The following is a 230,686-nucleotide window of genomic DNA, read 5'->3' on the forward strand; positions in this document are numbered from 1 at the left end:
AACGGCCGCGCCTACCCCACCGACGAGCCCGACGTGCTCGCCCGGATGCGGACCGAGGCGCGCGAGCCGGAGCTCGCGCTCGTGGTGGACGTCGCCGAGGCGTACTTCCACTGCGGGCGCGCGCTCCTCCGCTCCCGGCTGTGGGACCCCGCCAGCCAGGCCCTCGCCGACGAGATCCCGTCGCCCGGCGAGGTGACCGCGGCCCAGTTCGGCCTCGACACCGCCCCGGCCGACATCGACGCCGCACTCGAAGAGGTCTACCGCAAGCTCTACTGACCGCAACGACCGGGCCTGCCCCAGGACTTCCCCTAGGACTATCCATGCAGCAAACCGTCGTCGACCGCATCGAACCCATCGCCGAAGACACCGTCACCCTCCGCCTGCGCGGCACCACAGGGCCGCTCGCACCCTGGGAGCCCGGAGCGCACATCGACCTGGCGCTGCCGAACTGGCTCACCCGGCAGTACTCGCTGTGCGGAGACCCGGCCGACCGGGAGTCCTACCGCATCGCCGTACGCCACGAACGCCTCAGCCGGGGCGGATCGGAATATGTCCACCGGTTCCTGCGCCGGAGCCGCACCCTCGATGTGTCCCTCCCCCGCAACCACTTCCCGCTCGTCCCCGCGCCCGCCTACCTCTTCCTCGCGGGCGGCATCGGGATCACCGCCGTCCTGCCGATGCTGCGCGCGGCGGCCGGGTCGGGCGTCCCGGTCTCCCTCGTGTACGTGGGGCGCTCGGCCGCGACCATGCCGTTCGCCGGCGAGCTGCGGGCCGCGTACGGCGAGCGGGTCCGGATCGTCGCCACCGCGGAGCAGGGCAGGCCGGACCTCGCGGCCCTGGCAGCGGGGCTGGCACCCGGCACGCTGGTCTACTGCTGCGGCCCCGCCTCGATGCTGGCTGCGGCGGAGGCCGCGTTCCCGGCCGAACGGCTGCGCGTGGAACGGTTCCGCCCGGCGCCCAAGACGTTCGGCCCCGACACGGAGTTCGAGGCGGTGTGCGCGCGGTCGGCGCGTACGGTCCGGGTGCCGGCCGACAAGACGCTGCTCGACGCCCTGGCACACGCCGGGCACCCTCTCCCGTCGGGATGCCGCGAAGGCGTCTGCGGAAGCTGTGAACTCACCGTCCTCGACGGCCGGCCCGAGCACCGCGACGACATCGGCGCCCCGGAGGGCCGGATGTACGCCTGCGTCTCCCGCGCCCTGACCCCGCGCCTCGTCCTGGACCTCTGACGAGACGGGCACCGGGAACGCTCCTTTCTCATAGCCGGCATAGCCGATATAGCCGACGGACATACAGTCCCGCCGACGCCGGCGACCCCTTGGCGGGCTCGCAGAAGCTCGCACCGGGGAACGGGTGACGTCGCCGCGGTGCCGGCCCGCCCGTCGGGCACGGGCGGGCGGGCCGGCACCACTGCTGTCCCTGCGGTTACTCCTGCAGCTTCTCCCGGACCGCCGTCAGGGCGGCCGACACGTGCTCCTCCGTGGTCGTCTTGTCGAGGCCGAGTCCGCTGAGCACGCCCTCGCCGTTCTCCTGCTCCAGCAGTGCCAGCAACAGGTGCTCCGTGCCGACGTAGTTGTGGCCCAGTCGCAGCGCCTCGCGGAAGGTGAGTTCGAGTGCCTTCTTCGCACGGGCGTCGAAGGGCACGAGGGCGGGCAGCGGCTCACCGGAGGGCTCCGGCAGCGCCTCGGTCGCGGCCGCTGCGACCGTCTCCAGCGGTACGCCCTGGGCGACGAGCACCCGTGCGGCCAGCCCTTCCGGGTCGTCGAGCAGGCCGAGCACGAGGTGTTCCGCGCCGATCTGCGGGTGAGCGCCTTCGCGGGCCTTGTTCTGGGACGCGACGACGACGCTCCTGGCCCGGGGGGTGAACCTGCCGAAGTCCTGGCTCATGTCGGGCGCCGGCTCGTCCTTCGTCACGAACCGCTTCTGGGCGGCCTGCCGGGTGACGCCCATGGACTTGCCGATCTCGGTCCATGAGGCGCCGGAGCGGCGGGCCTGGTCGACGAAGTGGCCGATGAGATGGTCGGCCACTTCGCCGAGATGGTCAGCGGCGACGACCGCGCTCTGAAGCTGTTCGAGGGCGTCGCCGTGCACCTTCTTGATGGCCTCGATGAGGTCGTCGAGGCGGACGGGGTTGTTGATCTGAGTCGGTTCCACCATGAGGCAACCCTAGGTTGACAGTCGAAACCCTGTCAACCCATGGTTGACACTCCACTCCGGACGGATCAGCCCCTCCGGCCGAGCGCCTTCGCCCGGGTGTGGGACCAGCCCGCCAGCAGCACACCCACGGCCACCAGCACTCCGTGCACGGACAGCGTGAGCGCGAATCCACCACCCAGCCACCCCAGGAGTCCGGTGTCGTCGCGATCGACGAGCAGCCGGATCGCCCCCTGGGTGAAGACCACCGTCACGGCGGCGCCGACGATCTGCAGGATGTCGTACTTCATCGATTCCCAAGCCCCCTCGGAGAGTTCTCCCATGGCGTTCCGCGTCCCCTCGGAACGTTACGAACGTATCATTGGCAAAAGAGAAACTGCCGCTGCATTACTGATTAATTCGATTTACGTCACACAATTCGAGGGTTCCTAATGGGAAATGAGCGTGACGAAATGAAGGCCGCCAGGGGGCCCGTGTGCCGGATGTGCGCCGCGGCCGCCCCGGCCCCGGGGCGGGGCCGGCCGGCGCTCTACTGCTCGCGGAGCTGTCAGGCGAAGGCGTACCGGCGGCGCAAGCAGCCGCCCGCCCCGGCGGCCGGGCGGCCCGCGGCGCCCGGTGCCCCCTCGCCGCGGCGCCGGCAGATCGCCGAGGCGCTCTGGCGGATCGCCGCCGAACGGGGGCTGCACGCGGCGAGCCTGCGGGAGGTCGCGGCCGAGGCCGGGGTGTCGCTGCGCGCGGTCCAGTACCACTTCGCGAGCAAGCACCGGCTGCTGGTCGACGCACTGCAGCTGCTGCACGAGGAGAACGAACGCATCGCCCGCTCCCGTATCCGGTTCGACGCCACCGATCCCCGTGCCCTGCTGCAGGCGGTGCTGGACGAGTTTCTGCCCGTGGACGCCCAACGCACCACCGCGCTGCGGGTGTTCGCCGCGTACTACGCCCGCAGCCTGACCGACCCGGAGCTCGCCGAGGTCTTTCTGCCCGCCGACCAGCCCTTGGAGCGGCTGGTGGCGGAGCTGATCGCCGCGGCGCAGCGCGACGGGCGGACCGCCCCGGACCTCGACCCGTGGCGCGAGGCGGACCTGCTGGTGTCCGGGGCGGTGGGGCTGGGCCAGGATGTGCTCCACCGGCGCCGCACGCTGGAGGACGTACGCCGTACGCTCGATTACCACCTCGACAAGATCTTCGCCGGAGACCGGCGCACGCTGCGCTGATCTCCGGCGAAGGGGGTGGCGGTGCTGAAGATCAGTAGGCCGAGCCGGCCCCGCTCACCGAGGGCGGCCGTCGGCACGACCGGCCCCATCCCGGCCGCGGAGCCGCCGAAGCGGGCCTGCGGGTGCGCTCACTTCACGGGTCCGTCCCTGCGGGAGCGGACGAGGGCGCGCGGGCGCACGACTGCCGGGGCAGGCCCCAAGCCTCGGAACGCACAAGCGCGTTCCAGCACTGATCGCATATGAAGGGTCCCCTCCTGATCGGATCGTGGAGGGGAGGACCGAATGTCGGGTGTTGCAGGCACTTCAGGTGATTCAGGTGATTCAGGTACTTCAGGCGTTTCCCGTACTTCAGGTCCGTCAAGCGCTTCGTACGCTCCAGGCGTGACGGCTCTTCAGGTGTGACAGGCGTTCGCGGGCCGGGCCCGTGGAGCGGAGGCGGCCGCTGACGCCGGCCTTGACGCGCACGGTGACACCACACCCTCATCCACGTAACGCTCTTATTACGCTGCGTCGTCCGTGTGGCATCAAGAACCGCTACCGCCCGGTAAGCACCGAGGCATCGGCTATACCCAGTAAGCGGGTTGATGCGGGAAATCGGACAGATGGTGCACATCTCCTGCCCGTCCGTCCTCGCGGCCCTTGCCCGCCTTCGCCTCGTTGGGGAACTGGGAGATTCGTACCTATCGACTATCTGTTAATCTGCCCGCTCCTGGATGTTCCTCCATCTCCTCTCCCCACAAGCACCCCCGTTCGCCGGGTGCAGCGAGGTGTCCCGTAGGTGTACAGCACTCCCTTTTCCTCCGCAGAGGCCAGATCCGCGCGGGCCCGGGTGGGCCTGAGTACGGCTCAGGTCGCCCAGGCCATGACGGCGTGCGGCGCGCCGGTCCGTCCCGAGCTGATCGAGGCCTGGGAGTACGGCACCCAGGCGCCGTCCGAGCCGCAGCTCTTCGCCCTGGCCGATGTCCTGTGGTGCCCGCCGACCGTGCTGATGGGCGTCGAGCCCCGGACCCTGGCCGAACACCGGATGGCCCGGCAGCTGAGCGTGGAGCGGCTGGCGCAGCTGATCGGGATGGATCCGGCCATGTACTGGGCGGCCGAGTCGGCGCATCAGTGGAGCGGCGACTACCGGCAGACCAAGGCACTGGTGGAGGCGTTGGGGCTGTCGCTGCGGAAGCTGATCGGGGTGATGGGGCACAACGACGAGCTGGCCGGGCATCTGCGGTCGGCCATCGACGGGCGCTGGAAGGGGCACGTCGGAGCGGTCGCGAAGATCACCACGCTGAACAAGACCCGGGTGAGCGATGCCCTGCGCACGATGCATGCGGAGTTCGCGGAGTTCTCCGAGCGCTATATGGGGCATGTGGTGGCGCGGAACGACGACTCGCGGCTCAAGGAGGTCGCGGCCGAGCGCTCGGCGTATCTGCGCCGGCTGGTCGACCACTTCTGGGACCTGATCGGGGAGGCGGGCGAGGCGCCGCCGTTCAACTCCGTGGCCACCCACTGACGGGAGCGGCGAGGGGCGGACGCCCGCGGGCGGGGAGGGACCGGGATGCGGTTCCCTCCCCGCCCGCGGCCGTTGGCGTCAGTTGCCGGGGGCGCCCCAGTGCGGGCCCTGCGGTCCGCCCGGGCCCTGCTGGGTGTGGGGGCCCTGCGGGGCGTGCGGGGCCTGCGGGTTGCGCGGGCCCTGCGGGTCATAGGGACCCTGGTGCGCGTGCGGGCTCTGCGGCGCGTGCGCGCCCTGCGGGGGGAACGGGTCCGCCGGCCGGTACGCGCCGACCGGCTCGTGTGCTCCCACCGGTCCGTGTGCCTCCTCCGGCTCGTCGCCCTCGATGTCGTCCCAGTCGATCTCCATCGTGCTGCGGCGGGTGAAGACGTTGAAGAAGAGGTTGAGCAGGACGGCGGTCAGGCTGCCCAGCGTGATACCGCTGTTGAGGACGGCCCGGACGTCCTCCGGCATCCGCTCGAAGAACGGCGCGACCGCGTTGGGCAGCAGCGCAGCGGCGAGGCTGACCGCCAGGATCAGGGCGTTGCGCTCCTCGCGCAGATCCACCTTGCCCAGGATCTGGATGCCGACCGCGGCGACCATGCCGAACATCGCGATCGCGGCACCACCGAGCACCGGATGCGGAATCGCGGCCACCACGCTGCCCGCCTTCGGCAGCAGCCCCAGGACGATCATGAAACCGCCGGCCGCGACCACCACGAACCGGCTCATGACCTTCGACATCCGCACCAGGCCGATGTTCTGCGCAAACGCCGCATAGGGAAAGGAGTTGAACACTCCACCGAGAATGGTGGCGGCTCCATCGGCGCGCAGGGCGTTGGCCACCGTGGTGTTGTCGACCTTCTTACGGGTGACCTCCCCGATGGCGTAGACGTCTCCGGTGGTCTCCACCATGGTGATCAGCATGACGACGACCATGGCGATGATCGGGAACAGCTCGAACTTCGGCATGCCGTAGTGGAAGGGCGTGCTGACACCGAACCAGTCGGCATCCTTCACCGCACCGAAATCCGCATCGCCCAGGAGCCAGGCCACCGCGGTACCGGCGACCAGCCCGAGCAGTACGGCGAGGCTGCTCAGATACGGCTTCCCGAGCCGGACCACGACCAGGATGAAGAGCAGGGTGCCCAGCGCGTAGGCGAGGTTCTTGGGATCGCCGTATCCGGGGTGCCCGATCAACTTCGCACCGCCGGCCGCGTCTTGCAGGCCCTGCGGGATCAGGGTGAGGCCGATGATGGTGAGGACCGTGCCGATGACGACCGGCGGGAAGTACTTCACCAGCTTGCCGAAGAACGGCGCGAACAGGAACGTCGCTATGCCCGCGGTGATCACCGCGCCGTAGACGACGAGCAGTCCCGCGGTGCCGCCGCCCGCGCCCAGGCCGATGGCGATCATCGGCGAGACCGCGGTGAAGGTGACGCCCTGGACCAGCGGCAGCCTGGCGCCGATCTTCCAGATACCGAGGGCCTGAATGATCGAGGCGACACCGCAGGTCAGCAGGTCCGCGTTGATCAGATAGACGAGCTCCTCATGGGAGAGGCCCAGGGCGTTCCCGACGATGATCGGGACGATCACCGCTCCGGCGTAGAAAGCGAGGACGTGCTGGAACCCGTAGAGGGTGAGCTTGGCGACGGGGAGCACCTCGTCGACGGGGTGGGCCTGCCGGCCGGAGAACTGCTGGGGGGTTTGTCGGGAGACTCGTGCCATCTCTGCCTTGCCTTCGCGAGGTAGGTGAATAAGAAGGAACCGGCGCCGTCGCGTTCCGGGGGACGGACGGGCCGGCTGGGTCTTACAAAGCCGACGTTGAGCGGTGTCGCCGACACCACGTAGCCCTGCGCTGCACGGTGTGTCCTGATTCGGCAGGACTTCCTTCGATCAGCGCAGTAAATTCCGGCATTTCCATGGAATGTACAAGGGGACTAATCGGAGCGTTCACCTTAGTTGACCTGCGCCGTTCCTCGCGAGTAGCCGGTCGCATTCGCTCGGATAAAGCGGGATCATGGCCTGAAATCCCCGTTATGGGGAGAGGGCTTCGTGCGCGTCGGCTGATGGTGTGGGGACGGCGCCCCCGGAACGTCGGCTTCCGCGGCGCCGGCTTCCGCTACGGCTTCTCCACCTCGCCCGGATGGCGTACCCGCCGCGCGGGCACGGCGCCGAGGAAGCCGGTGACCAGCCCCCAGGCGAGGCCGACGCCCGCCAGCCGGAGGAGTTGCGGCTCCAGGGTGACCTCGCCGCCCAAGCCGCCGCCGAGGTCACCGAGGCCCATCAGGGAGAGCCCGTAGTGGGCGGAGATGCGGGTGAGCAGGCCGACGGCCGGCAGGGTGATGGCCAGTGCCACGGCCATCTCGACGGCATGCCGCCAGGCCGGCCGCCGGGCCGGGGAGCGGACCGCTGCGGCGAAGGCCGCAACGAGCAGCACCACGCCCGCCACCGCCACCAGGAGCCAGGCCCGGCCGTCGTACCGGGCCAGCGCGCCGAGGTCGAGGGTGCGCTTCCCGTGGGCGCGGAGCACCTGGTCGAGGACGTGCGGCAGGGGCAGTCCGATGGCCTTGTCGACATGCCCCACCCAGGCTCCGCCGGTGCCGATGCCCAGCGCCATCCAGGCGACGTTCGGCAGTCCGAGGAACATGACGGCGAAGGTCTCGGCCGGGTGGTCCTTGGTGATGAGCTCGACGATGCCGATGACCAGTCCGATCACGACGTAGCAGAGCAGAGTCAGCAGCACGGCGAAGGCGGGCGGCCGTACGGAGTCCTGGAAACGCAGCAGCCCGGGAGAGAGCGGGGCACGGCGCGAGACCAGGAAGGCCAGCACGAGCAGCGCCAGGATCCACAGCAGTCCGGCCCCGAGCGTCGCGGGCACATCGGCGCGGAAGCCGACGGTGGGGGTGGCGCCCAGCTCGGCGCCGAGCCGGTCGGCCAGGTCGTTGCCCACGGTGATCCGGAAGCTGTGCCGGGCGGCGAGCGTGAGCAGCAGCAGAAGCAGCAGCCAGCACACCGCCGTTCGGGCGACCCGGGCGAGCAGTTCCCCGCTGCCTGCCACCGCCCGGTGGCGCAGCGGCAGCAGGAAGACGGCGGCGGTCACCAGCGCACCGGCGAGCGTGACCGACAGCGGTACGACGTCCAGGGCGGCATCGGCCTGCGCGAGGCCGCCGACATCGCCGGAGAGACCGACCGAACCGCCCGCCGCGACCAGCACCGTGGCGGCGACCACGGAGGGAAACGCCGCACCGGGAAGGTCCGCCGCACCCGCCGCCCACAGGCCGAGTGCGGCAACCACGATCATGGTGACGATGCCCGCCACGGCCGCGCCGAGCGCTTCCGCCCAGGCCCGGACCGCGGCCGGTGCGCCGCGGCGGCGCACGGGGCCCGGCGAACCGGCCGGCGCCGGGCCTCGCGTCTGGCTCACGCTCTCTCCTGCCGGTCACGGGACCGCGTACTGACGATCCGTCTGGGAGGACACCACACCTTGGCCGATGCCTGGATGAGACGCCCGGATGAGAGGGACAGGCACCCCGGAACGACGGCACCGGCACCGGATACCTCTCCGGCACATCACCGGCATACACGGGATCCACGGCATCCACGGGATGCGCAGGGCGCACGGCACCCGCGGGACACACGGGATGCACGGGATGCACACACCACCGTAAGCACCGGCGCGGAACCCCGCTTGCGGACGGCGCCAAGCGGCGGGCGACCGAAGAACACCCGCCGCCTGCCCGCCCCGCAGCCTGCCCGCTCTCCCGCGGGCCCGATATCGAACTGTGTCCTAATGATCCGGTGCACCGGACAACCACCGAAGCGCACAGACCCTCTGCCTATGCGGTGGGGCATGGCAGCCCTTGGCGGTTACCCCCGCACAGGGCCGCGCTCCGCCACCGTCAGTTGTTCTGCTTGGGAAGGACCCCCGTGTACGCCGGATCACGCCGCCACTCCGTACGGTTGATACCCGCCCTGATAGCGACGGGGACGCTGTTGACCGCGTGCGGGCCGGGTGCCGACGCGCCGAAGGCGGACCAGCCTGCGGCGAAGGTGACCGTCACCCCGGCCGCCGGAAGCAAGTCGGTCAAGCTCGGCTCGGGCATATCCGTGCGGGCCGACGACGGAAAGCTCGTCTCGGTCGAGGTCAAGGACGACAAGGGCGGCACGGTCACCGGGCAGCTCGCCGGTGACGGCGCGTCATGGAAGTCGGACGGCAAGGTCAAGCCGCAGACCACCTACACCGTGCGGACGAGGACGAAGTCGGCGCAGGGCAAGGAGTCCGCCGCCACTTCGGAGTTCACCACGGAGCAGGCCGGCAAGGTCAACAAGCTCACCAACACCCCCGGCGGCGGGCAGACCGTGGGCACCGGAATGCCGATATCGATCCTCTTCGACCACCCGGTGGTGAAGGACCGGCGCGCCGAGATCGAGAAGGCGCTGAAGGTCACCACCCAGCCGAAGGTCGAGGGTGCCTGGGGCTGGGTCAAGGACTACTCCGGCAAGGACCGGATCGACTGGCGGCCGAAGGACTACTGGCCGTCCGGCACCAAGGTCGACGTCAAGGGCGCGCTGTCCGGGATCAACTCCGGCGACGACGGCGGCTGGTTCGCCCGGGACTACAACTTCGGCTTCCGCATCGGCGCCGACCACAAGGCCGTCATCGATGTGCCCTCGCACAAGATGACCATGTACGAGAACGGCAAGAGCGTCGGCACCATCACCGGCTCCGCGGGCTCCCCGCAGGACCCGACCCGCGGCGGTGTGCACACCGTACGCAGCAAGAACGCGGCCGAGACGATGGACTCCGCCACCATCGGCCATGGCGACGAGTGGAGCCTGGACTCCAAGTGGGTCACCCACCTCACCGCGTCCGGGACCTTCCTGCACTCCGCCCCGTGGAACAAGTCGCTCGGCGTGGTCAACAACAGCCACGGCTGCTTCGGTATGTCCACCTCGGATGCCAAGAGGGCCTACGACTTCCTGTCGATCGGCTCCACGGTCGAGGTGAAGGGCACCAGCAACACCAACAAGACCGACGTCGGCAACGGCCTGGAGGTCTGGCAGGAGAGCTGGACCGAGTGGCAGCAGCGCAGCGCCCTGCAGCACTGACCCGGGCGGCCGGCGTTCCGTCGGTCATCTGCGGTGCCTGGCGGGGCCGCGGGTGCGGGTGAGCAGCAGGAAGACGGTGGCCAGGACGGCAACGGCCTGGGCCAGGGCGGCCAGTTTCTTGTCGGCGCTCCAGCCCGGTTCGTACATGTCCGGCAGCGGTCCCGGCGCGCCGATGTCCACGTAGGTGTAGAGGAGCAGCAGCGCGAGTCCGCCGGTCGCGACGAGCCAGGCGAAGGTGTCGGCGGCCGGCCGGCGCCAGACCAGCACGAGCACGGCGGCGAGTGCGGCCAGCGCGGCCTCGATACGGAAGAGCAGGCCCTGGCTGATGGTCGCCGTGACCCCGTCGTAGCGGCCGGCGAGCCGGGCGTGGACGTAGGCGTCCAGTGCCAGGCCGGCCGCCGCCAGCAGCCGTGCGACACCGCGGGCGGCCCGGCCGGACCGCCCGCGGCCGGACGGCCGCCCGTGGTGCGGAACGGAGCTGTCTGGTGCCACGGCTTCTCCAAGCCTCTCGGTGGGCGGCCGTAGCCGAAGCAGCCGGCGGTGAGCCGGGGGGCTCCCGATGGGCCGCCGCCCGGCCGGCCCGGTCCCGTCGGGCCGCACACACCTCAATAGACCGCAGACGCCGCCGCCCGGCCATCCGGGCGGCGGCGTTCGGCGTACCGGGCGGCCGGGGAGGCGGGCAGCCAGGCCGGCGAGCGGGCGGGCGGGCGGCCGGACGTCAGGGTGTCCGGCCGCCCGGGCGCCGACGCCGCTTTGTGCGCGGCGAGGCAGCGGCAGTGACCGTGGCAGCGGCAGCGGCAGCGGCAGCGGCAGTCAGCGGATCTCACTCGTCGTGCGGCGGTAGGTGGAGCGCCGGTCGTCGATCTCGGCCCAGCGGTCGCCGTAGACGTTCTCGGTGATGCCCGGCTCCCGCAGGAAGTCGTGCGGGAAGCCCAGCGGTACGGCGCTGCACCGGTCGAGCCGCGCCTGCGCGTCGGCGTCCAGCGTGACCTCCACCGCGGCGAGGTTGTCGAGAAGCTGGCTCTCCTTGGTGGCGGCGATGACCGGGATGATGTTGCCGGGCCGGCCGCGCAGCCACGCCAACGCCACCTGTGCCGGGCTCCAGCCCCCCTGCTCGGCGATCTCCAGCACCGCGGTGACGGTCTCCTCGGTGTGGTGGTCCGACCGGTCCGTCTCACCGACGACATCCAGCCGGCCGGTCTCCCCGCGGCGGTACTTACCGGTGAGCCGCCCGGCCGCGAGCGGCGCCCAGGCCAGTACGGCCAGGTCGAAGGCGCGGGCCTGCGGCAGCAGTTCGCGCTCCGGCGTCCGCTCCAGCAGGTTGTAGCGCAGCTGCGAGCCGGCGAACGCGGTCCAGCCGCGCAGCTCGGCGAGGGTGTTCGCCTGCGCGATCTCCCAGGCGGGCCAGTCGGAAACGCCGAGGTAGAGCACCTTTCCCGAGCGCACCAGGTCGTCGAGCGCCCGCATCACCTCCTCCACGGGCGTGAAGTTGTCCCGTGCGTGCACCCACAGCACATCGAGGTAATCGGTGCGCAGCCGCTCCAGGCTCTCCTCCACCGACCGGACCAGGCTCTTGCGGTGGTTGCCCGCCGCGTTCACATCGCCCTTGCGGGTCGCGCAGGTGTATTTGCTCGCCAGCACGAAGCGGTCCCGGCGGCCTTCGAGCAGTTCCCCCAGGATCCGCTCCGAGGCGCCGTCGGTGTAGTTGTTGGCGGTGTCGATGAAGTTGCCGCCGGCCTCCGCGTAGGCGTCCAGGATCCGGCCGCTGGTGTCCTTGGCCGCGCCCCAGCCCCAGTCCTCGCCGATGGTCATGGCACCGAGGCTCAGCTCGCTCACCCGCAGGCCGGTCCTGCCGAACAGTGTGTAGCGCACGTGGTTCCCTTCGATCAGCGCAGCTCTCCGGTCGTGCGCTCACGCTAGGAGCTGGAGCGTCCTCCAAGGCAAGGCGTGGCCGGGCGCCGGGGGCCGGTTCCGGCCTCTTCGGCGGCGCGAGCGCCTGGCGGGCCGGGGCCGGCACCCGTGGGGGTGCCGGCCCCGGCCCGTGGGCGCGGCGAACGTGCCTCCCGGGAGCCGCGAACGGGCAACGGGCAGCAGGCGGGGGGGACGGAGTCCGCTGCCGTCCGCCCGCCGCCGCCCGTCCGCTCAGCCGGTGATGATCGCCGGGTCGCTCACACCCGTCTCGCCGTTCTCCACATGGCCGGCGAGGCGGCGCAGGAAGGTCTTGTCCGTGTCGGAGGTGACCGACAGGTCGTACCAGCGCTTGCTGGCGCGCAGGTCGACCGGCTTCTTGACGGTGGCGCCCGCACGGACGGTGTAGGTCTCGCTCGCCCCGCCGTAGGCGTGGGTGACGGTGAGGTGGCAGTCGGTGCGGCCGTGGTTGGTCAGGGTGAGTTCGACGCGGCCGGCCGTCGCGTCGTGACGGGCGGTCACCTCGGGTCCGGCCTTCTTGCCGTCGCCCTTGAAGGTACGCAGGAAACCGTTCGGGCCGTACACCGACAGGTCGTACACGTCCTTGGAGTACGAGGTGTTCCAGGTGTCGGAGATCCGCTTGCCGGCCTCCGTGGTGTACGTCCACGGGCCGTCGGTGCGGTTGCCCGCGGTGACGGTGAAGCAGGCACCGGCCTTGTCGCCACCGCTGAAGGTGAGGGTGTAGCGCCCGGTGGAGGGGGCGGCGGTCCCGTCGACGAGCGGTGCGTACGGCAGCGGACGCGACGGCCGGGAGCCCGGCTCCTGCTTGGGCAGGACGGGGTTGGCGGGCGGCTTCGGCACATAGCTGTCGTGCCGGTCGTTGTCCGGCGGCCGGTAGCCGTCGGTGGCGGGGAGCGCGGCCGGCTTGGTGTTCTCCAGGCCGAAGTCGAAGGCCGAGGTCAGGTCGCCGCAGATGGCCCGCCGCCACGGCGAGATGTTGGGCTCGTGCACCCCGAAGCGGCGCTCCAGGAACCGGATGATGGAGGTGTGGTCGAAGACCTCGGAGCAGACGTAGCCGCCGGTGCTCCAGGGGGAGACCACGATCATGGGGACGCGCTGGCCGAGGCCGTAGGGGCCGGCGGCGTACTTGGCGTTGCCGCCGAAGTAGTCGAGTGAGGTGTCCACGGTCGACTTGCCCTGGTCGGCGGAGGCCGGCGGGAAGGGCGGGAGGACGTGGTCGAAGTAGCCGTCGTTCTCGTCGTACGTGATGAGCAGGGCGGTCTTGCTCCACACCTCGGGGTTGGAGGTGAGCGCGTCCAGCACCTGCGAGACGTACCAGGCGCCGTAGTTGGCGGGCCAGTTGGGGTGCTCGGAGAAGGCCTCGGGGGCGGCCACCCAGGAGACCTGCGGGAGCTTGCCGGCCTTCACATCGGCCTTGAGCCGGTCGAAGTAGCCGTCGCCCTGCTTGGCGTTGGTGCCGGTACGGGCCTTGTCGTAGAGCGGGTCGCCGGGCTTGGCGTCGCGGTACTGGTTGAAGAAGAGCAGCGAGTTGTCGCCGTAGTTGCCGCGGTAGGCGTCCTCGATCCAGCCCCACTTCCCGTCCGCGTCCAGGCCGTCACCGATGTCCTGGTAGAACTTCCAGGAGATCCCGGCCTTCTCCAGCCGCTCCGGGTACGTCGTCCAGCTGTACCCCGCCTCCTCGTTGCCGAGGACGGGGCCGCCGCCCGAACCGTCGTTGCCGACGTGGCCCGTGTACATGTAGTAGCGGTTGGGGTCGGTCGCCCCGATGAACGAGCAGTGGTACGAGTCGCAGATGGTGAACGCATCGGCGAGCGCGTAGTGGAACGGGATGTCCTTGCGCGTCAGGTGCGCCATCGTCCCAGTGGTCTTGGCGGCTATCCAGTTGTCGTACTTGCCGTCGTTCCGGGCCTTGTGGCCGCCCGCCCACTCGTGGTCGAGGCCCTCGATGAACTGCATACCGAGGTTCTCGGCGTCCGGGTGGTAGGGCAGGACGTCCTGGGAGCCGTCCGGCTGGTGCCAGACGGACTTCCCGTTGTCCAGGATGAGCGGGCGCGGGTCGCCGAAGCCGCGTACGCCCTTCATCGAGCCGAAGTAGTGGTCGAAGGAACGGTTCTCCTGCATCAGGACGACGACATGCTCGATGTCCTTGAGGGAGCCGGAGCGCCGCGTGGCGGGGATGGCCGCCGCACGGGCGATGCTGCTCGACAGGGCCGAGACGCCCGCGGTGGCGCCGGCTATCTGGAGGAAACGGCGCCGATTCAGTTCAGCCATGACTTTGGGGACCTCATGTCGTGTGTGTGGGGGGGCGTTCGCGAAATGGGGGTCGATGCTGTGCGGTGGTACCGGGAGCTGTGAGGAAACCGGGTCTGCAGAGTGTTCCAAGAGGAACGGCGTCCGGGGAAGGGGGGGTGTCCCAGGTGTGACACATCGCCGTACGCGCGACGAACTCCCTGGTCGTGCGGGGCGTGCCGGTATTCCGGGGGAATGGGGGCACGGGGCGGCGCGGTGGGCGGGTCGGCGCCGGGGGCCCGGACGCGAAAGGAGGGCGGGCGCGCCCGCACGTCCGCCGGGCGGCATCGCGGCAGGGCAACGCGGGGCGGGGCAGGGCCTGGAGCGGGGCGATTCCTCAACTGCCGTGTCGGCAGGAGTGCGGGGCGGTGTGTCCGAGCAGCGCGGTACCCGCGCAGCAGCCGTGCCCGCGCGCGGAGCCGTATCCGCGCAACGCCGTGCCCCGGGCGGCGGTGGCGCCCGGACGGCGATGTCTCCCGGGCGGCGGCGTGGCGCGCGCCCGTGGGAGGCCCGGCGGACGGTTACCGGCCCGCCCGCGAGGCGTGACAGAGGCCGGCGTCAGCGTCTCGTGGGCGGGCCGGTGGGGTGCCGGGCGAGGCGGGAGGGCCAGAGGTGCGTCAGACGACCAGTACCCCGGACGACGACGGGGCGGCCTCCGCGGCGGCGACCTCGGATGCGGCCTCGGGTACGGGCTCGACGAGCGGTTCGACCGGTACCGCCGGAGGCACCGCCGGCTGGCCCTTCGCGTCGGGCACGCTACGCAGCGGAGTGCGGCTGGTCAGCCGGGACTTGCGGGTCGCCTCGACCCGGCGGGTGAACCAGATGACCTTGCCGTCCGGGGTGCCACAGGTGCCCCAACTGTCGCTGAGCGCCGCCACTGTGGAGAGCCCGCCGCCGGCCGCGGAGCGCAGCTTCGGCAGCCGTGGGCCCTCGTCGGCGACGGACGCGGTGAGGTGGCGGCCGCTCCAGCGGAGTTCGACGACGCACCGGGCGTCCGGGCCGATATGGCGATGGACGTTGGTCAGGAGTTCCGCCACTCCCCGGCATACGGGCGGGATATGCAGTTCGAGATCCCAGTACCGCAGGTGCGCGGCAAGGATCCGCCGGATCTGCGGCACACGCTCCGCCGAAGCATGCAGTTCGACCGTGTAGTGCCGGTCGCCGGGAAGTGTCATGTCGTGGCTCCTCACCGCGAGGCTCACGCGCTTCACCTCGTTGGACCAACGAACCCCGAAACACGAAGAGTGAGCATTTATCACGTATGGGTCATTTGTCATGGTGACCCCGCGGGGCGGGTTCCGCAACAGATCACGGGCCTGCCGGTGCCCCCGTCTCACGGGTGCGGGGGGGGCGCCCCGCACCCGTCTAGCGGGTCTCCAGCCGGAGCTCGACTTCCTTCTCCTGGTCGCCGGCGGCCGTGCCGAGGACGTGGACCGTGAACGCGGACTCCAGGCCCTTGCACAGCTCGTCGACGGCCCAGTAGCCGCCCTGGAGACTGACCAGGACGGGGGCGGTCAGCCGGCGGGGCTCGGCCGCGGACTTGCGGTCGCTCACGTCGAAGGTCGAGGTCCACACGGTCGAGCCCGCCCCGGCGACCTCCTCGGGTACGTCGTCCGCGGCCCGGTCGGAGGTGAACGAGGTGCGCAGCGCGCTGAAGACGGCATGCGCGTCCTGCGTCGCACAGCTCTCCAGTTCCACCACCACCTCGGCCGAGACGTGCTGCGTGCCTGCCGGTTTCGCGCTGTTCACTGTGGGACCTTCCTCTGCGGCCGTCCTCCGGGAGCCGAACGCTTCCAGGCTCGCCCCACGGAACGGTGTGTGCGACCGGAGAACCGCAGGACGGGGGCAGGACGGACGCCACCGCGCGCCCCGGCAGCGGCCGCCGTCCGGGACACCCCCAGGACCGGCCGGGTGAACTCCCCGGCACCCGGCGGTCCGCCGCAGAAGGCTCGCGGACGAGCCAGGCGGGGGGCGAGGATCACCGGCTGGACGGCGGCGCGGCAGGGGGCGGAATCCGGACACGCGCCGCTGAGCCGTCCGGACCCACATGGTTGCCACGGGCATCGGCCCGGACGGATCATCCGGTAGACGCCACACGCACGTACGGACGTACGGGATCACCGCACTCGGACGACGCGAGGAGAGCCACCGTGGGAACAGCCACCGTCGACGGCCACTGCGCACCGGGCTTCACCGGCGTACGGGAAGCGTTCGAGCGGAACTTCCGCGAGCACGGCGATATCGGCGCGGCGGTCACGGTGACCCTGGAGGGCGAGGCGGTGGTCGATCTGTGGGGCGGCCACGCGGACGCCGCCGGGACCCGCGCCTGGGAGCACGACACCCTTGTGAATGTCTACTCGACGTCCAAGGGGATGACCGCGCTGTGCGCCCATCTCCTCGTGGACCGGGGCGAGTTGGACCTCGACGCGCCGGTGGCCCGGTACTGGCCCGAGTTCGGTCAGGCCGGCAAGCAGGACCTCCCCGTCCGCTGGCTGCTCAGCCACCGCGCCGGTCTGATCGCGCCCCGGGTGCCGCTCCCCGAGGGGTACGCCTACGACTGGGACCGGGTGTGCGCCGCCCTGGCGGCGACCGAGCCGTGGTGGGAGCCGGGCACCGCGCAGGGCTACCACGCGGTGACCTTCGGATACCTGGTGGGCGAGGTCGTACGGCGGATCACCGGGCAGTCCCTCGGTGCGTTCCTGCGCAGCGAGATCACCGGGCCGCTGGGCGCGGGGGTGTTCATCGGCACCCCCGCCGAGGAGCACGCCCGCTGTGCGGACATGGTCGGGCGGCTGGACGAGGCGCGGATCGCCGCGCAGTTCCCCGGCGTACCGAAGCCGCCGTTCCGCACTCTCGCCGACCATCCGCTCGCCGTGGTGATGCTGGCGCTGATGTCCATCCCCACCGGCGATGTCAACAGTGCCGCCTACCGGTCGGCCGAGATCCCGGCGGGCAATGCCCATGCCAGTGCCCATGGGCTGGCGGCCGTGTACGGGGCGCTGGCGGGCGGCGAGCTCGTCGGGCGCGGCACCCTGGAAGCGATGCGCCGGCCGCAGAGCCTGCCGGGCGAACGTGATCTGACGATCGACGCGATGGCCCCCGCGGGCCACGAACACCGCTGGGGCCTCGGCTACATGCTCAACCACCGGGGCCAGGCGGGTCCCAACCCCGGGGCGTTCGGGCACGGCGGCGCGGGCGGCTCGTACGCCTTCGCGGATCCGGAGAACCGGCTGTCCTTCGCGTACACCATGAACAAGTACGGCGGTGGCACGACCGGCGACGACCCGCGCAACCGCGGCCTGGTCCGGGCGGTGTACCAGGCCTTGGCGCAGCTCCGGCGGCCCGGCGCCGGCCGCCTCACGGCGCGGCCGATCCGGGCGGCGGCGCCGCGGCGCTGACCTCCTCGACGTCCTGACCGAGATCGTCGCCGGGCTCGACCGCCCCGGCCTGCCGCGGTGCGCGCTGCGCGTCGTGCGTCGTGCGTCGTGCGTCGTGCGTCGTGCCCCATGGTGCCTTTACCCCCGCCCGGGGCATCGTGCCTGGTGGCGGGCCCTGTCAAAGGTCATCGGGGGCCCGGAAATCCGCCTCCGCGAACCCCGTTGCAGAGCGCAATAATGGGAAGTGCGGCATGCATCCGGCCCGGCGCGAGTGCGGCGGGCCCGAGAGGGCGTGATGACCATGGAACGGGACGCCGAGACGGTTCACGAGGCCTATGCATTCGTCTGTCTGCACTGTGGACACGGCTGGGAGGAGGAGTACGAGATCCGGCACACCACGGATCTGTCCGGCCACCGGCGGGCCGACTACTTCGCCCGGGGCGCCCGGGTCCGCTCCCCGCTGACCCTGACCGACTGCCCGTCGTGCAATCTCGGCCCGATCCGCATCCTGCGCCCCGGCCGGGTCAACTCGACCCGCCCCTACCTCGCCTGACCTCCCTGCCCCTCCTGATGGCCCGTCACCACCCGGTGTACAGAAGGTGGTTGATCAGCAGAGCGAGTACTGCCTGCGCGGTCAGCCAGCGGCGGTGCCGGGCCGTGGGCAGCAGTGCGCAGGCCGCCGGCAGCCAGACGGCGAACGGCAGCCAGATGCGTTCGGTCTCCGCCTTGCTCATCCCGGAGAGGTCGGCGGTCAGCACGGCGAGCAGCACGGCCGTCACGAGGACGGCCAGCCGGGCGGTGGGCGCGCGCAGGGGTCCGGCGGACGGGCCGAGACCCCGCAGGGCGGTGGGGGCCGCCGTGAGGGTGCGGCGCAGAGCCGCCACCGTCGCGGGGCCGATGATCAAGACGGTGCAGGCGAGATTGGCCCATACCCAGTAGGCGTACGGGCGGACCGCGGCGGCACCCTGGTAATAGCGCTCGACCAGCAGCTGGTACCCCTCCCACCAGCGGAATCCGGCGAGGGTGAACACGGCCGCGACGGCCAGCGCCCCGGCCGCCAGGAAGGGCAGCGGCCGTGCGGTGCGGGTGAGCAGCAAGATCGCCGCGGCGATCAGGGCGATCAGGGTGAGGCCGTAGGAGAGGTAGCAGGTCAGGCCGAGGAGGAGCCCGGAGGCGAGGGCAGCGGCGGCCGGGACGGGGGCGGCTCTCAGCGGTGGCCGGGGGCGGGTGGGGTGGGTGGCGGCGAGGGCGAGGAGCGCCAGGGACCAGGCGGCGACGGCCGCGAAGTAGCCGTCCGCCGAGGTGCCCACCCAGACCGCGGCCGGGGTCAGCACGAGGAACGGCGCGGCCCGGCGGGCGGTCGGCTCGTCGGTGAGGGCGCGCAGCGCGATGAGGACCGCGGCCACGGCGGAGGTGCCGGCCGTGAGGCACCAGATGCCGGCCCAGCCGCCACCGCCCAGGCCGATGCGGTCCAGACCGACGAAGGTGAGGACGGCGGCCGGTGGATGCCCCGCGACATGGGCGGGCCAGTGGTCCGGTGCGTTGTTGAGGATGTGGTGGGTGAAGTCACGCAGCGCCGGCCCGAGGTCGTCGAAGCGGCGGATGACGGTCAGGTATTCGTAGGCGGTGGTGAGCCGGCCGGCGATACCGGTGCGCCAGCCGTCTATCAGCGCCAGCGCCCCCGTCCAGGCCAGGGCGGCGGCCCAGCCCGACAGGACGAGGCGGCGCCAGGGCAACCGGGCCGCGAGGGAAGGTCCGTGGACGATCACCACGACGGCGACCACGAGCGCGGCGGGGGTTCCGGGGCCCAGGTGCGGGGACCACGAGGCGTACAGCGGGGGCCAGTTGACGTGCAGGCTGCCGTTGGCGTGCTCGATGACGGTGCCGACCAGTGCGGCCACCGCGACAAGGAGGGCGGCGCCCGCTGCGGCCACCAGATCGCGGCGGCGCGCGGCGCGTTCCGCGGCAGGGCTTTCGGGGGCCGGGCCTTCGGGGGCCGGACGGGGAGACGGACAGGAGACCGGCTGCGAGGCCGGACGGGGGGTCGCACGGGAGGTCACAGCGGCACGCTAGGCGCCGTTCGGGGGCAACGCCCGTGCGGCGGCAACGGCGTCATCGTTCCGTCAGATTTCCCCGAGGCCCCGGCCGGCGAAGGGCGCTCCTGCCTCCCGACGTCAGAGTTTCGTCATGCGTCACAGCCCGTTGGGCGCACCCATGGCGGCATACCGTCGAAGCCATGCCCCTCCGGCCCCGAGCGCCGGACAGGCCAGGCGGCGGACCCTCGTCGCGCCAATCGCCAAGGACACACACCATGAGTGCCCCTCCCCCGCGCCCTTCCCCTTCTCCCCCTCCCTCTTCTTCTCCTCGCCCTCCCTCTTCCTCTTCCCCTCCGCCTCCCCCGGCATCGCCGTCCCGCTGGCGCAGTCCGCTGCGCGGTCCGCGGCTGACCGCGCTGCTCGGCGTCGTGCTGCTGGCCGGGATCACGCTGCTGTTCGTGACCGGTCTGCTGTCGTACGCCGCGTACAACCCGGATCTGGCCGGCGGTGTCAACGACAAGACGCCCGGCAAGGGCCTGCTGGGCTTCTACCTCTTCAGCTGGCCGACCGGCCCCTCCTGGCTCTACCGGCTCACCCAGGGGCTGCACGTCACCGTCGGGATCGCGCTGGTGCCCGTGCTGCTGGCGAAGTTGTGGTCGGTGATCCCCAAGCTCTTCACCCTGCCGCCGGCCCGGTCCCTCGGCCATGCGCTGGAACGGCTCTCCCTGCTGTTGCTGGTCGGCGGGGCGCTCTTCGAGTTCGTCACCGGCATCCTCAACATCCAGCTGGAGTACGTCTTCCCCGGGTCGTTCTATCCGCTGCACTTCTACGGCGCCTGGGTGTTCATGGGCGCGTTCGCCGTCCATGTGGTGCTGCGACTGCCGCGGACCGTACGGGCGTTGCGCGAGCGCACCGACCCGGATCCGGCGGCCGATGACACCGGGCTGGTGGCGGCCCGGCCGGACCGGCCGACGGTGACCCGGCGGGGAGCGCTGGGCCTGGTCGGCGCCGGTTCACTGCTGCTGTTCGCGACGACCGCCGGGCAGAGCGCCGGCGGATGGTGGCGGCGGACGGCCCTCCTGGCACCGCACGGGGGCCGGGACGTGGGCAACGGCCCGAACGGCTTCCAGATCAACAAGACCGCCGCGGCCGTCGGCATCAGGGACCGGGAGACGGGAGACGACTGGCGGTTGACGATCGAGGGCGGCGGACGGCGGGTGCGGCTCGGCCGCGCCGAGCTGCTGGCGCTGCCCCAGCACACGGCGGCGCTGCCGATCGCCTGTGTCGAGGGCTGGTCGACGGGCGATCAGCAGTGGAGCGGGGTGCGGCTGCGGGACCTCGCCGCGCTGGTGGGGCTCGGCGAACGGCCCCCCGGTGTGCTGGTGGAGTCGCTTCAGCTGCACGGCGCGTTCCGCCGGGCCGCACTGCGCGACAACCAGGTGCGCGATCCGTCCTCGCTGCTCGCGCTGCGGGTGGGCGGCGCCGAGCTGTCCGCCGACCACGGCTATCCGGCGCGGATCATCGTCCCGGCGGCTCCCGGGGTGCTCCAGACCAAGTGGGTTGCACGGCTGACGTTCGGGGAGTGGTGAGGGTGCGGGTAAGGGTGCGCAGGAGGCAACCGGCCGTGCGGGAGCGGGCGGGGCGGAACCGTCAACGGGCCCTGCGGGAGAGGGCGGCGGAGGCCCGGCAGCCGGCCATGCGAGAACAGGCGGTACGGGAAAGGGCGGTGCGGGCGCTCGGGGCGCTGCGCCTCCCCCGCCGCTACGGCGAGGGGCCGCTGCATCTGCTGCTGCTACTCGCCTCGTTCGCCCTCACCGGCTACGCGGGGGTGCGGCTGCTGGCCGGCGGGCAGTGGCCGCTGGTGCTCGCCTGGTTCGCCGGGGCGGCGCTGCTGCACGATCTGGTGCTGCTGCCGCTGTATGCGCTCGCCGACCGCGTGCTGGTCCGCTGGACGGCGGGAAGCGGGCCGCACCGGGCCCGGACCGCCTATGTCCGGGTGCCCGCCGCGTTGTCCGGACTGCTGCTGCTGGTGTGGTTCCCGCTGATCGCGGGCTCGGCGGGCGGCGGCTCGGCCGCACACTACGAGGCCACGACGCGGCTGCCCGGCGGGGTGTTCCTGGCCCGCTGGCTGCTGGTCACCGCCGGGCTGTGCGCGCTGTCCGCCCTGTGGCTGCTGGTCCGTACGGTTCAGCGGTGGCTGCGCGGGGCGTCACGGCGGCGCAGCGAGACGAAGCAGCGTCCGGCGTCCGGCCGCTGACCGGCCCGGTCCGCGACGGTCCACTGCTCGACGGGGGTCCAGCCGGCGGCGTCCGCATAGCGCAGCAGCGCGGGGGCGCCGACCCGGGCCCAGGGGAACGGCTCGCCCGGCACGGACCGCTCCCCCGGGCCCGGGTGGTCTCCCCGCTCCACCCGGACCTGGACCTGTTCGTCGAGGTCCGCCGCGGTGGTCTCCACGATCAGCAGGCCGTGCCGGCCGACCAGTTCCGCGGTGCGGGTGAGCAGGGCGTACGGGTCGCCGCCGATGCCGATGTTGCCGTCGAGGAGCAGGGCGGTGCCCCAACTCCCCTCCTCCGGAAGGGAATCGAAGACGGAGCGGTGCAGTGCGGAGCCGCCGCCGGCCGCGGTGCGGGCCACCGCGGCCGCGCTGACGTCGATACCGAGCGCCCGCCGGCCCTGGGCGGCGAGCGCGGCGACCAGCCGGCCGGGGCCGCAGCCGATGTCGAGGACGGCGCCCTCGCAGCGGCGCAGCGCCGACAGATCGGCGGCGTCCGCCCCGGCGCACCAGCGCTCGACCTCCAGCGGCAGCAGCCAGCCGTCGCTGCGCCGCAGAAAGAGCGGGCCGCGGCCGCGGCGCAGCGCATCGGCGTACGGGTCAGCGCCCCAGGTGACGGTGTCGCACCGGCCGGTCTGTGCCGTGGGCGGCATGGCGGTGCTCATCGGCCGGTGACCGGGGTCAAGCGGGCGAGGGTGGCGGCGAACCGCCCGGCGGGGGCCGCGGCCGCGACCCGCTCCGCATCACCGGCGGTGTCGACGTCCCGCAAGGGCGGCAGGTCCCGCACCCGGAGTCCGGCGGCGGTCAGCCGCGCGCGCTGGGCGGCGCCGGTGCGGCTGGTGGACATGGGGACGCCGCGCAGCAGCCGGGGGTCGGGGACGGCCAGGCCGAGCGCCCAGAATCCGCCGTCCTCGGCCGCGCCGAACCAGGCGTCGCAGCCGTCCCAGGCGTCGAAGTCCAGTGCAGGGGCGAGGAGTTGCGGGGTGACCTGCGGGGTGTCCATACCGATGAGCAGGGTCGGGCCCGTGCTGCCGGCGAAGGCCGCGGCAAGCCGTTCGTCGAGGCCGCCGGACTCCTGCTGCCGGACCTCGAAGCCGTCCGGCAGCCAGTCCCCCGGGCGGCCGTCCAGGACGATCGCCCGCCGCCGGGCCGGTATGGCGCGTACGGCCTGGAGGGTGTCGTACAGCGCGGCCTCGGCCAGCTCGGCGGCCTCGTCGGGGGTGAAGGGCGGGGTGAGGCGGGTCTTGACCCGGCCGGGCACCGGTTCCTTGGCGATGACCAGGAGCGTCGTCGGCCCGGGATGCTCCGGATGCCCCGAACACTCCGGGCGCTCCGGGCGCTCCGGGCGCTCCGGGCGCTCCGGGCGCTCCGGGCGCTCCGGGCGCTCCGGGCGCTCCGGGCGCTCCGGGCGCTCCGGGCGCTCCGGGCGCTCCGGGCGGTGGGCGGATGCGGTCATCGGGCGGTCTCCTCGGTACGGTGCGGGAGCGGGGGCTGGTGCAGGACGGTGCGCATATCGCGCACCGCGTGCCAGGTGCCGCGCCAGGTGCCGGTGACCTTGGAACGGCCGGTGCGCGGCCGGTAGGGCACCTCGCGTTCGTCGACCCGCCAGCCCGCGTCGGCGGCCCGGACGACCATCTGCAGGGGGTAGCCGCTGCGGCGGTCGGTGAGGCCGAGGCCGAGCAGGTCGGTACGCCGGGCGGCGCGCAGCGGGCCGAGGTCGTGCAGCCGCAGTCCGGTACGGCGGCGCAGCATATGGGCGAGGGCGAGATTGCCGAGCCGGGCGTGCGGCGGCCAGGCGCCGCGTCCCTGGGGGCGGCGGCGGCCCAGCACCAGGTCGCTCTCGCCGTCGCGGACGGCGCGGACGAACGGGGTGAGCAGCGCGGGGTCGAGGGAGGCGTCGCAGTCGCAGAAGCAGACGATGTCGGCGTCGGCGGCCAGCAGTCCGGCATGGCAGGCGGCGCCGAACCCGCGGCGCGGTTCGTGCACCACGGTGGCGCCCAGACCGCGGGCGATATCGGCCGAGCCGTCGGTGGAGCCGTTGTCCACGACGATCGCCCGCCAGCCGGCCGGGATCCGGGCCAGCACCCAGGGCAGCGCGGCGGCCTCGTCGAGGCAGGGCAGGACGACGTCCACCGAGGCGGTTCGGGAGGTGGGAGGAGGGGAGTGGGTCACGCCTTCACCTATGCATCAGAAGCGGACGGGGTGGGTGTGGAGGTTCTTGTGGCACGCGGGTACCGGAGGGGCGGCGGGCGACGGACGGCGGGCGACGGGAAGGAGGAGCGTCCCGACGGAGGAGCGGCGGGTGCGGCCCGCGGGGCCGGCGCCGCGGGTCACCCCGTCGGCGCCGCCCTCATCCCCTCCCGGGCGAACTCCCGCATCCCCTCCGTGAATCCGGTCGCCGCCCGCCATCCGAGGTCGTCGGCGATCCGCTGCGAGGAGGCGGTGATGTGCCGTACGTCGCCGAGCCGGTACTCCCCCGTCACCACGGGCGCCGGTCCGCCGCACGCCTCGGCCAGGGCGCGCGCCATCTCGCCGACGGTGTGTGGCACTCCGCTGCCCGTGTTGTACGCGGTCAGGGTGCCCGCCGCCCGGTCCGGCAGGGCCTCCAGGGCGACCGCGTTGGCCGTGGCGACATCCCGCACATGGACGAAGTCCCGCCGCTGGCCGCCGTCTTCGTAGACCGTCGGCGCCTCGCCGCGGGCCAGCGCCGAACGGAAGAAGGAGGCCACCCCGGCGTACGGGGTGTCCCGCGGCATCCCGGGCCCGTAGACGTTGTGGTAGCGCAGCGCGACGGCCCGGCCGCCGGTGGCGCGGGCCCAGGAAGCGGCCAGATGTTCCTGGGCGAGCTTGGTGGCCGCGTAGACGTTGCGCGGATCGGTGGGCGCGTCCTCGCCGACCAGCCCCGGCCGCAGTGCGGCGCCGCACTGCGGGCAGCGTGGCTCGAACTGTCCGGCGTCCAGCTCGGCCACCGCCCGGGGGCCGGGCCGCACCACCCCGTGGACGGGACAGGTGTAGCGGCCCTCCCCGTAGACCACCATCGACCCGGCGAGCACCAGCTCGCGCACCCCGGCCCCGGCCATCGCGGCCAGCAGGACCGCGGTGCCCAGGTCGTTGCAGCCGACGTAGTCCGGCGCGTCCGCGAAGTCCTTGCCCAGGCCCACCATCGCCGCCTGGTGACAGACCGCCCGCACACCCCGCAGGGCCTCGTCGACCGCCGCCCGGTCCCGTACGTCGGCGACGATCCACCGCGCGCCCGGGCGCGGCGGCGGGGGCCCGGGGTGTGCCGAGGGCAGCAGCGCATCGAGCACGACAGGCTCGTGCCCCCGCGCCACGAGCGCCTCGACGACCTGCGATCCGATGAATCCGGCGCCGCCGGTGACCAGTACACGCATGCCGGTCACGCTAAGCGGGCCGGGCCGTTCCGGCCCGTCCATGAGCCCTCGTGTCATGGGTCCGTAAGATCCGCGGCCCGCTCTGCGTCCCCGGTCCACGGCCCTGCCCCGCGCCCCCGGCCGGCCGCCGCACCGCCATCCGGGCCACTGCAATTCGGTAACAGGGCGCATTCGAGGTATTTCGGTACGGCATATGTTGCCTATGCTCAGGTCGGGGGCTGAGGGGCTGCTTTCGGACACTCCGACGGCCGACGGCCCTCTTGCCCGCCCTCGCCTGACCCTGCCCGCTCCTGCCCGCTCACCTCACCTCGCCTGACCTCGCCTCACCTCACACCGTCGGAGAACACCTTGTCCGTGGACAACGGGGAGCAGCGCACCGGCTCCCGGGTGCTGCCCGCGCTTCCGTATGCGGTCATGGCCGTGGTCACCACGGTCGACCTCACCGCGGGCCCGGAGGTCGGGTTTCTGCCGCTGGTGTCGCTGGGACCGGCGTTCGCCGGGCTGGTCGGCGGCTGGCGGCGGACCGCCGTGGTCGGGCTGACGGCGTTCGTGCTCTGCCTCGGTCTGGGCGTTTACAACGGTCTGTTCGAGAGCCGGCGCGGGCTGACCGCGCTGCTGTCGGTGGCCGGGGTGACCGCGGCCGGGGTGGTCGCCGCGGTGATGCGGCAGCGGCGCGAGGCGGAGCTGGCCAGCGTCCGGTCCATCGCCGAGGTCGCCCAGCGGGTACTGCTGCGCCCGGTGCCGCGCAGCGCGGGCCCGCTGCGGATCGCGGTCTCGTACACCTCGGCGGTGGCCGAGGCCCGGATAGGCGGCGATCTGTACGAGGTGGTCACCTCGCCCGCCGGAGTGCGGATCATCGTCGGCGATGTGCAGGGCAAGGGGCTGGAGGCCGTGGAGAGCGCGGCGGTGGTGCTGGGCGCCTTCCGGGAGGCGGCCCACGACGAACCGGATCTGCCGGCCGTCGGCGAGCGGGTCGAGCGGGCGCTCAACCGCCATCTGTCCGGCGAACGGTTCGTCACGGCGGTGCTCGCCGAGATCGGTGACGGTCCGCGGGCCACCCTGCTGAACTTCGGCCACCCGGCGCCGCTGGTCGTCCGCCCCACCGGTTCGGTGGCCTTCGCCGCGCCGCCCGAGCGCGCCCTCCCGCTCGGCCTCAGCCTGCACGGCTCGGTGGCGCCCCTCCCCTACGAGGTGCCGTTCACTCCCGGCGACCAACTGCTCTTCTACACCGACGGCGTCACCGAGGCCCGCGACGCGGTGGGCCGCTTCTACCCCCTCGACGAGCGCGGCGCACTGCTCAAGGACCCCGACCCGGAGACCGCGCTGCGCGCCGTGCGCGAGGACCTGGTCGAGCATGCCGAGGGGCCGCTGCACGACGACGCGGCGATGCTGCTGGTCCGCTACCGCGGGGCCCGCTGAACCGGCGTCAGGTCAATCGCGCCGGGGGGCACCGGCCTCGCCGCCGTCACCGCCGTCACCACCCTCACCGTTGGCACCGTCCTCGCCGCCGTCGCCGTGCTCACCGGCCTCGTGCTCACCGCCGTGCTCACCCCCGTCCGGCGACGTCCCCTGCCCGTCGCCGGCGCCCGCCTCCTCGGCTTTCGTCCCCGTCCCCGCCGCCTCCGCCTTGGCGGCCGCCCGCCGGGCGACCTCCTCGCGGGCCGCGGCCGTGGCGACCGACGGCCACACCCGGTCGAGTGAGGCATTCATCGCGGCCCCGACCAGCACCGCGAAGGCGGACACCCCGATCCACAGCAGTACGGCGACCGGAGCGGCCAGTGAGCCGTAGATGGTGGGCCCCTCGACCGTCGAGGTGAGGTAGAGCCGCAGCAGGAAGCTGCCGAGCACCCACATGCCCAGCGCGACCACCGCACCGGGAATGTCCTCCGGCCAGGGCGAACGAACCGGTACGGACGCGTGGTAGAGCGTGGTCAGGAAGGCGACCGACAGGAGCAGGACGACCGGCCAGTACAGCGCCCGGATGATGTGCTCGCCGGCCGGCAGCCAGCTCACGACGGTGTCGGGTCCGGCGACCATCAGCGGCAGCGCGACCGCGCCGACGACCAGCGCGGCGAGGTACAGCGCGAACGCCAGCAGCCGGGTCTTGATGATGCCGCGCCGGCCATCGAGCCCGTACATGATGGTGATGGTGTCGACGAAGACGTTCATCGCCCGGGACCCGGACCACAGGGCGATGGCGAACCCGAGGGAGATGACGTCCGGGCGGCGGCCGGTGAAGACATCGTTGAGCAGCGGCCGGGCGATCTCGTTCACGCCCTTGGCGGACAGGACGGTGCCGGCGGCGCCGAGGATGTGCCGGCGGACGCTGTCGAGGGTGTCGTGCCCGATCCAGGCGTTCGTGTAGCCGAGCGCACCGAGGAGGCCCAGGATCAGCGGCGGCAGCGACAGCAGGCTCCAGAAGGCGGCCTCGGCGGCCAGGCCGGTGACGCGGTACTTCATGCAGGAGTTGACGGTGTCCTTGAGCAGGAGCCAGGCCAGCCGGCGCTTGGAGACGTTGCGGTAGAGGGCACGGGCCTTGGTCAGACGGCCCGCGGGCCGCTCGGTTGGTTCGTTTGCCGACTGCACCTCCTTACCGTATCCGGCATGGCAGCCACCACTCACACAGTCACGAACCAGCCTCCGCCGCTGGTCGGATATGACGTCTTCGCCGGCGACGCGGCCCTGACCGAGGGCATCACCCGGTATGTCGCCGACGTCCGGCTCGACGAGGTACGCGAAGAACTGAGCACGCTGGGGCAGGCGGCCGGCTCCGCGCACGCCCGCCGCTGGGGCGAACAGGCCAACGCGCACCCGCCCGTCCTGCGCACCCATGACCGCTACGGCCACCGGATCGACGAGGTGGAGTTCCACCCGGCGTGGCACCGGCTGCTCGGCCATGCGGTCACCGCCGGCCTGACCGGCGCCTGGTCCCGCCCTGACGGGCATGTCCGCCGCACCGCCGGCTTCCTGGTCTGGACGCAGGCCGAGGCGGGGCACGGCTGCCCGGTGTCGATGACCCATGCGGCGGTGCCCACGCTGCGCGCCGAACCCGCGCTGGCGGCCGAGTGGGAACCGCTGCTGACCTCGCGGGTGTACGAGCACGAGCTGCGGCCGGTCGCCGAGAAGGGCGGCGCACTGGCCGGGATGGCCATGACCGAGAAGCAGGGCGGCAGCGACCTGCGGGCCCTCACGACCCGCGCCGAGCCGCTGGCCGCATCCGGCGAATACGTCCTGACCGGCCACAAGTGGTTCTGCTCGGCGCCGATGTCGGACGCCTTCCTGGTGCTGGCCCGCGCGCCGGGAGGGCTCACCTGCTTTCTGCTGCCGCGGGTGCTGCCGGACGGCAGCCGTAACTCCTTCCGCATCCAGCGGCTCAAGGACAAGCTCGGCAACCGCTCGAACGCCTCGGCGGAGGTCGAGTTCGACGGGGAGAGCTGGGCGCGCCGGGTCGGTGAGGAGGGACGCGGGGTGGCGACCCTCATCGAGATGGTCGCGGCGACCCGGCTGGACTGTGTCAGTGCGTCGGCGGCGGTGATGCGGCAGGCGGTGGCGCAGGCGGTGCACCATGCCACGTACCGGGAGGCCTTCGGGGACCGGCTGGCCGACAAGCCGCTGATGCGCAATGTGCTGGCCGATCTGGCACTGGAGTCGGAGGCGGCGACCACCCTGGCGCTGCGGCTGGCGGCCTCGTACGACGACGGCACCGAGCAGGAACGGCACTTTCTGCGGCTGGCGGTGCCGGTGGCGAAGTACTGGGTGACCAAGCGCTGCACACCGCTGGTGACCGAGGCACTGGAGTGCCTGGGCGGCAATGGTTACGTGGAGGAGTCCGGGCTGCCGAGGCTGCTGCGTGAGGCGCCGCTCAACTCGATCTGGGAGGGCGCCGGCAATGTCCAGGCGCTGGACGTTCTGCGGGCCCTGCGGCGCGAACCCGAGGCGCTGAACGCGTTCCTGACCGAGGTCGGGGCGGCACGGGGCGCGGACCACCGGCTGGACCGTGCCATCACGGGGATGCTCACCGAACTCGCCGATCTGGAGGGCATCGAGGCCCGGGCCCGGAGGCTGGCGGAGCGGATGGCGCTGGTCCTCCAGGGGGCGCTGCTGGTGCGCCATGCGCCGCCCGAGGTCGCGGACGCGTTCTGCGCGGGCCGGCTCGGCAGCGACGCGGGGTCGGCCTTCGGGACGCTGCCGCACACGCTGGATCTCGCGGCCGTGGTGGCGCGGGCCCGGCCGGTGGCCGAGGACTGAGTGCGGCACCGGTCTTGTGCGGGAGGGGCCCGACGCGGCACCGCCCGACGTGGCACGGCCCGGCGCGGCGGCGGCTCCCCGTTACCTCCGGGCATCGCCTCATGAGGCAACGGGGGCAGGGGGTTACCACCGCCGCGCCGGCCGGGGAACGGTGCCGCGCCGACCCGGCACCGCTCCCGGTCCAGGGGCGTCAGGGCACTGCCCCCTCCCGCACCGTGCCGACGTCGCGCAGGGCGGCCGATGGAATCTCCGGCGACACCGGCGGGCACCCCGACGGGTGACCGGTGCACCCGCGGTGGCGAGACACCATCGGCCGCTTCGGTCACCCTCCCCGGAACGCCTCCCGCGCGACAACGGTTGCACTGCGTTGCAGCGTCCTCGGGCGGACCGGGACAATGGGCGGCTCCAGGACGGACCGGTGAGCGTATGAGAGGCACCACCCGAGGGACCGGGCAGTACGGAGAACAGCGTGAGCGACAGAGCGATCGACGGCGCCATCTGGTCGGACCGGGACAACCGCACCACCGCACACCGTCTCGCCACGGTCCACGAGGCGGTGCTCGCGGGCGAGATGACGCCGGGCCGGACGTCCGGGGCGCCGCGCCCGGTGATCGGTGAATCCTGGCGCCGGGTCCGGGTCTCGGGCGTCGACCCGGACCGCGACCGTGCCCAAATCCCCTTGTCCGTAGCGGAGTTGGAGCAGCGTCGGCAGATGTCCCCGCTGGCGGGGGTGCTGCCGATGCTCAGCGAAGGGCTGTTACCGGCCGCCGACGCCGCACAGCAGATCATGGTCGTCACCGACGCCGAGGGCCGGGTGCTGTGGCGCGAGGGCAGCGCGCCGGTCCGGCGGATGGCCGACCGGCTGGGCTTCGACAAGGGCGCCGACTGGACGGAGGACGTCGTCGGCACCAACGCCATCGGCACGGCGCTGGTGGCCCGCCGGCCGGTGCTGGTGCACTCCGCGGAGCATTTCGTCCGCAGCCACCACCCGTGGACGTGTGCCGCGGCACCGCTCCACGACCCGCGCGACGGGCGCCTGCTGGGCACGGTGGACCTCAGCGGTCCGGCGCCCTCCTTCCACCCCACGACGCTCTCGCTGGTGTCCGCCGTGGCCCGGCTCGCCGAGGGCGAGCTGCGCACCCGCCACCATCTGTCCCTGGAACGGCTGCGGTCGAGCGCGGCACCGGTACTGGCGCGGATCGGCGGACGGGCGCTGGCCGTCGACCCGAGCGGCTGGGTCGTGGGGGTGACGGGCCTGACGCCGCCGGACCGGGTGGCGCTGCCCAAGGCGCCCGAGGCCGGGCCGCTGTGGCTGCCGCGGTACGGCAGGTGTGCCCTGGAGCCGTTACCCGGCGGCTGGCTGATCCGGGTCGGGGGCCGGGAACGGGACACCGGGCCGAGCCGGGTGGTATTGGACGTCAGCGGCCGGGACGGCTCGACGGTCACCGTCAGCGGACCGGCCGGCAGCTGGTCGCACGAGCTCACCCCGCGCCATGCCGAGCTGCTGTTCGTCCTCGCCGCGCATCCGCAGGGGCGCAGCGCCGCCGAACTCGCCCGGGACCTCTTCGGTGACGACAGCCGTACGGTCACGGTGCGGGCCGAGCTGTCCCGGCTGCGCCGCCATCTCGCAAGCGTGCTGGCGCACCGCCCGTACCGCTTCGCGGACGGGGTGGAGGTGGAGCTCCTGCTGCCGCCGCGGCCCGACCGTCTGCTGCCGCAGTCCTCGGCGCCCGCGGTGGCGGCGGCGCGGCTGGGGTGACGGGGCGGCAGGGACCCGGGGGCGGCAGGGCCGGGCGGACGGCAGGGACCCGGGGGCGGCAGGGCCGGGCGGACGGCAGGGACCCGGCGGCCGCAGGGCGAGGCGGGCGGCAGGGCGGACCGGGCGGGTACCGGGGCGGAAAAGCCGGTGCGGACGTGCGTTCCCCTCTCGTAGAGTGGCCGCACTCTGACCTCAGCTCTCCAGAGGGACGTCGCAGAACGGGAGCAGCCCGCGCGCAGCGAACGCGCGGAGCCGAATGAGTGGGCGACACGAGACACGACAGTCCGCGCTCACTCCTGCCCGAATGCCCTTCTGGAGGACCCTCCGTGTCCGTAGGCCTTGGCCTCCCCATCGGCGACCCCGCACAGCTGCTGAGCTGGGCCCGGCGCGCCGAAGCCACCCCCTTCACCACCGTCGCCCTGCTCGACCGGCTGGTGTTCGGCAACCCCGAGCCGCTGATCACGCTGGCCACCCTCGCCGGCGCCACCTCCCGGATCCGGCTGCAGACCGAGGTGCTGCTCGCCCCGCTGCACCGTACGACGCTGCTCGCCAAGCAGGCCGCCACGCTCGACCTGCTGTCGGGCTCCCGCTTCACCCTCGGCATCGGTACCGGCGGACGCGACGACGACTATCTGGCCGCCGGTGTCGACCTGCGCACCCGCGGCCGGCGGCTCGACCGGCAGCTGGCCGCCCTGCGCCGTATCTGGTCCGGTGCACCGCTCTCCGAGGAGGTCGGTCCGATCGGTCCGGCTCCGGCGCGGCCCGGTGGACCCGAGGTACTGTTCGGCGGCTTTGTGCCCGCCGTGATGGAGCGGGTGGCCCGCTGGGGCGACGGGTTCCTCGGCGCCGCGCTCCCGGCCCCGCAGATGGACGGCCTGTTCCGTGCGGCCGAGACGGCCTGGTCCCGGGCCGGCCGTACGGGCCGGCCCCGGCTGCTGGCCCAGGTCAATGTCGCCCTCGGCCCGGAGCCGACCCTCGACCGGGCCCGCGAGGAATTGACCGCGTACTACCGGCCGAGCAGCTACACCGGCCATGTCGTGAAGGGGCTGCTCACCACCGGGGCGCAGATCCGCGAGGCGGTGGCCGCGTTCCGGGCGATCGGGGCGGACGAAGTGATGCTCTACTGCTGGTCCCCGGACCCGGACCAGGTCGAGCGGCTGGCGGGTGCGGTGTTCCCGGTGCCGTAGCGGCCGGTACCGCCCGTTCGGCCGTCTGCGCTCGCCGCCGTCCGGGCGCCCGCCTAGCGTGCCGACAGCGGACCGTGCACCCCGGGAGGGGCGCCCCGGGAAGCACGGTCACGGGAGGTGAACGATGAGCCCGACGGACCCGGCGGAAGCGGCCCCCGGGCAGCCGGCGGCCGCACGCCGGCCCAGGTGGGGCGTGCTGGCGCTGGCCGGGCTCATCGGCATCGGCATGGTGCGCCAGGGGCTGTCAGGTGAGGCCGACGGGCCGCCGCAGCCGGCGGCCGGCACCGCCCTCTTCCCCGGCGACCTCCCGCCCGGCGGCCCCGCACCGCCGCCGCTGCCGCGCTCCGCCCCCGCCCGGGTGGCGATTCCGTCGATCGAGGTGTCGGCCCCGCTGATGCCGCTGGGCCTGGACAAGGACGGCTGGATCGAGGCCCCGCCGGCCGACGCCCCCCGGCTGGCGGGCTGGTACGCGCACGCACCGACCCCGGGCGAGAACGGCACCGCCGTCATCGTCGGGCATGTCGACACTCGCGGCGGACCCGCCGTCTTCTACGGGCTGGGCGCCCTGGAGAAGGGCCGGACGATCCGGGTGACCCGCGAGGACGGGCGGACCGCGGTCTTCGAGGTCTACGGCATCCAGGTCTTCGACAAGCGGAAGTTCCCCGCCCGGAAGGTCTACGGCCCTACCGGACGCCCCGAGCTGCGCGTCCTGACCTGCGGCGGCACCTACGAGGCGGGGTCCGGCTACGCGGGCAATGTGGTGGTCTTCGCCCGGATGACGGAGTCCGGCTAGCCTCCGCCCGCGCCCCTCAGGTGGTGCGGGCGAAGGGATCGGTCACGGGGCGGCTCCGCCACGCGGCGAGCGCGCAGCCGAGGGCGAAGAGGAAGGCGGCTTCACCGGCGCCCGGGTACGAGAGGGGTTCCTGGAGGGGCCAGGCCCAGGGCTGGGCCGATCCGCCCGGCCGGCGTCCGGCCGCGGCGCACGCGAGGGGCAGCGCGGCGACGCAGATCGCGGCGACACCTGGTCCCAGTACGGCGCGGACGACGAGGGCGCTGCCGAGGAAGCCGGCACAGTTGCGGGCCAGGGACAGGGCTTCGGGCCGGTCCCACAGGAGCTGGATTCCCGCTGCCGTCGCGAGGGCCAGCAGGGCGAATGTCACGCACAGCACCACGGTGCGCCGGCCGTTGTGGCGCACCGCCACTTCCTCGGTGAGGGTGTCCCCGCGGTCGAGCCCGTGCAGGAGCAGCACCACCGGCAGGACTCCCAGGAACTGGGTGACCAGAAGCCGGCCGGAGGGGCCGGCCACGGTGGGTACGGGAATGGCTTCCTGACGCACCAGGACCGCCACGAGGTGGACCGCGAAGAGAGCCGACAGGACTGCGGGGACATTCCTGGCCTTGAGCCACCAGATCATCGCGCCGTCTCCCCGGACCGGTGTGCGGGGGCGGGCGCGGGCGCGGGGTGGGTGGTGCAGTCCCGCAGGGCCGTGCTGTTGCGCCGGAACCACGCCAGCTGCTCGTCGCCGCCCGCGTGACGGACGCCCGTGGCGACGGCGGTTTCCTTCGCGCCGTAGTGGCCGGCGACGTCCTCGGAAGCGGCACCCGCGGTCAGGGAGAGCCAGGCCGCAGTGGGGCCGTAGGCATCGGCGCCGGGATACGGGCTGCCTGACTGTGCACAGGCAGGCGCGTCGGGGGGCAGCAGGCTCGTGCCCACTCCTGCGCGCACCACGGACGGTGTGGGATCGGGCCAGGAGCCGATGAACGCGGCCCTCGTGTCCGGATGCTCTTCCATGGTGAGGGTGTCCGGTACGGCAAGACCGGCCTGCTGCAGACGCCGCCGTGCCTCGGCGGCGTTGTGGCGGACCATCCCTGCGCGGCCGGAGAGCTCGGGCCACAGGCACACCCTCGGATGGTCACCTGCGCACTGCAGCTGCTCGGCCGCCCGGGCGACCACCGGATCGGCCGGCAGTCCATGGGCCAGGAATCCGCTGCCGGCCAGGCCGGCCACCAGCGCCGCACCGGTCAGGGCCCTGCGCAGGCGCACCGCCGCCGCGGTCAGGGCCACGGCAGCGGCCGCGATGACGCCGCAGGCCAGCACCACGGCACTGGCCGCGGCCTGCCAGTCAGGGGCCTGGCCGAGGGAGCAGCAGGAGGTCATGCCGCCGGTGACCATGTGGCGCAGCCAGACGGGTTCCATGGCGGCCGGGTAGGCGGTCAGGACGAAGCTGAGTACCAGGGCCAGGGAGACAGCTACGACCAGCGGGAGGCGCTTGCCGAGCAGAAAGCCGGCCAGGGCATGGGCGATGAGCACGACCAGCCACGCGAGGGCCATGCCGACCGGTGGCATACCGGCCTGCGGGCGTGCCGTGGAGATCGTCAGCACTACGGCCACCGCCATGCCGAGGGCGCCCAGGGCGATGACGGGCACCAACAGGGGCAGGGCGATGGCGAGCCCCGACCGGGCCGGCGCCCAGCCGGCCACGTTGCCGCGGGTGAAGCGTGCGCCCTCCCAGGCACCGGCGGCCGCACAGGCCGGGGCCACGAAGGGCAGCGCGAAGGTGGCGGCGCCCACGGCGCTGGGCCAGTAGCCGGGGGTCACCGACGCGGCGAGATCATCCGACAGCAGCACGGCGGGTGGAGACCACGACGTGAATGTCGGCCAGCAGGCTGGCATCGGTTTGACGTGCTGCGGAAGCCAGCCGACGGCTTTGCGGTAGGCAGCTCGCGCCTCTCGCCGGCCGGGGTTCACCCCCTTCCACGTCACGGTTCCTCCGGTAGGGGAGATCCAGGAGGCGGCGATACCTAAAAGCGTGGATTTGCCCGCGCCGTTCGGCCCCAGGAGGACGGTTGCCCTGTGATCGATGGAGAGATCGAGGCTGTTGAGAACGGGCACCTTCCGGCCGTAGTGGAAGGAGCACCCGGTGAATTGCAGAGACATGCCATCCTTGCTGTCGCGTGCCGCACGTAAACCGGCCGGGAGCACCTTGCACGCTCCCGGCCGACGTTTCGTCAATTATCGCGTCGGGGCTCCCTGCGGGTCCGGGTATCCGCGTATTCCCCTCTCCGCGTATCCGCTTCACCAGGCGGGCGTCGGACCGGCCGCTTCCTCTCCCCTGTCGGCCCCGGCAGCACAGTCGGCACCCCACACTGTGAGCAGGTGTCTCACCATTCGGGACGGGGCTCCGCCCCGCTCACGCGCCCCCGGTCCACCCCTGGCCTGCACCCGGACCCCGCCCCGCACCCCTCCTCCCTCTCGCCCCCGAACCGACCCTGACCCCCGCTCCCGGTGTGATGTGCTGACCTCATGAGCATCTCGGTCACCACGTGGTACCTCGAGCAGACCTCGCGCGCCGACCTGTCCCCCGCCGCGGGGCCGGCGGCCGAGCAGCACGTCCGGATCGTCCGCTCGCAGGTGCCGTCGCCCGAATTCAGCCGCTTCCTCTATACGGCGGTCGGCGGAGACGTCACCTGGACCGACCGGCTGGATTGGTCGTACGCACAGTGGATGGCACACCTCGGGCGCCCCGGGGTGGAGACCTGGGTGGCCTACGAGCACGGCACGCCCGCCGGATTCATCGAGCTGACGGCGGGGGCGGACGGCTCCGTGGAGATCGTCTTCTTCGGGCTCCTCCCCGGCTTCCGGGGACGCCGGATCGGCGGACATCTGCTCGCCCACGGCACCGAGCGGGCCTGGGACCTGGCCGAACGGTGGCCGGAGCTGGCACCGACCAAGCGGGTGTGGGTGCACACGTGCAGCCTGGACGGCGCGCACGCGAGGGCCAACTACGAGCGGCGCGGCTTCCGGGTGTACGACACCACGGTGACCGAGGAGCCCGACGTACCGGCACCCGGCCCCTGGCCCGGGGCGGGCCCCACGGGACCGACGGAGCCGACAGAGCCGACAGAGCCGACAGAGCCCACAAGGCCGACGGGACCCGCAGAGCCGACGGGCCCCTCCGGCACCGGCACGCCCGCCGGGGAGTGACCGACACCACACCGTCTCGCGATGCGAGACCTAGGTGTCCGGATTCTGGATGACGGTGGACTGGCCGGAGAGCGGCGTGCCACGCTTCCGTCATGTCTCGAGCTGGAATTGCCTTGGTGAGTCGGCGGCACGTCGACCTCGGCCGCATGTCCAGCGCCATTTGTCGGGCGGGCTGAGGCTGCACCCACCGGGAGCCTTCGGCCCCTGGCAGCACCCAGCACCACCGCATCTCACGCCGTCCCCCTCGTCGCGGACGCGCTGACACCCCTTGACCCGCAGACCTTCCGACGCGTGTGCCACGCGCCGCATTCCGGTATGCCTGCGCAGGTCAGCGCGGGTGCTCGGCGCCCGTCGGCATTCCTTGAGCCCGCCCAGAAGGACGTACACCCATGGCCGCCTCCCCCGAACGCCCCGCAGCTGCCACGACCCGCCGCAAGGCCGGACGCCACCGCGGCGAGGGCCAGTGGGCCGTGGGCCACCACACGCCGCTCAACGGCAACGAGCAGTTCAAGAAGGATGACGACGGTCTCAATGTGCGGACACGCATTGAGACGATCTACTCCAAGTCGGGTTTCGACTCCATCGACCCCAACGACCTGCGCGGGCGGATGCGTTGGTGGGGCCTGTACACCCAGCGCAAGCCCGGGATCGACGGCGGCAAGACGGCGATCCTGGAGCCTGAGGAGCTGGACGACAAGTACTTCATGCTGCGGGTGCGCATCGACGGCGGGCGGCTGAGCGTGGCCCAGCTGCGCGCCATCGGCGAGGTCTCCGAGCAGTACGCCCGCGGCACCGCGGACATCACCGACCGGCAGAACATCCAGCTGCACTGGATCCGCATCGAGGACGTCCCCGCCATCTGGGAGAAGCTGGAGGCGGTGGGCCTGTCCACGACGGAGGCCTGCGGCGACTGCCCGCGCGTGATCATCGGCTCCCCGGTGGCCGGTATCGCGGCGGACGAGATCATCGACGGCACCCCGGCCGTCGACGAGATCCACGAGCGCTACATCGGCAGCAAGGAGTTCTCCAACCTGCCGCGGAAGTTCAAGACCGCGATCTCCGGCTCGCCCGTCCAGGACGTGGTCCACGAGATCAATGACGTGGCCTTCGTCGGTGTCGTCCACCCCGAGCACGGGCCCGGGTTCGACCTCTGGGTCGGCGGCGGCCTGTCCACCAACCCCAAGCTCGCCCAGCGCCTGGGCACCTGGGTGCCGCTGGACGAGGTCGCGGACGTCTGGGCCGGCGTGGTCGGCATCTTCCGGGACTACGGCTACCGCCGGCTGCGCACCCGCGCCCGGCTGAAGTTCCTGATGGCCGACTGGGGCCCGGAGAAGTTCCGCCAGGTGCTGGAGGACGAGTACCTGCAGCGCAAGCTGGCCGACGGGCCCGCGCCCGAGGAGCCGGTCTCCAAGTGGCGCGACCACATCGGGGTGCACCGGCAGCAGGACGGCCGCTTCTACGTGGGCTTCGCCCCGCGGGTGGGCCGGGTCGACGGCACCACCCTCACCAAGATCGCCGAACTGGCCGCCGCCCATGGCTCCGACCGGCTGCGCACCACCGTCGAGCAGAAGATGATCATTCTCGACGTCGAGCAGGACCAGGTCGACGGTCTGGTCGCCGGGCTGGAGGCGCTGGACTTCCAGGTCAACCCCTCGCCGTTCCGGCGCGGCACGATGGCCTGCACCGGCATCGAGTTCTGCAAGCTGGCCATCGTCGAGACCAAGGGCCGTGGCGCCTCGCTGATCGACGAACTGGAGCACCGGATGCCGGACTTCCGGGAGCCGATCACCATCAACCTCAACGGCTGCCCGAACGCCTGCGCCCGTATCCAGGTAGCGGACATCGGTCTCAAGGGCCAGCTGGTCCTGGACGACCACGGCAACCAGGTCGAGGGCTACCAGGTGCACCTGGGCGGCGCCCTGGGCCTGGAGGCCGGCTTCGGCCGCAAGGTCCGCGGCCTGAAGGTCACCGCCGATGAACTCCCCGACTACGTCGAGCGGGTGCTGCGCAATTTCGAGGCGCAGCGCGAGGAGGACGAGCGGTTCGCCACCTGGGCGGCTCGTGCGGAAGAGGGTGCGCTGAAGTGAGCGAGCCTCGGCGCGCGGCGCCGGCTGGACTGAGGAGCCGCGCAGTGACGAAGGAACGAGCAGTGACGAGGGAAGCCGGCGCCTCCGAGCGCGCCGAGGCTGAGCGGGGGGCACAGTGAGTGAGCGTGCCGCGCCGTTCTACTGCCCCTACTGCGGGGACGAGGACCTGCGGCCCTCCGAGGAGGGTCATGGAGCGTGGGAATGCCGGTCCTGCAGTCGCGCGTTCCGGCTGAAGTTCCTGGGCCTGCTGACGCCGGGAAGCACCGGCCGGCCCCCTTCCGCTTCCGACGGAGGTACCCCGTGAGCACCGCAACCGGCCTTCAGCAGCTCGCCGAGCAGGCGGGCCGGGACCTGGAGGACGCGCCCGCCCTGAAGATCCTCGAATGGGCCGCCGAGACCTTCGGTCCGCGCTTCTGCGTCACCTCCTCCATGGAGGACGCGGTCGTCGCGCACCTGGCCTCGCGGGCCTACCCGGGCGTGGACGTGGTCTTCCTGGACACCGGCTACCACTTCCCCGAGACCCTGGGGACCCGGGACGCGGTGGCCGCGGTGATGGACGTCAACGTCCTCACTCTGACGCCGCGTCAGACGGTCGCCGAGCAGGACGCCGAGCACGGACCGAAGCTGCACGACCGCAACCCCGACCTGTGCTGCGCACTGCGCAAGGTCAAGCCGCTCGAGGAGGGCCTGGCCGGCTACGACGCCTGGGCGACCGGCCTGCGCCGGGACGAGTCGCCCACCCGGGCGAACACCCCGGTCGTCGGCTGGGACCCCAAGCGGCGCAAGGTGAAGGTCTCCCCGATCGCCCGCTGGACGCAGGCCGATGTGGACGCGTACGTGGACGGGCACGGGGTGCTCACCAACCCGCTGCTGACGGACGGCTATGCCTCCGTGGGCTGCGCGCCCTGCACCCGCCGGGTGCTGGAGGGCGAGGACGCCAGGGCCGGCCGCTGGGCCGGCAGCAACAAGACCGAGTGCGGGCTGCACGGATGACCGAGCATCAGGAGATATCCATGACGGGCGCCACGATCTGGCTGACCGGTCTGCCGAGCGCGGGCAAGACGACCCTCGCGCACGAACTGGCCGGAAAGCTGCGCGGCGAGGGCCACCGCGTCGAGGTGCTGGACGGCGACGAGATCCGCGAGTTCCTGTCCGCGGGTCTCGGCTTCACCCGCGAGGACCGGCACACCAACGTCCAGCGGATCGGCTTCGTGGCCGAGCTGCTGGCGAGCAACGGCGTCAAGGCGCTGGTGCCGGTGATCGCGCCGTATGCGGACAGCCGGGAGGCGGTCCGGGGGCGTCACCAGAGCGAGGGCACCCCCTACCTGGAGGTGCATGTGGCCACGCCCGTGGAGGTGTGCTCCGAGCGGGATGTGAAGGGGCTCTACGCCAAGCAGGCGGCCGGTGAGATCTCCGGCCTGACCGGCGTGGACGACCCGTACGAGGCGCCCGCCTCACCCGACCTGCGCATCGAGTCGCACACCCAGACCGTGCAGGAGTCCGCGGCGGCACTGCATGCGCTGCTCACCGAAAGGGGACTGGCATGACGACCGTCACTGCTGTGACCGGGAACGCCGAGGACGCCGACAACCCGTACGCCCTCTCCCACCTCGACGCGCTGGAGTCGGAGGCGGTGCATATCTTCCGTGAGGTGGCGGGGGAGTTCGAGCGGCCGGTGATCCTGTTCTCCGGCGGCAAGGACTCCATCGTCATGCTGCACCTGGCGCTGAAGGCGTTCGCGCCGGCCGCGGTGCCGTTCTCGCTGCTGCACGTCGACACCGGGCACAACTTCCCCGAGGTCCTGGACTACCGCGACCGCACCGTGGAGCGGCACGGTCTGCGGCTGCACGTCGCCTCCGTGCAGGACTTCATCGACCGCGGCGAGCTGCGCGAGCGCCCCGACGGCACCCGCAACCCGCTGCAGACCGTCCCGCTGCTGGACGCCATCGACAAGAACCGCTTCGACGCGGTCTTCGGCGGCGGCCGCCGGGACGAGGAGAAGGCACGCGCCAAGGAGCGGGTCTTCTCGCTGCGCGACGAGTTCGGCGGCTGGGACCCGCGCCGCCAGCGCCCCGAGCTGTGGCAGCTCTACAACGGCCGACACTCGCCCGGTGAGCACGTCCGGGTCTTCCCGCTGTCCAACTGGACCGAGCTGGACGTGTGGCAGTACATCGCCCGCGAGAAGATCGAACTGCCCGCCATCTACTACGCCCACGAGCGCGAGGTCTTCGCCCGCAGCGGCATGTGGCTCTCCCCCGGCGAGTGGGGCGGCCCCAAGGACGACGAGAGCCTGGAGCGGCGGCAGGTGCGCTACCGCACCGTCGGCGACATGTCCTGCACCGGTGCCGTCGACTCCGACGCCGACACCATCGAGGCGGTGATCGCGGAGATCGCCGCGTCCCGGCTCACCGAGCGGGGCGCCACCAGGGCCGACGACAAGATGTCCGAGGCCGCCATGGAGGACCGCAAGCGCGAGGGGTACTTCTAACATGAGCACGAACACAGGCACGGGCACGAGCGCGGGCGCGGCCGGCATCGTCGAGGCGGGTGCCACCTCGCTGCTGCGCTTCGCCACCGCGGGCTCCGTCGACGACGGCAAGTCCACCCTGGTCGGGCGGCTGCTGCACGACTCCAAGTCGGTGCTCACCGACCAGCTGGAGGCCGTCGAGCGCGCCTCCCTGGGCCGCGGCCAGGAGACGCCCGACCTGGCGCTGCTGACCGACGGGCTGCGCGCCGAACGCGAGCAGGGCATCACCATCGACGTCGCCTACCGCTACTTCGCCACCCCGCGGCGCCGCTTCATCCTCGCCGACACCCCCGGGCATGTGCAGTACACCCGCAACATGGTCACCGGCGCCTCCACCGCCGAGCTGGCCGTGGTCCTGGTCGACGCCCGCAACGGCGTGGTCGAGCAGACCCGCCGGCACGCCGCGGTCGCCGCCCTGCTGCGCGTCCCGCATGTGGTGCTGGCCGTCAACAAGATGGACCTGGTCGACTACGCCGAGCCCGTCTTCGCCGCCATCGCCGAGGAGTTCACGACCTACGCGGCCTCGCTGGGCGTCCCGGAGATCACCGCCATCCCGATCTCGGCGCTGGCCGGCGACAACGTCGTGTCGCCGTCCGCAAACATGGACTGGTACGGCGGCCCGACGGTGCTGGAGCACCTGGAGACCGTGCCCGTCGTCGACGACCCGTCCAACGACCCGGCGCGTTTCCCGGTCCAGTACGTCATCCGTCCGCAGACCGCCGAACACCCCGACTACCGCGGCTACGCGGGCCAGATCGCCTCCGGTGTGCTGCGCGTCGGCGACGCCGTCACCGCCCTGCCCTCGGGCCGCACCAGCACCATCGAGGCGATCGACGCCCTCGGCCAGGCCGTGGACGCCGCCTGGGCACCGCAGTCGGTCACCCTCCGCCTCACCGACGACATCGACATCTCACGCGGTGACCTGATCGCCCCCACGGCCACCGCACCGGACCTCTCGCAGGACGTCGGGGCAACCGTCTGCCACGTGGCGGACCGTCCCCTGACCATCGGCCAGCGCGTGCTGCTCAAGCACACCACCCGCACCGTCAAGGCCCTGGTCAAGGACATCCCCTCCCGCCTCACCCTCGACGACCTCTCCCAGCACCCGGCCCCCGGCGAACTGGCCGCCAACGACATCGGCCGCGTCACCCTCCGCACCGCCGAACCCCTGGCCCTGGACGCCTACGCCGACTCCCGCCGCACCGGCTCCTTCCTCCTGATCGACCCGGCCGACGGAACGACCCTGACCGCGGGGATGGCGGGCAACGCCTTCGCCGAGGCGGCCGCCGAGGCCGCTGTGGCCGACGGCGCGGACGACGACGAGGGATGGGACTTCTGAGCATGCTCCAGGACGTGTTCTCGACCTTCGCGAAGGAGGGCGGCCGCATCGGCAGCGGCGCCCTGGGCAGCGGGCAGGGCGGAGTCGGCCGATGTGTGCGCTGACGATGACCGGCTCCGTAACCACCGCACCTCCCTTCCGAAGATCCATCGATCTGCCGGGCGCGCCCTAGAAGGCGCGTACTGACCCGGCCCTCCGAGAGGACCCCCTCCCGTGTCTGCCGTTCGACACCGCCTGCTGGCGGCCGCCGCCACCGTCCCGCTCCTGATCGGGGCGCTGGGCGCCTGCGGCTACGGCTCCGAGGCCAAGAAGGACACCGCGGCCGGCGTCGCGCCCAAGGGCGCCAAGACCGACGGGCTCGATCACCTCACGATCGGGTTCTTCGGCAACACCACCCATGCGACTCCCCTGATCGGCCTCCAGAACGGTGCGTTCCAGAAGGAACTGGGCGGCACCGAAGTGAAGGCCGCCCCCTTCAACGCGGGCCCCGCCGAGATCGAGGCGCTGAACTCGGGCGCCGTCGACATCGGCTGGATCGGCCCCTCCCCCGCGATCAACGGCTACGTCAAGTCGCACGGCAAGAGCCTGAAGATCATCGGCGGTTCGGCCTCCGGTGGTGTCTCGCTGGTGGTCAACCCCAAGAAGATCAAGAGCCTGGACGATCTCAAGGGCAAGACGATCGCGACCCCGCAGCTGGGCAACACCCAGGACGTCGCGCTGCTGAACTACCTGTCGGGCAAGGGCCTCAAGGTCGACCCCACCACCGGCAAGGGCGATGTCACCGTCCAGCGCACCGACAACAAGGTGACGCCGACCGTCTTCCAGCAGGGCGGGATCGACGGCGCGTGGGTGCCCGAGCCCACCGCCTCCAAGCTCGTCGCCGAGGGCGGCAAGACGCTGCTGGACGAGAAGCAGCTGTGGAAGGACGGGAAGTTCGTCATCACGAACATGATCGTCTCGCAGAAGTTCCTCAAGGCGCACCCCAAGGCCGTCGAGGCGGTGCTGCGGGCCTCGGTGAAGACCAACGCCTGGATCCGGTCGCACCCGGCCGAGGCGAAGAAGGCCCTCAACGACAAGCTCGCCTCCCCGGCCGTCGCCGGCAAGGCACTGCCGCAGAACGTCCTCGACCCGGCGTTCAAGAACGTCGATGTCACCGATGACCCGCTGGCCGCCACCCTCCACGAGGAGGCGGATCACGCCGTCAAGGCGGGTCTGCTCAAGAAGCCCGACCTCAAGGGCATCTACGACCTCACCCTGCTCAACAAGGTGCTGAGGTCCGAGGGCAAGCAGCCGGTCTCCGACGCCGGACTCGGCAGCAAGTAGCCCCGCCCCCGCAGTACCGCACTCCCCCAGGAGGTGACACCGATGACGACCACCACGCTCACCCAGCAGCAACCCGCCACGGCGGACACGGGCACCACCGTGCCGTACGCGGCCCGCATCGACCATGTCTCGAAGTCGTTCGGCCGCACCGGCGCACAGCAGCATGTCCTGGACGACATCAGCATCGATGTGGCACCCGGTGAATTCGTCTGCCTCCTGGGGGCCTCGGGCTGCGGCAAGTCCACCCTCCTCAACCTCGTGGCCGGTCTGGACGCGCCGTCGGCCGGCGCCATCGAGACGCCCGGCGGCCGGCCGGCCCTGATGTTCCAGGAGCATGCGCTGTTCCCGTGGCTGACCGCCGGCCGCAACATCGAACTGGCGCTGCGGCTGCGCGGGGTGCCGCGCGCGGAGCGCCGGGACGAGGCCGAGCGGCTGCTGGAGCTGGTCCGGCTCAAGGGCGCCCACGGCAAGCGGGTGCACGAGCTGTCGGGCGGGATGCGCCAGCGCGTGGCGATGGCCCGCGCCCTGGCCCAGGACAGCCAACTGCTGCTGATGGACGAGCCGTTCGCCGCACTTGACGCGATCACCCGCGATGTGCTGCACGACGAACTGACCCGCATCTGGCGCGAGACCAACCTCTCCGTCCTGTTCGTCACCCACAACGTCCGCGAGGCGGTGCGGCTCGCCGAGCGGGTGGTGCTGCTGTCCTCCCGCCCCGGCAAGATCGCCCGCGAGTGGCGGGTGGACATCCCGCAGCCGCGCCGCATCGAGGACGCCGCGGTCGCCGACCTTTCCATCGAGATCACCGAACAGCTCCGTGGGGAGATCCGCCGCCATGGCCAGCACTGAGACCAAGGACCTCTCCGCCGCCGCCCGCAAGGACGGGGGCACCGCGACCGGCAGCGACGCCGCCACGGCCGGTGATATCGCCGGTCTGGAGGCCGGGCTCGACGCCCTGGAATCCCGGGTCGTCGACCGGCAGCCGTGGCTGCGCACCGCCGCCTCGAAGGCGTTCCCTCCCCTCGTCGCGATCGTCATCGTGCTCGTGGTGTGGCAGCTCGCCTACCACTTCGAGCTGAAGCCGCACTACCTGCTGCCGAGCCCCGTCGACGTCGCGCACTCGCTGCAGCAGAAGTGGCTCGAGGGCACCCTGCTGAGCTTTGTGTGGACCAGCGTCTCCCGCGGCGCGCTCGGCTTCATCGCCTCGGTGGCCCTCGGTACGGTGCTCGGGCTGGTCGTCGCCCGGGTCAAGCCCGTACGGGCCGCGATCGGGCCGATCCTGAGCGGTCTGCAGTCACTGCCGTCGGTGGCCTGGGTCCCGGCCGCGATCATCTGGTTCGGGCTGAGCGACGCCACGATCTACGCGGTGGTGCTGCTCGGTGCCGTCCCGTCCATCGCCAACGGCCTGGTGGCGGGCGTCGACCAGATCTCCCCGCTCTACCTGCGGGCGGGCCGCACCATCGGCGCCACCGGTCTGGCGGGCATCCGCCATGTGCTGCTCCCGGCCGCGCTGCCGGGCTATATCGCCGGACTCAAGCAGGGCTGGGCGTTCTCCTGGCGCTCCCTGATGGCCGCCGAGCTCATCGTCAACGCGCCCGATCTGGGCACCGGTCTGGGCCAGCTGCTGGAGCAGGGCCGCGAGTTCCAGGACATGTCCTGGGTGCTCGCCGCGATCCTCCTCATCCTCATCGTCGGCATCGGCATCGAACTGCTGATCTTCGCCCCGATCGAACGCCGGGTGCTGCGCAGCCGCGGCCTCCTCGTGAAGAGCTGAACCATGGACCTGTGCCCCCCTCGCCCCGCGCTTCTCGTCGTCGCCCACGGCAGCCGCGATCCGCGGCACGCCGCGGCCGTCTCCGCGCTCTGTGCGCGGGTGCGGGCACTGCGGCCGGGGCTGCGCGTCGAGGTCGGCTACCTCGACTTCAACGCGCCCCGGGTGCCACAGGTGCTGGAGCGGCTGTCGGCGGAGGCAGAGGCTAAGGGGCGGCGCGCGGCGGCGTCGTCCGGGCGTGGTCGCGGGCGAGGAGACGGCGTGCGGGAGGTGGTGGCGCTGCCGCTGCTGCTGACCCGCGCCTTCCACGCGAAGTCCGACATCCCGGCGGTCCTGCGGGCGGCGACGGCACGGCTGCCCCTGCTGTCCGTCCGCCAGGCCGACGTACTGGGCCCTTCGCCGCTGCTGACCGCCGCGCTGGAGCGCCGGCTGGCACAGGCCGGGGTGCGGCCCGGCGACCGTGGCTCGACCGGGGTCGTCCTGGCCTCGGCGGGCTCCTCCGACCCGGAGGCGAGCGCAGTGATCGCTGAAATCGCGCGGGAGTGGCGGCACACCGCTGGCTGGTGTGCCGTGCGACCTGCGTTCGCCTCCGCATCTCTTCCCCGTACGGCCGACGTGGTGCGGGAACTGCGTGCCGAGGGCGTCGGCCGGGTGGCCGTGGCCCCGTACGTCATCGCCCCCGGTTTCCTCCCGGACCGCATTGCCGCCGGGGCCCGCGAGGCCGGGGCCGATGTCCTCGCCCCCGTCCTCGGCCCGGCGCCCGAGCTGGCCCGGCTGCTGCTGCGGCGCTACGACGCGGCGGCCTTGGACAGCGCCCGCGGGGACCTGGCGGCGCTGACCGCCTGACGGGTCCCCACGGCGCGGCGGGTCAGGCCTGCCGGGTCAGGCCTGCGCGGTGCGCAGCCAGAGCGTCGTCCACGGCGGCAGCGCACTCGACCGCAACGGCGCCATGACCACCAGCGACCTCGCCGCCGATCAGCGCGTACGCCCCCAGTCGATGGCCCGGGCGGTGGGGCTGCTCATGGAACAGAACCTGATCACGCGCCGGGCGCACCCCACGGACGGCCGCAAGTCGCTGGTCGAGCTGTCGGACGCGGGCCGGGCCGCGCTCGAAGCGGAGCGCGGCCGCAGGGCCGGCTGGCTCGCCCAGGCCATCGAGGCCGAACTCACGGATGAGGAGCGGGCGTTGCTCGCCCGGAGCGCCGCCCTGCTGGAACGGCTCTCCGCACGCTAGCGCCCCGACAGGGGCACCAGGCCGCCGGCACAGGTGCGGGTTTGGGTACGAAGGTGTAGGCCAGGGCCGCGCCGATCAGGCCGCCGGCCGCGGCGGCGACGTACACCCGGCTCAGGCCCTCGGCCGGCGCGGTGCCGGAACCCGCCCGGAAGAGGACGCCGAAGACCGCGATGCACAGGGTCGGGCCGAGCTGGCGGAAGGTCGTCATCGCCCCGGCCGCCATGCCGCCGCGGTCGGCGGGAACGGCGGCGAAGACGGCCCCCGCCATGGCCGGGCCCATCACGCCGATACCGATGCCGGTGACGGCGAGGCCAAGCGCCACGGAGCTCGCGGTGGACGTGGCGTCGAGACCGCTCTGCAGGGCGCAGCCGATACCGCTGAGCAGCAGCCCGGTGCCGACGACGAGGCGGGGCGACGCGCCGTGCAGGGTCCGCCCCGCGATCAGCGAGGTGGCGAAGGAGGCGAGGGCCAGCGGCATCAGGGCCAGCCCCGCGCGTACCGGGCCGAGGCCGAGGTCCGACTGCAGCCACACCGAAGTGAACAGGAACGCCGCGAAGGCGGCCGAGGAGGCCAGGACGCACAGCATCACCGCCGCGAAGGAGACCCGGCCGAAGAGCCGTACGTCCAACATCGGGTGCGCGCAGCGGCGTTCGAGGACGACGAAGACGGCCAGCGCGGCGGCAGCCAGGCCGATCGAGCCGTACACGGCAGGTGTCCAGCCCTCCTCGCCGGCCCGGGTGAGGCCGTGGACGAGGGCACCGGCGCATACGGCGAACGCGACGGTGCCGGGCAGATCGACGCGGTGGACCCGCGGCCGGCGGTCGTTGCCGAGGACGCGCAGGGTGAGGGCGACGGTGCCGGCGACCAGGGGGAGGTTGAGGAGGAAGGCGGCCCGCCAGCTGAGGTATTCCGTCAGGACGCCGCCCAGCATCGGGCCGACCGCGGCGCCCAGGCCGGTGACCGCGCCGAAGACGCCCATCGCCGTGCCCTGTCGGGGCCGCGGTAGACCGCGCCGATGAGCGCGAAGGTCGATACGGACATGGCCGCACCGCCGATGCCCTGCACCGCACGGGAGGCGATCAGCAGCCCGGTGCCGGGCGCGAGTGCGCAGCACAGGGAGGCGAGGGCGAAGACGGTGAGACCCACGACGTAGACGTTGCGGGCGCCGAACCGGTCGGCGAGCGAACCGAAGGGGAGCATCAGCACGGCCAGGGCGAGGGTGTAGATGTTCACCACCCACTGCAGCCCGGACAGGGGCGCGTGCAGGTCGCTGCCGATGGCGGGCAGGGCGACGTTCAGGACGGTGGTGTCGAGCAGGAACAGGAAGGTGCCGAGGCAGATCGCCACGAGCGGCCACCAGGGGCGCATGAGCTTTCCTCTCACGGGAGGCGGGGAATCGCTCACACGCTCCGATGGCGGGCGTGGATTCCACCAGCCATGCCCCACCCCGTGCCGGATACTGGCATGGTGGGTCCGGTGAAGGAAGATACCGTCACCCTCGACGAGGTCGACCGAGGGCTGGTGCACGCCCTGCAGATCGACGGCCGGGCCGCTTTCCGCGCCATCGGCGCGGCCCTTGGCGTCTCCGAGAACACCGTGGCCCGCCGCTACCGACGGCTGCGGACCGCCGGCATCCTGCGTGTGGTCGGCACCCTGAACGGTGCCCGGCTCGGTTACAGCGCCTGGACGATCCGGCTGCGCTGCACCCCCGACGCGGCCGGAGCCATGGCCACGGCACTGGCCAAGCGCAGCGACATCTCCTTCGTCCATCTGCTGTCCGGCGGTACGGAGATCTCCTTCAGTACGCAGACCCGCTCCAGCGACGAGAGCGACGCGCTGCTCCTGCACCAGCTGCCCCGCACCACCCGCGTCACCTCGGTCTCGGCGCATCTCCTGCTCAGCCACTACGCCCTGCCCGACAACTGGGCGGGACCCGCGTGGCTCACCCCGGAACAGGCCGCCCTCCTCACTCCGCCTGCCATCGTCGACAGGGGCGTGGAGGCGGACGCGGAGGCCTCGGTGGATCTGCGGGAAGGGGACCGCACCCTCCTCGAGGCCCTGGGCCGGGACGGCCGGGCCGGCTACGCCGAACTCGCCACCGCCACCGGCTGGTCGGACGCCACTGTCCGGCGCCGCATCGCCACCCTGCGCCGAGCCGGAGTCCTGATCTTCCTGATCGACATCCCCTCGGCCGCGCTGGGCTTTCGTGCCGAGGCCCGGCTCTGGATGTCCGTTCAGCCCTCGAAGCTCACCGCGGTGGCCGCCGCGATGGCCGGTCATCCGGAGGCCTCTCTGGTCGCACTGACCACCGGTCCGACCAACCTGCTCGCCGCCGTCAACTGCCGTGACGCGCAAGACCTTTCCCGCTACCTCACCGAACGGATCGCCTCCCTGGACGCGATCCGCACCATCGAGACCGCACCGGTCATCCGCACCCTCAAACGGGCCGGCACCCTGCTGCTGCCCGCGTAGTGCCCCGAGGCCGGGGGCGTGGCGGATCGGCCACGCTGCCGGGCATGGGGGATCACCTCCAGACAGGGGGTGCGAGCGCTTCGCGACAAACGATCTCTGGCGCCTTTGGCGGAGGTTCACTGCCGGGAGGTCTAGCGGCTCCGTGGGCGGTTGGGTGTGATGGAGGCATGCGAGGTCAGCGAGCGAACATCCACTTACCCCCAAGCCATGTCAGACGCGCCGGTACAGTTAGGAGGGCCGATGGAAGGGGGTGTGATGGAAGAGGAAGACCGGCAGACCTACCGCCCTGTAGTGGCGCGCCCACTGGCCGACGCTGACATGGAACTCGTTTTTGAAGAGCGGGTACGTGAGCTGATGGCGGATCCAGCGAGACGCGAACCGTTCCTCGCAGTGTTTTCGCGGCTAGCGGAGTTGTTGAAAACACCCGTCTCTGACGGACAGGCACCCGACTCCGTGTGGGTCAATGGTGAACGCCAGTTCATCATGGAGGCCAAGCGCTCACACGAGAGAGCCTGTAAGCGCCTTTGGCGCGCTGCCTGGGGTCTGCGCCACGCCAAGACCACGATCGAACGACGTGACTCAGCCCGCGAATTCCTCGCTGCGCTCGCCGAGTTGAGTGCCCAACTCCTTCAGATGCTGGCGCGGGTCCTGCTCGTGCTTCTCTCACGGCTCCTGGGCCGTACTGCCGCCGAGGACGTACCCGTGTGGAGGCCCGTTCCGATCGATTCCACACCACAGATCGCGCCCCGAGGACCGAACCCCGCCTTCCCCGTGAACATCAACCGGGGCGGGCATCACCGCAGCACGCCGGGGAGCGTCGTACTCGCTGCGTAGACAGCCCGCCGACTCTGCAAGGTCGGAAGGCTCAACCACCATGTTCAAACTTCCGGAGAACGCCCCTTGGTGGGCGGTACTGGCCGTAGCCGCCATCTTCGGTGGGCTCATGTTCTGGCGTAGCACATGGCCCCAGAACAGCCGGGACCGTCGCGCGCTCCTCGAAGGACGCCAACGTGACCGCGCCGAACGCCGGAAAGAGCGCAACCAACGGCACCGACAAGACCGTTGAACCCTCGCGGTGTCAGGGTCGCTCAACGCCATACGTCATGCGGTACGAGCGGCCCCGAAATCCGTTGCGGTCTTGAGCCCATGGCAGCCTTGGCAGAGCACCTGAACATGGCTGTACGCCCCGTGGTGCGTCGTAGGGCGTCCAGGGTGTGTGGCGGGCTCGGTGCAGTCGATGCAGCGCATGTGCATCCATCCCCCTGGTGGTCGTGAGCAGCCTGATGCCCCACATGCCGGGGCCCATGGGAACCGTGCCGTAGGTCTTCAGGTCGCGCTGTTCGTTGCGTGCCCCCCGGACTCGAACCGGGAACACCGCGGGTCTACGCCGCGTGCCTCTTGCCATTGGGCTAGGCGGGCTGGTCATCCTCGCCGGCGAGCCGGTCCGGGCAGTGTGGGGACTGCACGCGCTTACCACCCCTTTCGGCGCCCTGATGAGCGGTTACTCATGGGCGGTTACTCATGGGCGGTGCAGTCCCCGGGCGTTGCCGCACGACCCCAGCAGCGACCCCGAGTAACGCGGGGTGCGTGGTGCACGGGCAACGCGCAGTGAGAGTCAGGCACTCGGTCCGCCGATCACGCTCCGGTGGGGTGCGCGGTAATCCCGCTCTCACTGTGTTGTGGGGACCACGGGATTCCCGGCGGACGACCGTGACGCGGTGACGGTTGGGAGAGCTTCTCTGTATTCCTCGTAGTTTTCTGAGGAATACCTGGATCAGCCTTTGAACCGTCAGAAATCTTCCACTGCCGCGGAGTGGTCCACCCCGCCCGTCTGCACTGCGCGCATGAGCCGTTCGCCGGCGCGCATTACCCCGCGGACGGCTGCTGGCGCATCTCGCCGTCGCCGGTGTCCTGGTGCAGGCCGTCCAGTTCTCCAGCATCTACGGCGGCATGGACCTCGGCGTCCCGTCCGGACTCGCCGCACTGATCATCGTGCTCTACCCGCTGACGGCCTCGCTGATCGCCGTGCCCGTCCTGCACGAACGCGTCGCCCGTGGCCAGTGTCTGGGCCTCGTGCTGGGGCTCGGCGGGGTCGCGCTCGCGGTCGGCGAAGGGTTCCACTTCGACGCCGACCACCTCGCCGGCCTCGGCTTCGTCGTCCTGGCACTCCTCGGCATCTCGGCCGGCACCGTCTACCAGAAGCGGTTCTGCCGCGGCATGGAACCGGTCTCCGGCAACGCCGTACAGCTGCCGGCCGCTGCCGTCGCCGCGTTGCTGCCCGCCCTGTTCGCCGAAGGATTCGACGTCACCTTCACCGCCGGCTACTGGCCGGTGCTGCTGTGGGCGGCACTCGTCAACTCGATCGTCGGCGTCGGCCTGCTCTACGGGCTCCTGCAACGCCACGGCACCAGCCAGGTGAGCAGCCTCTTCTACTGGTACCCATGGTCACGGCCGGCTTCGCCGCCCTGCTGCTCGTCCAGCATCCCGGCCCGCTGACCCTCGGCGGACTGGTCCTGGCCGCCGCGGGCACCCTGCTGGCCGGCCGCGTACGGAGCTGACTCCGTGGGGGCGAGCGGGAGCAGCCCTCAGTCCTGCTCGTCCAGCATGAAGGATCCGTATGCGGGCTTCCCCGCCTTTTCATAGGCGCAGTACTGCACCCCCACGCTGGTGGTGCGGGATTCCGTGAGCGTCCAGGCGGCGGGGGCGGCCCCCTCGGCGAAGAGCCGCTTGCCGGTGCCGATGATCACGGGGTTGACGAGCAGCCGGTACTCGTCGACGAGGTCGTGCCGCTGCAGGGTGTGGATGAGGTCGCTGCTGCCCTGCGTCATGATCACGCCGTCCAGCTACGCCTTGAGCTGTGCGACGGAGCCGGCGACGTCGCCGTCGCCGTCACGCTTCAGCAGATGGGAGTTGTTCCACTCCAGGCTGTTCCGGGTGCGCGAGGCGACGTACTTGGGCATGGCATTGAGCTTCACGGCGATCGGGTTGTTCTCGTCGGTGACGCGGGGCCAGTGTGCGGCGAAGATGTCGTAGGTCTTCCGGCCGAGCAGGAGATGATCGGCGGTCCGCTCGAAGACCTCCGTCATCAGTCCCATGAAGTCGTCGTCGACATACGGAACCTGCCAGCCGCCGTGCTCGAACCCTTCGTCGACGTCCTCGCCCTTACCGCCGGGGGCCTGCATGACGCCGTCCATGGTGACGAATGCGGTGACGATCAGCTTGCTCATGACGCTGCCTTTCGGGTGTGGAATCGGCCTGCCCCCGTATTGACTCCCGAACCGGCGCGAACGCATCGCCCGCCACGCGGCCGGCACCGGCGGGTATGGCGACGCCGTCCGGCCGGTGGATACGGTCCCCTCCATGACTGACTCCGCCGTGGCCACCAGCAAGCGCAATGCCGATGTCGTCCGCCGCTACCTCCGCGTTTTCAAAACGCAGCGGGTTGCCGATCTCGCGGAACTCGTGGCGGAGGACGTACTCGTCCACGGCGCCGGCCGGCACGTCCAGGGGCGTCACTACCCCGAACAGTCCGTGCTGACCCCGGGCCTGTCCCACTGCCGCGTCCAGGTGGATGACCTCTTCGCGGCCGACGACCGCGTCACCGTCGCCTTCACACTGACCTACACCCACGACCGCACCGGCCGGGACCTCACCATGACCGGCGTCAAGTCCTACCGGCTCCGCGACGGACGCATCGTCGAATTCTGGGGCGAGACCGACCTGCACGGCCTCCTCCGCCAGGCGGGACTCGTACCGGAGCAGATCCCGCCGTTCTGAGGGGAAGCCCACCAGATCCAGCCGACCTGCTCTTTCGGCCGAGGCAGCCAGGTCACAGGGCGCACGTGCAGTGCGTGGCGGGCCGGCAGCCGTGTGCGCGCCCGGTCAGGCCACTTTGAGCGGGCGCCACGCCCAACTCGACACCGAGCGGAGTCGGCGCGGCACTGCGATCGGCCTCGGAATGCCCGCTGTTGGCTGTTGTCTGTGCCTTGTGCTGACGACGGTGGAGAGCGGCCGTCGTTGAGCGAGAGGACGAGAAGACGTGGATGTGTATGAAGCCGTGGACAGTCGCCGGGCTGTGCGGGCGTTCAGCGATGAGCCGGTACCCCAAGAACTACTCGAACGGGTGCTGGCTACGGCGACGCGCGCTCCGTCGAGTGGCAACCTCCAGCCGTGGCAGGTGTACGTGGTGACCGGTGAGCCCTTGGCCGAACTGAAGAGGCGGGCGACCGCCAGGGCACTGGCGGGAGACCCGGGCGACGGGCGGGAGTATCCGATGTACCCGGCCGAACTGACCTCTCCTTATCGGGACCGCTTTTCCGCCGCGGCTGCCCAGCGGTACACAGCGCTGGGAATCGAGCGCGACGACCCCGACAGGCCCATGAAGATCGCCGCCTTGAACTCGGAGGCGTTCGGGGCGCCGGTCGTACTGTTCTGCTACCTCGACCGGACGATGGGGCCCGGACAATGGGCGGACGCGGGGATGTACTTGCAGACGGTCATGCTGTTGCTGAGGGCGGAAGGGTTGCACAGCTGCCCGCAGGTGATGTGGACGATGTATCGCCACACTGTCAGTCAGATCACCGAAGCCGGTGACCGGCTCGTACTGTTCTGCGGTGTCGCGGTGGGGGTCGAGAAGGAAGGCGTGCCACGACTGCGTACCGGGCGGGCGGACCTGGCAGAAACAGTGCGTTTCATCGGAGTGTGAGTGCAGGGCCTGCCCGGCCGGCGGTTCAGTGACGAACCGGGAGACGGCGGGACGGAGGTGAGCCGTCGGCGGGGATGGCACCGCTCGTCGCTCGTCGCCAGGACCTCGCCCGTGTCGGTGAACTCCCAGCGGATCACGTGCGTCCCGCCCTCCAACGGCCATTCGGCGCGGATGACAGGGCGGCTCAACAGGTTCTCGAACCAGTCGGCGCACCGCTCCGCAAGCTCCTCGACCGTACCGGAGGCTGGGAAGAAGCCGCGTACGGGCGACTCATGGAGGGTGAAGAGCTGGTCGCGGACCTTCCCGGCCTGTACGTGGGTGCCGTGGAACTGCACTGCCCATTCGCCGAGCACCAGAGGGCGCGGCTCATCGACGAGGCAGCCATGGACGAGGAGCGACGATTCGCCCTCCGGCCGTCCGGCCTGGCCGGGAGCCGGTGTCACCCACCAGGCGGCTGCCCGGGAGCGCAGAGCGTCAAGGAAGGCGCGTTCGGCCTCGCTGAAGTCCCAGGACTCCTCGTCGTATTCCTCGGGTTCCTCGACCTCGAACCAACTGGTGACGTCCACGGGGAAACTCTAGAAGCAGGGGTGCCCTGCGAATCACGGCCGGAGTCATCCGTGGATCGCCGCGGCGGGGGCGGGGTTCCGTGGAGGACAACGAGCCCTCTTGTCGTAGCGGGTGGAGACGGCCCGGGAGTTCTTGAGCCGGCGCGAACCGGGACGTGTCCGCCCGCTGAACAGCCTCGGACCCGCCCGTCGGCACTTGGCCCGCGCAGTCCTGTCAGCGGAAGCCCGGCACTCCGGGTGAATCGAGGTCGACGGCGACCACGCCGGGTGGGTAGACGTTCTCGTTGCCGGTCAGCAGGATCGACATGCCGGTGAACTCGGGACGTGGCAGTGCGCAGTAGCGGGGAGACCGGGCTCCTCGCGCTCGAACGGGCCCGACCCGAACTGGTCCTGCTCGATCTGATGCTGCCGGGCATGAGCGGCCTCGACCGTGCTGGCCACGGCCATCAACGACTGGCGGTGACCGGTTCGGGATACGCCCTAGACCAGCCACTTCCCGTCGCGCATCAGGGTCCGTCCGGCCATCTCGGGAACCGTTCCCCACGCCTGCAGGACCTTCGGGGTGACCTGGAAGAAGACGTACGACGGGTGGTCCTCGCGAGGGTCCCAGCCGTCCTTGGCGGCGAAGGCGTCGCCCACCTCGGCCGGAAGCTCCTCGCGGGTCAGCATGCGCGCGGCGCCGTGCACGAGGACCACGTCCCGGGGGTGGCCGAAGCTGAGCCGAACCCGGCCCGAGGCACACAGGTTTCGCCCGGTCGGGTTGGTGTCGCGGGTGGACAGCCACACCGCCTCGCCATCCCACCAGAAAGCAAGCGGAACCAGGCACGGCTCACCAGTGCTGTCGGCCGTGGCGACCCATACGTCGTTGTCCCGCGCGAGCCGTTCCAGCGCCTCACGCTTGCGCTGCTCCGGGCTGCGGGGTCCGCTGGGGCGAGAGTCAACTGAGGTCATGTGGCGAGGTTATGGCGTGAAGCGCTCGGTCACATCCGGCTGCGGAACTAGGGCGCAAGGCGGAGAGGCGTCCTCGTATCGGCGTATGCAGACCGGCCCGGCAACGCAGCAGCGGGCGAACACACCAGGCGTGGTGAGGCAGGCGGGCTTTCGATACACGTCCTGGCTCAACAGCTGTCTCTCCCCTGTCTCCTCTGTCTCCTCTGTCTCCTCTGTCTCTCTTAGACCGCTGTAAAGCCGCCGTCGGCGGCGACCACGGCACCTGTGATGAAGCTGGAGCGTGGTGAGGCCAGGAAGCACAGGACCTCGGCGATCTCTTCGGGCTGTGCCACTCGGCCCAGGGGTTGCGCGTCGGCGAAGGACGCCAGGTACGCACGGCTGTCGGAGCGGAACGTGTCGACGAAATCGGTCTCGATGACGCCCGCGGCAACGATGTTGGCGCGGATGCCCAGCGGCCCGCCCTCGACGGCGAGCACCTTGGTCAGCTGGGCCAGGGCGCCCTTTGACGCGCTGTAGGCGGCGCCCTCGGGCAGGGCGACGGTGCCCGCGTAAGAGCCGGTGCTGACGATGGATCCGCCGCCACGGGCCTTCATCGCCCGGAATGCCTCGCGGGCGAAGAAGAAGGAGCCCCGGGCGTTGACTGCCATCACGGCGTCCCAGTCCTCGGCGGTCGTGTGGGTAACGGGCTTGTTCAGGGTGCGTCCGGCGTTGTTCACGAGGATGTCCAGTCCGCCAAAGGTGTCGACGACTGACTTCACCGCTTGGACAGCGGTCTCTTCCCGTGTGATGTCGCCGCTCATCGCCAGCACGCCGGGAAATTCGTCCGGCAGCGCCTTGACTTCAGGGCGTAGATCAACGGCGACGACACGGGCGCCGCGCGCGCTGAGGAGCGCCGCGGTCTCCTTGCCCACGCCACGCGCGGCCCCTGTGACGAGGGCGATCTTTCCGGCGAACTCGGCGGTTTCGGTGGGCGGGGCGGTTTCGGTGGATGGGGCGGATTCGGTGGATGGGGCGGATTCGGTCGACGGAGAGGCAGGAGCCATGGTGCGTTCCTTGGGGCGGGGGAAGGTGGGGTCGGGCGGGCGCCTCTGCGCGGCACCTGAATCGCTGTGCGGTCGAGCGGGGGACGTCGTCGTTGGCTGGGGACGGGCGACGTCGCGGCTGGGGCCGGGAGATGTGTCGTCGTCACGGCAGGAGCTGCGGGGCCGGGCACGGAGGAGGGGCCTGACGGGCAGGAGCACGGAGAGCGACCAGGGCGCCGCCCCTGAGCGACCCGGACCCAGGACGGGCAGGACGGGCAGGACGACCTGGGCAGCCCCCGTCATGGCGACTTCTCCTCCCGGTACAGCACCAGATGCTCGTGGTGGAGCACCCCGTCCCGGATGTCGCCCGTCGCGCTGAAGCCGGTGTCGTCGACGTAGTCCAGGTGGCTGCCGGTCACCGTGTACCGGCCCGTGTACGCGCTGCGCCGCTCGCCGCGCGCCTCGTCGTAACGACCGTCAGACAGCAGCTCCTGGCGGATGTGACCATCCGCGGTCACCCACATTCCGACCACGTCGACGGTGTCGTCATCGGCAGTCCCGGCCATCGCGGGCCCCTCTCCTCGGTTGCTCCGGTTTCCTTCTGCTCGCCGAGTCTGGGCAGGTCAGCGGCCGCCCACCAGGGCATGTGCTGCCTGGGTGCAACACACCCGGGCAGCACACCGAAGCCGCCGCCTAACCTGAGCACATGGACGACAACCACCTGGGAGACTTCCTGCGCGCACGCCGCGCCGGTCTGCAGCCGGAGGACGTCGGCATGGCGAGTTACGGGACTCGCCGGGTCGCCGGTCTGCGCCGTGAGGAGGTTGCCGTCCTGGCCGGCGTGAACGCCGACTACTACACCCGCCTGGAACAAGGCCGCGAGCACAACCCCTCACCCCAGGTACTCGACGCCCTCAGCCGCGCGCTGCGCCTCGACGCGGATGCCCGAGCGCATCTGCACCGGCTGGCCGGGGCCGTCCCTGGCGACCAGCCGACCGACCACGCCGCCGAGCGGGTCAGTCCGGCGCTGCGCCAGCTGATGGACGGCTACCCCAACACGCCGGCGTTCGTCATGAGCCGGGCCATGGACCTTCTCGCCGCCAACGCCCTGGCCGATGCCCTCTACGCCCCGTTCGGTCCCGCGGACAACCTGGCCCGTATGACCTTCCTCGACCCGGCGAGCCGGCACTTCTACACGGACTGGAACCGGGCGGCCCAGGCCACCGTCGCCAACCTGCGCCAGGCAGCCGGGTTCGAACCGGACAATCCACGGCTGCGCGCACTCGTCCGTACCCTCACCGAGCACAGCACGGACTTCGCCCGTCTCTGGAACTCCCACACCGTGCGCGGCAAGACCCAGAACGCCAAACACCTCCTCCACCCGGGCGTCGGCCCCCTCACTCTGACCTACCAGGCCTTCGACGTACGCGACGCCCCGGGCCAGCAACTCGTCATCTACCACGCCGAACCGGGCAGCCCCAGCGCCCAGGCCCTCCATCTCCTCGGCTCCCTCCACGCCACCCGGCGCCAGGCCGAACCCCGCCCCCACCGTTAACCGGCCGAGGTCTGTCCGGTTCGGAGCAGGCAGGACGCAGTGGGCTGAGTACGTTGGGGCGCCATGCGGCTCACGAAATACACCCACGCATGTGTGCGGCTTGAACACGATGGCCGGGTGCTGGTCATCGATCCCGGGATATGGAGCGAGCCGGTCGCTTTGACCGGCGCCGACGCCGTGCTGGTGACGTACGAACACGCCGATCACCTCGACATCCTGCGCCTGGCCGGCCTCGGCGTGCCGGTCTACGCCCCGGCCGGGGCGGACATCCCACGACTGAACGTTCTCCGGGTCTCCCCCAACGAGGAGTTCACGGCGGCCGGCTTCCGGGTGCGGGCGGTAGGCGGTCGTCACGCCCTCGTCCACGGCGGCCAACCGGACTGCGCAAACCTCGGCTACCTCATCGACGAGGCGGTCTACCACCCCGGTGACTCGTTCCACGTGCCCGAGCAGCCGGTGGAAACGCTCCTGGTTCCAGTCCAAGGGTCGTGGATGAAGACAGCGGAGGCGATCGCCTTCGTCAAGGCGATCACACCGCAGCGAACGCTTGCGATACACGACGCCCAACTCAACGATCGTGGCCTCAACAGCGTCAACGGCTGGCTCACCGAGGAGACCGGCAACGGCTACCGGTATCTGAGGCCCGGCGAATCGGCCTGACCGGGAATACGGCACAGCTCTGAGGTCCTGTTCCTGTACCTGTTCCTCTCGTTCATCACCACGATCAGCTTGCCGCGGGTGTGATGTTGCACGAGTTCGCGGTAGGCGCGTGGGCCGTCGTCCAGGCGATAGCGCCGACCGATCGCTGCGGGCAGCGACCCGTCGTTCGCCCGTGCCGCCAGCTCGTCCAGGTCTCCGGGCCGGGCCGCACTGTAGATGGTGTCCATGGTGAGGTCGTCGCGTTCGTAGGTGCCGGGTTCCGGGGCGGGACCGGTGGCATTCATCAGTCGGCCACCGCGTCGTATCGCCTGGCTGACTTCGATCAGCCGGTTGGCAGGCAGGGCGATGTTCACCACGGCGTCAACGCCGTCGGGGTAGCGCCGTGACGCCTCGGCGACGACGTCGGCGGCGAGGTAGTCGATGACCTCGTCGGCGCCCAAGCGGCGCACATGGTCTTCGTCGGCGGCGCCTGCGGTGGCGATGACGTGTGCCTTCGCAGCAGCGAGCAGGGGGACCAGCACGCTGCCGACGCCTCCCGTCGCACCGATGACCAGGACTGTTTCGCCGGGTTGCACCTCCCCCTCCCGTAGCAGCGACAACGCGGTCAGTCCGGATACGGGCAGGGCGGCGGCTCGTTCGGCGTCAAGTGTGGGCGGACGGTGCGTCAGGGCAGGGGTGTCGGCGTCGAGCACCGCGTACTCGGCCATCGCCCCCGTGGTCAGGGACAACGGACTGCTGAAAGCCGCGCTGAAGCGGCCGGTCGCACGGGGAAGCCGGTCCCGAAGACGTCATCGCCCACAACGAACCGGGTGACCCCTTCGCCCACCTCGGTGACGGTGCCGGCGACGTCGCTGCCCGGCACGTGCGGGAATTCCAGGGGCGCCACTTCCGCCAACTGGCCACTGAGCAGGTCAAGGTCACAGCCGTTGAGCGCCGCTGCATCCACTCGCATCTGGATCTGGCCGGGGCCCGGCCGGGGAATCCGGATGTCCTCGAGGGCCAGCACCGCCGGGGAGCCGTAGCTCTGGGCGACAACCGCCTTCATTGTTCCGTTCATCAATGCCCTCGCCTCGTCAGGGCCCACCACGGGCGGCCACAAGCCATAAGCGGACCAGTTGGTCATGTTGCGAGGACCGCAACACGAAACCGGACCGCACGGTCCGCTTGTGATACTCTGCGGACAGGACACAGGGAGTGGGGGCAAGTGACGAGCACGCCGACGGGCCGGTTGCGGGCCGACGCCGCTCACAACCGGCGTGCGCTGTTGGAGGCCGCCGCAGCGACGTTCGCCGAGCAGGGCATGGATGCCTCGATCGCGCAGATCGCGGCGCGGGCCGGGATCGGCAAGGGCACGGTCTTCCGCCACTTCGCCACCAAGGACCAGCTGGTCGCCGCAGTCCTCCGCGCCCGTCTCGACGAATTCACGGCCGCCGGTGCTGCGTTGCTGGACGCTGCCGACCCGGAGGCCGCTCTGCTGGAGTTCATGACCCTCGGCGTGGAGATGCAGGCCAGGGACCGTTGTTTCTGCGAGGCCGGGACCGGTATCGCCCACAGCGATCCCGAGGTCCGCGCCGCCGGCACCCGCCTGTTCGAGACCGCGGATGCGCTCACCGACCAGGCGCGGCGCCAGGGCAGCGTGCGGGACGACATCACGGGAGAGGACATCCTGCTGCTGTCCCGCGCCGCCTACCAGGCCGCCGCGCCCACGGGCGATCTCGCCCCCGGTCTGCGGCAACGCTATCTGCGCGTGATCTTCGACGGAATGAGGCCCCAGGAGAAGGCGGACTCCAGCTCGTAGGACAAGCACCCGCCTGCTTCGCTCAATCACCCCTCCCTTGGCGGACTTTCCGGCAACGTCAGACCCACCTTTCCGCTCTGCCCCACCGGAACCTCCCGCGGTGCCGGCCCGGCCCGCTGAGCCGTCCCCCTTCGCGTCCCACCCTTGGCGACGTCGTAGCAGGTCACAAGGGTGGGATCCCAGGACGACGTCACTTGCCCCGAGACCATCGGTGCGGGCCCAGGCGGCCGGGCACGGTGATGTGGTGCCGACGGGCCACGGGGTCCCAACGGGGGGACCGTCCGCCGGCCGACGAAAGGGATCGACCGTGATGTCACGCAAGCACATCGCTCTCGCAGCCGCCGGACTGGTCCTGGCGGGCGGCCTCGCTGCCGCCCCTGCCGCGACCGCCGCCCAGGCCGCTCCGCCGGCGCCGTCCGCCGGAAACGTGGCGGCCGCAGCCAACAAGTGCTCCGGCTGGAAGGAGATCCACATCACCGGTGGCGCCGCCAAGTACATGGAGTGCACCAGGAAGGTCAACGGCAGGTCGTACGTTTCCGGCGCCTTCTACCTCTGGGACACCAAGCGCGACGGCAAAGCCGTCCAGGCGTACGCGGAGACGGACTACAACCACTGGTACGGCGACGATGTGACCTGGCAGCACTTCTACGGCTGGGCCGACCACACCCACGGCAGCCCGAAGATCAGCACCGGCTGGCAGCGGGGCAACGACTTCGGTCTGGTGATCAACCTCAAGTAACGCCGCCGCCCTGCGAGGTCCTCCTCCTGCTGTCGCACGCCGGGCCATTCCCTCCAGCCGCCGTTCGGGACCACGCCGAGAGCCGGGCCCCTCCTGGAACGCCCTCCCGGAACGCCGGGGATGCCAGGAGGGGCCGCTCCGTGAGCTCCGTAACTCCGGTCGGGGTCGTAGCGGGTGTCAGCCGCCTGCGAGCGCCGTTCGCGCCGGCGCCGTATCGGCCCGGCCCTTCTCGTAGACCGTCAGCCCTCGCGAGAGGTGCAGTGGTACCAGCAGCAACTCCACGATGAGGGCCTTCCAGGCGTAGACGAGGTTGACGGCTTTGGTGGCGTAGACGCAGGGGATGTTCAGCAGCACGCCCGGCAGCGGGAGTTTGCGGCGGCGGGCGGCGTAGACGAGGGGTGGTGTCGTCAGCAGGAGTTCGGCTCCGGCCCACCAGAGGAAGGCGAGTGCGGGAGGCTGGTCCGTCGTCGCGGCGATCACGAAGGGGGTTGCCCACCAGAGCGGTGCGGTGAGGATTTCCAGGAGGGCGAGCAGCACCCAGAGGGCCAGCAGCGGTTTGCGGACGATCAGCCGGCCGAGATGGAGGCGGACGTTCTGGCAGAAGCCGGCCATCCAGCGCCAGACCTGTTTGCGGAGGTAGGTGAGGTCTTCCGGGTCGGCGGCCAGAGCGACCGCGTTCGAGACGTAGACCGCGCGTCTGCCCGCGATCTGCTGCGACCACGTGAAATCCATGTCCTCGACGATGGTCCGTTCGGGGAAGCCGCCGAAGGCCATCAGATCATCGAGGCGGAAGACGGAGCAGCAACCCGAGCACACCATGGGGCTGTTGGCGCGGGCTTGGATGGGGCGGTGCCAGTGGAAACCGAACAGGTACTCCGTCGAGCGGCCGCGCTCCCAGATCGTGCGGGTATGGCGGGTGCGGACCGTGCCTGCCGCTACGGAGACGCTTGGGTCGTCGAAGACGGGCAGGACGGTCTCGATGTAGTCCGGTGCGAGGACGGTGTCCGCGTCGACGGCCAGGACGAGGTCGGTGGTGCAGTGTGGAAGGGCGTAGTTCTGCGCTTTGGCCTTGCTGCCGAGATTGCGGGGCGGGCGCAGGACCGTGACGCCGTGTGAGGCTGCCACCTCGCCCGTACGGTCCGTGGAGGCGTCGTCCACGACCAGGATCCTGTCAGGCCGGAGCGTTTGGTGTGCCAGCGACTCCAGTGTGGCCGGCAGCCCCTCCTCCTCGTTGTGAGCGGGCACGATGACGGTGATGGTGTGCAACTCGGTCTCCCCCTGTCTTGCGGATCGCGCCGACTACGACCGTGAACAGTCCGATCACGCCGTAGACCATGGTGCTGATGCCGATGAACGGCAGTCCTCCGTGCATGTCACCGACGGTAGGGGGATGAGGCACCGGATGGTTCCGGAGGATGCCTCCTGTGGATAACTCATCGGGGATCGTCGGGGATTGCCGGGGATTGCCGGGGAGGAGCTGTCCGCAGGAGGTGCCAGGAAGAGGAGCCCTGTGCGGGAGGAGCGGGTCAGCCTGCGGGGGGAGCCCACGCGGGAGCCGGTCAGCCCACGCGGGAGCGTTGGGTCACGCGTCTTCCGCGGTGGCGGGGGTTTCCGCCGCCTCGCCGCCGTGCTGCTGCGCGAGCAAGCGCGTGCGGAAAAGGTCGAGTACGTCGTCCAGCGCGGCGCGGGTCGGCTGGCCGGGTTCGTCGATGAGGTGCTCGGTCAGCACGGAGTGGGGCGGCAGCACGGCATCGGGGTTCGCGGCGTCGTCGTCGAGTTCGACGGCGGTGAACGCCGCACCGAGTTCGCGGCGCAGGAAGGCGAACCGGTCGCCCGGTACCAACCGGTCCGAACGGAACCGCAGCCCCATGACCCGGAGGTCTGCACGCTCACAGCGGCCCCGCACGGCGGCCAGGTCTTCGGCGGAGATATCGATACCGGCAGCCCGGCTCCTGGTGAGAGGCAGCGGCAGGGACGGCTGGGACAGCACAGGGGCGAGAAGGCGCTCGTCGGCCGCCATGGCCAGGGCGAAACCGCCGGTCAGGCACATCCCGACAGCTCCGACGCCGGGGCCGCCGCAGCGCTGGTGCTCGTGCGCGGCCAGGGCCCGCAGCCAAGTGACCACGGGGGAGGACTTTCCCGTGGCCAGGACGGTGAACTCCCGGCTGACACACACCTTCCACAGCGATGAGGCCGTGTAGAGCCCGGACTTCACCCGGCCGGCGGACGCAGGGTCGGCATCGCGGCCGGGCGTGCCGAACAACACCGGGAGCACGGCCGTGCAGCCGAGGGCGGCCACCCGTTCCGCGAACGCCAGCACCTTGGGCGTGATGCCGGGTATTTCCGCCATCACGATCACCGCGGGCCCCGTACCGCGCCGCAGAATGCGGCGGGTGGCGCCGTCATGGGTGAAGGTGCTGCGGTCAAAGCCGGTCAGGTCGTGATCTGCCATGGAGTCGGACTACCACCGTCCTGGTCGATTGTGTGGGTCGGGGCCGGTCCGGACAGGTACGCCTCGCCCCCGCCCGGCGCGGCTCAACACGAGACTATCCAGCGGCACTTGCGGCGCGCACCCGTGTTCGGTTCGCCGCCCGGATCACCGCCCGTACCTGCGCCCGCGCACACCCTCGGGCCGCTGCCCGGAACACCACGACGCCGGCCGTCGCGCCCCGTGGGGGCGAGCGCGACGGCCGGCGGGTGGAGCCGAGGAGGTCAGGTGACTACTTGACGACCTTCAGCAGCTTGTTGGGCGTGCCCTCGCTCGGGTTGCTGATCTTGCCGGCCGTGGCGCCGGCCGTCAGGGCCTTCTCCACGTCGGCCGGCTTGGCGTCCTTGTGGCCGGCCAGGTAGACCGCGGCAGCACCCACGACATGCGGGGTCGCCATGGACGTACCGGAGATGGTCTTGGTGGCGTCGTCACCGCTGTTCCAGTCCGAGGTGATGTCGGAACCGGGGGCGTAAAGGTCCACCGCACTGCCGAAGTTGGAGAAGTCGGACTGCTCGTCGTCCTTGGTGCTGGAGGCCACGGTGATGGCCTCCTTCACGCGTGCCGGGGAGCTCTGGCCCGCGTCGGAGGACTCGTTGCCCGCCGCGACGCCGAAGGTGACACCGGCGTCGATGGCCTTCTTCACGGCCGTGTCCAGCGCCTCGTCGACGCCGCCGCCGAGCGACATGTTGGCGACCGAGGGACCCTTGTGGTTCTTGGTGACCCAGTCGATGCCCGCGACGACCTGCTCGGTGGTGCCGGAGCCCTGGCCGTCGAGGACCTTGACGGCCACGACCTTGGCCTTCTTGGCGACACCGTGCTCGGTACCGGCGATGGTGCCGGCCACGTGGGTGCCATGGCCGTTGTCGTCCTCGGCCTTCTCGCTCTTGTCGATGGCGTTGAAGCCGTACGACGCGCGGCCACCGAAGTCCTTGTGGCTGATGTGGATTCCGGTGTCGATGACGTAGGCGGTGACACCCTCGCCCGCGGCGTCGGGGTAGGTGTACTTCTTGTCGCCCTTGGTGTCCGCCTGGTCGATACGGTCCAGGCCCCACGACGGCGGGTTGGCCTGGGTGCCGTTGATGTGGAACTTCTTGTTCTGCACGACCTTGTCGACGGACGGGTCGGCAGCGAGCTGCTTGGCCTCTTCCGTGCTCAGGCCGCTCGCCGAGAAGCCGTCGATGGCGGAGGAGTACTGCCGCTTGACCTTGCCGCCGTACTTGGCGGCCAGGTCGCCGCTCTCGGCGGTGTGCACCGACTTCTTGAGCATGACGATGTAGCTGCCGTTCACGGCGCCCTTGGCCTCGGCGCCGTAGATCTTGCCTTCGGCTGCAGGCGACGCACCGGCGGTGACCGCGGTGACGGCGGCGATACCAGTGGCGGCCACCGCGGCGGATATCGCCGTGACGAGCCGCTTCTTGCTGGAACGCTTGTGAGCCATTGCGAGGATTCTCCTCGTTCGTGGTGTGGGGGGAAAGCGTTGCGCAATAGCCCGACGAGACCGGAAGATCTGCGCCGGACTGGTTCGAAACCCTGTCTGATTGATGAGTTCAATTCAAGGCTCGCCAGGGCGTGTGAGATAGCCAACAAGGCCGGTGAATTGGGAAAGGTTTCAGAAGTGGTCAAAAGGAACGGTTAGTTGAACCGGACCGACTCAACTCCGTTTACACAGTCGCAATAGCGGGTGACGGCGGGGTGGACGACGCCTTCGGCCGATCGCCGCTCGACCATCGGATGCGGTTGTTCACGCGGGCGCTCATGGCGCTCATCACGGCTTGTTCCAGGGTCAGTTGAGAGGCCATGGGCACCTCAGCGCTGGTAGCGGGCCAGGACCGGATTGCCGTCCCGGACGAGACGCTTGCGCACGGTGTCCAGGTCGATGGCGCCGCTGTAGTACTCCTGCAGGCCAGGGGTGGCGATCTTGTCCTTCCACTCCGGGTAGCCACGGACGGACTGGGCCGGGGCGGAGCGCAGGGAGCCCGCCAGCGCGGTGCCGGTTGCCCAGTCGTACCGGGCGACCCGGAGTGCCGGATCCCCGAGCGCTTCCCGTCCCGTCGGCAACAGCCAGTCCCCCAGGGCGAGCCGGACCATGTTCGGCGGGCGGAGGAGGAAGTCGATGAAGGCCATCGCCGCTTCCTTGTGCGGGCAGTCCTCGGCGATCGACAGCGTCTGCGGGCTCACCCCCTGGTCCGGGGCGGAGCCCTGAGAGGCGGAGCCCCGAGGGGCGGGCAGCACCGTCCACTCGAACCCCTTGGGCGCCTGCTGGGCGATCTGCTGACGGTAGGAGAAGCCGAGCGGCACCATCGCATAACGCCCGGCGAAAAAGCCGGGGAGGGTGTCGGAGCCGCCCATGCCCAGGGTCGTACGGGAGGCGCTGCGGTCCACGTTCACCTGGTCGTGGATGGTGCGCGGCACCACCTGGTCGGCGGCGTCGAAGCGGACCTCCACCGTGCCGTCGGGGCGACGGCGGAACATCCGGCCGCCCGTGGACAGGGCGAGGTTCAGGGTCACCGAGACCGGTTCCTTCAGCGGCCAGGCGACGCCGTGGCCGGTGCCGCGGGTCAGCCGCTGCGCCACCTCCCTGAACTCCTCCCAGGTCCAGGGGTGTTCGGGAGTCGGGATGCGCACGCCCGACCGGTGCAGCTTCGCGCGGTTCGCGATCAGCACCCGCGGTTCCTGGAGGAACGGGACGCCGTGCACCCGGCCGTCGAAGGTGGCGGTCTCCCAGCTGTGCTGCGGGATGTCGCGCCGCAGGCGCGGTGGCAGGAGGGCCGTGAGGTCGGCGAGATTCCCGCCGTAGGCGAAGTCCGCGAGGTCGTCGGCGGCGTCGTGGATGATGTCCGGCGCCTCGCCGCCCTCGAAGGAGGTCAGCAACTGGTCGTGGACGGTGGGCCAGGCTCCCTGGACGTACTGCACCTGGACCTCGGGGTGCTGTGCGTTCCATGCGTCGACGAGTTGCCTGGTGGCCTTGAGGGAGTCCTGCTGCCAGGCCGGCGACTGGAAGCGCAGGGTGATCCGGCCGCCGGAGGCGCGCCGTCGCCGGTCGTCGGAACAGCCCGGCAGCAGCCCCGCGGCGGGCAGTGCGGCGGCGGCCGCGAGCAGGCCCCGCCGGCTGAAACGCGCCGGGGGCGTGGGGGTGCCGTCGCGGCGCATCAGCTCTTCACCGCCCCGGCGAGCATCCCGCCCGTGATCCGCCGCTGGATGACGGCGAAGAGGAGCAGACTCGGGAGGGTGGCGAGGAGTGCGGCGGCGGCGAGCGGCCCGAGGTCGGCGACGCCCTCCGCCCCGAGGAAGTGGGTGAGGACGACCGGCAGCGTCTGCTTCCCTGGTGACTTGAGCAGGACCAGGGCGAAGAAGAATTCGTTCCAGGCGGTGATGAAGGCGAACAGTGCGGTGGCGACGATGCCCGGCGCGAGCAGCGGTGCGGTGACCGAGACGAGCGTACGGAGCCGGCCGGCGCCGTCCACGGCCGCAGCCTCCTCCAACTCGGGTGGTACGGCGCGGACATAGCCGGTCAGCATCCACAGGGCGAACGGCAGCGACCAGACCACATAGACCATGATCAAACCGATCCGGGAGTCCACCAGATGGAGTCCCTTCAGGATCAGGAAGAGCGGGATGATCACCAGTACCAGCGGAAAGGCCTGGCTGATCACGACCCAGCCGGTGGCCATCCGCGAGAGGCGGTTGCGGTAGCGGGCCAGGACGTATGCCATCGGGGTCGCCAGCACGATCGCGATCAGCGCGGAAACCGCCGCGGCCAGCAGGCTGTTGCCCGCGGCCGCCAGTAGTGGCTGCTGGGTGAAGGCCTGCCGGAAGTTCTCCAGGGTGGGCGCCTCGGGTATCCACCTGGGGTGGATGCTGCCGAGTTCACGCGGTGGCTTGAAGGCGGTGGAGATCAGCCAGAGGAACGGGAAGGCGAGGAAGGCGAGATAGGCGACGAGGGCGCCGTACTGGCCGGTGCGGGTGGCGGTGCTCCGGGCGGTGGGGGCGGCGCTCCGTTGGCGGGAGCGGGTGGTGGCCGTTTGTCGTCGAGTGTTGGGGGCATTCCCCGTACCGCTGCTCTCCCTGCGGCTCACCGGTCGTCGTCCCCCTTCAGCCGGCCGGCCAGGTAGACCGCCAGCAGGACCGAGACCACCGCGACCATGGCCAGGCCCATCATGGCGGCATAGCCGAACTGCCCGTAGCGGAAGGCCTCTTCGTATGCGAAGAGCATCGGCAGCCGGGTCCGGCCGCCGGGCCCGCCGTCGGTCAGCACGAAGACCAGGGCGAAGGAATTGAAGTTCCAGATGAAATTGAGCGCGGTGACGGCGAGCGCGATGGGCCTGAGCGCGGGCCAGGTGACCGTACGGAAGCGGCGCCAGGCGCCCGCGCCGTCCATGGAAGCGGCCTCGTGCAGTTCGCGGGGCACGTTCTGGAGGCCGGCCAGGAGGGTGACGGTGGTCTGGGGCATCCCGGCCCAGATGCCGACGACGATGATCGCGGGCAGGGCGGTGGCCAGACCGCTCAACCAGTCCCGGCCATCGCCCGCTCCGGACAGTCCGAGGCTGCGCAGCGTCTCGTTCAGGATGCCGGCGTCCGGGTGGTAGACCAGCCGCCACATGATGCCGACGACCACCTCCGGCATCGCCCACGGGATGATCGCCAGCGCCCGGGCCGGCCAGCGCAGCCGCAGCGGAAGGTGGAGCAGCAGGGCCAGGCCGAGGGCGAGGAAGAACTGCGGGACGGTGACCCCGAAGGCCCAGACCAGGCCGATCCGGAAGGAGTCCCGGAACAGGGTGTCGTGGAACAGGTCGGAGAAGTTCAGCAGCCCCACGAAACGGGTGGCCTGGGTCCGGCCCGACTGGGCGTCGGTGAACGCCAGTCCGATGCCGTAGAGCAGCGGGCCCGCACTCAGTACCAGGATCGGGATCAGGGCAGGCAGTACGAGGAACCAGGCGCCGTGAGCACGGCGGGTGCGGGCGGCACGGTCCGCGGCCGCCGCGGGGGACCGCCGTGGCGCGGTCGCCAGGGTCACGGCAGCAACTCCTCGGGGCGCGGCCCGGCCGGTCTGCCGTCGTCCGTCCCCGCGGTCGGTGCCCCTGCCATCCCGTCCCCTCTCCCCCGGCTCTCCCCGTCGGCCGCTGCCGGCCGCTGCCGGCCGGTCCCGGTCGTGCGCAGCCGATTCCGCCGCTCCCGGCCGCCGTCATCGTCGTGACGGCGGCCACATCCCGTCAAGGTCCTGGCCGGTTTCCCCGGCGGATCTCCCCACCCGGGAGGTCTGCCGGGCCGCTTGGGCGGACCTGCGAGACTGGTCGCGTTCACGCACCGCAGGAGGTACCCGTACCCCAGGAGGCACCCGATGACCGAACCGAGCCCTGCCGCCTTCACGGAAGCGCGCGCCCGGGACGTACTGGCCTCGGCCGGCCTCCCCGATGCGGCAGCCGACGCCGGGCTGCTCTCGCTCGGCGAGAACGCCGTCTTCGCCCTCGGCGACAACGGGCCGGTCGTACGGGTGGGCCGCAGCGCCGAACTCCTGGAGCGGGCCGAGCGGGAACTGGCGGTGGCGGGGTGGCTGGCGGCCGAAGGGGTGCCGGCCGTACGGGCCGCGGAGCCCGTGGCCACCTTGGTCGACGGGCATCCCGTCACCTACTGGCACCGGCTGCCGGAGGCCGTCCGCCCGTCCCGGCCGGACGATCTCGCCACGCTGCTGAAGCTGGTCCATGCCCTGCCGGAGCCGCCGTTCGCGCTGCCGCGGCGCGAACTGCTCGGTGGCGTCGAGCGGTGGCTGCGCCTGGCCGGCGACGCCGTGTCGGCGCCCGACGCGGAGTATCTGCGCGGGCGGCGGGACGCGTTCGCGGCCGCCGCCACGGCCCTGGAGCCGCATCTGCCCCGCGGCCCCATCCATGGCGACGCGCTGACCCGCAACGTGCATGTCGGGCCCGGCGGACCGGTGCTGGTCGACCTGGAAACCTTCTCCTTTGATCTGCGGGAACACGACCTGGTCGTCATGGCGCTGAGCCGGGACCGCTACGGCCTGTCCCCGGACGCGTACGACACCTTCGTGTCCGTTTACGGCTGGGACGTACGGGACTGGGAGGGCTGCGCCGTATTGCGCGGGTCCCGGGAGACGGCGAGCTGCGCCTGGGTGTCCCAGCACGCGCCCGGAAACCCGGCGGCACTCAAGGAGTTCCGGCGCCGGATCGCCTCGCTGCGCGACAAGGACGCGACGGTGCGGTGGTATCCGTTCTGAGACACGCGGCCGGAGGCCGGGCTCCAGGCTTCCGGAGGGGCGAGCGTGGCCCTGCCCGCTGTCTGATGGAGATTCGCGGTTGCCCGGCACGGCACGGCCGTGACCACGCCTCCGCTCTCGCTCAGGCCCCGGCTTCGGCCCCGGCCCCGGCCCCGGCCTGGTACGGAATCAGGGGCCAGGCCCGCTCGACTATCGCCTGTGGGTCGCCGGAGCGCCGCAAATACGCCTGGAACGAGGCGGCCTGTTCGGCGGCCGCCTTCTCCTGAAGGTCATGCAGCGCCCGGGGCGAGGGGAGGGCGACGGCCGGGAACGTCTCCCCGATGCGCCGGGCGACCCCGGCCGCTGCCGCCGCGTCGGCGCCCGCTTCGTGGGCGCCGTCCAGCCGGACGCCGTAGTGGCCGCAGAGCGCCTGCAGTGCGCGCTTCCCCTTGCGGTAGCGGTCCACATGCTTGTCCAGCACGAGGGGATCGATGACCGGCGCGGGGGCGTGTCCGAGACGTTCGGTCAGCGTCCGCAGACCGTGGCGCCGGCACTCGCGGTCCAGGAGGGAGAGGTCATACCGGGCGTTCATCACCACCAGCGGGATGTCCGCGCGCAGAGCCACGGCCAGCGCTTCGGTGATTTCCTCTATGGCGGTCGCCGGTGGACGGCCGTGTTCTTGGACATATGCGGTGGAAATGCCGTGAATGTCCGCCGCTTCCTCGGGAATCGGGACCCCCGGGTCGAGCAGCCAGGTCTGCTGCCCGACCGCGCGGCCGTCCCCCTCCATCCGGATCAGCGCGGCGGTGACGATGCGGTCCCGCTCGACATCGGTGCCCGTGGTCTCCAGGTCGAAGCTGACCAACAGCTCCTGATGCCAGCTCATGCCGAAACCTCACTACGTCCGGTCTCGCACTCGCTCGGCGCGCACCCGCCCACAGTTCTCTCGCTACGCTCGCTCATGCGGCCTCCTTCGGTGGTACGTCCCCCGTTGCTCGCCCACTCTCCCACGCACCACTGACAATCGACCGGCCGCCTGTCGCGACGGGGCAGCCCGGAGGCGCCCGCCACCCCTAGGCTGACCGCCATGGACCTACGGCTGGCAGGACAGGGCGCGCTGGTGACGGGCAGCAGCTCCGGGATCGGGGCGACGATCGCCGGGATGCTGGCGGACGAGGGCTGCGACGTCCTCGTCCACGGGCGTAGCGCGGGAGCCGCGGCGGCCGTCGCCGAACAGGTCGCGGCCCGCGGCGTACGGGCCGAGGTGGTGCTCGGAGACCTGACGGAGCCGGGGGTCGCCGAGCAGGTCGCCCTCACCGCACGCGACTTCGGGGCCCGCATCCTCGTCAACAACGCCGGTCCGTTCGCCGAGCACGACTGGGAGAGTTCCCGGCCGGCCGACTGGCGGGCCGCCTTCGAGGGGAATGTGCTGCCGACGGTGCGGGTCAGTCAGACGCTGCTGCCGTCGCTGCGGGCGCACGGCTGGGGCCGGGTGATCACCATCGGCAGCCGGGCGGTGCGGACACCGCTGCCCAACATGGTGGCGTACTCCGCCGCCAAGGCCGCCGTGGTGAACATGACCACCAGCCTGGCCCGGCATCTCGCCGGGACCGGCGTCACCGCGAACTGCGTGAGTCCGGGAGTGATCGTCACTCCCTCCCTGTCCCGGATGTTCGAGGAGCGGGCGGCCGGGGACGAGGCTCCGGGGGAGGACCCGGAGGGCGGACGGGACGAAGCGGAGATCGTTGCGGAGTACGCGCCCAACCCGAGCGGGCGGCTGGGGCGCCCGGAGGACATCGCCGCCGCGGTCGCCTACCTTGCGAGCCCGCTCGCCGATTACGTCAACGGGATCGAGCTGCGGGTCGACGGAGGGATCACGGGGACCCCGTAAGACGCCTCCCGCAGACGGGTCAGGAAACCGGCCGCGAATCCGCCCACATGCTCTCGAATTCCTCCCGGTAGGTCTCGAAGAGGCCGTGGTCACCGTCGCGGGCGTCCCGGGCGTCCTGGCGGACGACTTCCCGGCCGCCGCCGCGCAGGACGAGGACGGGGGACTCCATGCCACGGCTCTTGCGGAGGTAGGGCTGGACGACGGCCACGCCGTCGGGGCCGTCCCCGTCGACGAGGTAGGCGGTGAAGCGCGGGGTCTCGTCGAAGACCTGGATCTCGAAGGCGCCGGGGTCGCGCAGCCGGGCGCGCACCCGTCGCATGTGGAGGATGTTCATCTCGATGGAGCGGCTCATTTCGCCCTTCTTCAGGCCGATTTCGCGCTCCCGGCGGCGGACCGCGCTGCTGGCCGGGTTGAGGAAGAGCAGGCGGACACGGCAGCCGGATTCGGCGAGCCGGACCAGCCGGCGGCCCGAGTAGTTCTGGACCAGGAGGTTCAGTCCTATGCCGACGGCGTCGAGCCGGCGGGCGTTGCCGAACAGGTCCTCGGCGGGGAGCTGGCGCTGCAGCCGCACCCGGTCGGAGTGGACCCCGATGAGGTCGGCGTAGCGGTCGCCGACCAGGTCCTCCACCGCGTCGATGGGCAGCCGTCCGGAGATCCGGGTGCCGACGCCGGAGCCGAGGATGTCCAGGAGGCGGGCGGAGGCGCGCTCGGCCTGGGCGAGGACCGTCTCGGACAGGGCGCGGTTGCGGGAGACGATGTTGCGGGCGACCTCGAGTTCGTCGAGGGCCAGCTCGACCTCGCGGCGCTCGTCGAAGTACGGCTCGAAGCAGGGCCAGTGCTGGACCATCAGTTCGCGGAGTTGCGGCAGCGTCAGAAAGCTGACGATGTTGTCGTCGGCGGGGTCGAGGAGGTAGCCCTTGCGGCGGCTGACCTCGCGGACGGCGACCGCGCGCTGGACCCACTCCTGTCCGGCGGGGCCGGCCGCCGCGATGACCCATTCGTCGCCGTGCACCGGCTCGTAGATGGGCCGCAGCACGGCCGCGACGACGGCCCGCAGCCGTTGCTCGACGAGATTCAGCCAGATGTAGGCGCGGCCGGCCCGCCGGGCCCGGGTGCGCACCTCGCTCCAGGCGTCGGCGCCCCAGTCCAGCTCCGCCCCGATTTCCAGCGGGCGTGCCAGGGACACCGCGCCGGGCGGTGCGTCGACGGAGCCGCCCTCATGGCCCTCATGACTCTCGTCACCAGGGGGCAACTCCAGCCCGCCGCTCACCTGCCACCGCCTTCCGAACCCCCGTGCCAACGATCAAGGCAGACTACTGCGGTGCGGGAGGCGGTGCAGCAGGAAGGAGGGAGTCGGTTACCAACTCCCCTTACCCATAGTGCCCGTTGTGCCCGGACAGTGCGGGTGGAGTGAGCGGATTCATAGCGGTGACGTCGCGGGGAACCAGCTGGAAGCCCTGCCAGTGAACAGGCATGGGCTCCTGGTCCTCATCCCTGGCGATGTGGTGGAACCCGATGTTGACCCACGCGATGGGGTGTTTCAGCGGCTGGCCGTTGACCCAGGTGTCGACGCTCTTGCCGGCCCGGGCGCCGCAGTTGGCCAGGTTATTGCTGGCGAACTGCTCACATTTGTTGTACTCGGTGAAGTAGATGTCGTGTGTGGTGTAACTGCGTCCGGTGTACTTGCTGGAGGGTCCCGGCACGATTTGGTACGAGCGCGGGTGGCCGTCCTGGTTCTTTCCGGTGTCGCTCACCACCCGCCACCAGCGCAGCGGGCCGGAGTCCCCGGCCAGTTCCTTGGTGACGGGGGTACGGGTGGTACGGATGGTGGGGGTGTTGCCGCCGGGCCGGATCGTGGTGGCGGAGTCGAACTGCTCGACCTTGTTGGCGGCGCTGCCATCCAGGCCGAAGTTCAGCCGCCAGAAGACGTTGTGGCTGTGGCTGGTGGCGTAGTCCTTGGCGCCCTTGCCGATCGGTGTGCCCCGGCCGTCGCCGGCGTCGAAGTCGCTGGGTGAGAGGGTGCCGGTGGCGCCGATCTGCAGGGTCATGGTGCCGTCGCCGGAGAACCGCCACTCGCTGATGTACTCGTACCAGCCGGTCTTGTTGACGGTGTAGAGCAGCAGGTCCTTGCCCTGGAGCTGGTAGGTCCTGGCCTGCTCGCCGGGGTAGGGGCCCATCCGGTAGGCGTGGCCGCGGGCACGGGTGGTGGCGCACAGGCCGCTGACGTCGGGGTGCGCGGCGTCGTAGGCACCGGGCACCCGGACGGTCTTGATGGTGCCGCCGGGGCATTCGGCGGGGTCGAGCTTCATCAGGCCCTGGGCGAAGCCCTGACCGGTGAGGTCGTCGTATTCGTTGCCGCCGTCGTCGTAGGGGACGTGGATCTGGGCGAGTTTGGCGGTGGTGAGCACCTTGATCGGGGCGCGTTCGCCCTGGGGCTGGTAGGAGACGTCGTCCAGGACGAGGCCGGCATTGCCTTCGTAGTGCCAGCACATCCGCCAGACGGTGCCGCCCTCCAGCGTCTGGGTGATGCGGTAGGCGGCGCTGCAGCGGGGAGCGGGGGCGGCCGGGCCCGCACGGAGCGGGGCTTCGGGGGCGGCCTGGGCGGCGGGGCCGGTCAGCAGGGCGGTCGCCGTGAGCAGCAGGGGGACGGCGGTGAGGGCCGCGGCACGGCGGCGCGGGCGGCGGGTACCGGCGGGGCGTCTTTCGGGCATACACGGGCTCCCGGAGAAGGAGTGGCGGGGTCGGCGGCGCGCGGGGCGGTCAGCCGAGGCGGGCGACGGTGCGGGCACTGAGGTCGATCACCAAGCGGCGGGTGTCGATCCACGGGCCGTCCTTCACCTTGGTGAAGAGGCGGATGCAGCGGTGTTCCCCGCAGTCGGCCAGGGCGCCCGGCGCCTCGCCTTCCGCGCGGCCGCGGTAGACGAAGCCGGTCACGGCGAGCGGGTCAGGACCGGTGAGGTCGCGTCCGGTGGCCTCGCGATAGTCCTGGCGCAGCCCGGATCCCAGCGGGGCGGCGATCAGCAGCCGGGCCGCCTCGACGGCCTCGGCGTGGCTGGGCGGCGGCTGGACGCCGTGCTGAGTGTCCGTCGACTCCGCCTTCGAGGTCGTGAGGTTGACGGTCGTGGTGAGGTAGCTGTCGCTCGTGTAGTCGTAGAAGGAGACCAGTGCCCGGCGCGGCGGGTCGGCGAGCCCGGCCTCCGCGGGGGTGAGTTCGGCCAGGTCGGTGGTGAGGGGTTCGGGCCCGGACCGTCCGGTGACGTCGGCGGCAATGCCGCGCCGGGTGCGCGGCAGGGCCAGATCCCGGGCGCGCCTCATTTCGTCGTCGGTGAGCGGATCCCGTCCCCGGCCGCGTTCCCCCTGCGGGCGGGGTGCCTCGACGACGCCGGGCGGCGGGGGCCCCGGATCGCGTCCCGGCACGGACGGGCCGGCCACGCCGGGCCTGCTTGGGCCGCTCGCTCCGTCGGCGGCGTCCGCGCCGGCGGGCAGAGTGATCGCGGCCATGAGGGCGGTGCCGGTCAGTGCGAGGGCGGTCCCCGCGAGGACCTTGCCGAGGTGGCGGTGCATCAGGTGGCGCACGGTTCCCCCCTGCTGTCACATTCCATGACATGCATGTCGGATCCCCCGTCCGTCCTCCAACAGGACGACCAGTAGGACGATCTGACATCGCGACAGGTTGCTCCACCATTGAGCGGAGATCCTGCGAAAAGCCCTCTGTGTGCGAGAAGTTGCGAAAAGTTGGGGAAGGATTTCGATTCGTTTCGCGGATGTGCGTCGTGGAGTCGCCGCTGCGCCCGAGAAGAAAGTGGAAGAGTCTACCCATGCAGGTCTGGCCGGGACAGATGTATCCGCTGGGTGCCACCTATGACGGGGCGGGCACCAACTTCGCGGTGTTCTCCGAAGCCGCGAAGCGCATCGAACTGTGTCTGCTGCACGACGACGGTTCGGAGACCGCCGTCGAGCTGCGGGAGAGCGACGCCAATGTGCGGCACGCGTACCTTCCGGGGGTGATGCCGGGAGCGCGCTACGGCTTCCGGGCGCACGGTCCCTACGAACCGGAACGGGGGCAGCGCTGCAACTCGGCAAAGCTGCTGCTCGATCCGTACGCACGGGCCATGAGCGGCCGGATCGACTGGGACGAGGCCGTCTACGGCTACCACTTCGGGCGTCCCGAGGTCCGCAACGACCTGGACTCGGCGCCGCACACCATGGCGTCGGTGGTGGTCAACCCGTACTTCGACTGGGGTGACGACCGCCCGCCCCGCACCGCGTATCACGAGACGGTGCTCTACGAGGCCCATGTGAAGGGCCTGACGATGCGCCATCCGGAGCTTCCCGAGGAGCTGCGCGGCACCTACGCCGCGCTGGCGCATCCGGCGGTCATCGACCACCTCACCAAGCTCGGGGTGACCGCGCTGGAGCTGATGCCGGTGCACCAGTTCGTGCAGGACCACCGGCTGGTGGACGCGGGGCTGACGAACTACTGGGGCTACAACACCATCGGGTTCTTCGCCCCGCACAACGCCTATGCGTCGTGGGGCGACCGCGGGCAGCAGGTGCTGGAGTTCAAGACGGCGGTGCGGGCGCTGCACCAGGCCGGTATCGAGGTGATCCTCGATGTGGTCTACAACCACACCGCCGAGGGCAGCCATCTGGGCCCGACGCTGTCGTTCCGGGGGCTGGACAACGCCTCGTACTACCGGCTGTCGGACGACAAGCAGTACTACATGGACACCACGGGCACCGGGAATTCGCTGCTGATGCGCAGCCCGCATGTGCTCCAGCTGGTGATGGACTCGCTGCGCTACTGGGTGCAGGAGATGCGGGTGGACGGCTTCCGCTTCGATCTGGCGGCGACGCTGGCCCGGCAGTTCCACGAGGTGGACCGGCTGTCGTCGTTCTTCGACCTGGTCCACCAGGATCCGGTCGTCAGCCAGGTGAAGCTGATCGCCGAGCCGTGGGACGTCGGCGAGGGCGGCTACCAGGTGGGGAACTTCCCGCCGCTGTGGACCGAGTGGAACGGGAAGTACCGCGACACCGTGCGGGACCTGTGGCGGGGCGAACCGCGCACCCTGGCCGAGTTCGGGTCCCGGCTGACGGGTTCGTCGGACCTCTACCAGGAGGACGGGCGGCGGCCGCTGGCCTCGGTGAACTTCGTGACCTGCCATGACGGCTTCACGCTGCACGATCTGGTCGCGTACAACGAGAAGCACAACGAGGCCAACGGCGAGGACAACCGGGACGGTGAGCGCTTCAACCGGTCCTGGAACTGCGGTACCGAGGGGCCGACCGACGATCCGGGTGTGCGCCGGCTGCGGGCGCGGCAGATGCGCAACTTCGTCGCCACGCTGATGCTGTCGCAGGGCGTGCCGATGCTCAGCCACGGGGACGAGTTCGGCCGCAGCCAGGACGGCAACAACAACGCGTACTGCCAGGACAACGAGCTGTCGTGGGTGCGCTGGCCGGTGCGGGGACCGGGCGGGAGCGCCGGCGCTCCGGACGGGCCCGGGGTCACGGACGAGGCGTGCGAGGCGTCGGAGGGAGACGACGCGTCGGAGGCGGATGAGGCGTCGGCGGGGGGCGCGGCGCCGGAAGGGGACGCGGAGCAGTGGGCGCTGCTGGAGTTCGTGCGGCAGATGGTGTGGCTGCGGCGCGACCATCCGGTGTTCCGGCGCCGGCGGTTCTTCCAGGGGCACCCCCTGGAGGGCACCCACGACGAGCTGTCCGACATCGTGTGGTTCACGGCCGGCGGCGAGGAGATGGGGCCGCGCGACTGGCAGTCGGTGCACGCCAAGTCGCTGGCGGTGTTCCTCAACGGCAGCTCGATCTCCGAGCCGGGTCCGCGGGGCGAACCGGTCACCGACGACTCGTTCCTGCTGCTGTTCAACGCCCATGACCAGGAGAAGGAGTTCATCGTCCCCGAGCACCTGGGCCGGCAGTGGCAGATCGTGGTGGACACCGACCGGCCGCAGGCGGTGGCGGACGGCGGCGGCGCCAAGGTCAAGGCCGGCGACCGGCTGACGCTCATCGGCCGGAGCCTGCTGGTGCTGCAGCGGCCGGCTCAGCTTGTCATGTGACCTCGGGGCGGGACAGCGCAGCAGGGCAGCCGTGAACAGATCCCGGTGGGCCTCCAGCCATGCCTGGATGCGGTCCCAGCGGTCATTGCCGCACGCTATCGGGCGCGGTCCGCGCACCCCACGCACCGGACGTACGGAGATCTGCGGCCTTTCCGCCCGCCCCGTTGGAGGAAGGGACGACACCCGTGCCGGGCAGGGAGGAGACAACGGGCCGTCAGCGGGGTACGGGTGTCCCCATGACGCAGCCACCGAGTCCGTCGCCGACCGCCACCTACCGGCTGCAGCTCCAGCCGGACTTCCCGTTCGCCGCCGCCGAGCAGGCGGTCCCGCATCTGGCCGCGCTGGGCGTCTCCCATCTGCATCTCTCGCCGGTCCTGGAGGCGGTGCCGGGGTCCACGCACGGCTATGACGTGGTCGATCACGCGGCGGTACGGGCCGAGCTGGGCGGCGAGAAGGGGCTGCGGGCACTGGCGGCGACGGCCCGGTCGCACGGCCTCGGGCTGGTCGTGGACCTCGTGCCGAACCATATGGCCGTGCCCGGGCCGGTGTCGCTGAACGGGCCGCTGTGGCAGGTGCTGCGCGACGGCCCGGCGTCCCCGTACGCGCGGTGGTTCGACATCGACTGGGACGCCGGACACGGCGGGCGGCTGCTGCTGCCGGTGCTCGGGGGCCGGCTCGGCGAGGAGGCGCGGCACTTCCGCGTCGAGGACGGCGTGCTGCGCTACCGGGAGCATGCCTTTCCGCTGCGCCCCGGTACGGAGAAGCTGGAACTGACCCGCCTCCTGGAGGCCCAGTGGTACCGCCTCGCCTGGTGGCGGCTGGCCCGCAGTGAGCTCAACTACCGCCGCTTCTTCACCATTGCGGAGCTGATCGCGGTCCGTGCCGAGGACCCCGAGGTCTTCGAGGCGACCCATGGCACGGTGCTGCGGCTGATCCGCGAGGGCGTCATCGACGGGCTGCGCATCGACCATCCGGACGGCCTGGTGGACCCCGGCGGCTATCTGGCCCGCCTGCACGAGGGCACCGGCGGCCGCTGGACGGTGGTCGAGAAGATCCTCACCGGCGACGAACTGCTGCCGGAGAGCTGGGCCTGCGCGGGCACCACGGGCTATGACGCCCTGCGCCACATCGACGGTCTGTTCGTCTGCCCGCAGGGCGCCGGACGGCTCTTCTCCCACTACCGGGACTTCGTCACCCCGCTGGCCGACGAGGGCGGCGACTGGGAGGAGACGGTGCGCCGGGCCGCGTACGAGGTCATCACGCACGATCTGGCCGCGGAGGTCGAGCGGCTGGTGCGGACCGCGGTCCGGATCAGCGCACGCGTCCCCGAGCCGGGCGACCATGCGCCGTGGGCGCTGCGCCATGCCATCCGGGAGCTGATGGTGCGGCTGCCGGTCTACCGCCCGTACCCCGCGGATCCGGGGCAGGCCGAGCAGGACACGGCGATGCTGGGCACCGCCGCGGCGGGGGCGCGCACCGCCTTCCGGGTACCCGAGGAGGCGCGGGCGGTGGACCTGATCCACGATCTGGCGCTCGGCCGGCTGCCGGACCACCCGGACCACGACCGCAGGGACTGCGCCGACTTCGCCGCGCGGTTCGCCCAGACCGCGTCCGCGCTGCACGCCAAATCCGTGGAGGACACCGCCTTCTACCGCTATCCGGTGCTGCTGTCGGCCTGTGAGGTCGGCGGCGCCCCCGGGGAACCGGCGCTGCCCCCGGAGGCGTTCCATGCGTACTGCGCACGGGTGCAGCGGGACCGGCCGGCGGCCGGCACGGTGCTCTCCACCCACGACACCAAGCGCAGCGCCGATGTCCGGGCCCGGATCGCGGTGCTCTCGGAGTGCCCGGACCGGTGGCGGGACGTGCTGGGCGCGATGGCCGAGGGGGCGGTGTGCGACGTCGGCGCCAGTGGACCGGCCGGAGCCGGTCCGGCGGATCCGATGGTGTCGTGGCTGGCCTGGCAGACCGCGTTCGGCCTGGGTGCGTCCGGCGACGGAGCCGCGGCGGAGCGGGTGGTGCCCGCGGTCCTCAAGGCCGTACGGGAGGCCGGGCTGCGCACCTCGTGGACGGAGCCGGACACGGGCTACGAGGAGGCGGTCGAGGAGTTCGTACGCATCGGGCCGTGCGGTCCCACGGCCGCCCCGCTCGCCGTGCTGGACGGGGAAGTCGCCCCCTTCGTCCGCGCCAATGTGCTGGGCGCGGCGCTGCTGCATCTCACCATGCCGGGCGTCCCCGACCTCTATCAGGGCACCGAACGTGCCTATGCCGCACTGGTCGACCCGGACAACAGGGGGCCGGCCCGCTTCGGTCCACAGCTGCTGTCCGAGCTGGACGCCGGTGGCGCGCCACGCGATCTGTCCGCCGAAAAGCTCCGGCTGACCGCCACGGCGCTGCGGCTGCGGCGCGATCGTCCCCAGTGGTTCGGCGCCACCGCGTCGTACGAGCCGGTGTATGCGGAGGGCCCGGCGGCCGAGCACTGTGTGGCGTTCTGCCGCAGCGGCCGGGTGCTGACGGTGGTGACCCGTCTGTCGCTGTGCCTGGTGGAGACCGGCGGCTGGTGGGACACCCTGCTGCGGCTGCCGCCGGGCGGCCCCTGGCGCGAGCTGCTGACCGGCCGCGAGCTGCCGGGGGGCGCGGCGGTGGGGCTGAGCGAGCTGCTGGCGGAGTCGCCGGTGGCGTTGTTCGTGGCGGAGTGAGGGGGCGTCGGAGCGTCAGTTCCCGGCGTCGCCGGTGTCCCCCGCCGCGCGGAGGTACGCGGTGAACTCCGCTGCTGCGCCGGTCAGTTCGACCCGTGAGAAGACGGTGATGTCGCGGCTCCAGGGCGGGTCGGTGGGCACCGACGCACAGTCCAGGCCGCGGAGTTCATGGGCCGCGGTCAGCAGCACGCCGACGCCCGCCGCGGCCATCCGGACGGCGGTCGAGCTGTGCTGGGTGCGGACGGCGGTACGCGGGGTGAAGCCGGCCCGTTCGCACTCCAGGTCCAGCCAGCGCCGTCCGCCGACCACCGGCTCCAGGCTGCAGCGCACCCACGGGCGGTCCGCCAGTTCCGCGAGGCGTACCGACTCCCGGGCGGCGAGCGGGTCACCGTGCGGGACGACCAGCACCATCCGTTCCTGTCCCACGACCGTGACCGGGCCCGGCCAGTCCCGGGGAGGCGGGCCGAGCGCCAGGTCGGCGACGCCTCGGGCCATCTGCTCGGACAGCTCCCACGTGGTGCTGGCCGAGCGCGACCTGGTCGCCGGCACCTGTCTGCACCGTGGCTGCGTCCCCAGCAAGGCCATGCTGCACGCCGCCGAGCTGGTGGACGGCATCGCGGAGGCCCGCGAGCGGTGGGGCGTCAAGGCCACCGTCGACTCCCTGGACTGGCCGGCGCTGGTCGCCACCCGCGACACCCTCGTCACCCGCAACCACCAAGGTGTGGTGGGGAACCTGCGGGCGGCAGGCGTACGGACCGTCCGGGGAACGGCACGGCTGACCGGCCCCCGCACCGTCCGCATCGAGGGCGCCGGGGAGTTCACCGCGCGGCGCGGCATCGTCCTTGCCACCGGCTCCCGGCCGCGCCTGCTGCCGGGCCTGGCGCCCGATGGCCGCCGCATCGTGACCAGTGACGACGCACTGTTCGCCCCGGGCCTCCCGGCGTCCGTGGTGGTCCTGGGCGGCGGCGCGATCGGGGTCGAGTACGCGTCCTTCCACCGTTCCATGGGGGCCGAGGTCACCCTCGTCGAGGCGGCGGAGCGGCTGCTTCCGCTGGAGGACGAGGACGTCGGCCGCCGGCTGCGCCGAGAGCCAGCTGATCGTGGCCTGGGACGCCGAACCGGCCGATGTCGCCGCGCACGTCCATGCGCACCCGACGCTGTCGGAGGCGGTCGGCGAGGCGTTCATGACGCTGGCGGGCCGGGGGCTGCACCAGCACGGAACGGCGGCCCGGGCCACCGCCCGTTAATTCGGTTGCGGCCCCGCGCACGGCTGGCACCATGACCCCGTACGCCCGTTTTTCCCCACACCAGGAGCACGGAATGCGCGGATTCCTCGGAACTACTCATCGCCCCTGCCGGACGACAGTTCTTGAGGAAACCCCTTTCCATGCTTGTTTCGCACACCCTGAACATCGGGATTCTCGCCCACGTCGACGCGGGTAAGACCAGCCTCACCGAGCGGCTGCTGTTCGACGCCGGTGCCATCGACCGGCTCGGCAGCGTCGATACCGGTGACACCCGTACGGACACCGGCGAGCTGGAGCGGCAGCGCGGCATCACCATCCGCTCGGCCGTCGCCTCCTTCACCGTCGGCGAGGTCCAGATCAACCTCATCGACACGCCCGGCCATGCCGACTTCATCGCCGAGGTCGAGCGCGCCGTGGGGGTGCTCGACGGTGCCGTACTGCTGCTGTCCGCGGTGGAGGGCGTCCAGGCCAGGACCCGGGTGCTGATGAAGACCCTGCGGCGGCTGCGGCTGCCCACCCTGCTGTTCCTCAACAAGATCGACCGGGCGGGCGCCCGGGACGAGGCGCTGCTCGCGGACATCCGCCGGCTGCTGACACCGGCCGCCGTCCCGATGACCTCCGTGACCGGCATCGGCACCGCGGGGGCCGGGGTGGTGCCGTACTCCCTGGAGGACCCCCGGGTCCGCGAGCGGATCGCCGAAGTGGTCGCCGAGGTGGACGAGTCGGTCCTGGCCCGGCTGGTGGGTCCTGCCCCCGCAGGGCAAAAGCTCCGCCAGGACGGTGCCGAGCCGGACGGGCCGGGGCTGACCGCGGACCGGCTGCGCGCGGCACTCGCCGCCCGGACCGCCGACGGATCGCTGCACCCGGTGTACTTCGGCTCCGCGCTCGGCGGTCCGGGCGTCGGCGCGCTCATCGAGGGCATGGTCCGGCTGATTCCGCCGGCCCCCGCCGTCCCGGGCACCGCTGCGCGCGGCACGGTCTTCGCCGTCCAGCAGCCGCCGAACGGCGAACGGACCGCCCATATCCGGCTCTACGGGGGCGAGTTGCGGCCCCGGCAGCAGGTCGAGCTGCACCGGCCCGGGGCGGACGGCCCCGGCGGGCCCCGGACCGGACGGATCACCTCGCTCCAGGTCGTCGGCCGGTCGCCCGGTGACGGCGGGCCGCTGACCCCGGGCAATATCGGGGTGGTCCGGGGGCTGCCCGGCGTCCGGACCGGTGACCGTCTCGGGCCGGCCGCCGAGGACCCCGCCGGGGGCGCCCTGTTCGCCGCCCCCACGCTCGAAACCCTGGTCAGTGCCCGCCGTCCGGCACAGGCCGCGGCGCTGCGTGCCGCGCTGCTGGCGCTCGCCGACCAGGACCCGCTGCTGCGGGCCCGCCCCGCGCCGGGCGGCGCGACCTCGGTGCTGCTGCACGGCGAGGTGCAGAAGGAGATCATCGCCGCCACCTTGTGCCAGGAGCACGGCATCGAGGCGGAGTTCGCGCCCAGCCGGGTGGTGTGCGTCGAGCGGCCGTCCGGGGTCGGCGAGGCCTGCCACGAGATCGCCGGGCGCGGCCACACCGGTCCCTGGGCCACGGTCGGCCTCCGGGTCGAGCCGGGTGCCCGCGGCTCCGGCCCGGTCTTCGTCTACGAGACCGAACTGGGCGCCCTGCCGCACGGCTTCCACCAGGCCGTCGAGGAGACCGCGCTGGCCACCTTGCAGTGCGGACCGCACGGGTGGGCGGTGACGGACTGCCGGGTGGTGCTGACGCGTTCCGGTTTCGTCGGCCCGCTCAGTACCGCGGGGGATTTCCGCACGGTCACGGCCCCGGTGCTGGGTCGGGCGCTGCGGGCGGCCGGCACCCGGGTCCACGAGCCGTACCACGCCTTCGAGGCCGAGGTCCCGCTCGCCGCGCTCGCCGCGGTGACCGCCCGTCTCGCGGCCCTGGGCGCCGAATTCGCCGAGACCACCGGCGGGCGGCATTCCTGGCTGGTCAGCGGTTCGCTCCCGGCCCGCCGGGTCCAGGAGTTCCAGGGGCAGTTGCCCGGCCTGACGCACGGTGAAGGGGTGTGGACGTCGTACCCGTCGGGCGACCGGCCGGTGCGGCGGGATGCGGCGCCGCGCGGTGCGTCCGGATGAGGCGGCGGCTGCCGCGCCCCGGGCGGGGTGCGGCAGCGCGGCCGTCGGGGACCGGCGCGGCGGTCCGGCCGCGTCGCCCGTTCACCGCTGCGTCAGGACGTAATCCACCTGGCCGAAGGTGATGTGGTCACCGGGGCCGACCGGCACTTCGCCCACCACCCGGCGGCCGTTGACACAGGTCCCGTTGGTGGAGCCGAGGTCGCGCAGCAGCCAGCCGTTGCCCACGCTGCGGAGTTCGGCGTGGGCACGGGAGACCGTGTCGTGGTTGAGGCGCAGGCCCACGCCCGGCGCCCGCCCTATGAGCAGCGGCAGCGGGCCCGGTTCGGGCAGCAGCAGCTTCGGCAGCCGCTCTCTGCTCCAGGCGCGGCGTACCCGGATGTGGAACGCGGAGACCCGGCCCACCATCCGCAGGAGGGTGCCCTGGACCTTGCCCCGGTCGGCCAAGTCGGCAGTGACCAGTTCGATTTCGGACTGCTGCTGGGCGGTGAGGACGAGTTCCAGTCGTCGCAGGAAGGTGTCCTGGGACAGCCGTCCCTGTGCCGCGCCGTCGCGCAGCAGGTCAAGAGCGCGTTCCCGGTCCGCATCCGACGGGCGCGCGGGGCGCGCGGGGAACTCGAGCGAAGTCATAGCGTGATTCTCCGGCCACCACGACCCGCTGTCCAGGCGGTGTTGGGCGGTCGGTGCAGGTGGGCGGGGGGGGACGGTGCAGGTGGGCAGGTGGGCAGGGGGGACGGTGCCGGTCGGTGCGGCGGACGGTGCAGGTGGGCGCGGGGGATGGTGCAGGTGCGCGCACGGCTCGTAGTGGCGGCCGGGGCGGATGGCACCAGGGTCCGTGTCGCCGCGCGGGGCTGCCGGGCGGCGTGCGGGCATGCTTTCTCCGTCGGGACCGGAGCGAACGAAGGAGGACGGCCGTGCTGTTCGAGGTGTGGGCTCCGAAGGCCGGGCAGGTCGCTCTCCGGTGGGCGGGTGACCGGGCCGGTGAGCCGGACGTCCCGCTGGAGCGCGACACGGGACGCGCGGGCTGGTGGCGTGCCGAGACGCCGGCCCGCGACGGGGACCGGTACGGCTTCCGGCTCGACGGCGGGCCGCCGCTGCCCGATCCGCGGGCCGCACGACTGCCGGACGGCCCCGGCGGCCCGGCCGCGGTCGTCGAGCACGACCGGTTCGGGTGGCGGCATCCGTGGCCCGGCCGCCCGCTGCCGGGCGCGGTCCTCTACGAGCTGCACATCGGGACGTACACCCCCGAGGGCACCTTCGACGCCGCCGCCGCGCGGCTGCGCCACCTCGCCGACCTGGGCATCACCCATGTCTCCCTGATGCCGGTCTGCCCGTTCCCCGGCAGCCACGGATGGGGCTACGACGGGGTCGCGCCCTGGGCGGTGCACGAACCGTACGGCGGGCCGGACGGGTTCAAGCGGTTCGTGGACGCCGCGCACGGCCACGGGCTGGGGGTGGTGCTCGACGTGGTGCACAACCACCTCGGCCCGTCCGGCAACCCGCTCCCGGAGTTCGGGCCGTACTTCACCGACACCCATCACACGCCGTGGGGCGCGGCGGTCAATCTCGACGCCCCCGGCAGCGACGAAGTGCGCGACTACCTCCTCGGCTGCACGCTGTCCTGGCTGCGTGACTACCGGCTCGACGGCCTGCGGCTGGACGCCGTCCACGCCCTGCACGACGACGGCACCCCGCACTTCCTGGCCGCACTGTCCGCCGCCGTCGACGCGCTGGCCGGGGAGCTGCGGCGCCCGCTGTTCCTCGTCGCCGAATCCGATCTGAACGATCCGCGCACCACCGCGCCACGGGCGGACGGCGGGCACGGTCTGCATGCCCAGTGGAACGACGACTTCCACCACGCCCTGCACACCGCGCTCACCGGCGAATCCCAGGGCTACTACGCCGACTTCGCACGGGCCCCGCTGGCCGCCCTCGCCAAGACGCTGACCGGCGGCTTCTTCCACGACGGGACGTACTCCAGCTTCCGCGGCAGGGCGCACGGCGCGCCCCTCGACCTGCGGGTGACGCCCGCATACCGGCTGCTCGCCTACGCCCAGACGCACGATCAGATCGGCAACCGTGCGCTCGGCGACCGGCTCACGGCCGGGCTCTCCCCGGGGCTGCTGGCCTGTGCCGCCGCCCTGGTGTTGTGCGCGCCGTTCACGCCGATGCTGTTCATGGGCGAGGAGTGGGGCGCGAGAACCCCGTGGCAGTACTTCACCGCTCACACGGATCCGGAGCTGGCGGAGGCGGTACGCGCCGGGCGCCGTCGCGAGTTCGCCGCGTACGACTGGGCCGGTCACGCCGAGGACTGGCCGGATCCGCAGGACCCCGCGACCCGCGAGGGCTGCGTCCTGGACTGGAGCGAACCCTCCGTGGAGCCGCACACCGCGCTGCTGGCCTGGCACCGTACGCTGCTGGCGCTGCGCCATGAGCTGCCGCCGTTGACCGATCCCGATCCACGCCACACCACCGTCCGCTACGACGAGCGTGCCCGCTGGCTCCTGCTGCGGCGCGGACCGCTACGGGTCGCGGTCAATCTCGCGCGGGAGGCCACGGCGGCCATTCCGGTCACCGGGGACGGCGCGGACGGGGAACGCCCGGACGGCGGGGGCGAGGGCATGGACGTTCACGGCCCGGTCGGGCAGTCCCCGTCCGCGCTGCAGGCATCCACGCTGCAGGCACTGGCGGGCTGGCCCGGTACCCGGCTTCCCGGGGCTGACGGTGTGCTGCGGCTCCCCCCGGAGTCGGTGGTGGTGCTCGGGCCGTAGGCGCTGTCGCCGGACCTCAGGCACCGGATCTCCATCACCGGACCTCAGTCGCCGGGTCTCAGTGCGAGAACTCCGAGACGAATGCCGCGCAGAAGGCCTCCAGGTCGGCCGGCTTGCGGCTGGTGATCAGGGTGTTCGGTCCGCCGGTGCAGATCTGGACCTGTTCGTCGACCCAGGTGGCGCCCGCGTTGCGGAGGTCGGTGCGCAGACTCGGCCAGGAGGTCAGCGTGCGGCCGCGCACCACATCGGCCTCGATGAGCGTCCACGGTGCGTGGCAGATGGCGGCCACCGGCTTCCCGGCGTCGAAGAACGACTTGACGAACGCCACGGCCCGCTCGTCGAGGCGCAGGGCGTCCGGATTGGCCACGCCGCCGGGCAGCACCAGTCCGTCGAAGTCCGCCGCGGTCGCCTCGTCCACCGTCAGGTCGACGGGGAAGGTGTCCGCCTTGTCGAGGTGGCGGAACGCCTGCACCTTGCCCGCGCGGGTGGAGACCAGCGTCGGTCCGCCGCTCGCGTCGGTCACCGCCTGCCACGGCCGGGTCAGCTCTACCTGTTCGGTGCCCTCGGTGGCCACCAGAAAAGCCGCCTGCATACTGCGCTCACGCCCCTCCGTCGGATCGGGCCGGGAGTGTCGATCGGGCCGGGAGGTGGGGAGGAGCCCCACTCCCCCACCTCTCGACCATAACGGGCGACGGCGCACGCACTCATCCGCAGAGCCCGTCGGCGGCTCCCGGAACCCGTCCGCCACGGCCGCCGTCACCCGCCGTTCCGCTCGCGCGACCGCCCCTCCTCGCGCGAGCGTCCCTGCCCGCGCGATCGCCCGCCCTCGCCCGATCGTCCATTCCCCCGGCAGGTGATGGACACTGTGTCCATGCCCCTGCATCTCTCCGATCTGCTGGCCCGGCCCGATCTCCGCCTGTCGGTCACCTACGACGTGCCGCCGCAGCAGCTGGCCCGCACCATCGAGGCGGCGACGGTCTCGGACCTGCCGACGCCGGGGAAGTGGCTGCAGGGCGGCGAACTCCTCATGACCATCGGCCTGTTGCTGCCGATGGAGCCGGCCGCCTGCCGGGCGTACGTCCGGGACGCGGCCGAGGGCGGGGCGGCGTGCCTGGCGCTCGGGCTGGGGCAGGGACTGCCGTACCAGGAGGCGCCGGAGCCGCTGGTGCGGGCGGCCGAGGAGGCCGGTCTGCCGCTGCTGACGGTGCCCGACGAGGTGCCGTTCATCGCCGTCACCAAGGCGGTCTTCGACGCGCGGGCCGACGAACAGCGCGCACTGCTGCAGCGGGCGTTCGCGACCCAGCGCCGGCTGACCGCCGCGGCGACCGGCGACGGGCTGCGGCCGATGCTGGCGGAGTGGGCGGCCGCCACCGGCGTGGGCGCGGCGGTGCTCGACCCGCTCGGGCGGCTGCTCGCCACCAGCGAGCACGCGTCGCGGCCGCTGCCGGCGCAGGCACACGAGCTGCTGGACCGGGTCGCCGCGCGCGGACTGCGCGGCAGCGCGTCCAGTACGGCCGCCGGGCAGCAGCTGGAGGTGCAGCCGCTGGGCGCACGGCGGCTGCGCGGACTGCTGCTGCTCACCGGCCGGCCGGACGACGCCGCCCGTTCGGTCGTACCGGGCCTGGTCTCGCTGCTCTCCCTGGAGCTGGAGCGCCGCCATCTGAGCGATGAGCCGGAGCGCCGCCGCCGGTCGGCACTGCTGTCGGAGCTGCTGGCCGACGAGGATCCGTCCGCCGACCGGGCCCGGGACATGCTGCGCTCGGTGGGGCTGACGGCCGAGCGGGTGCGGGGCGTGGTGGTGGCGGCGGAGGACACCCCGGCGGGCCGTACGGCCGCGCGCGCCGCGGCAGCCGGAACGGCAGCCGGAACGGGAAGCGGTGCGGCAGCCGGAGCCGGGCCGGCAACCGGGACCGGGCACACGGCCGGGACCGGGTCCGCGGACGGAACCGCGCCCACGGACGGCGCCGCGCAGGAGATGGCCGCCGATCTGGCACTGGCGGTGCCCGGCGGCCTGGTCAGGGTCGTGGACGGGGCGCCGGGCACGGTCATCGAGGCGGTGGTGGGCGAGGAGCTGGACATCCGCGAAGTGCTCGCCCGCTTCGCCCCGCGCTGCCCGGCCGGAATCGGGCCGGCCACCACCCCCGAAGCAGCAAGGGTGTCACTGCGTCAGGCGGCCGGGCTGCTCGCCGTGAGCCGGGCGGCCGGCGAGCCCGCCCAGGCCCGGCAGAGCCAGGCCAGCCGGCTGCTGCTCGACCTGGGCGACCGCAGTACGCTGCACGGCTACGCCGACACCGTGCTCGGCCCGCTCGACCTCGCCGACCACGGCGAGGAGCTGATCGCCACCCTGGCGGCCTGGCTGGAGACCGGCGGCGCATGGGACGCCACCAGCCGGCGGCTCGGCGTCCACCGGCACACCGTGCGCAACCGCCTCGACAAGGCCATGGACCTCACCGGCCGCCGCCTCGACGATCCCGACGACCGCTTCGACCTCTGGCTGGCCACCCGCATCCGCCGCGGCGGCGCCCCGGCCGGCGGGTCCGCCGACCGGCCCGCTCCCCCACCGCCAGGCCGGTGACGCGGAGCCCCATCTCCCGGGCCGCCCTTCACTCTCTCCCCCGCACCGTCTTTACTTCGGGGGTGACCTATGAGATCCGCACCCTCCCGCCCGGCGCCGCCGGCCCCGCCCCCACATCCGCTCCCGGCTCCCCCCAAGAGGGCGCCCACCGCGGCTCCCTGGTGGCCGTCAGCGATCTGCACGTCCGCTACCAGGAGAACCGCGACATCGTCGAGGGATTAAGACCGGAGTCCGACGACGACTGGCTGCTGGTCGCCGGCGACGTCGGCGAATACGTCTCCGACATCCGCTGGGCACTCACCCTGCTCAGCAGCCGGTTCGCCAAGGTGATCTGGGTGCCCGGCAATCACGAGCTGTGGACGCCGGAGCACGACCCGGTGCAGCTGCGCGGCGTGGCGCGCTATGAGCACCTGGTGGAGATCTGCCGCGAGTTGGGCGTCCTCACCCCCGAGGACCCCTATCCGGTCTGGGAGGGCGCCGGCGGCCCGGCCGTCATCGCACCGCTCTTCCTCCTCTACGACTACACCTTCCGGCAGCCCGGCATCGCGTCCAAGGAAGCGGCGCTCGCCCGGGCGGAGAAGGCCGGGGTGGTCTGCACCGACGAACACTTCCTGCACCCCGACCCGTATCCGACGCGGGAGGCGTGGTGCGAGGCACGGGTGGCCGCCACCGAGGCCAGGCTCGCCGCCCTGCCACCCGAGATCCCCACGGTGCTCGTCAACCACTGGCCGGTGGTGCGCGAGCCCACCGACCCGCTGTGGTACCCGGACTTCGCACTGTGGTGCGGCACCGAGGCGACCGCCGACTGGCCGCGCCGGTTCCGTGCCGCCACGGTGGTCTACGGCCACCTCCACATCCCGCGGCTGCTGGTCTGCGACGGCGTGCCCCATCAGGAGGTGTCGCTCGGCTATCCACGGGAGTGGCAGCGCCGCTCCCGCGCACCGGGGCGGCCGGTCCGGATCCTGCCCGCGCCCGCCCCCGTCGCCGCCAAAACCACCGGGACCCCCGCGTGATCGACAAACTGCTGCCGGCCCCGGTCGTGACCGCCGAGGCCTTCGACGACGCCCCGGTCTCCGAGATGTTTCCCGAGGAGTGGGCGCTGGTGTCCCGCGCCGTGCCCAAGCGGCAGAAGGAGTTCGGCACCGTACGCCGCTGCGCCCGCAGCGCCCTGTCCGAACTGGGCATCGCCCCCGCCCCCCTGCTCCCCGGCCCCAAACGGGAGCCGCTGTGGCCGGCGGGCATCGTGGGTGCCATGACGCATTGCGCCGGCTACCGCGCCGCCGCCGTGGCCCGCTCCGCGGACGTACGGACCGTCGGCCTGGACGCCGAGCCCCATCTGCCCGTGGACGATCCCGGCGTGATCGACCTGATCACCCTGCCCGAGGAACGGGCCCAGCTGCGCCGGCTGGCCGGCGCACAGCCCGAAGTCTGCTGGGACCGCCTGGTGTTCAGCGCGAAGGAGTCCGTCTACAAGGCGTGGTACCCCCTCACCCACCGCTGGCTCGGCTTCGAGGACGCCCTCCTCACCCTCGACCCGTCGGACGCCACCTTCACCGCCCGCCTCCTCGTCCCGGGCCCGGTGCTCGACGGCAGGGAACTCACCGAATTCACCGGCCGGTGGCTCGTCGGGTCCGGGCTGGTGGTGACGGCGATCGTGGACACGGTGTGACGGGGCGGCCGCGGGGTGCGAGTCGCGCGCGGCGTCCGGTGCCGAACGACGCACCGGCCGCCGGATACTCGCCCTGCTTGCGGTATTTTTCATGGCCCGTCAGGACGTTGAAGGGTTATTAGCCCACTCATGCAAGAGCACTGCGACACCACCGGTGGGACAGCACCCTCCGATACCGAGCTGGTCCGGCGCATCCGTGCGGCATCCCGGTCCGGCGGCCGGGCGACGGACACTCCGTTCGGCACACCGGCTCCGGACGGCACGGCCCGGACGGGCCAGGTAGCCCTCAACGAGTTCCACCAGCGGCACTACGCGGCCGTGCTGGCCTACGCCCGTGACTGCTGCCGCTCGTCCCAGGCCGCGGCGGATCTGGCGAAGGAGGCCATCAACCACGTCCTGCACTCCCCCGGCCCGGACGAGGGTGCCGATCCGCCCTGGCGGACCGCCCTGCTCGCGGCGGTACGCCATACCGCCGACGCCTGGCACCGCACTGCCCGGAACACCGAGCTGCGCGATGACTTCGCGTCCTGGCTGGCCGCCCAGGCGGCGGAAGGCCCCGGCCCCGCTGACGGCGGCCGGCCGTCCGGCGCCGGCGGCGCGCCCACGGCCGGGATGGGCTTCTCGGAGACGGTCCTGCCCGAAGCGCCGGACAAGCCCCGGCGGGCGCGCCTCTCACCGGCGCGGATCACCATGCTCGCAGTCGCCGTGGCCGTCCTGGCCGGCGTCGCCATATCCGTCGGCCCACTGCTCGGCACGGAGCGCGACGATGCCGCGGCCGGGCACCGCGACCGGGCGGACCACTCTTCGGCCCCCGCCACGGAGCAGCCGCCGTCTGCCAGGAGCTCCGCGACCGCTTCCCGTTCGCCTTCGGGCTCCCCGTCCCCCACGCACAGCAAGAAGCCGAAGCACCCCAGCTCCCGGCCCTCGTCGCCGGCGAAGCCGTCGCACTCGCCCCGCCCCGGTCCCGGTCCCGCGGACAAACCGCCGGCCGGCCACACCACGCCACTGGGCAGCCGGCCGTGGAGCTCCCAGAAGTACAGCTTCGCGCCGTTCCGGCAGGACAGCAGCATCGACGGGCACCCCCTCACCATCCAGGGAGCCGCCTACTCCCAGGGACTGGGCGCGCACGCCTACGACGAGGTCACCTACGACCTCGGTGGCAGCTGCTCCGCCCTCACCGTGGATGTCGGACTCGACGACGAGGTGGGCGCGAACGGCTCCGTGGTCTTCCAGATCTACCGGGACGCCACCAAGGTGGCCGACAGCGGCCTGATGACGGTCGACCAGCCCGCGAAACACCTCACCGCAGACCTCACCGGCGGCAGCCAGCTACGGCTGGTGGTCACCGACGGCGGCAACGGCAACGACTCCGACCACGCCGACTGGGGCGGCCCCCAGATCACCTGCAGGTGAGCCGGTCGGCTACGTACTCATGCACGGTGGTGTCAGGAGGCCGCCGCACAGAGCGGCGGTGGACCGAATCCTGAACCGTGCGCGCCTCACCAATCGGCCGCGGCTATCACTCAGTGAACCACATTACCTATGGCCGTCCACACCGCACAGATCACTGCGGCGACCAACCAAATATCCGACAGCCAGGAAATTGCAAGCCCTCTCCGGACCACAGAGCCTCGCGGGGCCTTCGTTTTCACTTTCACGTGCTGACGGATAACGTCGGCCGCCCTGTCCGAGCTGCCTACAAAATGATCTATGAGTGAGCCACTGTAGGCACCTACGTAAACCTCCTCACCACTTACCGTTTTCAGCTTCAAGCTCCCTCCCATGTCGACGAGAACCTGAGCAACGGCACCACGCGCCACAGTGTATTCAAACACGGCATTGACGACACATACCTCATCTCCAACGATGAGCACGCGGGTTCGGCAAATCCTCTGCACCAAGAATATGGTTGCAAAGGAGGCTGTTAGGCCAACTTCGGCCTTGTTTGGCCCACGAAAGCCCATTTTCCCAACAACGAGGGCCGCCATAAAAAGAAGGATTGCAGAGGAGGACCATTGCAGGATGCGCTGCGACTTCCTTCGTAGCTTCCCTGCTTTCCGTTGCCGCTTCATATCCTGTCTCTCTTTCCTGTCCGCGCACCCTGGCAGGGTGGCCCGGTCACGCACCCGGGCCACCCTGCCGGATCAGCACGTCTTCGGTATCTGCGACCAGGCCGCGCCCGGGAGATTCCCCGCACTGGCGTCGCCAGCCCCGCAGAACCCCACGTTAAAAGCGCCGTTGATGCTCATGTTTCCATAGGTGGCTCGCCAGCTTATTGAACCACGAATAGTTTCATCCCCAGTCCAGGATTTCCTTCCCCCACCTACCCCCTTGATTCCAGGAACCTTCGTCTTGTACATCCTGGAGGATCGAGCGAACGCACTGATGCGGAAATATGCCTCCTTCCAGCTCCTCGCACCACCGAAAGCCCTGCCGAATGCTGCCGCAGTCCCTCCCCCAACAAAAGACCAGGCCAAGTCTTTCGCGTACGGTCTGACGTCCCAATTGCCGGTGATTACTCCGTCACCCAGGTACTTCACCGTGGCGATGCCTACTCCCGCCGCGAGGCACACTCCTGCCGTAGCTGCGAGGCATGCGACAAACCCTGCGACTGTCCCAACTGTCTTGATGTCGTCCCAGTGGTCGCCGACCCAGCTCGATGCGGAATTCCACGCCTTTTCCCACCAAGGTTTCGGTTTGGGCGGCGCCGGCTTCGGCTTGGGCTTGGGATTCCCATACCCTGCATCCTTTCCCGTGCTCACGTAGTCCCTGTACCAGCTGGAGCTGTAATAGCTGCGCCAGGTCTTGTTATAGGCGCTGATGAAGCGCGTGTACTTCCTGGTGGGGTGACCGTAGCGGTCGGTGTATCCCTGGTCGCGGTACCAGTTCCTGTGGGCGGTGCTGTTGCCGTAGCCGAGGCCGGTCTCCCGGTCCTGGAACTGTTGGCCGTCGGGGTCGGAGGCGGTGACGGGAGTGTTGTTGGCGTAGGCGTAGGCGTTGGACTGCTGGGGGTCGTCTGGGTCGAGGAGCGGGTCGACGGAGAGGAAGGTTCCCAGGGCCGGATCGTACTCGCGAGCGCCTATGTGGGTGAGTCCTGTGCCTTCTTGGGTACCGTCGACGAATCCGCGCGTGCCGGGCCAGGTCGTGGGTTGAGCAGTGCGGGGGGCTCCGAAGGGGAGCTGATCGCGGCGGGTGATGGCCTGGTCGGTGGCGGCGACGGCGGTCAGTGCCGTGCCCTGGTGGTCGGTGAAGAGGTAGGAACACTCCGGCCGACCCGCCTTCGCCTCCTGTATCGCCGGCTCGGCCGACCGGGTCTGCGGCACCGTTCACACTTTCGATGCCCCGGCCACAGCGTGCACCAGGGCCGGGTCGGCACGCCAGACCTGCGTCAGAACAGGCCCGAGCACCAGCGTACGGTGCGCGGAGGTGCGCAGCCCTTCGTGCAGAGCGGCCGCTTTGGCCTTTCGGTCGGCAGGAGCGATCAGCATGCCGGAGTCGTACACCGGCACCGGCACCGGCCCACTCACGCGGCGTGGCCCCGACGTCCGGCTTCCCCGCCGATCCTCACCACGCACCAGCGCCTCATCGACCTCTCGGCACTCCTGCTCGGTCAGCTCCCCCGCCTGGGCCGTCGGCTCCACAATCGCAACCGGCCCCTTCTTCCACCCGCGCGATCAGCGTGTCCACGCCCGCGAACTGCTCCTCTGTGGCGTCGCTCTCCGCCGTCTGCCGCGTCGCCGCGTGCACCAGGTACGCCGAGACGTCCATACCTGCCCGCTCCGCATGCGACGACCGGACCAACCCGAAGTGGACTCCCCGGAGGCCAACCCCTCGGGTGGCTCGGCGGCAAGCCGTTGAGCGGGACTGACTCGTGCTCCGCCCCGCTCGCCGGCATGATCCGCCGTTGCTGGAGCCCGGCTCGGCACCGGCCGCCGACTGGCACAATGCATCGAAAAACCAGGGGAGTTCACAGGGACGGGGGATGCGTCATGCGGCGTCAGGCGTTGGTGGTGGGCATCGAAGGACCTGCAGCGGACCCCGCCGACGACTCACCCCCACAGTGGCAGCAACTCACCTACGCGGCACCGTACGCGCAACGGGTGAGTAAGACACTGGAGAAGGAGTACGCCTATGTCCTCCTGGAACCCGGTCACGACGCCGCGTCTACCGCCGCCGCGCTGGGCGACGCCCTGACCCAGGCCGTCAGCAGCGAGGCCGACTTCACCGTTATTCATCTCCTCGCACACGGAGAACCGACCCGCAACGGTCACGGCATCCAGGCGGTGGGCGGGGACGGCCGCCTCACCGAGGAACTGGCCCGTTGGGTCAACATGGCAGAGAACCAGGACACGGACGACAGCGGCGATCCGGCCGTTCTGCTGATCCTCGATCTGTGCCATTCCGGCGCCGTGGTGACCGAGCACCTGCGGTCGCTGGTCCGGCCGGAGCGTCGCCGTGTCTGGGTGCTCGCCGCCTGCCACTCGGAGCAGGACGCCTATGACGGCCGCCTGAGCACCGCCGTCGACGAGGTGCTTCGCGGCTTCGCCTCCGGGACCCTGAAGCTCGACACATCGGTGCCGTACATCCCGATCGCCCGGTTCTGCCGCGAGGTGGCTGTCCACGTGGAGTCGCGGAGTACATCCCTGAATCCGCAATCCGTCGAGCAGCCACTGGCCGCGCTCGGTGCCGACCTGTCGCATCTGAGGTTCTTCGCCAACCCTCGATACGAACCGGCCGGCGCGCGCAGGCTCACCGGCGTGGATTCTGCTGTGTTCACCCTCCTCGACGAAGTGGCCGACGCCCGCCATTTCGTGATCCGGGCGCATGGTGCCGACAGCGCCTTCGGCGACCTCGGCGCTCCGTCCTTCACCGGACGGAGCGACGAACTCCGGGAACTGGCAGGCTGGTTGGACGGCCGCGGGCCCTCTTTGCGCGTGGTCACCGGCGTACCAGGGGTCGGCAAATCCGCTCTGATCGGCACCTTCGTGTGCGCTGCGCATCCGGCGCTGCATGAGACCACCGAGCAGTTGTGGCGGCCATCGGGCGGCGACATTCACGAGACCACCGACGACCTCGCGATCGTGCACGCGCGACGGCGCGGTGTCCCGGAGATCCTCACCTCGCTCGCCACCCAGTGGGAGCTCGGATCTCCCGGCGACGCAACGACGTGGACAACGGACCAACTGGTCACGGCACTGCGGGCCAAGCCCGTACCCCCCTGTCTCGTCATGGACGCGGTGGACGAAGCCGAGCACCCGGCCGATCTGGTCAGCGCCGTGCTGCTGCCATTGGCATCCATTCGGCGGGCGGACGGGGGGCCGCTGTGCAGGATGCTCGTCGCGACGCGACCTGAAGCGGCACCACGGCCGCTCATTGAGGCGGCCCGTGCGTGCGATGGGCTGATCGACCTGGACGAGGTGTCGCCCCTGCGACTCCGCAAGGACCTGACCCAGTTCGTTCTGCGGGTACTGCGGCCGCTGCTCCCCGGCGTATCGCCGTGGTGCTCACTCGCGGCAGCCGAGAGCCTGGGCGGCGCGCTGGCCGACACCTTGTTGAGCGGGTCACGCGAGTGGGGCGAGTTCCTTGTCGCCGGGCTCTATCTGAGGCTCCTGCAGGAACAGATGCCACCGCCGGCGACGACCGAGCAGGCCGAGCACCTGGGCAGTGACGTGCCCCGTACGCTCGACGCGGTCCTCGACCTCCATCTCCGTCTTGACCCCCGACCGGGCCTGCACGACCTACTGGCCGCGCTGGCCTGGGCGGAGGGCGCGGGGATGCCAGAGGACCTTCTCGCCCAGGTCGCGAACCCCGATCCGGCTCCGGCCGGAAAGGACCGGGCACCCACCGCTGATCTGCTTCGGGCCGCGCGTTTCTACATACGCCGCAACGTCGATCGTGAAGGCGCTCCGCTCTACCGGCTCTTCCACCAAGGGCTGGCCGACCGGCTCCGCGAGCATCCTGTCCTGGACGCGACCACTGTCTGGGAACGCCTGCTCGCGACGGTGCGAACGAGCGGCTCCGGCCGCCGCCGGTGGGCGACCGCCGAGCCTTATCTGCTGCGGCACGCGGCGCGCCACTGCGCGCTCGCCGGCCGGCTCGACGAACTCCTCGAGGACAGCGAATACCTGGTTCACGCGGACCCGGCCCCACTGGCCCAGGAGCTCTACCACGGTGAACACGGCCCTCACGGAACGGTCTATCTGACGTCGTACGGAGCCCACCACGACGGTCCGCCCGGGCAGCGGCGCGACGTCCTGGCTGTCGACGCGGCTCGGCACCAGAAATGGCAGCTCGCGGCAGACCTCACGCAGGACACCGGCCGCCACATCGTCTGGACCGCCGGCCGGTCACTGCACACCAACCTCCTGACGACACTGGCCGGGCACCGCGGCAGGATCTGGGACCTGACAACCCTCGAGATGTACGGCCGCCCCCACGCCTTGACAGCTGGTCAGGACGGAACGGCTCGGCTGTGGGACCTCGACTCCGCGACGACGACGCTCGAACTCGGGGACCACGGTGCTCCGGTCGGAGGCGTGGTGGCCGGGAAAGTCGGCGGCGGCCGTGTCGCTGTGACTGGCTGCGACAGCGGCGAGCTGCGGGGATGGGACCTGGCCACAGGACATCTCCTGTGGACCGCCCCGGCCCATACGGGTCCGATCTGGTCCATGGTGGGCGTGCGCTACGAGGGGGTCCCCTCAGTGGCCAGCGCGGGTGAGGACCGGGTGATCCGCTACTGGGAACTCTCCACCGGAACTCCGCTCGCCACCACACACCTGTCCGCCATCAACGGCCATGTGTGGCACCTGTCCCGCGTCTCCGTCGAGGGCAGGGGCGACTGCGTCGTGGCCTGCTACGACAACTGGATCAAGGTCCTGACCGTCCATGGCGAGGAGGTCGAGCTGCCGCACACCAACTGGGAGCGGCTGTCGTGCTACCGCTATCTCGATCTGGGACACGGTCCCGAGCCGGTCGCGGGCGATCGGGACGGAATCGTGTGGGTGGGCGACGAGTTCCTCGAGCTCCTCAACGAGGATCGTCCTCATGCCGACGCCGTCTCCGATCTCGCCGCCGTGTTGCTGGACGGAGCCATGTACCTCCTAACTGCGGGGGAGGACGGTGTCGCACGGCTGAATCCGCTGGACGGCAATGGCAGCGCACGGCAGGTCGTCAGCCACACCACCGCGATCACCCGTGTCGCGATCGTGTCCGAACCGCACCGGACTCGAATTCTCACTGCGAGCAACGGCGGCACCGTCCGCGTCTCGGACGCGGCCGGGGGCGAGGTGCCTCAACGCCACCCCGGGCACACCCACGCCATCAATGATCTGACGGTGCTTCCCGACGCCCGACTGGTCTCATGCAGCGAGGACGGAACCATGGCTCTATGGACCGCGGACGGTGCGGTCGAGCGGCGGGTCACCCTGCTGCACCACGCAGACTTCCCGCTGCCGGACCGAGCCACCGGCATCGCAATCCTGGAAGCCGGCAAACATCCACGGATTGTCGCCTCGTGCGCACACAATGGGGTCGCCCTGTGGGGCACGAACAAGACTGAGAAACACCTGGAGCGACGCGACCTGGGTGAAGGCCCAGGTGCCGCTGCGATCGTCACCATCACCATCGGTGGGGCCCAGCACGTCGTCTATGCCTCCAACAGGGGTGAGGTCGCGATAGCCACCGCCGACCACCTGGACCGGATGTCCCACTGGCCCGACGTCGACGTGACGGACCCGGCGTGGAGAGGAGAACCAGAGCGTGTCCTGCTCTCGCCGTCCGAGGCCAGGACCATCGAAGAACTGGGAAGGACAGTCCCAGTTCCCGTAGCCGCGACATGCCTGGCAGCCTCCGCCGCCCATGTCCTGGCCGGATACCGCTCCGGCCGCGTCCGGTCCGCACGCCTGCTGGGCCCGCCCGTGCCGCAGCTCGTCACCGAGCACCCTGCCGCCGTCCACTCCGTTGCCGCCGTCGACCTCGACGGGCAGCCATACGTCGTCAGCGGTGACGACCGGGGCGAGGTTCGCGTGACGGCACTGGACGCCACCCGGACGTTCACACTGGCCGGTCACACTCGTGCCGTCTTCGCTACGGTCCCGGTCCTGCTCGACGGACACCCGCACCTCTATACCGGCGGACTCGACCGGTCCCTGCGGCTGTGGGACCTGAGAAGCGGCAGACAGGCCGACGTCTTCTGGTTCCCGGACACCGTGTGCGCCATCGCCGTCGCCCCCGACGGCGCCCTGTACATCGGGGTAGGCCCGGACATCATCCACATGGCACCGCACGACCAGCTCCAGGTACGCCCGATTCCGACTCCCAACCAAGGAACAAGCATCCGATGACCGCCTTCGTGGCCGTACACGGCGTGGGCCACTTCCGGTCCGCACTCTCACCGGCCGATATCGTCGCCGCCCGCTCGGCCGTCTGGGCCAAGGACCTCGCCGCCGGGCTGGGCACGGCCGACAAGCACGTCCCTGTCACGTACGCCTACTACGCCCACCATCTCCACCACGGCAGGCCCGTCGCACAAGGTTCCGAGGACCTCGACCGGCTGGAGCGCGAGCATCCCCACCTGGCCGAGGACATCACTCACTGGGCGGAATCGCTCGACGAGTCCCTGGGCCTGAGACTTCCGCCACCAGCAACGGCTCAGGGACGCCTGGCCGTTCCGCTCCGGCAACTCGTCTCCGCGATCTCCGAGCGTCTGAGCCTCGACGGCCGCCTGACCCGCGCGTTCATCGCCACGTTCTTCCGCGACGTCGCGCGCTATCTTGGCGGGCCGGACGACGCTGCCCGCGCTGCGGCGCGAGAGGAGGTCGCAGGCGTCATCTCCTCGACGGGCGCTCGCGTGGTCATAGCCCACTCCCTCGGAAGCGTCGTGGCCTACGAGGCCCTCCACGCCCACCCGGAACTCGAAGTCGACCTGCTCCTGACACTCGGCTCCCCCCTCGCACTCCGCCACGGAGTCTTCGACCGCCTGTCACCAGCTCCGCTTGCCGGCACCGGCGAACGGCCTGCAGGGGTGCACCGGTGGGTCAACCTGTCCGATCACGGGGACATCGTCGCCGTCCCTCGCCCCCTCAAGCGGCGCTTCCCGGCGGTCGATCTCGATCTCACGGACAGCATCGCCCCCTTCGACTTCCATCGAGTGGCCCCCTATCTACGGTCCTCTGTCGTGGCCGCGACGTTGGCGCCGTACCTCATCAAAGACACCGATGTACGCGGATCCGACGCCAACTGAACCGAGGGTGGGCGACCACGCCCCTGCCGGGCACGCCTCCGGACCGCGCCGCCGTGATCCTTCCGAAGCCAGCGAACCTCATTGGGGGTTCACCGCGAATACCGAGCATGCCCGTTCCTTGTCTGCGCATGAGGCGAACCCCTCCGCCGACGGTAACGACTGCGTTCGGTAAACCGGCCCACGGGCTCCGTATCGGTGCCCCGCGTGGAACCACCGCACGGGGCATCACTTCTACTCACAGGCGCTACGAAAAGCGGCTTCCGGTCACTCCTCGTCCGCCACCAGCCGCAACGAGATCGAGTTGATGCAGTACCGCTGGTCGGTGGGGGTCGGGTAGCCCTCGCCCTCGAAGACGTGGCCCAGGTGGGAGCCGCAGCGGGCGCAGCGGACTTCCGTGCGGACCATGCCGTGGGTGCGGTCCTCGATGAGTTCGACGGCGCCTGTGTCCTTGGGGTCGTAGAAGGACGGCCAGCCGCAGTGGCTCTCGAATTTGGTGTCGGAGCGGAAGAGCTCGGCGCCGCAGGCGCGGCAGGAGTAGACGCCCTCGGTCTTGGTGTCGGTGTACTCACCGACGAAGGCGGGCTCGGTGCCGGCCTGGCGGAGCACCTGGTACTCCGCGGGGGTCAGCTCGGCGCGCCACTGCTCGTCGGGCTTGTCGATCTCGTACGGCATCTGGGGTCCTCCTCAGCTCAGCTGCCCAGGCGGGACAGGATGGCGGGGCCGAGGTCGGTCACATCGCCCGCGCCCATGGTGAGAACAAGGTCGCCGGGCTTCGCCATTCCTGCGATGACCTCCGGGACGGCGGCCTGGTCGCTCTCGGGGGTGACGTCGGCGCCGGCGGTGCGCGCGGCGTCGATGATCAGGGCGCTGGTGATGCCCGGGATCGGGTCCTCGCGGGCCGGGTAGATGTCCAGGACGACGGAGGCGTCGGCCAGGGCGAGTGCCTGGCCCATCTCGGTGCCCAGTTCCTGGGTGCGGGAGAAGAGGTGCGGCTGGAAGACCACCAGTACGCGGCTGCCCTCGGCGGCGCCGCGGATGGCCTCCAGGTCGGCGGTCATCTCCGTGGGGTGGTGGGCGTAGGAGTCGATGACCTGGACGCCGGCCGCCTCGCCCTTGAGCTGGAGGCGGCGCTTGACGCCGGTGTACTTGCCCAGCGCGGAGGCGAGGTTGTGCGGCGCAAGGCCCAGGGCGACGCCGGCGGCCAGGGCGGCGACGGCGTTGTGGGCGTAGTGCCGGCCCGGGACGGAGACGGTGAAGGTGAGGATCTTGCCGCTGGTGAGGGTGACGGTGACATCGCTGGTCAGGCCGCGGGGGTTGACCTTGAGGATGCGGACGTCGGCGTCCGCGGACTCGCCGTAGGTGACGACCTCGATGTCGTAGCGGCCGGAGATCCGCTCGGTCAGCTCGCGGGCGCCGGGGTGGTCGGCGGCGATGACCAGGGTGCCGCCGGGGCGGATGCGGCCGACGAAGGTCTCGAAGGACTCGTAGATCTCTTCCATCGAGGCGTAGTTGGCGTGGTGGTCGAGCTCCACGTTGAGGATGATCGCGACCTCGGGGGCGTACTTGTGGAAGCTGCGGTCGCTTTCGTCGGCCTCGGCGACGAAGATCTCGCCGGAGCCGTGCTCGGCGTTGGAGCCCGGGGCGTCGAGGTCGCCGCCGATGGCGTAGGACGGCTTGAGGCCGAGGGCGCCGAGGGAGACGGCGAGCATGGAGGTCGTGGTCGTCTTGCCGTGGGTGCCGGCGACGGCGATGGGGCGCAGGCCGTCCATGAGGGAGGCGAGCGCGTCGGAGCGGTGCACGACCGGGATACCGCGTTCGTGGGCGGCGGCCAGCTCGGGGTTGTCCGGGCGGATCGCGGAGGAGACGACGACGCTGGTGGCGTCCTCGGCCAGGTGCCCGGCGGCGTGGCCGATGTGGACCGTGGCGCCGAGGGAGCGCAGGGCCTGGGCGGTCGCGGAGTCCTTCGCGTCGCTGCCCGCCACCCGGGCGCCGCGCTGCGCGAGGATCTTGGCGATGCCCGACATGCCGGCTCCGCCGATGCCGATGAAGTGCGGCCGGTCCATCGAGGCTGGGATGGCGGGTGCCATGGGTGGGTCTCCCTGATCGTCGATCATCGCGAGCGGTGGTGCTGTCCATGATTCTCGCACCCGGCACCGACAGTGCCGGTCCGTGGACCCCCGCCCGTGCGGGGAACGGCCCGGCGCACGGCGTTCAGCGGCGGATCAGGCCCTGGGCGGTGGCGGCGGCGACCGCGGAGGTGCGGGAGTCCACCCCCAGCTTGGCGTAGATGTGGACGAGGTGGGACTTGACGGTCGCCTGGCTGAGGAAGAGCTGTTTGCTGACCGCCGCGTTCGGCAGACCGTCGGCGACGAGCTGGAGGACTTCGGTCTCCCGGCGGGAGAGCGCGGTGGCGGGGGTCCGCATCCGGTCCATGAGGCGCAGCGCGACGGTGGGGGCGAGGGCGGACTTCCCGGCGGCGGCGGTGCGGACCGCGGCCGCCAGTTCCTCCGGAGGGGCGTCCTTGAGAAGGTAGCCGGTGGCGCCGGCCTCGATGGCGGCCAGGATGTCGACGTCGGTGTCGTACGTGGTCAGTACGAGGACGCGCGGGGCACCGGGGCGGGCGGTGATCTCCGCGGTGGCCTGGGAGCCGAGCATCCGGCCGCCGAACTGCAGGTCCATGAGGACCACGTCGGCCGCGAGCCGCGCGGCGAGGTCGACGGCCTGCTCGGCGGTCGGGACGTCGGCGACGATCTCGAAGTCGTCCTCGGTCTCCAGGACGGCACGCAGCCCGGCGCGTACGACGGGGTGGTCGTCGGCGAGCAGCAGCCGGATGGGGGTGTCCGTCGCGGTCACGGGGCGGCCTCCACGGTGGCGTCGGGCGGGGTGGCGGGAGTGGGCAGGGTGACGGCGACCGCGGTGCCCTCGCCGGGGGCGGACTCGACGACGAGGGTGCCCTGGAGGGCGCGGGCCCGGGCGCGCATCGCGGCGAGGCCGAAGCCGGTGCCGTCCGCCGCCGCGGAGCCCGGGGCGGGCACCTCGGCGGGGACAAACCCCGCGCCGTCGTCGACGACGTCCAGCGCGACCTCGGTGTCCATGTAGCTGAGGGTCAGCTCGGCCCGCCCGGCACCGGCGTGCCGCACGGTGTTGGCGAGCGCGGACTGGGCGATGCGCAGCAGGGCGACCTCGTGCGTGGTGGGGAGCGCGGTGGGCGTGCCGGAGACCTGGCAGTGCACGGCGAGCGGGGAGGTACGGGCGGTGGTGGCGCACAGCCGCTCCAGGGCGGCGGGCAGCGAGCCGGCCTCCAGATCGGGCGGGCTCAGCGCACGGACGAAGCGGCGTGCCTCGGCGAGGTTGCCGGCAGCGGTGGTACGGGCCTGCCGGACATGGCCGAGGGCGGTGCCGGGCTGCCGCGGCAGGGCGCGCTCGGCGGCCCGCAGCAGCAGCTGGATGCTGGACAGGCCCTGGGCGAGGGTGTCGTGGATCTCGCGGGCCAGCCGCTCGCGTTCGGCGAGCACCCCGGCGGCGTGTTCCGCGGCGGCCAGTTCGCTGCGGGCCGCGGTGAGCTCTTCGATGAGGCAGCGGCGCTGTTCGCTCTCCCGGTAGAGGGCCTCGTAGCCGAGGACGACGGCGATGGCGACGGCGGCGCCCAGGGCGGGACCGAGCACCGTGCCGAGGCTCAGGGTGTGGGCGTGCAGGCCGAATCCGGCGACGGCGGCGGCGGTGGTGGCCGTGACGGCGGCCAGTCCCCCTCGCAGCGGCAGCAGATGCAGCTGGACGAAGAACAGCGGGAAGGCCAGCCAGACGCCGTCCGGGGTGAGGGCGAGCAGCACCAGCCAGAGCAGGGCCACGGCGGCGAGCCAGAGGGCAGCGGCAGCGGTGGAGCCGCGGAGGCGGGGCAGCCGGGGGCCGGCCACGTACACCGCGAACAGCGCGGCCGCGGCGGCGGTCACGGCCGGGGCCGCGGGGGCGTGGTCGGCGACCGCGCGCACGCAGGCCAGTGTCAGCAGCGCGGCCACCATCAGGTGCAGACAGCTGCGCAGGACCCGCAGGACGGGGGTGAGGGAGGGGGCGGGGGCGGTGTCCTCGAGCGCGGAATCTTCGGGCGCGGTGTCTTCGGTCGCGGAATCTTCGGGCGCGGTGTCTTCGGTCGCGGATTCTTCGGTCGCGGCGTCTTCGGTCGCAGTTTGTTCGGTCACGGCTCCCTCAGGCTAAGCGCCCTCCCCGCCTGCGGCATCAACCAAAGGGTTGATCGCGGGGCACGCCTTTCGATCCCGGCGGACCACTCCCCGGCGCGATGTCCGCGGCCCGCCCGGCACGCGACGGTGGAGGCCGATGCCGGGCAGTGGAGTCCGGCACCCGGATCCGAGGAGGGCATCACCGGTGTTCGTCGCCTGGAGGGACCTGAGATTCGCCAAGGGACGGTTCGCCCTGATGGGCACCGTCATTGTGCTGATCACGGTGCTGGTGGGGTTGCTGTCGGGCCTGACGGCCGGCCTGGGCCGGGAGAACACCTCGGCGATCACCGCGTTGCCCGCCGACCATCTGGTGTTCTCGGCGCCCGCCGACGGCAGGGACGTCGCCTTCACCGATTCGCGGCTGACGGAGCGGACCGTACGGGCCTGGGCCCGGGTGCCGGGCGTACGGCACGCCGACCCGCTGGGGATCGCGACGGCGAAGGCCGAGTCCGGCGGCCGGACCGCCGCGGTGTCCTTGTTCGGCGTGCGGCCGGGGTCGGGGGCGGCGCCTGCGCGGGTGGGTGACGGTGCGGTGGTGCTGTCCGCGAAGGCCGCCGCCTCGCTGGGAGCGCGGGCCGGGGGCACGCTGACGCTCGGCGGCCGCACGGTCCGGGTGGCGGCGGTGTCGGGCGCGGCGATGTACGCCCATACGCCGGTGGTCTGGACGTCGCTGGAGGACTGGCGGCGGCTGACGGGCGGCACCGGGGCGCCCGCCGGTGAGCACCCCGGCTCCGGTGACCGGCCCGCCTCCGGTGACCACTCCGGTTCCGGTGACCAGCCCGCCTCCGCGGGGCCCGGCGCTTCCGCGGCGCCCGGCACACCCGGGAGGACCGGCACATCCGGCGACGCCGTCGGAGCGACCGTCCTCGCCCTCTCCACCTCCGGCACCGCCGGTCTGGCGGCCGCCGACCGGGCGCTCGGTACAAGGACCGTCGCCGCCGACGACGCCCTGCAGGCCATCGGCTCGTACGCCGCGGAGAACGGGTCCCTGCAGCTGATGCGCGGCTTTCTGTTCGCCATCTCCGCGCTGGTCATCGGGGCGTTCTTCACGGTGTGGACGATCCAGCGCGGCGGCGATGTCGCCGTGCTGAAGGCGCTGGGCGCCTCGACCCGCGCGCTGCTGCGGGACGCGCTCGGACAGGCCGTGGTGCTGCTGGTGACCGGGACCGCCCTGGGCAGCGCCGTGGTGGCCGCGGTGGGCGCCGGAATCAGCGGCACGGTGCCCTTTGTGCTCGCCCCGGCCACCGTCCTGGCGCCCGCCCTGATCATGATCGCGCTGGGTGCCGCAGGCGCCGCGCTCGCCATCCGCCGCATCACGTCCGTGGACCCGCTGACCGCCCTGGGAAGTGCCCGATGAGCCTCGAACTGACCGATGTCACCCTCACCTACCCCGACGGCGACGCCCGGCTGACGGCGCTGGACGAGGTCTCGCTGACCGTCCCCGCCGGACGTCTGACCGCGGTGATCGGCCCGTCCGGATCCGGCAAGTCCAGCCTGCTCGCGGTCGCCGCCACACTGATCCGCCCGGACCGCGGACGGGTGGTGGTCGGCGGCACGGACACCGCGGGGCTCGGCCGGGCCGCGCTGACGACACTGCGCCGCACCGCCATCGGCACGGTCTTCCAGCAGCCCAATCTGCTGCCGTCGCTGACCGCCGCCGAACAGCTGCAGGTGATGGCCCACCTGGACGGGCGCGCGTCGCGTAGGGCGCGGGCACGCACACGGGCGCGGGCACGGGAGCTGCTGTCGGCAGTCGGCCTGGAGGACCAGGCCGACCGGCGGCCGCATCAGCTGTCGGGCGGTCAGCGGCAGCGGGTCAACATCGCGCGGGCGCTGATGAACGAACCCGCGGTGCTGCTGGTGGACGAGCCGACCAGCGCCCTGGACCACGAGCGGGGCGCCGCGGTGCTCGCGCTGCTGCGCACGCTCACCCGGCAGCGCGCCACCGCGACGGTGCTGGTCACCCACGACCCCGCCCATCTGGACGTGGCGGACACGGTCGCCGAGGTGCGGGACGGCCGGCTGCGCCCCGGGGCCGTCGCCCGTCTTTGACCGGCGGACGGGACCAGGCGCACGGGACCCGGCGGACGGGGCGGGTGCCGGCGGAGGGGGCGGGTGCCGGCGCCGGTGGGCCGCTCAGCCTCCGGCGGTCCCCTGGGGCTGGTCGTCCGCCGCATGGGAGAAGAGTTTGAGGACCGGGACGCCGACCTTGTGGCGGGCGCGGGAGGCCCAGTCGCGGTGGAAGAACTCCTCCACGAAGTGCGGGGTGGTCAGCACGATCACCTCGTCCGCACCGGTCTCGTCGACGACGGACCGCAGCAGGTCCAGCGGATGGTCCTCGACCACCTGCCCGACGGCCTGGGCACCGGTGTCGCGCAGGGCCTGCAGCGTGTGGGCCAGGGCGAGCTCGGCGGGGGCCTCCGCCCGGGCGCCGCCCGGTTCCTCGCCCTCCCGTACGGCATCGTCGAACTCACCGAGGGCCACGTCGTCGATGGCCCGTAGCAGAACATCCTGCTTACCGCGAGGCTGCATGAGCACGACGAACGAAATCCGGTCATCGCCGTGCAGGGTGGTCACAAACTCCACATCGGCGGGCGTCAGTGGCTTCTCGATCATCAATACGCTCGTGAACACGACGGACGCCCTTCTTCTCTTCGGGGCGCCGCATGGCACGGAGCCCGACAGACACCATCCTGCCCCGTAGCCGTGCGGGACTGTTGGCTTTCAGTGTGCCCAACAGAAGCTAAGCGGAACAGACAATTCCGTCGATTGTCACGACCGGCGGTAGCGAGTGAAGAGGAACCCGCCCTCCTCCAGTACGGACGCCAGGGCGAACCGTTCCGGTACCGGAACGGCGGGGCCGTTCATGATCCTCGGCGCGTCGCCCACGGCAACCACCGGCGCCAGCGACAGACACAGCTCGTCCAGCGCGCCGGCCGCCGCGAACTGCCCCAGCAGCTTCGGACCGCCCTCCGTCAGCAGCCGGGTGTGGCCCCGTTCGGCCAGCACCCCGGTCACCCGGGCCGGATCGACGCCCTGCCCCTCACCGGCGAACAGCACCTCGACGCCCGCGGCACGGGCCATTGCCACCCGGTCCGCGGGCGCGCCCGCACCGGTCAGCACCAGGGTGGGGACCAGCGGCTCGGTGAACAGCGGCAGGGTGAAGTCCAGCGCGAGGCCGGCGGTCACCACGGCGATGGCGGGGGCCGGGCCCTGACCGGCGGCGGCCCGGCGGGCGGCGAACGCCTCCCGGGCGCGGGCCGGCCGGTAGCCCTCCTGCCGCACCGTCTCCGCGCCCGCCACCACCGCATCCGCGAGGCCCCGCAGCACCCCGAAGATCCGCATATCGGCATCACTGGAGAGCGGCTGCGAGCGGCCCTCGTGGTGGGCCGCGCCGTCCACGGAGGACACCATGTTCGCCCGCAGCCAGCCGGTGCGCCCCGAGCGCACCGGGTCGTCCGCCGCCGGGTACGCGTAGGCGTCGGCCAGCTCGTGCAGCGTCCAGGCACGGTCCGCGGGGTCGACCGCCCCCACCTCGGTGTTCCCGGCGGCAGGGGCCGGTGCGGACGGGGCGGGGAGAGGGAACAGGCGTCGCATGGCGGCAGTGTGACATGCCTCGCTCAGCGGACCGGCGGCCCCCGCGCAAGAGATAGGCTGGACGGCTGTGTCGCCTTCCCAGCACTCCTCCCCGCAGCCCGACCCGATAGCCGGACCCCCGGCCGACGGGGACGACGCGGCGCCCGCAGCGCTCACCGCCCGCGCCCCGCACGTCCCGGCCGACCACCTGGTGGCCGAGATGGTGCCGCCGCCGCGCTTCCAGGGCGCCCGCTTCGACACCTATATCCCGGACCCGAAACAGCCCAGCCAGGCCGAGGCCGTCCAGGTCCTGAGCGACTTCGCGGAGAGCATCGACGCCGGGCGGACCGGCTCGGGCAAGCGGCGATGGTTCGCCAGGAAGCCCGCGGCCCCCCGGGGACCGCGCGGCGTCTATCTGGACGGCGGCTACGGCGTCGGCAAGACCCACCTGCTCGCCTCCCTGTGGCACGCCACGCCCGCCCCGGCCGAGCGCAAGGCCTTCGGCACCTTCGTCGAGCTGACCAACCTCGTCGGCGCGCTCGGCTTCCAGCAGACCGTCCGCACCCTCGGCGAGCACAAACTGCTGTGCATCGACGAGTTCGAGCTGGACGATCCCGGTGACACGGTCCTGGTCTCCACCCTGCTCGGCAAGCTGGTCGACGCCGGGGTGGCGCTGGCCGCCACCTCCAACACGCTGCCCGGCAAGCTGGGCGAGGGCCGGTTCGCCGCGGCCGACTTCCTGCGGGAGATCCAGGGCCTGAGCGCCCATTTCCGTCCGCTGCGGATCGACGGCGAGGACTACCGCCACCGCGGGCTGCCCGAGGCGCCCGCCCCGTACGACGACGAGACGGTCACCCGCACGGCGTACCGCACGCCCGGTGCCTCCCTCGACGACTTCCCCTCTCTGCTGGAGCACCTGTCCAAGGTGCACCCCAGCCGCTACGGCGCGATGTGCGACGGCATCGAGGCGGTCTGCCTCACCGACGTCCAGGCGGTGCCCGACCAGTCCACCGCGCTGCGCCTGGTGGTCCTGGCCGACCGGCTCTACGACCGCGAGGTGCCGGTGCTGACCTCCGGCAAGGCCTTCGACGAGCTGTTCAGCGAGGAGATGCTGCGCGGCGGCTACCGCAAGAAGTACTTCCGGGCGATCTCCCGGCTGACGGCGCTGGCGCGCGACGCGGGCACCCTGGTGGCCGACGGCTCCCGGTAGACGCACGCGCCCGCGGCAACACCCGGGCCGCCGCCTGGTTCCCGGCGGCCCGGCCCCGTGGTACACACGAGCGGGTCACGTCACCTGTCCGCCAACAGGGAGTTGCCCATGTCTGCGACACGACGTCAGATCCTGGCGAGAACCGGAGCGCTGGGGGCGGGGATCGCCTTCTCCGGAAGCCTCACGGAGCTCTTCACGGGGACCGCGACCGCACAGAGCATGGGGCGGCGCGGTTACGGCCCGCTGGTCCCCGACCCGCACGGCCTGCTCGATCTCCCCCGGGGCTTCCGCTACCGGGTCCTGTCCCGGGAAGGCGACCCGCTGCGCTCCGGTGAGGGCAAGGTCCCCAGCAACTGCGACGGTATGGCCGCCTTCCCCGGCTCTCCCGGCTCTCCCGGCTCTCCCAGTTCTTCCAGTTCTTCCGGGCACCGCGGCGGCACGTTCCTCGTCCGCAACCACGAGAACCGTACGGGCTCGCGCCAGGCCGTCCCCCGGGTCCGGGATCTGACGTACGACCCCGGCGGTGAGGGCGGCTGTACGGCGCTGGAACTCGGCCGGGACAACTCCGTCCGCTCGGAACGGGTCGCCCTCGCCGGTACGTCCACCAACTGCGCGGGCGGCCCCACCCCTTGGCACACCTGGCTGACCTGCGAGGAGACCGAGCACCGGGCCGGTGAGGAGAACTACACCAAGGACCACGGCTTCATCTTCGAGGTCGATCCGTACGACCCGCGGCGCACCGGCGCGGTCCCGCTGACCGCGATGGGCCGCTTCCAGCACGAGGCGATCGCCGTCGACCCCGGCACCGGCACCGTCTACGAGACCGAGGACGCCTTCGACAAGCCGTTCGGCCTGTTCTACCGCTTTCTGCCCAAGAAGCCGAGGGGCGGGCGCGGTTCACTCCGGGCCGGCGGCCGGCTCCAGGCGCTGCGGGTCCCCGGTGTGCCCGACCTCTCCACCGTCCAGCAACCGGGCACCACCTTCGACCACGTCACCTGGGTGGATGTGCCCGACCCGCTCGCCCGTCAGACCCCGATCCGCTTCCAGGACTTCGGTCCCGGCGGCATCACCCACGCCCAGAAGCTGGAGGGCTGCTACTGGGGCGGCTCCTGCGTCTACTTCGTCTCCAGCTTTGCGCACCGCGACGCCGGCTCGGCGGCCGACCACTACGGCCAGGTGTGGAAGTACGACCCGAAGAAGCGGCGGCTGACCCAGGTCGTCGTCTTCGGCCCGGACAGCGACCTCCAGCTCCCCGGCGAGTCGCCCGACAACATCTGCCTGGCGCCCAGCGGCGGCCTGATGGTCTGCGAGGACGGCGAGGGCGCCCAGCACGTCTTCGGCCTCACCCGGCGCGGCGAGGTCTACGCGATGGCGCGCGGCCGGCAGAACATCGGCACCCCGCAGAAGCCGGAGTGGGGGGAGTTCGCGGGGGTGACCTTCTCGCCCGAACACCGGACGATGTACGTCAATTGCTATACGCCGGGGACGACGTTCGCGGTGACGGGGCCCTGGCACCACTGAGCCTGCGGGGGGGGTGGGGTGACGGGCTGGGGGCGGCGGTGCCGGGCAGGGCGTCGAGCGTGCGGCTGCTTCCCCCCACCCCCGAACCCACCCCCCGCCCCCTCCCCCGAAGGGGGAGAGGGGGAGGGGGCGGGGGAGAAATCCGGGCCCGGTCCCGGCGCCTCAACTCCGGCGGGAGCTGAGCGCGCAGGCGACCGCGGTGGCGGCGGCCGCGATCAGGACAGTGCCGGCAAGCGGCAGCCACGGGGTGGTGATCGTGCCGTGGAGGGAGCCGGTGACCAGGCCCGAGACGGCGGCGTTGGCGGGCGAGGCGCCCAGCACGAGCAGCAGCAGGGCGGCGAACATGCCCACCGGGATGCTCCAGCCGGGGCTGCGCAGCACCGGCCAGTTGCTCAGCGCACCGATCGCGGTGCCCGTCAGCAGGCACGCCAGCGCGGCGAGCAGCCCGGCGAGAGCCGCGGGTGCGACCGGGACGGCCACGTGGTCGGCGGAGCGGGGGTCGGACAGCAGCAGGACCACTGCCGTACCGATCAGGGCGAGCAGCACCGTGGCGCAGACCGAGGTCAGCACCACGGCGAGGTGGGCCCGGCCGGGCCCGGCGGCCGCCGCGGTGCAAGTGCGGGCGGCCGGCGGCTCGTTGGTGACACAGACCCGGGTCAGCCATGCGGCGACCGGCACCAGGACCCCGGCGGTATAGCCGAACGAGTTGAGGATCGGGTTGCCGCTCTGGACGCCGACGGCCAGCCAGGCAGCATAGAGGATCACCGGTGGCAGCCAGCGGTGCGAGCGGAGGAGCAGCGCCGCCTGATAGCGGAGAAGAGCGATCACGGGAGGGGGTCCTCGTCGGGTGTGGGAGCGGATGCGGGGGTGGGTACGGGGGTGTCGTCGCCAGGCCCCTCCCCCGGCCCCGCCCCGGCGCTGGTGACCGACCGGATGTGCCACGGCGGCCGTGCGGTGAGCAGGGCGCGCAGCAAGGCGTCGGAGTGGGCGGCGGGGACCGTCAGCCGCGTCGTACCGTCCGGCTGCGGAACGGCCTGCGTCCCGACCGGCAGCCGTGGTGCTCCGGCGGGCGGGCGCTCCGGCCCGCCGGGCAGCGGCGCTCCCGGTGCGCTCTCCGCCTCGATGACCACTCTGGGGCCGGGCGCGGGCGCCTCGTCCCCCGCCGGTCCGCTCTCCTCATGGGCCAGCAGCCGCCCGTCCGCGACGTGGTAGCGGGCGTCGGCCGCTCCCGCCAGCCGCTGCGGGTCATGGTCGACGAAGACGACGGTGCCGCCGTCCGCGACCCGTTCGGCGACCGCACTGTTGAGCACGTCCCGGGCGCCCTGGTCCAGGCCGGTCCAGGCCTCGTCCAGGACCAGGAGTTCGGGTTCGGCGAGCAATGCCTGGGCGACCGCGACCTTCTGGCTCGTCCCCTTGGACAGTTCGGCCAGCGGGGTGCGGGCGTGCGCGGCCGCTCCGAACCGGGCAAGCCATTCGGCGCCACGGCGAGCGGCTTCGGGGCCGCGCAGACCGTGGATGCGGCCGAGGTGGGTGAGGTAGTCAACGGCGGTGAAGGGCAGCGCGGCCGGGAACCGTTCGGGCACATAGGCGCTGCGCGGGCGGCCGGTGATCCGTCCGGCACTGGGCCGGTCGATCCCGGCCAGCAGCCGCAGCAGGGTGGATTTCCCGCTGCCGTTGGTCCCCTCGATGCGCAGCAGCGCACCCGCGGGCACCTCGAGTTGTACGTCCCGCAGCACCCACGGGCCCCGCACCCCGTAGCGCCGCCCCACCCCGTCCAGCCTCATACGTGTTGGCACCTCCACCGCCACCCGGCACCGCCATCCGGCACCGCCACCCGGTACTGCTCTCGGCACTGCTGTCCGGCACTGCCGCCCGGCGGCCTCGGCCCGCTCCGCCGTCCCCGACGGTAGCCGGATCAGCTTCCCGGTGCCCGCCCCAGGGCGTGGCGCGCCGCGTCCGGCCGGCAACGCGGTGGCGGGCACGCGGCGTTGGCTCGCCGCTTCTGTGCCCACCGGCGGCCCCGTGGGCGCAGAGGAGCGGCGAGCACGAGGCACCGACGGTGACGACTGTCGGTGTCGGGGGCCCTGTCAGTGGCGGCTGGCAGACTGGACGGGTGACCAGCACAGAAAGCGCGAGCACAGAGCGCGCCCGTACAGAAGGCGCCGGCACGGAGAGCGCCGGCGCAGCAGACTCCGGCCGGCCCGGCAACGACGCCGGCCGCGCCATGCGCCGCGACGAGACCGACCGGGACGCGGTACCGCAGTTCGTGCTGCCACTCGTCGCGCGGATCGAGCGGGCCGAGCCGCCGTCGCGTACGGACGCGCTGGAGACCGCGGCGAGGGCGGTGCTGGTGCTGCTGTCGGACGAGCGGTCGGCCGGGGACGGCGAATGGGCCGCGGCGGTGCGGGACTGGCAGGACGCCCGGATCCGGAAGGTGGTGCGGCGGGCGCGCGGCGCGGAGTGGCGGCGGGCCGGGGCGCTGCCAGGCATCACGGTCACCGGCGAACACGCCGAGGTGCGGGTCTTCCCGCCGGTGCCGCTGGACGGCTGGCCGAAGGATCTGGCGCGGCTGCAGGTCTCGGGCACGGAGCTGGACGACCCCCGGCCGCCCGGGGCATCCGACGCCGGCGCCCCGGTGCTGTGGCTCAACTCCGCGCTGGGGATGTCGACGGGCAAGGAGATGGCGCAGGCCGGACACGGTGCACAGCTGGCGTGGTGGGAGCTGTCCTCGGAAGAGCAGGCGGCCTGGCGCGCGGCGGGGTTCCCGCTGTCCGTACGGTCCGCCCGGGGCGAGCACTGGCAGGAGCTGACCCGCAGCGGTCTGCCCGTGGTGACCGATGCCGGGTTCACGGAGATCGCCCCCGGGAAAACCGTGGTGGCCGAAGGGGGTGAGCGCTACTGCCCGCTCCCGCGTCTGCGGCAGCCGTAGACGGTCGCGCTCGCCGGACCGGACTGCCCACAAGCGCCTGCACCCAAGTAACTGGCCGCCCCCGGCCCCCGGGGATGCTGCACGCGTGATGGAGCGAGAGGCCGCAGTTCGGCTCGTTGAGGAAGAGCTGGACCGTGAGCATCAGAAGTGGTCGGCCCTGGGCGTGGATCCGGTGCGCACGACAGTGCTGCGCGTAGCGGAACACGAGCTGGTCTGGAAGGTCTACTGGCAGTCCGAGGAGTACGCGCGTACACGGAACCCCGCGGCCATGCTGATCGGCCACGGCCCGTACCTGGTGGACCGCATCGACGGAGGGCTGCACCGGATCGGGGTCCGCTCCGAGCGGAGCGGGGCGTGGGAGGCGGATTACCGCGCCCGTATCCGGGGGATGCGCGTCCGTACCGCGGTGGACGATCTGCACGACGAGCTGTGCGAGCTCGCCGCCGCAGGAGGACGCCTGCAGGCCGTGCGCATCCTGCGGCAGAGGCTGGCGATGCTCTCTCCGGGCCAAGCGCTCGACTATGTGAACGCGTTGCTCGGCGGCGAACCCCCGCCCCGGCTCGTGGCCCTTGCGGTCGGGCAACTCGTCGAGCCCATCGACCCGGTATGCGCCGTGCAGACCCTCCGCCGGGGAGGACGTCGCCGCACTGTCTGACTCCCGGACTCGGCTTCTCCCCCGGGAAGCCGAATTCTCCACCGGGAGGCCGAAGAAGCGCGCCCTGCGCCGATGCCCCTCCGGCTCCGAGGGGCCGGAGGGCATCGGTACCGCGTTCGGGCGGTGTATCAGGTGGTGAGGGTGGCGACGGGGTCGAAGCCGTAGGTGCGGGCGTAGCCGTTCTCGGTGCCGACGAGGAGGTCGACGACCTCGAAGTAGCGGTCCCAGAACGGGGTTTCGCGCAGCGCGTCGATGAGGAGCTGGTAGGCGTTGTGGTCGTCGGCTTCCCATACCCAGACGTCGGTGACGCGGGTGGAGTAGAACTCCGTGTCGTAAAAGCGTGACCGGACGCCGGTGGTCTTGGCCCGGATTGCGGGGACGACCTGGGTGGCGAAAGCGTTCATCCGTTCCTGAGGGGTCATGGCGAGCCATTCAGGTGTGGTCTTGACGAGCATGAACGCGGTGACCGGCGGTGCGGTTTCCTCGGTCGGCATGACGGGCGCCTCCGGAGTGGCAGATCGTGGTGGTGTGGTGGGCATCGTGTGTGCGGTGGGGGTGGTGCGTCTTCAGGAGAGGACGGCGGGCTTGAGGGTCCGGGCGCACCACTGCTCGAAGGTGGTACGGGAGGCGGTGTCCGGGGTGCGGGAGACGCCTGCGTCGAGGCCTTCGTCCTTGGCCCGTTTCATGTCGACGAGGCCCTGGACGAACGCCTCGTCGAGGCCGTGGCCGACGAGGCCGGTGTACAGCTCGTCGAGCGGCTGGCGTTCGTAGCGGACGGGGCGGCCGAGCTGTTCGGTCATGATGCGGGCCAGGTCGTGGGGGGAGAGGTCCTGCGGCCCGAGGACCGGGACGCTGTCGCTGCCGGTCCACGAGCGCTCCAGCAGCAGACCGGCGGCGACGTCCGCGATGTCGGCGACGGCGACGAGGGGCGCCCTGCGGTCGGCGTCAGAGGTGTCGGTGAAGACACCCTTCTCGCGGATCGAGTCGGCCTCCTCCAGCAGGTTCTCGAAGAAGGACGGGCAGGCCAGGGCCCGGTACGCGACGCCGGTGCCGGCGATGAGGCCGTCCATGGCGAGGGAAGCGGTGACAAGTCCGGCGCGGTCGGCGACCGGGGTGCCGCGGCCGAGCGCGGAGACGCCGACGACGTGGCCGACGCCGTGAGCGGCGAGGGCCTTCGCGGCGGGGCGGGTGAAGCCGCAGTAGGCATCCTCCGGGGGCAGGGAGGCATCCGGGGGGACGAGCCAGAACACGGCGTCCGCACCCTCGAAGGCCCGGTCGACGACCCCGGCGTCGCCGTGCGAGCCGGTGATCACCTCGACGCGTTCGCGCACCGCGCCGGGAAGCCGGGCGGGGTCGCGCACGACCACCCGCAGCTCCTCGTCGTGGGCGGGGGCGGACTCCAGGAGCAGGGGCAGCAGGTGACGGCCGATGTTCCCGGTGGGAGCAGTGATGACGATCATGAAAACCTCATGGGATGTGCCGGATCGGTATGTCCCTCATCCTGCGGAGGCCGCGGCGTTGCCACAATGACAACTTCAGTACGGGATAATTGCCTGAGATGGAATGACGCAGCTGAACAGCCGTCCGATGAGCCGTCCGAGCCTTCATCGACGCCCTCTCGCCACGGCGTCGGACGCTCTGCCGGCGGTGACCGCAGGGGCCGTGCAGGAGAGTGCCCGCCCCGGGCCGGATCCGGGCGGAACGAGCCACCGGCGGGTACTCCACGCCCTGGGTGCAGCGGGGGAAAGCGGCCCCGCTGCACCCGGGCCGCGACCCCGCTGTGCCAGGGCCACGGCCGGTCCGGCACCCTCGCGTGGGAAGCTCAAATCAACCTCTGAACTCGTCCGCCGCAGGGTTCGCTCCGTCCCGCCGCGGCCATGAGTACCGAGACCACGGAGCGTGAGGGGGAGCCATGGAGCGCCTGGGTACGGGAATCGGCTGGCGGCCGGAAATCGCCGCGGAGATTGCGGAGCTGCCCGGGGTGGACTGGGTCGAGGTGGTGGCGGAGAACCTCTGCCCCGGCCATCTGCCGTACGCCCTGCAGGAGTTGCGTGAGCGCGGCACCACCGTCATCCCGCACGGTGTCTCGCTCGGCCTCGGCGGCGCCGACCGCCCGGACGCCGGCCGGCTGACCGCGCTCGCCGAACGCGCCGAGGCGCTGGGCGCGCCGATGGCCACCGAGCACATCGCCTTTGTACGGGCCGGCGGTCCGCTCACCGCCTCCCCGCGGAGGGAGGCCGGGCATCTGCTGCCCGTACCGCGCACCCGTGACGCGCTGGACGTGCTGTGCGAGAACGTACGCATCGCCCAGGACGCCCTGCCGGTGCCGCTGGCGCTGGAGAACATCGCCGCCCTGGTCAACTGGCCGGGCGAGGAGCTGACCGAGGGGCAGTTCCTCGCCGAGCTCGTCGAGCGGACCGGGGTGCGGCTGCTGATCGATGTCGCCAATCTCCACACGAACCACATCAACCGGGGCGAGGACCCGGCGGTCGCCCTGGACGAGCTGCCGCTCGACGCTCTCGCCTACGTCCATGTCGCGGGCGGTGTGGAGCGGGACGGGGTGTGGCACGACAGCCATGCCCACCCGGTGACCCGGCCCGTGCTGGACGTCCTTGCCGAGCTGTGTGCCCGGACCACCCCGCCCGGTGTGCTGCTGGAGCGGGACGAGGACTTCCCCGAGGGCGCGGAGCTGGCCGGTGAACTCGATGCGATACGCACCGTGCTGAAGGAGGCCCGTCATGCCCGGGCGGCTTGAAGGGGTACCGGAGAGCGCGCCGGGCGACGGCGCGGGGGCCGGCGCAGGCGGCAGCAGGGACGGCGACAGCGGCAGCGACAGCGGCACGGGCACCGAAGCGGCGCGGCAGCGGCTGGCGCTGGCGCAGACCGCGCTGCTGTCCGCGCTGGTCGCCGGGACACCGGCCCCTGAGGGCTTCGACCGGGTGCGGCTGCAGGTGCAGAGCCGGGCGCTGACGGCCAAGCGGGCCGCGGTGGTCGCCAAGGTCGCGCCCGAGCTGCCGGACATCCTCGGCGCGGACTACCGGGCCGCGTTCCGGGGCTATGCGCGGCACCGCCCCATGAGCGGCGGCTACCGCCAGGACGCCCTGGACTTCGCGGCCCATCTGCTGGCCCAGGGCCGCCCCGAAGACCCGGCCGCGCGCCGGCAGTTGACGCGCTGGTGGCGGGACCGCGCCGGCCCGAAGCCGCCGTCCGCCCGCCCCCTGGCCCGGCTGGTACGGGCCGTGCGGCGCGCCCTGGACCGGAGCGGGACGTGACGGGGTTCGCCCCTTGGGTCTTCTGGGAGATCGGTGCCGGGTCGCTGGTGCTGCTGTTCGGCGCGGCCTGGGTACGGCTGCGGACGCCGTCCGTCCGGCGGAGGGACGCCGTGGTCCACGACGTGTGGGAGACGGCGTTCCTCGCCGGCGGCCCCGGGCGGGTGGTGGACGCCGCGATCGCCGGGATGCACCAGGACGGCCGGCTCGCCGTGGGCGGCCCGGGGGTGGTGACCGTACGCCAGGCCTTCGCCCATGACGCGGTCGAGGCGGCCGTACTGGACGCGATCGCCCGGACGCCCGGCGGCGCGCTGTCGGTGCTGCGCGCCACGGCGATGCGCAGCCCGGCGGTCCAAGGGGTCGGCGACCGGCTGGCGGCCCGTGGCCTGCTGCACCGTCCGGAGCCCGGACAGCTGTGGCGGCGGTTGGCGAGCGCCCAGATGACGGCCTGTGTGGTGCTCTTCTTCGTCGCGGTGCTGCTGTCCTTCGCGGGGAGCGGCGGGGACGGCGCGTACGGCCCGCCGCCGGCGCTCCTGACGATGCCCGCGGTGGTCGTGGGACTGGTCGTGGCGTCGCTGTGCAAGAAGGTGTTCACCCGCCGGATCACCAAGGCGGGGACCTGCGCGCTGCGCTCCGCGAGGGCGGCCCGGCCCCGAGGGGTCGGCGCGGCCGGGGCCTGGCTGCCCGCCGCGCCAGTGGTGGCACTCGGCGGTACGGCACTGATCGCGGACGAGCTGCTGCGGCGGCAGTTCGAGGAGGCGCACCGCGCCACGGCCGCCGCAGCGGGCAGCGGATCCGGATGGTCCGGCGGCTCCTCGTGCGGTGACGGCGGGGGCGGCTCGGGGAGTGACGGCGGGTCCTGGTGCGGCTCCGCTGACGGCGGCTCCGGGTCGGGGTGCGGCAGCGCCGGTTCGTCCTGTGGCGGCGGCTCGTCGTGCGGGGGCGGTGCGAGCTGTGGCGGCGGCTCCGGCTGCGGGGGCGGTTCGAGCTGCGGGGGCGGCGGCTGCGGCGGTGGCTGAGGGCCCCGGGACGCGCTGTTGAGGGCCCGGGACCCGCTGCCGCCGCCCGCATGGTGAGAAATTTTGTGGCGGTATTTGTACTCATCGCGTAGAACCTTCGGCCATGTGGCTCTTCTTCTTCCTTCTCGCCTCGGCCGCGGCGGCGCTGTCCTGTGCGCTGCTGTGCCGGGCCGCGGTCGCCGCCGCGCGCACCACCCGGCCGGCGCCCGGGACCACCCCGGCCCCCTCCACAACGGGCGACCGCGCCGGGCTGACCCTCTATGAGGTGGCCTACCTCTCCGGCGGCCCGCACCGGCTCGCCGACCTCGTCCTGGTACTGATGGCCCAGCAGCGGCGGCTGCTGCTCACCGACACCGGGTGGGCGACCGTCGTCGACCCGGTCGGCAAGGACGCCGTCGAGCGCGCCACCCTGACCGCCATAGGCCCCGAAGGACAGTGCCGCATACCGCAGATACGGGACACCCTCGTCGGGGATGCCGCGGTGCGGGAGGTGGCCGACCGGCTGGTGACCGACGGGCTGGCGCTGCCCGCCGCGGTCCGCCCCGGCATCGCCACCGCCGTCCGCCTGGTGCAGGGCGCCGCTCTCCTGGTGCCGCTGTTCGCCGCCGCTGCCGCCTGGATGGCGCCGGCCGGCGCGGACAACGGGCTGCTCCTGGGCTGGTTCGCGCTCCCGCTGATCCTCACCCTCGGCACCTGGGCCGTGGCCCGCTTCGAGCTCCACCCGTACAGCGACTGGGCCACCGACGCGGGGGGACAGAAACTGCCCCGCACTTCCAGCTCCCCCGCCCCCCTTCCCCCGCTCACCTCGTTCGCCCTCCGAGGCCCCACCGCCCTCACCGACCCCACCTTGCGCGCCGCGCTCCACTCTTCCGGGGCATAGCCACCGACACCGGTGCCAGGTGCTTTACATCGACAATCGCCGCCCCAACTATCCCTTTTGTATGCACACACGAAGGGACGGCCAGTGAGAGCACTTGCGTTGTACGGCACCATCGGGTCGCTGTTGGTGACCGCCCTCGCCACTGCCCCGGCAGGCGGCGCCACGGGGGCGGCCGCCACGCCACCCGCGCCCGTTGCCCACCGCATCGGCTTCGGCCGCTGCGCACCGGTGGAGCATCTGCCGTCGACCGTCGAGTGCGGCACCCTCACCGTTCCTCTCGACTATGCGCGCCCCGACGGCAAGAAGATCCACCTGACCGTCAGCCGGGTCCGGGCCACCGCACACCGCGAACGGCAGGGCGCCCTGGTCTTCAACCCCGGCGGCCCGGGCGCGTCCAGCATGGAGTTCCCGCTCTACGGCGGGCTCCCCAAGTGGGACAAGCTGGCCCGCGCCTACGACTTCGTGGGCTATGCGCCGCGGGGAGTGGGCCGCTCGGCGCCGCTGTCGTGCCAGGACCCCAAGGAGTTCGCCAAGGCGCCCACCGACAGCCGTCCGCACCCCGACGCGGCCTTCAAGCGCCGGAAAATGGCCCAGGCCCGGGCGTATGCCCGTGGCTGCGTCCGCCGGGCCGGCGCCGACCTGCCGTACTACAACTCCGTCAACAACGCCCGCGACCTGGACATGCTGCGGGCCGCGCTCGGCGAGAAGAAGCTGAACTTCATGGGCGCCTCGTACGGGACGTACTTCGCGGCCCTCTACGCGACGCTCTTCCCCGGCCACGTCCGGCGGATGCTCTTCGACAGTGTGGTCAATCCCGCACCCCGGCAGATCTGGTACCGCAACAACCTCGACCAGGACATCGCCTTCCAGCGCCGCTGGAGCGACTGGCTGCGCTGGACCGCCAGGCACCACGGCCGCTACCACCTCGGCACGACCAAGCGGGCGGTGCAGCACTCCTACGACGCGGCCGCGCGCAAGCTGCGCCGGCACCCGCTGGGCGGAAAGATCGGCGCCGGGCAGCTGCAGTCGGCGTTCCTCAAGACCGGCTACAACGACGCTTTCTGGACGCGGAGCGCCGAGGCGCTCTCGGGGTATCTGCACGGGGACCCCAAGCCGCTGATGGCCCAGGCCATGCCGCAGTCCGGCGGCGCCAGGGCCGAGGAGAACGGCAACGCCGTCTACACCGCGGTCGAGTGCAATGACGCGCGCTGGCCGCACGACTGGCGGACCTGGGACCGGGACAACACCGAGGTCGCCCGGACCGCCCCGTTCGAGACCTGGGACAACGCCTGGATGAACCTGCCCTGCGCCTTCTGGCCCGACCGGTGGCAGGCCGCCACCGCCGAGCTCGACGCCGCCGCGGAACAGGCCGGGCACCACGCCACCGGGCGGGACCTGGCCGACGCCGCCCGTCATGCGACCTCGACCGCGCTCGACGATGTGCTCCACGGGCAGCGCGGTCCGCTCGACGTCCACACGGAGCCCGGCGCGCTGCCGCCGGTGCTGCTGCTGGCGGCCGAGCGCGACGCGGCGACGCCGTACAAGGGTGCGCTGGAGCTGCAGCGGCGGCTGCCCGGCTCCTCGCTGGTCACCGAGAACGGGGCGGGCACCCACGGCATCGCGTTCGGCGAGAACGCCTGTGTGAACCGGTACGTGGAGGCCTATCTGCTGCACGGGAAGATCCCGGCGCGCAAGGTGTACTGCACGTCGCGCTCCGAGCCGGTGCCGGGCCAACAGATGACCCGGGCCCAGCAGCACGCCGTGCCGGGCAAGTAGCGGACCGCATACGCCAACGGGCCGTCCCCCAGGGGACGGCCCGTGGTGCTGTGTGCGCGGCCCGCGTCCGGCCCGGGGCCCGGGCCGGACGCACCGCGCGCCCGGTTACGCCAGGCCCGCGACCAGCTCGGAGACCGGCTTGCGGCGCCCGGTGTAGAAGGGGATCTCCTCGCGGACGTGCATCCGCGCCTCGGAGCCGCGCAGATGGCGCATCAGGTCGACGATGCGGTAGAGCTCATCGGCCTCGAACGCGAGCACCCACTCGTAGTCGCCCAGCGAGAACGACGGCACGGTGTTGGCGCGCACGTCCGGGAAGCCGCGGGCCATCTTGCCGTGGTCGGCGAGCATCCGGCGGCGGTCCTCGTCGGGCAGGAGGTACCACTCGTAGGAGCGCACGAAGGGGTAGACGCTCACATAGGCGCGCGGCTCCTCGTCGGCCAGGAAGGCCGGGATGTGCGACTTGTTGAACTCGGCGGGGCGGTGCAGCGCCATGTTCGACCACACCGGCTCCAGCACACGGCCCAGCCGCGTACGGCGGAAGAGGTTGTACGCCTCCTGGAGGGCGTCCGAGCTCTCCGAGTGCCACCAGATCATGACGTCGGCGTCGGCACGCAGGCCGGACACGTCGTAGGTGCCGCGCACCACCACGTCCTTGGCCGCGAGCTGCGCGAACAGCTCCTCGACCTCCTCGGCGTAGCCGCTGCGGTCCTCCGGGAGGACGTCGCGCAGCTTGAACACCGACCAGAGGGTGTAGCGGATGATCTCGTTGAGGTCCTTGGCCTTCTTGCCGGCGTGCGGAACCTTCTCGGGCGCCGCGGGTGCCTGCGGCGCGGAAGCGGGAGTGGAAGCGTCTGTCATACCGTCCATTCTCACTCGGCGGGGACGGAGTCCTGGCGCAGGGTGGTGAGGATGTCGTCGGCGGCCGTGCGGCCCGAGGCGATGCAGGCCGGGATGCCGACGCCCCCGTAGAGCGCACCGCACACCCGCAGGCCCGGCAGCTGCGCCACGGCGTCGTGGATACGGGCCACCCGCTCCAGGTGGCCGACCGGGTACTGGGGCAGTCCGCCGTCCCAGCGGGTGACCCGCGAGGCGACCGGCGCGGCGGTCAGCCCGACCGCCTCGCGCAGGTCGGCGCGCGAGAAGCCGACGAGTGCGGAGTCCTCCCGCGTCAGATCCTCCTCGTCGCCGTAGCGGCCGAGGGAGGTGCGCAGCACGAAGAGGTCCGGGTCGAAGCGGCCCGACCAGCCCCACTTGTTGCCCGAGAAGGTGGAGGCCTTGATCTTGCGGCCGTCCACGGGCGGGACGAGGAAGCCGCTGCCGGTCAGCCGCCCTTCGACGTCGGCGCGACGGAAGGCCATCGTCACCAGGGCCATGGAGGCGTACTCGACACAGTCCAGCTCGGCGGCCGCGGGCCGGCAGACGGGGGCGAGGAGACGGGCCGTGGCCTGCGCGGGGGTGGCGAGGACGACGGCGTCGGCGGTGAGCGCGGCACCGTCGAGGCCGAGCTGCCAGCCGTCGGGGGTGCGCCGCACCGCGGTGACCGGCGTGCCCGTAAGGATCTCGCCGCCCTTGGCCCGTACGGCATCGGCCACCGCGCCCGGCAGCGTCCCGATGCCGCCCTCGATGCCCATGAAGACCGGTCCGGTCGCGGCGGCCCCGGCCTGGTGGACGGTCGCGGCGGTCCGCGCCTGGATGCCCCGTACGCCGTCGAGCAGGGAACGGTGCGTCCGCGCGGCCTCGAAGAGCGGGGGCACGGCCGCGCGCATCGAGATCCGGTACGCGTCGCCCGCGTACACCCCGCCGAGAAGGGGCTCCACGAGCCGGTCGACGACCTCGCGGCCCAGGCGCCGGGCGACATAGGTGCCGACGGCGACGTCCTCGCCGACCTCGGTGCGCGGCAGCCGGGCGTCCTCGTCGATACGGGCGATGCCCTCCGGGGAGAGCACACCGGAGGCGGTGAGCGGGCCGAGGTCCCCGGGGACACCCATGACATGGCCGGTGGGCATCGGCCGCAGCGCGCCGCGCGTCCACAGGGAGGCACCGGCCGTGGCGGGTGGCTGCAGCCGGTCGCCGATGCCGACGGCGCGCGCGAGATCCACCGCCTCCGGCCGCCTGGCCAGCATCGATTCGGCGCCCAGATCGACCGGGACGCCCGCGATCTCGCCCACCTGCAGTTTGCCGCCGAGCCGGTCCGCCGCTTCCAGGACGGTCACCCGGGCGCCGCCTTCGAGCAGACGGTGCGCCGCCGCCAGCCCGGAGATGCCTCCGCCGATGACGACCACATGACCGGTGCTGCCGGGCCCCCGGCCCGTGGGGGTGTGCGCTGCGCTCATGCCTCCACTCTCTCAGAGCGCGCCGACGGGACCGGGGCCGGATGAGGAGCCGCACACCGTCCGCGGCGGGCGGGCAAGCGGGCGGGCACGGTGTCCGGGAGCCCCGTTGACAGCGGGCAGCGGCGGGCAAAGACTCGTGGTCGGCGGGTGGCGATCTTCGTACCGTCCGCCGACCGTCGAGCCGGGACAGCGAGGACAGGGCCTGATGACCGACCCACGCGTACGGGATGTGTACATCGTCGATGCGGTACGGACCCCCGTCGGCAAGTACGGCGGCGCGCTGGCCGCGGTCCGGCCGGACGATCTCGCCGCCCATGTGGTCAAGGCCCTGGTGGACCGCACACCGGACCTCGACCCGGCGCGGATCGACGATGTCTGTTTCGGTGATGCGAACGGCGCGGGCGAGGACAACCGCAATGTGGCGCGGATGGCGGTGCTGCTGGCGGGGCTGCCGGTGACCGTCCCCGGCGTGACCGTGAACCGGCTGTGCGGGTCCGGTCTGGAGGCGGTCATCCAGGCGGCGCGGGCCATTGCGCACGGCGATGCGCATATCGCGGTGGCGGGCGGTGTGGAGTCGATGAGCCGTGCGCCCTATGTGCTGCGCAAGCCCGAACGCGCCTTCCCTGCGGGCCACCAGGAGATGTTCTCCTCGACGCTGGGCTGGCGGATGGTCAACCCGCGGATGGCCCCGGAGTGGACGGTGGCGCTGGGCGAGGGCGCCGAGCTGATCGCCGACCGGCACGGCATCACCCGCGAGCAGCAGGACGTCTTCGCGCTGGCCAGCCATCAAAAGGCGGTCCGCGCCTGGCGGGAGGGCGGCTACGACGACGAGGTGGTGCCGCTGCCCGAGGTGGACCTGCTGCGGGACGAGACGATCCGGGAGGCGTCGTCCCTGGAGTCGCTGTCCAAGCTGAAGCCGGTGTTCCGTTCGGCCGGGGGCACGGTCACCGCCGGGAACTCCTCGCCGCTCAACGACGGTGCGGCGGCCCTGCTGCTGGTGGACCAGGAGGGCCTGCGGGCCACCGGCCGCGAACCGCTGGCCCGTATCCGTGCGAGCGCGGTGACCGGCATCGAGCCGCAGCTGTTCGGCCTGGGGCCGGTGGAGGCGGTACGGCGGGCCCTGGAGCGGTCCGGGCGCGGCTTCGCCGAGGTGGCGACGTGCGAGCTCAACGAGGCGTTCGCGGCGCAGGCGTTGGGCTGCATCGGGCAGTGGCCCGACCTGGATCCCGCCGTGGTCAATCCGCGCGGCGGCGCCATCGCCATCGGCCACCCGCTGGGCGCCTCCGGTGCCCGTCTCGCGGGGGCGGTGGCCCACCAGCTCGCCGCGCTGGGCTCGGGCACCGGGCTCGCCACGCTGTGCATCGGTGTGGGGCAGGGGCTCGCGCTGGTCCTGGAGCGCTGAGGGCCGCGGCGCGGTCCGGCCCGTAATCTGGCGGGCGGAAGCGGGCGGAAGCGGGCGGCACCGCGCGCATGCGGCGCGGCGCTGCCGGCACTCGGCGAAGGGGCACACGTATGGCGGCGGAGCACCTGGTCATTGTCGGGGGCGATGCGGCGGGGATGGCCGCCGCATCGCAGGCACGCCGGCTGCGGAAGCCGGCCGAGCTGGCGATCACCGCGTTCGAGCGCAGCCATTTCACCTCGTACTCCGCCTGCGGTATCCCGTACTGGGTGGGCGGCGAGGTCGACGGCCCGGACGCGCTGATCGCCCGCACGGCCGAGGAACACCGCGCCCGGGACATCGATCTGCGGATGCGCTGCGAGGTCACCGAACTCGACCTGGACCGGGGCCGGGTGCGCTTCAGGGAGCTGGAGGACGGCGGCCGCGCGTCATGGACCGGCTTCGACAAGCTGGTGCTGGCGACCGGCGCACGCCCGCGCCGGCCCGGTCTGCCGGGGATCGACGCGCCCGGCGTGCACGGCGTGCAGACGCTGGACGACGGCAGGGCCCTGCTGGACACCCTCGATGCCTCCCCGGGCCGGCGGGCGGTCGTCGTCGGCGCCGGCTACATCGGTGTGGAGATGGCCGAGGCCCTGATCCGCCGCGGCTACCAGGTCACCGTCCTGGAGCAGAGCGCGCAGCCGATGTCCACCCTCGACCCGGACATGGGCGCGCTCGTCCATGAGGCGATGTGCGCGATGGGCATCGAGACGGTACGCGGAGCGACCGTCACCGGTGTGCTGACCGACGGGGGAGGCTCCTCCGGGCGAGACCGGGGCGGCCGGGGCGGCCGGGTCCGCGCGGTCACCACCGAGGACGCCGAGTACCCGGCGGATGTGGTCGTGCTGGGCCTGGGCGTACGCCCCGAGACCACGCTCGCCGCCGCGGCCGGTCTGCCGCTGGGCGCGTCCGGCGGACTGCTCACCGACCTCGCCATGCGGGTGCGGGGCCACGAGCACATCTGGGCGGGCGGCGACTGCGTCGAGGTGCTGGACCTGGTCTCCGGACAGCTGCGCCATATCGCGCTGGGCACCCACGCCAACAAGCACGGGCAGGTCATCGGCACCAATGCGGGCGGCGGCTATGCGACCTTCCCCGGTGTCGTCGGCACGGCCGTCAGCAAGGTCTGCGATCTGGAGATCGCCCGGACGGGGCTGCTGGAGCGCGAGGCGCACGCCGCCGGGCTGCGCTTCGTCACGGTGACCGTCGAGGCCGGCAACCGCGCCGGCTACTACCCCGGCGCCCGTCCGATGCACGTCAAGATGCTCGCCGAGCGCCGTACGGGCCGGCTGCTGGGGGTGCAGATCGTCGGCCGGGAGGGCGCCGGCAAGCGGGTGGACGTCGCGGCGGTGGCGCTGACGGCCGGCATGACGGTGGAGCAGATGACCGCGCTCGACCTCGGCTATGCCCCGCCGTTCTCCCCGGTCTGGGACCCCGTCCTGGTGGCGGCCCGCAAGGCCGCCGGTGCCGTACGGGACGCCGGGGCCTGACACCGCCGGCACCGGCCCGCCGGCACCGGATCCGTCGCCGCCCGCCGCGCTCCGCTCAGCGCGCCGTCTGCGTGTGGACGTACTCGACGAGGCGGGTCAGCGCGTCCGGGTCGGTGGAGGGCAGGACACCGTGGCCGAGGTTGAAGATGTGGCCGTCCAGGCCGGCGGCCGCGTCCAGAACCTCGCGGGCCTTGGTCTCGACGGCCTCGCGGGGCGCGAAGAGCACGGCCGGGTCGATGTTGCCCTGCAGCGCCTTGCCGGCACCGACACGGCGGGCCGCCTCGTCCATCGGGACCCGCCAGTCGACGCCGACGACATCCGCGCCCGCCTCGCCCATCAGCCCGAGGAGTTCGCCGGTGCCGACACCGAAGTGGATACGCGGTACGCCCAGGCCCTCGACCGCCCGGAAGACCTTGGCGGAGGCGGGCATCACCGAGCGGCGGTAGTCGGCCGGCGAGAGCGCCCCGACCCAGGAGTCGAAGAGCTGGACGGCGCTCGCCCCGGCCTCGATCTGGACCTTGAGGAAGGCGGCGGTGATGTCGGCGAGCCGGTCCAGCAGGTCGGCCCACAGCTGCGGGTCGCCGTACATGAGGGCCTTGGTGCGCTCGTGGTTACGGGACGGGCCGCCCTCGACGAGGTAGCTGGCGAGCGTGAAGGGCGCACCGGCGAAGCCGATCAGGGGCGTGGCACCCAGCTCGCGGACGAGCAGGCCGATGGCCTCGGTGACGTAACTGACGTCGCCGGGCTCCAGGGCGCGCAGCTGCGCCAGGTCGGCGCGGGTGCGGATCGGGTTCTCGACGACCGGACCGACGCCCGGCTTGATGTCGAGGTCGATACCGATGGCCTTGAGGGGGACGACGATGTCGCTGAAGTAGATGGCGGCGTCGACGTGGTGGCGGCGCACGGGCTGCAGGGTGATCTCGGTGACGAGATCGGGCCGCATGCAGGAGTCGAGCATCGCGATGCCCTCGCGGACCTTGCGGTACTCGGGCAGTGAGCGCCCGGCCTGGCGCATGAACCACACCGGGGTGTGCGGCACCGGCTCACGCCGGCACGCCTTGAGGAAAGCCGAGTCGTGTGTACCGGTCTGCTGCTGGCCCGTGGGGCATTCGTTGGCGCTCACGCCCCAAATCTTCGCACGCCGGGCCGCACGCCGAACGGGCCAGGTGGCCGATATCTCCGCATGCGCCCGGGGGCGCCTCCGAATGGGCGACGCGCGCACCGGGTGTCCTCCCCGTATGCGGGCCCGGTTCCGCCTAATCTTCCGGGCATGGCTGCGGCTCACGAACACCTCGCGGACGGCGCGGACGAGGCCCCGATCCCCTTCCGTCAGGCGGTCGAAGCGCTCCGCGCGGCACGACTGCGGCCGGAGATCGAAATCGATCCGACGCCCGCTCCCAAACGGCTCGCCCCGTATGCGTACGCGCTGGAGGCGGCGGTCGTCGAACGCGGATCGGGTCCGGGCGGCGAGGACAGGGATCTGGCGGACGGCCGGCTGGTGGTGCTGCACAACCCGGCCGGGGACGACACCTGGCAGGGCACCTTCCGGGTGGTGACGCTGGCGCGCGCGGAGCTGGAGCCGGAGATGGGCGCCGATCCGCTGCTGCCGGAGGTGTCCTGGTCCTGGCTCACCGGTGCGCTGGATGCGCGCGGGGTGCGCTACGGCGCACCGAGCGGGACGGTGACCCGAGCCGGCTCGCACTACTTCGGCGGGCTCGCGGCGCGCGAGCCCGCGACGCAGATCGAGATCCGGGCGTCGTGGACACCGGCCGAGGGCCCCGGCGGGGTGCCGGAGCTGGCGGTGCATCTGTCGGCGTGGTGCGATCTGCTCTGCCAGGTGGCGGGCCTGCCGCCGGCCACGCCCGATATGGCGCCGCGCGGCGGGATCGTCCCGCTGCCCCAGCGCCGCGGTGCCCAGCCCCGCTGAGCTGCCCCTTCCCCTGTTTCCCTGCCCCGGTGAGCACGTGTGCGCGGAGCCGGTCCGGTGGTGCGCCCGCGTGCGGCCGGCGCCGTGATCACCGTGCCGTCGTCTCTTGCGGGAATCCGGACGGGATTGCGTACGGCTTTGATCATCTCGGTGCGCACCCGGTGCCCACCTCTGATCGATCACCCATCCGATTTGCCCGAATTGCCCCTAACTAAATCGTGATCAAAGTCTAAAGTCCCGCCGGATTGCTGCCGAAGAGGTCAGTGACCCTTCAAACACGGATCATTCCGGCTTCCCCCAGCCGGCTTCCGTCCCTCGCCACTCCCCCCAGGAGGCCCGGTGTCTGTTCTCCTCGAGCAACCTTCGAGCCTGGTCGCCTACCGCCCGAACAAGCCGACGGCCATGGTCGTCGTGGCCGACCCTCGCGTCCGCTCCACCGTCACCCGCCACCTGTGGGCCCTCGGAGTGCGTGACGTGATCGAGGCGTCGTCCATCGCGGAGGCCCGTCCCCGCGTCGGCAACCCGCGCGACATCTGCGTTGCCGACGTCCACCTTCCCGACGGCTCCGGCCTCACCCTCCTGTCCGAGACCCGGGCGGCGGGCTGGCCCAACGGCCTGGCGCTGTCCGCGGCCGACGACATCGGCGCCGTGCGCAACGCCCTGGCCGGCGGCGTCAAGGGCTATGTCGTCACCGGCACCCGCACCAACCTGGGCCTTCCGGGCCGTCCCGGCACCTCACCCATCGGCGCCACCGCGGCCCGTATGCAGCGCCGCCCGCCGGGCGCCCCCGGCCACCCCGGCGGCTACCGCGAGCTGTCGGGCCGCGAGGTCGAGGTGTTGCGGCTGGTGGCGGAGGGCCAGTCCAACAAGGCCATCGGCGTCTCGATGGGGCTGTCGGCCCTGACCGTGAAGAGCCACCTGGCCCGCATCGCCCGCAAGCTCGGTACCGGTGACCGGGCCGGAATGGTGGCGGTCGCACTGCGCACCGGCATCATTCACTGACCGTTCATCCGACCGGCTCGCCCGTCGAGGGAACGTTCCCTCGACGGGCGACGTGCATACACAGATACCCTTGACTGGTGACCGACGCCCAAAAGACCGCAGCAGACATGACACTGCGAGCACCCGGAGACTCGCCTCCGGATTCCCGACCGGCGCCGGTCCCTCTCCTGGAGCCCCGCGAGGGCATCCCCCCGGTGACCGCCTCCGACGGGGAGCTCGCCGGGATCGTGGCCGCCTTCGCGGCCGGCACGGGCCCGGTGGCCGTCGACGCCGAGCGGGCCTCGGGGTACCGCTACGGCCAGCGCGCCTACCTCGTACAGCTGCGCCGCGAAGGCGCCGGCAGCGCACTGATCGACCCGGTCGGCTGCCCCGACCTGTCGGCGCTGGGGGAGGCGATCGGCGACGCCGAGTGGGTGCTGCACGCAGCCACCCAGGACCTTCCGTGCCTGCGTGACATAGGGATGGTCCCCACCCGGCTGTTCGACACCGAGCTGGCCGGACGGCTGGCGGGCTTCGCCCGGGTCGGCCTGGGCGCCATGGTCGAGAACGTCCTCGGCTTCGCTCTGGAGAAGGGCCACTCCGCCGTCGACTGGTCCACCCGCCCGCTGCCCGAGCCCTGGCTGCGCTATGCCGCGCTCGATGTCGAGCTGCTGGTGGATCTGCGCGATGCGCTGGAGGAGGAGCTGGAGCAGCAGGGGAAGCTGGAGTGGGCCCGGCAGGAGTTCGCGGCCATCGCCGCCGCTCCCCCGCCGCCGCCCCGCAAGGACCCCTGGCGCCGCACCTCCGGCATGCACAAGGTCAGACGGCGCCGTCAGATGGCGGTCGTACGGGAGCTGTGGACGGCCCGTGACCAGGTGGCCCAGCGGCGCGACGTCTCACCCGGCAAGGTGCTCGGGGACGCCGCGATCGTGGAGGCGGCGCTGAATCTGCCGCCGAACAGCCATGCCCTGGCCGCGCTGCCGGGCTTCGGCCACCGTATGGGCCGCCGGCAGCTGGAGCAGTGGCAGGCCGCCGTCGACCGCGCCCGCACGCTGGCCGAGAACGAGCTGCCGCAGCCCGGCCAGCCGCTCAACGGGCCGCCGCCGCCCCGTTCCTGGGCCGACAAGGACCCGGTCGCCGCGGCCCGGCTGTCGGCCGCCCGCGCGGCGGTCACCGCGCTCGCCGAGGACCTGAATCTCCCGCAGGAGAACCTGATCACTCCGGACACGGTGCGCCGGCTGTGCTGGGAGCCGCCGGCCGAGCCGAGCCAGGAGTCGGTCGCCGAGGTGCTGAAGGGCCACGGCGCCCGTCCCTGGCAGATCGAGCAGGTCGCACCGATCCTCACCGAGGCGCTGCTGACCGACGCCGGCTGACGCGGGCGGCACGGCGCCGACGGAAATGCGGCGGCACCCCTGGGGGTGCCGCCGCATTTCCCGGTCCCGCTAGTCGTTGTTGGTGTGCGTCCACAGGACCTTGCGGTTGGTCGCGTCGATCCCGTAGGTCGTCTGGTTCCAGTCGGCGGGGGTCACGACGCCCACGGTCCAGGCCACCGCGTCGCTCCCGTTCTCGGCGTTGCCGAGTTCGATGGTGGTGACGGTGCCCTTCGTCTTCTCGGTGGCCGTCTCCGCGGCCTGTTGGGCCGTGACCTTGGCCTTGGACAGCTGGCCGGCGAGATGCTGCTTGTCGCCGGAGCTGTCCGACTCGGTGCGCGACTGCGTCAGCTTCCCGGAGACCGCATCGACGTGGCCGTCGTGCACCGTCCCGTCGGACGTCGCTACCGCGGTGCTCCAGTAGGGGCTGGTGGGTGAGCCCTTGAGCTCCGCGGCGATCGGCTTCGAGGAGGGGACGGCCGCCACGGCCGCCTTCAGGGCCTGCTGGTACCCCACCTTGGCCTTGGGGATCAGAGCCTTCCGCTGAGCCTGGTCCGAGTTGAGCGAACTGCTCGGGGAGGCGGGGGCGGAGGCGGGCACCGCCCGCGGGGGGCCGGCGTCCTTCTGGGGGGCCTTGTCGCTGTTCCCGCAGCCCGACAGCAGCGCGCCCGCGGCGGCGACGGCGCAGACCAGACCGATCGCGCGCGGCCCCGCCGGGCGCCCGCACCGGGTCACGACACCACTCATATTCGTCTCCATATGGGCACTTTAGGTGTGTGATGGGATGAATTGCGCCAAGACCCGACCGCGTTCGGCCGTTTTCGGTCGCCCCGTTCCGCCACTTGCCATGTCGTCACCCGGCGGGCACCCCCTCCGCCGGGTGTGACGTTCACCGCTCCGGGCGGTGGGGGTGTGCAGTCTGGTTACCCGTAAGTAGCATGTCGGTGTGAAGCGTCCCCCGGGGCGCCCCGCAGCAGTGCCATCCCGCACCTGGAGGAGAGCCAACGTGCCTCGTACCGCTAGGGACGTCGTCTTCGTCGACGGCGTCCGCACCCCGTTCGGCAAGGCGGGCCCGAAGGGCATCTACCACGAGACCCGCGCCGACGATCTCGTCGTGAAGGCCATCCGGGAGCTGCTGCGCCGCAACCCGGCCCTGGACCCCGCGAAGATCGACGAGGTCGCCATCGCCGCCACCACCCAGATCGGTGACCAGGGTCTGACCCTCGGCCGGACCGCCGGCATCCTGGCCGGCCTGCCGCAGTCCGTGCCCGGTTACTCCATCGACCGCATGTGTGCCGGTGCGCTGACCGCCGTGACCGCCACCGCGGGCTCCATCGCCTTCGGTGCGTACGACGCCGTCATCGCCGGCGGTGTCGAGCACATGGGGCGCCACCCCATGGGCGAGGCCGTCGACCCCAACCCGCGGTTCGTGAGCGAGAAGCTCGTCGACCAGTCCGCGCTGTTCATGGGCATGACCGCGGAGAACCTTCACGACCGCTACCCGCAGATCACCAAGCAGCGCGCCGACGCATACGCCGTGCGCTCGCAGGAGAAGGCGGCGAAGGCGTACGCGAACGGCAAGATCCAGCAGGACCTGGTGCCGGTCTCGGTGCGCAACACCAACGCGGAGGTCGGCGAGACCGGCTGGGGCCTGGTGACCGCCGACGAGCCGATGCGCCCGGGGACCACCCTGGAGAACCTCGCGGGCCTGAAGACGCCGTTCCGTACCCACGGCCGCGTCACGGCCGGTAACGCCGCGGGTCTCAACGACGGCGCGACCGCCTCGATCCTCGCCTCCGAGGACTTCGCCCGGGAGCACGACCTCCCGGTCAAGATGCGCCTGGTCTCCTACGCCTTCGCGGGCGTCGAGCCCGAGGTCATGGGCTACGGCCCGATCCCGGCCACCGAGAAGGCCCTCGCCAAGGCGGGCCTGGGCATCGGCGACATCGACCTGTTCGAGGTCAACGAGGCCTTCGCCGTGCAGGTGCTCGCCTTCCTCGACCACTACGGCATCGCCGACGACGACGCGCGCGTCAACCAGTACGGCGGCGCCATCGCCTTCGGCCACCCGCTGGCCTCCTCCGGCGTCCGGTTGATGACCCAGCTGGCCCGCCAGTTCGAGGAGCAGCCGGAGGTCCGCTACGGCCTGACCACCATGTGCGTCGGCTTCGGCATGGGCGCGACGGTCATCTGGGAGAACCCGAACCACAAGGACGCCGGAGGCAACAAGTGAGCACCACCACCGCCGAACTCCTGAAGGGTGCGGCCGAGCTGTTCCCGGACGAGGTCGTCACCTCGGCGCACGTCCGCCACCTCGACCTGCCGTACGGCGCGGGCAGGTTCGCGCTGATCACGCTGGACAACGGCTTCGACCACACCAAGCCGACCACCTTCGGCCCCGGCTCGCTGGCGAACCTCAACGCCGCCATCGACCAGGTCGAGAAGGAGGCCGCGGACGGCGACATCGTCGGCGTCGGCGTCACCGGCAAGCCGTTCATCTTCGCCGTCGGCGCCGACCTCAAGGGCGTCGAGCTGCTGAAGCGGCACGAGGACGCGCTGGCCATCGGCAAGGGCGGCCACGAGGTCTTCAAGCGGCTCGCGAAGCTCGCCGTACCGACCTTCGCGTACTACAACGGTGCCGCGATGGGCGGTGGCGTCGAGGTCGGTCTGCACTGCTCCTACCGCACCGTCTCCAAGGCCCTCCCGGCCTTCTCGCTGCCCGAGGTCTTCCTCGGCCTCGTCCCGGGCTGGGGCGGCTGTGCGCTGCTGCCGAACCTCATCGGCGCGGACAAGGCCGTCTCGGTCATCATCGAGAACTCGCTCAACCAGAACAAGCAGCTCAAGGGCCAGCAGGTCTTCGACCTCGGCATCGCGGACGCGATCTTCGAGGGCGCGGACTTCCTGGAGCAGTCGCTGATCTGGACCGCGAACGTCCTCAAGGGCGACGTGGCCGTCGAGCGCGCCGAGATCGACCGCGGTGACGCCTGGGACCAGGCCGTCGCCAAGGGCAAGTTCATCGCCGACGGCAAGGTGCACGGCGCCGCCCCGGCCGCCTACCGCGCGCTGGACATCATCGCCGCGGCCAAGGACGGCGACCTGCAGGCCGGTTTCGACGCCGAGGACCAGGCCCTGGCGGACCTGATCATGGGCGGCGAACTCCGCGCCGGCATCTACTCGTTCAACCTGGTGCAGAAGCGTGCCAAGCGGCCCGCCGGTGCGCCGGACAAGAACCTGGCGCGTCCGGTCAGCAAGGTCGGTGTCGTCGGCGCCGGTCTGATGGCCTCGCAGCTGGCCCTGCTGTTCCTGCGCCGCCTGGAGGTGCCGGTCGTGCTGACCGACATCGACCAGGAGCGTGTCGACAAGGGTGTGGGCTACGTCCACGCCGAGATCGACAAGCTGTTCGGCAAGGGCCGGATCAACCAGGACAAGGCCAACCGCCTCAAGGCCCTGGTCTCCGGTGTCCTCGACAAGGCCGAGGGCTTCTCCGACGCCGACTTCATCATCGAGGCGGTCTTCGAGGAGATCGGCGTCAAGCAGCAGGTGTTCGCGGAGGTGGAGGCCGTCGCCCCGGCGCACGCCATCCTCGCCACCAACACCTCCTCGCTGTCCGTCTCCGAGATGGCCTCGAAGCTGAAGCACCCCGAGCGGGTCGTCGGCTTCCACTTCTTCAACCCGGTCGCGATCCTCCCGCTGCTGGAGATCGTCCGCGGCGAGAAGACCGACGACGCCTCGCTGGCCACCGCGTTCGGTGTCGCCAAGAAGCTGAAGAAGACCGCGGTGCTCACCAAGGACGCCCCGGCGTTCGTCGTCAACCGCATCCTGACCCGCTTCATGGGCGAGATCCAGAACGTCATCGACGAGGGCACCCCGGTCGAGACGGCGGAGAAGGCCATCGAACCGCTCGGCCTGCCGATGTCGCCGCTGGTGCTGCTGGAGCTGGTCGGCCCGGCGATCGGTCTGCACGTCTCCGAAACGCTCAACCGCGCCTTCCCGGAGCGCTTCAAGGTCTCCCCGAACCTCAAGGCCGTCGTCGAGGCCGGCAAGCGCGGCTTCTACGTCTACGACTCCGGTAAGCCGGAGCTGGACCCCGAGGTCGCAGCCCTCCTCAAGCAGGGCGACTCGGTGCTGACGGAGGAGCAGGTCCGCGACCGCGTCCTGGACGCCGTGGCACAGGAGATCGGCCTGATGCTGGACGAGGGCGTCGTCGCCGAGGCGCAGGACATCGACCTGTGCCTGATCACCGGCGCCGGCTGGCCCTTCCACCTGGGCGGCATCACGCCGTACCTGGACCGCGCGGGCGTCTCCGAGCGGGTGCGGGGCAAGAAGTTCCTGGCTCCCGGCATCGCGAGCGTTCCCGCGTAAGGACGCACTGATCACCACGGCGCGGGCCGGCTCGGCGGAGCCGGCCCGCGCTGTCGTGTGCGGGGAGCGTCCGGCGCCTCCCGCCCGGACGGCATGACGGTCCGGAGGGCATGACGGTCCGGACGGCGCCACCGTGACGTGGGAGGGTGGCGGCATGGAATCCCTGCTCATTGTCGATGCCGCAAATGTGGTCGGCTCGGTGCCGGACGGCTGGTGGCGGGACCGGCGCGGCGCGGCGGAACGGCTGCGCGACGCGCTGTCCGGGTACGCCGGCACGGGGCTGCCGGGGCTGGTGGCGCCCCCCGTGGAGCTGGTCCTGGTCGTGGAGGGCGCGGCGCGCGGCGTCGAGTCCGCCGAGGGCGTACGGGTGGTGGCGGCGAGCGGCAGCGGCGACGACCGGATCGTGCAGCTGGTGGCCGAGGAGTGCGGCGACCGGGACTGCCTGGTGGTCACCGCGGACCGCGAGCTGCGCGCTCGCGTCCAGGCGCTGGGGGCCCGGGTGACGGGCCCGCGGGCGGTGCGGGGGCGGGGGCGCGGCGAGGCATAGGGCCTGTCGTCAACGTCCCTTCTGCCGCAAAGTCCCGTCTGCCTCGCGGACAAGGCGAGGCCCCGTACACCTCGACGAGCGGCATACGGGGCTGCCGGGGCCGGATCTGCGGCCGGGTGCGTGCCCGGCCCGTGGTCTGCGGCCGGGCCTCAGCCCTTGAAGTGCGCTCGGGTTTCCGTCCTTGCCCCGCGGCCGGGCCTCAGCCCTTGGTCTGCAGCCGGGTGTCAGCCCTTGCCGCTCTGCCGGCTGCGGATACCCAGGCGGCTGTGCGAGCGCCCGTACAGGAAGTAGACGCCGAACCCGACGACCATCCAGAACGCGAAACGCACCCAGGTCTCCGCGGGCAGATTGAGCATCAGCCACAGCGACGCGACCACCGACAGCATCGGCACCACCGGCACCCACGGGGTACGGAAGGAGCGGGGCAGATCGGGCCGGGAACGGCGGAGCAGGACGACACCGACGGCGACCACCACGAACGCGAAGAGGGTGCCGATGTTGACCAGTTCGGCGAGTTCGTCGATCGAGGTGAAGCCGGAGACGAGGGCGACGATGGCGCCCAGCACGAGGGTGGACCGGTAGGGCGTCCCGTAGCGGGGGTGGGCCCGGGAGAAGACCCGCGGCAGCAGCCCGTCCCGGCTCATCGCGAAGAACACCCGGCTCTGGCCGAGCAGCAGGATCATGCAGACCGAGGTCAGGCCGACGGCGGCGCCGAAACTGATCAGGTCGGCGAAGAAGGGGTGTCCGAGGTCCTTGAAGGCGTCGGCGAGCGGGGCGTCGGTGGAGAGCTTGCTGTACTTCTCCATACCGGTGACGACGACCGACACGGCCACGTAGAGGACCGTGCAGATGGCCAGTGAGCCGAGGATGCCGCGGGGTACGTCGCGCTGCGGGTTGCGGGTCTCCTCGGCGGCGGTGGCCACGATGTCGAAGCCGATGAAGGCGAAGAAGACCACGGCCGCCGCGGCGAAGACGCCCATGACCCCGAAGGTGGACGGGGTGAAGCCGAAGATCAGCTCCGCCAGCGGTGCGGCCAGTCCGCCGCCGGCCTCGCTGGACTTGCTGGGCGGGATGAACGGCTCGTAGTTGTCACCGTTGATGAGGAAGGATCCGGCGATGATGACGAGCAGGACGACGGTGACCTTGATCCCGACGACCACTGTCGTCACCCGGGAGGACAGCTTCATGCCCAGCACCAGGATGCCGGTCAGCACCAGCACGAGAATGGTGGCGAGCAGATCGAAGCCGAAGTGCCCCTCGTGGGTGCCGGAGAGCCCCGCGGGCAGGTGCAGCCCGGCGGAATCCAGCAGTGAGCGCATATAGCCGGACCAGCCGACGGCGACCACCGCACAGCCCAGGGCGAGTTCCAGGATCAGGTCCCAGCCGATGATCCAGGCCGGCAGCTCGCCGAGCGAGGCGTACGAGAAGGTGTAGGCCGAGCCGGCGACCGGCACGGTGGAGGCGAACTCCGCGTAACACAGCGCCGCCAGCGCACAGACCACGCCCGCGACGACGAAGGACACGGCCACGGCAGGCCCGGCCTGCTCCTTGGCGATCTTGCCGGTGAGAACGAAGATGCCGGTGCCGATGACGACACCGACGCCGAAGACGGTCAGATCGAGCGCCGACAGGGACTTTTTGAGTGTGTGCTCCGGCTCCTCGGTGTCCAGGATCGACTGCTCCACAGTCTTCGTCCGGAACATGCCGTGATTGCGGCGTGAATCATGGGGTGTGTCGTGCTGTGTGCTCATGGGCGAACCTCCGCCTGGACGACCCTCGCAACTGTCGTGAACTGACCGAGTCTCCGCAATGACCGGAAACAGTCAGCTTCGGCGGGCCTCCGGACGGCGGTGATTCACCCGATGAGGTGTGGCCGCGTCCATGCCGATGGGCCGGGCGGAACATCCGTACGGATGACCGGCCGGCCCATCGGTGCCGTCCTGTGAATCAGTCGCGGGCGACCTCGGCCGGCTCGGCCGCGCCCTTGGCGTGGGCGGAGTCGGTGCCGGCGGACTCGGTGTCGTAGCGACCGTCGATCTTGGAGACCAGACCGGTCACCTGGCGGGCGATGTCCGGTGCGGTGAGCCCGATCTCCGCCATGACCTCCTTGCGGGAGGCGTGGTCGAGGAACCGCTCGGGGATGCCGAAGTCGCGCAGCGGCAGGTCCACCCCGGCGTCCCGCAGGGCCTGCGCGACAGCCGAACCGACGCCGCCGGAACGGACGTTGTCCTCGACGGTGACCACGACCCGGTGCCGGGCGGCGAGTCCCGGCAGCGCCTCGTCGACCGGCTTGACCCAGCGCGGGTCGACGACCGTGGTGGAGATGCCCTGCTTGTCCAGCAGGTCGGCGATCTCCAGGCACATCGGGGCGAGCGCGCCCACGGAGACCAGCAGGACGTCCGGGCGCTTGACGGCCTCGGCGGGCTCGCGCAGCACGTCCATGCCGCCCACCCGGCCGATCGCCTCGACGGCCGGGCCGACCGCGCCCTTGGAGTACCGCACCACGGTGGGCGCGTCGTCGACCTCGACGGCCTCGCGCAGCTGCGCGCGGACCTGGTCGGCGTCGCGCGGCGCGGCGATCCGCAGACCGGGGACGACCTGCAGGATCGACATGTCCCACATGCCGTTGTGCGAGGCGCCGTCGGTGCCGGTGACACCGGCCCGGTCCAGCACGAAGGTGACGCCGCACTTGTGCAGCGCCACGTCCATCAGCACCTGGTCGAAGGCGCGGTTGAGGAAGGTGGCGTAGACGGCGAAGACCGGGTGCAGGCCGCCGGTGGCCATGCCCGCCGCGGAGACCGCGCCGTGCTGCTCGGCGATGCCGACGTCGTAGACGCGGTCGGGGAAGGCCTTGGCGAACTTGTCCAGTCCGACGGGCTGGAGCATGGCCGCCGTGATGGCGACGATGTCCTTGCGCTCCTTGCCGAGCTCGACCATCTCGTCGCCGAAGACGGACGTCCAGTCCTTGCCGCCCGAGGAGATGGGCAGGCCGGTGTCCGGGTGGATCTTGCCGACGGCGTGGAAGCGGTCCGCCTCGTCCTGGAGGGCGGGCTGGTAGCCGCGGCCCTTCTCGGTGAGGCAGTGGACGATGACCGGGCCGCCGAAGCGCTTGGCGCGCGTCAGGGCGGATTCCAGCGCTTCGAGGTCATGGCCGTCGATCGGGCCGACGTACTTCAGGCCCAGGTCCTCGAACATGCCCTGCGGGGCGATGAAGTCCTTCAGGCCCTTCTTGGCGCCGTGCAGGGTCTCGTAGAGCGGCTTGCCGACGACCGGCGTGCGCTCCAGCAGGTCCTTGCCGCGGGCCAGGAAACGCTCGTAGCCGTCCGTGGTGCGCAGCGTCGCCAGGTGGTTGGCGAGGCCGCCGATGGTCGGGGCGTAGGAGCGCTCGTTGTCGTTGACGACGATGACGAGCGGGCGGTCCTTGGCGGCGGCGATGTTGTTGAGGGCTTCCCAGGCCATGCCGCCGGTCAGCGCGCCGTCACCGATGACGGCGGCGACCCGGTCGTCCGACCCCAGCACCTCGTTGGCCTTGGCGATGCCCTCGGCCCAGCCCAGGACCGTGGAGGCGTGGCTGTTCTCGATGACGTCGTGCGCGGACTCGGCGCGGGAGGGGTAGCCGGACAGGCCGCCCTTCGCCTTGAGCTTGGAGAAGTCCTGACGGCCGGTGAGAAGCTTGTGGACGTAGGACTGGTGCCCGGTGTCGAAGAGCACCTTGTCCTTGGGCGAGTCGAAGACACGGTGCAGGGCGATGGTCAGCTCGACCACACCGAGGTTCGGACCGAGGTGTCCGCCGGTCTTGGACACCTCGTCGACAAGGAAGGTACGGATCTCCCCCGCCAGCTGCACGAGCTGCTCCGGGCCCAGTCGGTCCAGATCGCGCGGTCCCTTGATACGGGAAAGCAGCGCCCTCCCGTCGCCCGCCACCGCCCCGGCCGGACTCGCTTTGCGCGGCACCTCCTGCACCCCTGCCTCCTTGCTGCTTGCTGCCGTGGATCGAGCTTGCCGATCAGATGAGTCTAATGTCGCGCCCGCCGCGCCGACGCCCGGGCCTTGCGATGTATGTCACTCGGGTGAAACGGGCTCCGGCGCGCCGCCCGCCGGGCGCCGGAGCACACGCACCGGCCCCCACCGGATGATGCCCGGTGGGGGCCGGTGCCGTCGGAGCAGGGGCGCGATCAGGTACGACCGGCCGTCTTCTGCGTCCGGCGGGAGACCGAGTCGATCACCACGGCGGCGAGCAGCACCGCACCGGTGATCATGTACTGGATCTCGCTCGCCATGCCGAGCAGGTTCAGGCCCTGCTGGATCGACTGGATGACCAGCATGCCCAGCAGCGCGGACCAGATCTTGCCACGGCCGCCGAAGAGACTGGTGCCGCCGATGACGGCCGCCGCGATCACGTTCATCAGGGTGTTGCCGGAGCCCAGGTTCTTGGTGGCGCCGCCGGAGAGGCTGGCGATGAACAGGCCGCCGAACGCCGCGAGCATGCCGGAGATGGCGAACACGCTGATCCGGATCTTGTTCACGTTGATGCCGGCCCGGCGCGCCGCCTCGGCATTGCCGCCGACCGCGAAGATCTGCCGTCCGTAGGGGGTGCGGCGCACCACGAAGTCGGCGAGGACCAGGACCGCGAGGAACAGCACCAGGGCCAGCGGCAGACCGCGGGCGCCGGCCGGCTCGTTCAGGACATAGGCGACGACGAAGGCGATCACGGCGACCACACCGGTGCGCAGCAGGATCTCGCTGAGCGGCCGGGAGGGCAGCGCGGCGGCCTTGCGGCGCTTGCTGTCGAGCAGCAGCGATCCGGCGTAGGCGAGGACCGCGATCAGCGCGAGACCGTAGGCCGCGGCCTTGTCCTCGAAGTAGTAGCCGGTGAGGTCCTCCACCACGCTGCCGCTCGGCGTGTTGATGGAGCCTTCCTGGCCCATCATCCAGATCTGCAGGCCGCTCCAGCCGAGAAAACCGGCCAGGGTGACGACGAAGGCCGGCACTCCGATCTTGGCGAAAAAGAACCCGTGCAGAGCGCCGATGGCCACTCCGGCCACCAGGGCGATCAGGACGGCGAGCCAGTCGTTGACGCCGTGGGTGACGCTGAGCACGGCCCATACGGCCGCGCCGACGCCCGCCACCGAGCCGACGGACAGATCGATCTCGCCGAGCAGCAGCACGAAGACGATGCCGACGGCCATGATGCCGAGGCCGGAGGTGTAGACACCGATGTTCGCGAGGCTGTCGGCGGACAGGAAGCTGCTGTTCTTGAGCTGGAAGACGACCGCGATGACGATCAGGCCGATGACGACCGGCAGCGAGCCCAGCTCCCCGCCGCGCACCCGGCGCCTGAAGTCGTTGAGGTAGCCGGCGAAGCCCTGTTCGCGGACGAGCAGGCGGGGGTCGACGGCGGCCGGCTGGGGGGTGTCGGCGGCCGGGGCGGCGGTCTCCTGGCCTGGCGTCACGGCTGCCTCGCCCTCGCCCGCGGCGGGCTGCTTGGTGAGATCACTCATGCGCCGGCCTCCTTCTTCACCTGGTCCGTACGCGCCTTGCGGCGGGTCACGGCGTTGTCCGAGGCGCCGGTGATGGCGGCGATGATCTCTTCGTGGGAGGTGCCCTCGACATCGAAGACACCGTTGTTGCGGCCCAGCCGCAGCACCGCGACCCGGTCCGCGACGGCCTGCACATCGGCCATGTTGTGGCTGATGAGGATGACGCCGAGCTCGCGTTCGCGCAGCCGCTCGACGAGGTCGAGGACCTGGGCGGTCTGTTCGACACCGAGGGCGGCGGTGGGCTCGTCGAGGATGACGACCTTGGGGTCGCCGATCAGTGCGCGGGCGATCGCGACGACCTGCCGCTGACCGCCGGAGAGCGCGGCGACGGGGATACGGACGCTCGGGATGCGGATGGACAGGGTGTCCAACAGCTCCTTGGCGCGCTTCTCCATCGCGATCTCGTCGAGGACACCCGCGGTGCGGATCTCGTTGCCGAGGTAGAGGTTGGCGACGACATCGAGGTTGTCGCAGAGCGCGAGGTCCTGGTAGACGGTGGCGACGCCGAGTTCCTGGGCGTCGTGCGGCTTGGTGATGCGTACCGCCTCGCCCTCCCATTCGATGGCGCCGTCGTCGACCGGATGGACGCCCGAGATGGTCTTGACGAGGGTGGACTTGCCGGCGCCGTTGTCGCCGACGAGGGCGATCACCTCACCGGGGTGGATCTCCAGGGTGACGTCCGTGAGTGCTTGGACGGCGCCGAACCGCTTGGAGACTCCGCGCAACGCCAGCACAGGCGTAGCGGACACGTGAATCATCTCCTTCGCCGCCGTCACTACGGCGGGGATGGTGGTGCGTGGAGCGGGGGGCTTGCGGGGAACGGTCCGGCTCCGGGAGGGGGTACGGAGCGAAGCCGGGAGGGGTGCGGTCGGGACCGGGACGAGGCCGGGCGGGGTGGAGCCAGAGGGCCGCGGGCCGGGGTGGGGCGGGAGGCCGGGATACGGCCTGAGGCGGGGACAAGGCCGGGATCAGGCCGGGGCAGGGGCCGCGGGCGGTGCCGCGCGGCCCCGCCTGGCGGGGGCCCGGGGTGGAGAGGGGTGCCGGTGGGCCGGGTGGCCGTGGCCGGGAGGCGTGGCCTACGGGCCCGGGGCCGGCGGCCGGGGGCAGGAGGCCGGGGTCCTGCTTGCCTACTTGATGCCGGCCGCCGCGCAGGCCTTCTTGACGTCGCCGGTGCAGATCTGGCTCGCCTTGTAGACCTTGTCCTTGATGATCGTGGAGGCGATGTTGTCCTTGGTCACGATCTGCGCGTCGTACAGCTTGGCCGGGATGCCCTTGACCTCGCCGCTGAGGCTGTCGACCTTGGTGTCCGTCAGGGAGCCGATCTTCTCGCCCTTGAGCAGCTTGACCGCGATCTCGGCGGTGGAGTCGGCCTGCGGCTTGATCTGCTTGTAGATCGTGAAGGCCTGGTCGCCCTTGAGGATCCGCTGCAGGCCGGCGAGCTCGGCGTCCTGGCCGCCGACCGGGACCTTGACACCCTTCTGCTTGAGCGCGGTGATGATGCCGCCGGCCATGCCGTCGTTGCCGGAGTAGACGCCCTGGATGCCGTCCTTGCCGAGCGAGTCGAGGGCCGCGTTCATCTTCTTGTTGGCCTCGTCCGTCGACCAGTCCGGGATGTCCTGCTCGTACGCGACCTTCTTGACCTGCTTGTCGAGGACGCTGTGGGCGCCCTTCTTGAAGAACGGCATGTTCGGGTCGGTCGGCGAACCGTTGATCATGACGACATTGCTGTCCTTGGCCTTGTCGCCGAGCGCCTTCACCAGCGCCTGCCCCTGCAGGCGGCCGATCTTCTCGTTGTCGTAGGACACGTACGCGGAGAGCTTGCCCTCGGCCAGCCGGTCGTAGGCGATGACCTTGACGCCCTTCTCGGCGGCCTGGTTCACCCAGGACTTGGTCGCCTTGAAGTCCACCGCGTCCAGAATGATCACCTTCACGCCCTGGGTGATCAGCGCGTCGAACTGCTTCTTCTGGTTCTCGGTGTCCTGCGAGGCGTTGTTGTACTGCACCTTGCAGTCACTGCAGAGCGCGCTGATCTTCGACTCGATGAGCGGGCGGTCGAAGGTCTCGTAACGGGTGGTCTTGTTCTCCGGCAGCAGCAGGCCGATCGTCTTGTTGTCGCCGCCGCCCGACTTCGCGCCGTCGCCGGCCTTGCCGCACGCGGCCACGGAGAGCGCCATCGAGACGGCGGCGGTGCCTATGACGACGCGACGCGTCCAAACGTTCATGGGGTTGCCTCCCTGACGAGGCCGCGCCGTTGCGGCCGAGGTGGCTGGAAGTCAACTCGGCCGCCAGCCGACCGTCAAGGAGTAAATCCTTAACGAGATGACAACGGTGCCATGCGTTAGCTGCGTGAACTCAGGTCTTTCCCGCCGGCGCCGGAGCGTCCGCGGACTGCGCCCCGTCCAGCAGGGTCGAATCGCCCATCTCGCTCAGCACCAGCGCGAGCGCGCCCAGCACCTCCGCACGCCCCCCGAGCGTGCCAGGGACGACGCCCAACTGCCGTGCCGCACTGGGGATCGCGTACCGCGACACCGATTCCCGGATCGGCGCCAGGACCAGCTCACCGGCCTCGGCGAGATCACCACCGAGCACCACCCTGCTGGGATTGAGCAGATTGCACAGGTTCGCCACACCACTGCCGACATGACGGCCTACGTCCGCAATCACCCGCCGGCAGCCCGGGTCGCCCTCGCGGGCCAGCTGCACCACTCGCGCCATGGTCAGATCGGGTCCGTGGCTCGGCTGCAGCAGCGGGAGCACATAGCGGGCCGCGGTGAAGGTCTCCAGGCAGCCGCGGTTGCCGCAGCGGCACACCGGGCCGGACTCGTCCAGGGTGATGTGCCCGATCTCGCCCGCCGTGCCGCCCGGCCCCCGGTAGATCTGCCCGCTGATCACCAGGCCGGCCCCGACGCCGCTGGCGACCTTGATGTACGCCAGGTCGGCGGCCCCGCGGCCCCCGCCCCACACCAGCTCGCCCAGTGCGCCGAGGTTGGCGTCGTTGTCGACGTAGACCGGCACCCCGAGGCGCCCGGACAGCTCCTGGCGGGGGTTCGTCCCCGACCAGCCCGGCAGGATCGCCGTCGAGCCCAGCGTCCCGGACTCGACGTCGATGGGTCCCGGTACACCCAGACCGACGCCGATGACCTTGCCCGCGTCGAGTCCGGTGGCCGCGATCAGCCGCTTGACCAGCTCTTCCGCCCGGTCGAAGCCTTCGGCGGCGGAGGCGTCCACATCGATCGGCTCGGACTCCTCGGCGAGCACCTGGTGGGCCAGGTTGCCGACCGCCACCCGCAGATGGGAATGCCCGAAATCGACCCCGACGACGATGCCCGCGTCGCCGGAGAGGGAGACACTGCGCGCCCGCCGCCCGCCCGCCGAGGTCGGGGTCACCTCAACGGTCCCGCCGTCCTTCAACTCACGAACGATGTTGGAAACGGTGGCCGCGGACAGCCCCGTGCTCCGGGCGATCTCCGCCTGCGTGAGGGAGCCCGCCATACGCACCGCACGTACGACCCGCTCCAGATTGGCCCGGTGCAGCGAGGACTGCGACCCCGGAGTCTCCATCGACTCATCCACTCCCGTCTGGGGCCGGGGGTACCTCCCAGTGGTGACTGGGGGGAGGCACAACGACCGCCCGCCGGCCGCACCCACACCTTTGTAGGACGGCCCTCGATTCAACATGTGAACTCTAAGCAGAACTCCAGCCGGGAAGTCTCGTCAAGGCGTTGAGCCCATACATGATCAGGAGCGGTCCCGCCGGGACGCCCGCGGGGGCGGCCCCGCCGCAGCGGAACCGCCCCCTGACACGCACCGGGCGCCGCCCGAAGTCGGCGCAAACACATCGCCGCCGACGGCCGGTATACGGCAGCCCGTCCCGCTCCTGTGTACGGCGCCCCGGCCTGCTCCCCTGTACGGCGTCCCGGTCCACTCCTCTACAGGGCGCCTGCACGGCGCCCGTCCCGCTCCCCTATTTGAGGGCGCCGGCGGTCAGCCCGGCCACCACCTGCCGCTGGAAGATGATGTACGCGGCGAGCACCGGCAGCATCGCGATCGTCAGCCCCGCGAACAGGCCGGACCAGTCCCCCTTGTAGCCCTGGCTCACCGCCAGCGCCACCAGCCCCTGGGTCAGCATCTTCTTGTCCGGGTCCCCGACGTTGAGCACCGTCGGCAGCAGGTACTGGTTCCACTGCCCGAGGAAGTTGAAGATCCCGACGCTGATCAGGCCGGGCTTGGCCATCGGCAGCATCACCTGGAAGAAGGTGCGGGTGTGCGAGGCGCCGTCGATGAGCGCCGCCTCGGCCACCGAGGTGGGCAGCGTCTTGAAGAACCCGCTGAGGAAGAAGACCGTGAACGGCAGCGAGTAGGCGATATAGACCAGGATCAGGCCGTGGTAGGTGTCCAGCAGCGCCATGTTCTTCATGACGAAGAACAGCGGGACCAGCGCCAGGATGACCGGGAAGCCCATCCCGCCCACGAACAGGAAGTACAGGAAGCGGTTGCCCGGGAAGTCGAAGCGGGCCAGCACATACGCCGCCATCGCGCCCAGCAGCATCGTGCCGATCAGTGAACCGCCCACGACGATCAGCGAGTTGAAGAAGTACTGGCCCATGTTCGCCTTGTCCCAGGCGCGCGACCAGTTGTCGAAGTGCAGGACCGAGGGGAGCCCCCAGGGCGAGCCGAAGATCTCGGAGTCGTCCTTGAAGGAGCTCACCACCGCCCACAGCAGCGGCATGGTGACCAAGAGGCCCCAGATCACCAGGACTCCGTGCGAGAAGACGTTGAGGACCGTGCCTTCGCTGCTTTTGCCGTCGGCGCCGGCACCGTCCTTACCGCCCTGTCCGTGGCGCGGTCCGGGCACTCCCGAAGCCGCCGCGGCGGGCGCCTGCTCCTTCGTCACACCCGGGAGGTCCGCGGGATCCGTCTGCGCACTCATCAGAACTCCAGTCGCTCGCGTCGTCCCAGCCGCATCACGATGGCCGAGAAGATGAGGGTCACGATCAGCAGGGAAACGCCGATGGCCGTCGCGTATCCGGCCTGACCGTCGCGGAAGGTCTTCTGGTACACGTACAGCGGAAGGACCTCGGTCGCATAGTCGGGACCGCCCGGACCGACGCTCATGATCTGCACGAACGCGAAGGCCGACACGTCCAGGGCGAGGATGCCCATATAGATCCAGCCGGTCTGGACGGTGTCCCACAACAGCGGGAGGGTGATCCGGAAGAACGTGTTGAGGCGGTTCGCGCCGTCCAGCAGCGCGGCTTCGTAGAAGTCCTTGGGAATGGAGCTCATTCCGGCGGAGAAGAGCACGACGTAGAAGCCGACATTGGCCCACACCATCGCGGCCATGACGCACCACAGCGCGATCTGCGGATCGCCCAGCCAGTCCGGCTGCACACTGTCGAGCCCGATCGCCTTGAAGAAGGCGTTGAGCGCACCGCTCTCCGGGTTGTAGGCGAACTGGAACAGCAGCGCGACGATCGGGACCGACAGCACCTGCGGGAAGAAGTAGAGGATTTTGTAGGTGCCCGAGCCACGCACCCCGCCGATGACCGCCTTCTTCCGGCGGCGGCCACCGACGTTGAGCATAAAGGCGAAGAAGAGCCCGAGTGAGAGCGTCACCACCGGCAGGAGCAGCAACAACGTCACGCTGTTGCCCACGGCGGACCAGAAGACATCGTCCTTGAAGAGGCGCGCATAGTTGTCGAAGCCGACCATCTTCATGTCCGGACTCAGCCCGGTCCAGTCCGTGAAGGAGTAGTAAATGGCCTGCACGAACGGCGAGATCACGAAGATCGCGTAAATCGCCAGCGGGAGGACCAAGAACCCCGCGATGAAACGGTACTTACCGTGTTTCATGACTACCGAATCCCGTTCTCTCCCTGCGTGTGCCACAGCCGGTGACGCGCCCCGGCCCGAACCGGGCGGTGCCTCACGAACTCGTCGGTCAGCGCTTGTACTTCTTGACGCTGGAGTCGTCGCGGGTGTCGTCCGCGTACTTCTGGATCTTCTTGATCGCCTCGTCGGGCGTCATCCGGCCGGCCATCATCTCGCCCAGCGCACCGACACCGATCCGCTCCTTCTGGAGCGCCACATACCAGTCCTGCAACCGCGGATTGACGATGTTCTGGCCGGCCTTCTGCAGCGCCACCTGTGCCGATGCCAGACCGGGCGGAAGCTTCAGTCCCTCGGTTCCGCCGTTGAGCGAGGTGAGGGAGGAAACCTGCCTGATGAAGTTCTGCGAGGATTTCTTGCCGAGCATGATGCGCAGCAGTTCCATACCGCCCTCGGCGTTGTGGGCCTTCCTCGGCACGATGTACGGCTCGCCGCCCGAGGCCCAGAGGGTGCCGAACGGCATCTTGTCGGAGGCGGACAGGCTGGACGGGGCGCCGACCGCGAGATCGAAGTGCGGGTTCTTCGCGATCTGCTTGGCCGACTCGTTCTCCACCCAGGAGCCGTTGGGGATGAACAGCGCCTTGCCCTCGGCCCATGCCTTCTGCGACTGCAAGTGGTCCAGGCCGGGCGAGCCCTTGAGGACATAGCCCTTCTTGTAGAGCTCGTCATAGGCGTCGAAGGCCGCCTTGACCGCCGGGTCCTTCCAGGCGTTCGGCTCCAGATTGTCGATCTTCCGCAGGACCTCTTCACCGCCGATCTTGGCAATGAACGGGTACAGGCTGAAGGGCAGGTAGTACGGGTACTTGCCCGGGTACGTCCAGCCGGCGACGCCCTTCTTCTTGGCCTTCGCGCACAGGGCCAGCATGTCGTCCCAGGTCTCCGGGTATTCCGCATCCAGTTTCTGCAGATTGCTCTTGGAGTACCAGACGCCGTAGACCGTGTAGGCGTAGTAGAGGATCCAGGTTTCCTTGCCGCCGAACTGGCCCATCTCGACCACACCGGGGCGCAGTGTGTCGCGCACCTTCTTGTGCGGATCGTCGACGGAGGGGGCATCGAGGAGCGCGGTGAGGTCGGTCAGCTGGTTCTCGGCCACCAGCGTGCCGAAATCCATCTGTTCCGCACCGGAGTTGTCGACGAGGTCGGGCGGATTTCCGCCGTTGAAACGCGGCTGCAGCGTCGACTGGATCTTCTGGGTCGACGAGAGCTTGACCTTGCCGTCGGCCTTCGGGAAGGACTTGAGGTACTCACCCTGAGCGTCCTTGGCGTACTTGTCGCCGAATCCGCCGTCGAAGATGACCACATCGAGGCCGGCCGACTCATTGACCGCAAGCGGATTCTTGGCTGATTTCTTGCCTTTCTCCACCTTGTTGTCTTCACCGCCACCGCCGCCGGCGCACGCCGACAACACCCCCATGGACGGTACGGCGATGATCCCCAGGGCCGCGGCTCGCTTGACCAGATCGCGACGGTTGAATTCAGAGGTGGATCCCATGCGCAAGTCCTCGCCTTCTTCAGGACTCAGGCGGTGTACCGGAGCCACCCCGGCACCGCGGGTCAGATGAAGCTGAGTTGTACGGGATGTGCACCGGGCTCGCTAGAGAAATGCGGGGTACTCATGCGTTCCCGCCTTCCCCCCGGCTCCGCGGCCGTGGTCGTACGGCCGGTCGGACGCCGACAGGTATAGTCCACTTCCGGCCTCAGGGGCAAGATCGAATGCAGGTTTGGACGGCAGTCTTTCCCTAGTTGAGACCTCCCCGGCATGCATCGGATTGCCCGGACGTCACCCCGCCGGACCGCCCGGCGACACCGCGGCCCACCGATCTCAGCGACACCCTTGACACCAAAGACCCCACGCACCTTACTTATCTCTGTTTATCTTGGCGTCATGTAACTGACAACGATGTCAATCTTGTTGAGAGGGCTCGCGTGCGGATCGGATACCGGCACCGTCCACTGCGGGGGATCACCCGCCTCGCCGCCCTCACGGCGGCCGCGCTACTCGTCACCACCGTGCCCGGCCCGGCACAGGCCGCGCCGCCCCGAACGCCCCGGGGGGCCACGGAATTCCGTTCCTCCTTCGAATCCGGCGAACCGCAGCCGGACTGGACCGACAGCGTCGACACCAGCCCCGACGGCACACCCCGGGCCTCGGGTGTCAGCCCGCAGACCGCCCCCGCCGCGCCCGGCATGAACACCCGGACCGACACCGGCCCCGACGCCTCCCCCACCGCCAAGGCGCACGCCGGCTTCAGCGGCACGCATGCGCTGCGCTACTCCGGCACCCACACCGCCGACGGCCGCGGCTACTCGTACAACAAGATCTTCGACGTCAACCTCCCCGTCACCGCGGCCACTTCGCTCTCGTACAAGATCTTCCCCGAGATGGCGAAGAGCGATCCGGACTACCCGGCGACCCACGCCGCCGTGGATCTGGCCTTCACCGACGGCACCTACCTCAGCGAGCTGTCCGCCGTCGACCAGCACGGCGCGCCGCTGACCCCGCAGGGCCAGGCCGCCTCCAAGACGCTCTACGCCAATCAGTGGAACAACCGGGAGTCGCGGATCGGCGCGGTCGCCGCCGGCAAGACCGTCGACCGGATCCTGGTCGCCTACGACGCGCCCCGGGCACCGCGGACCGCACCGGCCTTCCGCGGCTGGGTCGACGACCTCGTCCTCAAAGCCGAGGCCCCTCAGAAGCCGCTCGCGCACCTCTCCGACTACGCCGTCACCACCCGCGGCACGCTCTCCAGCGGCAGCTTCTCGCGCGGCAACACCTTCCCCGCCACCGCGGTCCCCAACGGGTTCAACTTCTGGACCCCGGTGACCAACGCGGGCTCCGCCGACTGGCTCTACGAGTACGCGCGGAAGAACAACGCCGACAACCTCCCCACCCTCCAGGCCTTCAGCGCCAGCCATGAGCCGAGCCCGTGGATGGGAGACCGGCAGACCTTCCAGGTCATGCCGTCCGCCGCGGCCGGCACTCCGGATGCCTCCCGCACCGGCCGTGCGCTGCCGTTCCACCACGCCAACGAGACCGCGAAGCCGCACTACTACGGCGTGACCGTCGACAACGGCCTCAAGACGGAGATCACCCCGACCGACCACGCCGCGCTGATGCGCTTCACCTTCCCCGGCGACCAGGCGAGCCTGATCTTCGACAACGTCAACAACAAGGGCGGACTGAGCCTGGACACCGAGCACGGGACCGTCACCGGCTTCTCGGACGTCAGGAGCGGCCTGTCCGTCGGCGCCACCCGGCTCTTCGTCTACGGCGTCTTCGACGCCCCGGTCACCGGCGGCGGCAAACTCGCCGACGGGGGGTGCGGCGTCAGCCGTTCCAGTGGAGCCGGTGCTTGCACCGGGGGCAAGGACGTCACCGGCTACCTCCGCTTCAAGCCCGGGGCGGACCGCACCATGACCATGCGGATCGCCACCTCCCTGATCAGCGTGGACCAGGCCAGGGCGAATCTGAACCGGGAGATCCCGGCCGACGCGACCTTCGCCGGTATCCGGGACCGGGCGCAGTCGCAGTGGGACGACCTCCTGGGCAGGATCGAGGTCCAGGGCGCGAGCCGCGACCAGCTCACCACCCTCTACTCCAACCTCTACCGCCTCTACCTCTACCCCAACTCCGGCTTCGAGAAGGTCGCCTCGCGCAGCCGCTATGCCTCCCCCTTCTCACCGCAGACCGGCCAGGACACCCCGACCCGCACCGGCTCGAAGATCGTCGACGGTGAGGTGTACGTCAACAACGGCTTCTGGGACACCTACCGGACCACCTGGCCCGCCTACTCCCTGCTCACTCCGAAGCGCGCCGGGAAGATGGTCGACGGCTTCGTCCAGCAGTACAAGGACGGCGGCTGGATCTCCCGCTGGTCCTCGCCCGGCTATGCGGACCTGATGACCGGGACGAGTTCCGATGTGGCCTTCGCCGACGCCTACGCCAAGGGGGTGAAGTTCGACGCCGAGGCGGCCTATGCCGCGGCCGTCAAGAACGCCACCGTCGCCCCGCCGAACCCTGGCGTCGGCCGCAAGGGCATGAACACCGCGCCCTTCCTCGGCTATACGAGCACCGATACCCGTGAGGGCATGTCCTGGGCGCTGGAGGGCTATCTCAACGACTTCGGCATCGCGCGTATGGGCAAGGCCCTGTACGAGAAGACCAAAAAGCCCCGCTACAAGGAAGAATCCGCTTACTTCCTGGGCCGCGCCCAGAACTACGTCAAGCTCTTCGACGACAAGGCCGGCTTCTTCCAGGGCAAGGACGCCCAGGGCCACTGGAGGCTGCCCCCGGACGCCTTCGACCCCCGGGTCTGGGGCAACGACTACACCGAGACCAACGCCTGGACCGCCGCCTTCACCGCGCCGCAGGACACCCGGGGCCTGGCCAACCTCTACGGCGGCCGCGCCGGTCTGGCCAAGAAGCTGGATGCCTATTTCTCCACCCCCGAGACCGCGTCCAAGGAATTCGCCGGCTCGTACGGCGAGGTGATCCATGAAATGACCGAGGCGCGCGACACCCGTATGGGCATGTACGGTCACAACAATCAGCCCTCGCACCACATCGGCTATCTGTACGACGCGGCCGGACAGCCCTGGAAGACCCAGGAAAAGGTCCGCGAGGCGATGTCCCGGCTCTATCTCGGCAGTGAGATCGGCCAGGGATATCCGGGCGACGAGGACAACGGCGAGATGTCCGCGTGGTACGTCTTCAGCTCACTCGGCTGCTATCCGCTGGTGATGGGCCAGGGCGAATACGCGGTGGGCTCCCCGCTGTTCACCAAGGCCACGGTCCACCTGGAAAACGGCCGCGACCTCACCATCAGGGCCCCGCGCAACGACGCGCGCACCATCTATGTCCAAAGCCTCCGGGTGAACGGCAAGCCCTGGAATTCCACCGCTCTGCCGCACCGGCTCCTGGCCCGCGGCGGCACCCTGGACTTCACCATGGGCGACCACCCCTCCGCCTGGGGCACCGCAGCGGACGCCGCCCCCACGTCGATCACCCGGGACGACAAGGTGCCCTCCCCGCCCGCCGACCGCTCGGACCCCACGGCGGGCCCGCTGTTCGACAACACCTCGGGAACCTCCGCCACCTTCAGCACCGCCCCGGCCCCGCTGACCGCGCCCGCCAGGATCACGTCGTACACCCTGACCTCCGCGGAGCGCGCCGCGGCGCCGTCGGGCTGGCAGCTGGAGGGGTCCGCCGACGGCCGGCACTGGCAGGTGGTCGACCACCGCGCCGGCGAGCGCTTCACCTGGGACCGCCAGACGCGGGTGTTCGCCGTCGAACGCCCCGGCGACTTCCGGCACTACCGGCTCCGCACCGGCGCCGAGGCCACCCTGGCGGAGGTGGAACTACTGAGCTGAGCGGCCGGCGCCGGCGCTCCGGATACGCGGACGGGCCGCACTCCCCCGCCTGGGGAGTGCGGCCCGTCCTGTGCCGCCGGTCAGCTGCCGGCGGCCCTGCTCACTTGCGGATCAGCGAGCGCAGCACATACTGCATGATGCCGCCGTTGCGGTAGTAGTCCGCCTCGCCGGGGGTGTCGATGCGGACGACCGCGTCGAACTCGACGCCGCTGTCGGTGGTCACCTTGACCGTGCGCGGCGTGGTGCCCTCGTTCAGCTCGGTCACGCCGGAGAAGGAGAAGGTCTCCTCGCCGGTCAGGCCGAGCGACTCGGCGGACGCGCCCTCCGGGAACTGCAGGGGCAGGACGCCCATGCCGATGAGGTTCGAGCGGTGGATGCGCTCGTAGGACTCGGCGATGACGGCCTTGACGCCGAGCAGCGCGGTGCCCTTGGCGGCCCAGTCGCGGGACGAGCCGGAGCCGTACTCCTTGCCGGCCAGGATGACCAGCGGGGTGCCGGCGGCCTGGTAGTTCTGCGACGCGTCGTAGATGAAGGAGACCGGCGCGCCGTCCTGGGTGAAGTCGCGGGTGAACCCGCCCTCCGTACCCGGCGCGATCTGGTTGCGCAGGCGGATGTTGGCGAAGGTGCCGCGGATCATGACCTCGTGGTTACCACGGCGCGAGCCGTAGGAGTTGAAGTCACGACGCTCGACGCCGTGCTCGGTGAGGTACTGGCCGGCGGGGGTGTCGGCCTTGATCGCACCGGCCGGGGAGATGTGGTCGGTGGTGACCGAGTCGCCCAGCTTCGCCAGCACGCGGGCGCCGGAGATGTCCGAGACCGGGGTGGTCTCCATCGTCATGCCCTCGAAGTACGGGGGCTTGCGCACGTAGGTGGACTGCGGGTCCCACTCGAAGGTGTTGCCGGTCGGGATCGGCAGCGCCTGCCACTGGGCGTCACCCGCGAAGACGTCCTGGTAGGACTTGTTGAACATGTCCTCGCCGATGGCGTTGGCCACGACGTCGTTGACCTCGGCCTCGGTCGGCCAGATGTCGGCCAGGTGGACCGGCTTGCCGTCCTGGTCCACGCCGAGCGCGTCCTTGGTGATGTCCACCTTCATGGAGCCCGCGAGGGCGTACGCGACGACCAGCGGCGGGGAGGCCAGGTAGTTCATCTTGACGTCGGGGTTGATCCGGCCCTCGAAGTTGCGGTTGCCGGAGAGCACCGAGGTGACGGCCAGGTCGTGGTCGTTGACGGCCTTGGAGACCTCCTCCGGCAGCGGGCCGGAGTTGCCGATGCAGGTGGTGCAGCCGTAGCCGACGAGGTTGAAGCCGACCTTGTCGAGGTACGGGGTGAGCCCGGCCTTGTCGAAGTAGTCGGTGACGACCTTCGAGCCCGGGGCGAGGGTGGTCTTGACCCACGGCTTGCGGGTCAGGCCCTTCTCCACGGCCTTCTTCGCGACCAGGGCGGCGGCGACCATGACGTACGGGTTCGAGGTGTTGGTGCAGGAGGTGATGGCCGCGACCGTCACCGCACCGTGGTCGATCTCGTAGGTCGAGCCGTCGGGGGCGGTGACCGTGGTGAGGCGGGTCGGCACGCCGTTGGTGGCGGCCGGGGCGTCGGAGGCCGGGAAGGACTCCTTGCCCGCCTCGTCGTCGTCCTCGACGTAGTTGCGCACGTCCTGCGCGAACTGCTCGGCGGCGTTGGCGAGGACGATGCGGTCCTGCGGACGCTTCGGGCCGGCGATCGACGGGACGACCGTCGCCAGGTCCAGCTCCAGCTTCTCGGAGAAGTCGGGCTCGGCGGCCGGGTCGAGCCAGAGGCCCTGCTCCTTGGCGTACGCCTCGACGAGCGCGACCTGCTGCTCGTCGCGGCCGGTCAGGCGCAGGTACTTCAGGGTCTCGTCGTCGATCGGGAAGATCGCGGCGGTGGAGCCGAACTCCGGCGACATGTTGCCGATGGTGGCGCGGTTGGCCAGCGAGGTGGCGGCGACGCCCTCGCCGTAGAACTCGACGAACTTGCCGACGACGCCGTGCTTGCGCAGCATCTCGGTGATGGTCAGCACCAGGTCGGTGGCGGTGGTGCCGGGCTTGAGCTCACCGGTCAGCTTGAAGCCGACGACGCGCGGGATGAGCATCGAGACCGGCTGGCCGAGCATCGCGGCCTCGGCCTCGATGCCGCCGACGCCCCAGCCCAGCACACCGAGGCCGTTGACCATGGTGGTGTGCGAGTCGGTGCCGACAAGGGTGTCGGGGTAGGCCTGGCCGCCGCGGACCATGACCGTACGGGCCAGGTGCTCGATGTTCACCTGGTGGACGATGCCGGTGCCGGGCGGGACGACCTTGAACTCGTCGAAGGCGGTCTGGCCCCAGCGCAGGAACTGGTAGCGCTCCTTGTTGCGGCCGTACTCCAGCTCGACGTTCTGGCCGAAGGCGTCGCTCGTGCCGAACTTGTCGGCGATGACGGAGTGGTCGATGACCAGCTCGGCGGGCGCCAGCGGGTTGATCTTCGCCGGGTCGCCGCCCAGCTCCTTCACGGCCTCACGCATGGTGGCGAGGTCCACGACACAGGGCACGCCGGTGAAGTCCTGCATGATCACGCGGGCCGGCGTGAACTGGATCTCCTGGCTGGGCTGGGCCTGCGAGTCCCAGCCACCGAGCGCCCGGATGTGGTCGGCGGTGATGTTCGCGCCGTCCTCGGTGCGGAGCAGGTTCTCCAGCAGCACCTTCAGGCTGTAGGGAAGACGCGCGGCGCCTTCGACCTTGTCCAGCCGGAAGATCTCGTACGACTCGTCGCCCACCTGCAGCGTGCTGCGGGCGTCGAAGCTGTTCGCCGACACGACAGTCTCCTTCATGCATGAATTCGCGCGTACCACCGCAATGCTGCCGTCACAGCTCCTCGACCATCCGCTAAGGTATGCCTAAGTTAGGCACGCCTTACTGGCGCGGCAGCGGTACGCCTCTCGGCAGATATCTCGATGTCGAGATAACTCTAGTACATCGTCGCGCCCTGGTCATGCCCTGCCGGGTGTCCCCGGTCACGGAGCCGGGCGCCCATGTCATGCACGGAGGCGCCACGACGCCGCCGGAACTGCGTGCCCAGGCCCAGGGTGATCAGAACCAGGGGCAGCAGGACGCGCCCCCAGCGGCTGAGGGCCTTGGCGATGACGGGACGGGTGGCGAAGAACGCGCCCGTGAGGCACCACACGGCCACCAGGCCGGGGAAGGCGACGGCATGGACGCTCATCCCTGGGGCGGGTTCCTGGGGGCGGGTCTCCTGCGGGCGGGTCTCCTGGGGGCGGGTCTCCTGGGGCGGGCCCCTCCGCCGCGTGCCCGCTGCCGCGTGTCACATCCAGCCCGTGCCATCCGTCATTACTGTGACGGAACTCGACGGGGGAGGAATGAGACCCATGTACGACCACGAGTGGCTGGCGGAGCGGTTCGAGGAGAACCGGAGTCGTCTGCGGGCCGTGGCCTACCGCATGCTCGGCTCGGTGAGCGAGGCCGACGACGCCGTCCAGGAAGCCTGGCTGCGGCTGAGCCGGTCCGGTGCGGACGATGTGGAGAACCTGGGCGGCTGGCTGACGACGGTCGTGGGGCGGGTGTGCCTGGACCAGCTGCGGATGCGCAAGGCGCGGCGTGAGGACTCGCTGGAGGTCCATGACCCCGAGCCGGTCGTGGACCGCCTGGACACCGTCGACCCGGAACACGAGGCGCTGCTGGCCGACTCGGTCGGGCTGGCGCTGCTCGTCGTGCTGGAAACCCTCACCCCCGCCGAGCGGCTGGCCTTCGTCCTGCACGACATGTTCGCGGTGCCCTTCGACGAGATCGCACCACTCGTCGACCGCACCCCCGCGGCCGCCCGGCAGCTCGCCAGCCGCGCCCGGCGCCGCGTCCAGGCCACCGCCCCGGCCCCCGACACCGATCTCGCCCGCCAGCGGGAAGTGGTCGACGCCTTCCTCGCCGCCTCGCGCGGCGGCGACTTCGAGGCGCTGCTCGCGGTGCTGGACCCGGATGTCGTGCTGCGCGCCGATGCCGGTGACGCACCCGAGGGCCTGTCGACGCTGGTCCGCGGAGCGCGAGCGGTGGTCGAGCGGGCGCTCACCTTTTCCCGGTTCGCCGCCTTCGCCCGGCCGGCGCTGGTCAACGGCGCGCCGGGACTCGTCACGACACAGGGCGGCCGGCCGTTCTCCGTCATGGGCTTCACCCTCGCGCACGGGAAGATCGTCGAGATCAATATCCTGGCCGACCTCGCACGGCTGAGCCGGCTGGATCTGACGCTCCTCGACGACTGACGGCTGACGGCTGACGACCGACGGCCGACGGCTGACGGCTGACGGCTGACGGCTGACGGCACGGCCACACGGCCACGTCATCGAGCGTGAGCCCGGCCTTGGCCCGCGGGCTCCCCCCGGGCTCAGCCGGACTCCGCCCGACTTCCCGGGGCCTCCCCCGGTCTTCTCAACCCTCCCCCGGCCCGCCTCAGGACCCCGACAGCCCCGTACGGACCACCGTCACGATCTCCTCGTCCGAGAGCCCCAGGTTGCGGGCCTCGGCGATCAGTCGCTGGGCGGTCTCTCCGAGGCGGGCGCGGGCCGGTGATGCGGCACCGGTGACCACGGCGCCGCGGCCACGCCGGAGTTCGATCAGCCCCTCTTCCTTGAGGCGCTGGTAGCCGCGCAGCACGGTATGGACGTTCACGCCGAGCGACACGGCGAGGGCACGGGCGGCCGGCAGCCGCTCCCCGGCGTCCACCGTGCCGTCGGCGATCGCGCCGCGGACCGAGGCCGCGATCTGGTCGCCGAGCGGGACGGGCGAGCCGGGGTCCACCCGGAAGAGCACCTCAGGCTCCTTCCTTCCGCGAGCGCGCGCGGTCCAGGTACGTATTGAGCAGGGCGACGGCGGTCACGGCATCATCGACCGTCATCACGAACTCCTTGCCATTGGTCAGCCGTACCACGATGCCCTCGCCCGAGCGCAGGACGAGGCCGCTGCCGCCGGACCGGATGCGATAGCCCCACCCGCCGAACTCCTTGAAGGCGCCTATCGGGCGGCTGGTGGCCTCCGTGATGCGATCGAGGGAGAGGTGCCGGATGCGGAGGGGCGGCGGCAGCAGGGCCGACGTCACCGTCAGACCGCGGCGGTCGACGGTGACCCGCGCGGCGGCACAGGGCAGGGCCGCGATCGCGCCGATGAGCAGTCCGATGCCTGCCGGCCAGTCGGCGAGAGCGAGGAGGAGGAGCCCGGCGCCGAGCAGCAGGCCACCGAGCACGACGATCGGAGGCGAGCTGATGGTGCGTGACCAGCCCGCCGACGTACCCGCCGGGAGGTCGAGCCGGGGCCCTTCGCCCGCTGCCCGGTCGGACGGCCGGGGCGCAGGGCCCGCCAGCAGACGGCCCAGGGCCCCGGCGAGCAGAGCGACGGCGAGCGCCAGGGCCAGCTCCCACAGCGGCAGCCGGACCGCCGAGGTGTCGGTGGCTCCGGCGTTGATGACCAGGGTCCGGCAGGTGAGATATCCGATGGCGGCCGCGAGGGCGTAGCCGCCGGCGATCAGCCAGGGCGTCCCCTCCGAAGGGTCCGGCAGCCGCGCGAGGAGGCCGAAGACGGTGCCGAAGACGAGCAGCAGGGTGAGCGTGAGCGTCAGGAAGCCGCGGGTGGAGGTGAAACCGTCGGCCCGGGCGCCGACACCACCGAAATGGGTGGCAAGCGGCTCGGGCAATCGGGCGGAGATCGAGAAGTAGACGACGGCGACGGCCGCGGCGGCTGCGACGAACGGCAGGACGGTAATCAGGGCCCACGGACGGGCCTTTGAGGGCGCGGAAGAACGCAGGGCACTCTTCATGGGCGTGGCAACCACCTCTCAGTTGTTTGCATAGTAGTAGAACAACTAGGCCGCCGACAATTGCATACCCATCTCATATCTGAGATACGGTCACCCCATGGCAGACGACTACCTCGTACGTATCGGCAGGCTCATCCGTGACGCCCGGCAGCACCGTGGCTGGACACAGGCGCAGCTTGCCGAAGCTCTCGGCACCAGCCAGAGCGCGGTCAACCGCATCGAGCGCGGGAATCAGAACATCAGCCTTGAGATGATCGCCCGGATCGGCGAAGCACTCGACAGTGAAATCGTCTCGCTCGGCTATGCCGGGCCGATGCACCTGCGGGTGGTCGGCGGCCGCCGGCTGTCCGGCAGCATCGATGTGAAGACGAGCAAGAACGCCTGTGTGGCGCTGCTGTGCGCCACGCTGCTGAACGCAGGTCGCACCACTCTGCGCCGGGTGGCCCGTATCGAGGAGGTCTACCGCATCCTCGAAGTGCTGGGCAGCATCGGCGTACGGACCCGGTGGATCAACGACGGCAACGACCTGGAGATCGTCCCGCCCGCGGAGCTCGACCTCGACTCCATGGACACCGAGGCCGCCCGCCGCACCCGCAGCGTCATCATGTTCCTCGGCCCGCTGCTGCACCGGATGGACCACTTCAAGCTGCCGTACGCGGGTGGTTGCGACCTCGGCACCCGCACCGTCACACCCCACATGACGGCACTGCGCCACTTCGGCCTGGAGATCACCGCGACCGACGGCACCTACATCGGCGAGGTGGACCGCAGCGTCGCCCCCAAGCGCGCGATCGTCCTGACCGAACGCGGCGACACCGTCACCGAGAACGCGCTGCTGGCCGCCGCCCGCCACGACGGCGTCACCGTCATCCGCAACGCCTCGTCCAACTACATGGTCCAGGACCTCTGCTTCTTCCTGGAGGAGCTGGGCGTCCGGGTCGACGGCATCGGCACCACCACCCTCACCGTCCACGGCGCCGCGCACATCGAACGCGATGTGGACTTCGCACCGTCCGAGGACCCCGTCGAGGCAATGAGCCTGCTGGCGGCGGCAGTCGTCACCGAGTCGGAGCTGACCATCCGCCGGGTCCCGGTCGAGTTCCTGGAGATCGAACTGGCGGTCCTGGAGGAGATGGGCCTGGACCACGAACGCAGCGCGGAGTACGCGGCCGACAACGGCCGCACCCGGCTCATCGACCTGACGGTCCGCCCCTCCAAGCTCCAGGCCCCGCTGGACAAGATCCACCCGATGCCCTTCCCGGGCCTCAACATCGACAACGTCCCCTTCTTCGCGGCCATCGCGGCCAGCGCCCAGGGACAGACCCTCATCCACGACTGGGTCTACGACAACCGCGCCATCTACCTCACGGACCTCAACCGCCTCGGCGCCCAGGTCAAACTGCTCGACCCGCACCGGGTCCTGGTGGACGGCCCGACCCGCTGGCGCTCCTCGGAAATGATGTGCCCCCCGGCCCTGCGCCCCGCCGTCGTCGTCCTCCTGGCCATGATGGCCGCCGAGGGCACCTCCGTCCTGCGCAACGTCTATGTCATCAACCGGGGTTACGAAGACCTGGCCGAACGCCTCAACTCGATCGGGGCACAGATCGAGATCTTCCGGGACATCTGACGGCCCCTTCGCCGAAGCCCCCTTCGGAGCAGCCCCCTTCGGAGGAGGGCCGCCGCACCCATCTGACGTGCGAGGACGCGGGGCAGCAAGGCCGGGCTGCGGCACCCCACCGGCCGGGGCGGCACGTGATCACGTCCGCCCCGATCAGCACGCCCATCTCGTGCAGCCGGTCCAGGCTCCGGCGGTACGCGGGGTGGGCGGCGGCGGGTCGCGAAGCTCACCGCCACCAAGGCGACCATCGGGGTTTCCTCTCCACCGTTGTCGACGGGCCGGCCCGGCCCCCGGTGCGGGGCGGCGAGGCCGACCACGAGTCAGCGTGGAGGGGAAGATCCGGGGTGCTCCAGCCAGCGCCCGGAGACGGAGGATTTTTTCGACGACCGCGGTCGCGGTGCCGATTTCCTCCATGCCGGGCCGTGGCCACGCGGTGTACCGAGAAGGCGGAGGTCGGTCACGGCACGGTGACTGTTGGCCAGGCCTGTTGGCCGTGACGGTTCGCCGTTGCTGTTCGCCGTGCCGGTTCGCCGTTCCTGTTGGCCGTTGCTGTCGGCCGTAGCTGTCGTACGTCTCTGGCTCCGCGCCTGGCTCACCGGGCAGCCGGGCGCGGTCCCAGGGGGCCGCCCGTTCAGCGGCACAGGGCGGTGTCCACGACGCGCTCGACACGCTTCATGCCTGCCTTGTCGGTCGGCTGCATGGTGACCGCGATGTTGGCGGCGCGGCCGTCGTCGGTGGCGCCGCCCCGGGTCTCGTATCCCGGGATGCTGCCGCCGTGGCCCCAGTAGACACCGCCGCACGACAGGGGCCTGCTCACGAGCCCCAGTCCGTAGCGGGCGCCGGGGCCGAGGTAGGGAGCCGGGACGGTGGTGCGCATCTGGGCGAGCTGGGCCGCCGGGAGGAGGCGGCCGGCCAGCAGCGCGGTGAAGAACCGGTTGAGGTCGGAGTTGGTGGAGATCATCTGACCTGCCGCCCAGCCCCAGGAGGGGTCCATGACCGTGGTGTCGCGCAGCGGCGCGCCGGCGGAAGCCCTGTAGTAGCCGTGGGGATGGGGTTCTCGGATGGTCCTGTCACCGGGGGCGGGGAAAGAGGTGTGGCGCAGCCCGATGCGCTTGATGATGCGCCGGTCCAGCTCCTCGGCGAGGGGCCGGCCGGTGACCTTCTGGATGATCAGGCCGGCCAGCACGTAGTTCGTGTTGCTGTACTCCCATTTCGTCCCGGGCGCGAAGTCGGCCTTGTGCTGGAGAGCGATGTCGAGGAGGTCGCGGGGCTCGAAGTACCGGGCGTCGTCACCGAGGTAGGCGGTGTAGTTGGGAAGTCCGCTGGTGTGCTGCAGGAGCTGACGCATGGTGAGGTGGCGTCCGTCGATCCCGTCCCCGCGTACGAGGCCCGGCAGATAGGTGTCGACCGTGGCGTCGAGGCCGATCTTCCCTTCGCTGACCAGTTGCAGCACGACCACCGCGGTGAACACCTTGGTGTTGCTGCCGATCCGCACCTGACCGTCTCGGGGCACCTTCGAGCCGGTGGCCAGGTCGCCCACCCCCGCGGTGTAGGGACGGGTGCGGCCCTCACGGTCCTTGACGCTCGCCAGCGCAGCGGGCAGGCCGTCGGTGTGCACCAGTGCGCTCAGGCCCTGCTGGATGCTGTCCGGCCGCGACGTGGCGGCAGCGGACGCCGCGGGCGGCGCCAGGGCGCCCGTCATCATGACGGCGACGGCCACCGCGGCCGCAGCGGGCGCGGTTCTGCGCCGGCCACCACCCCGCAGCCGCCCGGAAGAACGAGACTTCAGCCATGTCTGCTCACGCACGAGCCCACTCCTACGGATGCGTTGGGAAACCAGCGGTTTGCGCTGGGCCCAGCATGTCCGGAGCGACTGCCCGGGGCCGATCCTGCGGGCCCCCGGCTCCAGGTGGGGCTCTCCCCCCTCCGGCCCGGGTGCGCTCAGCGGGTGGGGGGAACGGGGTGAGGATGATCTGCGGGCCGGGGGTCAGGAAAAGGAGGGGGTTTCCCCGGCCGGCCAAGTTGCCCGGTGGGCAGCGAACTTGGCATGGAGGCCGCAGTCGCGCGAGGTGTCCGCGAGGGCGTCGGGCCGCCGGGGGTAGCTATGCGGCGTCAGCTAAGGGCTGCCCCGTACCGCAACCGGAGTGCCAGGCCCATCGCGGCAGCCCCTATCCGGCTGTCCGTGCCGAGTGGGCAGGGCACGGACGAGGGGCCGGCGGAAGCGGTGGCCTGGCATCGGGAGAACCGTGGCTGAGGGAGCCGTTGACCGGTCCGGCCTCCGGCGACCATCGGGTGATCATGAAGCGTCCGCTTGCCGCAGCATGGTCGAATGACGAACCACGAGGAGAACAACGAGGAGCAGCGCGCCCCCTCTCCTGATGCGGTGCTCGCTCTCAGCATCTCCTTCGGTCTGCTGGCCGGAGTCGGACTCGGACTGCTGGTCTTTGACAACCTCGGCATCGGTATCGGCGTGGGTGTCGCGCTGGGTGTGGCGATCGGTGGAGCGCGTCGGTTCCGACGCTGAGGGGGGCTGATGGCTGTCCTTTGGCCGAGGGCGGCGCGGTCACAGCTCTCCCTCGGGGGTGAGCACCACGAACTCCGCGCCCGAGGAGTCGTTGCAGACGGCGAGCCGGCCGACGCCCGCGGCGGTTTCCGGGCCCATGGACAGCGTGCCGCCGTTGCCCGTCACCAGGCCGACGGTGGCGTCGCAGTCCTTGGAGCCGAACACCGGGTGCCAGTACGGCTTTCCGCCGGGCCCGAGCAGATCGGCGGGGACGCCCATGAGGCCGCCGTGCGTCCGGTCCTCGCCGCATCCCGCGGGGGTGAGCAGGGTGTAGATGCCGCCACCGCCGGGGAGCGGTATGTCCTGGGTGCTCCAGCCGAAGACCGTCGAGTAGAAGGCCTGCGCGGCGGCCGGATCGGTGGTGTACAGCTCCGTCCAGCACAGGCTCCCGGCACCGTCCGCGACTTCGATGCCCGGGTAGCGCACCGGCTGCCAGACGGCGAACTCCGCGCCCTGCGGGTCGGCGAACCGCGCGAACCTGCCGTCGTCCGCACCGACCAGGACGGGCGCCGAGCGGACCGAGCCGCCGGCCTGCTCCACCGCCTTGGCCGTGGCCTCCGCGTCGGAGGTGTGGAAGTAGAGCGTCCAGGCGGAGCGGGCACCCTCCTCGGGGAGCGGGCCGACCGCGGCGACAGCCGTGCCGTCGAGCCGGAAGAGCGTATATCCGCCCGCGTCCTGGTCACCGTAGGGTTCGGACCGCCAGCCGAACACGGCCCGGTAGAAGGCCGTTGCGACCTCGACATCGGGGGCACCGAGATCGAGCCAGCACGGGGAGCCGGGGACGAAGTCAGTAGTGATCATGACGATTCCCTTCACGGATCCTCTGAATTCAGCCTGCCATCCGGCACTGACAACCGCCCGTCGGCCGGGCTCCGGCGTCCGCCCCTACGGGTGCGCGTGCACAGCGGGCGTCGACTGGGCACCGCACCCCGCGGCCAGGTCCGGAAGCTCCACCGCGCAGACGGGCAACGAACCTGCCCCGCACGGGAGTTCACGGCCGGACCCGGTACAGCTCCTTGGCGATGATCGAGCGCTGCACCTCCGTGGCGCCCTCGTAGATGCGGGGTGCACGGACCTCGCGGTAGAGGTGTTCCAGCAGGTGGCCGCGGCGCAGCGCGCGGGCACCGTGGATCTGGACGGCGGCGTCGACGACGTACTGGGCGGTCTCGGTCGCCAGCAGCTTGGCCATGGCCGAGCGGCGGGCGATGTCCGGGGCCCCGGTGTCGTACGCGGAGGCGGCCGCGTACACCAGGAGGCGGGCGGACTCGACCCGGGTGGCCATCTCGGCGAGCTGGTGGCCGACCGACTGCAGGTCCCTGAGCGGGCCGCCGAACGCGGTGCGTACGCCCGCGTGCGCCAGCGCCGCGTCCAGCGCGGCCTGCGCCATACCGACCGCGAAGGCGCCGACGCTCGGCCGGAAGAGGTTCAGGGTGGCCATCGCGACGGCAAAGCCGCCGTCCACCTCGCCCAGGACATCCGCCCTGGTCACGGGCGTGCCATCGAACCGAAGCGTGCCGATCGGGTGCGGGCTGAGCATGTCCAGGTGCGCGCCGGTCAGGCCCGGCCGGCCGGCGGGCACCAGGAAGGCCGTGACACCGCGCGCGCCCGCCCCGCCTCCGGTACGGGCGAAGACGGTGGCGAAGTCCGCCTCGGGGGCGTTGGAGATCCAGCACTTCTCGCCGGTGAGCCGCCAGCCGTCCGGGCCGTCCGGCTCGGCGGCCAGGGACAGCGCGGCGGCGTCCGAGCCCGCGCCCGGCTCGCTCAGCGCGAACGACGCGACCGCGCGCCCGGCGGCGACCTCCGGCAGCCAGCGGGCGCGCTGGGCCTCGGTCCCGGACTGCACGATCGGATAGGCCCCCAGGCCCTGGAGCGCCAGTGCGGTCTCCGCCTCCGTGCACTCCTGGGCGAGGGATTCCCGCAGCAGGCACAGGTCCAGGGCGGGCAGGGCGCCGCCGTCGGGGAACAGTCGGCGCAGCAGGCCCAGTTCGCCCAGGGCCGCAACCAGCGGGCGGTTGACCCGGCCCTCCTCGCCCTGCTCCGCCAGCGGGCTCAGCCGTTCGGCCGTCAGCGCGCGCAGTTCGGCGCACCATTCCTGCTCATCCGGTCCCAGCGCGAATACGGTCACGAGGCGGCTCCCTGGTAGCGGTCCTCTATCGCGGTCTGTTGACTGCCGTCACGAACACGTTACGCTGACGACGGATCCGAACGGCAGTACCCGACCCGTGGAACGAGCAGGCAACCGCGCCGCCCCGACCGGTTACCGCACCGTCCCTCACCCTCGCCCCGCCGTCCCCCGGCCGCTCTTCGGCCCCCTTCTCGCGAGTCCGCCATGATCCGTAAGACAGGCCCTAGGGGGCATACGCCATGGAGCTACGGTCCTCGGCCCACACCGACACCTTCGCGCGCGACCGGCTGCCGCCCCACGACCAGTGGCCGCACCTCACCGACCTGGGCTACCCCGACCGGCTGAACTGCGGCGCCGAGCTGCTGGACGGCACCATCGCGCGGCTCGGCGCCGACCGGCCCGCGGTCCGTGACGCGAGCGGGGCGGTCTGGACGTACGGGCAGCTGAGGGCGCAGGTCGACGCGATCGCCCATGCGCTCACCGGCCCGCTGGGGGTGCTGCCGGGCAACCGCGTCCTGCTGCGCGGGCCCACCACGCCCTGGCTGGCCGCCTGCTGGCTCGCCGTGATGAAGGCGGGTGCGGTCGCGGTGACCGTGCTGGCCGCGCAGCGCCCGAAGGAGCTGGCCACGATCGCGGGAATCGCGCAGGTGCGCCATGCGCTGTGCGACGTCCGCTCGGTCGACGACCTGGTCAAGGCCGAGATCCCGGGGCTGCGGATCACCACGTTCGGCGGGGACGGGCCGGGCGATCTGCGGCAGCTGGCGCCGCCCGGCGGCGCGCCGTACCCGGCCGTGGAGACCTCCGCCGACGATGTGGCACTGATCGCCTTCACCTCCGGCACCACCGGCCGCCCCAAGGGCTGTATGCACTTCCACCGCGATGTGCTCGCCATCGCGGACACCTTCTCGGCGCAGGTGCTGCGCCCGGAACCGGACGATGTGTTCGCCGGCAGCCCGCCGCTCGGCTTCACCTTCGGCCTCGGCGGGCTGGTGATCTTCCCGCTGCGGGCCGGCGCCTCGGCCTTTCTCGCCGACTGGGGCGGGCCCGAGCGCCTGCTCGGCGATATCGCGGCGCACCGGATCTCGGTGCTGTTCACCGCGCCGACGGCCTACCGCGCCATGCTGCCCAAGCTCTCCGGGCACGACGTCTCCTCGCTGCGCCGGTGCGTATCGGCCGGGGAGAACCTGCCCGCCGCGACCTGGCAGGCCTGGTACGAGGCGACCGGTCTGCGGATCATCAACGGCATCGGCGCCACGGAGCTGCTGCACATCTTCCTCTCGGCCGCCGACGGCGCGGCCCGCCCGGGGACGACGGGACTGCCGGTCCCCGGCTTCCGGGCGCGGGTGGTCGGCGCGGACGGCACACCGCTGCCGGACGGCGAACCGGGGCTGCTCGCCGTACAGGGGCCCACCGGCTGCCGCTATCTCGCGGACCCCCGGCAGACCGACTACGTACGGGACGGCTGGAACCTCACCGGCGACACCTACATCCGCGAACCGGACGGCTACTTCCGGTATGTGGCCCGCGCGGACGACATGATCATTTCAGCCGGCTACAATATCGCGGGTCCCGAGGTGGAGGACGCCCTGCTGCGGCACCCCGATGTGACCGAGGCGGCAGTGGTGGGACGGGCCGACGAGGACCGCGGGCAGGTCGTCGTCGCCCATGTCGTGCTGCGGCCCGGCATCTCCCCGGGGGAGGACACCGTCGCCGCGCTCCGCGCCTTCACCAAGACCCGGATCGCGCCCTACAAATGCCCCCGCGAGATCGTCTTCCACACCTCGCTGCCGCGCACCCCGACCGGCAAGCTCCAGCGCTTCCGGCTGCGGGACCCCCTCCAGCAAGACCCCCTCTAGAGTGACCCGGTGAACGACCAGCAAACACAGCGCACCCCCCGGTCCCTGATCGTCACGTTCTACGGCGCCTACGGACGCGGCGGGGCCGGGTCCGTAGGCGGGACGGACGCCCCGGTGCCGGTCGCCGCCCTGATCCGGCTCCTCGGTGTGCTCGGAGTGGATCCGCCGTCGGTGCGTTCCGCGGTCTCCCGGCTCAAGCGGCGCGGGCTGCTGGTCCCCGCACGTACGGCCGCCGGCGCGGCCGCGTACGGGCTGTCCGACGCGGCCCGCCAACTGCTGGAGGACGGCGACCGGCGGATCTTCGGCCGCCCGGCCGCCCGGCTGTCCGACGGCTGGGTGCTGGCCGTCTTCTCCGTCCCCGAGGAGGAGCGCCACAAGCGGCATCTGCTGCGCTCCCGGCTGGCGCGGCTCGGATTCGGCACCGCGGCACCGGGCGTGTGGATCGCCCCCGCACAGCTCTACGAGGAGACCCGGCACACCCTGGAGCGGCTGCAACTGTCCCCGTACGTCGACCTGTTCACCGGTGAGCACGCCGGTTTCGCCCCCACGGCGGACGCGGTGGCCCGCTGGTGGGACCTGGACGCCCTCGCCGCCCGGCACCGCGCCTTCCTCGACGAGCAGGAACCCGTCCTCCGGCGGTGGTCGCGGCGCCGCTCGGTGCCCCCCGAAGCGGCCTACCGCGACTATCTGCTGGCGCTGGACGCCTGGCGTCAGTTGCCCTACGCGGATCCCGGACTGCCCTCTCCCCTCCTGCCTGAGGACTGGCCGGGGGGCCGCGCGGCGGACGTGTTCAGCCGGCTGCACGCCGCACTGCAGACCGCCGGGGCCCGTTACGCGCACGAGGTGACGACCGGGGCCTAGCGTCCTCGCTCCGTCGCCCGCCGCTTGCCGCCCGCCGCCTCAGCGACGGCGTGGTTGGGCCCCCACCCCGACGCCCGGCCGCGGCCGGGCAGCAGCGATCACCGAGACCACGTCCTTGAACGAGCTGCACATCCGGGTGCCGGCGACCGCGGCGAGCTCGCCGAACGTGCCGACCCCGTAGGTCACCGCGACCGGCTCCATCCGCGCGGTGACCGCCATCCTCATGTCCCCCACGGTGTCCCCCACATACGCGCTCTGCCAGGCCGCGACACCGAGCCGGCCGGCCGCCCGCAGCACCATCTCCGGATGCGGCTTGCCGCGCCGGACCATGTCCTGGCCGATGACCGGGCCGACCAGATCCCGGATGCCCATGACGTCGAGCAGCGCCTCGGCACTGCGGGTGGTCTTGGACGTGGCGACGGCCAGCTCCACGCCGTGGGCACGCAGCGCGGACAGCCCCGCGGTCACCCCGGGAAAGAGCAGCTGCGGTCCCTGGCACAGGACTTCATAGGCGAACAGTTCGCGGTAGCGGGAGATGGCCGCCTGCACCCGGCCGTCGTCCTCGGGCTTGCCCAGCAGCCGGCCGAAGGCGGGGCCGGGCGGTTTGCCGATGGCGGAGGCCGCCTGCCGGGCGGTCACCGAACACCCCTGTTCCGAGGCCACCTTGACGAGCAGCTTGCTGATCGGGGGCAGGGTGTTGGCGAGGGTGCCGTCCAGGTCGAAGACGGCGGCCCTGATCGTCTCGCCGCCGGCGCCCCGTGCACCTCTCACGGGACGTTCGACTTCCGTTGCTACGCGCATGGCTGGAGACCTTTCCGGATTCCGATGGGGGGTGCAGGGGCTCGGGTGACGTTGCTGGCTCGGCTGGTGGGGCGGCCTGCGGTCGAGGACCGGTGAAGGCAGAGGCGGTCTCGCCATGACGTACCGCTGTCCAACGGCGGTACGCGACCGTCAAGGCGGCTGCAACGGAAGGGACCTTCCCGCTTACCGCCTTCGGAGATTTAAAAACCGTCTGCGCTGTTTGTCAATGGACCCCGACCGTCCCTGACGGGTCGACAACACCCCTGCCGGGGGCCAGACTGGGGACGTAGCGCCGGAAAGGCCCGCCGGGGCTCCGACCGTACGGTCGATCGCCGACTTCGCGTCAGGGCCCACCCAGTTCTGGCCAATCACCGGAAGCATACAGAACCGCATGGTTGGTTTTCTATGTAGACTGCATTGAGCTCGCAGCCGTACTAGAGACGGGACGGACACCGTGCCCACCCAGCATCGCGCCATCCAGAGCCGCCAGGCACTCATCCGCTCGGCCGCAGAGACCTTCCTGGAGAAGGGGGTACCCGCCGCGGGCATGGTCGAGATCAGCCGGCGGGCCCGGCTGAGCAAAGGAGCGCTCTACTTCCACTTCACCTCCAAGGACGACCTCACGCTCGCGGTGCGGGACGCGGCGCTGGCGACCCTCCAGGAGATCGAGGACGTCTTCACCCGCTCCCCGCAGCCACTGGCCGTCGCCGTAAGGGACTTCACCGTCGAGCTGTTCGAGCGGGTGGAGTCGGACGCCGTGCTGCGGGCCGGGCTGCGGTTGCGTCCGGAGACCGCGCCGGGGCTCGGCATCTACGCCCTGGAGCAGCGCTGGTACGCGCTCTTCCTCGACAAGGCGGTGACCTGCGGGACCGGCGGGCCGGTCGGAACGCATGCGTCGGACACCGAACCGCGGCGCACGGCACAGCTGTTGACCTCGCTCGTGGTGGGCCTGCTCCACCTGGGCAGCGAGGACCGGACCTGGTGGGAGCGCGAGGCCGTGGTCGGCCTGTGGGCGCTGCTGCCGACCGCGTCCGGACGGGTTCCCGCCGTCGGCATCCCGGCATCGACGCAGATCACCGCGGCCGGCTGACCCGTACCTGCCGCGGGGCCTCGCCCGCCGCCGCCCCGGCCCTCGCGCCCCGGTCTCACAACTCGACCAGCACGGCCCCGATATGACGCCCCTGCGTGAGTTCGCACAGCGCCCGCGGCGCCTGCTCGATCCCCTTCAGAAGGGCATGCGGGAAGACCAGGGAGCCCTCCCGCAGGCCCTGGCCGAACTCCTTTGTCCACTCCTGCGGCAGATCCGGGTGCGCATGGAGCCCGAAGCCACGCAGGAGCACCCGCCGCGTGATGATCAGCCCCGCGTCCAGTTCCACCGGGGCGCCGCCGGGGCCCCCGCCCAGCTGGCTGGAGAGCGCGCCGACCAGCGCGAACCGCGCATCGGGGCGCGCCATGGCAAGCGCCGCCGTGAGCTGTTCGCCGCCCACGGTGTCCAGCAGCACATCGATCCCGCCCGGCGCCGCCCGGCGCAGCTGGCGTTCGATCGGCGCGGCGCCGCGCACGATCGTGTCGTCGTACCCCAGCTCGGCGCGCAGCCGGGCCGCCTTGCGCTCCGAGCCGGTGCTGCCGACGACCCGGCCGGCCCCCAGCCGCCGTGCCAGCTGCCCGGCCAGGCTGCCCACACCGCCCGCCGCCCCGGTGACGAAGACGGTGTCCCCCGGCCGGACCTCGGCGGCACGGCGCAGCGCACCCCAGGCCGTCGCCCCCTGCGACAGGTGCGCGGCCACCGTCGGCAGCTCGTCCGCCGCCAGCCGCCGGACGCGCGACTCCTCGACCGCCGCGAACTCGCGCCAGCCGTACGGATGATGGACCAGTTCGCCGGGCATGAAGCCGCCGTCGGGAGCCGCCACCACCTCACCGACCGCGGAGCCCCACAGCGCCTCACCCGGCACAAATGAGGCCATGGGCAGCCGCATTCCGGCCATCTGCGTCCGCATCGCCGCGGTCACCGCCATCAGGCGGGTACGCACCAGCACCTGCCCCGGCGCAGGCCGGGGCACCGGGACCTCGGCTACGGTGAAATGATCTACGGTCAGTTCACCGTCGGGCCGGCCGGCGAGCCGGACCTCGCGATGCATGGCGGGTATGGCGGGGACGACGGTGGGGGGCATCGGACAGCTCCTCGCGCTCGTAGTACTAGACGGCATCGCAGCGGTTCGCGACGCCGGATCGCACCCTTCGGACTTCCCGCTCGTTCCACGCAATTCAATACCGCATGGTTGGCTTCTTTAGGATGCGGAAATAGACTGCGCGGCCACGGGCGGCAGGTCGCACACAGGCACAACAACTCCAAGAGAGCATACGGAGGATGATCGGTGGTCAAGCAGGAACGCGCAGTGCGCACCCGGCGTGCCGTCCTCGAAGCAGCGGCTCATGTCATCGGCAGCCGCGGGTACCAGGCCGCCACGATGGCCGAGATCATCCAGCGCGCCGGGGTCACCAAGGGAGCGGTGTACTTCCACTTCACGTCCAAGGACGCGCTGGCCCGCGCGGTGATAACGGAGCAGACCGATCCGTTCCTTCCACAAGTCAGCGAGTCCCGGCTGCAGGACGCCATCGACTTCACCCATCAGGTGGCGCTGGCCCTGCGCAGTGACCCGTTGTTGCAGGCCGGCACCCGGATCGCGGTCGAGACGACGTTCAGCGAGGACCCACTCGTGCCGTACCAGGCGTGGATCGACATCATCACGACGATGTTCACCGAGGCCCGTGCCAACGGCGAACTGCTGCCAGGCGTGGCACCGGACCGGGCGGCCGAGTTCTTCGTCTCCGCCTACATGGGAGTGCAGTTGTTCTCGCGGGCCGCGAGCAACCGCGCCGATCTCCCGGAGCGCGTCACGGCCCTGTGGAAGCACACGCTGCCGGGTCTGGCGTCGCCGGGCGCGCTGGGCCACCTGGACCCGCACGGCCGCAGCGTGAAGATCCCGGCCTGACGGCCCTGCCCCCTCGCCCCGGCGGAGCAGGGCCCCTTCAGGGACAATTAACAAACCGCTTGGTCCGTATCTTATGGTCGGGCTGTCATCACCGAGGCTCGGCCCGTAAGGGCGTCGAGAGCCGCACACAGAAAGGAAGACCTATGGCCGGCGCCACGCTCACGCCGTACTCGCGCGATCAGCGCCACGACCTCGGAGGCCGGTGCGCCGACGGGCTCACCATGACCGTGCCGCGCGAGTACGTCCACCGCACCGCCTTATCCGAGGTCTTCCTGACCGACTGGCGGCGCCACGACGACGGATGGGAGGTCAGCGCCCAGTGGCCGCGCGCCCACACCTTCTACGGTCCGGTCCACGGGCTGCACGACCCGGTGCTGCTGATAGAGACCGTCCGGCAGACCGGGATATTGCTGAGCCATGTCGCGTACCAGGTGCCGCTGGACCACCCGATCATCTGGCAGCGGGTCCGCTATGACCTCGCGCCGCAGGCACTGCGCACCGCGGACCATCCGGCCGAGGTCACACTGCACGTCACCGACCACGACATGGTCCGCCGCGGCTCCCGGCTGGTCAGCGCCCACCAGGAGTTCCGGATCGTGTGCGACGGCGCCGACCTGGCCTCGGCGACGCTCATCTACTCCTGTCACAGCCCGGCCGTCTACCGCCGGCTGCGCGGCGAATACAGCGATCTGGCCCTCGCGAACTCCCGGAAACTGCCGCTGCCGGAGGCCGCCGCCCCGCAGCTGGTCGCCCGGGAACACGACCGCGATGTGGTGCTCTCCCCCACCGACCGCCCCGACCGCTGGCAACTGCGGGTGGACACCTCGCACCCGGTGCTCTTCGACCATCCCGTGGACCACGTGCCCGGCATGCTGATCGTCGAGGCCGCCCGGCAGGCCGCGCAGGCGGCAACGCCCGGCTTCACCGTGCCCGCCTCGGTGGACTGTGCCTTCGAGCGATACGCCGAACTCGATGCGCCGACCTGGGTGGAGGCGCGCACCACGGGCCACACCGACGGCGGTCGCCGGCAGGTCGAGGTCACCGTCGAACAGCACGGCAAGCCGGTGGTCTCGGCGCAGATCGCCTGCGTACCGATGCCCTGACCGGCCCCCGGAACGGCCCCGCCCCGCTGTCCGTGCCTCCCCGTCACCGCAGCGTGAGGCGGGGCTTCGGCGCATCGGTGCGTCCGGTGGGCGGGGTGCGGCTGCCCGCCTGGTAGGGCAGCGGCCAGACGGCGCCCGGCCCCGCGTACCCCTGCTCCGCGGCGGCGTGCAGCGTCCAGTGCGGGTCGTACAGATGCGGTCGGGCCAGTGCGCACAGGTCCGCGCGCCCGGCCAGTACCAGGGAGTTGACGTCGTCCCAGGAGGAGAGGGCACCGACCGCGATGACCGGCACGCCGAGGGTGTTGCGGATCCGGTCGGCGAACGGCGTCTGGTAGGAGCGGCCGTAGTCGGGGCGCTCGTCGGGGACGACCTGTCCGGTGGACACATCGATGGCGTCGGCGCCGTGCTCGGCGAAGGCCCGCGCGATCGCCACCGCGTCGTCCGCGGTGGTGCCGCCGTCCGCCCAGTCGGTCGCGGAGATGCGGACCGTCATCGGGCGGCCGGCCGGCCAGACGGCGCGCACCGCGTCGAAGACCTCCAGCGGGAAACGCAGCCGGCCGGTGAGCTCGCCGCCATAGGCGTCGGTGCGGTGGTTGGTCAGCGGTGAGAGGAAGCCGGAGAGCAGGTAGCCGTGGGCGCAGTGGAGTTCGAGCAGGTCGAAGCCCGCCCGGGCGGCGGACTTCGCCGATCGGACGAACTGCTCGCGGACGGTGTGCAGTTCGTCCGCGGACAAGGCATGCGGGATCTGGTTGACACCGGCGCGGTACGGGAGCGCGGAGGGCGCCACGACGGGCCAGTTGCCGTCCTGGAGCGGCTGGTCGATGCCCTCCCACATCAGCCGGGTCGAGCCCTTGCGGCCGGAGTGGCCGAGCTGGACACCGAGGGCGGTGCCGGGCGCTGAGGTGTGGACGAAGTCGGTGACCCGGCGCCAGGCCGTCTCGTGCGCCGGCGCGTACAGCCCCGTACAGCCCGGTGTGATCCGGCCCTCGGGGCTGACACACACCATCTCCGTCATCACCAGCCCGGCGCCGCCCAGCGCGCGGGCTCCGAGGTGGACGAGGTGGAAGTCACCGGGGGTGCCGTCGCCGTCCGCGGCGGAGTACATGTCCATCGGGGAGACCACGACGCGGTTGCGCAGGGTCAGCTCCCCCAGCCGGAACGGTGTGAACATCGGGGGCGTGGCGGACGGGGTGCCGGCCTCCTGCTCGACGGCGGCGACGAAGCCGGGGTCGCGCAGCCGCAGGTTGTCATGGGTGACGCGGCGGCTGCGGGTGAGGAGGTTGAAGGCGAACTGGTGGGGCGGCTGGTCGAGGTAGGTGGCCAGCTCCTCGAACCAGGCGAGGCTGGCGCGGGCGGCGCGCTGGGTGGAGGCGACGACCGGGCGGCGCTCCTCCTCGTACGCGGCCAGGGCGCTCGCGGTGTCGGGCTGTTCCTGGAGGCAGGCCGCCAGCGCGAGGGCATCCTCGACGGCGAGCTTGGTGCCGGAGCCGATGGAGAAGTGCGCGGTGTGCGCGGCGTCACCGAGCAGCACCGTGTTGCCGTGCGACCAGCGGTCGTTGACGACCGTGCGGAAGGCGGTCCAGCTGGAGTTGTTGGAGCGCAGCGACCGGCCGCGCAGCGCGTCGGTGAAGACCTTGGCGCACCACTCCGCCGACTCGCGCTCATCACAGCGGTCGAGTCCGGCCGCCCGCCAGACCTCCTCGCGCATCTCGACGATGACCGTGCTGGCCCCGAGGGTGCCTTCCGCGGTCCCGGAGGGGGGCACCCCGGGGCTCCGGGGGGCGGGCGAGGGGCCGGCGAAGGGGTAGGCGTGGAGCTGTACGACGCCGTGCTCGGTCTCGGCGATCTCGAAACGGAAGGCGTCGAAGGCGAAGTCGGCGGCGAGCCAGATGTAGCGGCAGCGGTGGGTGGCCAGGTGCGGGCGGAAGGCGTCGGCGTGGGCGGTGCGGGTCGCGCTGTGCACCCCGTCCGCGGCGATCACCAGGTCGTGCGTGCGGGCCAGCTCGGCGGCGGGCGGAGCCTCGGTACGAAAGCGCAGTGCGATGCCGAGGTCGCGGCAGCGCCGGTGGAGCACGGCCAGCAGGCGGCGCCGCCCCAGCGCGGCGAAGCCGTGCCCGCCGGAGGTCAGGGTGCGGCCGCGGTGCACGATGTCGATGTCGTCCCAGCGGACGAACTCCGCCTGGAGGGCGCGGTAGACCTCCGGGTCGGCGTGCTCGATACCGCCCAGGGTCTCGTCGGAGAGCACCACGCCGAAGCCGAAGGTGTCGTCGGGCGCGTTGCGCTCCCAGACGGTGATCTCGCGGGTGGGGTCGAGGCGCTTGAGGAGCACCGCGGCGTACAGCCCGCCCGGTCCCCCGCCGATGACGGCGACCCGCATGGTTATTTCCCCTGCCACTTGGGCGTCCGCTTCTCGGTGAAAGCGGCATGGAATTCCGCGTAGTCGGCGCTGTTCATCAGCAGCGCCTGGGTGGCGGCGTCCATCTCGACGGCGGCGGCCAGCGGCATGTCGAGTTCCGCGGTGAGCAGCGCCTTGGTCTGGGCGTGTGCCAGCGCGGGTCCCTCGGCGAGCCGGCGGGCGAGCGCCGCGGCCGCCTCGTCGGCCCGGCCCTCGTCGGCCAGCTCACTGATCAGGCCGAGCCGTTCGGCCTCCGGGGCGCGGACGGCGTCGCCGAGCATCAGCAGGCGGGTGGCGTGACCGAGGCCGATCACCCGGGGCAGCAGATAGGCCGCGCCCATGTCACCGCCGGAGAGGCCGACCTTGGTGAAGAGGAAGGCGAAACGGGCGGACGGGTCGGCGACGCGGAAGTCCGCGGCCAGCGCGAGCACCGCGCCGGCGCCGGCCGCGACCCCGTGCACCGCCGCGATCACCGGGAACGGGCACTCCCGCACCGCCCGTACGACCTGACCGGTCATCCGGTTGAAGTCCAGGAGCTGCGCGGTGTCCATGCCCAGGGTGGCGCCGATGATCTCCTCGACATCGCCGCCGGAGCAGAATCCGCGCCCCTCCCCCGCGAGCACCAGGGCGCGTACGGAACGCTCCCTGGACAGCTCGGCGAGCAGGTCACGGAGGTCGGCGTAGGCCTCGAAGGTGAGGGCATTGAGCTTGTCCGGGCGCGCCAGCGTGACGGTGGCGATCCCGTCCTTCCTGGTCACGCGGATGTGTTGCCAGGCGTCTGTACTACGGGCTGATCCTGCGAACGGGCTCATCGGGCTGCCTGCCCCCTTTGGCCGACCGGCCGGGTGGATGGTGTTCCGGATGCCTTGTCGAAGTTATCACCGGTTGGTGACTGTCGTCACGAGGACGCAATAGCGGCGCGGCGTCAGGACCTCATCGCGTCCTCGCCTCACGGAGTCATGGAGTCACGGCGTCACGGCGTCCTCGCCTCGCGGAGTCACGGCGTCACGGCGCCACGGCGTCCTCGCGTCCCGGAGTCGCCACCGGCCGAAGGTCCCGGCCGCCGTATGACTTAGGTCGTGCCCTTTCCGGTCGCTCGCCCCTGCTCCGAGGGCCCGCGCGCTTCCTACCGTGGACGTATCCCATCTGGCCTCAGGTATCCGGCCCGGCCTTTTGCGAACGGAACGGACAGCACATGCTGGAACCGCCCGCCCCCTCGACCTGGCGCATCACGCTGCCGCGCGGCGCGACGGCCGTCCCCATCGCCCGCGCGATGGTCAGATGTGCCATGCAGGACCTCCGGGCGACGGCCGACCGCACCACCGCACAGCTGCTGACCGCCGAACTCGTGGCCAATGCCCTGAAGCACACCTGCGATACGGACCCCATCGAGCTGGTGGTGGAGCTGCGGCCGGCCGGCTGCCGGATCGAGGTGCACGACGGCGATCCCCTCCTCGTCCGGGGGCTCGGCGGCCCGCTGCCCCTGCCGGGGCTGGACGCTCCGGTCACGGTGGGGACGCCGGCCGGCCCCGCACCTCTCTGCGCGGCGGACGGGCCGGGAGGGGCGGACGGGCCGGGAGGGGCGGACGGGCCGGGCACAGCGGACGGTCCCCGCGGGGCGGACGACCCTCGCACGGCCGACGGTCACCCCGCTGGTGAGGCCCGCTTCCCGATGCAGCGCACGGAGCGCGGCGGGCAGGCCGGGCACCACGACGAGACGGACGGCACCGAGCCTGCCGGGCACCACGAGGAGGGACACGAAGAGGGCCACAAGGAGGGCCACGAGGGGGCGGATGAGGCCGTTGAGGGGACCGACGACGCCGAGAGCAACGGCACTGTCCAGGTTGCCGTGGATGCGGGCGCGAAGGCGGGCGCGGGCGCAGGGGCGGATACGGGCGCTGGCGCAGGTGCGGGCGCAGGTGCGGGCGCAGGTGCGGATGCCGATGCGGGTGACCATGACCGCGGCCGTGGACTGTTGCTGATCCGGTTCCTCAGCTCCGCCTCCGGCTGCCGCCCCACACCCCGCGGCAAGGCCGTCTGGTTCACCCTCTCCGAGCTGCAGCGCGCACGCCGCTGACACCACCGCTGACGTCGGCCCTGCCCGTAGCCCGTCAGCCCTGCCCTACCGGCCGAGCGTCGCGACCAGCACCGCCTTGATCGTGTGCATCCGGTTCTCCGCCTCGTCGAAGACGACGGAGTGCGTGGACTCGAAGACCTCGTCGGTGACCTCCAGCGACGACAGCCCGTGCCGGGCGTGGATCTCCCGGCCGACCGCGGTGCCGAGGTCGTGGTACGCGGGCAGGCAGTGCAGGAACTTCACCTCCGGCTTGCCGGTCGCGCGCAGCACCTCCATCGTGACCGCGTACGGGGCGAGCAGCGCGATCCGCTCGTCCCACACCTCCTTCGGCTCGCCCATGGAGACCCAGACGTCGGTCGTCACGAAGTCCGCGCCGCGCACGCCCTCGACAACGTCCTCGGTGAGCGTGATACGGGCGCCACTGGTCTCGGCGAGCGCCTGTGCGCCGGCAACCACCGTCTCGTCGGGCCAGAGCTGCCGGGGCGCGACGATCCGTACGTCCATGCCGAGCAGAGCCCCGGTGACGAGGTAGGAGTTGCCCATGTTGTTGCGGGCGTCTCCGAGGTAGGCGAAGGCGGTCTCGGCCAGGGGGCGGCCCCGGCCGTGCTCGACCATGGTCAGCACATCGGCGAGCATCTGGGTCGGGTGCCAGTCGTCGGTCAGCCCGTTGAAGACCGGCACCCCGGCGTGGGCGGCCAGCTCCTCGACGTCGGACTGGCGGCTCCCGCGGAATTCGATACCGTCGAACATCCGGCCGAGGACCCGGGCGGTGTCCTTCACCGATTCCTTGTGCCCGATCTGCGAGCCGGACGGGTCCAGGTAGGTGGTCGAGGCGCCCTGGTCCGCGGCCGCGACCTCGAAGGCGCAGCGGGTCCGGGTGGAGGTCTTCTCGAAGATCAGGGCGATGTTCCGGCCCTGGAGACGAGGGACCTCGGTACCGGCGCGCTTGGCCGCTTTCAGCTCGGCCGCCAGGTCGATCAGTCGGCAGAATTCCTCGGCGCTGAAGTCCAGCTCCTTGAGGAAGTGGCGGCCGGTGAGGTCTATCGCCATGGGTGGGCTCCTGGTGTGCGGCAGTGGGAACGGACTCAGACCCTGGAATTGTATACGTACCCACGCATCCCTATACGGAGTCATCGGTCCTGTACGGGCCGACGCCTCCCCCATGGACCAGGGCCGCGCTCCACGGAACAGCGCCCATGGAGGGACGTCCACGGAAGGGACGCCCATGGAAGGGATACCGGGTCACACTCCCCGGACGGCTCCGGGGTCATGCCTTGCCGAACGGATCCGGTCACGCCCAGGCTGCCCCCGGCACCGCGTCCCTCGCCACCGGGCAGCTCATACAGCGCGGTCCTCCGCGTCCGCGCCCCAGCTCGCTCCCCGGAATCGTGATCACCTCGATGCCGCGCTTGCGGAGAAAGGTGTTCGTGGTGACATTGCGCTCGTACGCCACCACCACGCCCGGCTCCACCGCCAGCACATTGCAGCCGTCGTCCCACTGCTCGCGCTCCGCCGAGTGCACATCCTGGGTCGCGGTCAGCACCCGGATGTCGGACAGGCCCAGCGCGGCCGCTATGGCGCGGTGCATATGCTCCGGCGGATGATCGGTGACCTTGAGGTCCTGGTCGCCCGAGCCCGGTTCGATGGTGTAAGAGCGGAGCATCCCCAGCCCCTCGTACTGGGTGAAGGTATCCCCGTCGATCATGGTCATGACGGTGTCGAGATGCATGAAGGCCCGGCGCTTGGGCATGTCGAGCGCCACGATCGTGCGTGCCGAACCCGCCGCGAACAGACCCCGCGCCAGCAGCTCCACGGCCTGCGGAGTGGTGCGTTCACTCATGCCGATCAGCACCGCGCCACTGCCCATCACCAGGACGTCGCCGCCCTCGATGGTCGAGGGGAAGTCCGCCTGCCCCTCCGACCAGACATGGAAGTCCTGGTCACGGAAGAGCGGGTGGTGGCGGTAGATCGCCTCGTAGTGCACGGTCTCGCGCTGCCGGGCCGGCCAGCGCATCGAGTTGATCGAGACCCCGTCGTAGATCCAGGCCGAGGTATCGCGGGTGAAGAGATGGTTGGGCAGCGGGCCCAGCAGGAAGTCGTCGAGATCCATCACATGGAAGCGCACCGAGGTCGGCTCGGCATGCCGTTCCAGGAACTCACGCTTGGTCATGCCGCCGACCAGCGCTTCCACCAGCTCCGGCACCGGCAGTTCCTCGAAGGCCGCCCGCAGATGCCCCGTGGCCAGCGGCCCGTACTCCTTCTCGTCGAAGACCCGGTCGAGGACCAGCTTCCGCGCCGCGGGGATCTGCAGGCTCTCGGCGAGCAGGTCCCCGAAGAGGTGCACCTCCACCCCCCGGTCGCGCAGCACGTCCGCGAACCCGTCGTGCTCGGCCCGCGCCCGGCGCACCCACAGCACGTCGTCGAAGAGCAAGGCGTCCTTGTTGGAGGGCGTGAGCCGCTTCAGCTCCAGATCGGGGCGGTGCAGGATGACCCGGCGCAGCCGCCCGGCCTCGGAGTCGACTTGGAATCCCATCCACCCATATTGGCCGCTCGGACGGCCCGGTGGAGGGAGTCGGCGGATGTCGGGTCGCCCGGGGCATACGGCGGCGGGCGGCGGGACGGGCCGAGGGCGCTCCTCCCCCGCGGCCCGTACGCCGCTTCGGCCCGTCTGCAGCCGCGGGCCCACCGGCCTACAACCGAGGGTCCACCGGCTCCGACTCCAGCGCGAGCACCGCGAAGACGGCCTCGTGCACCCGCCACAGCGGTTCGCCGTCCGCCAGCCGGTCGAGCGCCTCCAGGCCCAGTGCGTACTCGCGCAGGGCCAGCGAACGCTTGTGGCCCAGATGACGGGTGCGCAGGCGCGCGAGGTTCTCCGGGCGGGTGTACTCCGGCCCGTAGATGATCCGCAGGTATTCGCGGCCGCGGCACTTGACGCCCGGCTGGACGAGCCGTCCGTCGCCCTGCCGTATCAGCGCCTGAACCGGCTTGACCACCATGCCCTCGCCCCCGTCAGCGGTCAGCCGCAGCCACCAGGCGGTGCCGGCCGCGACCGACGACTCGTCCTCGGTGTCGACGATGATCCGCCGGGTCGCGGCGAGCAGGCCCGGCCGCTGCGGGGTGCCGTCGGCCGCCGCACCGTCGTCCCGGGCCGTCACCACGGCCTCCGCCGCGATGAGCCGGTCGATCAGCGCCAGCTGATCGGTGTGTGCCAGCCCGGCGAGGCTGCGGCCCTGCACCGCGAGTATCTGGAACGGCGCGAGCCGGATACCGTCCGGCACACCGGTCCGCCCGGCCTGTGGTGCCTCGCCCGCATCCGGGGCCGAGGCCTGGGCGGACGCCGCGGCGTCCGCATCCGAGGCCGGAGCGTGCGCGGTGCCCGGCAGCCCGGCGGCATCCGCGTACGGCACACCGGCGGCATCCGCGTCGGGCAGACCGGTGGCCTTTGCCGGCTCCGCCCCCACGCGCCAGCAGTAGCGCCGGTACGCCTGGGTGAAGGCGGCAGCGTCCACGGCCCGGTCCCGCTGCCGGGCGAGCAGCGCGGACACCTCGACCCCCCGGGCGGCCGCCGCCTCCAGTGCGCCGAGCACGCCCGGGAACGCCGCTCCGGACGCCGCGCCCACGGCCGCGTACTGCTTGCGCAGCAGACCGGTCGCCTTCAGCGACCACGGCATCAACTCGGCGTCCAGCAGCAGCCAGTCGGTCTCCAGCTCCGCCCACAGACCCGCCTCTTCGACGCAGTCCCGGATCCGCCGCAGGATGGCTCCGGTCGTCTCCGGGTCGTCGGAGAACGGCCGGCCGGTGCGGGTGTACAGGGCGCCCGGCACCCCCTTCGGCACCCCGGTGGGGGTACCTCCGATGCCTTCGGGGCAGTGGGGGAACGCCTCGGCCACCGTCTCGTCACGGCACACCAGGACCACGGCACGGGAGCCCATGTGCTTCTCCTCGCACACCACTTCCCGCACCCCGTCCGCGCGGTACCCGGCGAACGCCTCCGCGGGGTGCTCCAGGTAACCGTCCTCCGCCGAGGTCGCACACGGCGCCATGGTCGGCGGGAGGTACGGCAGCAGCCGCGGGTCGGTCGCGAAGCGGCTCATCACCTCGAGCGCGGCCGCGGCGTTCTCCTCCTTGACCGCGAGCCGGCCCATGTACCGGGTCTCCACGATCCGCCGCCCCGCCACATCGTTCAGGTCGAGCGGACGGCCGTCCGCCCCGCCGGGCGCCTGGGTGGCGAGCGGTTTCGCAGGCTCGTACCAGACCCGCTCCGCAGGGACGTCCACCAGCTCGCGCTCCGGCCAGCGCAGCGCGGTCATCGCACCGCCGAAGACACAGCCGGTGTCCAGGCAGAGGGTGTTGTTGAGCCAGTTGGCGCGCGGGGTGGGGGTGTGGCCGTAGACGACGGCGGCACGGCCGCGGTAATCCTCGGCCCACGGGTAGCGCACCGGCAGGCCGAACTCATCGGTCTCGCCGGTGGTGTCGCCGTACAGTGCGAAGGAGCGCACCCGGCCGGACGTCCGGCCGTGGTACTTCTCCGGCAGCCCGGCGTGGCAGACCACGAGGCTGCCGCCGTCCAGGACGTAGTGGCTGACCAGACCGCGGATGAACTCCGCGACCTCGGCGCGGAAGGCGGGGTCCTCCTTCTCCAGCTGCTCGATGGTCTCGGCGAGCCCATGGGTGGGCTGGACCTTGCGGCCCTTGAGGTAACGGCCGAGCTTGTTCTCGTGATTGCCCGGCACGCACAGCGCATGCCCGGCACCCACCATGCCCATCACCAGACGCAGCACTCCGGGGCTGTCCGGCCCACGGTCCACGAGGTCGCCGACGAAGACCGCGGTACGGCCCTCGGGGTGTACGGCGTCCACGGCCCGGCCGTGTCCGTCGCGCACCAGCGCATAGCCCAGCCTGCCGAGCAGGGTCTCCAGCTCGGCACGGCAGCCGTGGATGTCGCCGATGATGTCGAACGGGCCGGTGAGGTGCCGCAGGTCGTTGAACCGCCGCTCCGTGACGACCTCGGCCGACTCCGCCTCTTCCGGCCCCCGAAGGATGTGCACCTTGCGGAAGCCCTCGCGCTCCAGATGCCGCAGCGAGCGGCGGAGTTCACGCTGGTGGCGCTGGATGACCCGGCGGGGCAGCCCGGCCCGGTCGGCGCGCGCGGCGTTGCGTGCGGCGCAGACCTGCTCGGGTACGTCGAGGACGATCGCCACCGGGAGTACGTCATGCTCCCGGGCCAGCCGCACCAGCTGGGCGCGCGCTTCGGACTGCACATTGGTCGCGTCCACGACCGTCAGCCGCCCGGCGGCCAGCCGCTTCGCCGCGATGAAGTGCAGCACCTCGAACGCCTCGCCACTGGCGCTCTGGTCGTTCTCGTCGTCGCTGACCAGCCCCCGGCAGAAGTCGGAGGAGAGGATTTCGGTCGGCCGGAAGTGCCGGGCGGCAAAGGTCGATTTTCCGGACCCGGTGGCTCCGACCAGCACCACGAGCGAGAGGTCGGGCACGGCAAGCGTGCGCCCCGCCGGCTCGGGCCGCGGCTCCGCCCCGGACCGAGGCGGCGGCTCCGGCCCGCGCTCCCGCTGGGTCCTGTCCCTCTGCCGGTCCTCGCGCGCGTGCGGCGCATGCTGCTCTTCGCCTCCGTACTCCGTACGGCCGTCATCCGTCATTCCCCGACCTCCTTCCCGGTCGCCGACGTGCTGCTGTCTTCACGGTTACCGCCGTCTTCACGGTTACCGCCGTCTTCACGGTTGCCGCTGTTTTCACGGTCACCGCCACCCTCACGGTTGCCGCCACCCTCACCGTGGATACGGAAGTGCGCGAGCTGGGTGGGCGGGCCGACCTCGGGATCGTCCGGGCCCACCGGGGCAAAGCTCACCTCGTAGCCGTGCCGTGCGGCGACCTCCCGCGCCCACTGCCGGAACTCCTCCCGTGTCCACTCGAAGCGATGGTCCGCATGCCGGGCCTGGCCGGCCGGCAGCGACTCCCAGCGCACGTTGTACTCCACGTTCGGCGTCGTCACCACGACGGTCCGCGGCCTGGCCGACCCGAACACCGCATACTCCAGCGCCGGCAGTCTCGCCGGATCGACATGCTCGACGACCTCGCTGAGCACCGCCGCGTCATAGCCCTTCAGCCTGCTGTCGGTGTACGCCAGCGACCCCTGTACGAGGCGTACGCGCTCCGACTGCCGCTCGGACATACGGTCCAGCCGCAGCCTGCGCCGCGCCTCGTGCAACGCACGCATCGACACATCCACACCGACGATCTCGGTGAACTGCCCTTCCTCGAGCAGCGCACCGACCAACTGCCCCGGCCCGCAGCCCAGATCGAGCACCCGTGCCGCCTTGCCCGAGCGCAGCACCGTGAGGATCGCCTCCCGCCGCCGTACGGCGAGCGGCACCGGCTTCTCCTCCGTGTCCGCCTCCTCGTCCACCGCGTTGTCGATCATCTCGGCGGCCATGTCGTCCGACTCGGCCAGCCGCTCCAGCTCCAGCCGCTCCATGGCCTGACGCGTGAGCGACCAGCGGCGCGCGAGGTAGCGTCCGACGATCACCCGCTGCTCCGGGTGGTCCTCCAGCCAGCCCTCGCCGGCCCGCAGCAGCTTGTCGACCTCATCCGGCGCGACCCAGTAGTGCTTGGCGTCGTCCAGCACCGGGAGCAGCACATACAGATGCCGCAGCGCCCCGGCGAGAGTGCACTCCCCTTCCAGGACGAGCCGTACGTAGCGCGAGTCACCCCACTCCGGGAACGTCTCGTCCAGCGGCACGGGCTCGGCCTGCACCGTCCATCCCAGCGGCTCGAACAGCTTGCGCACCAGCGCCGCACCACCCCGGGCGGGCAGCACCGGCACCTCGATACGCAACGGCATCGTGCGCGTCACCAGTTCGGGCCGCGCCGTGCACTGCCCCTTCATCGCGCTCGCGAAGACGCTCCTCAGCGCCACCGCCAGCAGCGACGAGGCCGCGTACGGCCGGTCGTTCACATACTGCCCCAGCGCCGAATCCGGAGCACCGCCACGTCCCTTCCCCCGGCTCCGGCGCACCAGGGCGATCGGATCGACCTCCAACAGCAGTGCAGCCGTGCACCGTTGAGCGTCGGCCTCGGGATAGAGGACGTGCGCGGTGCCCTGCGACGTCGAGAACTGCTGCGCCTTGTCAGGGTGCTTGTGCAGCAGGAATCCGAGGTCGGTCGCGGGACGGTCGGCGCTGCCGGTGGTGGTTATCGTCAGGAACACGCGTCCGAGTATTGCCGTAGTACGCCACGATCCGCACCGGATTTCCGGCAGCGCCGCCCGACGCCCGCTCAGCCGTCAGCTCAGCTGGGACTGCACCTGCGCGGAGATCAGCTCGAGGTGGTCGAGATCATCCAGGTCCAGCATCTGCAGGTAGACACGGGACGCCCCGATGGCGGCATACCGCCCGATCTTGTCGACGACCTCGGCGGGTGAGCCCGCAAGGCCGTTGGCCTTCAGTTCGTCCACGTTCCTCCCGATGGCCGCGGCCCGTCGTGCCACCTCGGCATCGCTCCTGCCGACGCAGGCCACGAGGGCGTTGGAGTACACCAGCTCATCGCCCTTGCGCCCGGCGGCTTCAGCGGCCGCCCGCACCCGCCCGAACTGGCGCTCGCTGTCTTCGAGCGAGGCAAAGGGGATGTTGAACTCATCGGCGTACTGCGCCGCCAGCCGCGGTGTACGCCTGGCGCCGTGTCCGCCGACCAGCACCGGCACCTTGCCCTGGACGGGCTTGGGCAGCGCGGGCGAATTCTCCAGCTGGTAATAGGCCCCGTCGTAGCTGAACTCCTTTCCTGCCTCGGTGGCCCACAGGCCGGTGACAATCGCCAGCTGCTCTTCCAGCCGTGCGAACTTCTCCTTGGGGAACGGAATGCCGTAAGCCTTGTGCTCCTCCTCGAACCAGCCGGCACCGAGGCCGAGTTCCACCCGGCCGCCGGACATCTGATCGACCTGCGCCACCTGGATGGCCAGCACACCCGGAAGCCGGAAGGTGCCCGCCGTCATGAGCGTCCCGAGACGGATGCGCTTGGTTTCACGGGCCAGCCCCGCCAGGGTGATCCAGGCGTCCGTCGGTCCGGGCAGCCCGTCGGCATTGCCCATGCGGAGATAATGATCCGAACGGAAAAATGCGTCGAATGCAAGGTCCTCCGTAGCTTTGGCGACCTTCAGAAGACTGTCGTAGGAAGCCCCTTGCTGGGGCTCGGTGAAAATGCGTAGCTCCATACCTCCATCCTGCGCTCCGTACGGCGAACCAACCGTCGGAGGCGCATTGATGCACCGGTCGGTCGATGCACTGGCGAGTTGATGCACTGGCGGGTTGTTGCGCCGGCCGATTGTTGCGCCGACTGCGTGATGCGCCGGCCGGTTGTCGCGCCGGCCGGAGCGAGCCGGATCAGGCGGGCCGATCCCCTGTCGGTACCGACGATGGTGACGAGGGAGAGGGCAGGCGACAGGGAACGGTGTGGGCGGCCGGAACGATGGGGGCGATACGGACGCCGCGCGGAACGGGCGGCGGGCGTCGGGGCGGTCCCGGCCCACAGGCCGGCGCGGGGGCAAACGGCGACCGGCAGTGGAAGAGAGGCGGAAAAGGGGAATGACGGTGGGCGGTGGGGCGGTGGGCAGTGGTGCAGCGGTCTACTTCTACTTGTGCTTCAGGCGGGATTCCGGTCGCGCACCTCCAGCCTCTCCAGTATCCCGGCCACACGGTCTCTCGCTTCGTCGACCGTGTCCATCGCCTCGACGCACGTCCAGTACATCCCCTCCTCGTCCGCAAGCAGCACCACACTCACCAGCGCTTCACACACTTCCCGCAGCAGTCGGCACAGGCCGGTCAGCGCCTCCTTGACATCCCGCACTTCGGACAGCTGAGCCGCCCGCAGCCCACCGGTGGCCGATGCCGGGCACAGCAGTCCCCCGCTGAACCGCCCGCCCGCGTCGCCCAGCCCCCGGGCTCTGGACCGCACTTCGTACGGCCCGAATATCGCGAGATGGCTGCCGATCGCCTCCGCCAAGGCCTGCGCCTGCCATGCCTCGACGATCACTCCCTGCACCGTGTTCGCCTCGGCCAGACCGCGTCGGCTTGCCGCGATGATCCGCACCGCGTCCATCCGCTCCCTCCTCTCCTCATCATCCGCGTGCACCTTGCACTCTTTCCACTACCCAGAGTGAGGGTGAACACCCAAAAAAGCCAGGGGAATTCGCAAATCTGTGGACAAGCAAGGCGATGTGGAAAGATCCATGACTCCATAGAGTGACAATGGGCGACCTCGCCCCACTCTCTCCCCGCACGCCTCAACACCCCCACCTTCCACACGCCCTGCACAAGTCGCGCGAAACGCCCGAAGAGGGGCACCGCAGGAAACGTCAGCGGCTGAAGGAGGCGGCGGGAGGAGCGGCGCCGGCCAGACTCCCGGCCCGCGGCCCGGGCCGGGCCAAAACCGACCGGGGCCGGGGCCGGTGCCGGCCCGCAGCCAGGCCGGCACCGGCCCCGGAAGAAGCCAGGAACGCCGGCGGGCGGGAACCGACCCCCCGCCCGCCGGTTCCCGCCCACCCCTGGCCGCTCGGTCCACCCTCCCGGCCCGGCCCGCCCTCCCCGCTCGGCCCGCTACTCCTCCCCCTCCCGCGGGCGGTCGGGCCGCGCCGAGCGGACCGCCGGGAACCGCGACTCATTGCGCTCGATCTTTGCGGCGAGCGCCGCCGCCGCGTCGACCCCCAGCGCCTCGCAGAACTGCAGCAGATACGCCAGGACGTCCGCGACCTCGTCCTCGACCCGGCCGGCCTTCCGCGGGTCCGACATCACCCTCGCCGATTCCTCCGGCGTCAACCACTGGAAGATCTCGACGAGTTCAGCAGCTTCGACGCTCAGCGCCGCGGCCAGGTTCTTGGGCGTGTGGTACTGCTGCCAGTCCCGTGCGGCCGCGAACTCGGCCAGTCGTCGCTGCAGCGCGTAAAGATCCTCACTCATGCGTCCAGGTGTAGCACCTGTACGCCGGGCAGCCCGTCGGCGACCGAGGGATCCCGCACCGTCCCCAGCAACCGCACATGTCCGCGCTCGGTCATCCGCACGGCCAGCGACACCAGCTCACGGGCCTGCCTGCGGTCCATACAGCGATCCATCCCGTCCGCCATGACCGTCATCTGCTGATGGGCCGACGGGACCTCCCCGACCGGATCCATGGCCAGTACGTCCGGCCCGGTGAGCAGTACCAGTGCCAGCGCGAGAAACCGCAGCTCACCATCGCCGAGCTGCTCGACGGGCAGCTCCCCCAGCTCGCCCCGGTCCAGTACGGCCCGCACACCCGCCGCGCCCCCGGGACCCTGTGCGCCGTGCGGCCCCGTGGAGCCACCGTGCCCCACCGCCGCAGGAGCGCCGGCGGCCCCGTCTCCCGTCCCGTCCGGCTGCCACGGCACCGCACGCAGCCCCTCGACGGGACCGGCACACGCCCCGCGCACCGCCGCGACCAGCACCGCATGCCGCCGCGCACACTCCCGGCTCGTACGCTGCAACACCATGGGCAGGTTGTCGCAGGACGACCGCAGCCGCCCCTCGTCCCGCGGCTCCCCCGCCTCACGGCCCCAGCCGCCCGCCTCGCCACCGCTCGTCTTGCGCGCCCGCGCACCCCAGGCCCCCGCAGCTCCTGCGGAAGCGCCCGCCCCGCCGGACCCCCTCGCCCTCCCCGGCGCACTCACCGCTTTCCCGCGCCCGGCTCCCGCACCACCCCCACGCGCCCCGGCGGCACGTCCGGCACGACCGGCGCCAGGCCCCCCGCCGTCCGCACCCCGCCCGTCACCCTCACCGGCCACACCCGTACCGCCCGTCCCCGCTCCCCGCATGACCTCCGGCCTCGGGTCGCACACGAACGCCGACCGCAGAGCGACCACGACCTGCTCCGCCGCGGCCAGCACCAGCCGCTGCCCCGCCGTTTTGCCCGCGACGCGCAGCGGCAGCAGGGAGGTGCCCAGCCGGTCGTCGGGCAGCGGCGCGCGGGTCACGGGAGTCGCACCCGCCGTGTGCCAGGCAGCCTGGACGGCCGGACGGGTGGGGTCGGTGAGTGCAGTGGTCAGCAACGTCTCGCCGCCGCCGGTCAACCGCTCGCCGACGATCCGCAGTTCGGGCTCGGCCTGGACGGCGAGATCGAGGCTGACGGGACCGGCCGGGCCGTCGACCGTACAGCCGATGCGGAAACCGCGCCGCCCCTGTTCGTCGGGGTGCGCCCCGGCCGGCACACAGGCCGCAGGGCTGCCCGCCACCTCCCCCACCGCCCGTGAGAGCGACTCCCCGCTGCCGAGCCGGGCGAGGATTTCGTACGCCTGCAGCGCACTGGACTTGCCGCTGCCGCTCCCTCCGCTCAACAGGGTCAGCGGGGAGAGCGGCAGGGTGACGCCGCGATGGGATTTGAAGGCGGACAGCCGTAACTCCGTGACCGCCGGCCGCACACTGTCGGAATGCATGAAGGGACGCTATGCAGCGCCCGACCGGAGAACCGTTACGCCCAACAGCTCTTCCTACGAACGGGGGACACTGCCCGCCACCTCTTCCGCGACCTCGGTCCCGTTCGGCGCCAGCAGGAAGACATTGGTGTCCACGCGGTGCATCCCGCTGCCGAGCCCGAAGACGACTCCGCTGGAGAAGTCCAGGATGCGCTTGGCGACATCGGCGTCGGCGCTGCTGAGGTCCAGCAGGACCGGGAGCTGCGCCATCAGGTACTCGGCCACCTCACGGGCGTCCGCGAAGGTCTGGACGCGAATGACGATGAACCGCCGCGCCTCCTCGGCCGGCTCCTCCTCGGGGAGGGCACGGTGGTCGGGCCAGGAAGGCCATTCACTGCTGCCGCGGAGCGGGACGACCTCGGCCAGCCCTTCCCACTGCTCGTCGGTGGCATCGGGGCCGTTCATCGAATCACCTCGCCCGGGAGAGTGTTGGCTGTCTGCGGTATCTGCATCGCACAATTCTAGGGATAAACCCACAAACCTCGGCGGACGTGACACACGCCGCGGCACGCCCCGCTCCATCCTGCACCATGCCCGATGACCTGTTCCGACATCCGCGGCAGATATCCTCCGTCGAGATTCTGTGTGCCCGTTCATCCCCGTGTGACGGAGGTTGGTGCTGTCGTGGGGTCCGAGCCTCCCGGTCGTCGTCCGCGTGGCCTGCGCGGCCTGCGCAAGCCCGCCAAGAAGCGCCCCGCCGGGCCCTCGCCCGCCCGGAGCAAGGACGATTCCGACGCGGCGGCGCAGCCCCCCGCCGAAGCCCCCGGCAGCGTCATCAATGCCGTCCTCTACCGTGACGGCCGCCGGGTCAGCACCCATGACACACTCGCCGAGGCCTTCCGGCAGCAGCGCGCCACCTCCGGCACTCTCGCCTGGATCGGCCTGCACCGCCCCAGCCGCGACGAACTTCTCGCCCTGGCCACGGAGTTCGACCTGCACCCCCTCGCTGTCGAGGACGCCCTGGAGGCCCACCAGCGCCCCAAGCTGGAACGCTACGGCGGCACTCTCTTCGTCGTCCTGCGCGCCGCGCGCTATCTCGACGACCCGGAGGAGGTCGACTTCGGCGAGCTGCACGTCTTCGTCGGCCGCGACTTCGTGCTCACCGTGCGACACGGCGGCGCCCCCGACCTCTCGGCCGTACGCGCACGCATGGAGGGCACCCCCGAACTCCTCAAGCGCGGCCCCGAAGCCGTTCTCTACGCCATCCTCGATGCCGTCGTCGACGGCTATGAGCCGGTCGTCGCCGGCGTCCAGAACGACATCGACGAGATCGAGACCGAGGTCTTCGGCGGCGACCCCCGGGTTTCCCGGCGTATCTACGAACTCTCCCGTGAGGTGGTCGAGTTCCAGCGCGCCACCCGCCCGCTCAACGGCATGCTGGAGGGCCTGACCGCGGGTTTCGAGAAATACGCCATCGACGAGGAGCTGCGCCGCTACCTGCGCGACGTGGCCGACCACGCACTGCACACCACGGACCGCGTGGACGGCTTCCGGCAGGCCCTGCAGGACATCCTCGCCGTCAACGCAACCCTGGTGAACCAGCAGCAGAACGCCGAAATGCGGGCCCTGGCCGAGGCCGGTTTCGAACAGAACGAGGAGATCAAAAAGATCTCGTCGTGGGCGGCGATCCTCTTCGCGCCGACGCTGGTGGGGACCATCTACGGCATGAACTTCGACCACATGCCGGAGTTGCACTGGGTGTTCGGATACCCCTTCGCCATCGTCCTGATGGCGATCGTGTGCACCAGTTTGTACTTCGTCTTCAAGCGGCGGGACTGGCTCTGAGCAGCCGTCGTGAGACGAGGTCCCGTGATGCAGTGCAGCCCAGATCGCCGATTCCGGCGACGCACCGGGACCGCTGGGGAGAATCTGGCGAGCATGAGCCGCGCTCCGATGCTGGCAGTCCCCAGCGATCGCGGGCATCGGGCTGCACAAGCCTCCCTTTTACCGTGCCATCTGGGAATGCTTCCACCGACCGGGGCGGATCCGGATAGGTCAGCGCCGCTGAACCAGGGCCTGAAGAACACCGGCCACCTTCCGGTCACCATCTAGAACCGGCCCCTTCCGACAAGTCCGGCTACAGCTACCGCTTCGGCAACCTCCTCCTGAACGGCCACAGCCCAAGGTCGGCCATCACGACGACCACGGCTTCGTCGTAGTCGTGCCGTTCCCCGGTCAACCGACCGCCAAGGGCATCGACCCGGGCGATGCGCTGGTCGATGTCGTCGACCACGACGTCCATGTGCAGGCGTACCTTGCCGTGCTTCGGCTCAGGCACGGGCTGGAAGTTAAGGCGGGGCTGCGGTGCGCCGGGATGGCCGAGGTAGATCCAGCCGGTCCGGGAGGGCGTTCACGGGCAGTCCAGCAGTGCGCTCCAGAAGCCCGCGACCCGTTCCGCGTCGACGCAGTCGATAGTCTCTCCGGCCCAGCGGATCGTCATGTCGTCAGCTCTCCTGTGCTGACGGGTGGGATGTCGGTGGCGCGAATTTCCTCGGCCTGACGGCCCATGCGGCCAGGGCCGCATGCACCAAGCAGCGGAGGAGGGGGTGCTCACGGGCTCCGGGTGGCCTTCTCGGATGTCGAGTTCGCGGACCTCGCCCTTGGATGACCGGGCCGGTGATCGAGGGATGTTGGGCCGCTGGAGGCGTAGGGATGTCTCGGTCGACCGGCGCCGCGGGGCGGGCGTTCCCGGCCGGGACAGCAGGGTCTCCTAGCGCTCGGCTTGCCCTCGTTCTACCCAGTCCCCCACGACGCCGCTGGTGCGGCTGGCTGCGGGAGCGGAGGCTGGGGTGGGCGCAGTGTTGCGTTCTCGGCGAGACACGAGGTGTGGGAGCGTTCGTCCTGGCGGGCCAGCAGTTCCCGACTGTCGGCGAGGGCGACGAAGGGTGTCGCAGCGCACAGGAACGGGCAGGCCCATGCCGGGATCGGGTGGGAGGCGCAGCCGTCGAGCGGCCGGCGGGGGCGTGGAAGGTGAGGGTGGCCATGTCGGGGCCGAGGTCTTCGGTGTGGACGGTGAGGAGTTGCTGGAACGGGTGACAGCGTGGCGGCCGGAGCTGTGGCCAGCCAGGGATGCGCGGTTGTCCGGTGGATTCTGCGGGTGATCTCGTATGCGGCTGTTTCGATGAGGGGGCGTGGCGGGGGCCCGTGCCGCCGGTAGATGGGTGCTGGCGTGTACGGGCCGGTGCAGGGCTGGGTGCTGTCGTAGAAGACGAGGCGGTCCAGGGCGGGAACGGTTATCCGGCGGACCGCCGACGCGGGCGGGGTCTGCGCGGATGGCTGGGTGCCGGCTGCTGGAGGTGCGCCGTTGTAGTAATGGCTGCGGGCGGTGTCCAGGTCGCTGGTGATGGTGTGGGGCACGGTGTGCAGGGCCTGGTCGAGCGCAGTGGTCAGGTGGGGGTCGGTGGCAGACCAGGGTCAGGTGGATGCCGGTGGTGTTGCGCAGGTGCAGGAGGCGCTCGAGGCGCCGGGTGGTGAGCCGATGGGCGCGCAGCACGGTCAGCCGGGCAGCGGGCAGGGCACCGATCCAGGTGGTGGCGGCCTCCCACGCGGGCTGTTGGTCTGCGGGGAAGCGGCCCGGCAACAGGGGCGCCTTGCCCTGGGCTGCCAGGAGGTCGTGGACGAGAGCGGTGTCACTGGTTGTGCCCGGCCGCTGGGTGCAGGGTGATCTGGTCGGCGGCGGGATCGTGGGCTGCCAGGACAGTGTGAGTGTGGGCGACGTCGTCGTACCGGTCCATGACCAGTGCGACGGGCGGCACGGCGCGGGTGGGTGGTGGTCATGCGAGGCGGCCTGTGTCTGGAGGCGCGGGACGCGTCGCGCGACCCGTGGACGGACATCGTCCAGCGGGCGTGCGACGACGGCGGCGAGGGCCAGCTGTTCACCTTCGATGCGCGCCCTGGCCGGGCGCCTCACCCCGAGGGGGCGGTGCGTCCCTGCACTGCGAGCGCCTCGGCGAGGGCACGCCAGACCTCGGCGGACAGTTCGACGTTGGAGGACTCCTGGGCCTTCTTGGCGATGCGCTCCATGGCGACCACGGCGGACGCCCGGTCACCGTCGATGATCGCGAGCTGATTGCGGAGGATGTCCAGGCGCACCTGCTCCCGCAGCCCCATGCCCTTCGTGCCGGCGCCCACCTGGTCGCTGAACTCGCGGGCCTCGTCGTAGCGCCCCTCGTGGAAGGCGAGCTGGCACTGGAGGAACAGAACCTCCCGGCGGTGCAGCGGCATCCCAACGAGCTCCGCCGCCACGCGGGCCTCAGCGAGCCGCGCGCGTGCCTGCGCGGTGTCCCGCGGGTCCATCTGGAGGTACAGCGATGTGGCGGCGAGCCTCAGCCGCATCCACAGCAGCGGGTCCTCGTTGCTGGGCAGGAGATACAGCGCCCGCTGCAACAAGCTCACCGCGCCGGTCCGGTCGACCTGCCGGACGCGCACCGTGGCGGCCGTCCACAGGGCCTCCACCTGGAGTTGTACGGGAACGTCGGCAGCCAGGGCCTCAACCAGCCGGTCAGCGCGGGACCGTGCTTCGTGCAGTCGCCCGCTCTCCGCCTCGACCGAGATGACGGTCATCAGGGCCTCGACGACATCACGGGTCAACAGCTGGTGCCGTTCGGCCAGGGCGAGGGCTTCGGTGGCGGACACGTGCGCGAGGGCGAGCTCACCAGAGTCGCGCAGGCGCCGGGCCAGGCCAACCCGTGAGCGGGCCTGGAGATCCGGCACACCGACCCCGTCGCTGAGGCGGGTCAGCTCCTGGAGGGTGGACAGCTCACGTTCGCTCTCGCCCCGGGCTCGGTAGCTGCGGGCGAGCAGCCAGTGTGCCTGCCAGCGCAGGGCGGCGTCCCCTTCGTCGTCCTGCTGGAGCGCGTCCTCCAGCAGCCTGGCGTTCTCCGCGGACTCGCCGAGCGTGACGACCGTGGCCAGGGTCTGCGTGAGAATGCTGCCGGACGAGCCGTGGAAGGCGGAGGGTGCCACCTCCAGGCGGGTGCACAGGTAGGACAGCACACGGGGGGTGGGCGGGCGTTCCCCGGATTCCAGCCGCGACAGGTACGCAGTCGAGATCTCGGTGCCGGCCAATTGGGCCTGGGACATGCCGCGCGCGGTCCGCAGGGCACGCAGGCGGCGGCCGAAAAGAGGCTGCTGGGGGGCCGAATCCGGAGGGCTATGCATACCGGCTAGGTTGCCGCCCGGCCAGCCGGTTTGTCAATCGCCCGCCCCACTCTGTCAAGTTTGTTCGCACATCGAGCAAAGGATGACAAAGCGGGAGCGCTTCGGCGTCGGGACCTACGGCCAGTCGATGTCGTCGAGATCCACTCCACCCGTCGGCCGACCGGCTCCGGCCAGGGCGTACAGGGGGCCACAGCCATCCGCCTGACCTAACCCAAGGACAAGTGCCGTGACGAGTCCGATGGCCAGACCGGCGCGCTTGAGCTGCATCTTCACTGACTTCTCCATACCTAGTGACGGGGTGCCCCATGGCGCTCGGGGCGCGATGGAGCCCGGCAGGGGTCGCACTGGATGGTCGGTCGAATGTCGTGGCCCCCGTGGCGAGAGTCACCTAAGCACGAGCGGACAGGTGTTGCCAAGGGCAGTCAACTAATTGACAAGAGACCCTCCGGCTTCCTGCCGTCATGGGCAGCAAACGCCGTCCGGCCACCGTCGCGCGTCGCCTGACACGCTTCTGTGGGACTGGATACCGCCTTCGACCAGCGACGCCCAGCTCTACACCTACGCGTCGCGAATCCGTGCCGCGCTCGGCTCCGCGGCCGACATCGTTCGCGAAGCGGGGCCCACACTGAGCAACACCACCGAATACCTGATCACCACCGAGGCCGCCCAGCTGGAGGAACGCCGGGCGATCGCGCTGGAAAGCCGCATCGAGGCGGATCTCGCACTCGGGCGGCACCGCGCCCTCGTCCCCGAACTGACCGGCCTGGTGGCCCGGCAGCCCCTGCGCGAGCGACTGCGCGTGCAGCTGATGACCGCCCTGTGCCGCGCCGACCGGCAGGCCGACGCGATCGGCACGCACACGAGAGCCGCCTAAGCATGAGCGGACAGGCGTTGCCAAAGGCCGTCAACTAATTGACAAGGGGCCTCCGGCTTCCTACCGTCATGGGCAGCAAATGCCGTCCGGCCACCGTCGTGCGGCGCCTGATTTTTGGGGGAACCGTGGACCTTCTGATACTCGGCCCGGTGGAAGCTCGACATGAGGCGTTACCCGTCTCGCTGTCCGGCGCCAAAGTGCACACCGTGCTGGCCGCGCTCGTCCTGGCGCGCGCCCGCGTGGTCTCCGACACGAGCCTGAGCACGCTTCTGTGGGACTGGGCACCGCCTTCGACCAGCGGCGCCCAGCTCTACACCTACGTGTCGCGGATCCGTGCCGCACTCGGCTCCGCGGCCGACGTCGTCCGCGAAGCCCGCGGCTACTCGCTCCGCCCCGCGGCGGGGACCCATATCGACGCGGTGGAGTTCGAGCGGCTGACCCGACAGGGAGCCGACGAGATCAGCTCCGGCGCGCCGGGGCGCGCCGCCACGACGCTGCGCGCGGCCCTGGGGCTGTGGCGGGGGCCCGCACTGAGCAACACCACCGAATACCTGATCACCACCGAGGCCGCCCAGCTGGAGGAACGCCGGGCGATCGCGCTGGAAAGCCGCATCGAGGCGGATCTCGCACTCGGGCGGCACCGCGCCCTCGTCCCCGAACTGACCGGCCTGGTGGCCCGGCAGCCCCTGCGCGAGCGACTGCGCGTGCAGCTGATGACCGCCCTGTGCCGCGCCGACCGGCAGGCCGACGCGATCGGCACATACCACGAGGGGCGACGGGTGCTCGCGGAAGAGCTCGGGGTCGACCCGGGGCCCGCGCTGACCGACGCATACCAGGCCGCACTGCACGGTGGGCTCACCGCGCTCTCCGGCGGGCCCCGCTCCGCCCGCAGCGGACGCTGCCCCCGTACGGGCCGCCTGCGCGGCATGCCGCTGGGCGCCCAGCGGTACCGGAGGTGAACGCGCCACTCGCGCACAGGCGCACGGGGCGGCTTCCGCGCCCGGGTGCGGACCGCCCCGGCGCGGCGCCCGCGCACCAGAAGCCACACGGGGTGCGGACGCGGGCCTCCGCATCCGCACCCCCGCCCTCCGCACGGCCCGGTTCAGACGGCGAACGCGGTCTCCAGCACCCGCGCGCCGGCCGCCCTGTCAGCCGCCGAACGGGCCAGGTCGCGGGACACACAGGTCCGCTGGAGCCACCTGTCGCGCCCGTCGAAACGAGCGGTGAACTCCGAGCGGCCGTGCACCGAGCGGCGGTTGTCGACGATCAGCAGGTCGCCGCGGTCCAGCGTCACCCAGCGCGTGGTCCGCTGCACCGCTGCCCGGAGACTGTCCAGTGCGCGTTCGGCCGCCGGTGTGAGCCCGACCATCAGGTCGAGGTCCGCGGTCATCTGGGGGTCGTACGGGTTGCCATACAGCACCGGCAGTACGGGACCGTTGCCCTGAGTCCCGTTGTGGCTGCCAAAGGAGTAGTCGACACCGGTACGGAAGACCGGCTCGAACAGCACGGTGCGCTCGCGCAGCGACAGCTCGGGCAGGATCATCCGAACGCTGGAGACGATGGTCTTCGCGGTCTTCTTGTGGTCGGGCCGCAAACAGTGCAGCATCACGTAGTCCGGCATGTGCGGGTGGAACGCCGTCTCGGTGTGGAAATCCAGCAGCATCGCCGAACTCTCCGAGGAGAGTTTCGTCGCGTTGTGCGGTGTGGGCGCGATGTTCTGGAACAGGAGTCCGCGCTTCTCCTGCCGGTAGGCGAAAGGCGAACCGATCGCCGAGGAGAAGGCGGCGAGCCACAATTCGCCGAGTTTCCGATCGGTGTGCACCCGGCACCGCGGATTGGTCGGCGTGTCGGGAAGCCGCGGGTCGACCGGCAGCCCCTTCACCAACAGTGCGCCGTAATCATTGGAATGCTGTGCGAACTGCACCACCGACTGGCGCACCGCGCGCGGCAGCTCGTGGAACCGCAGCTGCGCCTCCGCCAGGAAGGCATCCTGGTCGTCATACGGATCGGGCAGCGGGCGGCGGCCGATCTCCTCGAACTCCCGCCGGTGGGCTCGCGCGTCCGCCGCGTGGGCGCCGGGCACACGCTCCAGATCGGGCTCGGGGGAGAACAGCCGGGCGCTGAAACGGTGCCCTTCGGTGATCAGCCGCGTCGCCTCGCCGGCCGCGCCCGCCTCCGGCTCACCACCGGAGAGCCACTGCACCAGGTTCACCAGGAAACGGGCGTTGTCGGCACACCCCAGGAAGGGAAGAGTGAACATCGCGCCGTTCCCGACCACGGCGATCCGCCCCGCCCCCAGCTGCCCGGCCGCGGCGAGGACGCCACCCGCGCCCACCGCCAGCGGGTGCAGCCCCTGAGCGCCCTCCAGGGCCCTCGCCCGGTGTACGTGGAGGGCGTGGACGCCTGTAGTGGCGGCGTGCCCGGGGACCGGTGTCGCGTCCAGTCCGTACGCCAACAGGTGCGAGTCCGGCGCCGGCCGGGCCGTACTCACCAGCGACTCCGTGAGGGACACCCCCGTCAGCAGCGGAAGCGCGGCGCCGGCCGCTTCGGGGTCAGGCGTCGCGCTGTCGCCGATCAGCAGCAGCCCGCCGCCCGACTCGACGAACGCCCGCAGGCCGGCCTCCTCGGAAGGGGACAGCGCCCGGTCCGCGACACCGTGCGGTACGGGCAGCAGCAACACGTCCACGTCCGCCGCCCCGCCGGCGAGCTCACCCTCCTCCAACAGCCGGGCCCGGTGGCCGGGGCACGTCTCCAGTGCGGTGACGAGGTGTCCCAGCCACCCTATTTCCGGAAACCCCTCGGGCAGATGCGGGGATTTCTTACCGTCATCCGCCCGCCAGTGCGCGGAGAGCACCAGATCAATTCCGACGGTCTTGGTCATATGAGCTCCTCTTCGAGAAAGCCAACTGGGAAAGAGGGTCCCTTGTCGTGCTACGGCACACCTATATTTTGGCGCTCGTACACGGGGCCGGAATATAGGACTTTTGACAGGGCGGGTACCGAGAATTTCTCCCACGTCACGACATTGACCGTCGACACCGGCTGGATGCAGTCGTTCGACCTTGCGGAGGAATGAATGCCCGTCGATACCCAGACGACCGTCACCGCGCTGTTCGCGGCGCAGGCGGCGAGGACGCCCGACGCCGTGGCAGTGGAGTACGGGGAGCGCTCCCTCACGTACGCGGAGCTGGACCGCCGTGCGGGAGGCGTGGCCGCCACCCTGCACGCGGCCGGTGTGGCGAAGGGCGCCTGCGTGGGCGTACTCGCCGTTCCCGGCATCGAACTGATCGCCGGTCTGCTCGGCGTCCTCAGGTCGGGCGCCGCCTACGTGCCGCTCGATCCGGCCCACCCGCGGGAGCGGCTGACGCAGCTCGTCGGGGACGCGGACCTGGCCGCCGTGCTGAGCGGCCCCGAACACCGCGCCCTGCTGCCCGGCATAAGCGTCCCGGTGCTCGAACTCGCCGCCGGGGAAGGCCCGTCGAGCGAGCAGGAACCGGCGTCGGCACCCGGGCCCGGTGACCTCGCGTACATCATCTACACCTCCGGCTCCACGGGCCGTCCCAAGGGCGTCGAGGTCAACCACTCCGGCGTCGCCCACCTGCTGCGGGCCGTCGGGGACGTGTACCGCCTCACCCCGGGCGACGTGGGCGTCCTCACCCATTCGTTCACCTTCGACGCGTCGGTGCTGGAGATCTTCGCCCCGCTCGCGCACGGTGCCAGGCTGGTGATCGCCACCACGGAGGAGCGTCGCGACCCGACCGCCCTGGCTGCCCTCATCGCACGTCACTGCGTCACGTTCTGGGACGTGGTGCCGGCGATGCTCGCCCAGGTCCTCGAACTCCCCGGTGCCGCCGACGCCCTCGCGCCGCTACGGCTCGTCATCTCCGGCGCCGACACCCTGCCGCCCGAGCTGGTTGGCCGGTTCTTCACCGTCCTGCCAGGGGCCGAACTCCACAACCAGTACGGCCCCACCGAGGCCACCGTCATCGCGACCTACTGGCAGTGCTCCCCGGCCGACGTGCAGGGCATCGTGCCTATCGGGCGGCCGGTCGACGGCGTACGCGTCCACCTGCTCGATGCGGAGGGGCGTCCCGTCGCGGACGGCGCCACCGGCGAGATCCACATCGGCGGGACCGGCGTCAGCAGGGGATACCGCGCCCAGCCCGGACTCACCTCCGAACGATTCGTGCCCGACCCCTTCGCGGACGATCCGGACGCCCGTCTCTACCGCACCGGCGACCTCGGCCGGATCAGGCCCGACGGCGCACTCGAGTTCCACGGCCGCGCCGACCGCCAACTGAGCATTCGCGGCTACCGCGTCGAACCGGACGAGATCGAGACCGCCCTGCTCGCCCACCCGCACGTCCAGGCGGCCGCGGTCTCCGCCCGTCCCGGCGCCACCGGCGCCGAGCGCCTGATCGCCTGGGTCGTCGCCAAGCCGGGACACGGGGTCGCCGTCGGCGCCCTGCGCCGGCACCTCTCGAACGCCCTCCCGCCGTACATGATGCCGACGCACTTCGTCCTACTCGACCGGCTGCCACTGGGTACCACGGGTAAGACCGACTACCGGGCGCTGCCCGAGCCGGCCAACGCCAGGCCGGACCTCGGCGACGTCGCGTACGCCGAGCCCGCCCCCGGACTGGAAAGCACCCTCGCGGACATCTGGTCGGAGATCCTCAACATCGCCCCCGTCGGCGCACACGACAACTTCTTTGAGCTCGGCGGCCACTCGATCCTCGCCACCCGTACCATCGCCCGCATCCGTGAGGCGCTCGGTACCGAAGTGCCGCTGGTGACCATATTCGACCTGCCGACCGTCTCGGGGCTCGCCGTGTGGATCGACGAGCGGTCGAGCAGTGACGCCGAGGACGGCGACCGCGGGCCCGTGCCCGCCGACCGCAGCGGAGGCATTCCGCTCTCTGCGCCGCAGGAGCAGGTGTGGATCCTCGGCAAACTCCTGCCGGGCAGCATCGCTTACCACACCCAGGCGTACCTCGACGTGGCCGGACACGTCGACCACGCCCTCCTCGAAGAGGCGCTCACCCGCATCGTGGCCCGGCACGAGCACCTGCGCACCGCGTTCGTGGAGGTCGACGGACAACCGCGGCAGGTCGTCCAGAAACCCTTCCGGATGACCGTCCCGTTCGTCGACCTGTCCGGCGACCCGGAGGACATACGCGAACTGCTGGCGCTGGAACGGATGGAGAGGTTCGTCGCCCGCCGCATCGACGTGGCCGCCCCGCCACTGTTCCGCTGGGTGCTCTTCCGTCTCGCCCCCGACCATCACCTGCTGCTGCTCATCGAGCACCACTTCATCCACGACGGCTGGTCGTTCGGCGTCCTGCTCGGCGAACTGCGCGAGGCCTACGGCGCGCTGGTCAAGGGCGAGGCCCCGGACCTGCCCGAACTACCTGTCCAGTTCGCCGACTACACCATCTGGCAGCGCGAGTGGCTGCGCGGCGACGCCGCCAGGGAACAGCTGGAGTTCTGGCGGCGCACCCTCGACGGCGCGCCCGCCCTGCTGCCGCTGCCCACCGACCGGCCGCGACCCAAGCAGCAGAGCCCGCACGGCGAGACCATCCAGGTGAACCTGCCCGCCGCGGTGTACGACGGCATGCGCAAGGTGGGCGCCGCCACCGGCTCCACCGGCTTCATGACGATGCTATCGGCGTTCTTCACGCTGATGGGGCACTGGTCGGGCACCACCGACATCTCAGTCGCCTCCTCGATCGCCAACCGCCGCTTCCGGGCCACCGAACCGCTGATCGGCATGATGATCAACAACGTGGTGATGCGGGCCGACCTCAGCGGCGAGCCCACCTTCCGCGACCTGCTGCGCCAGGTCTCCAAGGTCGCGGTGGACGCCTACCGCAATCAGGACCTGCCTTTCCCCAAGCTGGTCGAGGCCCTCAACCCGGTCCGCGACCTGTCGTACAACCCGCTCTACCAGGTGGCGTTCTCCTACCACGACGCCCGGGTGCCACACATGCGGCTCGGCGAGGGGGAAGCGGAGATCAAGTACCTCCAGAACCGCACCGCCAAGCACGACCTGGACGTCGTCCTCATCCCGCGCGGTGACCAGTTGGTCGCCGAATCGGGCGGAGCGACGGACGACGACGTGCTCATGGAGTGGTCCTACTCCACGGACCTGTTCGACCGCCCGACCGTCATGCGGATGATCCAGGACTACATCGCGATCGCCGAGCAGGTCGTTCGCGACCCGGACGCCCCGATCTCCGCACTGGCACGATCCGTCGCCGTCGAAACGTCGATCTGACCACCCGAGAACAGGCAAGGAGAACCACCGAGATGACCGTCACCACCAGCTCCGTCGACCCCACTGTCCCGGCGGGCGTCACCGCCCCTCCCGCCACCACGGATGGTGCACTGTCGGCCGGCCCCTTCCACCCCACCGCCGCCGACGGCATCGTCCCGTTGTTCGAGGCGCGCGCCGCCGCCACCCCTGACGCCGTGGCCCTCGTCTACGGCGAGCGCCGGCTCACCTACGGCGAACTCGACCGCTGGGCCGACGACCAGGGCGCACGGCTGCGGGCCGCCGGTGTCCGCGCCGAGAGCAACGTGGGCGTCCTCGCCCGCCCCGGCTTCGAGATGATCGTGGGCGCGCTGGCCGTGCTCAAGAGCCACGCCGCGTACGTACCCCTCGACCCCGCCCACCCGCGCGACCGTCTCGACTTCCTCCTCGCCGACGCCGGGGTGACCGTGGTCGCCGCCGCATCCGACGTCCAGGACGTGCTCGCCGGCGCCGACGCACCCGTCGTGCCGCTCACTCCCGTCCAGGGCCCGCCGCCGCCCGCCGAAGACGACCGCGCCCCACTGCCCGGCCCGGGCCAGCTCGCCTACATTGTCTACACCTCCGGCTCGACGGGCCGACCCAAGGGCGTCGAGGTCACCCACGGGAACATCGCCACCACCCTGGCGGTGACCCGGGAGAGCAGCGAATGGCAGCCCTCCGACACCGGACTGCTGAAGTACTCCTTCAGCTTTGACTCCTCCGTCGTGGAGATCTTCGCGCCGCTGACCTCCGGGGCCAGGCTCGTGATCGTCGACGAGGAGGAGCGGCGCGACCCGGCCGGTCTGGCGCGGCTGGTTCGCTCCCACAAGGTGACCCAGCTCGACCTCGTGCCCGCACTGCTGGCGCAGATACTCCAGCTCCCGGGCGCGGCCGAGGACCTCGCGTCACTGCGCTTGGTGGTGTCCGGCGGCGACGTCCTCCGCCCCCAGGTGGCCAACCGCTTCTACGACCTGCTTCCGCACGCCCGGCTGGAGAACCACTACGGCCCGACCGAGACCACCAACGACAACACCATCTGGCGCTGCATACCCGGCTGGACGGAGTCGGTCGTACCCATCGGCCACCCCGTCCCCGGCAGCACTGTCCACCTCCTGCGCCCCGACGGCATCCCCGTGGCCGACGGCGAGATCGGCGAAATCCACATCGGCGGATCCGCGGTATCGCGCGGTTACCGCAACAACCCCGCGCTGACCGGGGAACGCTTCCTCACCGACCCGTTCGGCAACGACCCGGCAGCCTGCCTCTACCGCACGGGCGACCTGGGGCGACGCCGACCCGACGGGGCCATCGAGTTCCACGGCCGCGCCGACCGGCAGCTCAGCATCCGCGGCTTCCGCGTTGAACCCGAAGAGATCGAGGCGAAGCTGACGGCACACCAGGACGTCCGCACCGCGGCTGTCGCCGCCCCTGTTGACGAGAACGGCACCCAGCGGCTCGTTGCCTACGTCACCACGACGAGCAGCGCCGGAGTGGACATACCCGCGCTGCGCACCCACCTGAACGCGACGCTGCTCCGGCACATGGTGCCCACCCACTACGTCGTCCTCGACGCCCTTCCGCTCAACGCCAACGGCAAGGTCGACCACCAGGCACTGCCGGCACCCGAAGCGGTCCGGCCCGAGATCTCGGTGCCGTACCTCCCCGCCGAGCGCACCGACCACCGGGCACTCGCCGCGATCTGGGCGGGCGTTCTCGGCATCGGCCCGATCGGCCTCGATGACGACTTCTTCGAACTGGGCGGACACTCGCTGCTCGCCATCCAGGCCGTCAACCGGATCAGGGAGGAGCTCTCGGTCGAACTCCCGCTCTCCACCGTCTTCGAGCACCCCACGATCGCCGCACTCGCCGACGCCGTGACGCGCGCCCGCGCCGGGCGGACCGCCCTGACGGAGGACGACGAACTGCGCCAGGTGCTCCTCGCGGACGCCGCCCTGCCGATCCCCTTCGTGCCCGCGGTGACCCCGGAGGACCTGGCCCGGATGACCGACCCGGAGCACATCCTGCTCACCGGCGCGACCGACTTCACCGGTGTCCACCTGCTCCAGAAGCTGGTGGGGACCACCCGCGCCCGCATCACCTGCCTGGTGCACGCCGACGACCACCGGAGGGCCGCCGCCCGCCTGCACGCCGCCCTCCACGTCCACGAGGTCAAGCTCCCCACCGACGCGCCCGTCACCCTGGTGCCGGGAGACCTGCGGCTGCCCCGGTTCGGCCTGGCGGAGGAGGAGTTCGCCGCCCTGGCCGGCTCCGTCGACGCGGTGTTCCACAACGGCGCCAGCAACAACCTCGCCCGCCCCTACAGCGCCCTGCGCGCAGCCAACGTGGCGGGCACTCTGGAAGTGTTGCGCTTCGCCGCAGCGGGCCGCATCAAGGCGGTCCACTTCAGCTCCACGGTCTCGGTCATGCCGTGGAAGGAACGGCCGGGACAGGACCGGTGGTACGAGGAGGCGCTGCCCGCGCCCGATGGGCTGACCTACGGGTACGCGCAGAGCAAGTGGGTGGCCGAGGCCCTGGTGCGCCGGGCCGCCGAACGAGGCCTGCCCGCGACCGTCCTGCGCATCGGCCGGGTGGTGGGCAACACCGAGACCGGCGTGTGGCCCGACGACGACCTGATCGGCCGGCTCGTGCTCGGCGGCATCCCGGTCGGGGCGCTGCCCGCGCGCAAGGTGCCCGAGCCGTGGCTGCCCGTCGACCAGGTCGTCTCCGACATCGCGGGGATCGCCGCCGCACCCGAGGCCTTCGGCAGCACCTTCCACCTCACCGACGGCGAGGTCGTCGACTTCGATGACGTCGCCGCCTGGGTACGGGACTACGGCTACGACGTCCGCGTCGAACCGCTGGACGCCTGGGCCGCCCGTATCGCCGCCCAGGTCGACAACCCCGCCTTCTCCGTGCTCGGCGCGCTCACCGACCCCTCCGACATGCCAGAGGAAGCCCCCGTCAGGGGCCGCGCCAACCCGTTCGACCACCGCCACGTGGACCGCGTCATCGGTCCGCGCGCGGACGACACCCCGAGGGCCGGCGCCGCGCTGCTGCACCGGCTCCTCGACCGCAGCGCTCTCGACGGCCGTATCGAACGGCCCGCGCAGAGCTGATCCGAGAGGACGACGACACCCGCATGACCGCCGACCACGAAACGCACCCGACGGGCGCACCGGACCGGAGCTCCACACCGCACGGCCGTCCCACCGGGCCGGACGGCCGCACCGCACAAGCCGGTGTCCGGTGCGCGGAGGACGACAGTCCCGGACCGCCCGGGTCGCCCTCCGCCGCCCGGGGCGGCAGCGCTCCGGAGACGGACGCCCGTCCCCGGGGGCGCGGCCGGGCGCTGCTCGGACCGATGGCTCGGTACGCTGAGCTGTTCCAGGCCCAAGGGGCCGTGCGCTTCGTGGCGGCGGGCTTCGTCGCCCGGCTCACCGTCGCGATGGCCGGCCTCGCCCTGGTCCTCGCCCTGTCCGAGGACAACGGCAGTTATGCGCTCGCGGGCACCGTCACCGGCGTACTGGGGCTCGCCTCCGCCGTCGTCGGCCCGCAGGTCGGCCGACTGCACGACCGGTATGGCCAGGACCGTGTCCTGCCACCGCTCGCGCTGGTCTTCGGCTGCTCCATGGGCCTCATCATCGCGGCCATCGCTGCCGACTGGCCGGCCTGGACGCTGTTCCCGCTGGCGGCCGCGGCGGGTGCGTCGCTGCCGCTGGTGGGCTCCCTGGTCCGGGCCCGCTGGACCAAGATGTACCGGGGCACTGAACAGCTGCGCACCTGCTACGCCCTGGAGGGCGCGACCGAAGAGGCCGTCTACATCGTCGGCCCTGTGCTCGTCACCGCGCTCGCCACCGGCATCGGTCCGCTCGTCGGGCTCGGCGCGGTCCTCGGCTGCGCGGTCCTCGGCACCCTCTCCCTCGCCGTACAGCGCTCCACCCAGCCCGAGCCGTCCGCCCACACGGGCAAGGCGGCGCCGGTGGGAGTGATGCGGCTGCCCGCGATGCGGCTGCTGTTCGCCGTGATGCTGGGCATCGGAGGAGTATTCGGCTCCATGGAGATCATCGTCGTCGGCTTCGCCACCGAACAGGGAAGCCGCGGCGCCAGTGGGCTGCTGCTGGGAGTGTGGGGCGTCAGCAGCCTGCTCGCCGGGCTGGTGTACGGGGTCGCCAAGGTGCGTACGCCTCTGCACCGCAGGTTCACCTGGGCGGTCCTGGGCTTCGCCGCCGGGCTGCTGCCCCTGCTGCTCGCCGGGAATCTGCTCACACTCTCCCTGCTGCTGCTCGTCGCGGGCCCGTCGATGTCCCTGGCGATGGTCATCGGCATGGAGGTCATCGAGCAGGTGGTGCCCGAGGCGTCCCTCACCGAGGGCATCGCCTGGTCGTCGGGCGGCACCGGTTTCGGCATGACGATCGGCTCGGCCGCCGGAGGCTGGGCAGTCGACGCGCTCGGCGCGGGGCGCGCCTTCGGCGTCCCGGCTGCCTGCGCGGTCGCCGGCCTCCTGATCGTCCTCGCCGGCCGCCGCACCCTCGCGGCCGGATGCGCGCGGGGTGCGTGACCCACGGGCCGTGCGTGGCCCCCGTACCCGTTCCACCAACTTCCCTCCCACCACTTCCACCACTTCCACCACTTCCACCACAGGAGACTCACCATGAAGATCGGCGTACTCGCCTGGGACCACGGCGAAGAGGATCCCGACTCGGTCTCCCTGGAGACCTTCGGACGGGAACTCGGCCACGAGACCGTACTGTTCACGCTCGACGAGGTGGACTGCATCCCCGCGCGACACGGATCGGACGTCACCCTGCTCGGGCAGCCGGCCCGCTCCTTCGACGTGGTGCTCTCCCGTGCGCAGCTGCGCCCCGAAAGCTTCCAGCGGGACCTGGAGATGCTGACCCTGGTGAGCGGCGTCCCCGAACTGCCGGTCCTCGACCCCGCCGATGTGTGGGTCGGGGCGGAGAGCAAATACATCATGATGCAGAAGCTGGGTGACGCCGGCGTGCCCGTACCGCCGTCCCGGTCCTGCCGCACGCCCGAGCAGGTCGCCGACGCCTGGCGCGAGTGGGGGCCGGTGGTCCACAAGCCGTCCGGCGGCTGGGGCGGCACGGACGTCGAGCGCATCGTGGACGACCTGCCGTCCGCGCTGCCGACGGTCGAGAAAATGCTCGCACGGTACGGTTCCCTCGTCGTCCAGCCGTACTACCCGAGCCCCGAGGGCGACCTGAGGATCACCGTCGTCGGAGACGCGCCGTCCCTCAGCTTCCGCCGCATACCGCAAGGTGACCAGTGGCGCGCCAACGTCAACCAGGGCGCGCAGACCGAGATCGTCGAACCTCCCGCGGAACTGGTGCCGATCGCGGTGAAGGCCGCGCAGGCGATGGGCCTCACCGTAGCGGGTGTCGACTTCCTGCCCACCCCCGACGGTTACCGCGTCCTAGAGGTCAACAACTGTCCGGGCGGCTTCTTCCTCCTGGAGCCCGAGGAGCGGATGAAGCCCATCGCCCAGATCTACGACTGGGCCGAGAAGGTCGTCGCCGAAACAAGACACGCCTGATATGTACGCCCCACCGAACGACCCCGCCCAACGGGGACGGATGACGGCGGCACACCACCGTGCCGCCGTCCAGCTCGGCGTCACCGTCACCGGGCCGGAGACCTGGGGCTGGAACGGCCGCACCCTCGGCAGGCCCGCCCGGCACCCGGCACACGGCGACTGCTGGCTGCGCCTGGACTCCGCGCCCGCCAGCCGGCGCCCCGACGCGGCCTGGGAGGGCACGGCCGTGGCGGCTGCGGTACTCCCCGGCGTACCGCAGCCCCGCCTGTACGCGGTCGACGAGCACCGTACGGGCGGTGCGCTCTACCACGCGGAGCTGTCTGCGTACCTGAGCAGCCCGGTGTGCTCCGCCGACCCGGTGCTGCGGGCCCCGCTGGAGCTCCCCGGCCGGTGGTGGGCCTCGCTGCGGACGTCCCTCGCCGCGGTGTCGACCACCGTGACGGAGCGCGTCACGCTGCGGCGCGCCTGGCTCGACCAGGTGTTCCCCGTCTTCCTCGGGCTGCCGCCGCCGGTGGAAGTGGAGTTCACCGCCGCCCACGGCGACCTGCACTGGAGCAACCTCACCCGCCGGGGGCCGGTGCTGATCGACTGGGAGGCGTACGGCACCGCACCGCGCGGATACGACGCGGCCTTGCTGCTCGCCTACTCGCTGCTGGTACCGCGTACCGCCGCCCGCGTGCGCGCGGAACTGGCGCACCTGCTCGACACCCCCTGGGGCCGTGTCGCCCAGCTGACCGCCGCCGCTGAGCTGCTCGAGAACGCCTCGCGCGGCGACCACCCCGAACTCGTCCCGCCACTGCGGGCCTTCGCCACGGCACTGGGCCGCGCCCCGACGTCCCCCGCCGTGTCCTGACCTCGAAGGAGCCCGATGACCAGCACCGTCGACACTCCGACCACGCCGCGTACCGACCTCGCGCCCGGCGTCGCGCACCTGACCGTCCCGCGGACCTCGCGCGTGCTCCCCGAGCACGGCACCGCGCTGCGCCGCGCCCTGTCCCACGCAGCGGCGGAGAGAGCCGCCAGATCCAGACCCGCCACGGCGGCCACGGACACTCCCGGCGAGCCCTGCACGCGCCCCTTCGAGCCGGCGTTCGAACTCCCCGCCGACGACGAGTGGTTGACGGAGTTCTTCGCCGTCACCGATCTCCGCTTCGCCCCCCTCGGCAGGGTGGGCAACAGCCGGCTCGTACTGCTGGACCTCATGGGCAATCCCGGCACCCTCACGGTCAAGACCCTCGCCTCGCACGTCATCGTCGCCAGGGCGGTGCGGCACACCGAGACGACCGGTGAACCGGTCATGCTGGTCACGCCGTCGTCCGCCAACAAGGCCACAGCACTGCGCGACGCGGTGCTGCGCGCCTACCGGACGGGGCTCGCGACGCCCGCGGAGCTCCGTATCGTCTCCCTGGTCCCCGACGCCTCCCGGGCGAAGCTGTGGTCGTCGGCCCTGTCGGAGGACGCCGAGCTTGCGGAACGCAACCCCCTGTGCGTCCTCGACGCCGACCACCCCGCCCATGTGAAGGAACTCGTCGCGCGGGCCGCGGACCTGTGTGCGGAAGAGATCCGCTCCCGATACGGCTTCAGGCTCTGGCACACACTCGACCTGGACAACTACCGCTGTGCCGACGCCGTGCGGGCCTTCGCCGAGCGGGACGCGCTGCCCGGCGCCCCGGGCGTCACCCGGACCCACGCGCACGCGGTGTCGAGCGCCTTCGGGCTGCTCGGGCACCACTTCGGCACCACCCTGCTGCCCGAGGGCCCCACCGCGCCGCAGTACTTCCTCGTCCAGCACGCCGCCACCCCCGACATGGTGCTCAGCCTGTATGGGACGCGGCCGCCCGCCTACCGGACGGACCCGGTGACCGGGCTGCACCACCAGGACAGCGACCTGCATCACCCGGCCACCACCTTCAGCCCCGCCGAGGACCTGGAGCCGACGTTCTACACCCGGTCGCCCGCCACGTCTCCGGCCATGAATGCGCTCATCCGCGGTAACGGCGGCGGCGGGATCGTGGTCTCCCTGCACGAGTGCCTCCAGCGGTACGGGCAGACCCGCGCCCTGCTGGCCCGTGGCGGCATCGCCCTCCCGGCCGCCCCCCGGGACCTGCGGGAGTGGTCGCTTGTCATGGTGACGACTGGCGTTCTCCTGGCGGTCGAGCGAGGACTGCTCACCACCGACGAGATCGTCCTGCACGCCTCGGGCTCCTACGGCGTCGACGACTTCACCCCGCCGCCCGCGGACCGGCTCCGCTCCATCGGCGGCCTCGCCGACCTGTGCCGGGCCGTGCACGACGCCGCGGCGGCCCCCCGGTGAGCGTGTGGGCGCCGGCCGGACTGCGCTACCAGTGGACCGCCGGTTCGGGGCCGTGGGCGAGCGCGCGCACAGCATGGGCGGGAGCGCCCGGCCGTACCTACGCGCACACCGTCATCACCGGGGCGCAGCGGCCGTTCTCGCTCTCCTACCAGGGTTTCCCGGAGGGGCTGACCTATGTGCTGCCCCATGTGCGGGAGCAGCAGGCGGCCCTGTGCGAAGGCTCCGACCGGCGCGATGAGGAGCCGGTTCGCTGGTCGTCGATAGCGCGCGAGGCACGCGCTCCCCGCAGCGACGTCCTCGTCGTTGGCTGTTCCCGCGAGCGTGCCCTCGCGCTCCCCCAGGACCGCGCGCTCGCCCTGCCCTTCCGCGTACACGCCTGGCTCGAACTCGCCGCCGGTGAAGGGGACCGTTTCCGGGGCGTCTCGCCCAATGAGCGGCGGCAGTTCGCGAAGCTCCGGCGTACTCACCAGTGGACCTGCGAAGAAGGCACCGGCGTCGACGACCTCCGGTTCTTCTACGAGCGGATGCACCTGCCCACCATGACGGCCCGGCACGGGGCCGAAACCCGCAGCACCGACTGGGCGGTCGCGCGGCGCGCCCTGTTCCGGCACGGGGTGCTGCTGTACGTCACCGAGCACGGCAAGAGGGTGGCGGGGGTGCTCTGCCGCCACGAGGACGGCGGAACCACCCTGCGGATGCGGCTCCTGGGCGTCCTCGACGGGAACGAGACGCACTACCGCAGCGGCGCGGTGAAGGCCGTGTACTACCTGACGATGGAGTGGGCCGCCCGGCACGGTGTGCGGCAGATCGACCTCTCCGGTGCCGACCCGTTCCCCGGCAGGGGCGTCTTCCAGTTCAAGCGCCGTCTGCGGCCGACGGTGCGGCACCCCCAGGACCACCACCGCGACCGGCGAGTGTACCTCCGCATCGGCCGGGATACTCCCGCAGTGCGGGACTTCCTCGTCGCCACCCCGATGTACACGGTGGACGCCGCCGGACGAATCGTCGCCACGCACTTCCACGACGCAGACCGGCCGCCCCGCCACGACATCAGAGCCGACTGCCCCGGCGTGCACGAGTCCCGCACGCTCGACCTCGACACCTTCCTGCGGAGCCGCTGAATGCCCACACATCCCGATCCCCCGCCTCGAGCGGCTCCGACGGCCCCACGTCGCCCCGCCTGGGCCACGGCGGCCTGGTGGCGGCGGCCGGTGGGGCCGGTGTACTTCGCCGCCCTGGTGTTGTCCCTGGGGCGCGGTGCCTGGTTCACCTGCTGGGCGATGTTCTTCCTCGAGTCGGTGGGTCTGACCACCGCCGAGTTCGGCATCGGCATCACCGCCGCCGGTGTCGCGGGCCTCATCCTGGGCGGCCCGGTCGGCTACCTCGCCGACCGCGTCGGAGCCCGCGAGACGCTGGCCGTCCTCGGCGTGGTGCAGGGGCTCGCGCTCCTCTCCTACGCTTGGGCGGACGACTTCTGGACGATCGTCGTGGTGACCTGCGTGATGATCGCGGCCGAACGGTCCACACCGGGCGTCCGCATCGCGGTCATCTCCGGGCTCACCACGGGCGAGGACCGCCTTCAGAGCATCTCCACCGCGCGGGTGATGACCCAGGGCGGCATCGTGGTGGGGGCCGCGCTCGGCGCGGTCGTCCTCTCCGTGCACAGCAGGGCCGGCTACCTGTCGCTCGTACTGAGTTACGGCGCAGTGTGCCTGCTGTCCAGCGCGCTGCTCCTCAAGGTGCCCCACGTGCGGTCGCTCGCCGACCGCCGGGTGCGGCGGGGCGTACTGGCGCTGCGCGACCGCCCCTTCCTCCTGATCACCTTCCTCAACGGCCTGCTCGCCCTCAACTGGGGCATGCTCGACTCGGGCGTGCCGCTGTGGATCACCGCACACACCGACGCCCCGGCGTGGATCATGGGCGTGCTGATGGGCTTCAATGCCGTCGCCATGGTGGTGTTCCAGAACCGGGTGAGCCGGTCCGGCGCAACGGTGGAGGGGGCGAGCAGGCTCGGCCTCTGGTCGGGTGTGCTGCTCGCCGCCTCCTGCGGGGTGTTCGCCCTCACGGTGGACGGCTCGGGGACGACGGTGCTCGTCGTGCTCTTCCTCGCCGCCTCGGTGCACGTCATCGGGGAGCTGTTCTTTGTGGGCAGTGGGCTCGGGCTGTCCGTCGGGCTGACGCCCGAGGACGCGCACGGCGAGTACCAGGGCGTGTTCTCCACCGGACAGTCCGCGGCCATGATGCTCGCCCCGGGCGTCATGACCGTCCTGCTCGTCGAGTGGGGCACCGTCGGTTGGCTGATGCTGGCCGGTCTCTATCTGATCGGCGGCTTCGGAACGGTCACGGCCGGACGGTGGGCACTGCGCTCCCGGCGAGCGTATGACACCTCCGGGAAGGCGGTGCCCGCATGACGGCGCTCGGAGTGCTGGTCCTGCCCGAGGCACCGGGTCCGGACGGCGGCCGGATCTGGCGCCGCTGCGAGGACCTCGGCTTCGACCACGCCTGGACCCTGGACCACCTGTCCTGGCGCACTGCGGCGGACCATCCCTGGTTCGACGCGCTGACCACCCTCGCCGTCGCGGCCACCGGGACCAGCCGGATGCACCTGGGTACCCTGGTCGTCTCACCCAACTTCCGCCACCCGGTGCTCACGGCGCGGCAGGCGGTGGCACTGGATCACGCGAGCGGCGGCAGGTTCGTGCTCGGCATCGGGGCCGGCACCGCCGGGGCCGACGCCCGCGGCCTCGGCGGGCCCGAACCCTCGCCGTCCGAACGGGCCGACCGGTTCGGTGAGTTTGTCACGCTCACCGACCTGTTGCTCCGCCGTCCGGTCACCACCTACGAGGGACGCCACTACCGCGCCAGGGAGGTGCGGATGGCCCCCGGCTGTCTGCGGCGGCCCCGGCTGCCGCTCGCGGTCGCCGCCACCGGCCCGCGCGGGCTGCTCTTGGCCGCCGCTCACGCCGACATCTGGGTCACCATCGGGGGCACCCGGCAGCCCGGCGCCGAGGCGGAACGAGACGCCTTCGCCACCCTGCGACGGCAGTCCGCGCGCCTTTCCGAGGCGTGCGAACGGACCGGACAGGCCGGCCCGCCGCGCAGACTCGTCAACCTCAGCCGGGTGGTGCCCGACTCGTACAGCTCTCCCGAACGGCTCGCGGACCTCGTCGGCCGGTGCGCGCAGGAGGGCTTCACCGACGTCGTGGTGGCACACCCACGCCCCGACGGTGTCTTCGCGGGCGACCCAGGCGCGTTCGAACGCGCGGTGCTCCACGTACTGGAAAGGACCCTCTGATGTGCGGCCTCGTCGGCTGGCTCGACTTCGGCCAGGAACCGTACAGCGGGCAGAACGTGCTCGGTGCCATGACCGACACGATGCGCCTGCGCGGCCCCGACGCCCGCGGCATCTGGCTCGGGCGCCACGCGGCCCTCGGCCACCGGCGGCTCGCGGTGATCGATCCGGCGGGCGGCACACAGCCGATGACCGCGACGGCCGGCCCCGCGGGTGCCCCGGTAGTGCTGGTCTACACGGGCGAGATCTACAACTTCCGCGAGCTGCGCCGGGAACTGAGGCACCTGGGGCACGGGTTCACCACCCGGTCCGACACCGAGGTGCTGCTGCGCGCCTACTTGGAGTGGGGCGCGGACTGCGTCGAGCGGCTCAACGGCATGTTCGCGTTCGCCCTATGGGACGAACGGAGCGAGGAACTGCTCCTCGCCAGGGATCACCTCGGCGTCAAGCCCCTCTACTACGCCCCTCACCCGCACGGCGCGCTGTTCGCCTCCGAACCGAAGGGCATCCTCGCCCACCCTTCCTTCACCCCGCGCCTGCCCGCCGACGCCCTGCCTCTGCTGCTGAACCCGAGGCTCGCCCTGCCGGGCGAGACCCCGCTGCGGGGACTGTACGAGGTCAAGCCGGGCCATGTGGTGCGCATCGGCAGACGGGGGTCCCACGAGAGCCGGTACTGGGGCCTGACCAGCCGTCCGCACACCGACGACCTGGACACCACCGTGGGCCGCGTGCGCGAGTTGCTGTCGGACATCGTGGCCCGGCACCTGGTTGCCGACGTGCCGCGCGCCGCCATGCTCTCCGGCGGCCTGGACTCCAGCGCTGTCGTGGCCCTCGCCACGCGTCACCTCACTGACCAGGGGCTGGGCCCGCTGGAGACGTACTCCGTGGGCTTCCGCGGTGAGAAGGACGACTTCCGGCCTACCGCCCTGCGCCCCGAACGCGACGGCCCCTACGCGGCCCTCGCCGCCGCATACCTCGGCACCGAGCACCGTGAGGTCGTCCTCGACCCGTCCGAGGTCGCAGACTTCCTCCCGCACGCACGTGCCGCCCGCGACCTGCCGGCGCTCGGCCAGTTCGACACATCGATGTACCTGCTGTTCGTCGCCCTGCGGGAGAGGTCGACGGTCGCGTTGTCGGGCGAGGCCGCGGACGAGATCTTCGGGGGGTACCCCTGGTTTCACGACTCGGCCACCGTCTGGCGCGACGCCTTCCCCTGGCTCGGCGACGCGCCACGCCTCGCGGACTGTCTCACCTCCGACCTGCGCCGACGGCTGAACCCCGCCGAGGCCGAGGCAGACCGCTACGCCACGCTCCGCGCCCGGGTTCCCCGCCTGGCCGGGGAGACCGGCCTCGACGCCCGGATGCGCGAGGTGCTGTTCTTCTCCCTGCACGGCCCGCTGGCGATGCTGCTGGACCGCAAGGACCGAATGAGCATGGCCGTCGGTCTCGAAGTGCGGGTGCCGTTCTGCGACCACCGTCTGCTGGACTACATGTGGAACGTACCCTGGTCAATGAAGACGGCGGACGGCCGGGAGAAGAGCCTGCTGCGCATGGCCGTGGCCGATCTCCTCCCGCCGGACATCCTGCTGCGGCCCAAGTCCGCCTATCCCGCGCTCCATGCCCCCGCACAGGACAAGCTGGTGCACGAGGCGGTACGCGCCCTGCTGGACGACCCCGCCTCACCCATGGGGCAGCTCCTCGACCGGGAGAGGGTGCTCGCGCTGATGGGCAGGGCGGGGCCCACGCTCACCCACGCGGGGACGGCGCACCTGCTGATCCCGTTCCTGGAGACGGATCTGTGGATGCGGCGGTACGGGCTGTTCCCGTCATGAGGCAGCCTCTACCTGCAGTGCCCGCTCACCGACTCCATCGAGCGATGGCCGGACGACCGCATCTGGAACGAACTGGGCGCTCGCTTTGGCGAGCCTGTAACCCTCAAGGGGCCGATCACCAGCAAGCAGGTCGTGCCGCTCCGCGAAATGGTGGTCGTCCGGCACGCACACACCCCCACCGAGATTCCCCCTGGTCGTCACCGGCGTGTTCCCTGTTGCTCGCCCTACCCCCTCCGCCACCCACCGAGTCGGCCCTGTCGGCGCACCGGCAGCAGGCAGCAGAGCTCGACAGTGCCAGGCAGGCCGCAGTAAGAGCACGGTGTACGCAGAACAAGGCGGGAATCGTGCTGACTGCGTCTGGGCCGCAGCGCGTGCCGCCGCGACGCGCGATCGTGTCTCTTCCGCTGGGGACCGATGGATCTCCGCAGGTCAGACGCCACTGAGCGCATACCCACAGGTCAGGGAAGTTCGGTAGCGGTCTTCAAAAAGATCTCGTCGTGGGCGGCGATCCTCTTCGCGCCGACGCTGGTGGGGACCATCTACGGCATGAACTTCGACCACATGCCGGAGTTGCACTGGGTGTTCGGGTACCCCTTCGCCATCGTCCTGATGGCGATCGTGTGCACCAGTTTGTACTTCGTCTTCAAGCGGCGGGACTGGCTGTAGGCGACAGACCGTTCCCACCATCTTGGTTCGCACTGGCGAGCGCCCTGAAGGGCGTATTTCCCACGCCCTTCAGGGCATCTGGGGTGAATCCGCGCCGCTGGGGAGCGGGCACCGTCCGCGTCAGGACATTCCAGCCCGGCTCTCCATGGGCTGACGGGCCGACGGGCCGACGGCTTCCGCCGGGCGACGCAGTCTTCAGGCCGGCCACCGGAGCAGAGCCGGTACGACGCGGAACCGGTCCCGCCGCCGCCTGAGGTGTGGCGCGGGTCCGGGGAGGGCCGTAGGCCCCGCGCTCATACCTCCAGGACGAGATGAATGCCCTCGTAGGCAAGCCACTGCGCGTACGTGTGCAGCCCGTAGGTGAGTCCCGTCGTGGGCTTCCAGCCGGGCGGGGGCGGGGGCCAGGCGGCTTCCTCCGCCGCCGGGCGCGGCGGCCGCGGGGCGGGTGCGAGGGGTACCGGGCGGACGGCGGTGCGGATGGCCTCGGCCAGTTCGGCGGCGGTGACCGGGGCGTCCGCCAGGCTGACGGCCCGCTCCGGTGGCGGCGTGCGGAGCACCGAGGAGAGGCCGGCGACGAGGTCGCTCGTGTGCAACGGGCGCAGCGCCTCGGCTGGGTCCTCGATGGTCAGCGGGTAGCTGCGCAGTGCGTCCCAGACGAGGCGGCCGATCCGTGCGTGGTGCGGGCAGCCGGGCCCGTACAGGTCACCCAGCCGCAAGGTGAACCCGCCGGGGTGGTCCGGCAGTTCGAGGGTGAGGGTGCGATGGGCGGAAGTGGCATCGGCGGCCGGGGTGGGCTTCGTGGCTTCTGCGGCCGTGGCCGTTGGAGCCGTCAGCGCCGTCAGGTCCAGCAGCGCGCCGGCGGCCGGCGGGCCCGCCGGCCGCCGGGCCAACGGGGTGACCTGGTGTCCGGCGTCCGTCAGTCCGCGTACGAGGTGTGCCCCGAGCGGCGTTCCGGCTCCCAGCACCCCGACCCTGCGGGCTTCGGTTCCGCGGGCTCCGGTGTGGGTGGTGCGGCGGGGTTCGCAGGCTCCACCCCGGCCGCTCCGGCTGCGGCGCATCCGTTCGGCCTCCTCGCGGCCCGCCTCGACGCCGGCCAGGGTGATCCGGGCCAGCTCGTCCCGGAGCTCCGCGATCCGCTCCTCCGGCTGCGCGTAGCTGATTCCGCCGGGGCCCACGGTGGCCAGTGCTTCGGCGAGCACGGCGGGGTCCGGCTCGGGGTCCGGGTCAGGGTGCGGGCCGGGGCCGGTCGTCGTACCGCCGTCCGTGGGGTCGCAGCGGAGCCCGGCCCTGCGTTGCACGAGTCCCATCGTGAACGCCGTCAGCCAGGTTCCCCTGGCCACCTCGGTGGTGGCGGCTTCGGTCATTCGCACGATGTCCGGTTGCAGTCTTTCCGCACGAATGCCGGAGCCTTCCAGATATTGCTCGCAGTCGAGGTGGAGCCAGTGCCCCGGGCCGGAACCACGGTGTGCGGCCGTGCCGTTCCCGTGGGCGGGCTCTTCGGCACGTACCGCGCATTGCGCCACGCCGTGTTTGAAGAAGGGGAGAACCCGCAGACCGGTCAGTCGGGTGTTTTCGCGCCCGGGAGTGTCCTTGGGAAGAAAGCACACCGAACGACGCGGTCCGCGGAATGCATTGCCGGAGATGCTGCCGTGATCCTCGTGTTCGGCGAGGCTGGGCACCGAGACGTACGACGGGATTCCGTGTGCTCTTAAGTAGCGGTTCATCAGGATGTCATCCGGCCAGCTGTCAAGATGGCGTCGGCCGAAAGTCACGAATCCGCTGGCGACGTGTCGGGGCAGAACAATGGCCACGCAGGGAAAATACTCGTTGACAGCGCCGACCCAGCGCGCACCGGCCATGGCTCCAAAACGCACCGCGGCGCCATTGCGCGAGTCCCAGAGCGCGAAGAGCGCGAGGGCGGCGTCCGGCATCTCCGCAATCGCCGCCCGGACCCGTGCGAAGAACGTCTCGGAGAGGATCATGTCGTCCTGCACGACGAGGTGGTGGGTGGCGCCGTCCTCGATCGCCTCCCAGGCACACAGCGCCGTCCGCAATACGGACGGCCGGCCCGCTGGATCGGGGTCCATGACGACCCGTAGGGCGCCCGGCGGAGCGGACCGCGCCAGCCGTTCAGCCGCCGGGCGGCGTTTCGGATGGGTCATCACGGCACCGCTCAACCGATATGGCGTCATCAATTCCTCCGGTTCTGCGCTTCTGGGGCCCTCGGCCGGCCGACCTCATTCGCTGTACCAGGCCTATCCGGCACATGTGAATCCGGACAGTACGGCGGTCCGCGCGCGACACGCAAGGCTGCCGAAATGGCGCTCTGGCAGAGGCATTTGAGGACCGACATGCTGACCGCTGGTCCATATCGGGCCATCTCATGTTCCTCATGTGCGAGGAGAGGGTGTCATGTCCGGGAGGGCGAAAATAGACGTCGGTGCCGGCACCGACGAATATGCGAGCGGCATCGGGCGTGCCGTCTCCGGAAATCCGGCGCACGGCGTCCGTCGGAATTCGGTGGAGTCGCGGCTGGACAGACTGCGGGGTGCCCGGGTGGTGGTGACCGGTGGCGCGGGGCTGGTGGGCAGCCGACTGGTCGGGCTGTTACGCCGTGCGGACGCCGAGGTGACGGTGCTGGACCGGCTGGATGCGTATCCGGAAGCGGCGCACACGGCATTGTTCGGGGTCGAGGATCTCGGGGTGAAGTTGGTGGTCGGCGATATCTGCGACCGCGCAGCGGTACGCGGGGTGCTGTCCGGCGCCGATTATGTGGTGCACGCCGCCGCATATGCCGATGTGGCCGCGTGCACACGGCGGCCCGATATCGCCTTCCGGGCGAACGTCCAGGGCACACAGGTGGTGCTGGAGGAGACCGCGGCCTCCGGGGTACGGCGGCTGGTACTGGTGTCGTCGGCTGCGGTGTACGGGAACGGCGATCCGTCGATCTGCGGGCCGCAGGAGTTTCGTGAGGACCAGCGCCTGCTGCCGGTGTCCGTGTACGCCAACTCCAAGCTCTGGGCGGAGCATCAGACCCGGCTGCTGCTGGAGGGTCCGGACACCCCGGAGTACGCGGTGCTGCGGTACTTCTCCGTCTACGGCGATCCGCAGATCCCCAAGCCCGGCAGCCATTCCTGGATGGTGGCCTGGCTGTCCATGCAGGCCCGGCTGGGCCGCCCGATGCGGCTCAACGGGGGCGGGGTCCAGGTGCGTGACCTCGTCCATGTCGAGGACGTGGCCGCGGCCACGGCGCTCGCCCTGGTGGAGCAGCACATGGCCGGGGCGACCGTCAACGTCGGAACGGGGGTGCCGACGTCGGTCCGCGAGGTCGGCGAACTCATAGCCCGTCAATTTTCGCGGGCCCGGTTCATCACCACCCCCATGCCGGAGGGAGACCCCCTGGGGGGCTACGCCGCGACCGGCCTCTCCCGTGAACTGCTGGGCTGGAAGCCGCAGATCGACGTCCGGACAGGCGTGGAGCGGTATGTGCGCTGGCTGTCCGCGACCCCGCACGCGGTGCCGGGGTGGCTGACTGCCGAGCCCGCCGCATGACAGCCTGCCCCGGGGAAACGGACAAGGCATCACGAAAGGTGACGGTCAGGTGAGTTATGTCGGCTCGTATCTCTGGAACCTGAGGCAGAAGGTGGGCAGCCGCCCGCTGCTCGTACCGGGCGCGCAGGTCCTGCTGCTGGAGGGGCCCGGCCGGGGCCTGTTCCAACAGCGCGCCGACACCGGCGTGTGGGAACTGCCGGCCGGGGCGTGCGAGGAGGGCAGTGACTTCGCCGGTACCGCCGTACGGGAGCTGGCGGAGGAGACCGGGCTGCGGGTGGACCGGGAGGATCTGGAGGCGTTCGGCTCGCTGTCCGATCCCGAGGTGCACACCCTGACCTACCCCAACGGGGACATCACCCATTGTTTCGCGCTGTGCTTCGTGGCCCGGCGCTGGTCCGGGGAGCTGTGCCTGGGCCGGGACGAGGTGACCCGGGCACAGTTCCGGGCGCTCGCGGACCCGCCGCGGCCGCTGCATCCGCCCACCGCGGTGGTCCTGGAGATGTTCCGGGAGTTCGGCTCGACCGGAAGGTTCCAGGCCCGATGAACGGACCGGTGAACAGACCCATGAGGGGACCGGCGACTGCGGCGGAAGCAGGAGAGGCGGCAGGAGCGTCGTCTGCGACGGGTGCCTCCACCGGTCGCGCGGCGGGGCACGCGGTGGTGCCGTGCCGGGCGTGCCTGTCCGGGGAGGACCTGGACTGGCTGGGCGGCAGGTCGGTCAGCCTGGCGCTGGACCTGACGACGTCGGTAACGGTGCGGACGCCGGGTGCCCGGCCGTCCGCCGGCGCGGCCCCGGACAGTGGCGGTGGCGGGACCTGGGCGGACCAGGTGTGGGCGTTTCTGCGCCGGCGGCTGTCCGGGCTGGGCCCGCGGCCGCCGGCGGTGACGGTGCGCAGCGCTGCGCCCTCGGCGAGCGGTCTCTCGTCGTCCACGGCGCTGATCGTGGCGTTGTTCCGGGCATTTGCCGACGCGGCGGCGCAGATGGGCGGCGGGAGCGGGGTGTCACCGGTCTCCGCCCGGACGCTGGCCCAGTGGGCGTACGAGTTCGAGTTCGCCGTCTTCCACGGCGGCGGGATGGATCACCTCGCGGTCATCGCGGGCGGCCTGCTGCTGCTCGACGGGCGGACCACCGGCCTGCCGGACATCCGAGGCCGGGTGGACTTCCCGGACGACTGGGCGGTGGTGGTGCTCGACTCGGGCACCCGGAAGGACACCAGTGACCACATCCGCGCGGTACGTGCCCAGCTGGCGGCCGGTGATGCCCGGCTCGCGGCGTACCAGGAGCGGTGCGATGCCGCGTCGGTGGCGGTGTGGGAGGCCGTGTACCGGCGCGATCTGGCCGGCGTCGGTGCGGCGATGAGCGAGGCGCACACCGCGATGCGGGACCTCCAGGGAATGTCCACACCGCTGCTGGAGGAGCTGCGGTCAGTGGCCCTGCGCTCCGCCGGCCTGCCGCTCAAGCTGAGCGGGGCCGGCGGCGGCGGGGCGTTGGCCGGGATCTGCCCCGCCTCCGATCAGGCGGAGGTGGTGGCGCTCCTTCGGCGGGCGCTCGGCCCGGTGCACCCTGGGGCGCGGGTGATCCCGGCCCGGGCGGCGGCGGGCCTCGCCCCGGAGCTCGCCGCGACGCCGGCCTGAGGGCCCCGTCTCCGCCTCCGGCCCTAGAGGAACGGGTCGTAATCCGTCCCCGGCTCCGGTGCGGTGACCCCTCCCGCCACCGTTCCGTCCCCGATCCTGTCGAGTTCGAGGTTGGAGCGGTGGCGGGCGCAGTGGAAGCGGCAGTCCCGGCTCGGGTCCACGATGCCGCGGTCCGAGGTGCGCCAGATCTCGGCGAGACTGTCGGTCACCGCGTCCCCGATCCGGGCCCCGGCGTTGCCCCGGTGGTACGCACAGACGTACACCCCGGACGGGGTCACCAAAGTGCGCAGCTCGGCGACCCGGCACCGGTGGTACTGCTTCTCCTGCACGGGCCCGACCCGGTTCCTCAGGGACGTCAGGGTTGAGGAGTTGACGATCTCGAAGCCGTCGCCCGCCCAGGTGGCGGCCTGGGCGAGCTGGTCCTCCACGGAGGCGAGGATCTTGTCCGCGACCTGTATGACATGGTGCCCGTCGTCGAACATCGCCTTGGTCTCGAAGTAGTCGCAGCCGATGTCCCGGGCGAGTTCGGCGGCCCGCAGGACTTCATGGTGGTTGCTGACGACGCTGCCGTCGGGCTCCCGCCGGGTCATGACGAGGAACGAGTAGCCCAGGGCGCCCCGCTTGGCCTGTGCCAGCAGCCGCATATTGCCGATGACCTTGTCGAAGACGCTGCGTCCCTTGCGGTCGGGGCGGAACCGGCGGTACGTCTCGCTGGTCCCGGCGTCGACGGAGACCCGCACCCAGGAGGCATAGGCGGCCAGTTCTGCCAGGTTCTGTGGGATCAGAGTGCCGTTGGTGACCACGCCGATCGCGATGCCGGCCTCACCGAGGACCCGCAGCACCTGACGGGTTCCCCGGTGGGCGAGCGGTTCCCCGCCACCTATGAGGACCACCCCCCGTACCTCCATCTCGACGATTTCCCGGGCGAGTTCGGCCAGCCGTTCCGGGGTGAAACGTCCTTGGTTGAGCAGCTTTCCGCTGATGCATTCCGGGCAGGCCAGATCGCAGAAGGTCGTCGGGTCCAGGTCGACGACCAGCGGGCCGCTGGAGCGGGCTCCGGTGGCCGCTTCGACGATCCGCGGCCAGCCTGACGGCTGGTAGAGCTTGGACACCAGGTCGAGGCGGTCGAACGTCACGTGTTCTCCTGCGGGTCGAGTGCAGTGGGTTCGGTCATCGGCGGAACGGTTGGTCCGCCGGTGAAACGCGTGGACGAAGGGTCCGGATCGGCTGATCCGGTGGCCGCGGCCGTCGGTGACGGCCGGACCGGCAGCGCGGTGCCGGTCCGGCCCTCTTCCGGCTCACCCTTTGACCGCGCCGGTGGCCAGGCCCGAGCCGATCCGCCGCTGGACGAGGGCGAAGAAGACCGCGACCGGGAGCGCGGTGAGCGTGGCACCGGCCATCAGGCCGCCGTAGTCGGTGCCGAAGCTGGTCTGAAAGGACAGCAGCCAGATGCTGAGGGTCTGTTTGTCGTTGCTGGACAGCAGCACGTAGGCGAGGACGTACTCGTTCCACGCCTGGACCAGGGCGTAGATGGAGGTGGCCACCAGTCCGGGGGCGAGCAGCGGCAGGACGACCCGGCGGAAGGCGCCGAGCCGGGTGCAGCCGTCGGTCATCGCGGCCTCCTCCAATTCGACCGGGATGGCCACGATGAAGCCGCGCAGCAGCCAGACCGTGAACGGCAGCATGAAGACGAGGTAGGTGAGGATCACGCCGGGCAGGCTGTCGGTCAGTCCGGCATCGCTCAGCAGGAGGTACACCGGAATGATCAGTCCGGCCAGCGGGATCATCTGGACGCCGAGGATGACCAGGACGAGGGCTCTGCGACCGGCGAACGAGAAGCGGGCGAGGGCGAACGCGGCGAGGGTCCCGATCAGCAGGGAGACCAGCACGGTCCCGGCGCCGATGAGCACACTGGAGCGGACGTTGGACCAGAAGGTCGGGGTGCCGAGGGCGCGGCGGAAGTGTTCGAGTGTCAGGTGGTCGGGCCAGAAGCGCGGTGGGTCGGCGTAAATCTCCGTTGCCGGGCGGAACGCGGTGAGCAGCATCCAGTAGAGCGGGAAGGCCATCAGGGCACTGAAGAGGAGTCCCACGGCGTTCGCCACTGCGCGACGACGGCCGTGCGGGCGCCGGCGCCGGCCGCCCGGGTCCCCGGTGCCGGGGGCTGTGTTCACTCGGCGTCTCCCAGGTGGATGATCTGGCGGACGTAGACGACCGCGCCGCCGAGCAGCATCAGGACGGTGAGGACGGCGATGGCCGCGCCGGCGCTGTAGCGGTTGACGGCGAAGGACTCGATGAACGAATAGACGCCGAGCAGGTAGTACTCCTTCTCGGGCTGGCCGCCGCGCATCAGCCAGATCTGGTTGAACACTCCGAAATCCCAGATGGCGCAGAGCGAGGTGACCAGGACGACCGACGGTTTGATCACGGGGAAGGTGACGTGCCGGAACAGCTGGAAGCCGCGGGCGCCGTCGACCCGAGCCGCCTCCTCCAGTTCGGCGGGGACCTGGCTGAGCGCAGCCAAAAGGGACAGGGCAGCGAAGGGGACGGCGCCCCAGACCACCACGCCGGTGATCACAGCGAAGCCCTGCCAGGGGTTCTCGAACCAGTTGTGCTTGGTGAAGTCGAGTCCCGGCAGCAGGCTCAGGAGCCAGTTGACGACGCCGTAGTCCGCGTCCGACAGCCAGCGGAAGATGGACGCGGCCACCATGATCGGCATGGCCCAGACGGCGACCAGGACGCCGGACATGACCGTCCGCACCCAGGGCGCGACCCGCCGCATCAGCAGTGCCACCAGCAGCGCCGGCACCATCGTCGCCGCGACGCAGGCCACGGTGAACAGGGCGGTGCGCCCGACGACGCTCCAGAAGAAGCCGTCGGAGAGGATCGAGCGGTAGTGGGCGAGCCCGGCCCAGGGCGGTGCGGCTCCGGAGAACAGTTCGCGGCGCGTCACGTCCTGGAACGAGAGCAGCACCAGGTCGACGAGCGGGTAGCCGAGGACCACGGCGAGAGCGAGCACGGTCGGCGCGATCAGCAGGTAGGGCAGCACCCGCGGCCCGGCGGTCCGCCGCGGGCGGGGAGGCCGGGGCGCGCGGCGCCGGCGCCGTGTACCCGACGGGCGGGGCAGGCGGGGCGGATCCGACAGTTCCGCGGTCTCCACGGTCGTCAGTTCTCGTTGATCACGTCGTCGATACGGCGGTCCGCGGCCCGTGCGGCCGCCGGCACCGACTGCTTCCCCGTCGCGATGTCCTGCAGCATCTCCTGGAGGACGTTGGACTTCTCGACGGCTCCCCAGCCGGGGGCCTGCGGGGTGACCCAGCCGCGTCCGGCGGCGCGCGCGGCCGGACCGTTGACGCCGCCGGCGGCCACCTCGCGGAGCTGGACGGTGTTGTTGGGCAGGGTGTCGGCGGCGATCAGCCGGCGCTGCGAGGTGCGGTCGGTGAACAGCCGGATCCAGTCCCGGGCCAGGTCCTGGTTGCTGGACTTGGCGGGAACGGCCAGGGTGGAGCCGCCCAGGAAAGGCGGCAGCAGTTTGCCGGACGGGCCGGGGAACGCAAAGGTGGCGAACTTGCCGCGCAGCGCCGGGTCGCCGCCCGACCTGCTGTCGGTCGCGGCCTTGGCCTCCCAGGTGTTGCCGTAGAACATGCCGACCTTGCCCTGGCCGACGACGGCCGGCTCGTCGCCGTTGTCCTTGGAGCGGTCGCCGGTGTAGTAGGCGTCGAGGAGCCCCTTCCAGGCGGTGAGCCCGGCGACGGACGGGGCGGAGGAAAGCGCGCCGTGCCAGCGGCCATCCTTGCGTACGGCGATCTCGCCGCCGGCATCCTTGACGAATGCCATCGCCGCGTACCAGTAGCGGCCCGGCATGTAGAAGGCGGAGAAGTTCTTGTCGGCGGCACCGAACTTCAGCTTGAGCTTGTCGAGATCCCGGCGCAATTCCGTATGGCTGCGCGGGGCCCGGGTCACGCCCGCTTTCTTGAAGAGATCGGTGCGGTAGATACCCACCCGGGCACCCGCGTAATACGGCACGCAGTAGGTCTTTCCGTCATTGCGGCAGGCGTCGCGGAGCGCCGGCAACCACTCCCCGGAATGGTCGAACGCGGACGGATCGAGGGGTGCGAAGGCACCATTGACAATGTAATTCGTGGTCTCGCTGTTGCCCATTTCGACGACGTCCGGAGCATGTTGACCGGCCAGTGCGGCGTCGATCTTCTGGTTCTTGGTGGTCCACTGCTGGTACTGCACGGCAACCTTCATCTTCGGATAGGTCTTCCGGAAGCGCTCGTTGACCTCGGACACCAGATCCGGCCAGTTCTCCTGAGCGTCCACGGTCAACCAGACCGTGAGCTCCCCTGTCCGGTCCGAGGCGGCAACCGGCTTGCCGCCGCCGCAACCGGCCAGCGCGCCCAGCACGGCAATTGCTCCCAGGCCCGCCGCGAAACGGGAGAGGCACTCATCCATGATCTCCTCCGCCAGGTTGTCGGAACCGGCTGTATCTACCCCGGGCATCCCGCTGATCACCTGGAAGCTCCTTTCCGGCCAGAAATGCCGGCGCCCGGAAATGGCCGGCGAGGGAGCCCGGGAACGGCGCACGGCAGGCCGAACCGTATTCCGATCTTGATTTCGCCACCACAAAGCCACGGCCGGTTTGACGCAAACAACACGCTGTCCCGGTGATCGGCTCTTGACGCTGCCACCCCCACTGCCTCAGCTTTGCTCGGGTGTCTCCCACGTCCCCTATCGAAGGGTTTGCACGTGACTGAGTACGGCACGACGGCCGCAGATCCGGCCCCCCGGCCTGTGAAGGTCAACTCCTGGAACGGCTGGGACCCCCTGCGGCACGTCGTCGTCGGACGCGCCGACAACGCAGTCGTCCAGGCACCCGAGCCCGCGATCCGGCGGGACTTCCCCGATGACGGCTTCCCGCTGGGCACCTACGGCCCGATGCCGGCCGACATGACCGCCGAGGCCAACGAGCAGCTGGACAACTTTGCCGAGATGCTGCGCCGCCGCGGCATCCGCGTCGACCGGCCCGGCCCCGTCGACTTCAGCCGGCGGGTCTCCACACCGGACTGGGCGCAGGAGACCATGTCCGGCTGCATGCCACCACGCGATCTCCTGCTGACCGTCGGCAACGAGATCCTCGAAGCCACCATGTCGTACCGCAGCCGCTGGTTCGAATACCTCTGCTACCGGCCCCTGTTGCAACGGATCTTCCAGGCCGACCCGCACATGCGCTGGGAGGCGGCCCCCAAGCCCCGGCTCACCGACGCCTCCTACAAGCCGGGCTTCTGGGATACCTACCCCACCCTCAGCACCGAGGAGCAGCTGGCCCGGGTGCGCGACTACGACCTCGTCCTGACCGAGGAGGAGCCGCTGTTCGACGCGGCCGACATCGCGCGCTTCGGCAAGGACCTCTTCGTCCAGCTGTCGTTCGTCACCAACCGCAGCGGGTACCAGTGGCTCACCCGCCACTTCCCCGACCACCGGGTGCATGCGGTGACCTCCACCAACACCCATCCGCTGCACATCGACGCCACGTGGGTGCCGTTGCGCCCCGGGCTGGTGCTGCACTGCGGCGAGCGGCTCGCCGACGCCGAACTGATGGAGTTCTTCCGGCGCAACGACTGGGAGATCATCGAGGCGGTGCAGCCGGCCAGTTGGGACCACCCGCCGAAGCTGTCGTACTGCAGTCCGTGGCTGGCGGGCAACATGCTCAACCTCGACCGGAACACCCTGTGCATCGAGGAGAAGGAAGTGGCACTGGCCGACCAGCTGTCCGGACACGGCTTCGAGATCGTGCCGGTGCCGTTCCGTGCGGTGGGCCCGTTCGGCGGCGGACTGCACTGCGCCACCTTCGACATCGAGCGGGAGGGGAAACTGGAGGACTACTTCCCGCACCGTTACGGACGGTACTGAGACCGGTGCCGGACCGGGCTCCGCTCCGCCGGCACACCGTCCGGGGCGTGATCTTCGACTTCTACGGCACCCTGGTGCGGATGGTGGAGCCGCTGCCGCCCAGCCACCGGTCGCTCTTTCTCCGCAGGGGTCTGGCCGACGCCGCCGCTCGTTGGGGCGACCAGTGGGCGGCCGGGCCCCGGGACGGCGAGGAGCACACCGCCCATTCCCACAGCGAACAGGCGTACCACGCCTGGGAACTGGACCGGCTGCGGCGGCGGGCGCTGGCCTGCGGCGTGCCGGAGGCCAGCGCCGGGGAGCTGGCCGGCGACCTCGACCGGGCCACGAAGGAGCTGCGGCTGGCCCTCTTCACCGACGTTCCCGCAGCGCTGTCCGGGCTGCGGGAGCGGGGCCTGGCGGTGGCGGTGTGCTCCAACTGGTTCTGGGACCTGGACCGTGCCATCGACGGGGTCGGCCTGTCCGGCCTGGTGGACACCGCGGTCACCTCGGCCCGCGCCGGGGCCCGCAAACCGCATCCGCTCATCTACCGCACCGTGCTGGCGCGCTGCGGGCTGCGTCCCGAGCAGGCCCTGTTCGTCGGCGACATGTGGGAGGCGGATGTCGCGGGCCCGCTGGCGTGCGGAATGCGGGCGGCTCATCTGTGGCGCCCCGACCGGGCGGTGGAAGGGGTGGCCCCGCCGCTCCCGGACGGGGCCGTGCGGATCGCCTCGCTGGGCGCGCTCAGCAGTCTCCTGTAGTGCCGGGCGGGCCGGACAGCCGGTCCAGGACGTTGCGGGTCACCCGGACGACCCCGGGGTCGAGTTCGCGGCCGCAGACCACCGGCCAGTCGGTGGTCCCGGCCGTGAACACCGTGCCGCCGGCGGTGTGGATCCCCATGGTGGCGGCGCGTGGGCCGCTGATTGCCGGCTCACGTTCCGGACAGTTCCAGTGGCCCCCTTTCAGGTGGTGGAAATCGTGGTGCACCGGATCGAGGAGGTAGATCCCCAGGATGAGAAAGGACCGCGGTGTGCCGTCCGCGCCGGTGGCGTACGCCATGCCGTCCGCGTCCCGGGAGAAGGCGGCACCGTCGCACTCATAGCCGATCAGCGGGGTCCCGGCGCCCAGCGCGTCGGCAGGCCCGCCGTCGGAGCCGTCCCGCAGCCCGGTGCCCTCGTAGACCCAGTGGTCGGCGTGCTGTACCCGGTACCCGTCGCGCGGCCGATCGCCGGGCCACTCCCCCGGCCACATCCCGCCGTTGCGGAAGCTGACCCCGGTCAGGGTGTTCTCGGGCTCGCCGACGCCGTCCGGCTGCGCCGGCCACCACAGGTCGGTCGCCGGACGGTGCGGGTACTCCTCCCCCACGTAGTGGTCGGTGTCGGAGACGAACGCGCTGTTCCCGTCCACCGGATGGACCCGCCACCAACAGGTGTTGGCGCTGAGGAACGCCACGTTCCCACCATCGCGGACGAACTCTGCGACGTGGGCGCGCATCGCCGCGCTCCAGTACTCGTCATGCCCGACGCTGAGCAGCAGCCGGTAGGGGGCGAGCAGCCCGGGCTCCTCGTGCAGGTCGAGGTCGGTGCAGTACTCGACCTGGTAGCCGCTGCGTTCCAGCCAGGCGATGAACGGCGCGTCCCAGTAGGCCAGGTCGATGACGCCGCCGGGCCGGTGCAGACTGAGCCGGTGGCCGCGCGGCCGGCCGTGGCCGCCCTCTTGGTAGACCGGGTTGTCGTAGAGACTGGCGGCCCGCCGGCCGTCCGGGCGGTCGGCGCGATTGTAGGCGTGCCGGGTGTACGTGGATTTCTTGTAGAGGATGCGGGCGCCGGTCGCAGCGGGCCGCTGGGGCCGGACGACGAAGAACTCCCGGCCGAAGCCCTCGATTCCGGTGTCGTCCAGCAGGGGAACGTCCCTGGCACGGCTTTCCGGCCCCTCGACGAAATGGGCCAGATAGATGCCTGGCGGCCAGTCAGCGGGAATGGCGTGACGGTACGCCGGCCAATTCCAGTCCACGGCGGGCGTGGCGCGGTCCGCAGTGCCGTCCGGATGGGGCGGTGCGGCGGCCGAAATTCCTCGGTACGGCCCGGACTCCGCCATGAAGGACAGGTGTCGCCCCAACCGGTAGAAGCGGACCCTGAATTCACCGGAATCCGTCGACACATGAAATCCGAGACGCCGTCCGGCTATCACACTCTCACGATCCATATATCCCTCGATCATCCGTGCCATGCTAGGCGCGCCATCGAGGGCCGACAATGAAAATTCCAGCCAAGGGAGCCTGACAATGGACAGCACATTCCGGGTGCGCGAACTCGTCCTGGGTATCGAGGGACTGGCGCTGCTCCGACATGCGATGGACGCCGACGACAGTTTCCTCAAGGCCCGGGTGGAGGAAATCCGCGCCGTCGCCGCGGGCGAAGGCGTTCCGCTCCCGGACGGCGGGGCGGCGGTCAGCGAACTGGACGCCGCGGCCGGCTACGCCTCCTGGTCGGCCCGCTATGACTCGCTGCCGAGCTCGTTCATCGAGGTCGAGGAGCCGGTGGTGCACCGGCTGCTGGACCGCGGCCCGGTGGGCACCGCACTGGACGCAGCCTGCGGCACCGGCCGCCAGACCGCCGCCCTGGCGGCCCGCGGCCACCGTGTCATCGGTGTCGACCAGTCCCCGGAAATGCTGGCACAAGCCCGCCGCAAGGCCCCCGGCGCCGAATTCCGCCGCGGGCGGCTGGAAGACCTTCCGCTCGATGACGACAGCGTCGACCTCGCGGTCTGCTCACTCGCCATGACGCACCTCCCGGATCTTTCCTCCGGTATCGCCGAAATGGCCCGGGTGCTCCGCCCCGGTGGCCGGATCATCCTCTCCGACATGCACCCGTTCGTCGTCTCCCTCCAGGGCCAGTGCATTTTCGTCCACGGCGACGACCGCCTGGCCTTCGTCCGCAACCACGTCCATCTGCCCAGCAGTTATCTCTCCGCATTCACCGCCGCCGGACTGACGGTGGGGGAATGCCACGAACCGGTGTTCAACGGCCGCCTGGCGCCGGGAGGTTACGAGGAGGCCATTGCGGACGCCGCCCGTGCGGCCTGGGCGGACATTCCGCTGGTCATCGTCTGGACCGCCGAGAAGCCCACCGGAAAGACCGAGGTGAGTGCCGTATGACCCTCGCCTTCATCCACCACTCCCGGCGCCCGGAACTCTGGAACCGGCTCACCGAGGAATTCGCCGGGGTCGTCCCCGAATACAACCTGCACGGCGACATCAACGCCGGTTTCTGGACGCGCCTGTTCACCGACTTCCCGGACCACCAGTTCCTCCTGCACGACACCGCGACGGACACCGTCCTCGGTGCCGGCCGCACCCTCCCCCGCACCTGGGACGGCACCCCCGCGGGCCTCGGCACCGGACTCGACGCGTCCATCGAGGCGGCGTTCCGCGACCACGACGCCGGGGCCGAGCCGGACGCCCTGTGCGCCCTGGGCATCGAGATCGCCCCCGCCCACCAGGGCCGCGGACACTCCACCCGCCTCCTGGCGCACATGGCCGCCATGGCCCGCTCCGCGGGCCTCTCACACGTCATCGTCCCGGTCCGTCCCACCTGGAAGGACCGCTATCCGCTCGCCCCCATCGATCGCTACGCAGCCTGGACCCGCCCCGACGGCGCCCCCTTCGATCCGTGGCTCCGCACACAGGTCCGCCAGGGCGGCTGCATCGTCGCGTCGGTGGCGGAGTCCTCCCGCATCACCGGCACGGTCGCCGAATGGGAGGCGTGGACCGGCATGGCATTCCCCGACGACGGCCGCTACGTCTTCCCCGGCGGCCTCGCCCCCCTCGACATCGACCACGCCCAAGACCGGGGTGCCTACTGGGAACCCTGCGTCTGGGTCACCCACGACGTCCGGGAAGTCCCCCAGGCACCGCCCTCGGCCCCCTAGGGCTCCGCCCCGAGGCCCTCCGGCCCCAGCAGTAGTTCGCCGCACCGCACCGCGCTCTCCGCGTACGCCGTCATCAGCGCGGCGCGCTCCGGGGTCACCTCAAGCCGGCGCTCGGGCGGCAGCCCCGCCGGGCCGACCGTGGACAGCGCGGCGGCCCGGACCCGGGCCCCTGCGGCGCCCGCAGGCCGCGGCGACGCCGACTGCGCCGCCGGCCGACGCGCGGCGTCCGCTGCCTGCCGCCCCAGCAGCAGGCAGTGGATCCACAACTCGTCCGCGAAGGCGGCCCCGAACAGCCGCCCCACCTCTGCCGCAGCGTCCTCGGGCCGGTACCGCCGTGCCAGGTCCCGCAGCCGTCCCGCCGTCAGGCCGGTGGGCGGCAGCGCCTCCGGCCAGCGCAGATGGCGCCGCGGGTCGGCGTCCCGCTCGTGCCCGACCGGCCGCAGATACCCCTCCCCGTACCGCATGTACGGCAACCAGTCGAGCTCCTCCAGCACCCACCCGTGGTCGAGCAGCGGCCGCGCGTCGGCGGCACCCACGGGGCAGGCCGCCAGCCGGACGCCTTGCGCGGCATGCCCGTTGATACTGCTGGTCCCGATGTGCTCCACCACGTTCGGCACCGCCAGCAGACCCGACCGCCCCTGCGTGCGCAGGAACGCGGCCATCAGCTCGTCGTCATGACGCTCCACGCTGCCTCGCGCGAACCCCCGGAACGCGTCCGCCGTCCGCACCGGCAGGCAGATGGCCAGCGTCGGCGCGAACTCCTCCGGTACGGCCCGCACCCACCCGGCCCCGGCCAGCGCCGCCAGGCGGGCCGCCGCGCCGTTCCGGGCGTGCCAGTTGGTGTAGAAGATCAGGGCCTCGTCCGGAAACCGCGCCACCGACCCCGCCACCAGCTCCAGCAGCTCCGCCGGTGCGGCCACATCGTCCTGAACGACCAAGTGGTGTCCGGCCGCCGCCGTCCGCGCCGCCCAGGCCACCAGCGCGGTCCGCAGCGCCGACGGCGGCCCGTCCGGATCCGGGTCCATGGCCAGTCCCCCGAGCCCCAGCCGAGCAGCAAGCGCCTCCGCCTGCTCCTTGCGCACCGGGTGGGTCATCACGGCCGAACTGATCGGAGCTGTGGTCACCGGGCCACTCCTCACGTCGCACAGACGTCGCGGTCAGGGCGCCTCATCGTGGCAGACCCCCGCCCCGCGCTCAGCCGTCCCGGCGAACAGTGGCCGGTTCCGTTCCCTCCCCCACCAACCCTGCGGAGCGGGTGCGCGAGGCTTCCCAGCGGCGCCGGCCTGAAGGCGCATGGGCACGAAGGGCCAGTGATAGATTCTCAACAAGCGTTTATTTTTGAGAAGTCGGCCGTGAAACCCGCGGCGAGGCGCACTCGGTGGCGCCTGCACCGCTTCGTGGAGAGCGAGCATCATGCGCATCCTCATCACCGCACACGCAATCTATTCGCACCTCGCCCCCCTGGTACTGCCGGTGGCGGAGAGAGCCCAAGAGGCAGGCCATGAGGTGGCCGTCGCCACGG

187 protein-coding genes and 8 pseudogenes (2 of these 195 cut by a window edge) are annotated in these 230,686 nt (G+C 71.4%); 99 read left to right on the plus strand and 96 right to left on the minus strand.

Annotated features, from left to right (window positions below; genetic code table 11):
- Together OHS81_RS07280 and OHS81_RS07285 are read left to right on the plus strand one after the other, a co-directional pair.
- A protein-coding gene (locus OHS81_RS07280; protein ID WP_328383543.1) for an MSMEG_1061 family FMN-dependent PPOX-type flavoprotein crosses the window boundary here: on the plus strand, positions 1–276 show its end. The gene continues 354 nt to the left of window position 1, outside the view; 276 of the gene's 630 nt are visible here — the last part of the coding sequence; its start codon lies beyond the left edge, outside the window; the stop codon is at positions 274–276.
- Positions 277–320: 44 nt separating this feature from the next.
- Entirely contained in the window at positions 321–1,229 is a 909-nt protein-coding gene (locus OHS81_RS07285; RefSeq protein ID WP_328383545.1) for a PDR/VanB family oxidoreductase, read from the plus strand.
- 196 nt (positions 1,230–1,425) lie between these two features.
- Here OHS81_RS07285 and OHS81_RS07290 read toward each other — a convergent pair whose 3' ends face one another.
- Positions 1,426–2,157, minus strand: coding sequence for a Clp protease N-terminal domain-containing protein (locus tag OHS81_RS07290; RefSeq protein ID WP_328383547.1), 732 nt, complete (start codon positions 2,155–2,157; stop codon positions 1,426–1,428).
- A 65-nt stretch (positions 2,158–2,222) separates the two neighbouring features.
- Positions 2,223–2,444 (minus strand): hypothetical protein, encoded by a 222-nt coding sequence (locus OHS81_RS07295; RefSeq protein WP_328383549.1) that lies wholly within the window; start codon positions 2,442–2,444, stop codon positions 2,223–2,225.
- Between the two features lie 162 nt (positions 2,445–2,606).
- On the opposite strand from OHS81_RS07295, the gene OHS81_RS07300 reads away from it, so the two are divergent.
- On the plus strand, positions 2,607–3,368 hold the full coding sequence (locus tag OHS81_RS07300) for a TetR/AcrR family transcriptional regulator (protein ID WP_328383551.1): 762 nt from the start codon (positions 2,607–2,609) through the stop codon (positions 3,366–3,368).
- A 778-nt stretch (positions 3,369–4,146) separates the two neighbouring features.
- Positions 4,147–4,872, plus strand: a complete 726-nt coding sequence (locus OHS81_RS07305; RefSeq protein ID WP_328383553.1) for a transcriptional regulator — start codon at positions 4,147–4,149, stop codon at positions 4,870–4,872.
- Positions 4,873–4,950: 78 nt separating this feature from the next.
- On the opposite strand, the gene OHS81_RS07310 is transcribed toward OHS81_RS07305, so the two are convergent.
- Together OHS81_RS07310 and OHS81_RS07315 are read right to left on the minus strand one after the other, a co-directional pair.
- Positions 4,951–6,579, minus strand: a complete 1,629-nt coding sequence (locus OHS81_RS07310) for a nucleobase:cation symporter-2 family protein (protein WP_328383555.1) — start codon at positions 6,577–6,579, stop codon at positions 4,951–4,953.
- A gap of 394 nt (positions 6,580–6,973) precedes the next feature.
- Positions 6,974–8,278: a streptophobe family protein gene (locus tag OHS81_RS07315; RefSeq protein ID WP_328383557.1), complete on the minus strand. Its 1,305-nt coding sequence runs from the start codon at positions 8,276–8,278 to the stop codon at positions 6,974–6,976.
- A 503-nt stretch (positions 8,279–8,781) separates the two neighbouring features.
- On the opposite strand from OHS81_RS07315, the gene OHS81_RS07320 reads away from it, so the two are divergent.
- Positions 8,782–9,963 (plus strand): L,D-transpeptidase family protein, encoded by a 1,182-nt coding sequence (locus tag OHS81_RS07320; protein ID WP_328383559.1) that lies wholly within the window; start codon positions 8,782–8,784, stop codon positions 9,961–9,963.
- 24 nt (positions 9,964–9,987) lie between these two features.
- On the opposite strand, the gene OHS81_RS07325 is transcribed toward OHS81_RS07320, so the two are convergent.
- From OHS81_RS07325 to OHS81_RS07345, 5 genes are all read right to left on the minus strand, one after another.
- Positions 9,988–10,455, minus strand: a complete 468-nt coding sequence (locus tag OHS81_RS07325; RefSeq protein WP_328383561.1) for a hypothetical protein — start codon at positions 10,453–10,455, stop codon at positions 9,988–9,990.
- 321 nt (positions 10,456–10,776) lie between these two features.
- Complete coding sequence (locus OHS81_RS07330; protein ID WP_328383562.1) at positions 10,777–11,835, minus strand: aldo/keto reductase; 1,059 nt, start codon at positions 11,833–11,835, stop codon at positions 10,777–10,779.
- A 270-nt stretch (positions 11,836–12,105) separates the two neighbouring features.
- A complete protein-coding gene (locus OHS81_RS07335; RefSeq protein WP_328383563.1) occupies positions 12,106–14,163 on the minus strand; it encodes a phosphocholine-specific phospholipase C in 2,058 nt (685 codons plus the stop codon).
- Between the two features lie 635 nt (positions 14,164–14,798).
- Positions 14,799–15,356 (minus strand): ATP-binding protein, encoded by a 558-nt coding sequence (locus OHS81_RS07340; RefSeq protein WP_328383564.1) that lies wholly within the window; start codon positions 15,354–15,356, stop codon positions 14,799–14,801.
- Positions 15,357–15,546: 190 nt separating this feature from the next.
- Complete coding sequence (locus tag OHS81_RS07345; protein ID WP_311624122.1) at positions 15,547–15,930, minus strand: hypothetical protein; 384 nt, start codon at positions 15,928–15,930, stop codon at positions 15,547–15,549.
- A gap of 401 nt (positions 15,931–16,331) precedes the next feature.
- Between OHS81_RS07345 and OHS81_RS07350 the strand changes: the two genes are divergently transcribed.
- Positions 16,332–17,579: a serine hydrolase domain-containing protein gene (locus OHS81_RS07350; protein WP_328383569.1), complete on the plus strand. Its 1,248-nt coding sequence runs from the start codon at positions 16,332–16,334 to the stop codon at positions 17,577–17,579.
- A 274-nt stretch (positions 17,580–17,853) separates the two neighbouring features.
- Positions 17,854–18,111 (plus strand): hypothetical protein, encoded by a 258-nt coding sequence (locus tag OHS81_RS07355; protein ID WP_328383571.1) that lies wholly within the window; start codon positions 17,854–17,856, stop codon positions 18,109–18,111.
- 25 nt (positions 18,112–18,136) lie between these two features.
- Here OHS81_RS07355 and OHS81_RS07360 read toward each other — a convergent pair whose 3' ends face one another.
- Positions 18,137–19,618 carry a hypothetical protein gene (locus tag OHS81_RS07360; RefSeq protein WP_443058664.1) on the minus strand — a complete coding sequence of 494 codons (1,482 nt, stop codon included), beginning with the start codon at positions 19,616–19,618 and terminating at the stop codon, positions 18,137–18,139.
- A gap of 251 nt (positions 19,619–19,869) precedes the next feature.
- Between OHS81_RS07360 and OHS81_RS07365 the strand changes: the two genes are divergently transcribed.
- Positions 19,870–21,183, plus strand: a complete 1,314-nt coding sequence (locus OHS81_RS07365) for a molybdopterin-dependent oxidoreductase (protein WP_328383573.1) — start codon at positions 19,870–19,872, stop codon at positions 21,181–21,183.
- A gap of 107 nt (positions 21,184–21,290) precedes the next feature.
- Positions 21,291–21,851, plus strand: a complete 561-nt coding sequence (locus OHS81_RS07370) for a hypothetical protein (protein WP_328383575.1) — start codon at positions 21,291–21,293, stop codon at positions 21,849–21,851.
- On the opposite strand, the gene OHS81_RS07375 is transcribed toward OHS81_RS07370, so the two are convergent.
- From OHS81_RS07375 to OHS81_RS07390, 4 genes are all read right to left on the minus strand, one after another.
- Positions 21,782–22,519 carry a class I SAM-dependent methyltransferase gene (locus OHS81_RS07375; RefSeq protein ID WP_328383577.1) on the minus strand — a complete coding sequence of 246 codons (738 nt, stop codon included), beginning with the start codon at positions 22,517–22,519 and terminating at the stop codon, positions 21,782–21,784. The two genes, OHS81_RS07370 and OHS81_RS07375, sit on opposite strands and share 70 nt — an antisense overlap.
- A gap of 8 nt (positions 22,520–22,527) precedes the next feature.
- On the minus strand, positions 22,528–23,322 hold the full coding sequence (locus OHS81_RS07380) for a TIGR04282 family arsenosugar biosynthesis glycosyltransferase (protein WP_328383579.1): 795 nt from the start codon (positions 23,320–23,322) through the stop codon (positions 22,528–22,530).
- Positions 23,319–24,038, minus strand: a complete 720-nt coding sequence (locus OHS81_RS07385; RefSeq protein ID WP_328383581.1) for a glycosyltransferase family 2 protein — start codon at positions 24,036–24,038, stop codon at positions 23,319–23,321. The genes OHS81_RS07380 and OHS81_RS07385 overlap by 4 nt, the downstream gene beginning before the upstream one ends.
- 158 nt (positions 24,039–24,196) lie before the next feature.
- On the minus strand, positions 24,197–25,258 hold the full coding sequence (locus OHS81_RS07390; RefSeq protein WP_328383583.1) for an NAD-dependent epimerase/dehydratase family protein: 1,062 nt from the start codon (positions 25,256–25,258) through the stop codon (positions 24,197–24,199).
- Positions 25,259–25,672: 414 nt separating this feature from the next.
- Here OHS81_RS07390 and OHS81_RS07395 point away from each other — a divergent pair, with 414 nt between their 5' ends.
- A complete protein-coding gene (locus tag OHS81_RS07395) occupies positions 25,673–26,677 on the plus strand; it encodes a PP2C family protein-serine/threonine phosphatase (RefSeq protein ID WP_443058835.1) in 1,005 nt (334 codons plus the stop codon).
- 12 nt (positions 26,678–26,689) lie between these two features.
- On the opposite strand, the gene OHS81_RS07400 is transcribed toward OHS81_RS07395, so the two are convergent.
- Positions 26,690–27,844, minus strand: coding sequence for a YihY/virulence factor BrkB family protein (locus OHS81_RS07400; protein WP_328383587.1), 1,155 nt, complete (start codon positions 27,842–27,844; stop codon positions 26,690–26,692).
- 18 nt (positions 27,845–27,862) lie between these two features.
- On the opposite strand from OHS81_RS07400, the gene OHS81_RS07405 reads away from it, so the two are divergent.
- The 4 genes from OHS81_RS07405 (at position 27,863) to OHS81_RS07420 (ending at position 33,245) form a co-directional block, all read left to right on the plus strand.
- Positions 27,863–29,506: an acyl-CoA dehydrogenase family protein gene (locus OHS81_RS07405; protein WP_328383590.1), complete on the plus strand. Its 1,644-nt coding sequence runs from the start codon at positions 27,863–27,865 to the stop codon at positions 29,504–29,506.
- Between the two features lie 469 nt (positions 29,507–29,975).
- Entirely contained in the window at positions 29,976–31,265 is a 1,290-nt protein-coding gene (locus OHS81_RS07410; RefSeq protein ID WP_328383592.1) for a GAF domain-containing protein, read from the plus strand.
- Between the two features lie 326 nt (positions 31,266–31,591).
- Positions 31,592–32,452, plus strand: coding sequence for an LLM class flavin-dependent oxidoreductase (locus tag OHS81_RS07415; RefSeq protein WP_328383594.1), 861 nt, complete (start codon positions 31,592–31,594; stop codon positions 32,450–32,452).
- Between the two features lie 124 nt (positions 32,453–32,576).
- A complete protein-coding gene (locus OHS81_RS07420; protein ID WP_328383596.1) occupies positions 32,577–33,245 on the plus strand; it encodes a class F sortase in 669 nt (222 codons plus the stop codon).
- Between the two features lie 16 nt (positions 33,246–33,261).
- On the opposite strand, the gene OHS81_RS07425 is transcribed toward OHS81_RS07420, so the two are convergent.
- From OHS81_RS07425 to OHS81_RS07435, 3 genes and pseudogenes are all read right to left on the minus strand, one after another.
- Positions 33,262–33,867, minus strand: a complete 606-nt coding sequence (locus OHS81_RS07425; RefSeq protein WP_328383598.1) for a hypothetical protein — start codon at positions 33,865–33,867, stop codon at positions 33,262–33,264.
- A complete protein-coding gene (locus OHS81_RS07430) occupies positions 33,864–35,081 on the minus strand; it encodes a DUF7224 domain-containing protein (protein ID WP_328391706.1) in 1,218 nt (405 codons plus the stop codon). Before OHS81_RS07430 ends, OHS81_RS07425 begins: the two co-directional genes overlap by 4 nt.
- A 51-nt stretch (positions 35,082–35,132) precedes the next feature.
- A pseudogene (locus OHS81_RS07435) lies at positions 35,133–35,390 on the minus strand (ATP-binding cassette domain-containing protein); the annotation flags it as partial.
- A 366-nt stretch (positions 35,391–35,756) separates the two neighbouring features.
- Between OHS81_RS07435 and OHS81_RS07440 the strand changes: the two are divergent.
- The 13 genes and pseudogenes from OHS81_RS07440 to OHS81_RS07495 form a co-directional block, all read left to right on the plus strand.
- Positions 35,757–36,329 (plus strand): annotated as a pseudogene (locus OHS81_RS07440) (GNAT family N-acetyltransferase); the annotation flags it as partial.
- Positions 36,330–36,529: 200 nt separating this feature from the next.
- On the plus strand, positions 36,530–36,613 hold the full coding sequence (locus tag OHS81_RS37390; protein WP_350257049.1) for a putative leader peptide: 84 nt from the start codon (positions 36,530–36,532) through the stop codon (positions 36,611–36,613).
- A 213-nt stretch (positions 36,614–36,826) separates the two neighbouring features.
- On the plus strand, positions 36,827–38,524 hold the full coding sequence (locus tag OHS81_RS07445; protein WP_328383600.1) for a nitrite/sulfite reductase: 1,698 nt from the start codon (positions 36,827–36,829) through the stop codon (positions 38,522–38,524).
- 115 nt (positions 38,525–38,639) lie between these two features.
- Positions 38,640–38,828 (plus strand): hypothetical protein, encoded by a 189-nt coding sequence (locus OHS81_RS07450; protein ID WP_088800600.1) that lies wholly within the window; start codon positions 38,640–38,642, stop codon positions 38,826–38,828.
- The gene (locus OHS81_RS07455; protein WP_328383603.1) at positions 38,825–39,517 is read left to right on the plus strand and encodes a phosphoadenylyl-sulfate reductase; all 693 of its coding nucleotides are present in this window, start codon (positions 38,825–38,827) and stop codon (positions 39,515–39,517) included. The genes OHS81_RS07450 and OHS81_RS07455 overlap by 4 nt, the downstream gene beginning before the upstream one ends.
- A gap of 20 nt (positions 39,518–39,537) precedes the next feature.
- The gene (cysC, locus tag OHS81_RS07460; protein ID WP_328383607.1) at positions 39,538–40,071 is read left to right on the plus strand and encodes an adenylyl-sulfate kinase; all 534 of its coding nucleotides are present in this window, start codon (positions 39,538–39,540) and stop codon (positions 40,069–40,071) included.
- Positions 40,068–41,012, plus strand: coding sequence for a sulfate adenylyltransferase subunit CysD (gene cysD, locus OHS81_RS07465; protein ID WP_328383609.1), 945 nt, complete (start codon positions 40,068–40,070; stop codon positions 41,010–41,012). The genes cysC and cysD overlap by 4 nt, the downstream gene beginning before the upstream one ends.
- A 1-nt stretch (position 41,013) precedes the next feature.
- Positions 41,014–42,390 (plus strand): sulfate adenylyltransferase subunit 1, encoded by a 1,377-nt coding sequence (locus OHS81_RS07470; protein WP_328383611.1) that lies wholly within the window; start codon positions 41,014–41,016, stop codon positions 42,388–42,390.
- 213 nt (positions 42,391–42,603) lie between these two features.
- Positions 42,604–43,713, plus strand: a complete 1,110-nt coding sequence (locus OHS81_RS07475; RefSeq protein ID WP_328383613.1) for an aliphatic sulfonate ABC transporter substrate-binding protein — start codon at positions 42,604–42,606, stop codon at positions 43,711–43,713.
- A gap of 42 nt (positions 43,714–43,755) precedes the next feature.
- Complete coding sequence (locus OHS81_RS07480) at positions 43,756–44,562, plus strand: ABC transporter ATP-binding protein (protein WP_328383615.1); 807 nt, start codon at positions 43,756–43,758, stop codon at positions 44,560–44,562.
- Positions 44,549–45,487 (plus strand): ABC transporter permease, encoded by a 939-nt coding sequence (locus OHS81_RS07485; protein WP_328383617.1) that lies wholly within the window; start codon positions 44,549–44,551, stop codon positions 45,485–45,487. Before OHS81_RS07480 ends, OHS81_RS07485 begins: the two co-directional genes overlap by 14 nt.
- 3 nt (positions 45,488–45,490) lie before the next feature.
- Positions 45,491–46,330, plus strand: a complete 840-nt coding sequence (locus OHS81_RS07490) for a sirohydrochlorin chelatase (RefSeq protein ID WP_328383619.1) — start codon at positions 45,491–45,493, stop codon at positions 46,328–46,330.
- Between the two features lie 49 nt (positions 46,331–46,379).
- The gene (locus OHS81_RS07495; protein ID WP_328383621.1) at positions 46,380–46,718 is read left to right on the plus strand and encodes a MarR family winged helix-turn-helix transcriptional regulator; all 339 of its coding nucleotides are present in this window, start codon (positions 46,380–46,382) and stop codon (positions 46,716–46,718) included.
- On the opposite strand, the pseudogene OHS81_RS07500 reads toward OHS81_RS07495, so the two are convergent.
- A pseudogene (locus OHS81_RS07500) lies at positions 46,651–48,086 on the minus strand (MFS transporter). The gene OHS81_RS07495 and the pseudogene OHS81_RS07500 overlap by 68 nt on opposite strands.
- Positions 48,087–48,194: 108 nt before the next feature.
- Here OHS81_RS07500 and OHS81_RS07510 point away from each other — a divergent pair.
- The 3 genes from OHS81_RS07510 (at position 48,195) to OHS81_RS07520 (ending at position 51,686) form a co-directional block, all read left to right on the plus strand.
- Positions 48,195–49,190 carry an Lrp/AsnC family transcriptional regulator gene (locus OHS81_RS07510; RefSeq protein WP_328383627.1) on the plus strand — a complete coding sequence of 332 codons (996 nt, stop codon included), beginning with the start codon at positions 48,195–48,197 and terminating at the stop codon, positions 49,188–49,190.
- A gap of 255 nt (positions 49,191–49,445) precedes the next feature.
- Positions 49,446–50,024 (plus strand): hypothetical protein, encoded by a 579-nt coding sequence (locus OHS81_RS07515; protein ID WP_328383630.1) that lies wholly within the window; start codon positions 49,446–49,448, stop codon positions 50,022–50,024.
- Positions 50,025–51,104: 1,080 nt separating this feature from the next.
- Positions 51,105–51,686 (plus strand): DMT family transporter, encoded by a 582-nt coding sequence (locus OHS81_RS07520; protein ID WP_328383632.1) that lies wholly within the window; start codon positions 51,105–51,107, stop codon positions 51,684–51,686.
- Between the two features lie 89 nt (positions 51,687–51,775).
- Here OHS81_RS07520 and OHS81_RS37395 read toward each other — a convergent pair.
- A pseudogene (locus tag OHS81_RS37395) lies at positions 51,776–52,417 on the minus strand (dihydrofolate reductase family protein).
- 133 nt (positions 52,418–52,550) lie between these two features.
- On the opposite strand from OHS81_RS37395, the gene OHS81_RS07535 reads away from it, so the two are divergent.
- Entirely contained in the window at positions 52,551–52,967 is a 417-nt protein-coding gene (locus tag OHS81_RS07535) for an ester cyclase (protein ID WP_328383636.1), read from the plus strand.
- Between the two features lie 262 nt (positions 52,968–53,229).
- The gene (locus tag OHS81_RS07540) at positions 53,230–53,895 is read left to right on the plus strand and encodes a nitroreductase (RefSeq protein ID WP_328383638.1); all 666 of its coding nucleotides are present in this window, start codon (positions 53,230–53,232) and stop codon (positions 53,893–53,895) included.
- 1,046 nt (positions 53,896–54,941) lie between these two features.
- Here the strand turns inward: OHS81_RS07540 and OHS81_RS07550 are convergent.
- The 3 genes from OHS81_RS07550 to OHS81_RS07560 form a co-directional block, all read right to left on the minus strand.
- Positions 54,942–55,412, minus strand: a complete 471-nt coding sequence (locus OHS81_RS07550; protein WP_328383639.1) for a pyridoxamine 5'-phosphate oxidase family protein — start codon at positions 55,410–55,412, stop codon at positions 54,942–54,944.
- Between the two features lie 221 nt (positions 55,413–55,633).
- Positions 55,634–56,455, minus strand: coding sequence for an SDR family NAD(P)-dependent oxidoreductase (locus tag OHS81_RS07555; protein ID WP_328383641.1), 822 nt, complete (start codon positions 56,453–56,455; stop codon positions 55,634–55,636).
- Positions 56,456–56,733: 278 nt separating this feature from the next.
- The gene (locus tag OHS81_RS07560) at positions 56,734–57,000 is read right to left on the minus strand and encodes an Atu4866 domain-containing protein (RefSeq protein WP_328383643.1); all 267 of its coding nucleotides are present in this window, start codon (positions 56,998–57,000) and stop codon (positions 56,734–56,736) included.
- Positions 57,001–57,140: 140 nt separating this feature from the next.
- On the opposite strand from OHS81_RS07560, the gene OHS81_RS07565 reads away from it, so the two are divergent.
- Together OHS81_RS07565 and OHS81_RS07570 are read left to right on the plus strand one after the other, a co-directional pair.
- On the plus strand, positions 57,141–57,989 hold the full coding sequence (locus OHS81_RS07565; RefSeq protein ID WP_328383645.1) for a helix-turn-helix transcriptional regulator: 849 nt from the start codon (positions 57,141–57,143) through the stop codon (positions 57,987–57,989).
- A gap of 63 nt (positions 57,990–58,052) precedes the next feature.
- Positions 58,053–58,649, plus strand: coding sequence for an MBL fold metallo-hydrolase (locus OHS81_RS07570; RefSeq protein ID WP_328383647.1), 597 nt, complete (start codon positions 58,053–58,055; stop codon positions 58,647–58,649).
- Here OHS81_RS07570 and OHS81_RS07575 read toward each other — a convergent pair.
- Positions 58,616–59,377, minus strand: a complete 762-nt coding sequence (locus OHS81_RS07575; RefSeq protein ID WP_328383649.1) for an NADP-dependent oxidoreductase — start codon at positions 59,375–59,377, stop codon at positions 58,616–58,618. The genes OHS81_RS07570 and OHS81_RS07575 overlap by 34 nt on opposite strands.
- Positions 59,368–59,772, minus strand: a complete 405-nt coding sequence (locus OHS81_RS07580; RefSeq protein WP_328383651.1) for an alcohol dehydrogenase catalytic domain-containing protein — start codon at positions 59,770–59,772, stop codon at positions 59,368–59,370. Before OHS81_RS07580 ends, OHS81_RS07575 begins: the two co-directional genes overlap by 10 nt.
- Before the next feature lie 81 nt (positions 59,773–59,853).
- On the opposite strand from OHS81_RS07580, the gene OHS81_RS07585 reads away from it, so the two are divergent.
- Both OHS81_RS07585 and OHS81_RS07590 read left to right on the plus strand, forming a co-directional pair.
- Positions 59,854–60,447 (plus strand): TetR/AcrR family transcriptional regulator, encoded by a 594-nt coding sequence (locus OHS81_RS07585; protein ID WP_328383653.1) that lies wholly within the window; start codon positions 59,854–59,856, stop codon positions 60,445–60,447.
- Between the two features lie 310 nt (positions 60,448–60,757).
- Positions 60,758–61,186 carry a hypothetical protein gene (locus OHS81_RS07590; protein WP_328383655.1) on the plus strand — a complete coding sequence of 143 codons (429 nt, stop codon included), beginning with the start codon at positions 60,758–60,760 and terminating at the stop codon, positions 61,184–61,186.
- A gap of 177 nt (positions 61,187–61,363) precedes the next feature.
- Here OHS81_RS07590 and OHS81_RS07595 read toward each other — a convergent pair whose 3' ends face one another.
- From OHS81_RS07595 to OHS81_RS07620, 6 genes are all read right to left on the minus strand, one after another.
- Entirely contained in the window at positions 61,364–62,452 is a 1,089-nt protein-coding gene (locus tag OHS81_RS07595; RefSeq protein ID WP_328383657.1) for a glycosyltransferase family 2 protein, read from the minus strand.
- 316 nt (positions 62,453–62,768) lie between these two features.
- Positions 62,769–63,638 (minus strand): dienelactone hydrolase family protein, encoded by an 870-nt coding sequence (locus tag OHS81_RS07600; RefSeq protein WP_328383659.1) that lies wholly within the window; start codon positions 63,636–63,638, stop codon positions 62,769–62,771.
- Positions 63,639–63,906: 268 nt separating this feature from the next.
- Positions 63,907–65,112: a S8 family peptidase gene (locus OHS81_RS07605; RefSeq protein ID WP_328383661.1), complete on the minus strand. Its 1,206-nt coding sequence runs from the start codon at positions 65,110–65,112 to the stop codon at positions 63,907–63,909.
- A gap of 368 nt (positions 65,113–65,480) precedes the next feature.
- On the minus strand, positions 65,481–66,824 hold the full coding sequence (locus tag OHS81_RS07610; RefSeq protein ID WP_328383663.1) for an ABC transporter substrate-binding protein: 1,344 nt from the start codon (positions 66,822–66,824) through the stop codon (positions 65,481–65,483).
- Positions 66,824–67,750 carry a carbohydrate ABC transporter permease gene (locus tag OHS81_RS07615; RefSeq protein ID WP_328383665.1) on the minus strand — a complete coding sequence of 309 codons (927 nt, stop codon included), beginning with the start codon at positions 67,748–67,750 and terminating at the stop codon, positions 66,824–66,826. The genes OHS81_RS07610 and OHS81_RS07615 overlap by 1 nt, the downstream gene beginning before the upstream one ends.
- Positions 67,747–68,688: a carbohydrate ABC transporter permease gene (locus tag OHS81_RS07620; RefSeq protein WP_328383667.1), complete on the minus strand. Its 942-nt coding sequence runs from the start codon at positions 68,686–68,688 to the stop codon at positions 67,747–67,749. The genes OHS81_RS07615 and OHS81_RS07620 overlap by 4 nt, the downstream gene beginning before the upstream one ends.
- A gap of 324 nt (positions 68,689–69,012) precedes the next feature.
- Here OHS81_RS07620 and OHS81_RS07625 point away from each other — a divergent pair, with 324 nt between their 5' ends.
- The gene (locus OHS81_RS07625; protein WP_328383669.1) at positions 69,013–69,903 is read left to right on the plus strand and encodes an aminoglycoside phosphotransferase family protein; all 891 of its coding nucleotides are present in this window, start codon (positions 69,013–69,015) and stop codon (positions 69,901–69,903) included.
- A gap of 121 nt (positions 69,904–70,024) precedes the next feature.
- Here OHS81_RS07625 and OHS81_RS07630 read toward each other — a convergent pair whose 3' ends face one another.
- Positions 70,025–70,768 carry an exonuclease domain-containing protein gene (locus OHS81_RS07630; RefSeq protein WP_328383671.1) on the minus strand — a complete coding sequence of 248 codons (744 nt, stop codon included), beginning with the start codon at positions 70,766–70,768 and terminating at the stop codon, positions 70,025–70,027.
- Between the two features lie 201 nt (positions 70,769–70,969).
- Here OHS81_RS07630 and OHS81_RS07635 point away from each other — a divergent pair, with 201 nt between their 5' ends.
- Complete coding sequence (locus OHS81_RS07635) at positions 70,970–71,773, plus strand: SDR family NAD(P)-dependent oxidoreductase (protein WP_328383673.1); 804 nt, start codon at positions 70,970–70,972, stop codon at positions 71,771–71,773.
- A 19-nt stretch (positions 71,774–71,792) separates the two neighbouring features.
- On the opposite strand, the gene OHS81_RS07640 is transcribed toward OHS81_RS07635, so the two are convergent.
- The 3 genes from OHS81_RS07640 to OHS81_RS07650 all read right to left on the minus strand — a co-directional run bounded on the left by OHS81_RS07640 (position 71,793) and on the right by OHS81_RS07650 (position 75,349).
- Positions 71,793–73,043, minus strand: coding sequence for an SAV2148 family HEPN domain-containing protein (locus OHS81_RS07640; RefSeq protein ID WP_328383675.1), 1,251 nt, complete (start codon positions 73,041–73,043; stop codon positions 71,793–71,795).
- Between the two features lie 100 nt (positions 73,044–73,143).
- On the minus strand, positions 73,144–74,484 hold the full coding sequence (locus OHS81_RS07645) for a copper amine oxidase (protein ID WP_328383677.1): 1,341 nt from the start codon (positions 74,482–74,484) through the stop codon (positions 73,144–73,146).
- A gap of 49 nt (positions 74,485–74,533) precedes the next feature.
- Positions 74,534–75,349, minus strand: coding sequence for a Tat pathway signal sequence domain protein (locus OHS81_RS07650; protein ID WP_328383679.1), 816 nt, complete (start codon positions 75,347–75,349; stop codon positions 74,534–74,536).
- Positions 75,350–75,591: 242 nt separating this feature from the next.
- Here OHS81_RS07650 and glgX point away from each other — a divergent pair, with 242 nt between their 5' ends.
- Both glgX and treY read left to right on the plus strand, forming a co-directional pair.
- Entirely contained in the window at positions 75,592–77,847 is a 2,256-nt protein-coding gene (glgX, locus tag OHS81_RS07655; RefSeq protein WP_328383681.1) for a glycogen debranching protein GlgX, read from the plus strand.
- A 236-nt stretch (positions 77,848–78,083) separates the two neighbouring features.
- Positions 78,084–80,543, plus strand: coding sequence for a malto-oligosyltrehalose synthase (treY, locus tag OHS81_RS07660; RefSeq protein ID WP_328383683.1), 2,460 nt, complete (start codon positions 78,084–78,086; stop codon positions 80,541–80,543).
- 15 nt (positions 80,544–80,558) lie between these two features.
- Here treY and OHS81_RS07665 read toward each other — a convergent pair.
- A pseudogene (locus OHS81_RS07665) lies at positions 80,559–81,065 on the minus strand (LysR family transcriptional regulator substrate-binding protein); the annotation flags it as partial.
- On the opposite strand from OHS81_RS07665, the pseudogene OHS81_RS07670 reads away from it, so the two are divergent.
- A pseudogene (locus OHS81_RS07670) lies at positions 80,974–81,666 on the plus strand (FAD-dependent oxidoreductase); the annotation flags it as partial. The pseudogenes OHS81_RS07665 and OHS81_RS07670 overlap by 92 nt on opposite strands.
- A 264-nt stretch (positions 81,667–81,930) precedes the next feature.
- The gene (gene otr(A) / locus OHS81_RS07675) at positions 81,931–83,907 is read left to right on the plus strand and encodes a tetracycline resistance ribosomal protection protein Otr(A) (protein ID WP_328383687.1); all 1,977 of its coding nucleotides are present in this window, start codon (positions 81,931–81,933) and stop codon (positions 83,905–83,907) included.
- Between the two features lie 81 nt (positions 83,908–83,988).
- Here the strand turns inward: otr(A) and OHS81_RS07680 are convergent, their stop codons facing one another.
- Positions 83,989–84,534, minus strand: a complete 546-nt coding sequence (locus OHS81_RS07680; protein WP_328383689.1) for a DUF1707 and FHA domain-containing protein — start codon at positions 84,532–84,534, stop codon at positions 83,989–83,991.
- A gap of 284 nt (positions 84,535–84,818) precedes the next feature.
- On the opposite strand from OHS81_RS07680, the gene treZ reads away from it, so the two are divergent.
- Complete coding sequence (treZ, locus tag OHS81_RS07685; protein WP_328383691.1) at positions 84,819–86,675, plus strand: malto-oligosyltrehalose trehalohydrolase; 1,857 nt, start codon at positions 84,819–84,821, stop codon at positions 86,673–86,675.
- Positions 86,676–86,733: 58 nt separating this feature from the next.
- Here treZ and OHS81_RS07690 read toward each other — a convergent pair whose 3' ends face one another.
- Complete coding sequence (locus OHS81_RS07690; protein ID WP_328383693.1) at positions 86,734–87,267, minus strand: type 1 glutamine amidotransferase domain-containing protein; 534 nt, start codon at positions 87,265–87,267, stop codon at positions 86,734–86,736.
- A gap of 279 nt (positions 87,268–87,546) precedes the next feature.
- Between OHS81_RS07690 and OHS81_RS07695 the strand changes: the two genes are divergently transcribed.
- The 4 genes from OHS81_RS07695 (at position 87,547) to OHS81_RS07710 (ending at position 92,332) form a co-directional block, all read left to right on the plus strand.
- Entirely contained in the window at positions 87,547–89,250 is a 1,704-nt protein-coding gene (locus OHS81_RS07695; protein WP_328383695.1) for a PucR family transcriptional regulator, read from the plus strand.
- A gap of 62 nt (positions 89,251–89,312) precedes the next feature.
- Positions 89,313–90,263 (plus strand): metallophosphoesterase family protein, encoded by a 951-nt coding sequence (locus OHS81_RS07700; protein ID WP_328383697.1) that lies wholly within the window; start codon positions 89,313–89,315, stop codon positions 90,261–90,263.
- The gene (locus OHS81_RS07705) at positions 90,260–90,919 is read left to right on the plus strand and encodes a 4'-phosphopantetheinyl transferase family protein (protein ID WP_328383699.1); all 660 of its coding nucleotides are present in this window, start codon (positions 90,260–90,262) and stop codon (positions 90,917–90,919) included. Before OHS81_RS07700 ends, OHS81_RS07705 begins: the two co-directional genes overlap by 4 nt.
- A gap of 129 nt (positions 90,920–91,048) precedes the next feature.
- Positions 91,049–92,332, plus strand: coding sequence for an NPCBM/NEW2 domain-containing protein (locus OHS81_RS07710; RefSeq protein WP_328383701.1), 1,284 nt, complete (start codon positions 91,049–91,051; stop codon positions 92,330–92,332).
- Between the two features lie 110 nt (positions 92,333–92,442).
- On the opposite strand, the gene OHS81_RS07715 is transcribed toward OHS81_RS07710, so the two are convergent.
- From OHS81_RS07715 to OHS81_RS07725, 3 genes are all read right to left on the minus strand, one after another.
- Positions 92,443–92,907 carry a hypothetical protein gene (locus OHS81_RS07715; protein ID WP_328383702.1) on the minus strand — a complete coding sequence of 155 codons (465 nt, stop codon included), beginning with the start codon at positions 92,905–92,907 and terminating at the stop codon, positions 92,443–92,445.
- A 156-nt stretch (positions 92,908–93,063) separates the two neighbouring features.
- On the minus strand, positions 93,064–94,242 hold the full coding sequence (locus OHS81_RS07720) for an RHS repeat protein (RefSeq protein ID WP_328383704.1): 1,179 nt from the start codon (positions 94,240–94,242) through the stop codon (positions 93,064–93,066).
- Between the two features lie 3 nt (positions 94,243–94,245).
- Positions 94,246–94,560, minus strand: a complete 315-nt coding sequence (locus OHS81_RS07725; protein ID WP_328383706.1) for a hypothetical protein — start codon at positions 94,558–94,560, stop codon at positions 94,246–94,248.
- A 459-nt stretch (positions 94,561–95,019) separates the two neighbouring features.
- Between OHS81_RS07725 and OHS81_RS07730 the strand changes: the two genes are divergently transcribed.
- The gene (locus OHS81_RS07730) at positions 95,020–99,261 is read left to right on the plus strand and encodes a hypothetical protein (protein ID WP_328383708.1); all 4,242 of its coding nucleotides are present in this window, start codon (positions 95,020–95,022) and stop codon (positions 99,259–99,261) included.
- Positions 99,258–100,160 carry a hypothetical protein gene (locus OHS81_RS07735; protein WP_328383710.1) on the plus strand — a complete coding sequence of 301 codons (903 nt, stop codon included), beginning with the start codon at positions 99,258–99,260 and terminating at the stop codon, positions 100,158–100,160. Before OHS81_RS07730 ends, OHS81_RS07735 begins: the two co-directional genes overlap by 4 nt.
- Positions 100,161–100,424: 264 nt before the next feature.
- On the opposite strand, the gene msrB is transcribed toward OHS81_RS07735, so the two are convergent.
- The 4 genes from msrB to OHS81_RS07755 form a co-directional block, all read right to left on the minus strand.
- The gene (msrB, locus tag OHS81_RS07740) at positions 100,425–100,832 is read right to left on the minus strand and encodes a peptide-methionine (R)-S-oxide reductase MsrB (protein WP_328383712.1); all 408 of its coding nucleotides are present in this window, start codon (positions 100,830–100,832) and stop codon (positions 100,425–100,427) included.
- Between the two features lie 17 nt (positions 100,833–100,849).
- Positions 100,850–102,247: a UDP-N-acetylmuramate--L-alanine ligase gene (gene murC, locus OHS81_RS07745; protein WP_328383714.1), complete on the minus strand. Its 1,398-nt coding sequence runs from the start codon at positions 102,245–102,247 to the stop codon at positions 100,850–100,852.
- A 124-nt stretch (positions 102,248–102,371) separates the two neighbouring features.
- The gene (locus tag OHS81_RS07750) at positions 102,372–103,013 is read right to left on the minus strand and encodes a response regulator transcription factor (protein ID WP_328383716.1); all 642 of its coding nucleotides are present in this window, start codon (positions 103,011–103,013) and stop codon (positions 102,372–102,374) included.
- Complete coding sequence (locus tag OHS81_RS07755; protein WP_328390965.1) at positions 103,010–104,179, minus strand: sensor histidine kinase; 1,170 nt, start codon at positions 104,177–104,179, stop codon at positions 103,010–103,012. Before OHS81_RS07755 ends, OHS81_RS07750 begins: the two co-directional genes overlap by 4 nt.
- Before the next feature lie 361 nt (positions 104,180–104,540).
- Here OHS81_RS07755 and OHS81_RS07760 point away from each other — a divergent pair, with 361 nt between their 5' ends.
- Entirely contained in the window at positions 104,541–105,752 is a 1,212-nt protein-coding gene (locus tag OHS81_RS07760) for an FtsX-like permease family protein (protein WP_328383718.1), read from the plus strand.
- A complete protein-coding gene (locus tag OHS81_RS07765; RefSeq protein ID WP_328383720.1) occupies positions 105,749–106,447 on the plus strand; it encodes an ABC transporter ATP-binding protein in 699 nt (232 codons plus the stop codon). Before OHS81_RS07760 ends, OHS81_RS07765 begins: the two co-directional genes overlap by 4 nt.
- A gap of 84 nt (positions 106,448–106,531) precedes the next feature.
- Here the strand turns inward: OHS81_RS07765 and OHS81_RS07770 are convergent, their stop codons facing one another.
- Entirely contained in the window at positions 106,532–107,029 is a 498-nt protein-coding gene (locus OHS81_RS07770; protein ID WP_129293683.1) for an indole-3-glycerol phosphate synthase, read from the minus strand.
- A gap of 138 nt (positions 107,030–107,167) precedes the next feature.
- Positions 107,168–107,992 carry a dihydrofolate reductase family protein gene (locus tag OHS81_RS07775; RefSeq protein ID WP_328383722.1) on the minus strand — a complete coding sequence of 275 codons (825 nt, stop codon included), beginning with the start codon at positions 107,990–107,992 and terminating at the stop codon, positions 107,168–107,170.
- A gap of 67 nt (positions 107,993–108,059) precedes the next feature.
- Between OHS81_RS07775 and zapE the strand changes: the two genes are divergently transcribed.
- The gene (gene zapE, locus OHS81_RS07780) at positions 108,060–109,181 is read left to right on the plus strand and encodes a cell division protein ZapE (RefSeq protein WP_328383724.1); all 1,122 of its coding nucleotides are present in this window, start codon (positions 108,060–108,062) and stop codon (positions 109,179–109,181) included.
- Between the two features lie 108 nt (positions 109,182–109,289).
- The gene (locus tag OHS81_RS07785; protein ID WP_328383726.1) at positions 109,290–110,702 is read left to right on the plus strand and encodes an alkaline phosphatase PhoX; all 1,413 of its coding nucleotides are present in this window, start codon (positions 109,290–109,292) and stop codon (positions 110,700–110,702) included.
- A gap of 162 nt (positions 110,703–110,864) precedes the next feature.
- On the opposite strand, the gene OHS81_RS07790 is transcribed toward OHS81_RS07785, so the two are convergent.
- Entirely contained in the window at positions 110,865–111,530 is a 666-nt protein-coding gene (locus OHS81_RS07790; RefSeq protein WP_328383728.1) for an ABC transporter, read from the minus strand.
- Complete coding sequence (locus OHS81_RS07795) at positions 111,527–112,486, minus strand: ATP-binding cassette domain-containing protein (RefSeq protein ID WP_328383730.1); 960 nt, start codon at positions 112,484–112,486, stop codon at positions 111,527–111,529. The genes OHS81_RS07790 and OHS81_RS07795 overlap by 4 nt, the downstream gene beginning before the upstream one ends.
- A 440-nt stretch (positions 112,487–112,926) precedes the next feature.
- Here OHS81_RS07795 and OHS81_RS07800 point away from each other — a divergent pair, with 440 nt between their 5' ends.
- A complete protein-coding gene (locus OHS81_RS07800; RefSeq protein ID WP_328390967.1) occupies positions 112,927–113,631 on the plus strand; it encodes a peptidyl-tRNA hydrolase in 705 nt (234 codons plus the stop codon).
- 88 nt (positions 113,632–113,719) lie between these two features.
- Entirely contained in the window at positions 113,720–114,286 is a 567-nt protein-coding gene (locus OHS81_RS07805) for a YrhB domain-containing protein (protein WP_328390969.1), read from the plus strand.
- A gap of 128 nt (positions 114,287–114,414) precedes the next feature.
- Here the strand turns inward: OHS81_RS07805 and OHS81_RS07810 are convergent, their stop codons facing one another.
- Both OHS81_RS07810 and OHS81_RS07815 read right to left on the minus strand, forming a co-directional pair.
- On the minus strand, positions 114,415–114,780 hold the full coding sequence (locus OHS81_RS07810; RefSeq protein WP_328383732.1) for a darcynin family protein: 366 nt from the start codon (positions 114,778–114,780) through the stop codon (positions 114,415–114,417).
- Between the two features lie 72 nt (positions 114,781–114,852).
- Entirely contained in the window at positions 114,853–115,746 is an 894-nt protein-coding gene (locus OHS81_RS07815) for an NAD(P)H-binding protein (protein WP_328383734.1), read from the minus strand.
- 452 nt (positions 115,747–116,198) lie between these two features.
- Here OHS81_RS07815 and OHS81_RS07820 point away from each other — a divergent pair.
- The 4 genes and pseudogenes from OHS81_RS07820 to OHS81_RS07835 all read left to right on the plus strand — a co-directional run bounded on the left by OHS81_RS07820 (position 116,199) and on the right by OHS81_RS07835 (position 121,230).
- Positions 116,199–117,558 (plus strand): annotated as a pseudogene (locus tag OHS81_RS07820) (DUF692 domain-containing protein).
- Complete coding sequence (locus tag OHS81_RS07825) at positions 117,555–118,574, plus strand: TIGR04222 domain-containing membrane protein (RefSeq protein WP_328383736.1); 1,020 nt, start codon at positions 117,555–117,557, stop codon at positions 118,572–118,574. The pseudogene OHS81_RS07820 and the gene OHS81_RS07825 overlap by 4 nt, the downstream one beginning before the upstream one ends.
- 103 nt (positions 118,575–118,677) lie before the next feature.
- The gene (locus tag OHS81_RS07830) at positions 118,678–119,454 is read left to right on the plus strand and encodes a TIGR04222 domain-containing membrane protein (protein WP_328383738.1); all 777 of its coding nucleotides are present in this window, start codon (positions 118,678–118,680) and stop codon (positions 119,452–119,454) included.
- An 84-nt stretch (positions 119,455–119,538) separates the two neighbouring features.
- Positions 119,539–121,230, plus strand: a complete 1,692-nt coding sequence (locus OHS81_RS07835) for an alpha/beta hydrolase (RefSeq protein ID WP_328383740.1) — start codon at positions 119,539–119,541, stop codon at positions 121,228–121,230.
- Between the two features lie 105 nt (positions 121,231–121,335).
- Here OHS81_RS07835 and hemQ read toward each other — a convergent pair whose 3' ends face one another.
- Positions 121,336–122,088, minus strand: coding sequence for a hydrogen peroxide-dependent heme synthase (gene hemQ / locus OHS81_RS07840; protein WP_093493403.1), 753 nt, complete (start codon positions 122,086–122,088; stop codon positions 121,336–121,338).
- 11 nt (positions 122,089–122,099) lie between these two features.
- Positions 122,100–123,563, minus strand: coding sequence for a protoporphyrinogen oxidase (gene hemG, locus OHS81_RS07845; protein WP_328383744.1), 1,464 nt, complete (start codon positions 123,561–123,563; stop codon positions 122,100–122,102).
- 205 nt (positions 123,564–123,768) lie between these two features.
- Here hemG and OHS81_RS07850 point away from each other — a divergent pair, with 205 nt between their 5' ends.
- Positions 123,769–124,965, plus strand: a complete 1,197-nt coding sequence (locus tag OHS81_RS07850; protein ID WP_328383746.1) for a thiolase family protein — start codon at positions 123,769–123,771, stop codon at positions 124,963–124,965.
- A gap of 110 nt (positions 124,966–125,075) precedes the next feature.
- The gene (locus OHS81_RS07855) at positions 125,076–126,491 is read left to right on the plus strand and encodes an FAD-dependent oxidoreductase (protein ID WP_328383748.1); all 1,416 of its coding nucleotides are present in this window, start codon (positions 125,076–125,078) and stop codon (positions 126,489–126,491) included.
- A gap of 55 nt (positions 126,492–126,546) precedes the next feature.
- Here OHS81_RS07855 and hemE read toward each other — a convergent pair whose 3' ends face one another.
- On the minus strand, positions 126,547–127,614 hold the full coding sequence (hemE, locus tag OHS81_RS07860) for a uroporphyrinogen decarboxylase (RefSeq protein ID WP_328383750.1): 1,068 nt from the start codon (positions 127,612–127,614) through the stop codon (positions 126,547–126,549).
- A 147-nt stretch (positions 127,615–127,761) separates the two neighbouring features.
- Here hemE and OHS81_RS07865 point away from each other — a divergent pair, with 147 nt between their 5' ends.
- The 3 genes from OHS81_RS07865 (at position 127,762) to OHS81_RS07875 (ending at position 130,772) form a co-directional block, all read left to right on the plus strand.
- Positions 127,762–128,418, plus strand: coding sequence for a DUF3000 domain-containing protein (locus OHS81_RS07865; protein ID WP_328383752.1), 657 nt, complete (start codon positions 127,762–127,764; stop codon positions 128,416–128,418).
- Positions 128,419–128,757: 339 nt separating this feature from the next.
- Complete coding sequence (locus OHS81_RS07870) at positions 128,758–129,420, plus strand: response regulator transcription factor (protein ID WP_088800537.1); 663 nt, start codon at positions 128,758–128,760, stop codon at positions 129,418–129,420.
- A 77-nt stretch (positions 129,421–129,497) separates the two neighbouring features.
- On the plus strand, positions 129,498–130,772 hold the full coding sequence (locus tag OHS81_RS07875; protein ID WP_328383755.1) for a ribonuclease D: 1,275 nt from the start codon (positions 129,498–129,500) through the stop codon (positions 130,770–130,772).
- A 69-nt stretch (positions 130,773–130,841) separates the two neighbouring features.
- Here the strand turns inward: OHS81_RS07875 and OHS81_RS07880 are convergent, their stop codons facing one another.
- Positions 130,842–131,516, minus strand: coding sequence for a PepSY domain-containing protein (locus OHS81_RS07880; RefSeq protein WP_328383757.1), 675 nt, complete (start codon positions 131,514–131,516; stop codon positions 130,842–130,844).
- A gap of 259 nt (positions 131,517–131,775) precedes the next feature.
- Between OHS81_RS07880 and OHS81_RS07885 the strand changes: the two genes are divergently transcribed.
- The 3 genes from OHS81_RS07885 to OHS81_RS07895 all read left to right on the plus strand — a co-directional run bounded on the left by OHS81_RS07885 (position 131,776) and on the right by OHS81_RS07895 (position 135,678).
- Positions 131,776–133,002 carry a thiolase family protein gene (locus OHS81_RS07885; RefSeq protein WP_328383759.1) on the plus strand — a complete coding sequence of 409 codons (1,227 nt, stop codon included), beginning with the start codon at positions 131,776–131,778 and terminating at the stop codon, positions 133,000–133,002.
- Complete coding sequence (locus OHS81_RS07890) at positions 132,999–135,131, plus strand: 3-hydroxyacyl-CoA dehydrogenase NAD-binding domain-containing protein (RefSeq protein WP_328383761.1); 2,133 nt, start codon at positions 132,999–133,001, stop codon at positions 135,129–135,131. The genes OHS81_RS07885 and OHS81_RS07890 overlap by 4 nt, the downstream gene beginning before the upstream one ends.
- Positions 135,132–135,285: 154 nt before the next feature.
- Positions 135,286–135,678, plus strand: a complete 393-nt coding sequence (locus OHS81_RS07895; RefSeq protein ID WP_328383763.1) for an NTP pyrophosphohydrolase — start codon at positions 135,286–135,288, stop codon at positions 135,676–135,678.
- Between the two features lie 224 nt (positions 135,679–135,902).
- Here OHS81_RS07895 and OHS81_RS07900 read toward each other — a convergent pair whose 3' ends face one another.
- The 9 genes from OHS81_RS07900 to ngcE all read right to left on the minus strand — a co-directional run bounded on the left by OHS81_RS07900 (position 135,903) and on the right by ngcE (position 148,599).
- Entirely contained in the window at positions 135,903–137,429 is a 1,527-nt protein-coding gene (locus tag OHS81_RS07900) for an amino acid permease (protein ID WP_328383765.1), read from the minus strand.
- 196 nt (positions 137,430–137,625) lie between these two features.
- The gene (gene dxs, locus OHS81_RS07905; protein WP_328383767.1) at positions 137,626–139,641 is read right to left on the minus strand and encodes a 1-deoxy-D-xylulose-5-phosphate synthase; all 2,016 of its coding nucleotides are present in this window, start codon (positions 139,639–139,641) and stop codon (positions 137,626–137,628) included.
- Positions 139,642–139,853: 212 nt separating this feature from the next.
- Entirely contained in the window at positions 139,854–141,179 is a 1,326-nt protein-coding gene (locus OHS81_RS07910) for a sugar ABC transporter permease (protein ID WP_328383769.1), read from the minus strand.
- Entirely contained in the window at positions 141,176–141,976 is an 801-nt protein-coding gene (locus OHS81_RS07915) for an ATP-binding cassette domain-containing protein (protein ID WP_328383771.1), read from the minus strand. Before OHS81_RS07915 ends, OHS81_RS07910 begins: the two co-directional genes overlap by 4 nt.
- A 369-nt stretch (positions 141,977–142,345) precedes the next feature.
- Entirely contained in the window at positions 142,346–143,440 is a 1,095-nt protein-coding gene (locus tag OHS81_RS07920) for a sugar ABC transporter substrate-binding protein (RefSeq protein WP_328383773.1), read from the minus strand.
- A 130-nt stretch (positions 143,441–143,570) separates the two neighbouring features.
- A complete protein-coding gene (locus OHS81_RS07925; protein WP_328383775.1) occupies positions 143,571–144,779 on the minus strand; it encodes an ROK family transcriptional regulator in 1,209 nt (402 codons plus the stop codon).
- 403 nt (positions 144,780–145,182) lie between these two features.
- The gene (locus OHS81_RS07930) at positions 145,183–146,148 is read right to left on the minus strand and encodes a carbohydrate ABC transporter permease (protein WP_328383777.1); all 966 of its coding nucleotides are present in this window, start codon (positions 146,146–146,148) and stop codon (positions 145,183–145,185) included.
- Positions 146,148–147,071: a carbohydrate ABC transporter permease gene (locus OHS81_RS07935; RefSeq protein WP_328383779.1), complete on the minus strand. Its 924-nt coding sequence runs from the start codon at positions 147,069–147,071 to the stop codon at positions 146,148–146,150. The genes OHS81_RS07930 and OHS81_RS07935 overlap by 1 nt, the downstream gene beginning before the upstream one ends.
- Before the next feature lie 88 nt (positions 147,072–147,159).
- Positions 147,160–148,599, minus strand: a complete 1,440-nt coding sequence (gene ngcE / locus OHS81_RS07940; protein ID WP_328383781.1) for an N-acetylglucosamine/diacetylchitobiose ABC transporter substrate-binding protein — start codon at positions 148,597–148,599, stop codon at positions 147,160–147,162.
- Between the two features lie 434 nt (positions 148,600–149,033).
- Between ngcE and OHS81_RS07945 the strand changes: the two genes are divergently transcribed.
- Positions 149,034–152,477, plus strand: a complete 3,444-nt coding sequence (locus OHS81_RS07945) for a GH92 family glycosyl hydrolase (protein WP_328383783.1) — start codon at positions 149,034–149,036, stop codon at positions 152,475–152,477.
- A gap of 100 nt (positions 152,478–152,577) precedes the next feature.
- Here the strand turns inward: OHS81_RS07945 and acnA are convergent, their stop codons facing one another.
- Positions 152,578–155,292, minus strand: a complete 2,715-nt coding sequence (gene acnA, locus OHS81_RS07950; RefSeq protein ID WP_328383785.1) for an aconitate hydratase AcnA — start codon at positions 155,290–155,292, stop codon at positions 152,578–152,580.
- A 152-nt stretch (positions 155,293–155,444) separates the two neighbouring features.
- Complete coding sequence (locus OHS81_RS07955) at positions 155,445–155,699, minus strand: hypothetical protein (RefSeq protein ID WP_328383787.1); 255 nt, start codon at positions 155,697–155,699, stop codon at positions 155,445–155,447.
- A gap of 163 nt (positions 155,700–155,862) precedes the next feature.
- On the opposite strand from OHS81_RS07955, the gene OHS81_RS07960 reads away from it, so the two are divergent.
- Positions 155,863–156,747: a sigma-70 family RNA polymerase sigma factor gene (locus OHS81_RS07960; protein WP_328383789.1), complete on the plus strand. Its 885-nt coding sequence runs from the start codon at positions 155,863–155,865 to the stop codon at positions 156,745–156,747.
- A 187-nt stretch (positions 156,748–156,934) separates the two neighbouring features.
- Here the strand turns inward: OHS81_RS07960 and OHS81_RS07965 are convergent, their stop codons facing one another.
- Together OHS81_RS07965 and OHS81_RS07970 are read right to left on the minus strand one after the other, a co-directional pair.
- A complete protein-coding gene (locus OHS81_RS07965) occupies positions 156,935–157,294 on the minus strand; it encodes a GntR family transcriptional regulator (protein WP_328383791.1) in 360 nt (119 codons plus the stop codon).
- A 1-nt stretch (position 157,295) separates the two neighbouring features.
- On the minus strand, positions 157,296–158,294 hold the full coding sequence (locus OHS81_RS07970; protein WP_328383793.1) for a DUF1648 domain-containing protein: 999 nt from the start codon (positions 158,292–158,294) through the stop codon (positions 157,296–157,298).
- A 97-nt stretch (positions 158,295–158,391) separates the two neighbouring features.
- Here OHS81_RS07970 and OHS81_RS07975 point away from each other — a divergent pair, with 97 nt between their 5' ends.
- Positions 158,392–159,921, plus strand: a complete 1,530-nt coding sequence (locus OHS81_RS07975; RefSeq protein WP_328383795.1) for a helix-turn-helix domain-containing protein — start codon at positions 158,392–158,394, stop codon at positions 159,919–159,921.
- A 622-nt stretch (positions 159,922–160,543) separates the two neighbouring features.
- Here OHS81_RS07975 and OHS81_RS07980 read toward each other — a convergent pair.
- Positions 160,544–161,617: a serine hydrolase domain-containing protein gene (locus OHS81_RS07980; RefSeq protein WP_328390971.1), complete on the minus strand. Its 1,074-nt coding sequence runs from the start codon at positions 161,615–161,617 to the stop codon at positions 160,544–160,546.
- Between the two features lie 624 nt (positions 161,618–162,241).
- Between OHS81_RS07980 and OHS81_RS07985 the strand changes: the two genes are divergently transcribed.
- On the plus strand, positions 162,242–162,436 hold the full coding sequence (locus tag OHS81_RS07985; RefSeq protein WP_328383797.1) for a hypothetical protein: 195 nt from the start codon (positions 162,242–162,244) through the stop codon (positions 162,434–162,436).
- A 39-nt stretch (positions 162,437–162,475) separates the two neighbouring features.
- On the opposite strand, the gene OHS81_RS07990 is transcribed toward OHS81_RS07985, so the two are convergent.
- Both OHS81_RS07990 and OHS81_RS07995 read right to left on the minus strand, forming a co-directional pair.
- Positions 162,476–163,276 (minus strand): VOC family protein, encoded by an 801-nt coding sequence (locus tag OHS81_RS07990; protein WP_328383798.1) that lies wholly within the window; start codon positions 163,274–163,276, stop codon positions 162,476–162,478.
- Between the two features lie 190 nt (positions 163,277–163,466).
- Positions 163,467–164,600, minus strand: coding sequence for an acyl-CoA dehydrogenase family protein (locus tag OHS81_RS07995; protein WP_328383800.1), 1,134 nt, complete (start codon positions 164,598–164,600; stop codon positions 163,467–163,469).
- Between the two features lie 239 nt (positions 164,601–164,839).
- On the opposite strand from OHS81_RS07995, the gene OHS81_RS08000 reads away from it, so the two are divergent.
- Positions 164,840–166,456, plus strand: coding sequence for an AMP-binding protein (locus OHS81_RS08000; protein ID WP_328383802.1), 1,617 nt, complete (start codon positions 164,840–164,842; stop codon positions 166,454–166,456).
- A 9-nt stretch (positions 166,457–166,465) separates the two neighbouring features.
- Positions 166,466–167,317 carry a PaaX family transcriptional regulator gene (locus OHS81_RS08005; RefSeq protein ID WP_328383804.1) on the plus strand — a complete coding sequence of 284 codons (852 nt, stop codon included), beginning with the start codon at positions 166,466–166,468 and terminating at the stop codon, positions 167,315–167,317.
- 39 nt (positions 167,318–167,356) lie between these two features.
- Here the strand turns inward: OHS81_RS08005 and OHS81_RS08010 are convergent, their stop codons facing one another.
- The gene (locus tag OHS81_RS08010) at positions 167,357–168,088 is read right to left on the minus strand and encodes an HAD family hydrolase (RefSeq protein WP_328383806.1); all 732 of its coding nucleotides are present in this window, start codon (positions 168,086–168,088) and stop codon (positions 167,357–167,359) included.
- Positions 168,089–168,572: 484 nt separating this feature from the next.
- On the opposite strand from OHS81_RS08010, the gene OHS81_RS08015 reads away from it, so the two are divergent.
- The gene (locus tag OHS81_RS08015; protein ID WP_328383808.1) at positions 168,573–169,208 is read left to right on the plus strand and encodes a TetR/AcrR family transcriptional regulator; all 636 of its coding nucleotides are present in this window, start codon (positions 168,573–168,575) and stop codon (positions 169,206–169,208) included.
- 55 nt (positions 169,209–169,263) lie between these two features.
- On the opposite strand, the gene OHS81_RS08020 is transcribed toward OHS81_RS08015, so the two are convergent.
- Complete coding sequence (locus OHS81_RS08020; protein WP_328383809.1) at positions 169,264–170,289, minus strand: MDR family NADP-dependent oxidoreductase; 1,026 nt, start codon at positions 170,287–170,289, stop codon at positions 169,264–169,266.
- A gap of 204 nt (positions 170,290–170,493) precedes the next feature.
- On the opposite strand from OHS81_RS08020, the gene OHS81_RS08025 reads away from it, so the two are divergent.
- Positions 170,494–171,111, plus strand: coding sequence for a ScbR family autoregulator-binding transcription factor (locus tag OHS81_RS08025; RefSeq protein ID WP_328383810.1), 618 nt, complete (start codon positions 170,494–170,496; stop codon positions 171,109–171,111).
- Between the two features lie 143 nt (positions 171,112–171,254).
- Positions 171,255–172,214 (plus strand): ScbA/BarX family gamma-butyrolactone biosynthesis protein, encoded by a 960-nt coding sequence (locus OHS81_RS08030; protein ID WP_328383812.1) that lies wholly within the window; start codon positions 171,255–171,257, stop codon positions 172,212–172,214.
- Positions 172,215–172,257: 43 nt separating this feature from the next.
- On the opposite strand, the gene OHS81_RS08035 is transcribed toward OHS81_RS08030, so the two are convergent.
- Both OHS81_RS08035 and OHS81_RS08040 read right to left on the minus strand, forming a co-directional pair.
- A complete protein-coding gene (locus tag OHS81_RS08035; protein WP_328390973.1) occupies positions 172,258–174,591 on the minus strand; it encodes a bifunctional salicylyl-CoA 5-hydroxylase/oxidoreductase in 2,334 nt (777 codons plus the stop codon).
- 2 nt (positions 174,592–174,593) lie between these two features.
- Positions 174,594–175,421 (minus strand): enoyl-CoA hydratase family protein, encoded by an 828-nt coding sequence (locus OHS81_RS08040; RefSeq protein ID WP_311624555.1) that lies wholly within the window; start codon positions 175,419–175,421, stop codon positions 174,594–174,596.
- 383 nt (positions 175,422–175,804) lie between these two features.
- On the opposite strand from OHS81_RS08040, the gene OHS81_RS37400 reads away from it, so the two are divergent.
- On the plus strand, positions 175,805–176,686 hold the full coding sequence (locus tag OHS81_RS37400) for a hypothetical protein (RefSeq protein ID WP_443058665.1): 882 nt from the start codon (positions 175,805–175,807) through the stop codon (positions 176,684–176,686).
- Between the two features lie 45 nt (positions 176,687–176,731).
- Here OHS81_RS37400 and argF read toward each other — a convergent pair whose 3' ends face one another.
- The 9 genes from argF to OHS81_RS08095 all read right to left on the minus strand — a co-directional run bounded on the left by argF (position 176,732) and on the right by OHS81_RS08095 (position 188,579).
- The gene (gene argF / locus OHS81_RS08055) at positions 176,732–177,736 is read right to left on the minus strand and encodes an ornithine carbamoyltransferase (RefSeq protein ID WP_328383815.1); all 1,005 of its coding nucleotides are present in this window, start codon (positions 177,734–177,736) and stop codon (positions 176,732–176,734) included.
- Between the two features lie 241 nt (positions 177,737–177,977).
- Positions 177,978–179,219, minus strand: a complete 1,242-nt coding sequence (locus OHS81_RS08060; RefSeq protein WP_328383817.1) for an arginine deiminase — start codon at positions 179,217–179,219, stop codon at positions 177,978–177,980.
- A 157-nt stretch (positions 179,220–179,376) separates the two neighbouring features.
- The gene (locus OHS81_RS08065) at positions 179,377–182,340 is read right to left on the minus strand and encodes a polynucleotide kinase-phosphatase (protein WP_328383819.1); all 2,964 of its coding nucleotides are present in this window, start codon (positions 182,338–182,340) and stop codon (positions 179,377–179,379) included.
- Positions 182,337–183,908, minus strand: coding sequence for a 3' terminal RNA ribose 2'-O-methyltransferase Hen1 (locus OHS81_RS08070; protein ID WP_328383821.1), 1,572 nt, complete (start codon positions 183,906–183,908; stop codon positions 182,337–182,339). The genes OHS81_RS08065 and OHS81_RS08070 overlap by 4 nt, the downstream gene beginning before the upstream one ends.
- A gap of 75 nt (positions 183,909–183,983) precedes the next feature.
- Positions 183,984–184,907 carry an LLM class F420-dependent oxidoreductase gene (locus OHS81_RS08075; protein ID WP_328390975.1) on the minus strand — a complete coding sequence of 308 codons (924 nt, stop codon included), beginning with the start codon at positions 184,905–184,907 and terminating at the stop codon, positions 183,984–183,986.
- Positions 184,908–185,335: 428 nt separating this feature from the next.
- Positions 185,336–185,791: a DUF6099 family protein gene (locus tag OHS81_RS08080; RefSeq protein WP_328390977.1), complete on the minus strand. Its 456-nt coding sequence runs from the start codon at positions 185,789–185,791 to the stop codon at positions 185,336–185,338.
- 497 nt (positions 185,792–186,288) lie between these two features.
- Entirely contained in the window at positions 186,289–186,648 is a 360-nt protein-coding gene (locus OHS81_RS08085) for a nucleotide pyrophosphohydrolase (protein WP_328383823.1), read from the minus strand.
- Positions 186,645–188,135: a biotin transporter BioY gene (locus OHS81_RS08090; RefSeq protein ID WP_328383825.1), complete on the minus strand. Its 1,491-nt coding sequence runs from the start codon at positions 188,133–188,135 to the stop codon at positions 186,645–186,647. Before OHS81_RS08090 ends, OHS81_RS08085 begins: the two co-directional genes overlap by 4 nt.
- Positions 188,136–188,189: 54 nt before the next feature.
- On the minus strand, positions 188,190–188,579 hold the full coding sequence (locus tag OHS81_RS08095) for a cell division protein SepF (protein ID WP_328383827.1): 390 nt from the start codon (positions 188,577–188,579) through the stop codon (positions 188,190–188,192).
- A gap of 219 nt (positions 188,580–188,798) precedes the next feature.
- On the opposite strand from OHS81_RS08095, the gene OHS81_RS08100 reads away from it, so the two are divergent.
- Entirely contained in the window at positions 188,799–189,959 is a 1,161-nt protein-coding gene (locus tag OHS81_RS08100) for a magnesium and cobalt transport protein CorA (RefSeq protein ID WP_328383829.1), read from the plus strand.
- Positions 189,960–190,257: 298 nt separating this feature from the next.
- Here the strand turns inward: OHS81_RS08100 and OHS81_RS08105 are convergent, their stop codons facing one another.
- From OHS81_RS08105 to OHS81_RS08120, 4 genes are all read right to left on the minus strand, one after another.
- Entirely contained in the window at positions 190,258–190,503 is a 246-nt protein-coding gene (locus tag OHS81_RS08105) for a VOC family protein (RefSeq protein ID WP_328390980.1), read from the minus strand.
- Between the two features lie 1,300 nt (positions 190,504–191,803).
- Entirely contained in the window at positions 191,804–191,929 is a 126-nt protein-coding gene (locus OHS81_RS08110; RefSeq protein WP_328383831.1) for a hypothetical protein, read from the minus strand.
- 151 nt (positions 191,930–192,080) lie between these two features.
- Positions 192,081–193,334: a helix-turn-helix domain-containing protein gene (locus OHS81_RS08115; RefSeq protein WP_328383833.1), complete on the minus strand. Its 1,254-nt coding sequence runs from the start codon at positions 193,332–193,334 to the stop codon at positions 192,081–192,083.
- A 114-nt stretch (positions 193,335–193,448) separates the two neighbouring features.
- Positions 193,449–193,619 (minus strand): hypothetical protein, encoded by a 171-nt coding sequence (locus OHS81_RS08120; protein WP_328383835.1) that lies wholly within the window; start codon positions 193,617–193,619, stop codon positions 193,449–193,451.
- Positions 193,620–193,764: 145 nt separating this feature from the next.
- On the opposite strand from OHS81_RS08120, the gene OHS81_RS08125 reads away from it, so the two are divergent.
- Together OHS81_RS08125 and OHS81_RS08130 are read left to right on the plus strand one after the other, a co-directional pair.
- Positions 193,765–194,208 carry an AfsR/SARP family transcriptional regulator gene (locus OHS81_RS08125; protein ID WP_328383837.1) on the plus strand — a complete coding sequence of 148 codons (444 nt, stop codon included), beginning with the start codon at positions 193,765–193,767 and terminating at the stop codon, positions 194,206–194,208.
- A gap of 149 nt (positions 194,209–194,357) precedes the next feature.
- The gene (locus OHS81_RS08130; protein WP_328383838.1) at positions 194,358–195,167 is read left to right on the plus strand and encodes an AfsR/SARP family transcriptional regulator; all 810 of its coding nucleotides are present in this window, start codon (positions 194,358–194,360) and stop codon (positions 195,165–195,167) included.
- 143 nt (positions 195,168–195,310) lie between these two features.
- Here the strand turns inward: OHS81_RS08130 and OHS81_RS08135 are convergent, their stop codons facing one another.
- Entirely contained in the window at positions 195,311–197,089 is a 1,779-nt protein-coding gene (locus OHS81_RS08135; protein ID WP_328383840.1) for a TauD/TfdA family dioxygenase, read from the minus strand.
- 195 nt (positions 197,090–197,284) lie between these two features.
- On the opposite strand from OHS81_RS08135, the gene OHS81_RS08140 reads away from it, so the two are divergent.
- From OHS81_RS08140 to OHS81_RS08190, 11 genes and pseudogenes are all read left to right on the plus strand, one after another.
- Positions 197,285–200,485, plus strand: a complete 3,201-nt coding sequence (locus OHS81_RS08140) for an amino acid adenylation domain-containing protein (RefSeq protein WP_328383841.1) — start codon at positions 197,285–197,287, stop codon at positions 200,483–200,485.
- Positions 200,486–200,517: 32 nt separating this feature from the next.
- Positions 200,518–203,616: a non-ribosomal peptide synthetase gene (locus OHS81_RS08145; RefSeq protein ID WP_328383842.1), complete on the plus strand. Its 3,099-nt coding sequence runs from the start codon at positions 200,518–200,520 to the stop codon at positions 203,614–203,616.
- A 245-nt stretch (positions 203,617–203,861) separates the two neighbouring features.
- Positions 203,862–205,058, plus strand: a complete 1,197-nt coding sequence (locus OHS81_RS08150; RefSeq protein ID WP_328383844.1) for an MFS transporter — start codon at positions 203,862–203,864, stop codon at positions 205,056–205,058.
- 93 nt (positions 205,059–205,151) lie between these two features.
- Complete coding sequence (locus OHS81_RS08155) at positions 205,152–206,054, plus strand: ATP-grasp domain-containing protein (protein ID WP_328383846.1); 903 nt, start codon at positions 205,152–205,154, stop codon at positions 206,052–206,054.
- Position 206,055: 1 nt separating this feature from the next.
- A complete protein-coding gene (locus tag OHS81_RS08160; protein WP_328383848.1) occupies positions 206,056–206,907 on the plus strand; it encodes a phosphotransferase in 852 nt (283 codons plus the stop codon).
- Between the two features lie 15 nt (positions 206,908–206,922).
- A complete protein-coding gene (locus OHS81_RS08165) occupies positions 206,923–208,368 on the plus strand; it encodes a DUF6002 family protein (RefSeq protein ID WP_328383850.1) in 1,446 nt (481 codons plus the stop codon).
- A complete protein-coding gene (locus OHS81_RS08170; RefSeq protein WP_328383852.1) occupies positions 208,365–209,489 on the plus strand; it encodes a GNAT family N-acetyltransferase in 1,125 nt (374 codons plus the stop codon). Before OHS81_RS08165 ends, OHS81_RS08170 begins: the two co-directional genes overlap by 4 nt.
- Positions 209,490–209,579: 90 nt before the next feature.
- The gene (locus OHS81_RS08175) at positions 209,580–210,779 is read left to right on the plus strand and encodes an MFS transporter (protein ID WP_328383854.1); all 1,200 of its coding nucleotides are present in this window, start codon (positions 209,580–209,582) and stop codon (positions 210,777–210,779) included.
- The gene (locus OHS81_RS08180) at positions 210,776–211,663 is read left to right on the plus strand and encodes an LLM class flavin-dependent oxidoreductase (RefSeq protein ID WP_328383856.1); all 888 of its coding nucleotides are present in this window, start codon (positions 210,776–210,778) and stop codon (positions 211,661–211,663) included. Before OHS81_RS08175 ends, OHS81_RS08180 begins: the two co-directional genes overlap by 4 nt.
- A complete protein-coding gene (asnB, locus tag OHS81_RS08185; protein WP_328383858.1) occupies positions 211,663–213,492 on the plus strand; it encodes an asparagine synthase (glutamine-hydrolyzing) in 1,830 nt (609 codons plus the stop codon). The genes OHS81_RS08180 and asnB overlap by 1 nt, the downstream gene beginning before the upstream one ends.
- Before the next feature lie 483 nt (positions 213,493–213,975).
- A pseudogene (locus OHS81_RS08190) lies at positions 213,976–214,158 on the plus strand (CorA family divalent cation transporter); the annotation flags it as partial.
- Positions 214,159–214,451: 293 nt separating this feature from the next.
- Here OHS81_RS08190 and OHS81_RS08195 read toward each other — a convergent pair.
- Positions 214,452–216,320: a hypothetical protein gene (locus tag OHS81_RS08195; RefSeq protein WP_328383859.1), complete on the minus strand. Its 1,869-nt coding sequence runs from the start codon at positions 216,318–216,320 to the stop codon at positions 214,452–214,454.
- 250 nt (positions 216,321–216,570) lie between these two features.
- On the opposite strand from OHS81_RS08195, the gene OHS81_RS08200 reads away from it, so the two are divergent.
- The 3 genes from OHS81_RS08200 to OHS81_RS08210 are packed head-to-tail and all read left to right on the plus strand — an operon-like array spanning position 216,571 to position 219,345.
- Complete coding sequence (locus OHS81_RS08200) at positions 216,571–217,710, plus strand: NAD-dependent epimerase/dehydratase family protein (RefSeq protein ID WP_328383861.1); 1,140 nt, start codon at positions 216,571–216,573, stop codon at positions 217,708–217,710.
- 49 nt (positions 217,711–217,759) lie between these two features.
- Complete coding sequence (locus OHS81_RS08205) at positions 217,760–218,254, plus strand: NUDIX domain-containing protein (protein ID WP_328383863.1); 495 nt, start codon at positions 217,760–217,762, stop codon at positions 218,252–218,254.
- An 8-nt stretch (positions 218,255–218,262) separates the two neighbouring features.
- Entirely contained in the window at positions 218,263–219,345 is a 1,083-nt protein-coding gene (locus tag OHS81_RS08210) for a mevalonate kinase family protein (protein WP_328383865.1), read from the plus strand.
- A gap of 23 nt (positions 219,346–219,368) precedes the next feature.
- On the opposite strand, the gene OHS81_RS08215 is transcribed toward OHS81_RS08210, so the two are convergent.
- The 4 genes from OHS81_RS08215 to OHS81_RS08230 all read right to left on the minus strand — a co-directional run bounded on the left by OHS81_RS08215 (position 219,369) and on the right by OHS81_RS08230 (position 223,860).
- Positions 219,369–220,481: a radical SAM protein gene (locus OHS81_RS08215; RefSeq protein WP_328383867.1), complete on the minus strand. Its 1,113-nt coding sequence runs from the start codon at positions 220,479–220,481 to the stop codon at positions 219,369–219,371.
- A gap of 162 nt (positions 220,482–220,643) precedes the next feature.
- The gene (locus tag OHS81_RS08220; RefSeq protein WP_328383870.1) at positions 220,644–221,516 is read right to left on the minus strand and encodes a carbohydrate ABC transporter permease; all 873 of its coding nucleotides are present in this window, start codon (positions 221,514–221,516) and stop codon (positions 220,644–220,646) included.
- On the minus strand, positions 221,513–222,511 hold the full coding sequence (locus OHS81_RS08225; protein WP_443058836.1) for a carbohydrate ABC transporter permease: 999 nt from the start codon (positions 222,509–222,511) through the stop codon (positions 221,513–221,515). Before OHS81_RS08225 ends, OHS81_RS08220 begins: the two co-directional genes overlap by 4 nt.
- Positions 222,508–223,860 carry an extracellular solute-binding protein gene (locus OHS81_RS08230; RefSeq protein ID WP_328383872.1) on the minus strand — a complete coding sequence of 451 codons (1,353 nt, stop codon included), beginning with the start codon at positions 223,858–223,860 and terminating at the stop codon, positions 222,508–222,510. The genes OHS81_RS08225 and OHS81_RS08230 overlap by 4 nt, the downstream gene beginning before the upstream one ends.
- 234 nt (positions 223,861–224,094) lie before the next feature.
- On the opposite strand from OHS81_RS08230, the gene OHS81_RS08235 reads away from it, so the two are divergent.
- Both OHS81_RS08235 and OHS81_RS08240 read left to right on the plus strand, forming a co-directional pair.
- Positions 224,095–225,258, plus strand: a complete 1,164-nt coding sequence (locus OHS81_RS08235) for a serine/threonine protein kinase (protein WP_328383874.1) — start codon at positions 224,095–224,097, stop codon at positions 225,256–225,258.
- Positions 225,259–225,305: 47 nt separating this feature from the next.
- Positions 225,306–225,995: an HAD family hydrolase gene (locus OHS81_RS08240; RefSeq protein ID WP_328383876.1), complete on the plus strand. Its 690-nt coding sequence runs from the start codon at positions 225,306–225,308 to the stop codon at positions 225,993–225,995.
- Here OHS81_RS08240 and OHS81_RS08245 read toward each other — a convergent pair.
- The gene (locus OHS81_RS08245; RefSeq protein WP_328383878.1) at positions 225,979–227,454 is read right to left on the minus strand and encodes a N,N-dimethylformamidase beta subunit family domain-containing protein; all 1,476 of its coding nucleotides are present in this window, start codon (positions 227,452–227,454) and stop codon (positions 225,979–225,981) included. The genes OHS81_RS08240 and OHS81_RS08245 overlap by 17 nt on opposite strands.
- A gap of 64 nt (positions 227,455–227,518) precedes the next feature.
- On the opposite strand from OHS81_RS08245, the gene OHS81_RS08250 reads away from it, so the two are divergent.
- Together OHS81_RS08250 and OHS81_RS08255 are read left to right on the plus strand one after the other, a co-directional pair.
- The gene (locus OHS81_RS08250; protein WP_328383879.1) at positions 227,519–228,391 is read left to right on the plus strand and encodes a class I SAM-dependent methyltransferase; all 873 of its coding nucleotides are present in this window, start codon (positions 227,519–227,521) and stop codon (positions 228,389–228,391) included.
- On the plus strand, positions 228,388–229,164 hold the full coding sequence (locus OHS81_RS08255; RefSeq protein WP_328383881.1) for a GNAT family N-acetyltransferase: 777 nt from the start codon (positions 228,388–228,390) through the stop codon (positions 229,162–229,164). The genes OHS81_RS08250 and OHS81_RS08255 overlap by 4 nt, the downstream gene beginning before the upstream one ends.
- Here OHS81_RS08255 and OHS81_RS08260 read toward each other — a convergent pair.
- Positions 229,161–230,288: a hypothetical protein gene (locus tag OHS81_RS08260; protein WP_328383883.1), complete on the minus strand. Its 1,128-nt coding sequence runs from the start codon at positions 230,286–230,288 to the stop codon at positions 229,161–229,163. The genes OHS81_RS08255 and OHS81_RS08260 overlap by 4 nt on opposite strands.
- A 289-nt stretch (positions 230,289–230,577) precedes the next feature.
- Between OHS81_RS08260 and OHS81_RS08265 the strand changes: the two genes are divergently transcribed.
- Positions 230,578–230,686: the beginning of a glycosyltransferase gene (locus OHS81_RS08265; protein ID WP_328383884.1), read on the plus strand. 1,079 nt of this gene lie beyond the right edge of the window; the window shows 109 of its 1,188 coding nt (coding positions 1–109); it begins with the start codon at positions 230,578–230,580; its stop codon lies off the right edge, out of view.

The sequence above is a fragment of the Streptomyces sp. NBC_00400 genome, assembly GCF_036048035.1.
Classification (GTDB): Bacteria; Actinomycetota; Actinomycetes; order Streptomycetales; family Streptomycetaceae; genus Streptomyces.

Bases quoted from the DNA above. Each gene is read 5' to 3' on its own strand.
- OHS81_RS07285 (WP_328383545.1), top strand. From the start codon at position 321: ATGCAGCAAACCGTCGTCGACCGCATCGAACCCATCGCCGAAGACACC.
- OHS81_RS07290 (WP_328383547.1), bottom strand. From the start codon at position 2,157: ATGGTGGAACCGACTCAGATCAACAACCCCGTCCGCCTCGACGACCTC.
- OHS81_RS07295 (WP_328383549.1), bottom strand. From the start codon at position 2,444: ATGAAGTACGACATCCTGCAGATCGTCGGCGCCGCCGTGACGGTGGTC.
- OHS81_RS07300 (WP_328383551.1), top strand. From the start codon at position 2,607: ATGAAGGCCGCCAGGGGGCCCGTGTGCCGGATGTGCGCCGCGGCCGCC.
- OHS81_RS07310 (WP_328383555.1), bottom strand. From the start codon at position 6,579: ATGGCACGAGTCTCCCGACAAACCCCCCAGCAGTTCTCCGGCCGGCAG.
- OHS81_RS07335 (WP_328383563.1), bottom strand. From the start codon at position 14,163: ATGGCTGAACTGAATCGGCGCCGTTTCCTCCAGATAGCCGGCGCCACC.
- OHS81_RS07340 (WP_328383564.1), bottom strand. From the start codon at position 15,356: ATGACACTTCCCGGCGACCGGCACTACACGGTCGAACTGCATGCTTCG.
- OHS81_RS07355 (WP_328383571.1), top strand. From the start codon at position 17,854: ATGACCATGGAACGGGACGCCGAGACGGTTCACGAGGCCTATGCATTC.
- OHS81_RS07365 (WP_328383573.1), top strand. From the start codon at position 19,870: ATGAGTGCCCCTCCCCCGCGCCCTTCCCCTTCTCCCCCTCCCTCTTCT.
- OHS81_RS07370 (WP_328383575.1), top strand. From the start codon at position 21,291: ATGCGAGAACAGGCGGTACGGGAAAGGGCGGTGCGGGCGCTCGGGGCG.
- OHS81_RS07375 (WP_328383577.1), bottom strand. From the start codon at position 22,519: ATGCCGCCCACGGCACAGACCGGCCGGTGCGACACCGTCACCTGGGGC.
- OHS81_RS07380 (WP_328383579.1), bottom strand. From the start codon at position 23,322: ATGACCGCATCCGCCCACCGCCCGGAGCGCCCGGAGCGCCCGGAGCGC.
- OHS81_RS07390 (WP_328383583.1), bottom strand. From the start codon at position 25,258: ATGCGTGTACTGGTCACCGGCGGCGCCGGATTCATCGGATCGCAGGTC.
- OHS81_RS07395 (WP_443058835.1), top strand. From the start codon at position 25,673: ATGGCCGTGGTCACCACGGTCGACCTCACCGCGGGCCCGGAGGTCGGG.
- OHS81_RS07405 (WP_328383590.1), top strand. From the start codon at position 27,863: ATGGCAGCCACCACTCACACAGTCACGAACCAGCCTCCGCCGCTGGTC.
- OHS81_RS07420 (WP_328383596.1), top strand. From the start codon at position 32,577: ATGAGCCCGACGGACCCGGCGGAAGCGGCCCCCGGGCAGCCGGCGGCC.
- OHS81_RS07425 (WP_328383598.1), bottom strand. From the start codon at position 33,867: ATGATCTGGTGGCTCAAGGCCAGGAATGTCCCCGCAGTCCTGTCGGCT.
- OHS81_RS37390 (WP_350257049.1), top strand. From the start codon at position 36,530: ATGTCTCGAGCTGGAATTGCCTTGGTGAGTCGGCGGCACGTCGACCTC.
- OHS81_RS07445 (WP_328383600.1), top strand. From the start codon at position 36,827: ATGGCCGCCTCCCCCGAACGCCCCGCAGCTGCCACGACCCGCCGCAAG.
- cysC (WP_328383607.1), top strand. From the start codon at position 39,538: ATGACGGGCGCCACGATCTGGCTGACCGGTCTGCCGAGCGCGGGCAAG.
- cysD (WP_328383609.1), top strand. From the start codon at position 40,068: ATGACGACCGTCACTGCTGTGACCGGGAACGCCGAGGACGCCGACAAC.
- OHS81_RS07470 (WP_328383611.1), top strand. From the start codon at position 41,014: ATGAGCACGAACACAGGCACGGGCACGAGCGCGGGCGCGGCCGGCATC.
- OHS81_RS07480 (WP_328383615.1), top strand. From the start codon at position 43,756: ATGACGACCACCACGCTCACCCAGCAGCAACCCGCCACGGCGGACACG.
- OHS81_RS07485 (WP_328383617.1), top strand. From the start codon at position 44,549: ATGGCCAGCACTGAGACCAAGGACCTCTCCGCCGCCGCCCGCAAGGAC.
- OHS81_RS07490 (WP_328383619.1), top strand. From the start codon at position 45,491: ATGGACCTGTGCCCCCCTCGCCCCGCGCTTCTCGTCGTCGCCCACGGC.
- OHS81_RS07515 (WP_328383630.1), top strand. From the start codon at position 49,446: ATGGAAGAGGAAGACCGGCAGACCTACCGCCCTGTAGTGGCGCGCCCA.
- OHS81_RS07535 (WP_328383636.1), top strand. From the start codon at position 52,551: ATGACTGACTCCGCCGTGGCCACCAGCAAGCGCAATGCCGATGTCGTC.
- OHS81_RS07550 (WP_328383639.1), bottom strand. From the start codon at position 55,412: ATGACCTCAGTTGACTCTCGCCCCAGCGGACCCCGCAGCCCGGAGCAG.
- OHS81_RS07555 (WP_328383641.1), bottom strand. From the start codon at position 56,455: ATGGCTCCTGCCTCTCCGTCGACCGAATCCGCCCCATCCACCGAATCC.
- OHS81_RS07560 (WP_328383643.1), bottom strand. From the start codon at position 57,000: ATGGCCGGGACTGCCGATGACGACACCGTCGACGTGGTCGGAATGTGG.
- OHS81_RS07565 (WP_328383645.1), top strand. From the start codon at position 57,141: ATGGACGACAACCACCTGGGAGACTTCCTGCGCGCACGCCGCGCCGGT.
- OHS81_RS07570 (WP_328383647.1), top strand. From the start codon at position 58,053: ATGCGGCTCACGAAATACACCCACGCATGTGTGCGGCTTGAACACGAT.
- OHS81_RS07580 (WP_328383651.1), bottom strand. From the start codon at position 59,772: ATGACCAACTGGTCCGCTTATGGCTTGTGGCCGCCCGTGGTGGGCCCT.
- OHS81_RS07590 (WP_328383655.1), top strand. From the start codon at position 60,758: ATGTCACGCAAGCACATCGCTCTCGCAGCCGCCGGACTGGTCCTGGCG.
- OHS81_RS07600 (WP_328383659.1), bottom strand. From the start codon at position 63,638: ATGGCAGATCACGACCTGACCGGCTTTGACCGCAGCACCTTCACCCAT.
- OHS81_RS07605 (WP_328383661.1), bottom strand. From the start codon at position 65,112: ATGGCTCACAAGCGTTCCAGCAAGAAGCGGCTCGTCACGGCGATATCC.
- OHS81_RS07610 (WP_328383663.1), bottom strand. From the start codon at position 66,824: ATGCGCCGCGACGGCACCCCCACGCCCCCGGCGCGTTTCAGCCGGCGG.
- OHS81_RS07625 (WP_328383669.1), top strand. From the start codon at position 69,013: ATGACCGAACCGAGCCCTGCCGCCTTCACGGAAGCGCGCGCCCGGGAC.
- OHS81_RS07630 (WP_328383671.1), bottom strand. From the start codon at position 70,768: ATGAGCTGGCATCAGGAGCTGTTGGTCAGCTTCGACCTGGAGACCACG.
- OHS81_RS07635 (WP_328383673.1), top strand. From the start codon at position 70,970: ATGGACCTACGGCTGGCAGGACAGGGCGCGCTGGTGACGGGCAGCAGC.
- OHS81_RS07645 (WP_328383677.1), bottom strand. From the start codon at position 74,484: ATGCCCGAAAGACGCCCCGCCGGTACCCGCCGCCCGCGCCGCCGTGCC.
- glgX (WP_328383681.1), top strand. From the start codon at position 75,592: ATGCAGGTCTGGCCGGGACAGATGTATCCGCTGGGTGCCACCTATGAC.
- treY (WP_328383683.1), top strand. From the start codon at position 78,084: ATGACGCAGCCACCGAGTCCGTCGCCGACCGCCACCTACCGGCTGCAG.
- OHS81_RS07680 (WP_328383689.1), bottom strand. From the start codon at position 84,534: ATGACTTCGCTCGAGTTCCCCGCGCGCCCCGCGCGCCCGTCGGATGCG.
- OHS81_RS07690 (WP_328383693.1), bottom strand. From the start codon at position 87,267: ATGCAGGCGGCTTTTCTGGTGGCCACCGAGGGCACCGAACAGGTAGAG.
- OHS81_RS07695 (WP_328383695.1), top strand. From the start codon at position 87,547: ATGCCCCTGCATCTCTCCGATCTGCTGGCCCGGCCCGATCTCCGCCTG.
- OHS81_RS07710 (WP_328383701.1), top strand. From the start codon at position 91,049: ATGCAAGAGCACTGCGACACCACCGGTGGGACAGCACCCTCCGATACC.
- OHS81_RS07715 (WP_328383702.1), bottom strand. From the start codon at position 92,907: ATGGCGGCCCTCGTTGTTGGGAAAATGGGCTTTCGTGGGCCAAACAAG.
- OHS81_RS07735 (WP_328383710.1), top strand. From the start codon at position 99,258: ATGACCGCCTTCGTGGCCGTACACGGCGTGGGCCACTTCCGGTCCGCA.
- msrB (WP_328383712.1), bottom strand. From the start codon at position 100,832: ATGCCGTACGAGATCGACAAGCCCGACGAGCAGTGGCGCGCCGAGCTG.
- murC (WP_328383714.1), bottom strand. From the start codon at position 102,247: ATGGCACCCGCCATCCCAGCCTCGATGGACCGGCCGCACTTCATCGGC.
- OHS81_RS07755 (WP_328390965.1), bottom strand. From the start codon at position 104,179: ATGGTGGCCGCGCTGCTGACACTGGCCTGCGTGCGCGCGGTCGCCGAC.
- OHS81_RS07765 (WP_328383720.1), top strand. From the start codon at position 105,749: ATGAGCCTCGAACTGACCGATGTCACCCTCACCTACCCCGACGGCGAC.
- OHS81_RS07775 (WP_328383722.1), bottom strand. From the start codon at position 107,992: ATGCGACGCCTGTTCCCTCTCCCCGCCCCGTCCGCACCGGCCCCTGCC.
- OHS81_RS07785 (WP_328383726.1), top strand. From the start codon at position 109,290: ATGTCTGCGACACGACGTCAGATCCTGGCGAGAACCGGAGCGCTGGGG.
- OHS81_RS07795 (WP_328383730.1), bottom strand. From the start codon at position 112,486: ATGAGGCTGGACGGGGTGGGGCGGCGCTACGGGGTGCGGGGCCCGTGG.
- OHS81_RS07800 (WP_328390967.1), top strand. From the start codon at position 112,927: ATGCGCCGCGACGAGACCGACCGGGACGCGGTACCGCAGTTCGTGCTG.
- OHS81_RS07805 (WP_328390969.1), top strand. From the start codon at position 113,720: ATGGAGCGAGAGGCCGCAGTTCGGCTCGTTGAGGAAGAGCTGGACCGT.
- OHS81_RS07810 (WP_328383732.1), bottom strand. From the start codon at position 114,780: ATGCCGACCGAGGAAACCGCACCGCCGGTCACCGCGTTCATGCTCGTC.
- OHS81_RS07815 (WP_328383734.1), bottom strand. From the start codon at position 115,746: ATGATCGTCATCACTGCTCCCACCGGGAACATCGGCCGTCACCTGCTG.
- OHS81_RS07830 (WP_328383738.1), top strand. From the start codon at position 118,678: ATGTGGCTCTTCTTCTTCCTTCTCGCCTCGGCCGCGGCGGCGCTGTCC.
- hemQ (WP_093493403.1), bottom strand. From the start codon at position 122,088: ATGACAGACGCTTCCACTCCCGCTTCCGCGCCGCAGGCACCCGCGGCG.
- hemG (WP_328383744.1), bottom strand. From the start codon at position 123,563: ATGAGCGCAGCGCACACCCCCACGGGCCGGGGGCCCGGCAGCACCGGT.
- OHS81_RS07850 (WP_328383746.1), top strand. From the start codon at position 123,769: ATGACCGACCCACGCGTACGGGATGTGTACATCGTCGATGCGGTACGG.
- OHS81_RS07855 (WP_328383748.1), top strand. From the start codon at position 125,076: ATGGCGGCGGAGCACCTGGTCATTGTCGGGGGCGATGCGGCGGGGATG.
- OHS81_RS07865 (WP_328383752.1), top strand. From the start codon at position 127,762: ATGGCTGCGGCTCACGAACACCTCGCGGACGGCGCGGACGAGGCCCCG.
- OHS81_RS07880 (WP_328383757.1), bottom strand. From the start codon at position 131,516: ATGAGTGGTGTCGTGACCCGGTGCGGGCGCCCGGCGGGGCCGCGCGCG.
- OHS81_RS07895 (WP_328383763.1), top strand. From the start codon at position 135,286: ATGGAATCCCTGCTCATTGTCGATGCCGCAAATGTGGTCGGCTCGGTG.
- OHS81_RS07900 (WP_328383765.1), bottom strand. From the start codon at position 137,429: ATGAGCACACAGCACGACACACCCCATGATTCACGCCGCAATCACGGC.
- OHS81_RS07910 (WP_328383769.1), bottom strand. From the start codon at position 141,179: ATGAGTGATCTCACCAAGCAGCCCGCCGCGGGCGAGGGCGAGGCAGCC.
- OHS81_RS07915 (WP_328383771.1), bottom strand. From the start codon at position 141,976: ATGATTCACGTGTCCGCTACGCCTGTGCTGGCGTTGCGCGGAGTCTCC.
- OHS81_RS07920 (WP_328383773.1), bottom strand. From the start codon at position 143,440: ATGAACGTTTGGACGCGTCGCGTCGTCATAGGCACCGCCGCCGTCTCG.
- OHS81_RS07925 (WP_328383775.1), bottom strand. From the start codon at position 144,779: ATGGAGACTCCGGGGTCGCAGTCCTCGCTGCACCGGGCCAATCTGGAG.
- OHS81_RS07930 (WP_328383777.1), bottom strand. From the start codon at position 146,148: ATGAGTGCGCAGACGGATCCCGCGGACCTCCCGGGTGTGACGAAGGAG.
- OHS81_RS07935 (WP_328383779.1), bottom strand. From the start codon at position 147,071: ATGAAACACGGTAAGTACCGTTTCATCGCGGGGTTCTTGGTCCTCCCG.
- ngcE (WP_328383781.1), bottom strand. From the start codon at position 148,599: ATGGGATCCACCTCTGAATTCAACCGTCGCGATCTGGTCAAGCGAGCC.
- OHS81_RS07955 (WP_328383787.1), bottom strand. From the start codon at position 155,699: ATGAGCGTCCATGCCGTCGCCTTCCCCGGCCTGGTGGCCGTGTGGTGC.
- OHS81_RS07960 (WP_328383789.1), top strand. From the start codon at position 155,863: ATGTACGACCACGAGTGGCTGGCGGAGCGGTTCGAGGAGAACCGGAGT.
- OHS81_RS07970 (WP_328383793.1), bottom strand. From the start codon at position 158,294: ATGAAGAGTGCCCTGCGTTCTTCCGCGCCCTCAAAGGCCCGTCCGTGG.
- OHS81_RS07975 (WP_328383795.1), top strand. From the start codon at position 158,392: ATGGCAGACGACTACCTCGTACGTATCGGCAGGCTCATCCGTGACGCC.
- OHS81_RS07980 (WP_328390971.1), bottom strand. From the start codon at position 161,617: ATGATGACGGGCGCCCTGGCGCCGCCCGCGGCGTCCGCTGCCGCCACG.
- OHS81_RS07985 (WP_328383797.1), top strand. From the start codon at position 162,242: ATGACGAACCACGAGGAGAACAACGAGGAGCAGCGCGCCCCCTCTCCT.
- OHS81_RS07990 (WP_328383798.1), bottom strand. From the start codon at position 163,276: ATGATCACTACTGACTTCGTCCCCGGCTCCCCGTGCTGGCTCGATCTC.
- OHS81_RS08000 (WP_328383802.1), top strand. From the start codon at position 164,840: ATGGAGCTACGGTCCTCGGCCCACACCGACACCTTCGCGCGCGACCGG.
- OHS81_RS08020 (WP_328383809.1), bottom strand. From the start codon at position 170,289: ATGCCCCCCACCGTCGTCCCCGCCATACCCGCCATGCATCGCGAGGTC.
- OHS81_RS08030 (WP_328383812.1), top strand. From the start codon at position 171,255: ATGGCCGGCGCCACGCTCACGCCGTACTCGCGCGATCAGCGCCACGAC.
- OHS81_RS08035 (WP_328390973.1), bottom strand. From the start codon at position 174,591: ATGCGGGTCGCCGTCATCGGCGGGGGACCGGGCGGGCTGTACGCCGCG.
- OHS81_RS08040 (WP_311624555.1), bottom strand. From the start codon at position 175,421: ATGAGCCCGTTCGCAGGATCAGCCCGTAGTACAGACGCCTGGCAACAC.
- OHS81_RS37400 (WP_443058665.1), top strand. From the start codon at position 175,805: ATGCTGGAACCGCCCGCCCCCTCGACCTGGCGCATCACGCTGCCGCGC.
- argF (WP_328383815.1), bottom strand. From the start codon at position 177,736: ATGGCGATAGACCTCACCGGCCGCCACTTCCTCAAGGAGCTGGACTTC.
- OHS81_RS08060 (WP_328383817.1), bottom strand. From the start codon at position 179,219: ATGGGATTCCAAGTCGACTCCGAGGCCGGGCGGCTGCGCCGGGTCATC.
- OHS81_RS08065 (WP_328383819.1), bottom strand. From the start codon at position 182,340: ATGACGGATGACGGCCGTACGGAGTACGGAGGCGAAGAGCAGCATGCG.
- OHS81_RS08075 (WP_328390975.1), bottom strand. From the start codon at position 184,907: ATGGAGCTACGCATTTTCACCGAGCCCCAGCAAGGGGCTTCCTACGAC.
- OHS81_RS08080 (WP_328390977.1), bottom strand. From the start codon at position 185,791: ATGGACGCGGTGCGGATCATCGCGGCAAGCCGACGCGGTCTGGCCGAG.
- OHS81_RS08085 (WP_328383823.1), bottom strand. From the start codon at position 186,648: ATGAGTGAGGATCTTTACGCGCTGCAGCGACGACTGGCCGAGTTCGCG.
- OHS81_RS08090 (WP_328383825.1), bottom strand. From the start codon at position 188,135: ATGCATTCCGACAGTGTGCGGCCGGCGGTCACGGAGTTACGGCTGTCC.
- OHS81_RS08095 (WP_328383827.1), bottom strand. From the start codon at position 188,579: ATGAACGGCCCCGATGCCACCGACGAGCAGTGGGAAGGGCTGGCCGAG.
- OHS81_RS08115 (WP_328383833.1), bottom strand. From the start codon at position 193,334: ATGCATAGCCCTCCGGATTCGGCCCCCCAGCAGCCTCTTTTCGGCCGC.
- OHS81_RS08120 (WP_328383835.1), bottom strand. From the start codon at position 193,619: ATGGAGAAGTCAGTGAAGATGCAGCTCAAGCGCGCCGGTCTGGCCATC.
- OHS81_RS08135 (WP_328383840.1), bottom strand. From the start codon at position 197,089: ATGACCAAGACCGTCGGAATTGATCTGGTGCTCTCCGCGCACTGGCGG.
- OHS81_RS08140 (WP_328383841.1), top strand. From the start codon at position 197,285: ATGCCCGTCGATACCCAGACGACCGTCACCGCGCTGTTCGCGGCGCAG.
- OHS81_RS08145 (WP_328383842.1), top strand. From the start codon at position 200,518: ATGACCGTCACCACCAGCTCCGTCGACCCCACTGTCCCGGCGGGCGTC.
- OHS81_RS08150 (WP_328383844.1), top strand. From the start codon at position 203,862: ATGGCTCGGTACGCTGAGCTGTTCCAGGCCCAAGGGGCCGTGCGCTTC.
- OHS81_RS08155 (WP_328383846.1), top strand. From the start codon at position 205,152: ATGAAGATCGGCGTACTCGCCTGGGACCACGGCGAAGAGGATCCCGAC.
- OHS81_RS08160 (WP_328383848.1), top strand. From the start codon at position 206,056: ATGTACGCCCCACCGAACGACCCCGCCCAACGGGGACGGATGACGGCG.
- OHS81_RS08165 (WP_328383850.1), top strand. From the start codon at position 206,923: ATGACCAGCACCGTCGACACTCCGACCACGCCGCGTACCGACCTCGCG.
- OHS81_RS08180 (WP_328383856.1), top strand. From the start codon at position 210,776: ATGACGGCGCTCGGAGTGCTGGTCCTGCCCGAGGCACCGGGTCCGGAC.
- asnB (WP_328383858.1), top strand. From the start codon at position 211,663: ATGTGCGGCCTCGTCGGCTGGCTCGACTTCGGCCAGGAACCGTACAGC.
- OHS81_RS08195 (WP_328383859.1), bottom strand. From the start codon at position 216,320: ATGACCCATCCGAAACGCCGCCCGGCGGCTGAACGGCTGGCGCGGTCC.
- OHS81_RS08200 (WP_328383861.1), top strand. From the start codon at position 216,571: ATGTCCGGGAGGGCGAAAATAGACGTCGGTGCCGGCACCGACGAATAT.
- OHS81_RS08245 (WP_328383878.1), bottom strand. From the start codon at position 227,454: ATGATCGAGGGATATATGGATCGTGAGAGTGTGATAGCCGGACGGCGT.
- OHS81_RS08250 (WP_328383879.1), top strand. From the start codon at position 227,519: ATGGACAGCACATTCCGGGTGCGCGAACTCGTCCTGGGTATCGAGGGA.
- OHS81_RS08255 (WP_328383881.1), top strand. From the start codon at position 228,388: ATGACCCTCGCCTTCATCCACCACTCCCGGCGCCCGGAACTCTGGAAC.